Origin of the sequence: Streptomyces sp. NPDC017890 (assembly GCF_044328675.1) — a bacterium.
In the GTDB taxonomy this organism is placed as follows: Bacteria; Actinomycetota; Actinomycetes; order Streptomycetales; family Streptomycetaceae; genus Streptomyces.
The window spans coordinates 55,551-284,116 of the sequence record NZ_JBIRHU010000006.1 but is presented as its reverse complement, the minus strand read 5'-3'; the positions used below and the strand labels follow the sequence as shown (position 1 = coordinate 284,116).

Annotated in this window: 199 protein-coding genes, 5 pseudogenes and 1 riboswitch (2 of these 205 cut by a window edge); of the genes and pseudogenes, 91 read left to right on the top strand and 113 right to left on the bottom strand. The window is 72.2% G+C overall.

The genetic code is table 11. The features are described 5' to 3' along the window. From ACH4F2_RS10730 to ACH4F2_RS10710, 5 genes are all read right to left on the bottom strand, one after another. Nucleotides 1–1,765: the 5' portion of a hypothetical protein gene (locus ACH4F2_RS10730; protein WP_398132340.1), read on the bottom strand. It extends 248 nt beyond the left edge of the window; 1,765 of the gene's 2,013 nt are visible here — the first part of the coding sequence; its start codon is at nt 1,763–1,765; the stop codon falls past the left edge of the window. A gap of 19 nt (nt 1,766–1,784) precedes the next feature. Then, complete coding sequence (locus tag ACH4F2_RS10725; protein ID WP_398132339.1) at nt 1,785–2,036, bottom strand: hypothetical protein; 252 nt, start codon at nt 2,034–2,036, stop codon at nt 1,785–1,787. Nucleotides 2,037–2,070: 34 nt separating this feature from the next. Further along, nucleotides 2,071–2,448, bottom strand: a complete 378-nt coding sequence (locus tag ACH4F2_RS10720) for an SCP2 sterol-binding domain-containing protein (RefSeq protein WP_398132338.1) — start codon at nt 2,446–2,448, stop codon at nt 2,071–2,073. Between the two features lie 924 nt (nt 2,449–3,372). Further along, entirely contained in the window at nt 3,373–4,959 is a 1,587-nt protein-coding gene (locus ACH4F2_RS10715; RefSeq protein WP_398132337.1) for a glycerol-3-phosphate dehydrogenase/oxidase, read from the bottom strand. Further along, nucleotides 4,956–5,573 carry a TetR/AcrR family transcriptional regulator gene (locus ACH4F2_RS10710; protein ID WP_398132336.1) on the bottom strand — a complete coding sequence of 206 codons (618 nt, stop codon included), beginning with the start codon at nt 5,571–5,573 and terminating at the stop codon, nt 4,956–4,958. Before ACH4F2_RS10710 ends, ACH4F2_RS10715 begins: the two co-directional genes overlap by 4 nt. 80 nt (nt 5,574–5,653) lie before the next feature. Between ACH4F2_RS10710 and ACH4F2_RS10705 the strand changes: the two genes are divergently transcribed. After that, entirely contained in the window at nt 5,654–7,252 is a 1,599-nt protein-coding gene (locus ACH4F2_RS10705; protein ID WP_398132335.1) for an FAD-binding oxidoreductase, read from the top strand. 97 nt (nt 7,253–7,349) lie between these two features. Beyond that, complete coding sequence (locus tag ACH4F2_RS10700) at nt 7,350–8,243, top strand: YegS/Rv2252/BmrU family lipid kinase (protein WP_398132334.1); 894 nt, start codon at nt 7,350–7,352, stop codon at nt 8,241–8,243. Nucleotides 8,244–8,297: 54 nt separating this feature from the next. Here the strand turns inward: ACH4F2_RS10700 and ACH4F2_RS10695 are convergent, their stop codons facing one another. The 20 genes from ACH4F2_RS10695 to ACH4F2_RS10600 all read right to left on the bottom strand — a co-directional run bounded on the left by ACH4F2_RS10695 (nt 8,298) and on the right by ACH4F2_RS10600 (nt 25,401). Then, complete coding sequence (locus ACH4F2_RS10695) at nt 8,298–10,577, bottom strand: catalase (RefSeq protein ID WP_398132333.1); 2,280 nt, start codon at nt 10,575–10,577, stop codon at nt 8,298–8,300. A gap of 100 nt (nt 10,578–10,677) precedes the next feature. Further along, nucleotides 10,678–10,941: a hypothetical protein gene (locus ACH4F2_RS10690; protein WP_398132332.1), complete on the bottom strand. Its 264-nt coding sequence runs from the start codon at nt 10,939–10,941 to the stop codon at nt 10,678–10,680. A 180-nt stretch (nt 10,942–11,121) separates the two neighbouring features. Further along, nucleotides 11,122–13,017, bottom strand: a complete 1,896-nt coding sequence (locus ACH4F2_RS10685) for a DUF2264 domain-containing protein (RefSeq protein WP_398132331.1) — start codon at nt 13,015–13,017, stop codon at nt 11,122–11,124. Further along, the gene (locus tag ACH4F2_RS10680) at nt 13,014–14,045 is read right to left on the bottom strand and encodes a hydroxyacid dehydrogenase (RefSeq protein ID WP_398132330.1); all 1,032 of its coding nucleotides are present in this window, start codon (nt 14,043–14,045) and stop codon (nt 13,014–13,016) included. Before ACH4F2_RS10680 ends, ACH4F2_RS10685 begins: the two co-directional genes overlap by 4 nt. Beyond that, complete coding sequence (locus ACH4F2_RS10675) at nt 14,042–14,905, bottom strand: carbohydrate ABC transporter permease (RefSeq protein WP_398132329.1); 864 nt, start codon at nt 14,903–14,905, stop codon at nt 14,042–14,044. The genes ACH4F2_RS10680 and ACH4F2_RS10675 overlap by 4 nt, the downstream gene beginning before the upstream one ends. Next, a complete protein-coding gene (locus ACH4F2_RS10670) occupies nt 14,902–15,888 on the bottom strand; it encodes a carbohydrate ABC transporter permease (RefSeq protein WP_398132328.1) in 987 nt (328 codons plus the stop codon). Before ACH4F2_RS10670 ends, ACH4F2_RS10675 begins: the two co-directional genes overlap by 4 nt. Nucleotides 15,889–15,912: 24 nt before the next feature. Beyond that, nucleotides 15,913–17,244: an extracellular solute-binding protein gene (locus tag ACH4F2_RS10665; protein WP_398132327.1), complete on the bottom strand. Its 1,332-nt coding sequence runs from the start codon at nt 17,242–17,244 to the stop codon at nt 15,913–15,915. Between the two features lie 146 nt (nt 17,245–17,390). Next, entirely contained in the window at nt 17,391–18,500 is a 1,110-nt protein-coding gene (locus ACH4F2_RS10660; protein WP_398132326.1) for a substrate-binding domain-containing protein, read from the bottom strand. A 99-nt stretch (nt 18,501–18,599) separates the two neighbouring features. Further along, the gene (locus ACH4F2_RS10655; RefSeq protein ID WP_375919498.1) at nt 18,600–18,893 is read right to left on the bottom strand and encodes a gas vesicle protein K; all 294 of its coding nucleotides are present in this window, start codon (nt 18,891–18,893) and stop codon (nt 18,600–18,602) included. After that, entirely contained in the window at nt 18,890–19,138 is a 249-nt protein-coding gene (locus ACH4F2_RS10650) for a gas vesicle protein (RefSeq protein WP_398132325.1), read from the bottom strand. Before ACH4F2_RS10650 ends, ACH4F2_RS10655 begins: the two co-directional genes overlap by 4 nt. Next, a complete protein-coding gene (locus tag ACH4F2_RS10645) occupies nt 19,135–20,124 on the bottom strand; it encodes a GvpL/GvpF family gas vesicle protein (protein ID WP_398132324.1) in 990 nt (329 codons plus the stop codon). The genes ACH4F2_RS10650 and ACH4F2_RS10645 overlap by 4 nt, the downstream gene beginning before the upstream one ends. After that, nucleotides 20,121–20,465 (bottom strand): gas vesicle protein, encoded by a 345-nt coding sequence (locus ACH4F2_RS10640; protein WP_398132323.1) that lies wholly within the window; start codon nt 20,463–20,465, stop codon nt 20,121–20,123. The genes ACH4F2_RS10645 and ACH4F2_RS10640 overlap by 4 nt, the downstream gene beginning before the upstream one ends. Before the next feature lie 18 nt (nt 20,466–20,483). Continuing rightward, nucleotides 20,484–21,374 (bottom strand): SRPBCC family protein, encoded by an 891-nt coding sequence (locus tag ACH4F2_RS10635; protein ID WP_398132322.1) that lies wholly within the window; start codon nt 21,372–21,374, stop codon nt 20,484–20,486. Then, complete coding sequence (locus ACH4F2_RS10630; RefSeq protein WP_398132321.1) at nt 21,371–21,910, bottom strand: hypothetical protein; 540 nt, start codon at nt 21,908–21,910, stop codon at nt 21,371–21,373. Before ACH4F2_RS10630 ends, ACH4F2_RS10635 begins: the two co-directional genes overlap by 4 nt. Then, nucleotides 21,907–22,185, bottom strand: a complete 279-nt coding sequence (locus tag ACH4F2_RS10625; protein ID WP_398132320.1) for a gas vesicle protein GvpG — start codon at nt 22,183–22,185, stop codon at nt 21,907–21,909. The genes ACH4F2_RS10630 and ACH4F2_RS10625 overlap by 4 nt, the downstream gene beginning before the upstream one ends. A gap of 4 nt (nt 22,186–22,189) precedes the next feature. Continuing rightward, nucleotides 22,190–22,954 (bottom strand): GvpL/GvpF family gas vesicle protein, encoded by a 765-nt coding sequence (locus ACH4F2_RS10620; RefSeq protein ID WP_398132319.1) that lies wholly within the window; start codon nt 22,952–22,954, stop codon nt 22,190–22,192. Next, nucleotides 22,951–23,469, bottom strand: a complete 519-nt coding sequence (locus ACH4F2_RS10615; RefSeq protein WP_398132318.1) for a gas vesicle structural protein GvpA — start codon at nt 23,467–23,469, stop codon at nt 22,951–22,953. Before ACH4F2_RS10615 ends, ACH4F2_RS10620 begins: the two co-directional genes overlap by 4 nt. A 36-nt stretch (nt 23,470–23,505) precedes the next feature. After that, on the bottom strand, nt 23,506–23,823 hold the full coding sequence (locus ACH4F2_RS10610) for a gas vesicle protein (protein WP_398132317.1): 318 nt from the start codon (nt 23,821–23,823) through the stop codon (nt 23,506–23,508). A gap of 83 nt (nt 23,824–23,906) precedes the next feature. Then, entirely contained in the window at nt 23,907–24,563 is a 657-nt protein-coding gene (locus ACH4F2_RS10605) for a class I SAM-dependent methyltransferase (RefSeq protein WP_398132316.1), read from the bottom strand. A gap of 247 nt (nt 24,564–24,810) precedes the next feature. Continuing rightward, nucleotides 24,811–25,401, bottom strand: a complete 591-nt coding sequence (locus ACH4F2_RS10600; RefSeq protein ID WP_398132315.1) for a TetR/AcrR family transcriptional regulator — start codon at nt 25,399–25,401, stop codon at nt 24,811–24,813. A 113-nt stretch (nt 25,402–25,514) separates the two neighbouring features. Here ACH4F2_RS10600 and ACH4F2_RS10595 point away from each other — a divergent pair, with 113 nt between their 5' ends. The 4 genes from ACH4F2_RS10595 to ACH4F2_RS10580 all read left to right on the top strand — a co-directional run bounded on the left by ACH4F2_RS10595 (nt 25,515) and on the right by ACH4F2_RS10580 (nt 31,445). Continuing rightward, a complete protein-coding gene (locus ACH4F2_RS10595) occupies nt 25,515–26,528 on the top strand; it encodes a zinc-binding dehydrogenase (protein ID WP_398132314.1) in 1,014 nt (337 codons plus the stop codon). A 196-nt stretch (nt 26,529–26,724) separates the two neighbouring features. Beyond that, the gene (locus ACH4F2_RS10590) at nt 26,725–28,707 is read left to right on the top strand and encodes a DUF1996 domain-containing protein (protein ID WP_398132361.1); all 1,983 of its coding nucleotides are present in this window, start codon (nt 26,725–26,727) and stop codon (nt 28,705–28,707) included. Between the two features lie 235 nt (nt 28,708–28,942). Further along, nucleotides 28,943–29,614 (top strand): lytic polysaccharide monooxygenase, encoded by a 672-nt coding sequence (locus ACH4F2_RS10585; protein ID WP_398132313.1) that lies wholly within the window; start codon nt 28,943–28,945, stop codon nt 29,612–29,614. A gap of 139 nt (nt 29,615–29,753) precedes the next feature. Then, nucleotides 29,754–31,445: a hypothetical protein gene (locus tag ACH4F2_RS10580; RefSeq protein WP_398132360.1), complete on the top strand. Its 1,692-nt coding sequence runs from the start codon at nt 29,754–29,756 to the stop codon at nt 31,443–31,445. Between the two features lie 21 nt (nt 31,446–31,466). On the opposite strand, the pseudogene ACH4F2_RS10575 reads toward ACH4F2_RS10580, so the two are convergent. Then, a pseudogene (locus tag ACH4F2_RS10575) lies at nt 31,467–31,943 on the bottom strand (TerD family protein); the annotation flags it as partial. 108 nt (nt 31,944–32,051) lie between these two features. Between ACH4F2_RS10575 and ACH4F2_RS10570 the strand changes: the two are divergent. From ACH4F2_RS10570 to ACH4F2_RS10550, 5 genes are all read left to right on the top strand, one after another. Further along, on the top strand, nt 32,052–32,438 hold the full coding sequence (locus ACH4F2_RS10570; protein ID WP_398132312.1) for a BlaI/MecI/CopY family transcriptional regulator: 387 nt from the start codon (nt 32,052–32,054) through the stop codon (nt 32,436–32,438). Between the two features lie 6 nt (nt 32,439–32,444). Continuing rightward, nucleotides 32,445–33,395, top strand: coding sequence for a M56 family metallopeptidase (locus ACH4F2_RS10565; protein WP_398132311.1), 951 nt, complete (start codon nt 32,445–32,447; stop codon nt 33,393–33,395). 265 nt (nt 33,396–33,660) lie between these two features. Further along, nucleotides 33,661–33,847, top strand: a riboswitch (cobalamin riboswitch). Between the two features lie 62 nt (nt 33,848–33,909). Beyond that, nucleotides 33,910–35,010 (top strand): ABC transporter substrate-binding protein, encoded by a 1,101-nt coding sequence (locus tag ACH4F2_RS10560; protein ID WP_398132310.1) that lies wholly within the window; start codon nt 33,910–33,912, stop codon nt 35,008–35,010. Nucleotides 35,011–35,045: 35 nt separating this feature from the next. Further along, nucleotides 35,046–36,104: a FecCD family ABC transporter permease gene (locus tag ACH4F2_RS10555; RefSeq protein ID WP_398132309.1), complete on the top strand. Its 1,059-nt coding sequence runs from the start codon at nt 35,046–35,048 to the stop codon at nt 36,102–36,104. After that, nucleotides 36,101–36,934, top strand: a complete 834-nt coding sequence (locus ACH4F2_RS10550) for an ABC transporter ATP-binding protein (protein ID WP_398132308.1) — start codon at nt 36,101–36,103, stop codon at nt 36,932–36,934. Before ACH4F2_RS10555 ends, ACH4F2_RS10550 begins: the two co-directional genes overlap by 4 nt. Before the next feature lie 392 nt (nt 36,935–37,326). Here the strand turns inward: ACH4F2_RS10550 and ACH4F2_RS10545 are convergent, their stop codons facing one another. The 3 genes from ACH4F2_RS10545 to ACH4F2_RS10535 form a co-directional block, all read right to left on the bottom strand. Continuing rightward, the gene (locus tag ACH4F2_RS10545) at nt 37,327–37,779 is read right to left on the bottom strand and encodes a flavodoxin family protein (RefSeq protein ID WP_398132307.1); all 453 of its coding nucleotides are present in this window, start codon (nt 37,777–37,779) and stop codon (nt 37,327–37,329) included. Nucleotides 37,780–37,982: 203 nt separating this feature from the next. Then, complete coding sequence (locus ACH4F2_RS10540) at nt 37,983–39,605, bottom strand: MDR family MFS transporter (protein WP_398132359.1); 1,623 nt, start codon at nt 39,603–39,605, stop codon at nt 37,983–37,985. A gap of 96 nt (nt 39,606–39,701) precedes the next feature. Further along, on the bottom strand, nt 39,702–40,400 hold the full coding sequence (locus ACH4F2_RS10535) for a TetR/AcrR family transcriptional regulator (RefSeq protein WP_398132306.1): 699 nt from the start codon (nt 40,398–40,400) through the stop codon (nt 39,702–39,704). Nucleotides 40,401–41,018: 618 nt separating this feature from the next. Between ACH4F2_RS10535 and ACH4F2_RS10530 the strand changes: the two genes are divergently transcribed. Further along, nucleotides 41,019–43,409: a phosphoketolase gene (locus ACH4F2_RS10530; RefSeq protein ID WP_398132305.1), complete on the top strand. Its 2,391-nt coding sequence runs from the start codon at nt 41,019–41,021 to the stop codon at nt 43,407–43,409. Continuing rightward, nucleotides 43,406–45,781 carry a glycoside hydrolase family 65 protein gene (locus ACH4F2_RS10525; protein WP_398132304.1) on the top strand — a complete coding sequence of 792 codons (2,376 nt, stop codon included), beginning with the start codon at nt 43,406–43,408 and terminating at the stop codon, nt 45,779–45,781. The genes ACH4F2_RS10530 and ACH4F2_RS10525 overlap by 4 nt, the downstream gene beginning before the upstream one ends. Before the next feature lie 12 nt (nt 45,782–45,793). On the opposite strand, the gene ACH4F2_RS10520 is transcribed toward ACH4F2_RS10525, so the two are convergent. Beyond that, nucleotides 45,794–46,267, bottom strand: coding sequence for a hypothetical protein (locus tag ACH4F2_RS10520; RefSeq protein WP_398132303.1), 474 nt, complete (start codon nt 46,265–46,267; stop codon nt 45,794–45,796). Nucleotides 46,268–46,617: 350 nt separating this feature from the next. Between ACH4F2_RS10520 and ACH4F2_RS10515 the strand changes: the two genes are divergently transcribed. Further along, nucleotides 46,618–46,902 (top strand): hypothetical protein, encoded by a 285-nt coding sequence (locus tag ACH4F2_RS10515; RefSeq protein ID WP_398132302.1) that lies wholly within the window; start codon nt 46,618–46,620, stop codon nt 46,900–46,902. A 26-nt stretch (nt 46,903–46,928) separates the two neighbouring features. Here the strand turns inward: ACH4F2_RS10515 and ACH4F2_RS10510 are convergent, their stop codons facing one another. The 8 genes from ACH4F2_RS10510 to ACH4F2_RS10475 form a co-directional block, all read right to left on the bottom strand. Next, nucleotides 46,929–48,167: an arginine deiminase gene (locus ACH4F2_RS10510; RefSeq protein ID WP_398132358.1), complete on the bottom strand. Its 1,239-nt coding sequence runs from the start codon at nt 48,165–48,167 to the stop codon at nt 46,929–46,931. 87 nt (nt 48,168–48,254) lie between these two features. Continuing rightward, entirely contained in the window at nt 48,255–49,709 is a 1,455-nt protein-coding gene (locus ACH4F2_RS10505; RefSeq protein ID WP_398132301.1) for a basic amino acid/polyamine antiporter, read from the bottom strand. A 223-nt stretch (nt 49,710–49,932) separates the two neighbouring features. Beyond that, nucleotides 49,933–50,796 carry a DMT family transporter gene (locus tag ACH4F2_RS10500; RefSeq protein ID WP_398132300.1) on the bottom strand — a complete coding sequence of 288 codons (864 nt, stop codon included), beginning with the start codon at nt 50,794–50,796 and terminating at the stop codon, nt 49,933–49,935. 94 nt (nt 50,797–50,890) lie between these two features. Beyond that, nucleotides 50,891–51,691: a hypothetical protein gene (locus tag ACH4F2_RS10495; protein WP_398132299.1), complete on the bottom strand. Its 801-nt coding sequence runs from the start codon at nt 51,689–51,691 to the stop codon at nt 50,891–50,893. 265 nt (nt 51,692–51,956) lie between these two features. After that, entirely contained in the window at nt 51,957–52,295 is a 339-nt protein-coding gene (locus ACH4F2_RS10490) for an SCO0607 family lipoprotein (RefSeq protein WP_398132298.1), read from the bottom strand. Nucleotides 52,296–52,384: 89 nt separating this feature from the next. Then, on the bottom strand, nt 52,385–53,332 hold the full coding sequence (locus tag ACH4F2_RS10485; protein ID WP_398132297.1) for a hypothetical protein: 948 nt from the start codon (nt 53,330–53,332) through the stop codon (nt 52,385–52,387). Nucleotides 53,333–53,374: 42 nt separating this feature from the next. Then, nucleotides 53,375–53,962, bottom strand: a complete 588-nt coding sequence (locus tag ACH4F2_RS10480; RefSeq protein ID WP_398132296.1) for a DUF488 family protein — start codon at nt 53,960–53,962, stop codon at nt 53,375–53,377. Nucleotides 53,963–54,058: 96 nt separating this feature from the next. Next, a complete protein-coding gene (locus ACH4F2_RS10475; protein WP_398132295.1) occupies nt 54,059–54,613 on the bottom strand; it encodes a GNAT family N-acetyltransferase in 555 nt (184 codons plus the stop codon). A gap of 141 nt (nt 54,614–54,754) precedes the next feature. Between ACH4F2_RS10475 and ACH4F2_RS10470 the strand changes: the two genes are divergently transcribed. Both ACH4F2_RS10470 and ACH4F2_RS10465 read left to right on the top strand, forming a co-directional pair. Beyond that, nucleotides 54,755–55,324 (top strand): TetR/AcrR family transcriptional regulator, encoded by a 570-nt coding sequence (locus tag ACH4F2_RS10470; protein ID WP_398132357.1) that lies wholly within the window; start codon nt 54,755–54,757, stop codon nt 55,322–55,324. Nucleotides 55,325–55,367: 43 nt separating this feature from the next. Then, a complete protein-coding gene (locus tag ACH4F2_RS10465; RefSeq protein ID WP_398132294.1) occupies nt 55,368–56,543 on the top strand; it encodes a GDSL-type esterase/lipase family protein in 1,176 nt (391 codons plus the stop codon). Nucleotides 56,544–56,546: 3 nt separating this feature from the next. Here ACH4F2_RS10465 and ACH4F2_RS10460 read toward each other — a convergent pair whose 3' ends face one another. Both ACH4F2_RS10460 and ACH4F2_RS10455 read right to left on the bottom strand, forming a co-directional pair. Next, complete coding sequence (locus ACH4F2_RS10460; protein ID WP_398132293.1) at nt 56,547–57,245, bottom strand: type 1 glutamine amidotransferase; 699 nt, start codon at nt 57,243–57,245, stop codon at nt 56,547–56,549. A 75-nt stretch (nt 57,246–57,320) separates the two neighbouring features. After that, nucleotides 57,321–57,800: pseudogene (locus ACH4F2_RS10455) on the bottom strand (amidohydrolase family protein); the annotation flags it as partial. 155 nt (nt 57,801–57,955) lie between these two features. On the opposite strand from ACH4F2_RS10455, the gene ACH4F2_RS10450 reads away from it, so the two are divergent. Next, nucleotides 57,956–58,696 (top strand): class I SAM-dependent DNA methyltransferase, encoded by a 741-nt coding sequence (locus tag ACH4F2_RS10450; protein ID WP_398132292.1) that lies wholly within the window; start codon nt 57,956–57,958, stop codon nt 58,694–58,696. Nucleotides 58,697–58,725: 29 nt separating this feature from the next. Here ACH4F2_RS10450 and ACH4F2_RS10445 read toward each other — a convergent pair whose 3' ends face one another. Continuing rightward, nucleotides 58,726–59,847 (bottom strand): lipid II:glycine glycyltransferase FemX, encoded by a 1,122-nt coding sequence (locus tag ACH4F2_RS10445; RefSeq protein WP_398132291.1) that lies wholly within the window; start codon nt 59,845–59,847, stop codon nt 58,726–58,728. A gap of 220 nt (nt 59,848–60,067) precedes the next feature. Here ACH4F2_RS10445 and ACH4F2_RS10440 point away from each other — a divergent pair, with 220 nt between their 5' ends. After that, the gene (locus ACH4F2_RS10440) at nt 60,068–61,168 is read left to right on the top strand and encodes a Ku protein (protein ID WP_398132290.1); all 1,101 of its coding nucleotides are present in this window, start codon (nt 60,068–60,070) and stop codon (nt 61,166–61,168) included. A gap of 9 nt (nt 61,169–61,177) precedes the next feature. Here the strand turns inward: ACH4F2_RS10440 and ACH4F2_RS10435 are convergent, their stop codons facing one another. From ACH4F2_RS10435 to ACH4F2_RS10425, 3 genes are all read right to left on the bottom strand, one after another. Beyond that, entirely contained in the window at nt 61,178–62,023 is an 846-nt protein-coding gene (locus ACH4F2_RS10435) for an RNA polymerase sigma factor SigF (protein WP_398132289.1), read from the bottom strand. A 136-nt stretch (nt 62,024–62,159) separates the two neighbouring features. Further along, nucleotides 62,160–63,089, bottom strand: a complete 930-nt coding sequence (locus ACH4F2_RS10430) for an anti-sigma factor RsbA family regulatory protein (protein ID WP_398132288.1) — start codon at nt 63,087–63,089, stop codon at nt 62,160–62,162. Further along, nucleotides 63,086–63,439 (bottom strand): STAS domain-containing protein, encoded by a 354-nt coding sequence (locus tag ACH4F2_RS10425; protein ID WP_398132287.1) that lies wholly within the window; start codon nt 63,437–63,439, stop codon nt 63,086–63,088. Before ACH4F2_RS10425 ends, ACH4F2_RS10430 begins: the two co-directional genes overlap by 4 nt. 185 nt (nt 63,440–63,624) lie before the next feature. On the opposite strand from ACH4F2_RS10425, the gene ACH4F2_RS10420 reads away from it, so the two are divergent. Then, nucleotides 63,625–63,981 carry a PRC-barrel domain-containing protein gene (locus tag ACH4F2_RS10420; protein ID WP_398132286.1) on the top strand — a complete coding sequence of 119 codons (357 nt, stop codon included), beginning with the start codon at nt 63,625–63,627 and terminating at the stop codon, nt 63,979–63,981. 200 nt (nt 63,982–64,181) lie between these two features. Here the strand turns inward: ACH4F2_RS10420 and ACH4F2_RS10415 are convergent, their stop codons facing one another. From ACH4F2_RS10415 to ACH4F2_RS10405, 3 genes are all read right to left on the bottom strand, one after another. Next, a complete protein-coding gene (locus ACH4F2_RS10415; protein ID WP_398132285.1) occupies nt 64,182–64,745 on the bottom strand; it encodes a Dps family protein in 564 nt (187 codons plus the stop codon). A gap of 408 nt (nt 64,746–65,153) precedes the next feature. Next, entirely contained in the window at nt 65,154–65,759 is a 606-nt protein-coding gene (locus ACH4F2_RS10410) for a flavodoxin family protein (RefSeq protein ID WP_398132284.1), read from the bottom strand. A gap of 128 nt (nt 65,760–65,887) precedes the next feature. Further along, entirely contained in the window at nt 65,888–66,103 is a 216-nt protein-coding gene (locus tag ACH4F2_RS10405) for a hypothetical protein (RefSeq protein ID WP_398132283.1), read from the bottom strand. Between the two features lie 301 nt (nt 66,104–66,404). Between ACH4F2_RS10405 and ACH4F2_RS10400 the strand changes: the two genes are divergently transcribed. The 6 genes from ACH4F2_RS10400 to ACH4F2_RS10375 all read left to right on the top strand — a co-directional run bounded on the left by ACH4F2_RS10400 (nt 66,405) and on the right by ACH4F2_RS10375 (nt 70,887). Then, nucleotides 66,405–67,139, top strand: a complete 735-nt coding sequence (locus ACH4F2_RS10400) for a hypothetical protein (protein ID WP_398132282.1) — start codon at nt 66,405–66,407, stop codon at nt 67,137–67,139. A gap of 209 nt (nt 67,140–67,348) precedes the next feature. Further along, nucleotides 67,349–67,966 carry a sigma-70 family RNA polymerase sigma factor gene (locus ACH4F2_RS10395; protein WP_398132281.1) on the top strand — a complete coding sequence of 206 codons (618 nt, stop codon included), beginning with the start codon at nt 67,349–67,351 and terminating at the stop codon, nt 67,964–67,966. 232 nt (nt 67,967–68,198) lie between these two features. Then, nucleotides 68,199–69,002 carry an alpha/beta fold hydrolase gene (locus ACH4F2_RS10390; RefSeq protein ID WP_398132280.1) on the top strand — a complete coding sequence of 268 codons (804 nt, stop codon included), beginning with the start codon at nt 68,199–68,201 and terminating at the stop codon, nt 69,000–69,002. Between the two features lie 91 nt (nt 69,003–69,093). Then, nucleotides 69,094–69,411 (top strand): hypothetical protein, encoded by a 318-nt coding sequence (locus tag ACH4F2_RS10385; RefSeq protein ID WP_398132279.1) that lies wholly within the window; start codon nt 69,094–69,096, stop codon nt 69,409–69,411. Next, entirely contained in the window at nt 69,408–69,980 is a 573-nt protein-coding gene (locus ACH4F2_RS10380; RefSeq protein WP_398132278.1) for a hypothetical protein, read from the top strand. Before ACH4F2_RS10385 ends, ACH4F2_RS10380 begins: the two co-directional genes overlap by 4 nt. 184 nt (nt 69,981–70,164) lie before the next feature. Then, the gene (locus tag ACH4F2_RS10375; RefSeq protein ID WP_398132277.1) at nt 70,165–70,887 is read left to right on the top strand and encodes an FAD binding domain-containing protein; all 723 of its coding nucleotides are present in this window, start codon (nt 70,165–70,167) and stop codon (nt 70,885–70,887) included. Between the two features lie 34 nt (nt 70,888–70,921). Here ACH4F2_RS10375 and ACH4F2_RS10370 read toward each other — a convergent pair whose 3' ends face one another. From ACH4F2_RS10370 to ACH4F2_RS10360, 3 genes are all read right to left on the bottom strand, one after another. Next, on the bottom strand, nt 70,922–71,758 hold the full coding sequence (locus ACH4F2_RS10370; protein ID WP_398132276.1) for a lysozyme: 837 nt from the start codon (nt 71,756–71,758) through the stop codon (nt 70,922–70,924). Nucleotides 71,759–71,994: 236 nt separating this feature from the next. Further along, on the bottom strand, nt 71,995–72,126 hold the full coding sequence (locus tag ACH4F2_RS10365; protein WP_398132275.1) for a hypothetical protein: 132 nt from the start codon (nt 72,124–72,126) through the stop codon (nt 71,995–71,997). Nucleotides 72,127–72,158: 32 nt separating this feature from the next. After that, nucleotides 72,159–72,914, bottom strand: a complete 756-nt coding sequence (locus ACH4F2_RS10360; RefSeq protein ID WP_398132274.1) for a FadR/GntR family transcriptional regulator — start codon at nt 72,912–72,914, stop codon at nt 72,159–72,161. Nucleotides 72,915–73,154: 240 nt separating this feature from the next. Here ACH4F2_RS10360 and ACH4F2_RS10355 point away from each other — a divergent pair, with 240 nt between their 5' ends. From ACH4F2_RS10355 to ACH4F2_RS10330, 6 genes are read left to right on the top strand one after another with little or no spacing between them, the layout of a single operon-like run. Continuing rightward, nucleotides 73,155–74,522, top strand: coding sequence for an MFS transporter (locus ACH4F2_RS10355; RefSeq protein ID WP_398132273.1), 1,368 nt, complete (start codon nt 73,155–73,157; stop codon nt 74,520–74,522). After that, the gene (locus tag ACH4F2_RS10350; RefSeq protein WP_398132272.1) at nt 74,519–76,306 is read left to right on the top strand and encodes a dihydroxyacetone kinase family protein; all 1,788 of its coding nucleotides are present in this window, start codon (nt 74,519–74,521) and stop codon (nt 76,304–76,306) included. The genes ACH4F2_RS10355 and ACH4F2_RS10350 overlap by 4 nt, the downstream gene beginning before the upstream one ends. A gap of 11 nt (nt 76,307–76,317) precedes the next feature. Then, nucleotides 76,318–76,800 (top strand): ribose-5-phosphate isomerase, encoded by a 483-nt coding sequence (locus ACH4F2_RS10345; protein WP_398132271.1) that lies wholly within the window; start codon nt 76,318–76,320, stop codon nt 76,798–76,800. Then, entirely contained in the window at nt 76,800–77,579 is a 780-nt protein-coding gene (locus ACH4F2_RS10340) for a triose-phosphate isomerase (protein WP_398132270.1), read from the top strand. Before ACH4F2_RS10345 ends, ACH4F2_RS10340 begins: the two co-directional genes overlap by 1 nt. After that, nucleotides 77,579–78,388 (top strand): sugar phosphate isomerase/epimerase family protein, encoded by an 810-nt coding sequence (locus tag ACH4F2_RS10335; RefSeq protein WP_398132269.1) that lies wholly within the window; start codon nt 77,579–77,581, stop codon nt 78,386–78,388. Before ACH4F2_RS10340 ends, ACH4F2_RS10335 begins: the two co-directional genes overlap by 1 nt. Beyond that, on the top strand, nt 78,388–79,263 hold the full coding sequence (locus ACH4F2_RS10330; RefSeq protein WP_398132268.1) for a phosphogluconate dehydrogenase C-terminal domain-containing protein: 876 nt from the start codon (nt 78,388–78,390) through the stop codon (nt 79,261–79,263). The genes ACH4F2_RS10335 and ACH4F2_RS10330 overlap by 1 nt, the downstream gene beginning before the upstream one ends. 152 nt (nt 79,264–79,415) lie before the next feature. On the opposite strand, the gene ACH4F2_RS10325 is transcribed toward ACH4F2_RS10330, so the two are convergent. Further along, nucleotides 79,416–81,362: a TerD family protein gene (locus tag ACH4F2_RS10325; protein ID WP_398132267.1), complete on the bottom strand. Its 1,947-nt coding sequence runs from the start codon at nt 81,360–81,362 to the stop codon at nt 79,416–79,418. Nucleotides 81,363–81,513: 151 nt separating this feature from the next. Between ACH4F2_RS10325 and ACH4F2_RS10320 the strand changes: the two genes are divergently transcribed. The 5 genes from ACH4F2_RS10320 to ACH4F2_RS10300 all read left to right on the top strand — a co-directional run bounded on the left by ACH4F2_RS10320 (nt 81,514) and on the right by ACH4F2_RS10300 (nt 85,725). Then, nucleotides 81,514–82,587, top strand: coding sequence for a polyprenyl synthetase family protein (locus ACH4F2_RS10320; protein WP_398132266.1), 1,074 nt, complete (start codon nt 81,514–81,516; stop codon nt 82,585–82,587). 195 nt (nt 82,588–82,782) lie between these two features. Continuing rightward, on the top strand, nt 82,783–82,974 hold the full coding sequence (locus ACH4F2_RS10315; protein WP_398132265.1) for a hypothetical protein: 192 nt from the start codon (nt 82,783–82,785) through the stop codon (nt 82,972–82,974). Nucleotides 82,975–83,113: 139 nt separating this feature from the next. After that, nucleotides 83,114–83,398, top strand: a complete 285-nt coding sequence (locus ACH4F2_RS10310) for a polyprenyl synthetase (protein WP_398132264.1) — start codon at nt 83,114–83,116, stop codon at nt 83,396–83,398. After that, entirely contained in the window at nt 83,391–84,551 is a 1,161-nt protein-coding gene (locus tag ACH4F2_RS10305) for a polyprenyl synthetase family protein (RefSeq protein ID WP_398132263.1), read from the top strand. Before ACH4F2_RS10310 ends, ACH4F2_RS10305 begins: the two co-directional genes overlap by 8 nt. Nucleotides 84,552–84,564: 13 nt before the next feature. Further along, nucleotides 84,565–85,725 carry an oxygenase MpaB family protein gene (locus tag ACH4F2_RS10300; RefSeq protein ID WP_398132262.1) on the top strand — a complete coding sequence of 387 codons (1,161 nt, stop codon included), beginning with the start codon at nt 84,565–84,567 and terminating at the stop codon, nt 85,723–85,725. 216 nt (nt 85,726–85,941) lie between these two features. On the opposite strand, the gene ACH4F2_RS10295 is transcribed toward ACH4F2_RS10300, so the two are convergent. Both ACH4F2_RS10295 and ACH4F2_RS10290 read right to left on the bottom strand, forming a co-directional pair. Continuing rightward, nucleotides 85,942–86,364, bottom strand: a complete 423-nt coding sequence (locus ACH4F2_RS10295) for a DUF350 domain-containing protein (RefSeq protein ID WP_398132261.1) — start codon at nt 86,362–86,364, stop codon at nt 85,942–85,944. A 120-nt stretch (nt 86,365–86,484) separates the two neighbouring features. Then, complete coding sequence (locus ACH4F2_RS10290) at nt 86,485–87,585, bottom strand: DUF475 domain-containing protein (protein ID WP_398132260.1); 1,101 nt, start codon at nt 87,583–87,585, stop codon at nt 86,485–86,487. A gap of 207 nt (nt 87,586–87,792) precedes the next feature. Between ACH4F2_RS10290 and ACH4F2_RS10285 the strand changes: the two genes are divergently transcribed. The 3 genes from ACH4F2_RS10285 (at nt 87,793) to ACH4F2_RS10275 (ending at nt 91,122) form a co-directional block, all read left to right on the top strand. After that, nucleotides 87,793–88,239, top strand: a complete 447-nt coding sequence (locus ACH4F2_RS10285) for a Fur family transcriptional regulator (RefSeq protein ID WP_398132259.1) — start codon at nt 87,793–87,795, stop codon at nt 88,237–88,239. A 24-nt stretch (nt 88,240–88,263) separates the two neighbouring features. After that, nucleotides 88,264–90,486 carry a catalase/peroxidase HPI gene (katG, locus tag ACH4F2_RS10280; protein WP_398132258.1) on the top strand — a complete coding sequence of 741 codons (2,223 nt, stop codon included), beginning with the start codon at nt 88,264–88,266 and terminating at the stop codon, nt 90,484–90,486. A gap of 369 nt (nt 90,487–90,855) precedes the next feature. Next, nucleotides 90,856–91,122, top strand: a complete 267-nt coding sequence (locus ACH4F2_RS10275) for a hypothetical protein (protein ID WP_398132257.1) — start codon at nt 90,856–90,858, stop codon at nt 91,120–91,122. Nucleotides 91,123–91,129: 7 nt separating this feature from the next. Here ACH4F2_RS10275 and ACH4F2_RS10270 read toward each other — a convergent pair whose 3' ends face one another. After that, nucleotides 91,130–92,116, bottom strand: a complete 987-nt coding sequence (locus tag ACH4F2_RS10270; protein ID WP_398132256.1) for a MerR family transcriptional regulator — start codon at nt 92,114–92,116, stop codon at nt 91,130–91,132. Nucleotides 92,117–92,237: 121 nt separating this feature from the next. On the opposite strand from ACH4F2_RS10270, the gene ACH4F2_RS10265 reads away from it, so the two are divergent. Beyond that, nucleotides 92,238–93,782 carry an alpha/beta fold hydrolase gene (locus ACH4F2_RS10265; RefSeq protein ID WP_398132255.1) on the top strand — a complete coding sequence of 515 codons (1,545 nt, stop codon included), beginning with the start codon at nt 92,238–92,240 and terminating at the stop codon, nt 93,780–93,782. A gap of 42 nt (nt 93,783–93,824) precedes the next feature. Here the strand turns inward: ACH4F2_RS10265 and ACH4F2_RS10260 are convergent, their stop codons facing one another. Next, complete coding sequence (locus ACH4F2_RS10260) at nt 93,825–94,208, bottom strand: MmcQ/YjbR family DNA-binding protein (protein WP_398132254.1); 384 nt, start codon at nt 94,206–94,208, stop codon at nt 93,825–93,827. Between the two features lie 276 nt (nt 94,209–94,484). Between ACH4F2_RS10260 and ACH4F2_RS10255 the strand changes: the two genes are divergently transcribed. After that, nucleotides 94,485–96,155: a cellulase family glycosylhydrolase gene (locus ACH4F2_RS10255; RefSeq protein ID WP_398132253.1), complete on the top strand. Its 1,671-nt coding sequence runs from the start codon at nt 94,485–94,487 to the stop codon at nt 96,153–96,155. A gap of 72 nt (nt 96,156–96,227) precedes the next feature. Here ACH4F2_RS10255 and ACH4F2_RS10250 read toward each other — a convergent pair whose 3' ends face one another. Beyond that, nucleotides 96,228–96,449: a hypothetical protein gene (locus ACH4F2_RS10250; protein WP_398132252.1), complete on the bottom strand. Its 222-nt coding sequence runs from the start codon at nt 96,447–96,449 to the stop codon at nt 96,228–96,230. Nucleotides 96,450–96,507: 58 nt separating this feature from the next. Here ACH4F2_RS10250 and ACH4F2_RS10245 point away from each other — a divergent pair, with 58 nt between their 5' ends. From ACH4F2_RS10245 to ACH4F2_RS10235, 3 genes are read left to right on the top strand one after another with little or no spacing between them, the layout of a single operon-like run. After that, nucleotides 96,508–96,789, top strand: coding sequence for a hypothetical protein (locus ACH4F2_RS10245; RefSeq protein ID WP_398132251.1), 282 nt, complete (start codon nt 96,508–96,510; stop codon nt 96,787–96,789). Between the two features lie 53 nt (nt 96,790–96,842). Next, complete coding sequence (locus tag ACH4F2_RS10240) at nt 96,843–97,532, top strand: response regulator transcription factor (RefSeq protein WP_398132250.1); 690 nt, start codon at nt 96,843–96,845, stop codon at nt 97,530–97,532. Beyond that, nucleotides 97,529–98,863: an ATP-binding protein gene (locus ACH4F2_RS10235; RefSeq protein WP_398132249.1), complete on the top strand. Its 1,335-nt coding sequence runs from the start codon at nt 97,529–97,531 to the stop codon at nt 98,861–98,863. Before ACH4F2_RS10240 ends, ACH4F2_RS10235 begins: the two co-directional genes overlap by 4 nt. A gap of 6 nt (nt 98,864–98,869) precedes the next feature. Here the strand turns inward: ACH4F2_RS10235 and ACH4F2_RS10230 are convergent, their stop codons facing one another. Continuing rightward, on the bottom strand, nt 98,870–99,733 hold the full coding sequence (locus ACH4F2_RS10230) for a CAP domain-containing protein (protein ID WP_398132248.1): 864 nt from the start codon (nt 99,731–99,733) through the stop codon (nt 98,870–98,872). Nucleotides 99,734–100,108: 375 nt separating this feature from the next. Between ACH4F2_RS10230 and ACH4F2_RS10225 the strand changes: the two genes are divergently transcribed. Beyond that, the gene (locus tag ACH4F2_RS10225; protein ID WP_398132356.1) at nt 100,109–103,483 is read left to right on the top strand and encodes a pyruvate carboxylase; all 3,375 of its coding nucleotides are present in this window, start codon (nt 100,109–100,111) and stop codon (nt 103,481–103,483) included. Between the two features lie 45 nt (nt 103,484–103,528). Here ACH4F2_RS10225 and ACH4F2_RS10220 read toward each other — a convergent pair whose 3' ends face one another. The 11 genes from ACH4F2_RS10220 to ACH4F2_RS10170 all read right to left on the bottom strand — a co-directional run bounded on the left by ACH4F2_RS10220 (nt 103,529) and on the right by ACH4F2_RS10170 (nt 115,180). Then, nucleotides 103,529–103,858 carry an antibiotic biosynthesis monooxygenase gene (locus ACH4F2_RS10220; RefSeq protein ID WP_063483989.1) on the bottom strand — a complete coding sequence of 110 codons (330 nt, stop codon included), beginning with the start codon at nt 103,856–103,858 and terminating at the stop codon, nt 103,529–103,531. Nucleotides 103,859–103,883: 25 nt separating this feature from the next. Next, entirely contained in the window at nt 103,884–104,693 is an 810-nt protein-coding gene (locus ACH4F2_RS10215; protein WP_398132247.1) for an endo alpha-1,4 polygalactosaminidase, read from the bottom strand. Further along, a complete protein-coding gene (locus tag ACH4F2_RS10210; protein ID WP_398132246.1) occupies nt 104,690–105,352 on the bottom strand; it encodes a spherulation-specific family 4 protein in 663 nt (220 codons plus the stop codon). Before ACH4F2_RS10210 ends, ACH4F2_RS10215 begins: the two co-directional genes overlap by 4 nt. Continuing rightward, on the bottom strand, nt 105,349–106,275 hold the full coding sequence (locus tag ACH4F2_RS10205) for an NAD-dependent epimerase/dehydratase family protein (protein ID WP_398132245.1): 927 nt from the start codon (nt 106,273–106,275) through the stop codon (nt 105,349–105,351). Before ACH4F2_RS10205 ends, ACH4F2_RS10210 begins: the two co-directional genes overlap by 4 nt. A gap of 7 nt (nt 106,276–106,282) precedes the next feature. Continuing rightward, nucleotides 106,283–106,996, bottom strand: coding sequence for an NDP-sugar synthase (locus tag ACH4F2_RS10200; RefSeq protein ID WP_398132244.1), 714 nt, complete (start codon nt 106,994–106,996; stop codon nt 106,283–106,285). Nucleotides 106,997–107,029: 33 nt separating this feature from the next. Beyond that, nucleotides 107,030–108,031 (bottom strand): SDR family NAD(P)-dependent oxidoreductase, encoded by a 1,002-nt coding sequence (locus ACH4F2_RS10195; RefSeq protein ID WP_398132243.1) that lies wholly within the window; start codon nt 108,029–108,031, stop codon nt 107,030–107,032. A 147-nt stretch (nt 108,032–108,178) separates the two neighbouring features. Next, nucleotides 108,179–109,588 (bottom strand): hypothetical protein, encoded by a 1,410-nt coding sequence (locus ACH4F2_RS10190; RefSeq protein WP_398132242.1) that lies wholly within the window; start codon nt 109,586–109,588, stop codon nt 108,179–108,181. Continuing rightward, on the bottom strand, nt 109,585–111,114 hold the full coding sequence (gene pelF / locus ACH4F2_RS10185; RefSeq protein WP_398132241.1) for a GT4 family glycosyltransferase PelF: 1,530 nt from the start codon (nt 111,112–111,114) through the stop codon (nt 109,585–109,587). Before pelF ends, ACH4F2_RS10190 begins: the two co-directional genes overlap by 4 nt. A gap of 56 nt (nt 111,115–111,170) precedes the next feature. Next, nucleotides 111,171–113,309, bottom strand: coding sequence for a hypothetical protein (locus tag ACH4F2_RS10180; RefSeq protein ID WP_398132240.1), 2,139 nt, complete (start codon nt 113,307–113,309; stop codon nt 111,171–111,173). A 464-nt stretch (nt 113,310–113,773) separates the two neighbouring features. Beyond that, nucleotides 113,774–114,301, bottom strand: a complete 528-nt coding sequence (locus tag ACH4F2_RS10175) for a hypothetical protein (protein WP_398132239.1) — start codon at nt 114,299–114,301, stop codon at nt 113,774–113,776. A gap of 264 nt (nt 114,302–114,565) precedes the next feature. After that, nucleotides 114,566–115,180 (bottom strand): TetR/AcrR family transcriptional regulator, encoded by a 615-nt coding sequence (locus ACH4F2_RS10170; protein WP_398132238.1) that lies wholly within the window; start codon nt 115,178–115,180, stop codon nt 114,566–114,568. A gap of 144 nt (nt 115,181–115,324) precedes the next feature. Here ACH4F2_RS10170 and ACH4F2_RS10165 point away from each other — a divergent pair, with 144 nt between their 5' ends. The 3 genes from ACH4F2_RS10165 (at nt 115,325) to ppk2 (ending at nt 117,921) form a co-directional block, all read left to right on the top strand. After that, nucleotides 115,325–116,383 (top strand): aldo/keto reductase, encoded by a 1,059-nt coding sequence (locus tag ACH4F2_RS10165; RefSeq protein WP_398132237.1) that lies wholly within the window; start codon nt 115,325–115,327, stop codon nt 116,381–116,383. Between the two features lie 127 nt (nt 116,384–116,510). After that, nucleotides 116,511–116,891, top strand: a complete 381-nt coding sequence (locus ACH4F2_RS10160; RefSeq protein WP_398132236.1) for a hypothetical protein — start codon at nt 116,511–116,513, stop codon at nt 116,889–116,891. Between the two features lie 49 nt (nt 116,892–116,940). Continuing rightward, nucleotides 116,941–117,921, top strand: coding sequence for a polyphosphate kinase 2 (gene ppk2 / locus ACH4F2_RS10155; RefSeq protein WP_398132235.1), 981 nt, complete (start codon nt 116,941–116,943; stop codon nt 117,919–117,921). A 58-nt stretch (nt 117,922–117,979) separates the two neighbouring features. On the opposite strand, the gene ACH4F2_RS10150 is transcribed toward ppk2, so the two are convergent. The 3 genes from ACH4F2_RS10150 to ACH4F2_RS10140 all read right to left on the bottom strand — a co-directional run bounded on the left by ACH4F2_RS10150 (nt 117,980) and on the right by ACH4F2_RS10140 (nt 121,400). Beyond that, the gene (locus ACH4F2_RS10150; protein ID WP_398132234.1) at nt 117,980–119,518 is read right to left on the bottom strand and encodes a CHAD domain-containing protein; all 1,539 of its coding nucleotides are present in this window, start codon (nt 119,516–119,518) and stop codon (nt 117,980–117,982) included. Between the two features lie 71 nt (nt 119,519–119,589). Continuing rightward, entirely contained in the window at nt 119,590–119,904 is a 315-nt protein-coding gene (locus tag ACH4F2_RS10145; protein ID WP_398132233.1) for a helix-turn-helix domain-containing protein, read from the bottom strand. 317 nt (nt 119,905–120,221) lie between these two features. Then, a complete protein-coding gene (locus ACH4F2_RS10140) occupies nt 120,222–121,400 on the bottom strand; it encodes a M23 family metallopeptidase (protein ID WP_398132232.1) in 1,179 nt (392 codons plus the stop codon). Nucleotides 121,401–121,736: 336 nt separating this feature from the next. Between ACH4F2_RS10140 and ACH4F2_RS10135 the strand changes: the two genes are divergently transcribed. Continuing rightward, a complete protein-coding gene (locus ACH4F2_RS10135) occupies nt 121,737–123,017 on the top strand; it encodes an MFS transporter (RefSeq protein WP_398132231.1) in 1,281 nt (426 codons plus the stop codon). Nucleotides 123,018–123,051: 34 nt separating this feature from the next. On the opposite strand, the gene ACH4F2_RS10130 is transcribed toward ACH4F2_RS10135, so the two are convergent. After that, nucleotides 123,052–123,648, bottom strand: coding sequence for a TetR/AcrR family transcriptional regulator (locus ACH4F2_RS10130; RefSeq protein ID WP_398132230.1), 597 nt, complete (start codon nt 123,646–123,648; stop codon nt 123,052–123,054). 227 nt (nt 123,649–123,875) lie between these two features. On the opposite strand from ACH4F2_RS10130, the gene ACH4F2_RS10125 reads away from it, so the two are divergent. From ACH4F2_RS10125 to ACH4F2_RS10110, 4 genes are all read left to right on the top strand, one after another. Further along, a complete protein-coding gene (locus ACH4F2_RS10125; RefSeq protein ID WP_398132229.1) occupies nt 123,876–125,450 on the top strand; it encodes a class I adenylate-forming enzyme family protein in 1,575 nt (524 codons plus the stop codon). 28 nt (nt 125,451–125,478) lie between these two features. Continuing rightward, nucleotides 125,479–126,657, top strand: a complete 1,179-nt coding sequence (locus ACH4F2_RS10120) for an acyl-CoA dehydrogenase family protein (RefSeq protein ID WP_398132228.1) — start codon at nt 125,479–125,481, stop codon at nt 126,655–126,657. 36 nt (nt 126,658–126,693) lie between these two features. After that, the gene (locus ACH4F2_RS10115) at nt 126,694–128,580 is read left to right on the top strand and encodes an alkyl/aryl-sulfatase (RefSeq protein WP_398132227.1); all 1,887 of its coding nucleotides are present in this window, start codon (nt 126,694–126,696) and stop codon (nt 128,578–128,580) included. 132 nt (nt 128,581–128,712) lie between these two features. Continuing rightward, nucleotides 128,713–129,549, top strand: a complete 837-nt coding sequence (locus tag ACH4F2_RS10110) for a nucleotidyltransferase domain-containing protein (RefSeq protein ID WP_398132226.1) — start codon at nt 128,713–128,715, stop codon at nt 129,547–129,549. A gap of 42 nt (nt 129,550–129,591) precedes the next feature. Here ACH4F2_RS10110 and ACH4F2_RS10105 read toward each other — a convergent pair whose 3' ends face one another. Then, on the bottom strand, nt 129,592–132,228 hold the full coding sequence (locus ACH4F2_RS10105) for a SpoIIE family protein phosphatase (protein ID WP_398132225.1): 2,637 nt from the start codon (nt 132,226–132,228) through the stop codon (nt 129,592–129,594). Between the two features lie 541 nt (nt 132,229–132,769). On the opposite strand from ACH4F2_RS10105, the gene ACH4F2_RS10100 reads away from it, so the two are divergent. Continuing rightward, nucleotides 132,770–132,991, top strand: a complete 222-nt coding sequence (locus ACH4F2_RS10100) for a hypothetical protein (protein ID WP_398132224.1) — start codon at nt 132,770–132,772, stop codon at nt 132,989–132,991. A gap of 241 nt (nt 132,992–133,232) precedes the next feature. Then, nucleotides 133,233–134,657 carry a Gfo/Idh/MocA family protein gene (locus ACH4F2_RS10095; protein WP_398132223.1) on the top strand — a complete coding sequence of 475 codons (1,425 nt, stop codon included), beginning with the start codon at nt 133,233–133,235 and terminating at the stop codon, nt 134,655–134,657. 83 nt (nt 134,658–134,740) lie between these two features. On the opposite strand, the gene ACH4F2_RS10090 is transcribed toward ACH4F2_RS10095, so the two are convergent. Together ACH4F2_RS10090 and ACH4F2_RS10085 are read right to left on the bottom strand one after the other, a co-directional pair. Continuing rightward, nucleotides 134,741–135,826: a GNAT family N-acetyltransferase gene (locus tag ACH4F2_RS10090; RefSeq protein WP_398132222.1), complete on the bottom strand. Its 1,086-nt coding sequence runs from the start codon at nt 135,824–135,826 to the stop codon at nt 134,741–134,743. A 733-nt stretch (nt 135,827–136,559) separates the two neighbouring features. Further along, nucleotides 136,560–137,324 carry a L,D-transpeptidase family protein gene (locus ACH4F2_RS10085; protein ID WP_398132221.1) on the bottom strand — a complete coding sequence of 255 codons (765 nt, stop codon included), beginning with the start codon at nt 137,322–137,324 and terminating at the stop codon, nt 136,560–136,562. Nucleotides 137,325–137,769: 445 nt separating this feature from the next. Here ACH4F2_RS10085 and ACH4F2_RS10080 point away from each other — a divergent pair, with 445 nt between their 5' ends. Further along, entirely contained in the window at nt 137,770–137,973 is a 204-nt protein-coding gene (locus ACH4F2_RS10080; RefSeq protein WP_003978336.1) for a cold-shock protein, read from the top strand. 85 nt (nt 137,974–138,058) lie between these two features. On the opposite strand, the gene ACH4F2_RS10075 is transcribed toward ACH4F2_RS10080, so the two are convergent. Next, complete coding sequence (locus ACH4F2_RS10075; RefSeq protein WP_398132220.1) at nt 138,059–138,892, bottom strand: alpha/beta fold hydrolase; 834 nt, start codon at nt 138,890–138,892, stop codon at nt 138,059–138,061. A gap of 114 nt (nt 138,893–139,006) precedes the next feature. After that, nucleotides 139,007–139,822 (bottom strand): SAM-dependent methyltransferase, encoded by an 816-nt coding sequence (locus tag ACH4F2_RS10070; RefSeq protein WP_398132219.1) that lies wholly within the window; start codon nt 139,820–139,822, stop codon nt 139,007–139,009. Between the two features lie 264 nt (nt 139,823–140,086). On the opposite strand from ACH4F2_RS10070, the gene ACH4F2_RS10065 reads away from it, so the two are divergent. After that, nucleotides 140,087–140,704, top strand: a complete 618-nt coding sequence (locus ACH4F2_RS10065; protein WP_398132218.1) for a DinB family protein — start codon at nt 140,087–140,089, stop codon at nt 140,702–140,704. Between the two features lie 50 nt (nt 140,705–140,754). On the opposite strand, the gene ACH4F2_RS10060 is transcribed toward ACH4F2_RS10065, so the two are convergent. Then, complete coding sequence (locus tag ACH4F2_RS10060) at nt 140,755–141,666, bottom strand: SMP-30/gluconolactonase/LRE family protein (protein WP_398132217.1); 912 nt, start codon at nt 141,664–141,666, stop codon at nt 140,755–140,757. Nucleotides 141,667–141,742: 76 nt separating this feature from the next. Here ACH4F2_RS10060 and ACH4F2_RS10055 point away from each other — a divergent pair, with 76 nt between their 5' ends. Continuing rightward, nucleotides 141,743–142,189, top strand: coding sequence for an Lrp/AsnC family transcriptional regulator (locus ACH4F2_RS10055; protein WP_398132216.1), 447 nt, complete (start codon nt 141,743–141,745; stop codon nt 142,187–142,189). Between the two features lie 54 nt (nt 142,190–142,243). Here ACH4F2_RS10055 and ACH4F2_RS10050 read toward each other — a convergent pair whose 3' ends face one another. From ACH4F2_RS10050 to ACH4F2_RS10025, 6 genes are all read right to left on the bottom strand, one after another. Further along, nucleotides 142,244–143,476, bottom strand: a complete 1,233-nt coding sequence (locus ACH4F2_RS10050) for a hypothetical protein (protein WP_398132215.1) — start codon at nt 143,474–143,476, stop codon at nt 142,244–142,246. A 129-nt stretch (nt 143,477–143,605) separates the two neighbouring features. Continuing rightward, entirely contained in the window at nt 143,606–144,871 is a 1,266-nt protein-coding gene (locus ACH4F2_RS10045) for a TolB family protein (RefSeq protein WP_398132214.1), read from the bottom strand. Between the two features lie 380 nt (nt 144,872–145,251). Next, nucleotides 145,252–146,343 carry an AI-2E family transporter gene (locus ACH4F2_RS10040; RefSeq protein ID WP_398132213.1) on the bottom strand — a complete coding sequence of 364 codons (1,092 nt, stop codon included), beginning with the start codon at nt 146,341–146,343 and terminating at the stop codon, nt 145,252–145,254. 69 nt (nt 146,344–146,412) lie between these two features. Continuing rightward, nucleotides 146,413–147,930, bottom strand: coding sequence for a glycerol kinase GlpK (gene glpK / locus ACH4F2_RS10035; protein ID WP_398132212.1), 1,518 nt, complete (start codon nt 147,928–147,930; stop codon nt 146,413–146,415). 24 nt (nt 147,931–147,954) lie between these two features. Further along, nucleotides 147,955–148,800, bottom strand: coding sequence for an MIP/aquaporin family protein (locus tag ACH4F2_RS10030; protein WP_398132211.1), 846 nt, complete (start codon nt 148,798–148,800; stop codon nt 147,955–147,957). Between the two features lie 120 nt (nt 148,801–148,920). Next, nucleotides 148,921–149,529 (bottom strand): TetR family transcriptional regulator, encoded by a 609-nt coding sequence (locus tag ACH4F2_RS10025; protein ID WP_398132210.1) that lies wholly within the window; start codon nt 149,527–149,529, stop codon nt 148,921–148,923. 80 nt (nt 149,530–149,609) lie between these two features. On the opposite strand from ACH4F2_RS10025, the gene ACH4F2_RS10020 reads away from it, so the two are divergent. Further along, nucleotides 149,610–150,548 carry an oxidoreductase gene (locus ACH4F2_RS10020; protein WP_398132209.1) on the top strand — a complete coding sequence of 313 codons (939 nt, stop codon included), beginning with the start codon at nt 149,610–149,612 and terminating at the stop codon, nt 150,546–150,548. 121 nt (nt 150,549–150,669) lie between these two features. Here ACH4F2_RS10020 and nadE read toward each other — a convergent pair whose 3' ends face one another. From nadE to ACH4F2_RS09995, 5 genes are all read right to left on the bottom strand, one after another. Next, nucleotides 150,670–151,500 (bottom strand): ammonia-dependent NAD(+) synthetase, encoded by an 831-nt coding sequence (nadE, locus tag ACH4F2_RS10015; protein WP_398132208.1) that lies wholly within the window; start codon nt 151,498–151,500, stop codon nt 150,670–150,672. A gap of 133 nt (nt 151,501–151,633) precedes the next feature. Beyond that, nucleotides 151,634–154,642, bottom strand: a complete 3,009-nt coding sequence (locus ACH4F2_RS10010) for a family 16 glycoside hydrolase (RefSeq protein WP_398132207.1) — start codon at nt 154,640–154,642, stop codon at nt 151,634–151,636. A 195-nt stretch (nt 154,643–154,837) separates the two neighbouring features. Next, nucleotides 154,838–156,235 carry a DEAD/DEAH box helicase gene (locus ACH4F2_RS10005; protein WP_398132206.1) on the bottom strand — a complete coding sequence of 466 codons (1,398 nt, stop codon included), beginning with the start codon at nt 156,233–156,235 and terminating at the stop codon, nt 154,838–154,840. A gap of 376 nt (nt 156,236–156,611) precedes the next feature. Then, complete coding sequence (locus ACH4F2_RS10000; protein WP_398132205.1) at nt 156,612–157,571, bottom strand: alpha/beta hydrolase family protein; 960 nt, start codon at nt 157,569–157,571, stop codon at nt 156,612–156,614. Nucleotides 157,572–157,769: 198 nt separating this feature from the next. Continuing rightward, nucleotides 157,770–158,180, bottom strand: a complete 411-nt coding sequence (locus ACH4F2_RS09995; protein ID WP_398132204.1) for a PGPGW domain-containing protein — start codon at nt 158,178–158,180, stop codon at nt 157,770–157,772. 325 nt (nt 158,181–158,505) lie between these two features. Between ACH4F2_RS09995 and ACH4F2_RS09990 the strand changes: the two genes are divergently transcribed. Beyond that, nucleotides 158,506–158,748, top strand: coding sequence for a DUF5302 domain-containing protein (locus ACH4F2_RS09990; RefSeq protein ID WP_398132203.1), 243 nt, complete (start codon nt 158,506–158,508; stop codon nt 158,746–158,748). A gap of 70 nt (nt 158,749–158,818) precedes the next feature. Here ACH4F2_RS09990 and ACH4F2_RS09985 read toward each other — a convergent pair whose 3' ends face one another. Together ACH4F2_RS09985 and ACH4F2_RS09980 are read right to left on the bottom strand one after the other, a co-directional pair. Next, complete coding sequence (locus tag ACH4F2_RS09985; RefSeq protein ID WP_398132202.1) at nt 158,819–159,193, bottom strand: hypothetical protein; 375 nt, start codon at nt 159,191–159,193, stop codon at nt 158,819–158,821. 24 nt (nt 159,194–159,217) lie between these two features. Further along, nucleotides 159,218–160,165, bottom strand: coding sequence for a methionyl-tRNA formyltransferase (locus tag ACH4F2_RS09980; RefSeq protein WP_398132201.1), 948 nt, complete (start codon nt 160,163–160,165; stop codon nt 159,218–159,220). Nucleotides 160,166–160,400: 235 nt separating this feature from the next. On the opposite strand from ACH4F2_RS09980, the gene ACH4F2_RS09975 reads away from it, so the two are divergent. The 8 genes from ACH4F2_RS09975 (at nt 160,401) to ACH4F2_RS09940 (ending at nt 180,544) form a co-directional block, all read left to right on the top strand. After that, entirely contained in the window at nt 160,401–161,756 is a 1,356-nt protein-coding gene (locus ACH4F2_RS09975) for a lysine N(6)-hydroxylase/L-ornithine N(5)-oxygenase family protein (protein ID WP_398132200.1), read from the top strand. An 11-nt stretch (nt 161,757–161,767) separates the two neighbouring features. Continuing rightward, nucleotides 161,768–162,826 carry a FecCD family ABC transporter permease gene (locus ACH4F2_RS09970; protein ID WP_398132199.1) on the top strand — a complete coding sequence of 353 codons (1,059 nt, stop codon included), beginning with the start codon at nt 161,768–161,770 and terminating at the stop codon, nt 162,824–162,826. Then, nucleotides 162,823–163,947: a FecCD family ABC transporter permease gene (locus tag ACH4F2_RS09965; RefSeq protein ID WP_398132198.1), complete on the top strand. Its 1,125-nt coding sequence runs from the start codon at nt 162,823–162,825 to the stop codon at nt 163,945–163,947. The genes ACH4F2_RS09970 and ACH4F2_RS09965 overlap by 4 nt, the downstream gene beginning before the upstream one ends. A gap of 38 nt (nt 163,948–163,985) precedes the next feature. Next, nucleotides 163,986–164,843, top strand: coding sequence for an ABC transporter ATP-binding protein (locus ACH4F2_RS09960; RefSeq protein WP_398132197.1), 858 nt, complete (start codon nt 163,986–163,988; stop codon nt 164,841–164,843). A gap of 92 nt (nt 164,844–164,935) precedes the next feature. Further along, nucleotides 164,936–166,000: an iron-siderophore ABC transporter substrate-binding protein gene (locus ACH4F2_RS09955; protein ID WP_398132196.1), complete on the top strand. Its 1,065-nt coding sequence runs from the start codon at nt 164,936–164,938 to the stop codon at nt 165,998–166,000. Nucleotides 166,001–166,002: 2 nt separating this feature from the next. After that, entirely contained in the window at nt 166,003–167,790 is a 1,788-nt protein-coding gene (locus ACH4F2_RS09950; RefSeq protein ID WP_398132195.1) for an ABC transporter ATP-binding protein, read from the top strand. Between the two features lie 57 nt (nt 167,791–167,847). Beyond that, nucleotides 167,848–178,857, top strand: coding sequence for an amino acid adenylation domain-containing protein (locus tag ACH4F2_RS09945; protein ID WP_398132194.1), 11,010 nt, complete (start codon nt 167,848–167,850; stop codon nt 178,855–178,857). Then, entirely contained in the window at nt 178,844–180,544 is a 1,701-nt protein-coding gene (locus ACH4F2_RS09940; protein ID WP_398132193.1) for an ABC transporter transmembrane domain-containing protein, read from the top strand. The genes ACH4F2_RS09945 and ACH4F2_RS09940 overlap by 14 nt, the downstream gene beginning before the upstream one ends. A gap of 15 nt (nt 180,545–180,559) precedes the next feature. On the opposite strand, the gene ACH4F2_RS09935 is transcribed toward ACH4F2_RS09940, so the two are convergent. Next, nucleotides 180,560–181,654, bottom strand: a complete 1,095-nt coding sequence (locus tag ACH4F2_RS09935) for an alpha/beta hydrolase-fold protein (RefSeq protein WP_398132192.1) — start codon at nt 181,652–181,654, stop codon at nt 180,560–180,562. Between the two features lie 88 nt (nt 181,655–181,742). On the opposite strand from ACH4F2_RS09935, the gene ACH4F2_RS09930 reads away from it, so the two are divergent. The 3 genes from ACH4F2_RS09930 to ACH4F2_RS09920 all read left to right on the top strand — a co-directional run bounded on the left by ACH4F2_RS09930 (nt 181,743) and on the right by ACH4F2_RS09920 (nt 184,043). Then, nucleotides 181,743–181,955 carry an MbtH family protein gene (locus ACH4F2_RS09930; protein ID WP_398132191.1) on the top strand — a complete coding sequence of 71 codons (213 nt, stop codon included), beginning with the start codon at nt 181,743–181,745 and terminating at the stop codon, nt 181,953–181,955. Nucleotides 181,956–182,097: 142 nt separating this feature from the next. Then, nucleotides 182,098–182,994 carry an aminoglycoside phosphotransferase family protein gene (locus ACH4F2_RS09925; protein ID WP_398132190.1) on the top strand — a complete coding sequence of 299 codons (897 nt, stop codon included), beginning with the start codon at nt 182,098–182,100 and terminating at the stop codon, nt 182,992–182,994. Nucleotides 182,995–183,230: 236 nt separating this feature from the next. Next, nucleotides 183,231–184,043: an inositol monophosphatase family protein gene (locus ACH4F2_RS09920; RefSeq protein ID WP_398132189.1), complete on the top strand. Its 813-nt coding sequence runs from the start codon at nt 183,231–183,233 to the stop codon at nt 184,041–184,043. Between the two features lie 57 nt (nt 184,044–184,100). Here the strand turns inward: ACH4F2_RS09920 and ACH4F2_RS09915 are convergent, their stop codons facing one another. Genes ACH4F2_RS09915 through ACH4F2_RS09905 form a run of 3 tightly spaced genes read right to left on the bottom strand, consistent with a single transcriptional unit; the run spans nt 184,101 to nt 186,625 of the window. Further along, on the bottom strand, nt 184,101–185,177 hold the full coding sequence (locus ACH4F2_RS09915) for a P1 family peptidase (RefSeq protein WP_398132188.1): 1,077 nt from the start codon (nt 185,175–185,177) through the stop codon (nt 184,101–184,103). 53 nt (nt 185,178–185,230) lie between these two features. Beyond that, nucleotides 185,231–185,938, bottom strand: a complete 708-nt coding sequence (locus ACH4F2_RS09910; protein WP_398132187.1) for a B3/4 domain-containing protein — start codon at nt 185,936–185,938, stop codon at nt 185,231–185,233. A gap of 39 nt (nt 185,939–185,977) precedes the next feature. Continuing rightward, complete coding sequence (locus tag ACH4F2_RS09905; RefSeq protein WP_398132186.1) at nt 185,978–186,625, bottom strand: FMN-binding negative transcriptional regulator; 648 nt, start codon at nt 186,623–186,625, stop codon at nt 185,978–185,980. Between the two features lie 257 nt (nt 186,626–186,882). Here ACH4F2_RS09905 and ACH4F2_RS09900 point away from each other — a divergent pair, with 257 nt between their 5' ends. Then, nucleotides 186,883–187,458, top strand: coding sequence for a helix-turn-helix domain-containing protein (locus ACH4F2_RS09900; RefSeq protein ID WP_398132185.1), 576 nt, complete (start codon nt 186,883–186,885; stop codon nt 187,456–187,458). A gap of 408 nt (nt 187,459–187,866) precedes the next feature. Next, nucleotides 187,867–188,463: a LuxR C-terminal-related transcriptional regulator gene (locus ACH4F2_RS09895; protein ID WP_398132184.1), complete on the top strand. Its 597-nt coding sequence runs from the start codon at nt 187,867–187,869 to the stop codon at nt 188,461–188,463. A 40-nt stretch (nt 188,464–188,503) separates the two neighbouring features. On the opposite strand, the gene ACH4F2_RS09890 is transcribed toward ACH4F2_RS09895, so the two are convergent. The 4 genes from ACH4F2_RS09890 to lanKC all read right to left on the bottom strand — a co-directional run bounded on the left by ACH4F2_RS09890 (nt 188,504) and on the right by lanKC (nt 195,035). Next, the gene (locus ACH4F2_RS09890) at nt 188,504–190,327 is read right to left on the bottom strand and encodes an ATP-binding cassette domain-containing protein (protein ID WP_398132183.1); all 1,824 of its coding nucleotides are present in this window, start codon (nt 190,325–190,327) and stop codon (nt 188,504–188,506) included. Then, entirely contained in the window at nt 190,324–192,117 is a 1,794-nt protein-coding gene (locus ACH4F2_RS09885) for an ABC transporter transmembrane domain-containing protein (RefSeq protein WP_398132182.1), read from the bottom strand. The genes ACH4F2_RS09890 and ACH4F2_RS09885 overlap by 4 nt, the downstream gene beginning before the upstream one ends. A gap of 135 nt (nt 192,118–192,252) precedes the next feature. Then, nucleotides 192,253–192,381, bottom strand: a complete 129-nt coding sequence (locus ACH4F2_RS09880) for a SapB/AmfS family lanthipeptide (protein ID WP_351394059.1) — start codon at nt 192,379–192,381, stop codon at nt 192,253–192,255. A gap of 35 nt (nt 192,382–192,416) precedes the next feature. Then, nucleotides 192,417–195,035 (bottom strand): class III lanthionine synthetase LanKC, encoded by a 2,619-nt coding sequence (lanKC, locus tag ACH4F2_RS09875; protein ID WP_398132181.1) that lies wholly within the window; start codon nt 195,033–195,035, stop codon nt 192,417–192,419. A gap of 297 nt (nt 195,036–195,332) precedes the next feature. Between lanKC and ACH4F2_RS09870 the strand changes: the two genes are divergently transcribed. Together ACH4F2_RS09870 and ACH4F2_RS09865 are read left to right on the top strand one after the other, a co-directional pair. Further along, nucleotides 195,333–195,482 (top strand): hypothetical protein, encoded by a 150-nt coding sequence (locus ACH4F2_RS09870; RefSeq protein ID WP_398132180.1) that lies wholly within the window; start codon nt 195,333–195,335, stop codon nt 195,480–195,482. Then, nucleotides 195,479–196,189, top strand: coding sequence for a sulfite exporter TauE/SafE family protein (locus tag ACH4F2_RS09865; protein WP_398132179.1), 711 nt, complete (start codon nt 195,479–195,481; stop codon nt 196,187–196,189). Before ACH4F2_RS09870 ends, ACH4F2_RS09865 begins: the two co-directional genes overlap by 4 nt. A 16-nt stretch (nt 196,190–196,205) precedes the next feature. Here the strand turns inward: ACH4F2_RS09865 and ACH4F2_RS09860 are convergent, their stop codons facing one another. From ACH4F2_RS09860 to ACH4F2_RS09845, 4 genes are all read right to left on the bottom strand, one after another. Continuing rightward, nucleotides 196,206–197,246: a substrate-binding domain-containing protein gene (locus tag ACH4F2_RS09860; protein ID WP_398132178.1), complete on the bottom strand. Its 1,041-nt coding sequence runs from the start codon at nt 197,244–197,246 to the stop codon at nt 196,206–196,208. A gap of 196 nt (nt 197,247–197,442) precedes the next feature. Continuing rightward, nucleotides 197,443–198,492 (bottom strand): pentapeptide repeat-containing protein, encoded by a 1,050-nt coding sequence (locus tag ACH4F2_RS09855; RefSeq protein ID WP_398132177.1) that lies wholly within the window; start codon nt 198,490–198,492, stop codon nt 197,443–197,445. A 250-nt stretch (nt 198,493–198,742) separates the two neighbouring features. Next, a complete protein-coding gene (locus ACH4F2_RS09850; protein ID WP_398132176.1) occupies nt 198,743–199,654 on the bottom strand; it encodes an NAD-dependent protein deacetylase in 912 nt (303 codons plus the stop codon). 313 nt (nt 199,655–199,967) lie between these two features. Continuing rightward, a complete protein-coding gene (locus ACH4F2_RS09845; RefSeq protein WP_398132175.1) occupies nt 199,968–200,282 on the bottom strand; it encodes a DMT family transporter in 315 nt (104 codons plus the stop codon). A 248-nt stretch (nt 200,283–200,530) separates the two neighbouring features. On the opposite strand from ACH4F2_RS09845, the gene ACH4F2_RS09840 reads away from it, so the two are divergent. Together ACH4F2_RS09840 and ACH4F2_RS09835 are read left to right on the top strand one after the other, a co-directional pair. Beyond that, a complete protein-coding gene (locus tag ACH4F2_RS09840) occupies nt 200,531–201,874 on the top strand; it encodes an APC family permease (protein ID WP_398132174.1) in 1,344 nt (447 codons plus the stop codon). Nucleotides 201,875–202,006: 132 nt separating this feature from the next. Then, a complete protein-coding gene (locus ACH4F2_RS09835) occupies nt 202,007–202,381 on the top strand; it encodes a VOC family protein (RefSeq protein ID WP_398132173.1) in 375 nt (124 codons plus the stop codon). 97 nt (nt 202,382–202,478) lie between these two features. On the opposite strand, the gene ACH4F2_RS09830 is transcribed toward ACH4F2_RS09835, so the two are convergent. Continuing rightward, nucleotides 202,479–203,495, bottom strand: coding sequence for a phosphotransferase family protein (locus tag ACH4F2_RS09830; protein WP_398132172.1), 1,017 nt, complete (start codon nt 203,493–203,495; stop codon nt 202,479–202,481). A 95-nt stretch (nt 203,496–203,590) separates the two neighbouring features. Next, nucleotides 203,591–206,275: an erythromycin esterase family protein gene (locus tag ACH4F2_RS09825; RefSeq protein ID WP_398132171.1), complete on the bottom strand. Its 2,685-nt coding sequence runs from the start codon at nt 206,273–206,275 to the stop codon at nt 203,591–203,593. A gap of 404 nt (nt 206,276–206,679) precedes the next feature. On the opposite strand from ACH4F2_RS09825, the gene ACH4F2_RS09820 reads away from it, so the two are divergent. After that, nucleotides 206,680–207,777 (top strand): winged helix DNA-binding domain-containing protein, encoded by a 1,098-nt coding sequence (locus ACH4F2_RS09820; protein WP_398132170.1) that lies wholly within the window; start codon nt 206,680–206,682, stop codon nt 207,775–207,777. Nucleotides 207,778–207,891: 114 nt separating this feature from the next. Next, a complete protein-coding gene (locus ACH4F2_RS09815) occupies nt 207,892–211,329 on the top strand; it encodes a phosphocholine-specific phospholipase C (protein WP_398132169.1) in 3,438 nt (1,145 codons plus the stop codon). 108 nt (nt 211,330–211,437) lie between these two features. Here the strand turns inward: ACH4F2_RS09815 and ACH4F2_RS09810 are convergent, their stop codons facing one another. From ACH4F2_RS09810 to ACH4F2_RS09800, 3 genes are all read right to left on the bottom strand, one after another. Beyond that, nucleotides 211,438–211,686, bottom strand: coding sequence for a hypothetical protein (locus ACH4F2_RS09810; RefSeq protein ID WP_398132168.1), 249 nt, complete (start codon nt 211,684–211,686; stop codon nt 211,438–211,440). A 232-nt stretch (nt 211,687–211,918) separates the two neighbouring features. Further along, nucleotides 211,919–212,857, bottom strand: coding sequence for a sigma-70 family RNA polymerase sigma factor (locus ACH4F2_RS09805; RefSeq protein WP_398132167.1), 939 nt, complete (start codon nt 212,855–212,857; stop codon nt 211,919–211,921). A 10-nt stretch (nt 212,858–212,867) separates the two neighbouring features. Next, nucleotides 212,868–214,058, bottom strand: coding sequence for an NAD(P)/FAD-dependent oxidoreductase (locus tag ACH4F2_RS09800; RefSeq protein ID WP_398132166.1), 1,191 nt, complete (start codon nt 214,056–214,058; stop codon nt 212,868–212,870). Between the two features lie 536 nt (nt 214,059–214,594). On the opposite strand from ACH4F2_RS09800, the gene ACH4F2_RS09795 reads away from it, so the two are divergent. From ACH4F2_RS09795 to ACH4F2_RS09770, 6 genes and pseudogenes are all read left to right on the top strand, one after another. Beyond that, nucleotides 214,595–214,885 (top strand): hypothetical protein, encoded by a 291-nt coding sequence (locus ACH4F2_RS09795; RefSeq protein WP_398132165.1) that lies wholly within the window; start codon nt 214,595–214,597, stop codon nt 214,883–214,885. A 184-nt stretch (nt 214,886–215,069) separates the two neighbouring features. Next, nucleotides 215,070–215,504, top strand: a complete 435-nt coding sequence (locus ACH4F2_RS09790) for a VOC family protein (protein WP_398132164.1) — start codon at nt 215,070–215,072, stop codon at nt 215,502–215,504. 520 nt (nt 215,505–216,024) lie between these two features. Continuing rightward, nucleotides 216,025–216,354 (top strand): GTPase RsgA, encoded by a 330-nt coding sequence (rsgA, locus tag ACH4F2_RS09785; RefSeq protein ID WP_398132163.1) that lies wholly within the window; start codon nt 216,025–216,027, stop codon nt 216,352–216,354. A 73-nt stretch (nt 216,355–216,427) separates the two neighbouring features. After that, entirely contained in the window at nt 216,428–217,174 is a 747-nt protein-coding gene (locus tag ACH4F2_RS09780) for an SAM-dependent methyltransferase (protein ID WP_398132162.1), read from the top strand. A gap of 184 nt (nt 217,175–217,358) precedes the next feature. Next, nucleotides 217,359–217,607: pseudogene (locus ACH4F2_RS09775) on the top strand (VOC family protein); the annotation flags it as partial. Between the two features lie 184 nt (nt 217,608–217,791). Then, nucleotides 217,792–218,694: an aminoglycoside phosphotransferase family protein gene (locus tag ACH4F2_RS09770; protein WP_398132161.1), complete on the top strand. Its 903-nt coding sequence runs from the start codon at nt 217,792–217,794 to the stop codon at nt 218,692–218,694. Between the two features lie 361 nt (nt 218,695–219,055). Here ACH4F2_RS09770 and ACH4F2_RS09765 read toward each other — a convergent pair whose 3' ends face one another. Continuing rightward, a complete protein-coding gene (locus ACH4F2_RS09765; protein ID WP_398132160.1) occupies nt 219,056–219,646 on the bottom strand; it encodes an isochorismatase family protein in 591 nt (196 codons plus the stop codon). Between the two features lie 330 nt (nt 219,647–219,976). On the opposite strand from ACH4F2_RS09765, the gene ACH4F2_RS09760 reads away from it, so the two are divergent. Further along, nucleotides 219,977–220,540, top strand: a complete 564-nt coding sequence (locus tag ACH4F2_RS09760; protein ID WP_398132159.1) for a dihydrofolate reductase family protein — start codon at nt 219,977–219,979, stop codon at nt 220,538–220,540. A 131-nt stretch (nt 220,541–220,671) separates the two neighbouring features. On the opposite strand, the gene ACH4F2_RS09755 is transcribed toward ACH4F2_RS09760, so the two are convergent. Then, complete coding sequence (locus ACH4F2_RS09755) at nt 220,672–221,607, bottom strand: helix-turn-helix domain-containing protein (RefSeq protein ID WP_398132158.1); 936 nt, start codon at nt 221,605–221,607, stop codon at nt 220,672–220,674. Between the two features lie 134 nt (nt 221,608–221,741). Here ACH4F2_RS09755 and ACH4F2_RS09750 point away from each other — a divergent pair, with 134 nt between their 5' ends. Further along, a complete protein-coding gene (locus ACH4F2_RS09750; RefSeq protein WP_398132157.1) occupies nt 221,742–222,785 on the top strand; it encodes a saccharopine dehydrogenase family protein in 1,044 nt (347 codons plus the stop codon). A gap of 330 nt (nt 222,786–223,115) precedes the next feature. On the opposite strand, the gene ACH4F2_RS09745 is transcribed toward ACH4F2_RS09750, so the two are convergent. After that, nucleotides 223,116–223,601: a MarR family winged helix-turn-helix transcriptional regulator gene (locus ACH4F2_RS09745; RefSeq protein ID WP_398132156.1), complete on the bottom strand. Its 486-nt coding sequence runs from the start codon at nt 223,599–223,601 to the stop codon at nt 223,116–223,118. A 150-nt stretch (nt 223,602–223,751) separates the two neighbouring features. On the opposite strand from ACH4F2_RS09745, the gene ACH4F2_RS09740 reads away from it, so the two are divergent. The 3 genes and pseudogenes from ACH4F2_RS09740 to ACH4F2_RS09730 all read left to right on the top strand — a co-directional run. Further along, nucleotides 223,752–224,177: a Rid family hydrolase gene (locus ACH4F2_RS09740; protein WP_398132155.1), complete on the top strand. Its 426-nt coding sequence runs from the start codon at nt 223,752–223,754 to the stop codon at nt 224,175–224,177. Between the two features lie 648 nt (nt 224,178–224,825). Continuing rightward, entirely contained in the window at nt 224,826–225,209 is a 384-nt protein-coding gene (locus tag ACH4F2_RS09735) for a nuclear transport factor 2 family protein (protein ID WP_398132154.1), read from the top strand. A gap of 95 nt (nt 225,210–225,304) precedes the next feature. Next, nucleotides 225,305–225,397: pseudogene (locus tag ACH4F2_RS09730) on the top strand (MarR family transcriptional regulator); the annotation flags it as partial. Between the two features lie 321 nt (nt 225,398–225,718). Here ACH4F2_RS09730 and ACH4F2_RS09725 read toward each other — a convergent pair. Continuing rightward, nucleotides 225,719–225,871: pseudogene (locus tag ACH4F2_RS09725) on the bottom strand (helix-turn-helix domain-containing protein); the annotation flags it as partial. A 371-nt stretch (nt 225,872–226,242) separates the two neighbouring features. Here ACH4F2_RS09725 and ACH4F2_RS09720 point away from each other — a divergent pair. After that, entirely contained in the window at nt 226,243–227,451 is a 1,209-nt protein-coding gene (locus ACH4F2_RS09720) for a S8 family peptidase (protein WP_398132153.1), read from the top strand. A gap of 587 nt (nt 227,452–228,038) precedes the next feature. On the opposite strand, the gene ACH4F2_RS09715 is transcribed toward ACH4F2_RS09720, so the two are convergent. Continuing rightward, nucleotides 228,039–228,566, bottom strand: partial view of an FdhF/YdeP family oxidoreductase gene (locus ACH4F2_RS09715; RefSeq protein ID WP_398132152.1) — the 3' portion only. 1,785 nt of this gene lie beyond the right edge of the window; 528 of the gene's 2,313 nt are visible here — the last part of the coding sequence; the start codon falls outside the window, past its right edge — the gene reads right to left on this strand; its stop codon occupies nt 228,039–228,041.

The following is a 228,566-nucleotide window of genomic DNA, read 5'->3' as shown; positions in this document are numbered from 1 at the left end:
CCACCACGCGTACATCCCGCGCCACCGGCGGTGCTCCGCCCGCGCGGAAGGTGTCCACCACGTGCCCGCCCATCACCAGCTCGATCATGGCCTCGTCCGGGCCACCGGGCAGCACCACATCCACGATGCCCACCCGGTCCTCCCCGGGGAGCAGTTCGGAATCGAGCTTCACGGGCGCCGGGTGCTCCCTCACTCCCCTGCCGTCCCGGGCCGTCACGCGCAGGAGGACCGGACTGTCCGGAGCAGGCTCGGTGGGTGCCAGATTCGGTACCGGATTGACGAAGGCGACGTTTCCTTCCCGCCGGGACAGGTTCACCGTGGCGACCACGTTGACTGCACTCGCTTCACGGCCTCGGACGTCGGACAGGACCGACGGCATGGCGTCCTCGGCACGCAGGCGGGCCCGGAGTCCCCCGTGGGTGTACACCGACATCCACTGACGGTCGCAGTAGGTCATCACGTCGTGCCACTGAGCCCCGGGAAGAGCAATCATCGGGAGGTTCTGAGTGGGGTCGCCCCCGAGACTCGGATGACCGACGTCGAACCCGGCGAAGGTCCCCTTGGTGGTGGACAGCTGGCCGGCCGGGAAGGGATAGTCGGCAAGATCGTCCGCGGTTTCGCCGCAGAACCCGGGGTGTTTCCGGCCGAACGTATGGCTCAGCTCATGGGCGCCGTACCAGTCACCGTAGGAATCGTCGACGTCCCAGGTGAAATTGGCGGGTGACGTCGCCGAGCCGGGTGCACCCGTGGGACCCGACGCCACCACCCCTGGATCGGGTGCGGTATCCGGAACACTCGCCGCGCTGCCGCGCATCCAGAAGCCCGTGTCGGTGACCATCCCGTAGTAGTGGGTGCGCGCGTCGGTGCCCGCGCTGACATCCTGCGCCCGGATCGTAGCCAGTTGAGCATTGACGTCCGCGGCAGTGAAGGGAGGTGTCGCCGTGGCGGCCACGGTGCGGAACAACGAGGCGACCCTGGCAACCGGGTAGGTCCGGCCGAGCCATGACGCGAGCAGGAAAACGTCGATGTCGCGCGATGTTTGGGTGGTCGGCGGCATGCCCCACTGGTAGGTGAAGTCAATGAGCTGCACCCGCAAGGGAGGACAGTGGTGGAACGCGACGGTGGGTCGCCGCTGGTCGCTGACTGCCATGGGGTTGCCGCTCGCGGTGTCGGTCACGCTGGACAGCCACATGGTGAGCTGCCCGGACAAGGTCGAGTCGAATGGGAGGACGAAGTTGAGACTGCGTCTCACATCGTGTCGCGTGATGGTGATGTCACCTGCGTCGGCGGGCTGGAGGGTGACCGTGTCCTGCGACGGGATGACCGTTGGCGGAGACGCCGGGGACGACCGCACGGAGAGCTCACCCCTGACCGTGATGGGCGCGCTGCCGTAATAGCTCAGGTACGCCCGGACGACGGTCCGTCTCTCAGCCACCAACGGGACCGATTGAGCCAGGTCTTGCACCACCTGCGTGGCTTCCAATGCGTCCATCCGCAGTGGGTTGCCACTCTCGGCGGGCAGCGTGACCGTGATCACCTCACCGGAACCGTCAGGGCAACTGACGTCGACCAGACGGCCACTGAAGAGTGCCTGGACCAGGACCTGAGCGTTGGTGCTCCTTGCGATGCGCTCGGTGTCGGAATCGTTCACGGGGAACGGGATGTACATCAGTTCGACCATCGATGGGTCATGGCCTATCTCCAGGCAGGCCTGCGCGCCCGGCAGCCAGGTCAGCCGCTGGACGTAGCCTCGCGTCACAGCCATCTCGAGCGCCTTCCAGAAATCAGACCGGTTCCACCTGGAGCATGGTGACCTTGCCGTCGTCGTCGTTGTGGGTGACCGAGACCGCGCGGTAGTTGGCCGCAGCGGCGGCGAACGTCTGGATGAGGTTGGCCGCGAATGCGGCGTCGGCCACCGAACCGTCGTTGGTCACATAGAGCACTTCGGCGTTGTTGACCCTGGGTCCGACCCAGACGCAGGCACCGGTCGGGGAAATGATGGACAACTGCTGCACAAGGCCCACGGTGACAGCCATGGCGGAACTCCCTCGGATCACTTGCAACAAACGCTCAGAGCGGATGACTGAGCACCCCGAGCTCGAGGGCGATGTCGCTGAAGTACCGCAGGTCTCCACGCAGACGGAGGCCCCCGGCGAGAAACTGCTTCCGTGCATCAACCTGCCCGTCGATGATGGCCTGGACGACTTCGGCGTCGCCGATCACCTCGACGAGAGCGGGCGTGCCCACGCCGGCCGACACGTTGTCGCGGAGCCGTACCTGGCTTGTCCCGCACTCGAGGACGTATGTTCCACCGCCCTGGCCGGACAGGTGCAGCACGATGTTGCCCGGCCGTATCGACCGGGTCGTCGCGAGCCTGTGAGCGACGGCTTCCAGCGACTCCTGCACCGCTCCTCTGGCGTGCGACGATACGTCGGGGTTCTTCTCCACGATGACCAGCTCCTGATAACACCGATGCGTTTCGATCGGGGTTGGCAGTCGGCAGTCCCGGAAGTCCCGAAATCTGTCGGCGTGATCCTTCTACCGAGCGAATCAGGTTCAAGCGGGGCAGCTGATGAACAGGAACCCTCCGCCCTCGTCCCAGTTCCTGTTCTTCATGCTCCCACCAGCCCCCGCAGTGTGCCACCCGGATTCGTCCTGGCCGGATCACTGACGGGGAGGCCTTCAAAAGCCTGCGCACAGGCCTGGACGACGCCCTGTGCGCCCCGGTCTACCCGCCGTACCTCGGCCGGCGTTCGTGTCCCGCCCTCCGAAGCGGGACACCGCGGCCACCCGGTTGACGACGACGCGGAGGTAGGGCTCCAGCGCGTGCCGGATGGCGCGTTGGCAGACGGCGCGGAACTGTTGCCGACCACATGCACGTTGTCGCGAGGGCGGATCGGCATGCCGAGCCGGAAGCGGCGCCTGCCGGCAGGGGCGGCTCTGTTCACCACGGGTGACAAGGTCCAGTACCTGCAGCGGCGTTCTGCGCATTCTGTATCCGAGCGGAACGTGGCGTGTGCGCTGCGCCTGCAAGGTGCCGTGCCTTGGGTCGCAGCCTCCACACCGTGATGGCCGAGGCGGTAGAACGCATTCCCGCTCTCGGGTACCGACGTCGGGAGCCAGTCGTCCACGGTGGATCTGGCGAACTTGGCCCAGGGGCCGTCCGGCTCGACGAGGGAGCCGGCATACGCCTCGGCCCACAGGCGCAGCAGCGGGCGGTGCTCGTCGGCGGCGAGCCACGTCCACACCTGCTCGGCTGCCGGAACCAGGCCGACCGGGCGGTCGCGCTGACGGAGGTGCGCCACAAGCGCCAGCTTGCTTCATCCGGCCGCTTCCACTACTGCCGGTGAAGCCGCGTGAGGGCGTGTTCGGTCAGGCGGTGTCGGCCGTGGCCTCGCCGACGAGGCCGCGTACGGCCTCCAGCGCCGCCGCCCGGTCCTCGGGCACCAGCCCGATGCGGGTGCGGCGGTCGAGCAGGTCGGCCTCGTCGAGGGCGCCCTCGTGGCGCAGCGCCCAGAGCAGCTCGGCCCCGGTGACGGGGTGGTGCGGCAGGACCCGCTCGCCGAGCCGGGGGTCCCGGTCGGCGAGGGCCTGGACGGCGGGTGCCTCCGTGCCGTGGCTCCGCACCAGGCGGCGCGGCGCCCGCAGCGCGGCCAGGACGTGCGGGGCGGCGGCGCCGACCAGCGGCAGCGCGGCGGTGGGGGACGGCCCGGCGCCCAGGCGGCGGGCGGCGACGGCGGCGTCCACGGCGTCCTCGGCCATGCGCCGGTACGTGGTCAGCTTGCCGCCGACCACGGTGATCACGCCCTCCGACGAGGTGAGCACGGCGTGCCGGCGAGAGACGTCCGCGGTGCGGGGCCCGCCGCCGGGCCGGCCGGCGGACGTGGCGTCCAGCAGGGGGCGCAGGCCGGCGAAGGCGCCCACCACGTCCTCGCGGCGGACCGGCACGTCCAGCACGGAGCCGAGCACGTCCAGCAGGAAGCCGACGTCCGTCTCGGGTACCTCGGGCACGTCCGGGATGTCCCCCTCCACGGGCTCGTCGGTCAGCCCGACGTACACGCGGCCGTCGCCCTGGGGCAGGACGAGGACGAAGCGGTTGGTCTCCCCGGGAACCGGCACGTGCAGGCCGGCGGGGAGCGGGCCGAGCCGGTCGGAGCGCAGGACCAGGTGGGTGCCGCGGGAGGGGCGGACCCGGATGCCGTCGACCAGGTGGCCGGCCCACACACCGGAGGCGTTGATCACCGCGCGGGCACGGATCACGCCCTCCTCGCCGGTGAGCTCGTCGCGTATCCGGGCGCCGGACGAGGTCAGCTCCAGGGCCCTCACCCGGGTCAGTATCCGGGCACCGCGCGCGGCGGCGGTGCGGGCCAGCGCGGTCACCAGACGGGCGTCGTCGGTGAGCCGGCCGTCCCAGGACAGCAGCCCGCCGCGCAGCCGGTCGGAGCGCAGTACCGGCGCGAGGTGGCGGGTCTCCACGGCGGAGAGCCGGCGCGGCGCGGGCAGCGTGGCCCGGGCGGTGCGCGCCGCCAGCCGCAGAGCGTCGCCGGCCCGGAACCCGGCCCACGCCAGCGCGGTCTGACCACGGGAGACCATGGGCGTCAGCGGCAGCACGAACGGCTGGGCGCGCACCAGGTGCGGAGCGGTGCGCTCCATCAGCACGCCGCGCTCCACCGCGCTTTCGTGGGCGACGTCGAGCTGGGCGGAGGCGAGGTAGCGCAGGCCGCCGTGGATGAGCTTGGAGCTCCAGCGGGAGGTGCCGAAGGCCAGGTCGTGCGCGTCCACGGCGACCACGCTCAGACCGCGGGCCGCGGCGTCCAGGGCGGCTCCGGCGCCCGTCGCGCCGAGCCCGACGACCAGGACGTCCACGACCGGACCGCCCGCCGCACAGGTGAGCTCGCGCGAGCGCCGCGCGGCGGACAGGGAGGCCCCGGCGGCGGGGCTGCTGCTGGTCGGGCTCATGGCGTGAGGGTCCTCTCCAGGACGGTGCGCAGCTCCGCGAGGAAGGCCGCGGGGGTGAGCTCGGCGTCGTCCTCCTCGGTCATGGTCCGCAGCGACAGCGCGAAGGACTGGACGATCAGCAGCACGGAGCGTGCCTGCCGCTCCGTGTGGGCCGGGCGCACCGACCCGTCGGCGTGTCCCTCGGCGAGCGAGTCGGACAGCAGCCCCAGCAGGGCCTCCTGGCTCGCGCCGCGCCGGTCGAGGACGTAGGGCAGGAGCAGCTCGGGATCGACGTCGACGATCTTGCGGAAGAGCGGATGGGCGCGGAACGCCTCCACCCCGCTCACCAGTCCCTCGACGATGCGCGGGCGCGTGGCGACCCCCGGCCCGGGCCCGGGGACGGCGCCGGTGGCCACCGCGATCCACTCCCGGGTCATCAGGTCGCCGACCAGGGACCGTACGTCCGGATAGCGCCGGTACAGCGTCATCCGGGAGACGCCGGCGCGGCGGGCGACGTCGGTCATCGTCGTCCGGCGGACCCCGACGGCCAGTACGCAGTCGCGCACGGCGTCCAGCACCGCGTCATTGTCCGACGTGTTCGGTCGGCCCGAGTCATTGTGACGATTAGGCGTCATGTGTAACAGTGTAACGCCCCTGAGGCCGTGCGGACGTCATCCCGACGGCATCCCCCAACCGACCGTGAGGACGACAGGCCATGGACATGCTGTGGAACGGCTGGGGCGACCCGGCCCGCGCGACGCCGCTGCCCGACACGGTGACCGGGCTGCTGCGCGAACTGCTCGGCGTCAAGCCCCACGCCGCCGCCGCCGTCCCGCTGAAGGAGATCGGAGTACCCGAGTCACCGCTGGACGACGCTGCCCGCCGCGCGCTGGAGGCCGCCGTCGGTGACCGCGCGGACGGCGTGCGTACGGACGTGGAGACCCGGATACGCCACACCCGCGGCAAGTCCACCCCCGACCTGCTGCGGATGCGGACCGGCGACACCGCCGACGCCCCGGCCGCCGTCGTCCTCCCGGACAGCCACGACGAGGTGCTCGCCGTACTGGCGGCCTGCACCGAACACGGTCTCGCCCTCGTCCCCTTCGGCGGCGGCACCTCCGTCGTCGGCGGCCTCGCCCCCGGACGCGAAGGCGCCTTCGTCGCCCTCGACCTGCGCCGCATGAACCGCCTGCTCGACCTCGACGAGCTCTCCCGCACCGCCACCCTGCAACCCGGCCTGCGCGCCCCCGAGGCCGAGGCGCTCCTCGCCGGGCACGGCTACACGCTCGGCCACTTCCCCCAGTCCTACGAGTGGGCCACCATCGGCGGCTTCGCCGCGACCCGCTCCAGCGGACAGGCCTCCGCCGGCTACGGACGCTTCGACGAGATGGTCCTCGGCCTCACCCTCGCCACCCCCCGGGGCACCCTCGACACGGGCCGCGCCCCGCGTTCGGCGGCCGGCCCCGACCTGCGCCAGCTCGTCCTGGGTTCCGAGGGCGCCTTCGGCGTCATCACCTCCGTCACCGTGCGCGTGCGGCCCGTGCCGGAGGTCCGCCGCTACGAAGGCTGGCGCTTCGCCTCCTTCGCCCAGGGCGCCGCGGCGCTGCGCCGGCTCGCCCAGGACGGCCCCCGCCCCACGGTGCTGCGGCTGTCCGACGAGACGGAGACGCTGATCGGCCTCGCCCGGCCCGACGCCATCGGAGCCTCCCCCGAGCGGCAGGACGCCGGATGCCTGGCGGTCGTCGGCTTCGAGGGGACCGAGGAGGACACCGCGCACCGCCGCGAGGGCGCCGCCGCCGTACTGCGCGCGAGCGGCGGCATCTTCGCCGGCGAGGAACCCGGGGAACGCTGGGCCCACGGCCGCTACTCGGCGCCGTACCTGCGCGACTCCCTGCTCGACGCCGGGGCGTTCGCCGAGACGCTGGAGACGGCGACCTACTGGTCCCGCGTCCCCGCGCTGTACACGGCCGTCCGCGACGCGCTCACCGGCACCCTCACCCAGGCCGGCACCCCGCCGCTGGTCATGTGCCACATCTCGCACGTCTACGAGAACGGAGCCTCCCTGTACTTCACGGTCGTCTCGGCCCAGGGCGACGACGCCGTCGCGCACTGGACCCGGGCCAAGCACGCCGCCAACGAGGCGATCCTCGCCGCGGGCGGCACCATCACCCACCACCACGGGGTCGGCACCGACCACCGCGACTGGTACGTCCGGGAGGCGGGTCACCTCGGCGTCGAGGCACTGCGCGCGGTCAAGCGGAACCTGGACCCCGCCGGACTCCTCAGCCCCGGCGTCCTGCTGCCCGAGGGCTGAACCCAGGGGACCGGCGTTCCCGGCGCCCCGCCGACCGGGGCGTCCCCGCCCCGTGAGACAACAGTCCGGCACCACCCGTCAGCCCGGAGGCACATCGATGCGACAGTTCACCGCAGTCGTCAACCCCACCGCCGGCGGCGCCACCTCGGCCGCCGCGCTGCTCGGGGTGGCCCGGCTGCTGCGGGAGGCGGGAGCCGAGCTGGAGACCGAGTACAGCCGCAGCCTCGCCCACGCCCGGGAGATCGCCCGGCAGGCCGGGGCACGGGGCCGGGTGGTGCTCGCCGTCGGCGGCGACGGCATGGCCGGAGGAATCGGCGGCGCCCTCAGCGGCACCGGCGCCCTGCTCGGTCTCGTCCCGGCCGGCCGGGGCAACGACTTCGCCCGCGCGCTGGAGCTGCCCACCGAGCCCGCCGCCCTCGCGGAGCTGCTGCTGCGGGGCGAGCCGCGCCCCGTCGACACCATCGAGGTCACCTCGGCCGTCCACGACCGCACCGTCGTCCTCGGCAGCGTCTACGCCGGGGTCGACGCGCTCGCCAACCACCACGCCAACAACGGGCGCCTGCTGCGCGGCACGGCCTCCTACTACGCCGGCGCGCTGCGTGCGATCACCACCTGGCGCGCGACGCGCTACCGCGTCACCGTCGACGGCGATCAGCACGCGTTCACCGGCTACACCGCCGTGGCCGCGAACTCCGGCTACTACGGCTCCAACCGTCTCATCGCACCCGCCGCCCGGGTGGACGACGGCCTGCTGGAGGTCGTGATGATCCACCACGCGCCGCGGCGGCTGTTCTTCGCGCTGATGAACGAGCTGGGGACGGGCGCCCACGTCCACCGGCCCCAAGTGCGCGTCCTGCGGGGCCGGGAGGTCCGCATCGAGGCGGACCGGGCCATACCCTACGGCGCCGATGGCGAGGTCGAGGCCGTCGTCCCCGTCACGGCGAGAGTGCTCCCCGGGGCGCTGCGCGTCCTGTGCCGGACACCCGACTGAGCACGCCGCCGGGCCGGCCACCGACATCGGCGACCGGCCCGGCGGGTACGCGGATCAGCCGCGGGGCGTGGTGAAGCGTTCCCACACCCGGTGGGCGCCCATCAGCTCCGTGACCTGCTCCAGGGCCGCGGTCCCGGACGCCGCGACGACCACGCCGGCGGCGTCGGTGGGCACGCCCGACGCGTCGAGCGCGGCCTCGCCGCCCGCCCAGACGCCGATCGCCTTGCCGTGCCGGTACGCCTCCGACACCAGCAGGCTCACCCGCGGGTCGATCGTCCCCGGCCGTGCGGGCGGCGGAGTGGCCTTGTAGTCCCGCGGAGTGTAGGCGTCGCCGCCCATGTCGGGCGTCCCCGCCACCAGGACGGCGTCGAACTCGACGGACCGTGCGGTGACGTAGCTGCGCTGGACCGTCAGCGCCCCGTCGCCCGAGCCGATGGTGCCGCCGGTCGGCGCCACGACCAGCGGCACCATCCCGGCGTTCAGCACCGCCTCCCGTACGGCCGTCACACCCTCCAGGTCCGCCCCGCCGGTGACGATGCCGACGACCCGGCCGTCGAGGGGCCAGATCCGGCCGACCTGGGACAGCGCCGGGCTGGGCTCGACGTCGGCCAGGGGCACGGTCGGCTGCGGGGCGGGCAGGCCGAGGCCCTCGGCGACGCCCGCGCACAGCTCCGGGTCGATGTTGGCCAGGACCTGAAGTGTCCGTTCCCTGACGGCCTGTTCGTAGCACTTGCCCAGCTCGAAGGTGTAGGCGCCGATGATGTGCTCGCGCTCCACCGGGCTCATGCTCAGCCAGAAGCGGCGGGGCTGGCTGAAGTGGTCCGCGAACGACTCCGGCGCCTGACGCACCTTGGTCGACTCCGGGACCCGGACCGGCGCCTCGACGAAGGCACCCATGTCCGCCCCGGCGGTGAACGGGCAGCCGCCGTCGAGGGAGTTGGGCCGGTAGGGTGCCACGCCCCGGTGCACGGCCGTCTGGTGCATGCCGTCGCGCAGCATGTCGTTGACCGGAGCCTGGGGGCGGTTGATGGGCAGCTGCGGGAAGTTGGGACCGCCCAGGCGCGTGATCTGGGTGTCCAGGTACGAGAACAGCCGGCCCGCGAGCAGCGGGTCGTCGGTGACGTCGATGCCCGGGACGAGGTGGCCGACGTGGAAGGCGATCTGCTCGGTCTCGGCGAAGAAGTTCGACGGGTTCCGGTTCAGGGTCAGCAGCCCGACCGGCTGCACCGGGGCGAGTTCCTCGGGCACGAGGTTCGTCGGGTCCAGCAGGTCGATGCCCTCGAAGGTCTGCTCCGGGTTGTCGGGGAAGGTCTGGATGCCCAGCTCCCACTGCGGGTACGCGCCCGCCTCGATCGCGTCGGCGAGGTCCCGGCGGTGGAAGTCCGGGTCGATGCCGTTGATCATCTGGGCCTCGTCCCACACCAGGGAGTGCACGCCCAGCTTGGGCTTCCAGTGGAACTTGACCAGCGTCGTGGCGCCCTCGGCGTTCACCAGCCGGAAGGTGTGGACGCCGAAGCCCTCCATCATCCGGTAGGAGCGGGGGATGCCGCGGTCGCCCATGAAGAAGATGGTGTGGTGGGTCGCCTCGGTGTGCAGTGAGACGAAGTCCCAGAAGGTGTCGTGCGCGCTCTGCGCCTGCGGGATCTCCCGGTCGGGATGCGGCTTCGCGGCGTGCACGACGTCCGGGAACTTGATGGCGTCCTGGATGAAGAAGACCGGGATGTTGTTGCCGACCAGGTCGAAGACGCCCTCACTGGTGTAGAACTTCGTCGCGAAACCGCGGGTGTCCCGCACCGTGTCCGACGACCCCCGCGAGCCGACCACCGTGGAGAACCGCGTGAACACCGGCGTCTCCACGTCCGCGGCGAGGAACCCGGCCTTGGTCACGGAGGCCGCCGTGCCGTAGCTCTGGAAGACCCCGTGCGCGCCCGCGCCCCGGGCGTGCACCACGCGCTCCGGGATGCGCTCGTGGTCGAAGTGCATGACCTTCTCGCGCAGGTGATGGTCCTGCAGCAGCACGGGTCCGCGCGGCCCGGCCTTCAGCGAGTGGTCCGTGTCGTACAGCCGGGTGCCCTGGGCGTTCGTCAGGTAGCTGCCGGACTGCGCCACCCGGGCCTGGTCGGCTCCCGTGGGCTGACCGGTCGGCGACACGGTGTCCGGACCGCTCTGGTCCGGCTTCGGGGGCAGCGGCTCCCGGGGCTCCGTGGGCTCGGCGACCGGGGGCGACTCGGGACCGGGCTTGCCGGGAATCCCGTCCGCCGGTCCGCCACCGTCGCCCTGCAGGCTCTCGGTGACCTTGTGGGCTACCCGCTTGAGGGGGTTGGCCTCGCTCATCAGCCTCTTCTCCGTTCTGCGCGGGCCGCTGCACGCGGCCGGTCGTGGTCGAGTACCGACTGTCGTGGTGGGCCGTGACCGCGTACCCAGCGTTCGGGACTCAAGGCATGGGCGCCGGGGAACGGAGGCGGCCGGCTCGGGTGACGGTCTCCCCGTCGTGGGTGCCGCCCGGGCGACGTGCCGCGCGGGAGGCCGTCCCCTCGCCGTCCGCCGGGACGACGACCGCTGCGACTCCCCGGCCGCACCCGGTCGCAGGCACGTCGCCCGGAAGGTGCGGGGCGCGGGGCACGGCGGCCTTGGCCGGAGCGGCGCACGGCACCGAGACGGCCAGGGCCGCGATCACGACCCACGACGACTGGCGCATGGAGGAGCTCCTTCTCACCGGTGCCGTACCAGCGTCGCCGGGCCAAAGGCGGGGCGCCACCGGAGGCGTGCGCACGGGGGAGGGCCCCGACCGGGGTGCCGGTCGGGGCCCTCGAAGGCCACGGCTCGCGCGGCGACGCGGCCCACCGCGTGCGCGGACCACGGCTCGCGCCGGGACGCCCTACCCCACCGCGTGCGTCACCGCCACCGGTCCGAACGAGACCCGCGTGCGTCCACCGCCGTCCGCCCAGACCACCTCGACGCCTGCATCACCGGCCACGACCGCCGTGACCGCCTCCGCGAGCGGACCGGGGCCCGGTTCACCGCTGAGCGCGGCCAGGCAGACGTGCAGGGAGGTGCCGCCCGCGTCGCCGGACAGCCGGGGCAGCTCGGCCCACGGCGCGTAGGCGGTGCCCTGCGGGGCGCGGACGGTCTCCGGCTCGGGGCGCCAGCCGTGCAGACCGTGCAGCGCCGAGACCAGGGGCTCCTCCGGGCCGGTGGCCCAACCGGTGTGCGTGAGGCGTGCGCCGGCCGGCGCCCCGACCACCCGGTGCACCCGCAGCTCGTACGGCCCCCGGGCCACCGTCACGCTCTCCACCCGCAACCCCGGCACCATCGGCGGCCCGCCGGCGAAGGCGGGCCGGTGCCAGGACGCCGCCCAGCCCCAGCCGTCGCCCTGCCCCGCGCCGAGGGGGTGGACGCGACGCCGCACACTGCGTCGGCCGTTCACCTCCACCGACAGGTGGTTGTCGGCGACGTTCCCGGGCGCCGTGGGGCCGGTCCGGGTCGAGTAGGCCTGCCGCCCGTAGTGCGGGTCGTCCTCGGCGGCCGACTCGCCCTCGTGGGGCCGGACATGGTCGCTGCCGTGGTTGTGCAGCCGTACGATCCCGTCCCCGCTCGTCGCCTGCACCAGCAGTCCGGGTGCGGACAGGGCCAGCACCCGGTCGGCCTCCTCCACCGGCGCGGCCTGCTCCGTGGCCGTCCACAACGGGTGGCCGGCGGGGGCGAGGAGCGACACGAACGCCTTGGACGCCCAGTAGGGGGAGGCCGGGCCGGAGTACGGCTGCAGGGTGGCCTCGTGCGGGCCGTGCCAGCCCAGGCTCAGCAGCCCGTCGTCGGTCAGCGCGCCGCGCCGCAGGAAGTAGCGCAGACTGCCGCTCGCCAGCCGCCGTGAGGCACCCGGCGCCAGCGGCGTGTGCCCGGTCACCGCGCCCAGCCCCACCGCGGCGGAGGCGGCGAAACGGTACGACAACGAGCGGCCGTAGTGCAGCGGCGCTCCGTCCGCGCCGAACATCAGCGCGAAGCCCTCGAGGTGTGTGCGCAGCCGGTCGCCGTACCGGGCGGCCTGCGCGGTGTCGCCGCAGAGGTGGGCGTCGAGCACCGGGTACAGGTGCAGCGCCCAGCCGTTGTAGTGGTCGAAGGCGCGTCCGTCGCCGTCGGCGTACCAGCCCTCGCCCCGGTACCAGCCCTCCATCAGCTCCAGGGCCCGCTCCCGTGCCGCCGCCGTCCCGGCGTCGCCGCGGCCGACCGACTCCAGGAACCCGGCGACCGTGTACGGGAACAGGTACCAGTTGTTCGGCGCCGGGACGTGCCGCAGCGCCCCGCGCAGCCACTCCTCCACCCGGTCCTGGACACCGGGGTCGAGGTGCTTCCACAGCCACGGCGCGGTGAGCCGCAGCCCGAGCGCGACCGACGCCGACTCGACCATGGGCTGGCCCTGGACGTCGTGGTCGAGGATCAGCGGCCAGGACTCGGTGTCGTCGCGACCGGGGGAGCGGGTGCCCGAGGCCAGGCCCCGCGCGTAGCGGTCCAGCCAGCCGTGCGGGTCGTCGCCGTCGGCGCCCGCGACGCGGAAGGCCGCCGCGAGGAACGTCCGGGCGAAGCCCTCCAGTCCGTCGGAGCGCACGCCCGAGCGGGAGGGGCGCCCCGGCAGGTCGAGCAGGGCGCAGCCGGGGGTGCTCCAGCGCCACGCGGCCCACAGGAGCCCGTCGGCGACGGCCTCCCAGTGTGCCCGGGTGTAGCCGGTGTACGGGCTCAGCGCACGGTCCTCGGTGGGCAGTTCGAACGGGATGCTCATGCCAGGAACGCCAGCCTTTCGCGTCGTACGGGATGGAGGAAGCCGGCACCGGAAGCCCAGCGGGTCGTCTCGGCGAGCGCGAGGTCCGCCAGGCGGCGCCACTCGTTGCCCTCGGAGCCGGCGAGGTGCGGGGTGATCAGCGCGTTCTCGCAGTCCCACAGCGGGTGGTCCGGCGGCAGCACCTCGGGGTCGGTGACGTCCAGCACCGCCCGGATCCGGCCCGCCAGGACCGCGTCGGTGAGCGCCTCCTGCTCGATGACCGCACCGCGCGAGGTGTTGATGAGCACCGCGTCGGCCGGCATCGCGTCGATCAGTGAACGGCCGACCAGACGGCGGGTCGTGGGCAGCAGCGGGGTGTGGACGCTGACGGTGTCGCAGCGGGCGAACAGCTCCGGCAGCTCGACGCGTTCGACGCCCAGTTCGGCGGCGTCCGCGTCGCTCACGTACGGGTCGTGCAGCAGGACGTCGATGTCGTGCGGCCTCAGCAGCTCGACGACCCGCCGGCCGATCAGCGACGCCGACAGGATGCCGACCGTGCGGCGGTGGTTGCCGATGCTGCGCGGGGTGCGCAGCCAGTTGCCGCGGGTCCGGGAGACCTGGAAGTCGCGGGCGCGTTCCAGTACCCGCTTGCCGGTCAGCAGGATCATCCCGAGCGTGTACTCGGCCACCGGCAGGGCGTTGGCCGCGGCGGCCGAGGAGACCTCGACACCCCGCTCCCAGCACGCGTCGGTGACGTGCCCGCGGACGCTGCCCGCCGTGTGCACCACGGCCCGCAGCCGCGGCGCCGCCCGCAGCACCCGGGCGTCCAGCGGCGGGCAGCCCCAGCCGGTGATCAGCAGGTCGACGTCCGCCAGTACGGATCCGGCCCGCGGTGTGGTCAGGTCGTCCAGCACCGGGAACGGTGCCAGGTCGCAGACCCGGCGGAACGCGCCGAGCGACTGCGGGTCGAGGACGGCAGAGGCGGCGTCCGGGGACATGGCCACGGCGGCACGGGGCCGGAAGCCGGGTCCTGGGGCGTGCGGGGTCACTTGACGGCTCCGGCGGTCAGGCCGCTGCGCCAGAAACGCTGGAGCAGCACGAAGGCGAGGATGAGCGGCAGTACGGCGAGCAGCGAACCCATGATCACCACGGGGTAGTACTCCGGCGAGACGGACGCCGAACTGTTCCACTGGTACAGGCCGAGACTGACGGGATACAGGTCCTGGTCGGACAGCATCACCATGGGCAGGAAGAAGTTGTTCCAGATGGCGGTCAACTGGAAGAGGAAGACGGTGATCAGGCCGGGGCCCAGCATCCTGAGCGCCACCCGGGCGTACGTGGTCAGCTCGCCCGCCCCGTCGACCCGCGCCGCCTCCAGCACCTCGTCGGGCACGTAGCCCCGCGCGAAGATACGGCCGAGGTAGACGCCGAACGGGTTGAACAGCACCGGGATGAACACCGCCCAGAAGGTGTTGACCAGGCCGGCCTCCGACGCCATCAGGTACAGCGGCAGCGCGAGGACCGTCTGCGGCACCATGACCGCCGCCAGTACCAGGCCGAACAGCTTCTCCTTGTGCCGGAAGCTGTACTTGTCGAAGGCGTAGCCGCAGGCGACGCTCACCAGCGCGCCGACGGCCGCGCCCAGCACGGCGTACAGCAGGCTGTTGACGTACCAGCGGCCGTACAGTCCGCCGTCCATGGCGAACAGGTCCCGGAGGTTCTGTGCGAAGGAGAAGTCGCTCAGGGACAGCAGGTCGCTGCTGAACAGCGCGTCCCGGTCCTTCGAGGCGGCCAGTACCAGCCACAGGACGGGCAGCAGTGTGTACAGGACGGAGATCGCGACGACCACGTTGACCGTCGCACGGCCCAGCATCTTCGGGCGGAGCAGGGAGCTGTCGGTGGCGCTCATCGGGCCTCCTCGGCGTCGGCGCGGCCGGTGAAGCGGGTGACGCCGTAGGACAGGGCGATGGTGCAGACGAGCAGGACGACCGAGGCGGCGGCCGCGAGGCTGTAGTTGTTGCGGGTGAAGGCCGCGTCGTAGATGTACATGCTCGGTGAGAACCGGGAGCTGATCATGGGGGAGGACTGGCTGAGCAGCATCGGCTCCGTGAAGAGCTGGAGCGCCCAGATCAGGGTGAAGATGGCGACCATGACGATCGAGGCCCGCACCAGCGGCGTCTTCACCTGGAGCGCCGTGCGCACCGGCCCGGCGCCGTCCACTACGGACGCCTCGATCACCTCGCGGGGCACGGCCTGCAGGGCGGCGTAGAAGACCACCATGTTGTAGCCGAGGTTGCTCCACAGGGCGATGTTCACGATGGACGGGACCACCGTGTGTACACCGAGGAAGTCGATCGTGATGTCGCCCTGGGCGAACAGTTCGATGACCGGACTGATACCGGGCGTGTACAGGTACAGCCAGATCAGCGCGGCGATGATGCCGGGCACCGCGTGCGGCAGGAACAGCCCGAGCTGGGCGAAGGCGCGCAGCCGGACCACGCCGGAGTCCAGCAGCAGGGCCAGGGCGAGCGCGCCGACGACCATCAGCGGGATGTAGATCAGGCAGTACAGGGCGACCGTGCCGAGCCCGCCGAGGAAGGTCGGGTCGGTGAGCACGGCGGCGTACGAGCGCAGTCCGACGAAGACCGTGCGCTCGGGGCCGAACCCGAGGCCGGGCTGGTCGTCGCTGTAGAAACTGAGGTAGACGGCCGTGCCGACGGGGATCAGGAAGACGGTGACCAGCAGGGCGAAGAACGGCGTCATGAGGACGCCGGCGGCGGTCAGCTGCCGGCGCTTCGCCGCTCTGCGGGCGCGCAGGCCGGACACGGAGGACACCGGGGCGGTGGCGCGGGACGCGCCGGCCGGCACCCGGGGCCGGGTGGTCGTGGTCATGGGTGTCACCTGCCTTTCGTCGGCTCAGGTGCTGTGCTGGGTGGTGGACAGGCCGAGGGCCTTGAGGTCGGGCATGGTGCCCTCCTGCGCTGTGCGCAGGGACTCGACGAGGGAGCCCTGGCCGGCGCCGACGCGGGCGAAGGAGTCCTGCATGACCTTCTGGGTGGCGCTCATCCGCGGACCCCACACCCACTGCTCGCCGATCTTCTCGGCCTCCTGCTCGAACAGGGTGTAGACGTCCTGTCCGCCGTAGTACGACCGGTCGAAGGCGTCGCGGCCCACGGAGACCAGGCCGGGAGCGGCCGGGTACTGGCTGCTGGTGCCGCTGGAGAGGCGGGCGCGCAGGGCGTCGGGGTGGGAGACCTGCCACTCGATGAACTCCATGGCGGCTTCGGGGTGCCGGCTGTCCTTGGTCACCGCGAAGGTCGACCCGCCGTGGGTGCCGGCGGACGGGCCGTCGGTGTCCCACTGCGGCAGCGGCGCGATCCGCCACTGGCCCTTCTGCCCCGGCCGTGCGTTCATCTGCGCGCCGGCGTCCCAGGCGCCGCTCAGCCGGGTCAGGACCAGGCCGTTGCCGATCTGCGCGTCGGACTGCCTGCTCTCGACGGCGTTCATGAAGACGTCGTCCCGGTCGATGAGCTGTTGCCAGTAGTCCGCGACCCGCCGGGAGGGCGCGTCGGCGAGGGAGACGTTCCAGGCGCCGCGCGAGGTGTCGAACCAACGGGCGCCCGCCTGCCAGGCGTACGCGGCGAACTGCGTCATCCCGTCGCTGGGGAACAGCACCAGCCGCCGGTCGGGCGCCTTGCGGTGCACGGTCGCGGCCTGTTCGGCGAACTCGTCCCAGGTGCGTGCCGCCTTCAGTCCGTGATGGTCGAACAGGTCGGCTCGGTAGTGCATGACCATGGGCTCGACGTCGAGCGGCACGCTGAACACCCGGCCCTCGAAGGTGGTCAGTCCGAGCGCCTGCGGCAGCAGCTTGCGGCGCAGGCCGTCGCCGACCAGGTCGGTGATGTCGCGGGCGACGCCGTCGATGGCGTACCCCGGCACCTGCGGATACTCGATGGTGGCGACGTCGGGCGCGTTCCCGGCCCGGGCGGCGTTGCTGAGCTTGGCGTAGCCGCCCTGCCCTCCGGAGGGGATCTGCTGGAACTCCACCTGGATGTTCCGGTGCGTGCGGTTGAACGCGTCGACCACCTCCTGGCTGCCGCGCAGCGCGGACCAGAAGGTGATGCGCGTGGTGGTGCCCGTACGGGCCGACGATGCGCCGTTCCCCCCGCTGCAGGCGCTCACGGCTCCTGTCAGGGGTACGGCGGCCATCGCGGCGAGCACGGACCGACGGCTGGGTCGTCCGGGCATGGCGCCTCCCGCGGCTCCTGCGGGTCCGCGTGGGTGCGGACCCGACTGTTCGGGACACGGGAATCCTGAACGCCCTGACTCAAACGGTCAATAGATCGATCAGAAGAAAATAAAACGCTCAAACGATCAGAGCCATCCGACTTTGTTCAGGCTTCGTTCATGCGGCTCGTCGATCCCCGCACCATCAGTCGCGGCAGCAGCTCGACGCGCCGGCCGGGCCGGCTGCCGGGCGTCTCGGACAGCCGTTGGAGCAGCAGCTCCGCGGCCATGCGGCCGACCTCGGTCTTCGGTGGCGACACGGCCGTCAGCGGCGGCGAGCCGAGCCCGGCCACGACGTCGTCGTACGCCACGACCGAGCAGTCCTCCGGCACGCGTACCGCTTCCTCCGCCAACCGCTGGACGATCATGAGCGCGTCCACGTCGCCGTGCAGCACCATGGCCGTCGCGCCCACCTTGCGCATCAGTGCCGGCAACTCGGCCGTCTCGTCCGCCGAGTACGGCCCGTCACCCCCGGCCTCCGGTGCGACAAGCGTCCACGCCCACTGCTCCACCAGGGGATGCGCCTCGGCGATCTCGGCGAAGGCGGCACGCAGCGAGCGCGCGGTGGGGCTGTCGTGGCGCGTGGCGAACACGACGCGCCGGTGACCGAGCCCCACCAGGTGCTCCACGGCCAGATGCGCGCCGTACCAGTGGTCCGAGCAGACCGAGTCCAGGGCGTGCAGCGCGCTGCCGCGCCACGGGCGGCGCTCCATCAGCACCGTCGGCACCCCGAGCGCCGCGAGCCACTCGTGGTCGGCCTCCTCCTCGGCCCGGCCGCGCCAGCGGGGGGCGATCAGCAGTCCGTGCGCCCCGTCCGCCAACGCCCGCTCCACCAGTGGACGTTCGGTGCCCGGCGCCTGGGGCGCGAGGTGCAGGGCCATGCGCACGCCGGCCTCCTCCAGGACCGTGCGGGCGCCGTGCATGGCCTCGTTGAGGTACGAGTGCCGCACCGGGACCACCACGGCCACCCGGTCGCCGCCCGCCGCGGCCGCGTCGGCGGGCTCCACCTCGGCGGGCGCCTCCGCGGCGGGCAGGGTGGAACGGACGACACCGTGGCCGCGCCGCAACCGCCCCTCCCGCGTCAGCTCCTCCACGTCACGGCGCACCGTCACCACGGAGACCTGCAACTCGTCGGCGAGATCGCGCACCCGCGCGGTACCGCGCGCCTGGACCGCCGCCAGAATCCGCTGGCGCCTGAGATCGACCGGCTCCCGCATCAGCGCTCCCCACCCGAGAATGTTCGTTTGAGCGATTGCCGTCATCATAGCGATCGCTCGTCCCGGGTGTGCGCCGCCTTCCGGCCCGGCGTGCGGCCCCTACGGTTCCGGGTCCGCGAGGAGCGGTCCCAGCGGCCCCAGATCGAGGTTGAGGTCGCCGCGGCTCAGGCCGTGCTGCGCGCACAGGTCGTCCATACGCTCGTCGAGCAGCATGAGTGCCGTGCCGAGCCGGTCCTCCTGCTCCGTGCTCAGCGTGCCCTCGTCGAAGCGGCGCACGGCCTGGCGTTCCATGAGCTGCCGCAGCAGCTCCACGACGGTCAGGACCAGAGCGGCCAGGTCGTTGGTGACCCGCTCGGGGTCCAGGTCGAGGGCGTGCGCCCGGGGCGCGGTCACAGCGGTCCGCTGTCCGGCCAGGGGGCGGGCATCCGCTCGTTCACCGACGACAGCAGGGCGTGCAGCGAGATCCGCACCAGCGGCACGTCGGCGATGGCCAGGACCAGGTCCCCGCTGACGACGACACCGGTCGCCAGCACCCGGTCCAGGAGGTCGACCAGCGGCACCCCGATCGGTGCGTACGGCTCCGGACCGCCCCAGGGCACGGGCGCCGGGCCCGGCGTGCGGGTGTCCGGGGCGGTCATGTGCGGACCTCCTGTCCGGTGCGGTCCTCTTCCGTGCGGTGCTCATGCGTGCGGCCCGGTCCGGTGGGGTCGGGTCCCGTGCGGCCAGGTCCGGCGCGGTCGGGACCGGCCCTGCCCGGTCCGATGGGGTCGGCTTCCGTGCGGTCGGGTTCCGTGGCGTCCGGGTCCTCGTCCCAGCGGGCGAAGGAGTACGGGATCCACGGGCCCGAGGCACTGACCTCCACGGCCGGATACCGGCCGTCGGCGGCGAGCCGGGCCAGGGCGCGGGTGAAGACGGTGCGCTCCGCGTCCTCCACCAGGTAGGCGGCATTGAGCAGTTGCGGGGCGCGCCGGCCCGTCAACCGCTCGCTCTGCGGGCGGTGCCGCGTCGCGGCCACGGCGTACCGCCGCAGCTCCGCGTCGACGGCGTCCGCCTCGGCCAGGGCCCTCCCGTGCGCGTCCTGCCGGTCACGCCGACGCGCGCTGGCCCGGCTGAGGTAGGCGCGTCCCCCGGCACCGGCGACGACGCCGGACCCGGAAGCGGCGGACGCACCGGCACCGGCGGCGTCCTTCGCGCCCTCGGAGGCGTGCACCTTCACCGCCCATTCCGTACGCCCCCCGAGGCGGTCGAGCAGCGTGCCCAGCACCGCCTCCCGGGAGACGATGGCCTGCTCCGCGTTCCGGTCGCCGCGGTACAGGGTCGCCATCGGCAGCGGCACGACGGGCCCCCGCCCGGCCGCGGCCTCGACGCCCCGGTGATGGGCACGGGCGCAGCGTTCCAGATCGTCGGGCCGGCCCAGCCGCTCCGCCAGTGCCTCCTCGTCGAACAGCGCCGCGGGGACGTCCTGCACGACCAGGCACAGTCCTCCCGCGCGCAGCACACGCAGCCGGCCGCCCTCCTCGTGGCCGGTCACCGCGGCCAGCGTGGCGACGTCCGGCGGGGTGCGGGTGACAGCGAACGCGCAGACGAAGCCGGGTTCCGCCGGCCCGGCCGTGGGCGCGCTCACCGGGCGGCTCCCGCAGTCTCCTCGCCGACCCCCTCCAAGGCGTCGAGCCGGGCCCGCAGGTGCGCGTTCTCCTCGGCGAGCGCGTCCCTCGCGGCCCGGGTCGACAGCGCGGGGTCGGTCTCCCACCAGTCGATGCCGGCCTTCTTCGCGGTGTCCACCGAGGCGATGAACAGCCGCAGCCGGATGGTGAGCAGTTCGATGTCGAGCAGGTCGATCTTGATGTCGCCGGCGATGACGATGCCCTTGTCGAGGACCCGTTCGAGCAGGTCGGCGAGGTTGCCGGTGACGGGCGCGTAGGGCTGCGTGTCCGGGCCCGCGTACCGGTGGTCGACGTCCGTCACCGCGTACTCCCCACGGGGTCAGCGATCCGGGCGGACACGTTCGTCGTCCTCGTCGTCGTACTCGTACTCGTCTTCATGGTCCTCGTCCTCGTCGTCGTACTCACCTTCCTCGTCCTCTGCGTCCTCCTTCGCACCGTCGCCGTGCTCCTCGTCCTCGTCCCCGTACTCGTCCTCGTAGTCGGCGGCGCCGGTGTTCTCCTCCTCCAGCGCCTCCTCGTGGCTCTTGACGACCTCGCCTTCGCGGATCTCTCCGCGCCAGCCCTCCACTTCCTCGTCGCCCGTCAGGGTCACGTGCCGTGCGAAGTGCTTCAGGTCCAGCCGCAGCCGGCGGCCCTGGGCGCGCCAGAGGTTGCCGGTCTTCTCGAAGAAGCCCGCCGGGTAGTACTCGACGACGACGACCACCCGGGTCAGCCGGGGCGCCAGTTCGTGGAAGGTGACCGCGCCGCTCGTGCTGCCCTTGGCGCCCTCGGAGGTCCAGACGATCCGTTCGTCGGGGACCTGTTCCTGGACGGTCGCCTTCCAACTGCGGCTCGAGGGACCGACTTTGACGTTCCAGTTCGACGTCACCTCGTCGTCGGTGCTGACGCTGCGGACGCCCTTGGTGAAGCCGCTGAAGTCCTGGAGCCGCGTCCACTGGTCGTAGACGGTGCGCAGGGGGACGCCGATGTCGACGGTCTCCATGATGTGCGTCGCCTTGACGCTGCCGCCGCCTGCCCCGCCCCGCGCGCCACCGCGGTCCTTGGCACCACGGTCGTCGGCGGACTCGGTCAGCCGTTCCGTCAGTCCGCCGATCCGTTCCCCCGCCTTGCCCACGAGGCTGTGCCCCGTGGCGGCGAGGTATCCGCCGAGCGCGTCCTTGAGGTCGCCGAGGGGGGAGGGCGCCCCGTTCTCCTGCCGGGTGGGGGTCATCGGCGCACACCTCCGCGCCTACCGCCGGAACCCGTGGTCCTCTTCGCCGTACGCCGGGGCGGCGCGGGGGCGGGATCGCGGTCCTCCCTCCGCTCCTCGTCGTCGAAGTAGGCGTCCTCGTCCGGAGTGCCGCCGTAGCCGCGGCCGTGGTCACGGCCGCCGTCGCGGTCGGGCTTGTGGCCGCCGTCGCGCTCGTGCGAGCCGTCCCCGTCCTCCCACCCGCCCGCGCCCGTGAGGGCGTCGGTGCGGTCGCGGAGTGTGTCCGCGAGACCGGTGAGCCTGCGGTTCGCCGCGGCCGTGACGGCCGCACGTCCGGCGGTCAGCAGCTCGCCGCGCACCTGGTCCGTCAGTTCCTGGAACTGCGGGGTCTGCCGGAGGCCGGCCAGGCCCTGGGTCAGCACTCGGCCGGGGGCCGGAGCGATGCGCCGGCCCACGAGGTAGGAGCCGACCACGAACGCCAGTCTGGCCTTCTTGGTACGGCCCAGGAGGTATCCGCCCGCCACGGCCGCCGCCATGGCAGCCTTGCTGTCGTTCATACGTGCCTTCTCTGCGCTGGATTCGTGGTTGTCGTGCGGCCGACGGGCCGGGACGGGCGTTCGAGGAGGGTGAGCAGGCGCTCCTCCTCCCGCTCGAAGGCCGCCTCGTCGATGACGCCCTCGTCCAGAGCCCGGTTGAGCGCGGCCAGACGCGCCTGGACGGCACGCGGGTCGTGGGTCTGGCGCCGGGCCTCCTGGAGCAGGTGGTCGGCGATCCACGCCGTGCCGCGCACCGGGGCGAGGGGCAGCAGCAGGAGACCGCTCAGGATGCCCACCGTGTCACCGCCCGGCCGGCGCGGGAGACGGGTCGACGAAGCTGTAACAGGGCAGGGGCCCGGTCACGCTGAGCGCCAGCCGGTCCCCGTACTCGAGGGCCCGCGCCTCCACCGCCTGCCGGAACCGCCGCTCGTCGGTGGAGCGCAGCAGGAAGGACGCGCTCAGCACGCACTCGTCGTCGGTCGGACCCTGCACCGTGCGCACGGCGAGCGGGGTCAGGCGGTCGAGGACGTCGCGGGCCGCTCGCCGTGCCTCGCGGCGGACACCGCGGGCGAGCACCTCACCGAGGCGGACGTTGGCCTCGTAGTCCGGCCGGCGTCGCGTCCGCAGGGCCAGATCCCGCAGGCTCTCGTCCCGGCGCACCAGTTCGGCGAAGTGGCCGGGCACGACCGCTCCCTTGACGTTGAACTCGACGCAACCCCGCACGTCGTCGAGCTGTCGTGTCAAGTGTGCCGAGTCGGACCGAAGCTGGGAGAGCAGGACGTCCGTTCGGGGACTGAGGACCGCGAACCGCATGGGCAGCAGCGGCCCCTGTGCCGCCAGTTCGTCCAGTACGGCCTGATGGGCGAGGAGGTCGCGGCGCCGGGGCCTCAGCCGTGCCGGGGCGGCCGACACCGCCGCGCACAGGCCGGACCCGGTCAGCAGCCGTACCGGGGCGCCGTCGACCCCCAGGGAACGGGGGGCACGGACACCGGCGGGGGTGATGCCGTAGACGTACAGGGCCTTCGGAGGGGCGGTGGTGGTCGTGGCGGTGGCCGGCGCGGTCATTCGTCCTCCGTCTCCGTGCGCCGGCGGGGCCGGCTGCGCGGGCGGTCGTCCTCGTCACGGGTGCGTGCGGCAGGCCGGCTGCGCGGCCGTTGCGGGTCCCGGGCGCGTTCCGTGCGCTCGCGGGTGTGCTCGCGCTCGCGGGGGAGGACTCCCTCGTCCTGGGCCTCCTCCTCGGGCGTGAGGATGTCCCGCACCTTGTCGCTCAGGGAGCGCGCCGTCCGCTTGGCGCCCGCCCTGCCTATGGTCTTGGCGACCGGGCTGCCGAACATCTCGGGAACGGTCTTGGAGCGCACGTCGTGCTCCAGGTCCAGGCGGTTGCAGGCCTCGGCGAACCGCAGGTACGTGTCGACGCTCGCGACCACGATGCGGGCGTCCACCTTGAGGATCTCGATGCCGACCAGGGAGACGCGTACGAAGACGTCGATCACCATGCCGCGGTCGAGGATGAGTTCCAGGACGTCGTAGAGGGTTCCGGCGCGGGGCGCGCAGACGACCTCGTCGTCGTAGGTGATCATGCGGTGGTCCTTCCGGGTGCGGGCCTCGCGGCACGGTCACTGGTCCTGGGCACCGCGCCGGTAGCGGGCGACCCTGCGGTACTGGAGCAGGTCGCCCGCCGGGTCCAGCTCGACCTCGTAGGTGGCGAGCAGACTGGTGGTGTCGGGGATGCGTGCCACCTCCAGCACGTCCACGCTGACGATCCAGCCGTCGTCCTCGCTGCGGCTCACCGCACAGACCCCCTCCAGGCGATGCCGGATCAGCTCGGACAGGGCGTCCGCGGCGCGCTGGGCGGCGTCCCGGGCACCCCGCACGGCACGCTCGCGCGTGGTCGTGGAAGTCGTGCCGCGCCGCCGTTCGCCAGGTTCTGTCATGCTGCCCACTCTGGCCGCGGAATCCGGTCCGCGCGTGTGCAGTTACCCCATCCGGGGCTGCGACGCCTGCCCGCCCGCGGGTGTCAGGCGCCCGGCGCGGTGGCGGCCCGGCGCCGGCAGTGCAGGAAGATGTGCGGTTCCGGCCGCGCGTCCGGGTGGGCCGGGGTGAACAGCGTCGCCTCCTGCGCCAGCACCTCCAGGCCGGCCTCCTCGGCCACGGCGGTGAGGCCCTGCGCGGTGAAGCTGGTCACGCGTACCGGCAAGCCCATGAAGGTGGCGTCGACGCCCTCCACGTCCAGCGGCACGGTGGCCAGGACCAGCCAGCCCCCCGGCTTCAGCACCCGCACCAGGTGCCGGACCAGGTCCGCCTGCTCCCGCCGGTCCAGCTGGAGCAGCGAGAAGTACACGCAGACCGCGTCGAACGAGCCGTCGGCGAGCGGTACGTCACGGACGTCGGCGCACTGGAACGTCGCGGCCGGTACCTGCCGCGTCGCCAGATCCACCATGACGGGGGAGACGTCGACGCCAAGCACGTCGTGCCCGGCCCCCGCCAGGGTCTCGGCGGTGGGCCGGCCCGTGCCGCTGCCCACGTCCAGCACCCGGCTGCCCGGCGCGAGCCGCTCGAGCAGCCACTCCAGCGAGCGCCGGTGCGTGCTCGAGCCGGCGAACGCCTTCTCGTACTCGACGCCCAGCGCGTCGAACACGGCGGCGGCCGGCGGCCGTTGCTGCTCGTCGGTCACGACGGTCCCCTCGTCTGGTGGCGGGCCGGAACCGCGAGCATCGTTGCACCGTGAAGGGGCGCCGACAAGGGGCCCTTCGGGCGACGCGACGGGCCCTCGTCCGCCGTCCTGCCCGCCTTCGTCCCGCCGGCCCCCGTCCTGCGCGCCGCCGTCCTCGGGCCAGTACGTCAACCTGCTCCGCGCCCGCCGTACCCCGCGAGAGCCGGGACCCGCGGCCGGTACTCCCGGCAGGCGTGAGGCCGGACGCTCACCCTCCGCGGATCCGGGCGCCGTCCAGAGCCAGATCCACCAGCCTCCGCACGAGCGCGTCGTCCAGCGGCGCCCGGCTCAGCAGCGCACGGACGAACAGCGGGCCGCTGACGGCCTCGATCAGCAGCCCGGCATCGGTGCCGGCGGCCAGCTCGCCCCGCTCGACACCGCGCCGGACCATCAGCACGGCGCGGTCGAGGCGCTCGCTCCAGTAGGGGCCGCGCCGGTCCTCCAGGGTGTCGTCGTGCTCGACGCTCAGCCGCAGCAGTGCCTCGCCCTGAGGGGTGCCGAGCAGCCGGGCCAGGACGGTGAAGAAGGCCAGCAGGTCCTCCCGGACGAGCCCGGTGTCCGGGACCGGCAGCGCGGTGTCCAGCTCCGTGGTCAGCGCGTCGAGGATCAGGCTCTCGCGGGTGCCCCAGCGGCGGTAGAGGGACGTCTCGTGCACCCCGGCGGCGCGGGCGACGGCGCCGACGGTCGTGCCCGCGAGACCCTGGCCGGACAGCAGGTCCATCGTGGCGGCGAGCACGGCCCGCCGCATCCGCTCCCCACGGCGGCGCAGGGGCGGGGCGACGGGATCCGGAGAGGTCATCGGCCCAGCCTAAAGCAGTCCGTCCTGCGTTGGGTGTACCGTTAACGCAAGACGGCCTGCGATGGACCGCTGGGGGTCCTCCGGGGTCGCCGCCGCACCGAGGAGGTCCCGTCATGGCGCAGATGCTCGCCGCCCGCCTGCACGTCCCGAGCCGCACCCTGCGGTTGGAAGAGGTGCCCCGCCCGCAGCCGGGCCCGGGCGAGGTACTGATCAAGGTCGAGGCGGCCGGCGTGTGCCTGTCCGACGTACACCTCATCGACGGCACCCTCACCCCGCTGCTGCTCCAGGGCGACACGGTCACCCTCGGCCACGAGGTCTCAGGAACCGTCGCCGAGGCCGGCCCGGGCGTCATCGCCTGGTCGCCCGGGCAGCGGGTCGTGCTCCACGCCGGCGAGGTGCGCGACGGCGTCACCTACACCCGCGGCGTCGACTACGACGGCGGCTGGGCCGAGTACGCCCTGTCCGCCGCCGACGCCCTGACCCTGCTGCCCGACGCCGTCCCCTTCGACCAGGGCGCGATCATCCCCGACGCCGTGTCCACGCCGTGGGGCGCGATCACCGAGACCGGTGCCGTCCGCCCCGCCGAGGCGGTCGGTGTGTGGGGCGTCGGCGGGCTCGGTGTGCACGCCGTGCAGCTGCTGCGGGCCATCGGCGCCTGCCCGGTCGTGGCCGTCGACCCCAGCCCCGTCGCCCGCGAACGCGCCCTGGCGGCCGGAGCCGATCTCGCCCTGGACTCCGCCGACCCGGATCTGCGCCGGACCGTCCGCTCGGCCACCGGCGGAGCGGGCCTCGCCGCGGCCTTCGACTTCGCGGGCGTGCCGCCCGTCCGGGAACAGGCGGTCTCCGTCCTCGCGCCCAAGGGGCGGCTCGTCCTGGCGGGCCTGACCGACAAGCCGCTCACCATCACCGACGGGACCCGCTTCAGCTACCTCCAGCAGCGGATCCTCGGCCACTACGGCTCCGACATGCCGGTGGCGCTGCCGCAGCTCATGCGGCTGATCCAGGGCGGACGACTGGACTTCTCCGGCTCCGTCAGCGGGGTGCTGCCGCTGGCCGAGGCCGCCCGGGCGGTCGCACGGCTGGAGAAGAAGGAGGGCGACCCCATCCGGCTGATCCTGCGTCCGTGAAGTGAGGGACTCCTGAGAATCCCCGAGGCGACTGAACATACCGGCCCCCGACTCCGTATGGAGCCGGGGGCATTTCATGTCCGAGTCCGCCACGACACAGGAGCACGCCTTGGGACACAACAGGCGCAGACGCCCGACCGGGACGCGCCGCGCGACCTTCGGGGCTTTCGCGCTGATACTGGGGGGCGGCGGCCTGATGGCCGTGAACGTGTTCGCCTCCGCCACCGAGGCCGGCGACACCGCCGTACCCCTGGGCAGTTCCGGTGTGGCGGCCACCGTCGACTGCCCCGACCTGAGCGAGCGGCTGACGGCGGTCCCGGAGCAGGCGAGGCCGGACGTCGGCACCGAACTCGCCCGGCTCGACGAGCAGATCGTCCATGCCTACCGGCAACTCCAGGAAGCCGCCCGCACCGCGGACGACGGCAAGCTCGACGAGGTCGCCATCCTCGATCCGTTGAGGAAGGAGCGGGCCCGGACGATCGAGCGCATCGCCGCCGCCATCGGCAAGGCCGGCGACCGCCCCGAGGGCCTGGACACTCTGGCCCCGTGCACGCTGCTCCGCACAGAGGTCGCCACGGCGGACGCGCCGAGCGGCAGCCCCGACCAGCGGCAACAGCGACAGCAGCAGGACGACGAGGGCGAAGGGCCCGCAAGCAGCGGGGACGGTGGGGACGACGGACAGCCCGGTGACGGGCAGCAGCAGCCCGGCAACGGTGGACAGGCGGGCAACGGGCCCGTGGCCGCCGACTACGTCGACATCAAAGGCGTCCAGCCGAACGTCGTGGGGACAGCACGGCAGAAGAACGCCTCGACCGGCTCCTTCGCCACCAGCTGCGGCGTCAACGCCGAGGGACTGTTCAACTCGGACAACCTGATCGCCGCCCCCGGCGTCAGCAACGGAGCCCACCACTTCCACGACTACGTCGGCAACCAGAACAACAACGCCTTCGCCGGCGACGAGGACCTGGCCGCCGCCGACACGAGCTGCGCCGACCAGGGCGACAGGTCCTCGTACTACTGGCCCGTGCTCCGGCTCCAGAACGGCACCGTCGAACAGGACGCCGGGTCACCCGGCGGCGGCATCGAGGGCAACGCCGGCGAGATCGTCACGCCCGCCGAGGTCACACTGACCTTCGAGGGCAACGAGCGCGCCAAGGTCACGGAGATGCCGCGTCTGCTGCGCGTCATCACCGGCGACGCGAAGGCGTTCGTCAACGGCAACACCAACGCGAACGCCTCCTGGAGCTGCACCGGTTTCGAGGACCGGCAGCTGAAGGACAAGTACCCGCTCTGTCCGTCCGGCAGTGACGTGGTGCGCACCTTCACCTTCCAGAGCTGCTGGGACGGCCGCAACACCGACAGCGCCAACCACCGCACCCACGTGGCCTTCGCCGCCGCCGACGGCAGCTGCCCCGACGGGTTCCGGGCCATCCCGCGACTGGTCCAGCGCGTCGTGTACGACGTGGACGCGCCCAGCCTCCAGGACGGGGGCAGGACCGTCCCGCTGTTCGCCGTGGACTCCTTCCCGGAGCAACTGCACAAGCCGGTCACGGACCACAGTGACTTCATCAACGTCTTCGACGAGGACCTGATGCGGGAGATGGCCGACTGCATCAACGGGGGCCGCGAGTGCGGTCCGGACACACCCCCGGGATCGGAGCCGGGCCAGGGCGAGGACCCGCAGGAGCAGCCGACCGGCAACCCCACGGAGGACCCGCAGGAGCACCCGACCGGGAACCCTGACGCCTCCGAGCCCCCGGCCGGGCAGACCGCCACCGCCTCGGCACCCGTGGACCCCGGGCAGGACGGCCGGGACGACGGAGAGAACGAAGGGAAGGGCGGAGGGAACGACGCCGGACAGAGCGACGGGGAGGCGCCCACGCCCCCAGTCCGGGAACAGGACGACGGCGCCTCCTCGAGCGCCGAGCCCAGGGCCGCCACGACACCGGCCGCCGACCTGCCGGACGACGCGAGTAGCGCCGCGCCCCTACCCGGGGCTGCGCAGGGAACGGGCGGTGGTGACGACGCCGCGGCCGGGCCGGCGACCGAGCCGCAGGCGACGCAGGGCGGTCTCGCGGAGACGGGTTCCGGTCTCGGCCTGTGGCCCGCGGCCGTCGGAGGCGTTCTCCTCGCCGGCGGCTGTGTGCTGCTGCTCCGCTCCAGGCGGCGTGCGCTGTGACACCGGCGTGATGCCGTCGTGATGACGGTCGGGCAGGCCCGGGCCCAGGCCCCGTCCGCCCGTCGTCACGACCGCATCGAACACGCCATCGCACGGCGGGAACTGGCGCATTTCAACTATTGCCATTCCGTTTGCCCGGGCGCAGCCTGTTCTCCGAAAGGCTCTGGGAGCGCTCCCATTGACAGTTCCGGTTTCTCGGCCCCCCTCCTGTCCCCCCACGCGAAAGAAGGACATCATGACTTGTCATGATCGCACCAAGAGAGTCCGGCGGGTGTCGACCGTCGCCCTCGGCACCCTGACCGCGGCCCTGCTCGCCCTGATCCCCTGGAGCGGCACCGCCGTCGCCCACGGCTCGGTCGTCGACCCCGCCTCCCGCAACTACGGCTGCTGGCAGCGCTGGGGCGACGACTTCCAGAACCCCGCCATGGCGCAGGAAGACCCCATGTGCTGGCAGGCCTGGCAGGACAACACCAACGCCATGTGGAACTGGAACGGCCTGTACCGCAACGGCTCCGCGGGCGACTTCGAAGCCGTCGTCCCCGACGGTCAGCTGTGCAGCGGCGGCCGGACCGAGGGCGGTCGCTACAACTCCCTCGACACCGTGGGCGCGTGGCAGACCACGGACATCACCGACAACTTCACCGTCAAGCTGTACGACCAGGCCAGCCACGGCGCCGACTACTTCAAGGTCTACGTCAGCCGGCAGGGCTTCGACCCCGCCACGCAGCCCCTCGGCTGGGACGACCTCCAGCTCGTCACGACCACGGGCAGCTACGCGCCCAGCCAGAACTACGAGATCCCGGTGAGCACCTCGGGCCTGAGCGGCCGGCACGTCGTCTACACGATCTGGCAGGCGTCGCACATGGACCAGACGTACTTCCTGTGCAGCGACGTCGACTTCGGCTGATCCACGCCACCCCCGTCCCCCCACCCCCGCCGGGCGCGCCGCGTCCGGCGGGGACACCGGTCGGTGCGACGGCCGTGCGACGTGCTTCGCAGCCGCCCCGGGGTGCGGTATACGTCCCCTCATGGACCCTATGGACCCCATGGACTACTACGATCTCGGCACCCACCGCCGGACGGTGACGACCTCGTCGCCCGAGGCCCAGCGGTGGTTCGACCGCGGGCTGGTGTGGACGTACGCGTTCCACCACGAGGAGGCCGTCGCCTGCTTCGAGGCCGCCGCGGCGGCCGACCCGGACTGCGCCATGGCCCACTGGGGCATCGCCTACGCCCTCGGTCCGAACTACAACAAGCCGTGGGAGGCCTTCGACGCCGAGGAACTGACGCGGACCGTCGATCGCACCCACGCCGCGGTCGAACTCGCCCACGAGAAGGCGGCCCGCTCGGCCACCCCGGTCGAACGCGCCCTGATCGGCGCCCTGCGCGCCCGGTACCCGCAGGCGCGCGCCGTCGAGGACTGCTCGGTGTGGAACGCGCCGTACGCCGAAAGCATGCGGGTCGTGCACGAACTCGCCCCGGACGACCTGGACGTCGCCGCCCTCCATGCCGACGCGCTGATGAACCTGACGCCGTGGCAGCTCTGGGACCTGCGCACCGGACTGCCCGCGGAAGGCGCCCGCACCCTGGAGGCGAAGGCCGTCCTCGACCGGGCCCTGGCCGCCGAGGCCGGCCGCGAGCACCCCGGCGTCCTCCACCTCTACATCCACCTGATGGAGATGTCCGCCACGCCCGAGGCGGCCCTCACCGTCGCCGACCGGCTGCGCGGCCTGGTCCCCGACGCCGGGCACCTCAACCACATGCCGTCCCATCTCGAAGTGCTGTGCGGCGACTACCGGCGCGTGGTGTCGGACAACAGCGCCGCGATCGCCGCCGACGAGAAGTACCGCGCGCGGGCCGGGGCGATGAACTTCTACACGCTCTACCGCTCGCACAACCACCACTTCAGGATCTACGGCGCGATGTTCCTCGGCCGGTACGAGGTCGCCCTGGACGCCGCCGCGCAACTGGAGGCGTCCATCCCCGAGGAGCTGCTGCGCGTCGAGAGCCCGCCGATGGCCGACTGGCTGGAAGGCTTCCTGGCCATGCGGGTGCACGTCCTGATCCGGTTCGGCCGCTGGGCGGACATCCTCCGGCTGCCGCTGCCCGTCGATCCTCGTCTGTACTGCGTGACGACGGCGATGCTCCACTACGCCCGGGGGGTCGCGCTCTCGGCCACCGGCAAGGTCGCCGAGGCGGAGGCCGAACGCGTCCTGTTCCGTGAGGCGGCCGCCAGGGTGCCGCTGACCCGCACCCTGTTCAACAACACCTGCGCCGACATCCTCGCCATCGCCTCCGCCATGCTCGACGGCGAACTGGAGTACCGCAAGGGTGACCACAGTGCCGCCTTCGCCGCCCTGGAGCGGTCCATCGCACTGGACGACAACCTCCCCTACGACGAACCGTGGGGCTGGATGCAGCCCACCCGGCACGCCTACGGCGCCCTGCTCCTGGAACAGGGCCGGGTCGCCGAGGCCGAGGCGGTCTACCGGGCCGACCTGGGTCTCGACGACACCCTGCCCCGCGCCCTGCAGCACCCCGGGAACGTCTGGGCCCTGCACGGACTCCACGAGTGCCTGGCGCGCCTGGGCGAGGAGGGGCAGGCGCGGATCGTGGCACAGCAGTTGAAGCTCGCCACCGCCCTCGCGGACGTACCGGTCGAGGCCTCCTGTTTCTGCCGCCTCGACACCGCACCGGCCACCGGTGGTGCGGGCGGCTGCTGCGCTGCGGACCACTGACCGCGCCCCGTCCGCTTCGGGTCAGACGTTGACGCCGAAGTCCGCGGCGATGCCCGCCAGGCCGGAGGAGTACCCCTGCCCGACCGCCCGGAACTTCCACTCGGCGCCGTGCCGGTACAGCTCGCCGAAGACCATCGCGGTGTCGGTCGACGCGTCCTCGGAGAGGTCGTAGCGGGCGAGTTCCTGGTTGCCCGCCTGGTTGACGACCCGGATGAAGGCGTTGCGGACCTGGCCGAAGCTCTGGCCGCGGTTCTCCGCGTCGTGGATGGAGACCGGGAAGACGATCCTGCTGACCTCGGTGGGGACGGCGGCGAGGTTCACCTTCACGGCCTCGTCGTCGCCCTCGCCCTCGCCGGTGAGGTTGTCGCCGGTGTGCTCCACCGAGCCGTCCGGGCTGGTGAGGTTGTTGTGGAAGACGAAGTGCCCGTCCGAGAGCACCTTGCCAAAGGCGTCGAGGAGCAGCGCGGAGGCGTCGAGGTCGTAGTCGGTGCCGGTCGTGATGACTTCCGCCGATCACCCTACCCGTATTCTACAGCGCTGTAGAATACGGTTCTTCTCTATACGATGTGACCTCGGAAGGCGGACAGCAGCGGAAGGAGGCGGGCCGTGACGGATCACCGGCGTCCGCGGCGACGGGGGCAGGGCGAGCTGGAGGCGCTGGTGCTGTCGGTGCTGCGCGAGGCGGACGGGCCCGCCACGGCCGGCTGGGTGCAGGAACGCCTGGGCGGCGACCTCGCCTACACCACCGTGATCACGATCCTGACCCGATTGCTGGAGAAGGGCGCGGTCAGCCGCGAGCGCGCGGGCCGGTCCTTCGCGTGGACACCCGCCTCCGACCAGGCGGGCCTGGCCGCGCGGAAGATGCGCAAGGTCCTGGACGCCGAGAGCGACCGCGTAGCGGTGCTCGCCAGCTTCGTCACCGGCCTCGACCCGGACGACGAGCGGCTGCTGCGGGAACTTCTGGCGCACGCGCGCGACGCGGGGGACGGCTGACGCCGCATGGGTGTATTCGTCTTTCTGCCGCTGGTCCTGCCGTTGACGGCGTGGCCGGTCGCCAGGCTGGCCGAACAGCATCTGCACCCGCGGACCGCGACCAGGCTGCTCACCGCCGTGGCCGCCGTGATGGCCCTGTGCAGCACCGTGTGTCTCGCCCTGGTGATGGTGGTCGGCACCGCGCAACTGCCGGGCAACCCTCTGCCGGACGGCTGGTCCGACCCCGAGGTGCGGGCGGCGGTGCCGTACGACGAGGTCGTCGGCAAGGCGGCGATCCCCGCGTTGTGCGCGGTGGTCATGGCCTCGGCGCGGGCCCTGTGGCGGCACGGCAGAGTACGTCGCCGTGCCCACCGCGCGCTGGCCGGACTGCCGGGGACCGGGGTGGCCGTACTCCCGGACGAGGCGCCCTACGCGTACGCGCTGCCCGGCGGTCGCCGGGACCGTGTGGTGGTGAGCACGGCCCTGCTCGACTGCCTGGAACCCGCTGAGCGGCGCGCGCTGTTCGCCCACGAGCGGGCCCATCTGACCGCCCGGCACCATCGCTTCCTGCTCACCGTCCGGCTCGCCGCCCTGGCCAACCCGTTCCTGCGGCCCCTGCGGACCGTCGTTTCCTATACGGCGGAGCGATGGGCGGACGAGGCGGCCGCGCGGGTGGTCGGCAACCGCCGCGCGGTGGCGACCGCGATCGGCAAGGCGGCCCTGGTCTCCCGGGGCACCCCGGTCGCCACCCTCGCCGGCCTCGCCGGCCTCGCCGGCCTCGCGGCGCCCGGCCCGGTACCGCGCCGGGTGGCGGCCCTGCTCGGTCCCGCTCCCGCGGTCCGCACCTGGCCCCCGGTGTTCACCGCGGTGGGCCTGGCGGCATGGGCCGCGGCCGCCGGAACCGCCGTGTCGGCGATGTCGTCCGCGAACGCCGCCGTCACGATGTTCCTCATCCTCCGCGCCGCGACGCCCCTCTGAGCGACCTTCTTCTCCGAAGGAAACCCCAGGCCGCGGAGACGGCCACGAAAGTCCTGGTCGCCTGCCCCGGCGACGGCGACAGTGGCTCGTCGGACTCCGCACGGGCCGCATCCTCGGCCCCGCGCCCCTCGACGACCAGTCCGCCGGCCCCGGCGGCGACACGGCCGGCACGGACGAGCCGTTCGGCCCGGCACAGCTGAGGCGCGGGCGGGCGGTACCGGGGCCGGTCGGGCAGACGGCCGCCTCCGGCACCGCGTTGCCCCTGTGGTAGCTTGCGGGAGCCAGTCGAACCCACCTGGTGGGTCAGGGAATCCGGTGCGAATCCGGAACTGACGCGCAGCGGTGAGGGGGACGGGCGGGACAACGGCCACTGGGCGGCACAAGCCGTCCGGGAAGGCGTCCCGTCCGGTCGATCCCGAGTCCGAAGACCTGCTGGCACCCGCGCCGCCTACGGCGCGGGCCGCACCGTACGAACGGGCTTCGCGTCTGAGCCCTCGACGCCAGAGGATCTTCCTTGCCCGCAGCGCGCCCCGCCGCCTCCCGCCGTTCCTTCCGTTCTTCCCGTTCCTTCTGTTCGTTCCGCTGTTCCTTCCGCGCCCGCTTCGCGTTGCTGCTGTCCGGCACTCTGCTGGCGTCCGGCTGCGGTTCCGGGACGACCGCCACCGACGCCGCGGCGCCGGCCGAGGCCGCCGGCTATCCACGCGTCGTCAGTGACTGCGGGCACGAGGTGAAGATCACCGCGCCGCCCCGGCGAGCGGTCTCCCTCAACCAGGGCACCACGGAGATCCTGCTCTCGCTCGGCCTCGCCGACCGCATGGCGGGCACCGCCACCTGGACCGACCCGGTCATGAAGGGCCTGGAGAAGGCGAACACCGGCGTGCCCCGGCTCGCCGACGACATGCCCTCCTTCGAGACGGTCCTGGACGCCGAACCCGACTTTGTCGCCGCCTCCTTCGCCTCCACGCTCGGCCCCGGCGGCGTGGCCACGCGCGAGCAGTTCACCGAACTCGGCGTGCCGGCCTACCTGTCCCCGTCCGACTGTGTCGGCAAGGACAACGGCGGCGACGGCGACGGCGTCCGCAGCGAGCCCCTGACCATGGACACCGTCTACGCCGAAGTCCGCGACCTGGCCCGGGCGTTCGACGTCGAGCAGCGCGGCGACGACCTGGTCGCCGGCCTGAAGGCGCGGGTCGAGAAGGCCACCTCGGGCATCGACGCCTCCGGTGTCACCCTCATGTACTGGTTCGCCAACTCGACTTCCCCCTACATGGCGGGCTGCTGCGGCGCCCCCGGCATCATGACCCGCGAACTCGGCGCGGAGAACACCATGGACGACACCCACGAGGAATGGCCGCAGGTCGGCTGGGAGACCGTCGCCGACCGCGACCCCGACGTCCTCGTCATCGGAGACCTCACCCGCAGGTCCCAGACGGCCGAGACCGCCGCGAAGAAGATCGAGTTCCTGGAGTCCGACCCCGTCACCAAGAACATGACCGCCGTCAGGAAGAAACGGTACGTACTGCTGAGCGGGCAGGCCATGAACCCCACCATCCGCACCGTCGAGGGCGTGGAGAAGGTGGCGGCGGCGCTGCGCGCGTACGGCCTCACCGAGTGACGTCCGAAAGCCGGGTGACGCCGGGGAGCCGGGTGATGTCCGAGAACCACGAGCCCCTCGGCACGCGGGCGGCCGGCCGCCGCCGCCCGGCGGCGTGGGCGGCGGTGGGTCTCGTCGCCCTGTGCGCCTCCGTGGCCGTCGCCGTCACCATCGGCCCCGCGGACATCGGCGTCGGCGAGGTCTGGTCCGTGCTCGTCGCCCACCTCGGCGGCGGCACTCCCGGCGTGGAGGTCACGCCGATCCGCGACGGCATCGTCTGGGACCTGCGGCTGCCCCGGACCCTCCTCGCGGCCGTGTGCGGTGCCGGGCTCGCCGTATGCGGTGCCGTACTCCAGTCCCTGCTGCGCAACCCGCTCGCCGACCCCTTCGTCCTGGGCGTCTCCTCCGGCGCCTCGACCGGTGCCGTCCTGGTCGTCGTCCTGGGCGTGGGCGGCGGCGCGCTGTCCGTGTCGGGCGGGGCGTTCGCCGGGGCGGTCTGCTCCTTCGCGCTCGTGATGCTGCTCAGCCACAGCCTCGGCGGCACCCCGGACCGGGTGGTGCTCGCGGGCGTGGCGGCGATGCAGCTGTTCTCCGCGCTCACCTCGTTCGTCGTGATGACCGCGGCCGACGCCGAGACCACCCGCGGCGTGCTGTTCTGGCTGCTCGGCTCACTCGGCGGGGCGGGCTGGACGGACGTGTGGACGGGTACGGCGGCCCTGGTCGTGGTCCTGGCCGTGTGCCTCGGGTATGCCGGGACACTGGACGCCTTCGCGTTCGGCCAGGACGCCGCGGCCACGCTCGGCGTCCACGTGGCCCGTACCCGGCTGGTGCTGCTGTGCGCCACCGCCCTGCTCACCGCCGCCCTGGTCGCCTCGGCCGGCGCCATCGGCTTCGTCGGCCTGGTGCTGCCGCACGCCGTGCGTGCGTTGACCGGCCCCGGGCACGCCCGGCTGCTGCCGGTCTGCGCCCTCGCCGGGGCGGTGTTCCTGGTGTGGGTCGACACCCTGGCCCGTACCGTCCTCGAACCCCAGGAGGTCCCGGTGGGCGTGGTGACCTCGCTCATCGGCGTACCCGCCTTCGTCCTCGTCCTGTACCGCACCAGGCGGGCACGGTGACGCTGAACGCCGAGCGGGTCTCCCGCGCCGCCGGCGGGCGGCTCATCCTGGACGGCGTCGACCTGAGCCCCCGGCCCGGCGCCATGACCGGACTGCTCGGCCCCAACGGCTCGGGCAAGTCCACCCTGCTGCGGCTGCTCGCCGGCGTACTCGCCCCGGCCTCCGGTGTCGTCACCCTCGACGGCCGCCCGCTGGACCGGGTGGGCCGCCGGGACGTCGCCCGGCGCGTGGCCGTCGTGGAGCAGCAGGCGGACACCCAGGCCGAGCTGACCGTCCGGGACGTCGTCCGGCTCGGCCGGATCCCGCACCGCCGCGCCTGGACGCCGGCGTCGGCGACCGACGAGGAGGCGGTCACGGACGCCCTCGCACGCACCGGCCTGACCGGGCACGAGGACCGGCTCTGGCACACCCTCTCCGGCGGCGAACGCCAGCGCGTCCAGATCGCCCGCGCCCTCGCCCAGCAGCCGCGCGAACTCCTGCTGGACGAACCGACCAACCACCTCGACATCCAGCACCAGCTCGACGTACTGACGCTGGTCGCCGCCCTGCCCGTCACCAGCGTGGTCGCCCTGCACGACCTCAACCTCGCGGCCATGTACTGCGACCACCTCGTGGTGCTGGCCGAGGGGCGGGTCGTGGCCTGTGGCGATCCCGCGGGGGTCCTGACCGCGGACCTGGTCGCCGAGGTGTACCGGGTGCGCGCCGAGGTCGCCCCCACCGGGCCGGGCGGCCGCCCGCACGTCCGGTTCCTCGGCACCCTGACGGACGCTCCCCGAGCGGGTGACGGTGCCCGGCTCGGCCGGCCGAGCACCGCCGCACCGCTCGAGTAACGCGAGCGGCCGCTGGGAACGGCTCGGACGGCCGGCCCCCCTGCGACGTCACGAGATCCATGACGTGCGCCACGTCCGGTCGCGGGCGGCCGACTGCCAGGGAGTTGCCCGACCGGTTCGCTTGACCGTGTCCGACCGGCACCGCCCGCAGAGAGGAACCAGGACGCGCATGTCCGGTCTCCACGCACGCCTTCCACGAACTGCTCCGCCGCTGGCGGTTCGGACGGCTCGGTGGCCGACGTCCTCGTCGAGGGCGAGCCGCCGTGACGGCAGCGCCCAGCCGGGGGCGGGCGGGCGCGGCACGAGAGGGACGAGCCTTGGCCCGTGCCTCCGTGCCCCCGTGCCCCCGTGCCCCCGTGCCCCCGCGTCCGGGGGCCCTTGGCACCGTGCGGTCAGACCATCAGCCCGGCCGCGAGTGCGGCCCCCAGTTCCCAGCAGGCCTCCAGATCGGCCTTGCCGGGTTCACCCGCCACGCTCACCGCCGGCGCCGCGCGCTGCCAGCCGAGGCCGGTCGTGACCGACTCGATGCCACGCACCGCGCCGGTGGTGTCGCTGCCGCCGTGCACGTAGTAGCCGAAGGGCCGGCCCCGCGTCTCGTCCAGGCAGGGGTAGTAGACCTGGTCGAAGAAGTGCTTCAGGGCGCCGGACATGTAGCCCAGGTTGGCCGGAGTGCCCAGCAGGTATCCGTCGGCCTCCAGCACGTCGACCGCCGTCGCGGCCAGCGCAGCCCGCCTGACCACCCGCACCCCTTCGATCTCCGGCGCGGTCGCCCCGGACAGGACGGCTTCCAGCATCGCCTGGCAGTTCGGCGACGGCGTGTGATGAACGATCAGCAAAGTGGCCACATCCCGAAGCCTGCCGCCCGGCACCCGCCGACCGCAAGAAGCGCCACCCCCGTCCGGCGCGGGGAGCCACGGTCGTACGACACGCCGGGGTCCGGGGCGATCGCGGTCGCGCGCGACCGAGGCCGTCCGGCACGCGGAAGGGGCCGCCCACCGTGTGTGGTGGGCGGCCCCTTCCGGGTCGTGGCGCGTCGTGGGCCGACGGTTCAGCCGACCGGCGACGCCGGTCCGCTGTCCGCCTTCGACGGGGTGTCACCGGAGCGCTGCGCGGGGACGGTGACCTCTCCGCCGGCGGCCTCGCCGGCCTCCTCGGCCAGGCGCTCCATGCCGCTGGTGGTCTTCAGCGGCTTCTCCTTGATGAAGACCACGGCGACCAGCGCGAGCAGCGCGAACGGGGTGGCGATGAGGAACAGGTCGGCGGTGGCGACACCGTAGGCGTGCTCCACGATCTCCCGCATGGGGGCGGGCAGCGTGGTCATGTCCGGCACGCTGTGCCCACCGCCGCCCGAGCCGCCCTCGGCGCCCCCGGCGGCGCCCGCCTTCTCCAGCCCCTTGGTCATCTCGCTGGCGACCCGGTTGGCGAGGATCGCGCCGAGGACGCTGGTGCCGATGGTGCCGCCCATGCTGCGGAAGAAGGACAGCACGGAGGTCGCCGCGCCCAGCTCGGCCGCGGGGACGTCGTTCTGCGCGGCGAGCACCAGGTTCTGCATCAGCATGCCGACGCCGACGCCGAGGACGGCCATGTAGAGGCTGAGCAGCCCGAAGTGGGTGTCGGCGTCGATCAGGGAGAGCAGCGCGAGGCCGACCGTCATGATGACCGCGCCGGCCACCAGGTAGCTCTTCCACTTGCCGGTCCGGCTGATCAGCTGTCCGGCGACGGTGGACGACACCAGCAGACCCAGGATCATCGGCAGGCTCATCAGACCGGCGACGGTCGGCGTCTTGCCCAGGGAGACCTGGAAGTACTGCGACAGGAAGACGGTTCCGCCGAACATGGCGACACCGACCAGGAGGCTGGCGACGGTGGTCAGCGTGACCGTGCGGTTCTTGAAGATGTCGAGCGGGATGACCGGCTCGTCGGTACGGGCCTCGACGAGGACAGCCAGGGCCAGCAGCACCACACCGCCGATGACGAGCGCGGCGGTCTGCCAGGACGCCCAGTCGAACTGGTTGCCGGCCAGCGAGACCCAGATGAGCAGTGCGCAGACACCGGCGACGATCAGGAAGGCGCCGAGCCAGTCGATCTTCACCTGGCGCTTGACGGTGGGCAGCTTCAGTGTGCGCTGCAACAGGAAGATGGCCAGCAGGGCGAACGGCACGCCGATGAAGAAGCACCAGCGCCAGCCCAGCCAGTCGGTGTCCACCAGCACACCGCCGATCAGCGGTCCGGCCACGGTGCCGACGGCGAAGACGGCACCGAAGATGCCGGAGTACTTGCCCAGTTCCCGGGGCGGGATGACGGCGGCCATGACGACCTGCGCGAGGGCGGTCAGACCACCCGCGCCGATGCCCTGCACGACCCGGCTGAAGATCAGCAGCGTCGTGTCGTGGGAGAAGCCCGCCAGCAGCGAACCGATTACGAACATCAGCAGCGAGAGCTGGAGCAGCAGCTTCTTGTTGAAGAGGTCGGACAGCTTGCCCCACAGGGGGACCGTCGCGGTCATGGCCAGGAGTTCGGCGGTGACGACCCAGGTGTACGAGGACTGGCTGGCGCCCAGGTCGGCGATGATCGTCGGCAGCGCGTTGGAGACGACGGTGCCCGCCAGGATGGCGACGAACATGCCGGCCATCAGGCCGGACATGGCCTGGAGTATCTGCCGTTGGTTCATGGAGGTGGGAGGCGCGTCGGCGGGCGCCTGAGCTGCGGTCACGGCATCTCTTTCGGTGGTGGTCTGATGAAGTCGCGCCGGCGCCCGGCGCGGTGGTTACGCGGAAGGTGCCGGAAGGCCGGCGCCGAGGAGGGCGAACACCTCGTGGAAGACGTCGATGAAGGCGGCTTCCTCCTGGTGGGCGGACCAGTGGTCCATGCTGGTCCGCACGGCGGCGTTCGCCACCGAGGCCAGCAGCCGTGGGTAGAGGCCGGGCGCCGTACGCCGTTCCTCGCCGGAACCGGAACCGGACCCGGAACAGAGCTCGCCCCCGGGCCGGTCGCCGTCGCCGGCGGCGACGCGGAGGCGTTCCGCGATGGCTTCGGCCAGGTCCGCCTCGGCCGCCATGTGCGCCCCGACGCCGCGCGCCAGGAGGTGCGGCGAGGCGTGCAGCACTTCGGCGTGCAGCCGCCACAGCTCGTGGTGCTGCTCCGCCTCGGCGAATTCCGCCGTCATGGCCCTGTGCAGGGCTTCCAGCGGGGAGAGCTCGGCCGGTGCGGCGAGCACGGCGCACCGCATACGTGCGCCCGCGTCCGCGTCGATGACGACGAAGGCGTCGTCACGGGTGTCGAAGTAGTTGAAGAAGGTTCGCACCGACACCCCGGCCGCGGCGCTGATCGCCTCGACGGTGACCTTCTCCGCCCCGTGTTCGGCGGCGAGACGTACCGCGGCCTCGGCGAGGGCGGCGCGTGTGGCCCGCTTCTTCCGCTCCCGCAAGCCGCCCCCCGCGGCACTCTTCTCCGACATAAGTTGCATGGTATGCAAAGATGCACGCTATGCAAAATTAGCGGGTGTCGAGTGCGCCTCTCGGGGTCGCGGGGGGTAGCGGGCCGTGGCGCGCTCCGCCGCACGGTAGCGGCAAGTCCTGTGTGTCAGGCCGAAGTTGGGGTACCCGCTGCGTCAGCACGGTCGGCATCGGGGTCGGCGCCGGTGGCGGCCGTGCTTCTCCTGTCACACGCCTCCCTCACTGCGCGGCGCGCCGGAAACCCGGTGCGTGCGCGGCATCGCCTCCGGGGCCCCTCCTCGGCATGGTCCCGGCCGGTACTCGTCGTCCGCGGCGCCCGGTACGAGCACGGCTTCGACCGGCCGCACCGAGCCGCACCGAGCCGCACCGAGTCGCGTCGGCACGCCGGACCGGACCCACCCCGTCCTCCGTGGCACGGTCCGCCCGCGCCGCGGCGGCCGACACGCCCGCCCGGGCGGCGCCCCGGGGCGGCCGCCGCCCGCGCCTGACCGGCACCGGCCCCGTTCGGGAACCGACGTGACCCGAACGGCCCTGCCGGGTACCCGAGCGGTCTGCGCAGGGTTGGGATGTGTACGGGTACCCCCGTGCCCGCGCGGCCCGACCGCTGTCCGACACGGAAAGGACCACCGATGTCCGTCGACACCCAGCAGGCATCCCGCGGGCTCACGGACGAGGAGCTCGCCGGCCTGGACGCTCACTGGCGCGCCGCGAACTACCTCTCCGTCGGCCAGATCTACCTGATGGCCAATCCCCTGCTGACCGAGCCACTGCGTCCCGAGCACGTCAAGCCGCGCCTGCTCGGCCACTGGGGCACCTCACCCGGCCTCAACCTGGTCCACACCCACCTCAACCGGGTGATCAAGGCCCGGGACCTCGACGCCCTGTGCATCTGGGGCCCCGGCCACGGCGGGCCCGCCGTGCTGGCCAACTCGTGGCTGGAGGGTTCGTACACCGAGACCTACCCGGACATCACCCGGGACGCGACCGGAATGGCCAGGCTGTTCAAGCAGTTCTCGTTCCCCGGTGGCGTGCCGAGCCATGTCGCGCCCGAGACGCCGGGCTCGATCCACGAGGGCGGCGAGCTCGGCTACTCGCTCTCGCACGCCTACGGCGCCGCCTTCGACCACCCCGGCCTGGTGGTCGCCTGCGTGATCGGCGACGGCGAGGCGGAGACCGGCCCGCTGGCGACGTCCTGGCACTCCAACAAGTTCCTCGACCCGGCGGGCGACGGCGCGGTCCTGCCGATCCTGCACCTCAACGGCTACAAGATCGCCAACCCGACGGTTCTCGCCCGCCTCCCCGAGGCGGAACTCGACGAACTCCTGCGCGGCTACGGCCACGACCCGATCCACGTCACCGGCGACGATCCGGCCGCCGTCCACCGCGCCATGGCCCACGCCATGGACACCGCCCTGGACCGTATCGCCGCGATCCAGCGCGCCGCCCGCGAGGAAGGTGCCACGAGCCGCCCCCGCTGGCCGGTGATCGTGCTGCGCACCCCCAAGGGCTGGACCGGCCCGGCCGAGGTCGACGGCCTGCCCGTGGAGAACACCTGGCGCGCTCACCAGGTCCCCCTGTCCGCCGTACGGACCGACCCGGAACACCTGAGGCAGCTGGAGCAGTGGCTGCGCTCCTACCGGCCCGAGGAACTGTTCGACGACGACGGAGCACCACGACCCGACGTCCTCGCCGCCGCGCCCGCGGGCCCGCGCCGGCTGGGCGCCAGTCCCTTCGCCAACGGCGGGCTGCTGCTGCGCGAGCTGCCCCTGCCGCCGCTGGAGAAGTACGCCGTCCCCGTCGACGAACCCGGCGCGAGCACGCACGAACCCACCCGGGTCCTCGGCGACCTGCTCCGGGACGTCATGGACGCCACATCCGACCGGCGCGACTTCCGCCTCGTCGGCCCCGACGAGACCGCCTCCAACCGCCTCCAGGCCGTCTACGCCGCCAGCGGCAAGGCCTGGCAGGAACGCACGCTGCCCGTCGACGAGAACCTCGACCGGCACGGCCGCGTCATGGAGATCCTCTCCGAACACACCTGCCAGGGCTGGCTGGAGGGCTACCTCCTCACCGGCCGGCACGGACTGTTCTCCTGCTACGAGGCGTTCGTCCACATCGTCGACTCGATGGTCAACCAGCACGTCAAATGGCTGCGGGTGACCCGCCGCCTGCCCTGGCGCGCCCCCATCGCCTCCCTCAACTACCTGCTCACCTCCCACGTGTGGCGCCAGGACCACAACGGCTTCTCCCACCAGGACCCCGGCTTCGTCGACCACATCCTCAACAAGAGCCCCGAGGCCGTACGGGTCTACCTGCCGCCGGACGCCAACACCCTGCTCTCCGTCGCCGACCACGCCCTGCGCAGCCGCGACTACGTCAACGTGATCGTCGCCGGCAAGCAGCCCTGCTTCGACTGGCTGTCCATGGAGCAGGCGCGGGTCCACTGCGCGCGCGGCGCCGGCATCTGGGACTGGGCCGGCACCGAGGACGGCACCCGAGAACCCGACGTGGTGCTGGCCTGTGCGGGCGACGTCCCGACCCAGGAGGTACTGGCCGCCGCCCAGCTCGTCCGGCGTCACCTGCCCGCACTCGCCGTACGCGTCGTGAACGTCGTGGACATCGCCCGGCTGCTGCCCAGCGGGGAACACCCGCACGGCATGAGTGACTTCGAGTACGACGGCCTGTTCACCGCCGACAAGCCGGTCGTCTTCGCGTACCACGGCTACCCCTGGCTGATCCACCGGCTCGCCTACCGGCGCACCGGCCACGCGCATCTGCACGTGCGCGGCTACAAGGAGATCGGGACCACCACCACACCCTTCGACATGGTGATCGGCAACGACATGGACCGCTACCGCCTGGTCATGGACGTCATCGACCGCGTACCGGGCCTCGCCGTGCGCGCGGCGGCCGTGCGGCAGCGGATGGAGGACGCCCGGCTGCGCCACCACGACTGGATCCGCGAACACGGAGTGGACCTGCCGGAGGTCGCCGACTGGTCCTGGGAGGGCTCGAAGTGACCGCGACGCCCTCGACCTGGGACTACGACCACTACGACCCCGCGGACGAGCGGCTGCGTGAGTCGCTGTGCACGCTCGGCAACGGCTACTTCGCCACCCGCGGCGCGCTGCCCGAGTGCGCCGCGGACGACGTGCACTACCCGGGCACCTACGTGGCCGGCTGCTACAACCGGCTCACCTCCACCGTCGCCGGACGAGACGTGGAGAACGAGGACATGGTCAACCTCCCCAACTGGCTGCCGCTGCGCTTCCGGGCCGACGGGGGTGACTGGCTCACGCCGGACACCGCCGAGGTGCTCGACCACCGGCAGACCGTGCACCTGGACTCGGGCGTTCTGGAGCGCCGTACCCAGTTCGGGCTCGGCGGGGAACGCGTGCTGTCCGTGCGCCAGCTGCGCATGGTGCACATGGCCGATCCCCACCTCGCGGCGCTGCGCACGGAGTTCACGGTCGACGCCGGAACGGCGGACGTCGACGTGGAGGCCGCCCTCGACGGCGGCGTCACCAACTCCGGGGTGCCGCGCTACCGGGACCTGGAGGGCCGTCACCTGACCCACGTGCACACCGGCGACGCCGACGACGGCACGGTGTGGCTGCGCTGCCGCACCCGCACCTCGGACATCCGGATCGGCATGGCGGCCCGCACGACGGCCGACGCGCCCGTCACCCCGGCCCGGGAACACCTGCGCGTCACCCAGCGCGCGACCCTGCGCGCGGAGTCGGGCCGTACCGTCACCGTCGACAAGATCGTGGCCCTGCACACCTCACGCGACCCGGCGATCAGCGACCCCCTGCAGGCCGCCGTCGACCGGGTGGCCGACGCCCCCGGCTTCGACGAACTGCTGGTGACGCAGCGCACGGCCTGGGGCCAGCTGTGGCGCCGCGCCGAACTCGACGTACCCGGCGAGGCGGGCAGCATCCTGCGCCTGCACCTCTTCCACGTACTGCAGACCCTCTCCCCGTACACCGCGGACCTCGACGTGGGTGTACCGGCGCGCGGACTGCACGGGGAGTCCTACCGCGGACACGTCTTCTGGGACGAGCTGTTCGTCCTGCCCTACCTCAACCTGCACTTCCCAGAGGTGTCCCGGGCCCTGCTCCACTACCGGCACCGCCGTCTGGAACGGGCCCGCGCCGCCGCCCGCGCCATCGGCAGGCGCGGCGCGCTGTACCCGTGGCAGAGCGGCAGCGACGGACGCGAGGAGACCCAGCAACTGCATCTCAATCCGCACTCGGGCCGCTGGCTCCCGGACCACTCGCACCTCCAGCACCACGTGGGGTCGGCGATCGCGTACAACGTGTGGCAGTACTGCGAGGCCAGTGGCGACGCCGAGTTCCTGCACACCAAGGGCGCCGAGATGCTGCTGCAGATCGCACGTTTCTGGGCGGACTCCGCGACCTGGGACGAGCACCTGGGGCGGCACCGCATCCGCGGCGTCGTCGGCCCCGACGAGTACCACGAGGCCTACCCCGGCGCCGTGGAACCGGGCCTCGACGACAACGCGTACACCAACGTCACCGCCTCCTGGGTCCTGTCCCGCACCCTGGAGGTGCTGGCCGACCTGCCCGGACCCCGCCGCCGCGAACTCGTCGAGCGCACCGCCCTGGACGACGGGGAACTGGAACAGTGGGAGAGCGTCTCACGTACCCTCCACATCCCCTTCCACGACGGCGTCGTCAGTCAGTTCGAGGGATACGGCGACCTCGCCGAACTCGACTGGGAGGGCTACCGCGAGCGGTACGGCGACATCCGGCGCCTGGACCGTGTCCTGGAGGCCGAGGACGACAGCGTCAACAACTACCAGGCCTCCAAGCAGGCCGACGTACTGATGCTGGGCTACCTGTTCTCCCCGGCCGAACTCCGCTCGCTCTTCCAGCGGCTGGGGTACGGCCTGGACGAGGAGACCTGGCAGCGCACCGTCGACTACTACCTGGCCCGCACCAGCCACGGTTCCACCCTCAGCGGGCTCGTCCACGGCTGGATCCTGGCCCGGGCCCGCCGCGCCGAGGCATGGGCGTTCTGCCAGGAGGCACTCAAGGGGGACGTCGCCGACCTCCAGGGCGGCACCACCGGCGAGGGCATCCACCTCGGGGCCATGGCCGGCACCCTCGACCTCGTCCAGCGCGGCCTGACCGGACTGGAGACCCGCGCGGGCGCCCTGTGGCTCGACCCGGTGCCGCTGCCGGAGCTGTCGTCGTACGGGTTCTCCATCCGCTACCAGGGCCACTGGGGTGTACGGCTCCGGCTGGAGCACGACCGGCTGGAGATCGCCGTACCGTCGTCCGGTCCGCTGCCCATCGACGTCCGGCTGCCGGACCGCACGGTGCGACTCCGGCCGGGCGACACCTGCCGTCTGGCCCTCAGGGAGTGACCGCCGGGGCCGTCAGGCCCACAGGGGATAGGTCACCACGCGGGGGGACCCGTCCGGCCTGCCGTCGGTGTAGGTCAGGGTCATCCGGGTGTAGTGCTGTTCTCCCGGGTCCTTCTCCCAGGCCCGCGGCTGGTCGAGCCGGACGGACACGGGATACGAGTGGAACGTGCCCGCGGCGCAGTAGGGGACGCAGTCGTTGACGGCGTTGGTGCCCCGCCCCACCGCGGTGTTCCCGTCCCAGCGGATCCAGTGCAGTGATACCAGGCGGCTGTTGCCGTCACCGCAGGCGAGCAGGAACGTCTCGGGCCGTACCGCAGGCTGCCAGGAGCAGTCGACGAGCACCGGGTCCCGCGTCTGCTGGGACTGGTTCTGTCGGGTCCCTGCCGCGTCGTCCGCCGACGGTGCGGCGGAGACCGCGCCCAGGGGTATCGCGAGCGCGGCGGCGGCACAGAGCGTGACCGCTGCCCTCATCGGGTTCCTGCCCATGTCTGCTCCCGCCGTCTCGGGGTCGCCTGTCTCCGCTCTCCCTTCCCCGTACCGACCGTACGGCCGGGTCCCGGGATGCACCACTCGTACGGAGTAGGGCACGAGCGCCGGAGGCGTCGTCCGGCCGGGCGGAACGGGATGCCGTACGCGACGGGCGCGCCGACGCGGTCGACGACGGTCCGGGGCCGGGCGCCGCGCGGACGGCGTCGGCGCCCGTGCCGGGTCGGTTCGTGCGACAAGACGCCGATTGCGTCGACCGGGTGGTCCTCGGGCCGGTCCGCAACCACCGTCGCCGCCCCGGTGTCTCATCCCGGCAAGAACGGCGACCCATCGAAGTGGAGGACCGCGGTATGCACACGATGACTGCCCCGACTGCCGCCGACCCGACGCCGACGCGCTCGCGCGACACCCAGGGCGACTACCTGCTCCAGCCGCCCGACCCCGCCCTGCGTGTCCCCTGCCGCGTCGACCCCGTCGACCTGCGCCGCCTGGACCTGCTCGCCCTGCTCACCGCGGCGGGCATCGCGCCGTCCGCCGGGGACCGGGCCGCCATCGCGCAGCTCAGCGAGCTCCCCGGCAGCGTGCACGCGGCCCTGCGCCGGTGGCTGGAGCAGGCCTACGGCTTCTGCCGGTGACGTGTCGCGGCGTGCCCGCGGGACCCTCAGAAGTCGACGGGATCCCGTACCAACGGACACGTCATGCAGTGCCCTCCACCCCGCCCCCGGCCCAGTTCCGCGCCCACGATGGTGACGACCTCGATGCGGGCCTCGCGCAGCAGGGCGTTGGTGAGGGTGTTGCGGTCGTAGGTGAACACCACACCGGGTTCCACCGCGACGGCGTTGTTGCCGCTGTCCCACTGCTGGCGCTCGGAGGCGTAGGCGTCACCGCCCGTCTCCACCACCCGCAGCGAGGACAGCCCGAGCGCCCTGGCGACGACGTCGACGAAGGGCGTCGTCCCCTCGTCGACGATCTCGAAGCCCGGCGCCCGGTCGCCGGGACGCAGGGAGAAGGTGTGCACCCCGTCCATGATCCGGGGGTAGAGGGTGACCACATCGCGGTCGGCGAAGGTGAAGACGGTGTCGAGGTGCATGGCGGACCGCAGCTTCGGCATCCCGGCGACGACGACGTGCTCGGCGGCGCCGTCGCGGAACAGCGCGGCGGCGACCTGGGTGATGGCCTGCCGCGAGGTGCGCTCGCTCATGCCCATGAGGACGACACCGTTGCCCACCGGCATGATGTCGCCGCCCTCGAAGGTGGCCTGTCCCCAGTCCAGTTCGGGGTCGCCCCACCACACCGTCGAGCCCTTGAAGTCGGGGTGGAAGGTGTAGACCGCCTTCATCAGAAGAGTCTCGTCGTGCCGCGCGGGCCAGTACAGCGGGTTGAGGGTGAGTCCGCCGTACAGCCAGCAGGTGGTGTCCCGGGTGTACAGGGTGTTGGGCAGCGGAGGCATCAGGTACTCGCGCGCCCCGGTGGATTCGCGGGCGAGCGTGAAGTGGGGGGAGCGGAAGTCCTCGGGCAGGTCGCCGACGGCGAGCCCGCCGACGAGGTACTCGGCGAGCTCCCTGGGCGACAGGGTCTCCAGGTAGGCGCGGGTCGCGTCGATGAGGCCGATGCCGACCTGGTTGGCGACGATCTTCCGGTCCAGCAGCCACGCCTTCGCCTCCGGGATCGCCATGATCCGCGCCAGCAGGTCGTGCAGCTCCACCACCTCCACTCCGCGCCGGCGCAGTTCGCCGACGAACGCGGCGTGGTCGCGCTGGGCGTTCTCCACCCACATCACGTCGTCGAAGAGCAGGTCACCGGAGTTGGTGGGGGTGAGCCGCCGGTGCGCGAGCCCGGGGGAACACACCAGGACCTTGCGCAGTCTGCCGACCTCGGAGTGGACGCCGAGCGCGGGCATCGCGGCGCTCTCGTTGCTGTTCACACGGCCTCCTTGGAAAACGCGGGACGGGAAACGCGGGACGAGGGGCGACGACGGTGGCGCGGCTCACAGGCTGATCCAGCCGGCCGTCAGTGCCACGATGCCCAGCACCGCGCCGGCCACGGAGACGGCCAGGACGACGAGTTCCCCGGGCGAGAACAGCCGTCGGCCCTGTTCGCGGCGGGCCATCACGAACAGGGCCGTCGCCGGGGCGTAGAGGATGAAGGAGACCAGTACGAACTTCCATCCGGCCGCGTACAGCAGGAACGCGGTGTACACCGTGGCGACGACGCCGACGGCCAGCTCGCGCCGGGAGGTCCGGCCGCCCACCGTGAGCGGGTCGGCGCGGGCACCGATCCGCACCGCGAAGCCCGCCGCCAGCAGATACGGGATCAGGGAGAGGGCGCTGGTCAGGTTGAGCGCGAAGTTGAAGGCGTCGTCCGAGAAACTGGTGGCGATCAGCACCGCCTGGGTGAGCAGCGACGTCATCAGCAGCGCCGGCACCGGCACGTCGACGGCGTTGGCACGGCGCAGGAAGCGTGGCATGTCGTCGTCCTTGGCCGCGACGAAAAGCACCTCCGCCGCCATCAGTGTCCATGCCAGATAGGCGCCCAGCACCGACACGATCAGGCCGACGCTGATGAACACCCTGCCCCAGGTGCCGACGGCCTCCTCCAGGACACCCGCCATGGACGGCTGGCGCAGGTCGGCGATCTCGGCCATCGGCATGATGCCGTACGACACGATGGTCACCGACGCGAAGACGGCGAACACGCTGAGGAAGCCGAGCACCGTCGCCCGGCCCACGTCGGACCGGCGCTCGGCGTGCCGCGAGTAGACGCTGGCGCCCTCCACGCCGAGGAAGACGAACACGGTGGCGAGCATGGTGCCGCGCACCTGCGAGAACAGGGAACCGGCATAGTCCGCGCCGCCGAAGTTGTCCGCGAACACGCTCGGCCGGAAGTACACCAGTGCCAGGAGGACGAAGATCACGATGGGTACGAGCTTGGCCACCGTGACGACCTTGTTGATGGCGGTCGCTTCCTTCACCCCGCGCCGGATCATCCAGAAGAACGCCCACAGCCCGGCAGAGGACAGGACGACCGCCAGGGCGGTGTCGCCGTCGCCGAGGCCCGGCCAGATCGACCCGACGGTCGACATGATGAGGACCCAGTACGTCACGTTGCCCACGCAGGTGCTGGCCCAGTAGCCGAAGGCGGCGAAGAAGCCCAGGTACTCACCGAAGCCGGCCTTGGCGTACGCGTACACACCGGCGTCGAGGTCGGGCCGGCGTACGGCGAGGGACTGGAAGACGAAGGCCAGCGTCAGCATGCCCGTGCCGGCGATCGCCCAGGCGATCAGCGCCCCCGCGACGCCGGTCTCCTCGGCGAACCGCCCCGGCAGCGAGAACACCCCGGCGCCCACCATCGACCCGACGACCATGGCCGTCAGAGTGAGCAGGGGCAGTTTGGCGGCCGGCGGGGATTGCCGGTCGGCGTCGGAAGCAGCGGCCTGTGACATGCCGTTCCTCTGAGTCGCTGAGCGATTGCGACCACTGTGCATCACGTGGTGGCTCAGGGCATCTTGTTCGTACTCAGGCCGGGAGACACCTGACTCGTGCTCGACGAGCCGGTGGAGGAGACGGATCCACGATGACTGGGATGCCGTCGGCAGCGGCGTCCTCGCGTCGCGGGGCGGCCGCTCCCGCCGTGCGCACCGGCCCGGTGAGAAACCGGCGCGGCGCTCAGCGTCCGGAGCGCAGGTCGATGCCGCGCCGGGCGAGGGTGAGGACGCCGACGACGATCAGCGCGACGCCGAGCAACTGCGGAACGATCCACCAGCCCGCGCGTACGTCCTCCCGGTAGAGGACCACGCCGAGCAGGAGGCTCACCGTGGCGTCCCCCAGGGTGAGGGCGGGCTGGGAGGCGACGAGCGGGCCGCCCTGCATGGCGTGCTCCAGCAGGAGTACGGCACACACACCGGCCGCGGCGAAGCCGTACGTCTGCCAGGCGGTCAGGAAGCCGTCGACGCCGTCCGTGTCCAGGGCGCGCATGGAGTCCTTCATCAGCGCGGCCGTCAGGGCGTACCACACCGCGGTGGACGCGCCGAGGCAACCGGCGCGGGCCTTGCCGACGGGACGTTTCAGACCGGCCGCGGCCAGCAGTACGGCCGCTCCGGCGCAGGCCGCCAACGCGGGCACCCATCGGTCCAGGGGCACATCGGCCTCGCCGGCGTCCGGAGCCGCCGACGCCAGCGCGACGCCGAGTCCGACGACCACCCCGCCCACGGCGAGCCATATGGTGCGGGGCAGGTGGCGGCCGGTCATCAGCGATGCCAGCAGCAGGGCCAGCGGAAGCTCCAGCACGAACAACGGCTGCACGAGTGACAGCGGCCCCGTCGCCAGAGCCACCGCCTGCCCCACACCGGCGACGACGACGGCCAGCATGCCGGCGATCCAGACCGGCCGCCGCAGCAGGTCGACGACAAGCCCCGGGCGAAACCCCTGGGACTGCGGCACACTCAGCGCGGCACGCCGCTGGAGCACGGTGGCCAGCGCGTTGCTGAACGCGGCGAGGAGTGCGAAGAGCACCGGCAGTACAACACCCATCCACCGATCCTCGCCCCGTTTCCCCCCGACCGCGCGCCGCGGCACGACGAGGGAAGACGGTGTCACCGACCGGTGGTGTCGGGCGCGGCCGCCGTCAGCTGTCGCTCTGCGCGGACGGCGTCCCGGTCGTGGCGTCCTGCTTCTGCTTCGTCTCCGGCGCTTCGGTGGCCGTGTAGTAGACCGAGGTGCCCTGCTTGGTGCGCTGGGCCTGGTTCCTGGCGACGAGTCCCTCGAGAGTGGTGCGGACGACCGTGGTCTTGATGGTGCGTCCGGAGTGGGCCTGACCGAGCGCCGTGGTGACCTCGGCGGCGGAGCGCGGCTCGCTCTGTTCGACGAGGTGGCTCCGCACCAGCTCGACCAACGTGGGCCGGTCGGCGGCCTGCTTCGCGGACGCGGAGCCGGACGACGGGGTGTCGGAAGGGGCGGCGGGCGCGGACGTGGCCTGCGTCGACGCCTTCTTCACCGTCGGCTTCTTGGTGGCCTTGGCGGCCTTGGTGGCCCTGGCGGACGGCTTGGCGGCAGGCGCGGCGCCGGCCTTCGCGGCGGGCTTGGGCCCCGGCTTCGGGGCGGCGGCGCGCTTGGACGCGGTGCCGGTCTTCCTGCTCCGCGTCCGCTTCCCGGCGGCCGGCTCCGCGGCGGCGCTGTCACGCGGAGCGGGCACAGTGGCATCGCCGGTCGTGGCGGCGGGCTGGGGCGGCGAGGTGATGCCGAGCGCCTGCTGCATGTTCACCAGCAGGGCGTGGTCGTGCTGCAGCGAGGCCAGCTGCTGCTGCAGGGACGTGATCTCCCCGCTGATGCGTTCCTGCTCCTTGACGTTGCGCTCCAGGTCATCGGTCACCTGGACGCTGTACTGCGATGCCAGTTGGGTGGCGGTCTGCATCGTGCTCTCGGACATGGTGTTGACTCTCCTCGATTCGCGGCCGTGAAGGCTCGTGAGGAACGGCGGGACATCAGGCGCGGGACATGGGGACCATGCCCGGTCGGCGCCCGGCAGCGGGAATGTGAGACTGCCACCGGCTGTGCTGACACACAGATAGTACGGACGGACGGCGCCTGTTGTTCCCCTGTTTGCTGCCGGGCCGGTATACCACGTATGGCTGTCAACGTGGTACGTCACGCGGGTTCGCCGTGCGTGTGTTCGGAGCGTCGGCGCTCGTCAGTCACTCGCTGTCGGGTACCTCGACGACCTTTCCCGTCCTGTCGACGGTGTGTGTCCGCCAGTAGGTGTCCCACGTGTCGCCGACGTGCTCCGGGACCTTGCCCTGCGGGTAGCGGGTGCATCCCTCGGGCGGCTCCTCGCCGTCCGGCACGCACGCGCTGCCGGTGCTGCCGATGGTCATGACCGGGTACTCGCCGCCGCCGCAGGTCGCCTGCTCGGTGGAGCAGCCGGTCAGGATCGCGGCGGCGGCCGCGCAGGCCGGGGCGAGGCCCGGCGCCGGCCGTGTGGCGCGGTCGGCGCTCACGGACCGCGGCCGGTGAACTCGACTGGTGGTGAGCACGGTTGACTCCTCACGCATGTTGGTACGGCAAGCCTCCCGCGACGTGGGAAGCGCCTCATGAGTACGGGTGCTCAGCCGGACGGGCCGCACTACCTGACCCGGCCGGCCAAACGGTCCACCCGGCGTGCGGTCTCACGTGCCTCCCGTTCGGCCCGGGTCAGCGCGTCCACGGCCGTACGTTCCCGCTCCCCGGCCTCCCGCCGCTCCCGTTCGGCGCGGGCGAGGTCCTCGTGGGCCTGCCGCAGCCGTCGCTCGGCGCCGGCCACTTCCTCCCGGGCCCGGTCGTGTTCCTCGTCGGCCCGCCGCAGTGACGCGTCGGCGTCCGCCTGCTCCGCGCGTCGGTCACGCAGTTGCCGCGCGGCCGTCTCCGCCGTCTGTTCGGCCCGCGCGAGTTCCTCCTGCCGTTTGCGGCGCCGTTCGGCGAGTTCGTCCTTCGTCCGAGTGCCGCCCGCGGGGCGGGGGGAGGCCGACCGGGCCGGCCGTTCGCGCGGCGCGGACTCCGCCGGGGCGGTACCCGCCGGGAATTCCGAGGGTGGGGTGAGCGAGACCTCCAGGCGTCCGCCGGCCCACCGGCCGGCCGCGGCCGGGTCCGCGAGGACCGCGCGCAGCGTCGACTCGACCTCTCGCTGTGCCGTTTCCGACAGGTGGTGTCCGGCCTCGCGGGCGAGTCGGGCGGCCTGCCGGGACAGGGTCAGGACGATGCGCCGCCGCTGCGCGGAGAGCTCCTTGAGACCGGCGGCGTCGAGTGTGCGGTGGGCCTCGCGCAGGGCGTGGCCCAGCTCCAGGAACCGCTCGCTCTCCTCCGGCTGGGAGCGTCTCAGCAGATTCGCCGCCCAGGCCGCGAGGGTGGGCCGGTGTGCGGCGTGTATACGGCGGGCGTCCTCCTTGCGACCGGCCGCTCTGGCGGCCGCGGCGTGTTCCTCCCGGAGGGAGACGAAGTCGGACGGCGGTGTCGCGTAGAGCTGTTCGAGGACCGACTCGACCGACTCCACGTGCCGATCGCCGGTCTCCCGACGGTCTGCGTCCTTGCGCCGCATGCTCCTCCGTCCCAGCCTCGACCTCTACGACCGCTACGACCTCTACGAGCGCGCGGGCCCGGAAGCGGCCGACTCGGCCGCCGACTTGGCCTCCGCCCCCTCCTCGTCGTCGTAGACGAGGAGGCGGTCCCTCCGCAGTCGCGCGCCCGGGGTGGGGGAGTGGGCGGCCAGGCGGCCGTCGTGCATGAGGTGGTCCACGGGGGTGTCACGAGCCAGCACGGAGAAGTCGGCGATGAGTCGCCGGTGGCACCGCCACCACACCGCCTCGCCGCACATCACCGCGGTGCGTTCCCGCACTGCCTGTTCCAGCAACTCGTCCATGGCTGTGACGAACTCCGGCGAGCGGGTGTGACCGGCGTACCCCCTGAACGATGTGTTGCGCCAGACCACGTCGGGCGAGTCCGGTGCGGGCTTGCGGAAACCGCCCAGACGCCGCTCCCACCGGTAGGCGAGGCCCTCCTCGGGCAGCCACCCGGCGAGCCGCTCCCGCAGCAGGTCGGGATCGCGGCGGCTGCCGGGCGCCGTCCGGACATCGACCACGGCGGCGACACCGGCATCGCGCAGCAGTTCTGCCAGCGCCGCGCGGCCCATGGTGCCGTGCCCGAACGTGACCAGGTGAGGCTGGGACATGGGATCGGGGTCCCCCTGCTGCCGGCGCTCATGCCTCCTGTCCACGGTCACGCCGACCGCCCCGTGACCAGGGGGTCTCGCGCCCGGGTGCCGGACTCAGGCCGGACCGAGGGCCGACCACTCCTCGCGCAGGATGCCGAACAGCACCCGGTCGTAGCGCCGCCCCTCCATCAGCACGGCCGAGCGGAGCCGGCCCTCCTCGCTGAAGCCGAGCCCGGCGAAGGACCGCATGGCACGCTCGTTGCCGCTCCACGTGTCCAGCTCCAGCCGGTGGAGACCGTACGCGCCGAACAGGTGGTCCATGAGCAGCCGCAGCGCCTCCGACCCGTGGCCGAGCCCCCAGAAGGCCTTCTCACCGATGGTGATGCCCAGGGTGGCCGTCCCGGCGTACGGGTCCAGGTCGCGGTAGTCGGCCATGCCTATCACTTCGCCGCCGGCCATGTCCTCGACGGTGAACACGGCCGACTCCCTCGGGCTGAGCCGCAGCATGATGTCGAAGGCGATCGAGATCGCCTCCGCCGTCACGGGGCCGAAACACGGGTCACCGGCAGCGGCCCAGCGCACCACCTGCGGATCGTTGCGCCACCGGAGATGATGTGCCGCGTCCTCGGACCGGAGCGCCCGCAACCTGGTCGACCTGCCTTCGATCATTGCCGGATCCTAACCGCGCGCCGCGGGACGCCCGTCACGCGAGGGATCACTTCGTCGTTCGGCGGTCATGGCCTCGGAGGCCAGGTTGCCTAAAGGGTTTAGGTAAATGCATAATCGGTTCAGGTAAACGGAGGGATGTCTATGGCGCGCGTGGGGCTGACCACGGAACGCCTGGTCCGGGCGGGCGCGGAACTGGCCGACGAGGTCGGGTTCGACCAGGTGACGGTCTCCGCGCTGGCCAGACGGTTCGACGTCAAGGTCGCGAGCCTGTACTCGCACGTACGCAACTCCCGGGACCTCAAGACCCGCATCGCCCTGCTCGCCCTGGAGGAACTCGCCGACCGGGCCGCCACGGCCCTGGCCGGACGGGCCGGCAAGGACGCCCTCGCCGCCTTCGCCGACGTCTACCGCGACTACGCCCGGGAGCACCCGGGCCGCTACGCCGCGGCCCAGCTGCGGCTGGACCCCGAGACCGCCGCGGCGAGCGCGGGCGTCCGCCACGCGCACATGACCCGGGCCGTCCTGCGCGGCTACGACCTGACGGAACCCGACCAGACCCACGCGGTCCGGCTCCTGGGCAGCGTCTTCCACGGCTACGTCAGTCTCGAGACGGGCGGCGGCTTCAGCCACAGCGCCCCCGACACGCAGGAGACCTGGACCCGGATCGTGGACGCCCTCGACGCCCTGCTGCGCAACTGGCCCACACCCTGAACTGCGCAGCGCGACCACAGACACCGCCACAGCCGGAGACGACATGCACCCCCACGACGCCCTGATCACCACGCCGATCACCCCGGACCTGGTCCGTGGCGCCCTCGACCTGGAGCGCACCGAGCACGGTCTGCTGCCCCACCGGCTGCCCGCCCGGGCCCGCGCCCAGAACACCGACGGACAGCTGGCCATGGCCGAGTCCCAGCCCTCCGGAGTACGCCTGGCCCTGCGCACCCGGGCCACCGTCCTCGAACTGGACACCCTGCCCACCAAGCGTGTGTACGTCGGCGTCCCGCCGCGCCCGGACGGCGTGTACGACCTGCTGGTCGACGGGCGTCCGGCGGGCCGCGGCAGTGTCGCGGGCGGCAACACCCTGACCATCGACATGACCACCGCAACGGCGTCCGTCGAGCCCGGCCCGGTCGGCACCCTCCGCTTCCCGGACCTGCCCGGGGGCTACAAGGACATCGAGATCTGGCTGCCGCACAACGAGACGACCGAACTCGTCGCCCTGCGCGCCGACGCCCCCGTGACGCCGGCCCCGGACCCGGGCCGCAGGGTGTGGCTGCACCACGGCAGCTCGATCAGCCACGGCTCCGACGCCGCGAGCCCCACCACGACCTGGCCCGCGCTCGCCGCCTCCCTCGGCGGCGTCGAACTGATCAACCTGGGCCTGGGCGGCAGCGCCCTGCTCGACCCGTTCACCGCGCGGGCCATGCGCGACACCCCCGCCGACCTGATCAGCGTCAAGGTCGGTATCAACGTGGTCAACGCCGACCTCATGCGCCTGCGTGCCTTCGGCCCCGCCGTGCACGGCTTCCTCGACACCATCCGCGAAGGCCACCCCACAGCCCCGCTGCTGGTCGTCTCGCCCATCCTGTGCCCCGTCCACGAGGACACCCCCGGCCCCCTCGCCCCCGACTTCACCGGCGTCGCCGAGGGACGGCTGCGCTTCGTGGCCACCGGCGACCCGGCGGAACGCGCGAGCGGGAAGCTGACCCTGAACGTCATCCGCGACGAGCTGGCCCGGATCGTGGCCCAGCGGGCGGCCGACGACCCGAACCTGCACCACCTCGACGGCCGCGAGCTCTACGGCGAGGCCGACGCGGCCGAACTGCCCCTGCCCGACAACGTCCACCCGGACGCCGCCACCCACCGCCGCATGGGTGAACGCTTCGCCGAGCTGGCCTTCACCGACCGAGGCGCCTTCGCCGGCTGATCGTCAGTCCCGCACCACCCCGGCGAAGCGACGGGCGACCCCGCGCCAGACCGCTTCGGCGGCGGGCTCGTCGCGTTCCGCCCGGCGGCGCAGCTCCGCCGGGCCCAGCCCCCGGGCCCGTAGCCGCTCCGGGTCCCACGACCGCATCCGGTCCGCGCCCGCCTCCGGGTGGAACTGCACGCCCCAGGCCCGGTCACCGACCCGGAAGGCCTGGTAGGGGCAGCGCTCGCTCTCCATCAGCCAGGCGGCACCAGGCGGCAGGGCGGTGATGGCGTCCACATGGTGCTCGATGGCCGTCACCCGCTCCGGCACCCCCGACAGCAGCGGATCGTCCCCGGCCCCGGCCCGCAGGGTGATCGGGGTGCTGCCGAACTCCGGTTCACCGTGCCCGCCTTGGACGGTGCCTCCCGCGACATGGGCGAGGAGCTGCCCGCCGAGGCAGATCCCGAACACGGGGGCACCCCGCTCCAGCGCCTCGGCGACCAGCGCGCGGGTGGGCGCCAGCCAGGGCGCGCGGGCGTCGTCGTCGGGCAGGTAGCCGCCCCCGAGCACCATGACGCCGTCGTGCGCCAGGTGCCCAGGGAGTGGCGCACCGGCGTACGCGTGCACCACGTCCAGTGACAGCCCGTCCACGACGAGCCAGTCACCGAACCGGCCCGGACCGCCGCCCGGACCGTTCTGCACCACCAGCAGCCGCGACATCGCCCACCCCCGCTTCACACGCTCGGACAGAACCTCACTGCCCAGAGTGCGGCGGGCCGCAACCCTCCCGCCGCTTCACAGGCTCGCGGCGCGGTGCGTAGGGTCGCCGACGAGATCCGGCAACAGCACCGGCACGTCGGCCAGTCCGATGGCGGCACGGTGAGCGGGTCGGCGGCGAGCGCGGTCAGGCCGGCGCGGTGACCGACGGCGATCCGCCCGGCCTCGTGCTCCTCGCCGGCCGCGTGGGCCGCGTTGACGGTCATGCCGCGCAGCGCCTCCAGAGCCGTCAGCGCCTGCTCCGGGCCGTGCGGCGCCCGGCTGGGGTCGCGAGTCGGCCGGCGGTGGCGGACGCCGGCCATGACACCCGGCGGCCGGGTGCGGCGCGATGGGCCAGTCGGAGCCGAGGACCACGACGGCACCGGAGTCGTGCAGGTCGAGGCAGCGCCAGGCCCGCGAGGCGCGCGGTACGCCCAGCCGCCGGGACCAGGTGTCGGTGTGGTCGGCCCGGGTGAAGTCGCAGCAGGGGGTGGGGCGCATCGACGCCACGGCCCCGAGGCGCCGGGGAACCACCGGGCCGATCGCCCACGCCCTGGGCGGCGTGGACCTCGCCCTGCCGGCCGGCCTCGTCGTCGCCTCGCTCCTCCACGCGCTCCTGATGCACGGTGGAAAACACCGGGCACGGGCCGCCTGACGGGGAGTACGGTCCCCCCATGTCTGATGATGACGGCGTATTCGGCGAAAGCGTGGCCGCGCACTACGACGAGTCGGCGGCGGACAAGTTCGCACCGGAGGTGGTGAATCCCGCGGTCGACCTGCTGGCCGAACTGGCGGGCGGAGGACGGGCCCTCGAGTTCGGCGTCGGCACCGGCCGCATCGCGCTGCCGCTGGCCGGCCGCGGCGTCCCGGTGCACGGCATCGACATGTCCCGGGCCATGACCGCCCGGCTCGGCGGCAAGCCGGGCGGCGACGCCGTCGGGGTGACCATCGGCGACTTCGCCACGACCCGGGTACCCGGCGCCTTCACGGTCGCCTACCTGGTCTTCAACACCATCAACAACCTGACGACGCAGGACGCCCAGGTCGACTGCTTCCGCAACGCCGCCGCACACCTGGAGCCCGGTGGCCGCTTCGTCATCGAGGTGGGCGTGCCCGAACTGCGGCTGCTGCCCCCGGGGCAGACCGCCGTGCCGTTCCGCGTCGGCCCCACCGGGTGGGCGTTCGACACCTATGACACCGCCACCCAGGCCATGAGCTCCAACTACGTCACCATCGTGGACGGACGACCGGAGTACGAGTACTACCCCTTCCGGTACGTGTGGCCCTCCGAACTCGACCTCATGGCCCGGCTCGCCGGTCTGCGGTTGCGCGACCGGTGGGAGGGGTGGTCCCGGGAGCCGTTCACCCACGAGAGCCGCGGCCACGTCTCGGTCTGGGAGAAGCCCGCAGGCTGACCAGGGCCGGGCGACCGGTCCCGGAGGGTTCAGCGCCGCGACAGGTACAGGCCCAGCGCCTTGTGCAGCACCTTGTTGAGCGGGTAGTCCCACTCGCCGAGGTACTCGACGGCCCGACCGCCGGCGCCGACCTTGAAGCGCAGCAGCCCGAGCAGGTGGTTGTCCTCGTCGAGGGTGTCGGTGATGCCGCGGAAGTCGTAGACGGACGCACCGAGTTCGAGGGCGTCGCACATCATCCGCCACTGGAGGGCGTTGTTGGGCTGCACCTCGCGCCGACGGCTGGTGGAGGCGCCGTAGGAGTACCAGACATGGTCGCCGACGGTCAGCATCGTGGCCGCCGCGAGCACCTCCCCGTCGTGGTGGGCGAGGTAGAGCCGCATGCGGTCCGGGTCCTCGGCCGTCATCGCCGCCCACATCCGTTCGAAGTAGCCGAGCGGTCGCGGGAGGAACCGGTCCCGTTCGGCGGTCTCGACGTACAGGTCGTAGAACGCCTTCAGGTCCTCGCGGTCACCCCGGACCACCTTGACGCCCGCCTTCTCGGCCTTCTTGATGTTGCGGCGCCACTGCTGGTTGAAGCCGTTCTGAACCTGCTCCGGCGACCGTCCGGCGAGCGGTACCTGGCACACGTAGCGGGGCTGTCCGGCGGCGAAACCGTCCTCGCCGCCCGGTTCGGTGCGCCGCCAGCCCATCCGGCGCAGCCGCTCGGCGACGGCGTCGGCCCCCGGCTCCCGCTCGGTGGGGTCCACGTCCCCAAGCCGCCGGGATTCCGGGTCTGCGATCGCCGTCTTGACCGCCTCGGCGCTCCAGCGCCGGGCCACCACCGGGGGTCCCATCCTCACCGAGAAGGCGCCTCGCTCCCTCAGGTGCGTGAGCATCGGCTCCAGCCACCCCTCCAGATCCGCCGCGCCCCAGTCGATGACCGGACCCTCGGGCAGATAGGCCAAATACCGTTTCAGCTTGGGCAACGGCCGCAGCAGCACCAGCCCGGCCCCCACCAGCTCGCCGCCCTCGTCGAACCAGCCCAGGTTCTCCGCCCGCCAGTCCGGCTTCACGTCGCCCCACGCGGGGATCTGCAGGTGACTCACGGAGGGCCGGGCCGAGACGAAGCGCAGGTGTTCCTCGCGCGTGATCGCCTTCACGTGACAGCTCATGGACGGTGCCCCTTCGTTCGACGCCGTTCGACGGGAGAGACGGCCGGTACGCGGGATGCGGTTGCCGTCCCGTACCTCACAGGGAATACCGACGGCGGCCGATGCGCGCGCTGTCGCCCGGCCACCCACCCGTGTGCGCCGTCCGGCGCGCGCGGCCGGGCGTGGGGTGTCAGCGTGGACGGGCTGGGCGGTACGGGCGGGACGGACGGAGCGGACGGCCATGGCGCGGGCGATCTGGACAGGTGTCATCACGTTCGGGCTGGTCTCGGTGCCCGTCGGCCTGTTCTCGGCGACACAGGACCACACGGTCCACTTCCACCAGTTGCAGCGCGGCACCTCGGACCGGATCCGCAACCGGCGGGTCAACCAGCGCACCGGCGAGGAGGTCGACCCCAAGGACATCGTCAAGGGTTACGAGGTGGGCGAAGGCGAGTACGTCGTCGTCGAGCCGGAGGAACTGGAAGAGATCGCGCCGGGCCGCTCCCGCACCCTCGAGATCACCGACTTCGTCGAACTGGACGGCATCGCGCCGGTCTACTTCGACCGGACCTACTACGTCGCCCCGCGCGGCAAGGAGTACCTCAAGGTCTACGAGCTGCTCCGCACCGCCCTCGCCGAGGCCGGCAAGGCCGGTGTCGCCACCTTCGTCATGCGCAACCGGCAGTACCTGGCCGCGCTCCGCGCCGAGGACGAGGTCCTGGTGCTGCAGACGCTGCACTGGGCCGACGAGGTCCGCGACCCGGTCGAGGAGCTTCCCGAACTGCCGTCGGGCCGGGCGGACGGGGGCAGGGAGCTGGAGATGGCGATGCGTCTCGTCGACGCCCTCAGCGGCTCCTGGGACCCCGCCCGCTACCACGACACGTACCAGGAGAAGGTTCGCGAGCTGGTCCGGGCCAAGGCCGAGGGCAAGGAGGTCGCCGTGGCGGAGGAGGCACCCCGGGCCACCAACGTCGTCGACCTGATGGAGGTCCTGCGAGGCAGCCTGGAGCAGGCGAGGGGCACCGCCGGCGAGCAGTCAGCCGCGAAGGCGCAGAGCACCGGAGGCAAGCGGCCCTCGGCACGGCGGAAGGCGCGCGCCGAGCCGCAGGGCAAGGGCGCCGAGCCGCGGGAGAAGAGCGCCGAGCCGCGGAAGAAGGCCGCCGCTCCCTCCCGCGAGGCGCCGCCGAAGCGGGGCGAGCTGCGGGAGATGAGCAAGACGGAGCTCTATCAGCGGGCCACCGACCAGGACATCGCCGGACGGTCGAAGATGAGCCGCGAACAGCTCATCGACGCCCTCACGGGTTCCGGAAGCGGCCGGAGGAAGAAGACGGCCGCCGCGTGAAACCGCCGCTCAGTGGGTGCTGAGCATGCCCTCCCGCAGGCGGGCCAGCAGGCGCGAGATCAGCCGGGACACGTGCATCTGCGAGACCCCGAGGCGTTCACCGATGTCCTTCTGGGTGAGCTCCTCGACGAACCGCCAGTGGATGATCTGCCGGTCGCGTTCGTCCAGTTCGGCGATCATCGGGGCCAGGGCGTGGAAGTCGTCCACGAGCGCCAGCGCGGAGTCGTCCGCGCCGATGAAGTCGGCCAGCGCCGACTCGCCGTCCTCGCTGCCGCTGATGGCCGCGTCCAGGGAGGCGGAGTTGTAGCCGTTGGCCGCCAGCCGGGCCTCGACGACCTCGTCCTCCGGGAGGCTCATCAGCTCGGACAGTTCCGCGGTGGTGGGGTTGCGGCCCAGCCGGCTGCGCAGCTCCTCGGTGGCGCGGGCCAGCTGGACACGGGCCTCCTGAAGCCGCCGGGGCACGTGCACGGCCCACGAGGTGTCACGGAAGAACCGCTTGATCTCGCCGACGATGTACGGCACGGCGAAGGAGGTGAACTCGACCTCGCGGGTCAGTTCGAACCGGTCGATGGCCTTGATGAGGCCGATCATGCCGACCTGGACGATGTCCTCCATCTCCTCCGGCCCGCGGCTGCGGAACCGGCCGGCCGCGAAGCGGACCAGGGACATGTTCATCTCGATCAGCGTGTTGCGCGCGTACTGGTATTCGGGTGTGCCCTCTTCGAGCACCGTCAGCTGCTCGAAGAACAGCTTCGACAACTCCCGCGCGTCCCTGGGCGCCACCTTGGACGGGTCCGCTACCTCCGGCATGCCCGTGATGGTGAGCTCGGTGGTCTGTGCGGTCGTCGTCGCCATGATGTGCCCTCCCTGTCGATCGGCCCCCGTCACCGCCGGCCTGTCGGGCCGACGAGAGACCGCCTACCCCGGGTCAAGGCCCCCATGCATGCTTTTTGCGGTCGGCGTCGCGGGTCCCGGGGATTGCGACGCCGTTTCAGAGGCTGAGATAGAAGCGGACGGTGGTGCCGTCCTCCGTCGTGTGCACGCGCACCAGATCCGCGACGTAGTGGACGAGCAGCAGGCCGCGGCCGCCGATCTGTCCGTGCTCCGGGGGCCGGCGGCCGGCCAGCGGGTCCGTGAGCCGGCCACTGTCGCGGACCTCGCACACCACCTGCCCCGCCTCGGCCCAGATCGCCAGCGTCCCGTGACCGCCGCCGTGGATCACGCTGTTGGTGGTCAGCTCCGCCACCGCCAGTTCCGCGTCCTGCAGCCGCCGCTCGGCCAGTCCGAGCGACGTGGCCCGGCCCACGGCGAAGTGGCGCGCGTGAGGCAGCTCCCCGGCACCGAAGGCGAAGACGTCGGCGTGCGGCGCGGGCCCCAGCGGCTCGTTGTAGCGGGCGACGACCGCACGCCAGTCGTAGGTCTCGCTGGCCCGCCGGTGCCCCCCGGCGATGACCGTCGGATGCGTGACGAAGGCGTCGGCCAGGACGTCCGCGTCCAGCCGGGTCTCGTCGTACGGGCACAGGATCGTCGCGGAACGGCCCGCGAAGGCCGCGTTGATCAACGCCTCGTGCTGGGCGCACGCCGGGTACTCCGCCGCACTGCGCCCGGCCCAGATCGGCTCGCCGATGATGCGTACCCGTTCGTGCGCGTGCGCGTCGGCGAACGCCCTGAGCACGCCGGGGATGATCCGCCCCGGATTCCGCCCGGCCTCCGTCATGTCCAGGAAGGAGACGTCCCGCGCCTCCGTTCCCAGGCCCGCCCTGATCAGCTCCAGGTTGGGGCCGGGCACGGCCACCGCCACCGGTTCGCCCGCGGCGAGCCCCTCCCGGACGAACGTCACCGTCCGGTCCGTGTACTCGCCCTCGGAGCGGTAGAACAGCGCCGGATGGGCGAACGACGTGTCGGTGTTCACCGTACTCATCGCGGCGCCACCTCGATCCGGTGCAGGGACGGCCAGAACAGCTCCAGGACGCGGGGCAGTTGGGGCGGGGGCTGCTCCACCACGACCCGTCCGGCGGGCAGGTTCATGGCGGTGACGGCGAGTGCCGTGACCCCGGCCACGTCGACGAACCGTACGCCGGACAGCTCCACGTAGGACACGTCCGCGTGCCGCCTGGACAGCTCGGTGAGAGCCTTCTCCCAGGACAGGCGGGTGGTCACGCTGATCTCTCCGCTGGCACGGATGCCGGGACGGCCCGGCAACGGGCCCACCTCCAGCACGGCCCCGGTTCGCACCCGGGACGGGCCGTCCGAGGGGCCTGTGGCATCCACACTCGATCTCCTTCGGGAATCCGCCGGGTGTCCGCACCTCGGCGCCGCGTCCGGCCAGGCATCTTATCGCGATCGGGCGTCGTACGCCGCAGTGGGGACAGGACATGCGACGGGGGCCCGAAGGGGGGAACACGACAGTGAGCGCGTCCTCGCGTCCTCGCGTCCTCGGAAAGGGAAGACCGGACATGTTTGAAGCCGACAACATTCGTGACTGGCGTGACCATGACGTCGTCGACGGCGACGGCCGCAAGATCGGGACTCTGGAATCCGTCTACGTCGACACCGCCACCGACCGGCCCGCGTTCGCCGCGGTCCTGGTCGGGCTGCCGACCCGCCGCCGCCTGGTGTTCGTCCCGGTGGACAAGGCCACCGTCGGACCGGGCTACCTGAAGGTGACCTACGACAAGAGCCTGGTCAAGGACGCGCCCGGGATCGACCCGGACGGTGAACTCGCGGCCGCGGACGAGGAAGCCGTCTTCGCCCACTACCACCTGCCCTACGAGCAGGGCAGCCGCGGCGAACGCCGGCTCGGCCGGCGCTGAACCGTCCGACGGGCCCTCCCGGGGGAGCCGCCCGTCGGGGTACTCATCGGACGCCGACGACGCCCCGCACGCCGGGCGACGCCCCGCACGCCGGGCGTGCACAAGAAGGGCGTGCACCGCAGGGGCGGGCACGTGGGCCGGCCGCCCGCCGCCACCGGCACACGGTCGGCCCGTCCTGCTCCACCACCGGGCGGACGTGTCTAGGTGAGCTCCGCGCCGCGTTCCGCCGCCTCCGTCTCGGAGGTCGCGCTGCCCGTCGCCAGTGTGCCTCCGGAGCTCTCCAGATGGGCACGCACGAACCACTGGAACTGCTCCAGGTCCCTGAGCTGGCCGATGAGGAGGTCCTCCGTGGCGGGGTCGATCTCGCCGGCCTCCTTCACGGCCGCGCGCACACCCTCGATCAGGCCCGTGTACACGACGTCGAGCGCGCCGAGATGGGCGATGGCGTCGGCCCGTCCGATGGAGTAGTCGTCCCAGGGCCGCTCGGCCACCAGGGCACCGGGTGTGCCCTGCGCCACCCCGCCGAGCGCGGCGATGCGCTCCGCGACGTCGTCGGCCATGTCGCGTACCTGGTCGACCTGGGGGTCGATCATCTCGTGCACGGCGATGAAGTGTGGTCCCACGACGTTCCAGTGCACGTGCTTGAGGGTCAGATGCAAGTCGTTGAGGGCGTGCAGGCGCTGCCGCAGCACGCCGATCAGCCGGCCGGCGGCCTCGCGCTCGATGCCGGGGACCGTGTACTTCGGGGTCAGGTCGTGCGTCATGGCGGACACCAGCTCCTCATGCGTCTCGTACGTCGTTGCACGTGCACGACTGCCCCGCTTCGGCGGCGGCAGACATGCACGGGCGCTGTGCCTGAGGATTGACGGGTCTCCCCCGAGCGGGTGAGCCAACCGTCCGGATGTCCTTCCGGTGCCGGGCTGCGGACCGTCCCGGGCGCGACGCCGGGGCGGCGGCCCGCCGACAGGATGTGCGGAGCGCGCGCCGATCACCGGGCCCCAGGGTGCCTGTCCGTGACGGACGCCCCTCGGCGGTACCGTCGCCGACCGGATGCCCCGGGCGCGGCTGCCGTGGGCACCGCCCGGGCGCCGGCCGGCTGCGCGGCGCTGATCGTGCCGGCCACCGCGGCGGCGCTGCTCTGCCCGCGGGCCGCACGCTGCGCGCCGTAGACGTCAGGACGGCGGGGCCGGCAGCGGCATCGCACTGAGCGCGCGCGCCGCGTGGACGAGGTTGGACGCCATCGCCCGGCCCGTGGAGGTCGACCAGTCGTGGCCGCGGTCGTCGTCGAGGTAGTCGGGACCGGGCCCCGGGCCGAGGTGCCAGTAGGTCCAGGCCTGACCGGGGACGGTGTAGCCGAGGTCCGCGAGTCCGCCGCTGATCTCACTGATGACGTGGTGGGCGCCGTCCTCGTTCCCGGTGACCAGGACTCCGGCGACGCGGTTGTAGGCGACGGGACGCCCTTCGTCGTCGGTTTCGCCGAGCATGGCGTCCATGCGTTCCAGGACCCGCTGGGCGACCGAGGACGGGCGGCCGAGCCAGGTCGGCGACGCGATGATCAGGATCTGCGACGACAGCAGCTTCGCGTGCACGCCCGGCCAGTCGTCGCCGTCGCCCATGTCGGTCTCGACCCCCGGCTTCAGGTTCAGGTCGACGGCCCGTACGACGTCCACCTCCGCCCCGTGGCCTTTCAGTGCCGCGATGACCGTGGCGGCCAGGGCCTCGGTGTTCGACGGCTGCGGGGAGGGCTTGAGGGTGCAGTTGATGACGAGTGCGCGCATGCCTACCCCCCTTCCCCGGGCGGTGGCCGTCGACCGTCGCACCGCGAGACCGTTCACCCGCCCGGCCGCACGGCGATCGGGGGAGCGGGTGGACGGCGGCGCGGCGGTCTCTGAGCGGCGGTCTCTGCTCAGGGGAGGGCGATTCCATCCAGTTTGCCCTGCTTGGCGTCGTCGACCAGCGACGAGAACTGGTCAGCGCTCATCTGCACGCGCTGGCCGAAGTCGTCGGTCAGGACGATCCGTCGTTCCGCCGGGGCGTTGGGGTCGACGAACAACCGGGGGCAGCCGCAGTCGCAGTTCCCGCAGAACGCCGCGACGGGCTCCAGGTCGTGGGGATCGGTCATACCGGGGCACCTTCCATGTTCCCTGGGGGACTGCACAGGGAGATACCCGGTGCGGCGGCCATGGACGCACGGCCTCCGCCGGACGCGGAGGCACGGCGGACGGAGCCCGTGCGCCGGTGCTCCCGCTTTCGCTTCCGCTGCTCCGGTCCGGCGGGGACGGCCGGGAACCGGGCGGACTTCCGCTCCGACCGTACGTGTGTGAAGTATGGCGCGGATCACCCCCGTCGGGTTGAGTGGGAGGCCGCACCGAAATCCGTACCCCCAGTGATCACGGAAGCCCGGATGCAAGGATGAGGTCGCCATGACCGCAGGGTGGTGTTCTCGCACGGTACGGGCCGCGGTGTTCGCGGCCGTCTGTGTGCTGCTCGCCGCGCTGGGACACATTCTGATGTCCGGCACCGCGGTCCCCTGGTGGACCGTTGCCGCGGGCACGTTGGCGACGGGCGGCGCCGCGTGGTGGCTCGCCGACCGGGAACGCGGACCGCTCGCCGTCGTCTGTGTCGCGGTGGCCGCCCAGACCGTGCTGCACGCGTCCTTCTCGCTCGCCCAGGCGACACGAGGGCCGCGGTCCTCGGGCGACGAACCCCTCGTACGCCGGTGGCTGGACACCCTGCTGTGCCGGATGCCGTCCGGCCCGGGCGCGGAGCAGGGAGGCATGTCGAGGTCCATGGGCACCCTGGACCACGGAACCCACGCAGCGCACTCCATGCCCGGTATGAGCGCGATGGATGCCGTGGATTCCACGGGCCACGCCCTGGGCGGCATGTCCTCGACCGGCATGCTCACCGCCCACCTGGTGGCCGCGTCGCTGTGCGGGCTCTGGCTCGCCCACGGCGAACGCGCCGCGTTCCGCATCCTGCGGTCCCTCGCCGCCCGGCTCGTCGCGCCGCTGCGCATGCTGCTCAGGCCGCCGGTGCCGCCGTACCGGCCGCGTGCCCGGGCCCGCCGCGCCGCCTCCAACCGGGCGCCGCGCCGCCTCCTCCTCGTCCACGCGATCACTTCTCGGGGTCCGCCCGCCGGGGACGCTGTCGTCTGACGACAGCACGATCCCCGAGGCCGTCGGCGAACTCTCGAGCCGTCGAGCCGTCGAGCCGTCGAGCCGTCGGCGTCGCGCCTCGGGCACCGGCCGCGTGCTCCCGCGCCCGGCCGCCACCCCGTCGCCGGTCCTGCCGTGCCGCCGGCCCGTCCCGCACGGGCCGGCCCGCACGGAGACCGGATCCCTGATTCCGAGAAGGACAGCCACAGGTGATCACTCCTGCCCCGCCCCACTCACGCAGGCAACCGGGTACGGACGCGAAGGAGGCGTCGATCACGGCCTGGGCACTCGCCGCGCGCACCGGCGACCCCGACGCCGTCGACCACTTCGTACGCGCCCTGCACCGGGACGTCCGCCACTACGTGACCTTCCTCGGCGCCGATCCGCAGAGCGCCGACGACCTGACCCAGGACACCTTCCTGCGTGCCCTCGGCAGCCTGCACCGCTTCGAAGGACGTTCCTCGGCCCGCACCTGGCTGTTCTCCATCGCGCGCCGCGCGGTGGTCGACAGCATCCGCTACGACGCCTCCCGGCCCCGCCTGGCGGCCACGGACGACTGGGAGTCGGCCGCCGAGCGCACCCAGCCGCGCGGTCTGCCCGGCTTCGACGACGGCATCGCCCTCGCCGAACTGCTGGCCACGCTCCCCGCCGACCGGCGCCAGGCGTTCGTCCTCACCCAGTTGCTCGGGCTGCCCTACGCGGAGGCGGCCGACGTCAGCGAGTGCCCGACAGGGACGGTGCGTTCACGCGTCGCCCGAGCCCGCATCTCCCTGATCGAATGGCTGAACGACGCCGAGTGCCCCGTGCCGGTGGCCGCCGCCGCGTGACGGCCGGCCGTACGGTGGCGGGCCCGGATCACCGAATGACCCGGGCCCGCCGCCGGGGCGGCACAGCGTCCGGTCGCCGGTCCGAGAGGAGGAACGGGAGCGACGGGAGCGACCAGAGCGACGGGAGCAACGAGATTCGCCACCAGCGGAGTTGGCCGGGGCGCTGCTCGCTCCTCGAGACATCCCCTGCGGCCGGCCTGCTGCCGGGCAACACCCCGCTAGGGTGCCCGGAATGAACTTCACAACCGCGCGCGGAGCCACGATCGACTACGACGACTCCGGCCCCTCGGCCGGCCTCCCGATCCTTCTGATCCACGGGCACCCCTTCAACCGCACCCTGTGGGCACCCCAGGTGACGGCGCTGACGGCGGCCGGCCACCGGGTCGTCACCCCCGACCTGCGCGGCTACGGCCGTAGCGACGTCACCCCCGGCAAGGTGCTGCTCGCCGACTTCGCCGACGACCTCGCCGAACTCCTGGACCGCCTGGGCGTCGAGCGCGCGGTGGTCGGCGGCGTCTCCATGGGCGGCCAGATCGCCATGGAGTTGCAGCTGCGTCACCCGGAGCGGGTGAGGGCACTCGTCCTGTCCGACACCTCCGCGCCCGCCGAGACGCCCGAGGGCAAGGAGTTCCGCAACCGGCTGGCCGACAGGCTCCTCGCCGAGGGCATGGACGGTTACGCGCACGAGGTCATCGACAAGATGCTCGCCGCCTACAACGTCACCGCGATGCCGGACGTGGCCGCCCGCGTCCTGGAGATGATGTGCGCCACCGACCCGCGCGGCGCCGCGGCGGCACTGCGCGGACGGGCCGAACGCCCCGACTACCGGGACGTCCTGGCCGCTGTGCGGGCCCCGGTCCTGGTCGTCGTCGGCGCGGACGACGTCTACACCCCCGTCGCGGAGGCCGAGTCCCTGCACCGTCTCGCCCCGCACTCCACCCTTGCCGTCATCGAGAAGGCCGGCCATCTCCCCGGCGCCGAGCAGCCCGAGCGCTTCAACGCCGTGCTGCTGGAATTCCTGGCCGCGCACATGTGAGTCTCCTGACGAGGCCTGCGGTTCGGCCTCCGCCACGAGAGTGTCAAGGTTTCCTTGACAAGGCGCCTGGTGTCAACGTTTCCTTGACGCCATGCACGCTCCCACGCGCCCTTCCGTAGCCACGATGCCGCTCGCCACCGGCCTGCTCGCCGTGGTGACCGCCCTGATCGCCCTGGCGACATCACTCGCCGACGGCCTCGAAACACCTGCCTTCCTCGTCCTGGTGGCCGCGGACCTCCTCATCGTCCTCGTCATGGGAGTACTCCTCGCCGCGTGCCTGACGAAAAACGCCACGGTGACGCAGAACGCCACGGCCGGCACCGACGCCGCACGGCTGGAGCGGGACCTGGGGAGACTCGACCTCCTGGAGCCGCTGCGCACCGACGAGGCGAACGGCGAGCGCCGGTGAGCGGGACCGCACTGCTCACCGAGGAGGAGATCCTGCGGATCCGGGAGGGCGTCGCAGCCGCCGTCCTCGACGCCCCGGACGGGTTGGTCGAGTCACTGGAGCACGACCCGGTGGGCTACCTCCGGCTGGTGGCCGCCAGCCGCGTCGGTGCCGAGGAGACCAGCAGACTGCTCCGCGAGGCGGTCCAGGGCGCGCGAGCCGCGGGGCAGAGCTGGGACACCGTGGGCACGGTGCTCGGGGTGAGCCGGCAGGCCGCGCAACAGCGCTTCGCCGGCAAGGGGCGTCCCGGTCCGGACTCGTCCGGTGCGGCGGAACGGCGGGTACTGACACCACTCACCGCGTTCGACGAGATGCAGGCGCTCGCCGAGGCCGGCGCGGACGGCTGGCACGTGGTCGACTTCGGCCCGTTCTTCCACGTCGTGGAGAAGTCCGGTCATCCCTGGGAACACCGGAGGGTCCCCTTCGCGGTCGGTGCCCGGCACCGCCGGATGGAGGAACAGGGGTGGACCCAGGTCGGCTCCGGAGCATTCCCCTGGCGGTACTACAAGCGCCCCGTGAAGCGCGGATAGGGTCCGTTGGCCGTGGCCCGGCGTTCACGTGGTGCTCCGGAGCGCGGAGGGCGCACGTGGTGGATGGTGTGAGCCCTGTACGCGCCCCCATGACGGTACGGACAATGCGCAGTGGCCGTGATCACGCGGCGGGAGGCGCGGCGTCGTCCGACCGCCGCCCTCCGGGGAAAGCAGGTCGTTCGCCATGCTGTTGCGTCTGCCCACATCCGTGTCCGAAGCGCAGGAGTGCATGGCCGAGGGAGCGGTGCCCATCGGCGGTGCCACCCTCGTGTGGGCCACCTGGCAACGGGACGGCTTCCCGGAACTGGCCATGTCCCTGCGCGACCTGCCCGAGGCGACCGCGGTCGAACCCGAAGCGCTGGGGGCGGCCGTGGTGCTGCACCGCATCGACGACCGTGTACCGGACGTACTGCGCAGGGCCGCCGGCACCGTGGGCACCGGCGCCGTACGCCGGACGGCCACGGTCGGCGGCAACCTCGTCGGCAGCAGCCTGCGCTGCCTGCTGCCCGCGGCCCTCGTCCTGGACGCCCGCGCCACGGTGCTGGGGCCGGACCGGGCCTACGAGACAGACCTTGCCGAGGTCATGGCGAAGCGTCACCTGCTGCTCCGGCTGAGCTGGCGCACCCCGATAGCCAGCGGCTACCGCAAACAGCCCGCCGAAGCCGGCGGACCGCCGCCACTCGTCGTCGCCACCGCCGTGCACGCCGACGGCGACGGCCGGCACCGGCTGCGGGTCGCCGTCCGCGACGGTTACGAGGTGCTCAGCGGGACCGCGCCGTGCGACGCGGGCACCGACGAGGCCCTCGACGCGCTGGAGCGGACGGACGTCGGCGCACTGCCTCCCGTGGCCCGGGACGTGGTGCGTGAGCAGGTCGCCGACATCCTGGGCCCGCTCGCCGGTCGTTGACGGAGCTGCCGGCCGGCCGTCCCGCGGCCGTCTGTCAGCCGTTGGCGAGCTCCTTGACGCGGTCCAGCGCCCCGTTGAACCTGTCGTGGTCCCCGACGGTCGGCCCGGACGAGGTGTACTGCCACATGGTGTGGTGGTCCCAGCCGGCCGGCAGGGGGCCCACGGTCGCGGCGTACCGGGCGATCCACAGCGGGTTCGTGGAGCCGAAACCGCTGTAGTCCCCGGTGCACTGCTTCCACCAGTTGGTGGACGTGTAGATCGCGGCGTGGCGGCCGGTGCGCGCCTTGTACCGGTCCAGGAAGTCGCGGATCCAGCCGACCATCTGACTGGACGTTCTGCCGTAGCAGGTCTCCCCGTACGGGTTGTACTCGATGTCGAGCACGCCCGGAAGCGTCCTGCCGTCCTTCGACCAGGCGCCGCCGTGGTCGACGAAGTAGTCGGCCTGGGCCGCGCCGCCGGAGCCGTCCGGGATCGCGAAGTGGTACGCGCCGCGGATCATCCCGACGTCGTACGAACCGCCGTACTGCTGCGCGTGGTACGGGTTCAGGTAGGACGTCCCCTCGGTGGCCTTCACATAGGCCCACTTCACCCCGCTGTTCCAGAGGGTCGCCCACGCGACGTTGCCCTGGTGGCTGGAGACGTCGACGCCTTCCGTCTGGGTGACTCGGGTGCCGACGGGATGCCCCTGGACTCCCTCGTGGGCGAGCACACCCGCGCCCATGTGGGCGGAACCGCGGACGGGTGCCCCCGCGTCGTCGGCCGACGCGGGGCCCGCGGACACGGTGAGGAGGAGTGACTGTGCGGCGAGGAGGACGCCTGACGTGAGCAGGCGGCGTGAGTGGCTGGACGCCACGGCTATGGGTCTGCGCATGGCACCCATCCGATCCGCTGTCGCGCCCGACCGCACCCCACAGTCGCCCAGACGGTGTTGGGGCGCGGGCCCGAGGCGATGTCGGACGTGCTCCCGAGCGGGCCGGACGTCGCTGTCCGGCCCACCGGAGGGCGCGGCCCCGCCCACCGGAGCCGCGGCCGGTCCACTGGAGCCGCTGTCCCGCCCACTGGAGCCGCGGCCCGGTCCACTGGAGCCGCCGCGTCGGGACGACGTCGTCAGCGTCCCCGTCCCTCACGTCGCGCGTCGCGGGCCCCGCGCACCAGGACGGCCGGCGCCCCCGCGGCCAGGGCGAGGGCGGGCACGCCCAGCAGCGCGCGGTCGGAGACGGCGTCCCCGAGGCGGGACATGCGCTGCTCCCAGCGGTCCGGTCCGGTCGTGCTCAGGCCTCGCCGTCCACGGAGGCGCGCAGCCGGACGCTGGCCATCCGCATGTGCTCGGCCATCGCCCGGTCCGCCGCCTCCGGATCGCGCGCGCGGATCGCCCGAAGCACCGCGTCGTGCTCGCACAGCGTGCCGCTGACGGTGCCCTCGATGTCGCTGACGCGCTCCATCCAGACCTGGAGCAGCGCCCGGATGCTGTGCAGGATGTCGCTGAGGACGGTGTTGCCCGCGATGCGGGCCGTCTCCAGGTGGAAGGCGATGTCGGCGTCGATGAACGCCGTGACGTCGTCGCCCGCGTCGCGCATGTGCTGGAGATGCTCCTCCAGCCGCGCCACCTCCTCGTCGGTCGCGCGCTCCGCCGCGAGCCGGGCCGAGACCCCTTCCATGTACGTGCGCACCTCGACGAGGTCCCGGGTGCGCCGCTGGCCCAGCATCAGCCCCCAGTTGATCGCCCGGGGAAGGAACTCGGAGGTGCCCTCGCGCACGTAGGAGCCGGAGCCGGGGCGGATCTCGATGATCCCGAGGACGTCCAGGGCGGACAGTGCGCCCCGCACGCTGGAGCGCGCGACACCGAGGGCCTCGGCCAGCTGCCGCTCGGCGGGCAGTCGCGTGCCGGGCCGGATGTCGCCGGCCGAGAGGTGGTCGAGAAGCCGCTTGGCGACCTCGCTCACGGACGACTCGCGCACCACGGGGCGCAGCAGCCGCGCGAGGTCGGGCGCGGCAGCGGAGCTCTGCTGATCAGGCTGACTGGTCACGGTAACCAGTCAACCAGACGCCGTACTCACCCGACTGACCAGGCAGTTCACCCATCCCTCGGGTGCGGTTTGTCAAGGGTTGGGCCGCCTGGAAATCTATGATCGTCACCACACTGGTAAATTGGTGACCAATTTGGGTCCGGGGCATAGCGTGAAGGCGAACCGGCCGGCCGCCCCCGTGGCGGACCGTCCGGCACGACCACCCCGGACGGAGCTGTCCGGGCGAGCCGAGGAGTCGCCATGGGTGCCCAAGCGCCATCCGCGGCAGTCGAGAGAGCTGCCATCAAGAAGGTCTCAGTCCGCCTTGTGCCGTTCGTGGCGCTGATGTTCTTCGTGAACTACCTGGACCGGACGGCCGTCTCGTTCGCCGAACCGAACGGCATGGGACAGGACCTCGCCCTGACCGCCGCGCAGTTCGGCTTCGCGTCCGGGATCTTCTTCCTCGGCTACATCGTGCTCGAGGTCCCCAGCAACATGGCCCTGCACCGCTTCGGGGCCCGCCGCTGGCTGGCCCGGATCATGGTGACCTGGGGCATCGTCTCCCTGCTGTTCACGTGGGTCAGCAGCAGCGGCCAGCTCTACACCCTGCGCTTCCTGCTCGGCGTCGCGGAGGCCGGGTTCTTCCCCGGCGCGATCCTCTTCCTGAGCCAGTGGGTGCCCTCCCGCCACCGCACCAAGATCCTCGGCCTGTTCTACCTGGCCCAGCCGCTGACCACCGTGTTCGGCGCCCCGCTGGCCGGCTGGCTGATCGGCCGCCACGGCCTGTTCGGCCTCGAGGGCTGGCGCGTGATGTTCCTGTTCGTGTCGCTGCCCGCGATCATCCTCGGCGTCGTCGCCTGGTTCTACCTGATCGACAAGCCCGCCGACGCCAAGTGGCTCACCGAGGCCGAGCGCGACTGGCTGACCGGCGAACTGGCCGCGGAGAACGCCCAGAAGACCGGTCACGAGAGCAAGCACGCCAAGGGCGACCTGAAGAAGGCCTTCAGCAGCGGCCGGGTCTGGACCCTCGCCGCGGTCTACTTCGGCTTCGTCTACGGCCTGTACGCCCTCGCCTTCTTCCTGCCGACGATCATCAACGGCTTCCAGGAGCAGTACGACACCACGTTCAGCGTGATGGACAAGGCATGGATCACGGCCATTCCGTATCTGCCCGCGGCCGTCGTCCTCTTCTTCTGGAGCCGGCACGCCACCCGCCACGGCACCCGCACCTGGCACGTGGCCGGCCCGGCCGTCGTCGGCGGCCTGTCCATCCCCCTCGCCCTCTACATGGGCTCCCCGACCGCCACGGTCGCCGTGATCACCGTGACCGCCTGCGCCATCTTCGCCGCACTGCCCGTCTTCTGGTCCGTGCCCTCCCGGTTCCTGACCGGCGCCGCCGCCGCGGCGGGCATCGCCCTGATCAACACCGCCGGAAACGTCGCCGGATTCGCCTCCAGCTACATCACCGGCTGGCTCAAGGACTGGACCGGCGCCTACTACGTACCGCTGTACCTCGTCGGCTTCTTCATGCTGCTCTCCGCCGCCCTGATGGTCTGGCTCGCCGCCCGCCACCGCACCGACGAACCGGCCCCCGACCGCGAGCACAAGGCCATGGAGGCCCTTCGATGACCCGCCTGTTCAACGACCCCGCCGCCTTCGCCGACGAGGCGCTGGAAGGTTTCACCGCCGCCCACCGGCGCTGGGTCCGCTCCGTCACCGGCGGAGTCGTCCGGGCCGCGGCCACGCCGGCCGGCCAGGTGGCCGTGGTGATCGGCGGCGGCTCCGGCCACTACCCCGCCTTCTCCGGCCTCGTCGGCCGGGGCCTGGCGCACGGCGCCGCGGTCGGCAACGTCTTCGCCTCGCCCTCCGCCCAGCAGATCCGCTCCGTGGCCAGGGCCGCGCACGGCGGCGCCGGGGTGCTCCTGATGTACGGCAACTACGCCGGTGACGTCCTGCACTTCGGACAGGCCGCCGAGCGGCTCGCCGCCGACGGCATCGACACCCGGACGTTCGCCGTCGCCGACGACATCGCCAGCGCGGCTCCGGACGAGTCCGCCAAGCGCCGCGGCACAGCCGGTGACCTGCCCGTCTTCAAGGCGGCCGCCGCCGCGGCCGAGCAGGGCCTGTCCCTGGACGAGGTGCTGCGCGTCGCCGAACGGGCAGGCGCCCGCACCCGCTCCTTCGGCATCGCCTTCTCCGGCTGCACCCTGCCCGGCGCCGACCGCCCCCTGTTCACCGTCCCCGAGGCCCGCATGGCCGTCGGCCTCGGCATCCACGGCGAACCCGGCATCGGTGAAGAGGCCCTGCCCACCGCCGACGAGGCGGCACGGCTCCTGGTCGACACCCTTCTGAAGGAACTCCCCGACGACGTCGAGGACCCGGCCGGACAGCGCGCCGCCGTCATCCTCAACGGTCTCGGCTCGGTCAAGTACGAGGAACTGTTCGTCGTCTACCGCGAGGTGGCGGCCCTCCTCGACGCGGCCGGCGTGGAGATCGTCGACCCCGAGGTCGGTGAACTGGTCACCAGCTTCGACATGGCCGGCGTCTCCCTCACCCTGACCTGGCTGGACGACCGCCTGGAGGAGCTGTGGCGGGCGCCGGCCGACACCCCGGCCTTCCGCAAGGGCGCTCTCGACGCGCCCGAACAGGACGGCCGGGACCCTCTCGCGGAGGACACCCCGGACGCCGCCGTACCCCCGGCCTCCGGGACCTCCCGGCACGCCGCCGGCGCCGCCCTGGCCGCCCTGGACGCGGTGGCCGCCACCGTCGACACGCACGCCGACGAACTCGGCCGCATCGACGCCGTCGCCGGCGACGGCGACCACGGCATCGGCATGCGGCGCGGCTCCACCGCCGCTCGCCGGGCAGCCGCCGACGTCCACGCTCGCGGCGCGGGGGCCGGCACCGTCCTGACGCATGCCGCCGACGCCTGGGCCGACAGGGCGGGCGGTACCTCCGGCGCCCTGTGGGGCACCATCCTGCTCTCCCTGGGCACCGCCCTCGGTGACCGGGACGCCCCGGACGCCGCTCGGATCGTCGCCGGGGTCACGGAGGCCTGTGCCGCCGTACGCCGGCTGGGCGGGGCCGAGGTCGGCGACAAGACGATGGTCGACGTCCTCGTCCCCTTCGCCGACACGCTCGCCGACGCCGTGGCCGAGGGGCTGGGCCTCACGGAGGCCTGGGACCGCGCCGCCACCGCCGCCACGGAGGCGGCCGCCGCGACCGCCGGCCTGCTGCCCCGCAAGGGCCGGGCCCGCCCGCACGCCGAGAAGTCCCTCGGCACCCCCGACGCGGGCGCGCACTCCCTCGCCCTGATCACCCGCGCCGTCCACGGCACCCTGCTCGACCGCCCCCGCGAGGACCGCCCCCGCGAAGGCCGGCCCCGCGAAGACCAGCCCCACGACCACCACTGAGGAAAGCCGACATGACCGACAAGCTCCGCATCGTCGTCGGGTCCGACGACGCCGGCCACCAGTACAAGGAAGCCCTCAAGCAGGACCTGCGCGGCAGCGCCCTGGTCGCCGAGGTCACCGACGTCGGCGTCGACGCCGACGGCCACACCGCCTACCCGAAGGTCGCCATCGCCGCCGCCGAGATGGTCGCCCGCGGCGAGGCCGACCGCGCCCTGCTGGTGTGCGGCACCGGACTCGGCGTCGCCATCGCCGCCAACAAGGTCAAGGGCATCCGGGCGGTCACCGCCCACGACTCCTTCTCCGTGGAGCGGGCGGTCCTCTCCAACAACGCGCAGGTCCTCACCTTCGGCCAGCGCGTCGTCGGCCTCGAACTCGCCCGCCGACTGGCCGCCGAGTGGCTCACCTACCGCTTCGACGAGAGCTCGGCGTCGGCGGCCAAGGTCCAGCTGATGTGCGACTACGAGACCGCCGCGGGCGACGGGGCAGCCGCCTGATGTCCGCCCCCGCACCGTCGCCCGTCCTGCTGGGGGTGAGCCTGAAGATGTACTTCGGCCACCACCAGACGCTGAACTGGTCCCGCCGGATCGCGACCCTGGCCGAGCGGCACCCCGCGGTCGCGTCCGGCGCCGCCCGCCTCTTCGTCCTCCCGGCCTTCCCCACCCTCGTCCCCGCCACCGGCATCCTCGCCCCGTACGGCGTCGCCATCGGCGCCCAGGACATCGCCGCCGAGGACAGCGGCCCGTACACCGGCGAGGTCGGCGGCCCCCTCCTGAAGGAGATCGGCTGCCGCTACGCCGAGGTCGGCCACGCCGAGCGCCGCCGCCTGTACGGCGAGGGCGACACGGTCGTCGCAGCCAAGACCGCCGCCGCCCTGCGCAACGGCCTCATCCCCGTCCTGTGCGTCGGTGAACGCGACGAGGCCGACCCGGCCGATGCCGCGGCCCGCACGGTCGCCGAGGCGGAACGCCTGCTGCACGGACTGGACGGCGCGGTCGTCCTCGCCTACGAACCGCAGTGGGCCATCGGAGCCCCCGAGCCCGCCTCCGCCGACCACATCGCGACCGTGTGCACCGCCCTGCGCGGCTGGCTCGCCACTCATCCACGGCACGCCGGTTCCACCGTCATCTACGGCGGCAGCGCGGGCCCCGGCCTGCTGACCCGCCTGGCCGGCACCGCCGAGGGCCTCTTCCTCGGCCGTTTCGCCCACGACCCGGCGAACGTCGAAGCCATCCTCGACGAGATCCGCTCCCCGGCCCCGGCGGCGGTGGCGTGATGGCGTACGGCATCAGTACCTACGCCTACTTCTGGCGCGTCTCCACCCGCGCCCCCGAGCCGATGAGCCTGCCCGCGATGCTCCGCGACACGGCGGAGCTCGGCGGCGAGGTCTTCCAGATCTGCGACTACGCTCCCGTGGAGTCCTACGACGCCGCGCGGCTCGCCGACGTCCGCGCCACCGCCGAGGACCTCGGCCTGACCCTGGAACTCGGCACCCGCGGCATCCGCCCCGAACACCTGCTGAAGTACCTCGACATGGCGGGCGAACTGGGCGTCACCCTGGTCCGCTCCATGCTCAACACGGCCGACCACCAACCCGGCACCGCCGAGGCGGTCGCCCTGCTCGAGGAAGCGGTGCCCTGCTACGCCGACGCGGGCGTCACCCTCGGCCTGGAGACCTACGAGCAGGTCGCCACCGACGACCTGGTGGCCGTCGTACGCGCCGTCGACAGCCCGCACCTCGGCATCGTCCTGGACCCCGGCAACAGCGTCGCCAGGCTGGAGCGGCCCGCCGACGTCGTCGCCGCGACCGCGCCGTACGTGGTCAACATCCACGTCAAGGACTTCGCCTTCACCCGCCGCGACGGCTGGGTCGGCTTCACCTACGCCGGCTGCCCGCTCGGCGAGGGCCTCCTCGACCACGACGGCATGATCGCCGCCGTCCGCGCGGCCCGGCCGGGGGACCGCGGCATCAACCAGATCGTGGAGCACTGGCTCCCGTGGCAGGACGAGGGCTACGACGCCACCGCCCGGCTCGAACACCAGTGGACGCAGCACAGCATCAACACCCTCCTGAGGAGCAAGTAATGGCCACCGAGATCCAGCACCAGGCCGACGTGAAGACCGTCGCCGTCATCGGGGCCGCCGGCAAGATGGGCCAGCGCGTCTCCGACAACCTGGTGAAGAGCGACTTCCGGGTCCTCTTCAGCGAGGCGTCCCCGGGGGGCCAGGAACTCATCCGCGGCCTGGGCCGCGAACTGACCGAGTCGAAGGACGCCGCCGCCGAGGCCGACGTCGTCATCCTCGCCGTGCCCGACGTGGTCCTCGGCAAGGTCTCCGAGGAACTCGTGCCGCTGATGAGGCCGGGCACGGTCGTCCTCACCCTCGACCCGGCCGCCGCCTACGCCGGCCTGCTCCTCACCCGCGAGGACATCCACTACGCCTGCGCCCACCCCTGCCACCCGTCGGTCTTCCTGGAGCGCACCACCAAGGAGGAGTGGCAGGACACCTTCGGCGGCATCGCCGCACCGCAGGAGGTCGTCGCCGCGTACGAGGGCGGGGACGACGCCAAGCAGGAACTCGCCGACGCGGTCATCCGCGTGATGTACGCACCCGTCGTCGACGTGCACTGGGTCACCGTCAAGCAGCTCGCCGTACTGGAGCCCACCCTCGTCGAGACCATCGCCTGCATGGTCGGCGCACTGCTGACCGAGGCCCTGCACGAGACGGTCCACACCGTCGGCGTCCCGGAGAAGGCCGCCCGCGCGATGCTGCTGGGCCACACCCAGGTCGCGCTGGCCAATACCCTGAAGGGCTCCAACCCGTTCTCGGACGCCTGCCTGATCGCCATGGACTACGGCCGTGAGTCCATCGTGCGCGACGACTGGAAGAAGGTCTTCGACGACGCGGAGCTGGACAAGGTCATCACGCGCATGCTGAAGATCAAGGAGATCAAGCGCTGACGTGCCGTCGGCTGTGGCGCCGGAGACCCCTGCGCGGGGCCTCCGGCGCCGTCGCCCCCACGCCCGCGTGTCGGACGCTGCTCGGGCTTCGACAGCCCGCGGCCGCGGGTGAGACCCGGTTGTGGCAGCGCCGCTGAGACGACGGGCGGCGGTCAGTCGGCGACGTCGACGCCGTAGCTCCGGGCGAGGGCGCCGAGGCCGTGGTCGTAGCCCTGACCGACGGCACGCAGCCGCCAGCTCTGTCCACGACGGTAGAGCTCCGCGAGGAGCATGGTGCGCTCGGTGGTGGCGGCGTCCAGCGTGGACTGCGCGAGGGCCGCCGCGCTGCTTCCCGGGCCGGAGACGATGTGCAGGGCACCGACGTCACCGAACGTGGGGGAGCCGTCGACGGCGGCGGCGATGACGACCTTGCGGGCCGAGGGCGGCAGCGTGGCGAGGTCCACGCTGACGGTCTGCTCGGTCGGACCGTCGCTCAGCAGCCGCACCGTACCGCCCGGATTCTCCGGGGTGCCGTAGAAGACGAAGTCCTCGTCGAAGGAGACCTGCTCGTCCTCGTCCAGCACGAACGCGACCACGTCGATCTCGCACGCCGTCTGCTGCGCCCAGGACGCGGTGACCGTCCAGGGGTGCGCCGGTCCCCGCCCGTGCTGGAGCGGCAGATCGACGACGCCGCCGCGCGGCAGCACATGTGCGGCCGTACGCCGCTCGTCCGCGCGCGGCGCCGCCGTCACGACCGGTGCGACCAGCCACGCCGCGTCGTGCGTGGGCAGCAGCAGCGCGGTGATGCGAGGCAGCCTGCGGTCGCTGTGGCCGCCGTCGAGGACGACCACGTCGGTGACGCCGGCGGACAGGTTGATGGCCGCGGCCCCGCCGAGTTCGACGACGCGCGTACGGGCGGCCACGGCGTCGGGATGGGTGCCGCCGAGCACGAGGACCCGCCGTCCGGTCAGCGGGCCGCGCGGTTTCCCGGGGCGCCTGCCGGGCTTCGGGCCGGCGGCCGGTTCGTCGGGCGCGGCCGGGTCCGGGAGGGCGGGGGCGATGGTCTCCGGGGCATCCGCATCGAGCGCCTCGACCACCTCCACCGCCTCGACCGCCTCGGGCGTGCGCGGCGCGGGGACGGCCGGGAGCGCGGGAGAGCCGGAGGAGGGGACGGCGTCGGCCTCCGGCGGCACTCCCTCGTGCGAGATGCCGGGCCGGACATCGCCGAGCAGCCGCAGGAAGGCCGCCTCGTCGATGACCGGAACGCCTTCGATGAGCGCCCGCCGGGCCTTGGCGGAGCCGGCGGAGGAGTCGTTGGTGACCAGTGCGCTGGTGTGCCGGCTGACGGACGACATCATGTTCAGCCCCGCCGCGGCGCCCCGCAGCAGCAGGTCCGCCCGTGCCGTCCGGGTCTCCCCGGTGACGGCGATCTTCATGCCCTGTACCAGCGGCCCGCCCGCGATGAGCCGTCCCGGATTGCGGAAGGCGCACGGCGCCTTGGGCGGCTTCGGCGCGAACTGCGCGTCCTGCCTGGGCGGGCAGGCCACCAGCGGCAACGACAGGTCCAGTTGCGCCGCCTCCCGCAGCGAGGCGCGCAGCACGCCGGCCAGCACCCGCGTGTCGTCGAGCGCGTCGTGCGCCTTCACCTGGGGGACGCCGTAGTGCGCGGCGAGCGTGCCGAGCCTCAGGTCGTCGGTCGGCGGGTCCACGCGGCGGTTCAGGGCAAGCGTGCACAACCGCCGGGCGACGGGCAGCCGCAGCCCCGCCCGAGCGAACTCGTGGGCGAGGAAGTCGTAGTCGAACTGGGCGTTGTGGGCGACCAGTACCCGGCCCTCCAGCAGCGCGCCGATCCGCTCGGCCACCTGCTCGAAGGCAGGCGCCCCACGCAGCCGCTCGGCCGTCAGACCGTGCACGTGCACGGGCCCCGGGTCGCAGCCGGGATCCAGCAGGGTCGAGAACTCCCCGGTCTGCTCGCCGTCCGGGCCCAGCGTCACCACGGCCACGGACAGCACCCGGTCACGGCGCGGTACGAGACCGGAGGTTTCCACGTCGACCAGCGCCCACTCGAAGGCGTAGTCGCGCAGGTCGGACGGATCGGCGGCGGCAGACGTGAGAGACATGGAGGAAGGATGGAGGCATGTCCACGGTTCCTTCAACTCGAATGCCGATTGATCCCGTTTCACGGCGGTCGTGACCGCGCCCCTCGGTGGCCGGGCGCCCCCTGGCACACTGCTCGCGTGGCATCCGCCCCGCCCTCAGGAGGACTTCGTCATGACCGAGCAGCTGCTGGACCGTGTCGCCCGGCACGAGCGACGGTTCAACACGCTCTTCGCGGAGTACTTCGACACGCTGGGCGCCACGTTGGACGCGCCGAAGTTCAGCCGCTTCACCCCGGACTGCCTGGAGCTGCTGCGTGCCCTGTCCCTGCGCGGCGGCAAGCGGATGCGGGTCGTGCTGCTCCACGAGGCCGCGCGCCTGGTGAGTGACGAGCCGGTGGACGGGCTGGACGCCGCCGCGCTGAGCGTCGAACTGCTGCAGACCCACGGTCTCGTCCACGACGACCTCATCGACGACAGCGCCACCCGCCGCGGCGGGCCCACCACTTACTACGCCTACCGGGAGAGGTTCCCCCGGCACCCGCGGGCGGCGCTCGGACTCACCGTACTCGCGGGCGACCTGGCGCTCGTCCTCTCGCTGCGCGTGCTCCTGGACGCCGGACTTCCGGTCGAGGTGCGTCAGGCCATGGTCGAGGTGCAGACCCGGGCCGCGACCGACACGTTCGTGGGCCAGATCGTCGACCTGGAGCGCGACTTCGCCTCCGAGGCGCCGGACGACGAAGTCCTGCACGACGTGGCCGACCACAAGTCGGCCCGCTACTCGGTCCTCGCCCCCCTGTACCTCGGGCTCCTGGCCGCGGGCGAACAACCGGCCGCCTACGAGAAGGAGTTGCGGCGTTACGCGCGACTGGTCGGCATCTGCGGACAGATGCGCGACGACTACCTGGACCTGTTCGGCGACGCGGCCACGATGGGCAAGCCGACGGGCACCGACATCCGCGAGGGCAGGCACAGCTACACCGTCGCCCGACTGCTGTCCGCCGTGCGCGGCGCCGAGCGCGCCGTCGTCGAGGAGGCACTGGGGAACCCGTCCTGCACGCCGGAGACCGTCGCCGCGGTCCGTGAGATCGGCGAGCGCCGCGGTGTGGCCGACCGGATGCGGGAGGACATGCGGGGCTACGCCGAGCAGGCACGGCTGGTGGCCGAGGGCTGGCGGCCGCGGTGGCGCGAGGAGGCGGTCGCCTTCTTCGAGCGTGTGCCGAGGTGGAGTGTGGAGCGGGCCGGGTGAACAGCTCACACGCCGGTCGGCCGGAGGGCCGGGGCCTGCGTGCCGGTGAGGAGACGGGTCAGGGCCTGGTCGAGCCGCCGCCGCAGGACAGGGGTGTCGCGCCAGTCGGGGCGCCCGGCCGCCCGGCGTCGCACCCTTTGCGCACTGGCAGGATGGGCCGGGTCTCGGGACGGAAGCAGGAAAGGGAGGAGGGACATGGTTGTGCTGGTTCTGACCGGTGCCCTCGTACTCGTCGGCGGCGGATGCGTCTGCGTCGTGTGGGCGGCGCGGGGCGGTCCGCGCTGGGTGCGTGCGGTGTCCGCCGCGACCCTGGCGGCGGGCGAACTGGTGCGCGGTTCGAAGGGCTCCGGCCGACGGGGGAGCGGGGGAGACGACTCGGGCGACTGAGCCCGACCGTCTGACACCTGTTCCCCGTGTCGCTCAATGGGGTATTCGGGATCTCCTGCCCCGGCCGTCCGGTCATGCTCTGACCGGATGCGCCGTTGACCAGGCGCATCGGTGACGACGCGATCCCTGGGGGAGAAGCATGACGCACTCGACGCGACGTGGTCCAGGCCTGGACGACCAGGCCGTGCTGCTGGTCGCCGGCCTCGCCGACCTGGCGGTGAGCACGATCGGTTCGGCGGTGGGCGGGCTGCGCGGGCTCCTCGGTCGCTCGGACACCGCCGACCTGGTGCGGGAGGCCGAACAGGATCTCCAGGCCCGGGGCAGGCTGGCCCTGGACCGGTGCGCGAACGTGCCACCCGCCCACCTGGAGGTACTCGCCCAGCACGCGCGGGCCCGTCGGGCAGCCGACGGCGGCGATGTCTGAACGCTGGGACCCGGGCGCGTTCAAGGCCCGCGTCGACGGGGTCCTGCGGAGCTTCCTGGACGAGGAGGCCGACCATCTCCTGGCCGTCGACGACGCCCTCGCGCCCGTGGCCGGGCAACTGCGGAACGCGGCGAGGCACGGCAAAAGGCTGCGCCCGGCTTTCTGCTACTGGGGCTGGCGGGCGGCCGGACAGCCCGACAGCGACGCTCTGGTACGGGCGGCGGCCGCCATGGAGCTGGTGCACGCCGCGGCGATCGTCCACGACGACCTCATCGACGACAGCGCCCTGCGCCACGGTCTGCCCACCGTCCACGTCGCCCTGGCGGCCGTACTGACGGCGGCACCGGAGACGACCGGGGAGACACGCTCAAACACGGGCACGGACACGGGCCGGGGCCCGGGTGCGGCGATCGCCCCGGAAGCGGCCACGGGGCCGGCCCGGGACGGCCACCGTCCGGCCCACCGGGCCGCCCGGTCCCTGGCGATGCTGGTGGGCGACCATCTGATGGCCCTCGCGGGGCAGTTGTTCGCCACCAGCGGTCTCCCCGCCGCCTACCTCGCCCGCGCCCGGGGCCTGTGGGCCGCGCTCGCCCGCGAGCTCATCGCCGGCGAGTGCCTGGAGATCCTGCACACCGGCGGACGACCGGACACCGAAACCTCCCTGAAGGTGATCCGGTACAAGACCGCCAAGTACACCGTCGAGCACCCCCTGCTCATCGGCGGCCTGCTCGCCGGTGCCCCCACCGCGCTGCGCGCCTCCTACTCCGCCTACGGCCTGCCGCTCGGCGAGGCGTTCCAGCTCCGCGACGACCTGCTCGGCCTGTTCGGCGACCCGGAACGCACCGGCAAGGCGGGCCTGGACGACCTGCGCGCCCATCGGCCCACCGCACTGCTGGCCGAGACCTGGCAGGCCGCCGACGCGCCCCAGCGGGAGCGGCTGCGCGGCGTGCTGGGCCGCAGCGACCTGGACGGAACCCATCTGCGCGAAGTGCGCGACCTCATGCTGGAGCTGGAGGCGCCGCAACGGGTGGAGCGGATGATCCTCGCCCGCGTGGAGCGGGCCACCCGCGCCCTGGACACCGCCGGGGTCCCACCGCGGGCGCGCCGGGCGCTGCGCGAGCTCGCACAGCAGGCCACCGACCGCATCCACTGACGAGGAGACCGCGATGCCCTACACCGAGACGTCGATGGACGCACTGCGCCGCGGCGGCGACGAACTGGCCGACGCCGTCGTCGCCACCCTGTTCGAGCGCGGCGAGGTCGGCAAGTTCAACTCCCTGATGCGCTACGTCTCCACCACCGGCCAGGAACTCCCGGACGGCCTCCCCGGGGTGGCCCGGGAGTACCTGAGGGCTACCGGCACGCCCCCGGACTGGGTGGACTGGGCCGAGATGGAGAAAGCCCGCCTGTTCTTCATCGACAACAACGTGCACATCTCCACCGCCCTGTCGTTCGCGTCCATGCCCGCCTGCTACGTCGTCCCGCACGTGGCCAGACTGCTGTCGGCGACGCACGGGCTGAGCTACCCCTCCAAACGGATGGCGGAGACCGGCCAGTTCACCGTCTACCTCATGCGGCCGGACGCGTTCGAGGCCGGCGGCCGCTTCCTCCCGGCCGCCCAGAAGGTCCGCCTGCTGCACGCCGCCATCCGCCACCACCTGAAGCGGGAGAACCGCTGGGACACCGACACCCTCGGCGTACCGATCTGCCAGGAGGACATGATCGGCGGGCAGATGTTCTTCTCCCTGCTCGTCCTGGACAGCCTGCACCGTCTCGGCATCCACATGTCCGCGCAAGGAGCGGACGCCTACTTCTACGCCTGGCGCGTCGTCGGCGCGATCCTCGGCGTCGACCAGTCGGCCGCCCCCACCACGCTCGACGAGGCGCGGCAGTTCCTCGACCTGTACATGCTGCGCCACATGGGCCCGTCCGAGGAGGGCGCCCATCTGACCAGGCAACTGATCGACCTGTACGAGGAAGTCGTTCCGGGCACCCTTTTCGACCCGGTGGTCTCCGCCCTGATCCGCTACCTCGTCGGCGACACGTGCGCCGACTGGCTGGAGGTGCCCCGCACCTCCTGGGACACCGTCGTGAAGGCAGCCCCGCGCCTCCTCGGCATCCTGGAGACGATCGAGGACCGCTCACCGCTGGGCGCGTGGGCCCTGGACCGGCTCGGTCACCTCACCACGGTCCTCGAACTGTCCTCCCTCACCCGCGGACGCGTCATGCACTACGCCATCCCCGAACAGCTGAGGAAGGAGTACGGCGTCTCCGGGGCCGCTTCCCGCACCCACCGCTGGACCCCGCCGCCCGCGACCGTCTCCTGAGCCGCCGCAGGTGCCGGCCGTCGCCGCACCAGCCGGCGGGCCGATCGTCATGGGGGCCTGCTGCGCGTGACGGCCTGCTACGCGTGGACGCCCGGTTCCCGAGGGCGGTACGGGAACCGGGCGGGCGCTGACGTGGTCGACGCGCCGCATGCCGCGGCGGGCGGTTCCACCGGGCGCGCGGCGACATTCGGGCGTCCTCGCGGCGGGGCGGCGGCGTCAGGCGATGGAGGCCGAGATGATGGCGGAGACGGCCAGGTTGCAGGAAGCCGTCACCCACACCGCCGGGTGGGGCTCCGGCTCGACCAGCGTCGCGCCCAGCCGGCCCGGGGTGATCAGGTCGACGACCAGGAAGGCCACGGCCATCATCACGAGGCCCAGCAGCCCGAACGCCGCGGTCGACACCAGCCCCTTGCCGAAGTCCTCGTACGTCGTCCAGATGGACGTGAACACGATGCCGCCGATACCGAGCAGCGCGGAGCTGAGCACCATGGCAGCGTTGCGGTTGCGCTGCTCCCATATCTGCCGACCGAGCTTTCCGGGCGTCAGCACGTCGACCAGCACGATGCCGAGGACCAGGAGGACCAGGCCCAGGCCGCCGTAGGCGGTGGCTCTGCCGAGTCCGTTGACGATGTCGCTCATGGGGTTGCCGGCTCCGTAGCGTGAGAGATCGTGAGTGATCGTGGTCAAGGCGCTGCAAAATGTAGCGCACCCGTTCGGCCCCTTGACCCCTGCGGTCCGGCAGCAGGGCCGGACGCCGGGTCAGGAAGCCGCCGCAAGCGCGCGGTTGCGGCGCACCGAGGACCAGAAGGAGGAGCCGATCAGGACCACCCCGATGAGACCGGTGACGATCTCGTTGATCTCGTACTGGATGGTCACCAGGAGGATGGCGGCGAGGGCGCCGATGGCGTAGTGCGCGCCGTGCTCCAGGTAGACGTAGTCGTCGAGGGTGCCCTGGCGGACCAGGTAGACGGTGAGGGACCGGACGTACATGGCGCCGATGCCCAGGCCGACCGCCATCAGCACGATGTCGTTGGTGATGGCGAAGGCGCCGATGACACCGTCGAAGGAGAACGAGGCGTCCAGAACTTCCAGGTAGAGGAACATGAAGAACGCGGCCTTGCCGGTGAGAGCGACGGCCGAACGGGGCCTGCCCGCACGTTCGGCCTCCTCCTCGGCCGCGTGCTCGCGCTCCTCCTCCCGTTCCAGTCTGTCCTCGAAGAAGCCGGAGAGGCCACCGACGACCATGTAGGTGATCAGACCGGCGACACCGGCGAGCAGCACCGTCTCCGCCTTGTCGGCATGGATGCCGCCGTGCTGGTGGGCGTGGGCGCCGACGGTGACCGAGGAGATCAGCAGCACGATCAGGGCGATGCAGACCGACAGCATGTCGACCCGGCCGAGTTCGGCCAGCGGACGCTCCAGCGGGCCCAGCCACTTGACGTCCCGGTCCGTGAAGACGAAGTCGAGGAAGATCATCAGCAGGAACATGCCACCGAAGGCGGCGATCGACGGATGGGCGTCCGTCACCAGCTCCTGGTAGCGCTGCTTGTCGGTGAGCGCCAGGTGGACCGCGGCCCACGGGCTCAGCCGGGCGCTGATCGCCACGATCACGACCGGGAAGACGAGGCGCATGCCGAAGACGGCGATGAGGATGCCGACGGTGAGGAAGATCTTCTGCCAGAAGGCACTCATCTTCTTCAGGATCCCGGCGTTGATCACCGCGTTGTCGAAGGACAGGGAGACCTCCAGCACGGCGAGAACGGCCACGAGTCCGAAGGCGGTCCACCCCTCGTACAGGACTCCCACGGCCAGACCCAGGGCGGTGACGGCGAAGGCCCATCGGAACGTCTTCACAAGCACGGGCTGATCACTCACTCCTGTTGTCGCGCTGCGCCGGGATGTGGCACTTCTCCCTGGCCAGTGCCCGCCACCCACGTTGTTTACCACGATCGTCCGCCTTCACCGGGGCAGGCCGGGCACGGCGGCGGCCCCGGCACCCGACGGTCACCGAAATGGATCGGCTCGTTTCCTTGAGGGGGTCGTGTCTGCGGGAGTAGGTTCACCGCCATGACCGCATCCCGGGATCCGGCCGTCGCCTCGGAACTGCGCGGGGCCGGCCTGCGCGTCACCGCCGCCCGCGTCGCGTTGCTCGAGACCGTCCGACGGGGCGATCACCTCGACGCCGAGGCGATCGCCACCGGGGTGCGCCGGCGCGTGGGCCACATATCCCTCCAGGCCGTGTACGAGGCGCTGCACGCGCTCACCGCTGCGGGGCTCGTGCGCCGCGTCCAGCCGCCCGGAAGCCCGGCGCGGTTCGAAGGCCGGGTGGGCGACAACCACCACCACGTCCTGTGCCGGTCCTGCGGTGCCCTCGCCGACGTCGACTGCGCCGTGGGCGAGGCGCCCTGCCTGACCGCGTCCGACGCCCACGGCTTCTCGATAGACGAGGCCGAGATCATCTACCGGGGCCTGTGCCCCGGCTGCGCCACCCCCGCCAGTTCCCCAGCACCTTGATCCGCCCCGTTCGGAAGGATTCCCATGTCCGAGAACCACGACGCCATCGTGACCGACGCGAAAACCGAGGAGACGGGTGGCTGCCCGGTCGCCCACGGACGCGCCCCGCACCCCACGCAGGGGGGCGGAAACCGCCAGTGGTGGCCGGAGCGGCTCAACCTGAAGATCCTCGCCAAGAACCCCGCCGTGGCCAACCCGCTGGGGGAGGAGTTCGACTACGCCGAGGCGTTCGAGTCCCTCGACCTGCCGGCCGTGAAACGGGACATCGCCGAGGTGCTGACCACCTCGCAGGACTGGTGGCCCGCCGACTTCGGGCACTACGGCCCGCTGATGATCCGTATGGCCTGGCACAGCGCGGGTACCTACCGCATCAGCGACGGCCGCGGCGGCGCCGGCGCCGGCCAGCAGCGGTTCGCCCCCCTCAACAGCTGGCCGGACAACGGCAATCTCGACAAGGCCCGCCGCCTGCTGTGGCCGGTCAAGAAGAAGTACGGCCAGAGCCTCTCCTGGGCGGACCTCTTGGTCCTCACCGGCAACGTCGCCCTGGAGCAGATGGGCTTCGAGACCTTCGGCTTCGCCGGAGGCCGCGCCGACGTCTGGGAGGCCGAGGAGGACGTCTACTGGGGCCCCGAGACGACCTGGCTCGACGACGAGCGCTACACCGGCGACCGCGAGCTGGAGAACCCGCTCGGCGCGGTCCAGATGGGCCTGATCTACGTCAACCCGGAGGGCCCCAACGGCAACCCGGACCCGCTCGCCGCCGCCCGCGACATCCGCGAGACGTTCCGCCGCATGGCGATGAACGACGAGGAGACCGTCGCGCTGATCGCCGGCGGACACACCTTCGGCAAGACCCACGGCGCCGGCCCGGCCGACCACGTCGGCGACGATCCCGAGGCCGCCTCCATGGAGGAGATGGGCCTGGGCTGGAGGAGCACCTACGGCACGGGCAAGGGCGGGGACGCCATCACCTCCGGCCTGGAGGTCACCTGGACCACGACCCCGACGCAGTGGGGCAACGGATTCTTCAAGAACCTCTTCGAGTACGAGTACGAGCTCGAGCAGAGTCCGGCCGGCGCCAACCAGTGGGTGGCGAAGGACGCCCCCGCCATCGTCCCCGACGCGCACGACCCGTCGAAGAAGCACCGCCCCAAGATGCTCACCACCGACCTGTCGCTGCGCTACGACCCCGTCTACGAGCCGATCTCCCGCCGGTTCTACGAGAACCCGGAGGTCTTCGCGGACGCCTTCGCCCGCGCCTGGTACAAGCTGACCCACCGTGACATGGGCCCGAAGTCCCTGTACCTCGGCCCCGAGGTCCCCGAGGAGACCCTGGTCTGGCAGGACCCGCTGCCCTCGGCGGAGGGCGAGCGCATCGACGCCGAGGACGTCGCGACGCTCAAGACCAAGCTGCTCGAGTCGGGTCTGTCCGTCTCGCAGCTGGTGTCCACCGCGTGGGCGTCGGCGTCCACCTTCCGCGGCAGCGACAAGCGCGGCGGTGCCAACGGCGCCCGCGTCCGCCTGCAGCCGCAGTGCGGCTGGGAGGTCAACGAGCCCGACGAGCTGGCCCAGGTCCTGCGCGTCCTGGAGGGCGTCCGGCAGGAGTTCAACTCCGGCGCCGGCGCGAAGAAGGTGTCCCTGGCCGACCTGATCGTCCTCGGTGGCTCCGCCGCCGTGGAGAGGGCCGCCAAGGAAGCCGGCTTCCAGGTCGAGGTTCCGTTCGCCGCGGGCCGCGTGGACGCGACGGAGGAGCACACCGACGCCGAGTCGTTCGAGGCGCTCGAGCCGACCGCCGACGGGTTCCGCAACTACCACGGCAAGGGCAACCGGCTGCCGGCCGAGTTCCTGCTGCTCGACCGGGCGAACCTGCTCACCCTGAGCGCCCCCGAGATGACCGTCCTGGTCGGTGGCCTGCGCGTCCTGGGGGCCAACTACCAGCAGTCCCAGCTCGGCGCGTTCACCAGGACCCCCGGCTCGCTGACCAACGACTTCTTCGTGAACCTGCTGGATCTGGGCATCACCTGGAAGTCGACGACCCAGGACCAGACCACCTTCGAGGGCCGCGACACCGCCACCGGCGAGGTCAGGTGGGCCGGCTCCCGCGCCGACCTGGTCTTCGGCTCCAACTCCGAGCTGCGGGCGCTCGCCGAGGTCTACGCGAGCGACGACGCGCAGGAGAAGTTCGTGCACGACTTCGTCGCCGCCTGGGTCAAGGTCATGAACCTCGACCGGTTCGACCTGGCCTGATCCGCCGCCGTCCGGGCCGGCCGGCCCACCCGCCCGGCCCGGACGCCCCCGGTACCGCGGCGCCCCGCGGAACGAGGCCGGTTCGGCGCACGACCTCCAGTGCGTCGCGGCCTGCCACGACTGCGTGACGCCTGCCTGGAGCCGTGGACGGGAGCCGGCCGGACAACCGCAGAACTGCGACGCGCGGTGAGCCTCGCCCGGCGGGTGAGTGCCCCCGGCCGGGCCGGCGCCTACGGCAGGCTGTTTCCCGGGGCGTCCGGCGCCGCCGGTGCCGCGGTGGTCCGTGATGGCGCCCGCTGCCTGTCGGAACTGTTCGACGCCCCGCCTCTCTGGACGCCGTTGTCAGTGGCGGATGCGAGGCTGCGAGACATGGATGAGGTGGAGTTCATGCGGGGCCGGGTCTACGGCGCCGACCACGACAACCCCGGACCGCGGGCCGGACGCGTCTACGCCCAGCTGGTGGGCGGCCCCTTGGACGGTCTGCTGCTGGACATCACCGACCTTCCCGGCCACGAGCGCGGCCGGGGAGTGTCACTGGCGACGGAGATAGGCCGCTACGGCCCGGGCGGGCGCTCCGTGTACGGCCCGAGGCGCGGCGACCCCCGCCGCTTCGACTGGCGGGGCGACGCGCCCTGACGTCACGTCATGTCGCCGGAATCGGGGACGCCCCCGTCTGCGCGACCAGGGCCGCGAACAGCCAGTCGTGTGCGGAGCCGGGGGTCGGTTCCGGCGGTTGCCCCGGCGGGGTGACCACCTCGCCCACCAGCTCCCAGTAGCGGTCGAGCCGCGGGTCGGCCGCGAGCTGCCCGGCCAGCCGCCGGCGGAAGTCCGGGGTGTCCCGGACGCCGTACGCGTCCGTGTACGCGGCGACGAAACCGTCCAACGCCTCGCCCGGCTGCGGGTCCCGGTTCCGCCGCAGGTGCACGCCCGCCAGCTCGTACGCCTCCGCCAGTCCCGCGTACAGCACCGCGGACCCCCGGGCACCGGCTGTCCTGTGCGCCTCGGGCTGGGGCTGTGCGGTGCCCGGGCACGGGGCGAGCGTGAGGGCGTTCAGCCGGGCGAAGGCGAGGACCTGGGCCGGGGCCGGATCGTCGGGCGGCTGCGGCACCGCCACGTCCAGGAAGGCGCCGGCCGCCCGGGCCGGCATCCGCGGAGGCAGCCAGCCGCGCCAGAACCGGACCAGTGGGGCCGTGCTCGGCGGGGCGGACACGGCGCCGATCAGCCGCAACCGGTCGGCCCGTTCCCCGGGCGGACACTCCTGCACCAGCCGCAGTGCCGCCTCCCGCCAGCGCAGCGCCTTCAGCTCGGAGCCGAGTTCGCGCAGCCGCCCGGCCACCGCGGCCTCCAGCGCGCCGCCGCCCACCGCGCGGTCGCCGCCCGCCTCGCCTTCCTCGCCCTCTTCCTCGAGGACGTGGCGCACCTCGGGGACCGACAGGCCGAGGGCCCGCAGGGAACGGATCAGACGCAGCCGGTCGAGCGCCCCGGGGCCGTAGCGCCGGTGCCCGCCCGTGCTGCGCGAGGCCTCCGGCAGCAGTCCGCGGTCGGAGTAGAAGCGGACGGTCTTGACGGTGACACCCGCCCGTTCGGCGAGTTCCCCGATGCCGCACAGGCCGTCGTACGACGTGAGCACTTGAACCTCCCTCAGGGGGAGTTCCTACCGTACCGGCGAGCGCGGGCCGGTGATCAAGCCGGTCCGCGGAGGTACGACGCGGTGACGGGCGTCGTACCGAACGGCGTACGGAGGAGAGGCAATGACCGCGTTCATCCTGGTGTCGGGCATGTTCACCGGCACACACATCTGGCAGGACACCGCCGTGCGCCTGACCGCGGCGGGCGCCGAGGCGTACCCGGCCGCACTCACCGGGCTCGACGGCCCGCCCGGCGCGACGGTCTCCGGCGCCGACCTGGAGACCCACATCGCGGACGTCCTGGCGGTGATCGACTCGATCGGCACGGCGACGGACCGGAAGATCGTGCTGGTCGGCCACGACTATGGCATCCACCCGGCGCTCGGCGCCGCCGACCGGCGGGCGGAGCGCATCGACCGGATCGTCTACCTGGACTCGGGCATGCCGAGGGACGGCGTCCCGGCCCTGGCCGCCGTCCCCGACCAGTCCCTGCGCGAGCGGCTGGCCGGACGGCCCGGGACGGGCGGGGGAGCGGAGGCCGGCGCGGTACTGGCGCCACCGGCGCACGACGAGTGGGGGATCTGGGGCAGCACCGCGGGCGTTCCCGACGCGGCGCTGGACCGGCTCACCGCCCTCGCCGCGCCGCAACCTCTGGGCACCCTGCTCCAGCCCCTGCGACTGACCGGTGCGGTGGCCTCGGTGCCCACCACCGGCGTGCTGTGCACCGGCAACGGCGCGAGCATCGAGATGGTCCAGATGCTGGTGGGCTTCGGCGGCGATCCCGCGCTGCGGGCCCTGACCGACCCCCGGGTGACCTTCTTCGAACTGCCCACCGGACACTGGCCGATGCTCTCCTGCCCCGCCGAACTCGCGGACGTCCTGCTGCGGGCCGCGGCCGGCGAGGGACACCGGCTGAAGCCCGCCGACGCGGCGGAACCGCCCGCGCATCTGCGGCCGTTCCTGCTGGACGTCCCCGAAGTCCCCCGGGAGCGGCACGGGAACGTCGACCTGTACCTGCCCGACGCCGAGGAGCCGCGCCCGGCGGTGGTGTTCGTGCACGGCGGCCCGGTCCCCGCCGACGCCCGGCCCACCCCGAGGGACTGGCCGACCCTGACGGGGTACGCCCGGTACGCGGCCGGGGGCGGGGCGGTGGGCGTCGTCCTCGACCACCGCCTGCACGACCTGGCCGACTACGAGCGCGCCGCCGCGGACGTGGCCGAGGCCGTGGAACTGGTCCGGGCCGACCCGAGGGTGGACGCCGACCGGATCGCGCTGTGGTTCTTCTCGGGCGGCGGACTGATCGCGGCGGACTGGCTGGCGGCGCCGGAGCGGTGGCTGCGCTGTCTGGCGGCCACCTATCCCGTCCTGGCGCCGCTGCCGAACTGGGGGCTGTCCGGCACCCGCTTCCATCCGGTGCGGGCGGTGGCCGGGGCCGGCGCCCTGCCCGTAGTACTCACCCGTGCGGGACTGGAGATGCCCGAGATCGCCGCCACCGTCGAGGAGTTCCTGGCCGCGGCCAAGGACTGCGGGGCGGACGTCGAGGTGGTCGACGTGCCGCACGGCCACCACAGCTTCGAGACCGTCGACCCGACCGACGAGTCGCGCGAGGCAGTGCACCGCGCCATGCGTGCGGTACTGGACCGCGTCGGCCGACGCGACGTACCGTGACGACGCACGGCGGCCCGCCGATCAGCGGGTGGCCTGCGCCGCTCACCTCCTCCTCCCCTCGCTTTCGGCACCCTCGGGCCGCCGGCCGCGCGGTACTCCCTCCAGCACCAGGTCGTAGGAGTGCGTGACCAGCTCCTCCACCAGCTCCTCGGTGATCCCACCGCCTGCGCCCACCGAGATCCAGTGATGCTTGTCCAGATACCGTCCGGGCGAGATCGCCTCGTGATGCCGTCGCAGGTGGTGGGCCCGGTCCGGTTCGCACTTCACCGTGATGATCCGCTCCTGCGGATCATCGGTGACCATCAGGAAGACCTTCCCGCTCACTTTCCAGACGCCGAGCTTGTCGACGAACGGGTGCCCCTCATCCGTTCCCGGCAGCCCCTCGGCGACTTGCCGCGCGATGTCCTGCAACTTCTCACCACTCATGGCTGCCCTGCTCACCGAAACCTCCAGCTGCTTGTCACGCGAGTTCGGCCGTGCGTCTCGACGGCGACGACGACCCGGTCCCACTGTCACAGGACCGGCGTGACAGCACGGCTACGACGGTCCGTTCGGGTCAGTGTCCGATCCGGGGGCGGCCCCGCGGCGGGGCAAGCGTTTTCTGTGTGATGTCTTGACGTGTACGCGGCGCAATGAGTTCATGGGAGCGCTCCCACACCCGCATTGCTCACCGTGCCCGCACTACTCAGTCCTGGAGTCGCCGTGCGCACAGCAAGACGCCATACACCGAAAGGTCTCCTGACCCGCCTGCTGACCGGCCTGGCAGCCCTGGTCGGGCTGGTCGTCGTCGGTGCCCTCTGCCCTGCCGCCGCTATGGCCCGGTCACCGGGCGCACAGGCCACCGGCCTGCACATCAGCGACGGCCGGCTGCTGGAAGGCAACGGGAACGACTTCGTCATGCGCGGGGTCAACCACGCCCACACCTGGTACCCCGGTGAGACCCAGTCGCTGGCCGACGTCAAGGCGCTGGGCGCCAACACCGTCCGGGTCGTCCTGTCCGACGGTCACCGCTGGAGCGAGAACAGCCCCGCCGACGTGGCCGCCGTCGTCGGCCAGTGCAAGGCGAACCGGCTGATCTGCGTGCTGGAGGTGCACGACACCACGGGATACGGCGAGGACGCCGCCGCCGGCACGCTCGACCACGCCGCCGACTACTGGATCGGCCTCAAGGACGTGCTGGCCGGCGAAGAGGACTACGTCATCGTCAACATCGGCAACGAGCCCTGGGGCAACACCGACCCCGCCGGCTGGACCGAGCCGACCATCGCGGCGGTCGGGAAGCTGCGCGACGCCGGCTTCCAGCACACGATCATGGTGGACGCGCCCAACTGGGGCCAGGACTGGCAGGGGGTCATGCGGGCCAACGCCCAGTCCGTCCACGACGCCGACCCCACCGGCAACCTGATCTTCTCGATCCACATGTACAGCGTCTACGACACAGCCCAGGAGATCACCGACTACCTGAACGCCTTCGTCGACGCCGGGCTGCCGATCCTCATCGGTGAGTTCGGCGGCCCCGCCGACCAGTGGGGCGACCCGGACGAGGACACCATGATGGCCACCGCCGAGCAGCTCGGCCTCGGCTACCTGGCATGGTCGTGGAGCGGCAACACCGACCCGGTCCTCGACCTCGCCCTCGACTTCGACCCCAGCCGGCTCAGCTCCTGGGGCGAGCGCATCTTCCACGGCGTCAACGGCATCGCCCAGACGTCCGAGGAGGCCACGGTCTACGGCGGCGGCGACCCGGACGACACCCAGGCGCCCACCACCCCGGGAACACCGACCGCCTCCGCGGTGACGGACACGACCGTCACCCTCGGCTGGGGCGCCGCGACGGACGACGTGGGCGTCGCCGGCTACGACGTCGTCCGCATCGGCGACGGCGGCGAGACCACGGTCGCCGCCTCCGTCACCAACACCGCCACCGTGACGGGCCTCACCGCCGACACCGCCTACACCTTCGCCGTCTACGCCCGCGACGCGGCGGGCAACCGCTCGGCCCGCTCCGCCACCGTGGACGCCACCACCGACGAGGGCGGCGGCACCCCCGGTGCCACGTGCTCGGTCGGATACCGCGTGGTGGGCGAGTGGCCGGGCGGCTTCCAGGGCGAGATCGCCGTCCGCAACACCGGGACCGCGCCCATCAGCCCCTGGACGCTCGCCTTCGCCTTCCCGGACGGCCAGACCATCACGAACATGTGGGGCGGGACCCCGGCCCAGGACGCCGGCGCGGTGCGCGTCGCCCCGGCTTCCTACACCGCCACCATCCCCGCCGGCGGCACGGTCACCCTCGGCTTCACCGCCCAGAAGGGCGGCACCAACACCGCCCCGGCCGCGTTCAGCCTCAACGGGAGCGCCTGCGTCACGACGTGACCGTACGGTCCCACCGGCCGGCGGTGGCCACCTGCCCCCGCCGGCCGGTACCGGCCCGTTCGCGTGAAGGCGTCACCACGACACCTCGCGGACGTCGGCCCGGCTCTGCGGCCGCGTCGTCGCCGTGATCTCCGACCGGTGGCGGCTCGCCGAGAACGTCACCGTCAGCGTCTGCGGCTCGCTCTGGCTCGTGCTCACCGTGAAGCCCTGGTCGGGCACGGCCGAGATCAGGCACACCTCGCTGTCGCCGAACCGCACGGTCGCCTTGCCGCCCTCGGAAGGCACCGTGTACACGCCTGCCCCGCCCTCCCGGCACCCCGGATCGTCCCCGCCGGCCGGAGGCCGCGGGGGCGTGGTGCGGGTGGCCGGCGTCGGTGTCGGGCTCGGCTCGGGCGGTTTCTCGCTGGTACGGGCCGGCGTCGGGCTGGGCTTCCGGCTCGTCGCCGACGGGCTGGGGGAGGGCTTCGCGGTCTTGGACGGAGTGGGCCGGGGGGACGCCGGGGGTGCCGGGAGCTCCTTCGGTGCCGACTGTGCGACCGGCGCGGTCGGCCGGGTCGAGCCCACCACGAAGTGGATCGTGATGATGACAGCCGTGACACTGGCTGCCGTGCACGACAGCCAGATGATCAGGTAGCGCAGGAGGCGGGACACGACACCATAGTGACGGACCGGCTAACGTGCCTGCTCATGGCCTCCGTACTTGTCGTCGAGGACGACCCTGTGATCCGGGCCGCGCTGATCGAGGTCCTGACCGGGCACGGCTACGCGGTGAAGACCGCTCACCAGGGTTTCGAGGCGTTGCGAGACATCACCCAGAGCCCACCGGACATCGTGGTGCTCGACCTCGGGCTGCCCGACCTCGACGGTCTTGACGTGCTGCGGATGATCCGGGGCATCTCCCGCGTCCCGGTACTGGTCGCCACCGCCCGCGACGACGACACGGAGATCATCCGGCTGCTCAACGCCGGCGCCGACGACTACATGGTCAAGCCGTTCTCCGGCGGCCAGCTCGCGGCCCGGCTCGCCGCCGTGCTGCGCCGGTCCGTGCCCGCCGACGTCCGGGCGGCGAGGCAGCCCGTCCTCCAGGTCGCCGACCTGCGGATCGACCCCACCGCGCGCACCGCGCACCTCGCCGGCCGGGAACTGCTCCTCACCCGCCGAGAGTTCGACCTGCTCGCCTACCTGGCCGCCAACGCCGACCAGGTCATATCCAGGCAACGCATACTCGCCGAGGTGTGGCAGCAGCCGTACGTGGAGGACCAGACCGTGGACGTCCACCTCTCCGCACTCCGCCGCAAAATGGGTGAGAAGGCAAGAAAGCCCCGCCTTCTCCACACCGTGCGCGGTATCGGCATCAAGCTGGTCAGCTCGCCATGAGACGTGCCCTCGCCGGGATCGCCCTGGCCGTCACCTCGATGGTGGCGCTGTCGTTCCTCATCCCGCTCGCCCTCCTCGTCCGCGAACAGGCCCGGGACCGGGTCACCACCGCCGCCGAGCAGCGCGCCTCGGCCCTGTCGCCGGTACTCGCCCTCACCACCCGGCGCGCCGACGTACAGCAGGCCGTCGCCGAGCTCGGCTCGTCCGACCAGCTCGTCGTACGGCTGCCCGACGGAGGCTTCGTCGGAACTCCGCACGCGCCGAAGACCGCGCTCGACCGGGCCGTCCGGGGCCGCGAGACACTCGCCGTCGACACCGCCGACGGCTGGGTCTACCTCCAGCCCGTCGTCCTGCGGGGCGACCGGGTCGCGGTCGTGGAGGCCTACGTGCCCGCCGCGGACCTCACCCGGGGCGTGGCCGCGTCGTGGGGTGTGATGGCGCTGCTCGCGCTGGGTCTGGTCGGCGGCTCGGTGCTGGTCGCCGACCGGCTCGGCGCCCGCGTCGTCCGCTCCTCCCGCGGCCTCAAGCGTGCCTCGCTGGCCCTCGGCTCCGGCGACCTCGACGTACGGGTGGAGCCGGACGGCCCGCCCGAGCTCCAGGAAGCCGGAGTGGCGTTCAACACCATGGCCGACCGGGTCGTCGACCTGCTCGCCGTCGAACGCGAGCTGGTCGCCGACCTCTCCCACCGGCTGCGCACCCCGCTGACCGCCCTCTACCTGGAGGCCGACCGGATGGGCGCGACCCCGAGCGCGCGGCGGGTGACGGAGGCGGCCGGACAGCTGGAGAGCGAGCTCGACTCGATCATCGCCGCGGCGCGCACACCTCTGGCCGCCGTACAGCGCGGCGGGGTGGGAACGGGCCCGGCGAAACCGTGCGACGTCGCCGAGGTGGTCGCCATGCGCCTGGACTTCTGGTCGGTCCTCGCCACCCAGCAGGCCCGGCCGTACGAACGCTCCCTGACCCCGCGCCCGGCGCCCGTCGCCTTCCCCGAGGACGACCTCGCGGCCGTCGTCGACGCCCTGATCGGCAACGTCTTCCGGCACACCCCGCAGGGCACGGCTTTCGCCGTCCGCGTGGAGCGGGCGGACGGGCACGTGTTCCTCACGGTCGACGACGCCGGCCCGGGAGTGGCCGACCCCGAGGCCGCTCTCACCCGGGGCGTCAGCGTCGGCGGCTCGACCGGCCTCGGCCTGGACATCGTGGCCAGGGCGGCCCGCGCGGCCGACGGCGAACTGACGATCACCCGCGCACCACTGGGCGGGGCGCGGGTGCGGGTGTCGTTCGTACTCGCCGACGCGAGCGGGGGCGGCGCGGGAGGCGGGGGCCGGTGACGGGCGTCAGCGGCTCGTGCCGAAGTTCTGGGTCCACCAGGGGCCGCCGTCGCCGAAGTGGACGCCGACGCCCAGCTCCTTGAAGGAGCAGTTGAGTATGTTCGCGCGGTGGCCGGAGCTGTTCATCCAGGAGTCCATCACCGAGGCGGCATCCGCCTGCCCCCGGGCTATGTTCTCGCCCAGCGTGGACCACTGATAGCCGGCGGCCTCGACACGGCTCGCCATGGTGGAGCCGTCGGGACCCGTGTGGGACATCACACCGCTGCCGGCCATGACGTCGCTGTAGTCGTCGGCGGCCCGGGCCAGCCGGTCGTTCGCCGTCACCGGCGAGCAGCCCGCCGCGGCCCGCTCCTCGTTCACGAGCGCGAGCACCCGCGCCTCGGTTCCGCCGGCCCCACCGGATCCCGACCCTGATCCGGTGCCCGAACCCGTATCGCCGCCGCCACCGCTCGGCGTCCGGTCGCTGCCGCTCTTCGCCGCCGTCTTCGCGGGAGCCTTCGACGCGGGCTCGGCAGCTTTCACCGGGCTGGTGGTCGGACTCGCCGACCTCTTCGGCTCGTCCTTGTCCTTGTCCTTCGGTTCGGCACTCCCGCTCGGCGAGCCGCTCGCCGTGGCGCTCGGGATCGCCGACGCGGAGGCCGACGGTGTCGCACCGCCCGCCGTGTCCTCGGCACCCGGCTCCTGTCCGGCGGCGTTCGTGACGAGCCGGTCCGAGGCCTTGCCGTCCTCACCCCCCGCGACCGCCAGGGTGATCCCGACGCCCGCCGTCACGGTGACGGCGCCGAGCACCAGCGCGGTACCGCGTGGCCGGAGCCCGCCGCGGGGCCGGGCGTGGGAGCGGGACGGGCGAGCGGTTCGGCGGGAACCCATGCGCAGGACACCTCGGCTTGTCTGTCGGCTGACGGAGCCCCCGTGCCCGGTGGACGCGACCGCGCCCACCGGGACTGTGGGGGGTGATTCGAGAGCCTAGGACGGGACAGGCGTGGAAACGGCAGTTCGAAGGCCATCTTCAGAAAGCCTTAAAAGAACCGCCAAAGTCCGCTGAGGTCCGAGCCACGCCGAGCCACGCCGAGCCACGCCGAGCCACGCCGAGCCGCGCCGAGCCGCGCCGAGCCACGCCGAGCCGCGTCGGGACGCGTCGGGACGCGCGAAAAAACAGTGCCATGAGTGGCCCGGCTCACATGGCGTACCGGAGGTGGCGCCGACACCATGGTCTCGTCACCCGGCAGGCTGAAGGGATCAACAATGTTCCGCAAGGTGCTGGTCGCCAACCGCGGTGAGATCGCGATCCGGGCGTTCCGCGCGGGCTACGAGCTCGGCGCGCGCACCGTCGCCGTCTTCCCGCACGAGGACCGCAACTCGCTGCACCGGCTGAAGGCCGACGAGGCCTACGAGATCGGGGAGCCGGGACATCCGGTGCGCGCGTACCTCTCCGTGGAGGAGATCGTCCGCGCGGCACGCCGGGCGGGAGCCGACGCCGTCTACCCGGGCTACGGATTTTTGTCCGAGAACCCCGAGCTCTCCCGCGCCTGCGAAGAGGCCGGCATCACGTTCGTCGGACCGAGCGCCCAGATCCTCGAACTGACCGGCAACAAGGCCCGTGCCGTCGCCGCCGCCCGCGAGGCCGGTGTGCCGGTCCTCGGCTCCTCCGCGCCCTCCACCGACGTGGACGAACTCGTCCGCGCCGCCGACGACGTCGGCTTCCCCGTCTTCGTGAAGGCGGTCGCGGGCGGCGGCGGACGCGGCATGCGCCGCGTCGAGGAACCCGCCCAGCTGCGCGAGGCCATCGAGGCGGCGTCCCGGGAGGCCGCCTCCGCCTTCGGCGACTCCACGGTGTTCCTGGAGAAGGCCGTCGTCGAACCCCGCCACATCGAGGTCCAGATCCTCGCCGACGGCCAGGGCAACGTCATCCACCTCTTCGAGCGGGACTGCTCGGTGCAGCGCCGCCACCAGAAGGTCATCGAGCTGGCGCCCGCACCGAACCTCGACCCCCGGCTGCGCGAGCGGATCTGCGCCGACGCCGTGAATTTCGCCCGGCAGATCGGCTACCGCAACGCCGGCACCGTGGAGTTCCTCGTCGACCGCGACGGGAACCACGTCTTCATCGAGATGAACCCGCGCATCCAGGTCGAGCACACCGTGACCGAAGAGGTCACCGACGTCGACCTCGTGCAGTCCCAGATGCGCATCGCCGCCGGCGAGACACTGGCCGACCTCGGTCTCGCCCAGGAGAACATCACCCTGCGCGGCGCGGCCCTCCAGTGCCGCATCACCACCGAGGACCCGGCCAACGGCTTCCGCCCGGACACCGGCCGGATCAGCGCCTACCGCTCGCCCGGCGGCTCGGGCATCCGTCTCGACGGCGGCACCACCCACGCCGGTACGGAGATCAGCGCCCACTTCGACTCGATGCTGGTGAAACTATCCTGCCGGGGCCGGGACTTCACCACCGCGGTCGGCCGCGCCCGGCGTGCCGTGGCCGAGTTCCGCATCCGCGGCGTCGCCACCAACATCCCTTTCCTGCAGGCGGTGCTGGACGACCCCGACTTCCAGGCCGGCCAGGTCACCACGTCCTTCATCGAGCAGCGCCCGCACCTGCTCACCGCCCGCCACTCCGCCGACCGCGGCACCAAGCTGCTGACCTACCTCGCCGACGTCACGGTGAACAGACCGCACGGCGAGCGCCCCGGCATCGCCGACCCGCTGACCAAGCTGCCGCCGCTGCCCGCCGGGGAACCCCCGGCCGGCTCCCGGCAACTGCTCGCCGAGCTGGGCCCCGAGGGCTTCGCGCGCCGGCTGCGCGACTCGCCCACCATCGGAGTCACCGACACCACGTTCCGCGACGCCCACCAGTCGCTGCTCGCCACCCGGGTCCGCACCAAGGACATGCTCGCCGTCGCCCCGCAGGTCGCGCGCACCCTCCCCCAGCTGCTGTCCCTGGAGTGCTGGGGTGGCGCCACCTACGACGTCGCGCTGCGCTTCCTCGCCGAGGACCCGTGGGAGCGGCTGGCCGCCCTGCGCGAGGCCGTGCCCAACATCTGCCTCCAGATGCTGCTGCGCGGCCGCAACACCGTGGGCTACACCCCGTACCCGACCGAGGTGACCGACGCCTTCGTGCAGGAGGCCGCGGCCACCGGCATCGACGTCTTCCGCATCTTCGACGCCCTCAACGACGTCGACCAGATGCGGCCCGCCATCGATGCCGTACGGCAGACCGGCACGTCCGTCGCGGAGGTGGCCCTGTGCTACACCGCCGACCTCTCCGACCCGTCCGAGCGCCTCTACACGCTCGACTACTACCTGCGGCTCGCCGAGCAGATCGTGAACGCCGGCGCGCACGTCCTGGCCGTCAAGGACATGGCCGGACTGCTGCGGGCACCGGCGGCGGCGACGCTGGTCTCCGCGCTGCGCCGCGAGTTCGACCTGCCGGTGCACCTGCACACCCACGACACCACCGGCGGCCAGCTCGCCACCTACCTCGCCGCGATCCGGGCCGGCGCGGACGCCGTCGACGGGGCGGTGGCGTCCATGGCGGGCACCACCTCGCAGCCGTCCCTGTCGGCGATCGTCGCCGCCACCGACCACACGGAGCGGCCCACCGGCCTCGACCTCCAGGCCGTCGGCGACCTCGAACCGTACTGGGAGAGCGTGCGCAAGGTGTACGCCCCCTTCGAGGCGGGCCTCGCCGCACCGACCGGCCGCGTCTACCACCACGAGATCCCCGGCGGCCAGCTCTCCAACCTGCGTACCCAGGCCATCGCACTCGGCCTCGGCGACCGCTTCGAGGACATCGAGGCGATGTACGCCGCCGCCGACCGCATGCTCGGTCACCTGGTGAAGGTGACGCCCTCGTCCAAGGTGGTCGGCGACCTCGCCCTCCACCTGGTGGGCGCCGGCGTCTCCCCGGCGGACTTCGAGGAGAACCCCGACCGGTTCGACATCCCCGACTCCGTCATCGGCTTCCTCCGCGGCGAGCTGGGCACCCCGCCCGGCGGCTGGCCCGAGCCGTTCCGCACGAAGGCGCTGCGGGGCCGCGCCGAGGCCAAGCCGATGGCGGAGCTGACCGCCGACGACCGCACCGGGCTGGCCAAGGAACGCCGGGCGACACTGAACCGGCTGCTGTTCCCCGGACCGGCGCGCGAGTTCGACACCCACCGCGCCTCCTTCGGCGACACCAGCGTCCTGGACAGCAAGGACTTCTTCTACGGGCTGCGCCCCGGCAAGGAGTACACGGTCGACCTCGACCCCGGCGTCCGTCTGCTCATCGAACTGCAGGCGGTCGGTGACGCCGACGAGCGCGGCATGCGCACCGTGATGTCCTCCCTGAACGGCCAGCTCCGGCCGATCCAGGTCCGCGACCGGTCGGCGGCCTCCGACGTCCCGGTCACGGAGAAGGCCGACCGGTCGGACCCCGGCCATGTCGCGGCGCCGTTCGCGGGCGTGGTGACCCTCGCCGTCGCCGAGGGCGACGAGGTCGAGGCCGGAGCGACGGTGGCCACCATCGAGGCGATGAAGATGGAGGCCACGATCACCGCCCCGAAGTCCGGCACGGTGACCAGGCTCGCCATCAACCGCATCCAGCAGGTCGAGGGCGGAGACCTCCTCGTCCAGCTCGGCTGAGGAACGGTGGCGGCCCCGGCCGAACCGGGGCCGCCACCGCCCGCATCACGCTTCCTTCGGCGCCGCCTGCTGCACCACCTCGAAGGACCAGACCGTGGACCCGCTCGCCGCGGGCTTCGGACGCTCGCCGCCCTCGGCGCCACCGCCCTGGTGCGCCGCCTTCATCGGCCCCTCCATCCAGGCCTGGAAGGACTCCTCGTCACGCCAGCGCGTGTAGACGAGGTAGTCGTCGGTGCCCTCCACCGGCCGCAGGAGCTCGAACCACTCGAACCCGTCGGAACTCTCCACGGCATGGGCCCGCGAGGCGAAGCGCTTCTCCAGCGTCTCGCGCTGCTCGGCGGGCACGGTCAGTACGTTGATCTTGACTACGCTCATGGCCTCATCCTGCCGTACTCGGAGGTCAACAGGGATCGCGCCAGACGTCGAGCTCCGGCCTCTTCAGCATCGAGGACAGTCCGAGCCGGCGTGACTCGGGGCAGAAACCACGGGTCGGCTCGCTGTACTCCACGTGGAAGACCGCCTTGCCCGCCTCGACGAACGGCGTGAGCCGCGCGCACTCGCCGTACTCGGCGCACTGCTCGTTGACCGCGAAGTCGAAGTCGTGCACCAGCTGCGGGATCTGCGGCAGGTCGTTCTTCAGGCCCACCGCCAGTCCGCGTTCGTGGGCGATGTCCGCGATCATGCGGTTGTAGGCCAGCTGGTCCCGCGCGGTGAGCGGGAAGCCCGTCCTGTCGGCGTATCCCTCCACCAGGTCGGGTTCGACCGCGTCGAAGCCCTTGTCGCGGCACATGTCGAACCGCCGCTCCATGATCGGCCGCAGTACGGAGATCCGGCGGATGTCCAGCCAGCGTTCGCCCCGCCAGCCGTTGGGCTCGCCCAGTACCGCACGGGGAAAGGCGTCCCGGTCGGGCCGGAAGTCCTCCCAGGCACCCACGTTGACGTAGCAGATCACCTTGCGGCCGGCGCGGTGCAGCCGCTCCACGTCGGCCGCGTCGTTCTCGAAGCCGTCGATGTCGTAGACCGGCACGTCGGCCGACGGATCGACCCGGCCGTCGAGCTGCCACTGCCAGGCCAGCCCGGGCCGGGGCTGCCACACCGAGGTCGCGGACGGGCCCGGCGGCGGGGTGCCGTCCGCACCCGAACACCCGGTCACCACCGCGAGGGCGAGCGCCGCCGGCAGCGCGGCGAGCGCCCATCTCCTCCTCCTCACCGCTCCGCTCCGGTCAGTACGGGAGTGAGGCGGGCCCAAGGGTTGGGAGGCTCGCCGGTGACGGGCCCGGAGACCGCGGCGCCCCGCTCGTGCGCGGTGCGTACGGCGAGCGGGGCCAGCGCCTCGGGCACCCCGTACACCAGGTGGCAGAAGCGCTCCGGTGGGTGCCGCAGCGTCCAGTCGGGCCGGCTGAACGCGGACACGTAGGCGGACCAGGGCCCCTCGAAGGTGACGACGAGATCGGCCAGACGCGCGTAACCCGGTGCCGGGTGGACCCCCGGGTTCAGCACGACGGGGGCCGAGCCCTGCCGGCGCAACCCGCGCACCAGCGCTCTGCAGGCGGGCAGTTCGGTCGCGGCCGAACTCACCCGGTCCAGAAAGCAACCGTCGGCCCCGTACCACTCACGGTGCCGCCGGGCCTCCTCGGCGACCTCGGCCGCCGGACGCGTGCCGTAGTCCGTGTCGACGTAACCGAGCAGGCGGGCGCCCGCCGCACGCAGCGCGCCGGCCGCCGCGGCGAAGGCGGGATCGGACGCGTCGCCCGGCCCGCTGGCAGGGTTGATGACGACCCCGTACGTGCGGTCGGCCGCCGTGATGAGCCGGTGCCAGGAACCCGGGTCCTCGGCCGGGTGGACGTACAGCGGGATCAGCAGGCTCACGACGGACGGTCGCCTTCCGGGGCGGGGGACGGCGGACGGGTGCCGGCCGACCAGAGCGCGGCCAGCGACTCGTCCAGCGAGTACGACGGCCGCCAGTCGAGGGCGGCCCGGGCGGCGGCGATGTCGGAGCACTGCCAGGACACCTGGTCCGAGCGGGCGGAGCCGGCGCCCTGCTCCTCGATCCGGCCGCGGAAACCGGCCGTGTCGGCGAGCGTCCGCACCAGCCGGCGCACCGGCACGGCGTCGCCGCCACCGATGTTGAGCAGGCGCGGCAGCGGCCCGGTCGCGGTGACCGCGCGCTCGACCGCCCGTGCGACGTCGCGTACGTCCACGAAGTCCCGGTACGCCGAAAGGTCGCCCAGCCGGAGCACGGCGTCCGGGTCCGTGCCCGCCGCGCGCAGCAGTCCGGTGACCCGGCCGGGCAGGCCCGAGGGCGGCGCGCCCGGCCCCACCGGGTTGCCGACCCGCAGGACCACCGCGTCCAGTTCGGAGGTGGCGACCGTGACGGTGCCGGCCAGCTTGGTGGCGCCGTAGGCGGTGAGGGGCCGGGTGGCCCCCGACTCCGGCACCCTGACCCGCTCGGCCCCCGGCCCGTACTCGGCGGCCGAACCGAGGTGGACCAGACGGGCCGTGGGACGGGCCCGGCGCAACGCCGCACACAGGACGGCGGGGCCGCGGGCGTTCAGCTCGGCGAGCGTCACCGGATCGCCGCCGGTCGCTCCCGCACAGTTGACGACGGTGTCGACGGCCGCCGACGCCAGCGCCTCGGCAAGCCGGTCGACCGGGTCGGTGGCGAGGTCGGCCGGCACGTCGGCGGCGGGGGAGCGGCCGCCGCCGAGGACCCGCGCGCCGGGCAGGGCGCGCAGCCGCTCGGCGACGTGGGCGCCCAGAAAGCCGGTGGAACCCAGGACGAGAATGCGCATGCGGTGCTCAGGCTCCCTTGAGCAGCAGGGACTTGCGGCTGGTGAACTCCGCGTTGGCCCGGTCGTAGTCGTCGGGACGGCCGATGTCGAGCCAGTAGCCGTCGAAGTCGTAGGCGTGCGGCGGATCGTCGGCGCGCAACAGGTCGAGCACCAACTCGTCGAAGCCCAGGGGCAGTCCGGCCGTGTAGGTGTCGAGTGTCGCCCGGGTCAGTCCGTACACGCCCATGGAGACGCGGTAGTCCATGCTGGGCTTCTCGGTGAAGGCGACGACCCTGCTCGCCTCGGTGGTCAGGACTCCGAAGTCGATGTGCACCTTCCTGGCGTACGTGGCGATGGTCAGCGGGGCGCCGGAGGCACTGTGCCGGTGCAGGATATCGGCGTAGTCGAGGTCGGTGAGGATGTCGCCGTTCATGACCAGGAAGTGCTCCGGCAGCCGCTCGCGCATGGTGAGCAGCGGCCCCATGGTCCCCAGCGGGCTCTCCTCGGTGGCGTAGTCGACCCTCAGCCCCCACTGGGAGCCGTCGCCGACGTAGGCGCGGATGATCTCCCCGAGGTGGCCTATGGCGATCGTGCAGCCGGTGAACCCGGCCGTGGCGAGCTGGCGCAGGACGATCTCCAGGATGGCGTGCTGGTCGCCGATGGGCACGAGCGGCTTGGGCAGCGCGGTGGTGTAGGGCCGCAGCCGGACGCCCTTGCCTCCGGCCAGGATCACTGCGTGCATGAGGTTCCCCCTCGGTCAACGTGCCGGTCGTGGTCAGATGTTGTAGATGCCGGTCTTGTAGCGGGCGAGGTTGCCCGGATCGCGGAAGAACGCCACCGTGTGCGCGAGTCCCTGCTCCAGGTCGTGCGCCGGGCCCCAGCCGGTCGCCTCCCGCAGCCGGCCCGCGTCGGCGACCAGCCGCATCACCTCGGAGTTCGCGGGCCGCAGACGCTGCTCGTCCTCCCGCACGTCGAGAGCGGTGTCCATCACCTTGCCGATGAGGGCCACCAGGTCGCCGACGGAGATCTCGCCGCCGGTCCCGGCGTTGAAGGTACGGCCCACGACCCGCTCGGCGGGCGCGGTGCCGACCGCCAGGAACGCCTGGGCGGTGTCCTTGACGAAGGTGAAATCCCGGGTGGGGCGCAGGTCCCCGAGGGTGATGGTGCGTTCGCCGGCCGCGACCTGGCCGATGACGGTGGGGATCACCGCCCGCATCGACTGCCGGGGGCCGTAGGTGTTGAAGGGCCGCAGCGTCACCACCGGCGTGTCGAAACTGGCGTGATAGCTGTCCGCCAGCCGGTCCCCGCCCGCCTTGGAAGCGGCGTACGGCGACTGGGTGTTGATGGGGTGGTCCTCGGTGATCGGCACGGTCTGCGCGGTGCCGTACGTCTCGCTGGTGGAGGTGTGCACCAGCCGGGGCGTGCCCTGGGCGCGGACCGCCTCCAGCACGTTCAGGGTGCCGGTGACGTTGGTGTCCACGTAGCTGTGCGGTGCCCGGTAGGAGTACGGGATGGCGATGAGGGCGGCCAGGTGGTAGACGCAGTCGGCGCCTTCGACGAGGTGGCGGACCGAGCCGGGGTCGCGGACGTCGCCGAGGACGATCTCGACCTGGTCGAGGACGTCGGGGGAGAGGGTCTCCAGCCAGCCGTAGGAGGAGAAGGAGTTGTACTGCGCCATGGCTCTCACCCGGTGGCCGGAGGCGACGAGCGCCTCGGTGAGGTGGGAGCCGATGAATCCCTCGGCTCCGGTGACGGCGGCGAGCGGTGTGGCGGTCACGCGGGATCCTTCCGGTCGGTGGGTCGGTGGGTCGGTGGGTCGGTGGGTCGGTGGGTCGGTGGGTCGGTGGCACGGTGGGTCGGTGGGCCGACGATGCGCGGGGAGGCCCGTGCGGGCCGGCGTCGGCAGGGCGGTTGTGCCGCGGGATCACCCATGGGCCGCCGGCCGGCCCAGCAGCCACAGCACGCACACGGTGAGGCAGAGTGCGGCGGCGCCGCAGCACAGCGGCAGGGCGGTGGCCGGGCCCGGTGGCAGCCCTGCCAGGGCGACCGTGCCGGCACCGCCGGCCGCCGCGAGACACAGGGCGGCCGCCGGCCAGGCCACGCCGAAGGCCTGGAGCAGCAGGGAGGTCCACAGCGCCGTCGCGAGCAGCAGCAGCGTGACGGGTTCGGCGTCGACGAGCAGTGCCGCCGGCACCAGCGGCCCGAGGTAGACCAGCAGGCAGCCGGCGAGAACGGCCGCCGAACGCAGCCGGAAACCGGCCGGCGTGGCGGTGGCCCGCAGTGCCGCCACCGACAGGCCGCGGTAGCGGTACAGCAGCCACTCCGCCGGGCCCATGCTCAGGGTGAGCACGATCACGGCCCAGGGGTGCTGACGGCCCGCCAGGAACACCAGCGTCCCGGCGGCCAGCCCGAACAGACCGTACGGCAGCGAGGGCAGCAGCCGCGGGCGGGCGGCGTCCGGTACGGGCGCGGACGCGAGGGTGCCGCGCAGTGCCCAGCCGGCCGCGGCCACGGCGCCGAGCAGCGACAGCAGCGGCAGCCCGGCCCGCACCGCGGCCCCGGGCTCCCACCACGGCAGCGTCGCCGCACCCGCGATCACCGGCGCGAGCGCGGCCAGCAGCAGCCGCTCCCGGCCCAGTACGAGCAGCACACCGGCCGCCGCGAGATACCCCGACTGAGCGGTCACGGCTAGCGCCGTGGTACCCGACCCGGCGAGGACCGCCCCGGCCCCCGTCGCCGCTACGGCGCCCAGCGGCGCCCCCTTGAGGAGAGTTCGGCCGGCCTCCCGCCGTCCCGTCGCCAGCCGCAGGTAGGCCCGGTGGCCCAGTGCCTGGTTCCAGGCCCAGGACAGAAGTCCCGCCACCACCAGCGCCCGCACCGTGCCGCCCTCGGTCAGCAGGCGCCCGGCGAGCGCGTAGGCGAGACCCGGCAGGGCGAACAACGTGCCCCGCAGCGCGCACCGCACGTGGTCGGGCCGCCAGGGGTCGGCGGGGCGCGGCGGGTCCGGGAAGGTACGCGGTATGCGTTCGTACAGCGCAGTGGCGAGGGAGAACAGGTCACGGTGCCCGTACCGTTCCCGGATCACCTCGCCGGTCAGTCCCTCGGACTCCAGCAGCGCGGCCACCTCGTAGGAATGGACCGCGGGCGCGATGCGGTCGGCCAGTTCGGCGGCCAGCCGGTCGACCGCGTCGCGTCGGCCGTCGTGGCCGGGGCGGACCAGGGCGAGTGTGTGCTGGTCGACCGCGCGCAGGGCGAGTGTGCGCCCCTCGCCGAGGCGCAGCGCCAGCGTGTCCTGCTCCGCGCCGCCCGGTTCCAGAGCCATGGGCCCGCTCATCCGGTCGCACTCCTGACCGGCGTGCCGAGCGCCGTAGCGAACACGGCCCCTTCCTCGGCAGCCGCCACGTGCGCGGCCGTACCGCCGAACGCCGACAGCTCCAGGTAGATGGACCGGAAGGTGTCGATGGTCTGGCGGAGCGTGAACTGCTCGATCACTCTCAGCCGGGCCGCCTCGCCCATCGACCGGCGCCGCTCGGCGTCGCGCAGCAGTTCCAGTGCCGCGGCGGCCATGGCGGCCGGATCGCGCGGCGGTACCACGAGACCGGTGTCGCCGACGGCCTCCCGGACGCCGCCCACGTCCGTGGAGACGGTCGCCCGTCCGCACGACATGGCCTCGATCAGGGTGAAGGGGAAGCCCTCGCTGATGCTGGAGAGCATCACGACGTTCCCGGCGGCGTACGCGTCCTTGATGTCCTCGACCCGGCCCTCGAAGGTGACAGCGTCACCGTGCCCGAGCTGTGCCGCCAGCGCCTCGCACCGCTCCCGGTAGGCCTCGCCACCGCGCGGGGTGCCGCCGAACAACCGCAGCCGCGCGGCGGGCACTTCGGCCCGTACGAGGGCGAAGGCGCGGATCAGGGTCTCCAGGTCCTTGATCGGGTCGACCCGTCCGGCCCAGCTGAGCACTGGTTGCGCGGGCTCCGGCCCGGCGGGCGGGAACGCGGCCGGGTCCACTCCGTTGTAGACCGTGCGTATGGACTCCGGGGCGGCACCGCCCTGTTCCTCCCACAGCCGGTTGTACCGGTTGCCCGGCGTGATCAGGGCGGCCCGGCGGTAGGTCTCCTCGGCCAGCAGCCGGAAGAAGCCCAGCAGGAGGGCCTTCACCGGCCACCGGTAGGGGGCGGTGCGGTAACCGAGGTAGCGCTCGCGCAGGTAGACGCCGTGTTCCGTCAACAGCAACGGCACACCGTGCCGCTCCAGTCCGGCCAGGCCCGGCAGGACCGCGACACCGCCGCTGACCGCGTGCGCCACCCCCTCTTCCGGGTACGGTGCGGCCAGCGGGCGAAGGGCGTGCTCCAGCAGCGCGGTCGCGGTCACCGCGTCGTGCAGGGTGGGCCGGGCCTCGCGCACGGGCAGTCCGGGCCGGTTCCAGACCGCCGTCAGGATGCCGATCGCCCGGTCCCCGCGCAGGAACGGACTGAGCCGCCCGTCGGCGGCGGCCCGCGCCAGCCGGTACAGGGCGGGGCCGAACCCGTCCTCGGCGCGCGGGTCGAGCAGCGCGGTCACGAACCGTTCGTAGGCGTCGGCGAGCCGGTTGCGCTCCCGCCCGCGAGGCGCACGCCCTTGCGGAGCGGGCCCCCACATGGGGACGGAGACGACTCGGGAGACGTGCTCGGGGATGTCCCAGACCAGCGGTTCGCGCCCGGTGCCGGTGACGGCCGTGACGACGAAGTCGAGGTCGGGCATTCCGGTGACGAGTTGGTCGCACCAGACGCTCACGCCGCCGTGGCTGTGCGGGTAGGTGCCTTCGGTGAGCAGGGTGACGCGCGACGCGCCGGAGTGTCGCGCGCCGTGGGGAACGTGCATGGATGTGCTCCACGGCCGAGGTGGGTGTGTTCGGACCTTCGGTGGTGGTGCGGCGCTCAGCGCCGCGCGCCGTACGGCAGCGGCTCGGTCACACCGGCCGGCACCCGGGTGGTCGGCGCGGTGGACGTGGTGGCGGCCGTGTCGCCTGGAAGGGCGGCCGGGGCGTCCGTGACCGCGACCGAGGACGGCAGGGTGAGGGTCAGCGCCCCGTCGGCCGTCGGAGTCCAGCCGGAGAGCGCGCCGGCGTAGGCGTCGCCGAAGCCGGTGTCCCCGCGCAGGGTGCCCGCGGGCATCGTCGCCGGCACGGTCACACCGCCCGGTGCCTGAACGGTCACGGTGCCGCCGACACGGTAGGCGGTGACCTGGCCGGCGTCGAGCGCGCGTTGCCAGGCGGCGCGGCGCTGCATCTCGACGCCGATGTCCTCCATGCGGAGGTTCACCACGGGGGTGCTGTCGGCGAACAGGTCCTGGTAGCCGTCGAGGACGCCGTCGAGGACGGGGTAGGCGATGCGGTCCTCGGCGAGGTTCGACTGGTGGATGAAGTGCGGCTTGGGATCGTTGGACAGGACGTGCCCGAGCGCGATCCGTGTCTCCAGCGGCACGATGTGCTCGGCGTAGCCCGTGGCGGTGTCCAGCGGGGCGGACAGGCAGGTGGAGGTGGCGGGGTTGTCCTCGCAGATGCCGCTGCCGCCCTGGGCGCGGCCGGTGTAGATCCAGTTGTACTCGTCGACCTGCTCGGCCGCCCGCCCGGCGTTGTAGAAGACGTTCATCGGGTAGCGGGAGACGGTCGTGGCGGTGCCGACCTGCCGCTGGACCGGGTCGCGGGAGTTGTCCGAGGCGAGCCAGGCGATGCCGTTGTCGGCGAGGGCGGGGCCCAGGTTCGGGTTGTCCTCGGGCTGCTGCGGGGTCACCTTCAGACCCGAGTGCTCGCCGGTCACCAACTCGTCGTTCTCCAGCGGCAGTCCGGCGCTCTCGCCCCAGACGCGGTTGGTGGCGATCTCGTCGGCGATCTCGTTCCGGCTCATCCACTGGGTGCTGCCGTCGGGGTTGGTTGCGCACTTCCACGGGACCACGCTGGTGTCCTGCCGGCAGCCCAGGAAGGCGTGCGTGTAGGTGTGGTTGATCCAGCGGAAGCGGCCCCGGTCGGCGATCAGCTTGTCGGCGAGCGGGTCGGCGCCGTTGTTGTCCTGACGGTGGTCGACGCTGCCGGAGCCGTTGTAGGCCAGGTCGAGCGTGAAGTTCCGGCTGTCCTGCCAGGCGGTGGCGTGGTCGACGTCGGCCGGGACCATCCGGATGGGGTTCGGTGTGCCCTCGCCCGGCGGGCAGTCCACGTCGCCGGGCGTGCAGTTGAGCTCGGTGTCCCAGCGGTCGTCGGCCGCGAAGACGTCGTCGACGTGCACGGCGAAGTAGTTGCGGTCGGCACCGAGGTGGACCCCGCCCGTCATCCACTCCACGATGCCCCGGGCGAGCAGCCGGAACTGCTGCTGGTGCTGGTTGTAAACGAAGGTGACGACGAGTTCCCGCCGTCCGTCGTGCCGGTACTCGCCCACCAGGGAGCCCTTCGTCGCTCGCCCGGGTATCGCGGCCTGGACGTACGGGACGAAGTCGGCCCCCGGTGCGGGTGTCGAGAGGTAGGCGTAGGACTCGCCCACGGTGGGGGAGTTGTCCTCGAACGGTACAGCCCCGTCCAGGTAGCCGAAGGGGCCGGCCAGCCCGGCCTGCGTCACCTCCGCGCGGACACCGTCGACGCTGCCGGCGTACCCGGTACCGACCGCGTACTGCAGCCCGACCTCGGGGCGCGCGTAAGTGTAGGCGTCCACCTGCGGAATTCCGTACGTCTGCTCGTAGGACGCGAGCACCGCCATCTCGGCGGAGGCCGCCGGGAACGGGTTGTCGTTGGGCAGGACGACGGCCTGGAACCTGGCGCGCGGTCGTCCGTCCACCGTGTCCGCGAGGAACCCGGCGTCGATCACGGGCCGTCCGGCGTCCTGGAGGTCGACCTCCGTGTACGGCGTGCCCGCGGTCTCCAGCTCGGCGGCGATGGCATCGGTGGCCGGCCCTCCGTCGCTCACGACCAGCACGCGCAGGTCCACGCGTGGTGTCGGAGCGTCGGCGTGGGCCGGACCGGCAGGCAGCCCGAGCGACGCGAGCAGCGCGCTCACTGCGAGTGCCGTAGTGCGAATGGTCCGCTTCATGCGGTGAGATTCCCTCCCCCGGGCAGGGGAGGGTCATGCTCCTGTCGGAGCACGCCCCACCCCATGACCACGCCGTCGCCCCCCTGAGACGCCGGTCGTCGACGCTTCCGTCGCGTCACATAGTGAGGCTCATGTGGAGTTTTTGTGTGCCTGCTGCGGAACTTGACGGAAAAGCGTATGTGTCTATTCATTCGAAACGGGTGCGGCCGTGGGCGGCCGGCGACCGCGAGCTCTGTGCGGCGGACCACCTTGGCAGGCCCGTGTACTGCTGCGAGCCGGAACGCGGCGGGCCCGGAATGCTGGACTCCGTGGAGCGTGTGTGCCAGTGGTCTCGACCAGTGTGCTGACCGGGGGTGGAGCGAGATCAGGTCAACCGTGATGTTGCTCGCGCTGACGGCGGCCGGCCCGTCGTGGGCCGGCCGCCGTCAGTGCCCGGTGGGCTCAGTGCGCAGGGTGGCGCCCGGTCAGGCGCACAGGACGCGGGTCTCCGGTGTGTGGACAGGGCCGCCGTTGACGCTCGTGCTGTCGCTGAACTCGGCGTAGAAGTACGAGTAGAAACCGATGTTGCCGTTGCAGCCGGAGTCGGCGGCGACCTGCAGGGTCAGGGTGACGGTGCGGCTCTGACCGGGCGGGATGGTGGCGCCGTAGTTGGTGCCGAGGTTGGCGGGTCCGGTCCCGGCGCACGGGACGGCGCCGGCCTCGGATGCCAGGGTGCATCCGGTGAAGCCGTACTTGAGGTCGGGCCGCTGGGTGGTCAGCCAGGTCGGGTCGATCGTCTGGTACACGAACCAGATGTCGTAGGTCTTGTTGTTCTTGATCGTCATCGACAGGTTCACCGTGCCGCCCGGCTGAGTGGTCGCCGCGTCGGTGGTGAACGTCAGCTCGGCCGGGGCGGGGTCGGCCGCGCTCGCGGAGGGCGCCAGGCCGAACAGGGCGAGGGCGAGGGCGATGATCGTGGCGAGGCCGAAGCGGCTCGTTCGTGTGGATCGCATGGCCCGGGACATTAGGCAGGGCCCCGGCGCACCGTCTGCACCGTCAGGAACACGGAGAACGGAACTCGGCCGGAAGTGTGCGTTCGGTGAAGGGCTTGTGACGGCTTCGTCACATCGCTGCTGACCGGTGTTCGCGCACGACAGCGCGAGGGTGCGCCCGGGATCCTCCCCGGGCCGGGCCGCCTGCCCTGTGTCCCGGTGGCAATGGCGGATTCCGGGTGCCCGGCGAGCGGCGTCACCGGGGCGCGGTCCCGGGCGAGGGCGTCACGCCGGGGCGAAGACTCCCGCCCGCGCCGCCGCCGCCGCGGCCGCGGCGGCGCGGTCCGCGGTCGCCTCGTCGAGCGGCTCGTCGGTGGTGAGCAGGCGGTAGTACAGGGGGGCGGAGACCGCGCGGACCACCTCGCGGGTGTCGGTGCCCTCGGGCAGTTCACCGCGTTCGACGGCCTGTCGGGCGCAGGGCTCCCACTCGGAGACGCGGACGTCGTAGAAGCGGCGGAGTGCGGCGGCCGCCTGCGCGTCGCAGGTCGCGGCGGCGATCACCGCTCTGAAGAGAGCGCCCTGGCGCGGGTCGGCCAGTGTGCGCTGCACGAGCCGGGCGTTCGCGCGCAGATCGCCGAGCAGGGTGCCCGTCTCCGTGCGGGGCAGGGATTGCTCGGCCATGTCCGCGAGCAGGTCGGCGACCAGGTTGGCCGGGGTTCCCCAGCGTCGGTAGACCGTGGTCCTGCCGACCTCGGCGCGGCGGGCCACGTCCGCGAGGTCGAGGCCGGCCAGGCCGTGTTCCGCCAGGGCGTCTCCGGCGGCCCGGAGGACCGCGGACCGTACGCGAGCGGTACGTCCGCCCGGGCGGACGGTGCCCGGACCCACACTGTCGGATGTCATAACGGTACTCCGGTTCCATTAGTGACTCGGTTCCTGCTACTCTTCCGACATGTTAACGGAACACAAGTCCCGTTAATGATTGCCGTCTCGTGCACGACGCACACCACCGCGCCGCGACGGGACGTCGGACGAAGGGATGCGGTTGTGGAATACAGGAGACTCGGAGCGTCCGGGCTCATGGTCCCGGCACTGAGCTTCGGCGCCGGTACCTTCGGCGGCCGGGGGGAGCTCTTCGGCGCCTGGGGCAGTACGGACGAGGCGGAGGCGCGCCGGCTCGTCGACATCTGCCTGGAAGCGGGGGTGAACATGTTCGACACCGCCGACGTCTACTCCGGCGGGGCGTCGGAGGAGGTGCTCGGCGCCGCCGTGAAGGGGCGGCGCGACCAGGTGATCATCTCCACCAAGGCCGGACTGCCGATGGGCGACGGCCCGGCCGACGCGGGGACCTCGCGGGCGCGTCTGATCACGGCGGTCGACCAGGCCCTGCGCCGGCTGGACACGGACTACATCGACCTCTTCCAACTGCACGCCTTCGACGCCGGAACCCCGGTCCAGGAGGTGCTCTCCACGCTCGACGACCTCGTACGGGCCGGGAAAATCCGCTACACCGGCGTCTCGAACTTCAGCGGCTGGCAGCTGATGAAGTCCCTGGCCGACGCGGACGCCCGCGGGCATCAGCGTTACGCGGCACACCAGGTCTACTACTCCCTCGTCGGCCGGGACTACGAGTGGGAGCTCATGCCGCTGGGCCTCGACCAGGGCGTCGGAGCCGTCGTCTGGAGTCCGCTCGGGTGGGGGCGGCTCACCGGCCGGATCCGCCGTGGCCGGCCGCTCCCGGCCGGCAGCCGGCTGCACACCACGGCCGACTACGGGCCGCCCGTGGCGGACGAACTCCTCTTCCGGGTGGTCGACACCCTGGACGCCATCGCCGAGGAGACGGGCCGGACCGTGCCCCAGATCGCCATCAACTGGCTGCTGCGGCGCCCGACCGTCTCCTCGGTCATCATCGGCGCCCGCAACGAGGAGCAGCTGCGGCAGAACCTCGGCGCCGTCGGGTGGACCCTGACCGATGACCAGATGGCGAGGCTCGACGCCGCGAGCGCCACAACGGCGCCCTACCCCTACTTCCCCTACGAACGTCAGGAGGGCTTCGCCCGGCTCAACCCCCACCCCTTGCGGCGCGTCGGCGAACCCCGGGACTGACCTGCGTGTTCCGGCGGTGCGGGAGCGGCATTGTCAGTGGCATGCACAAGAATGCGGGCAAGCGAGATCAACACCGGCCGGAGCGGGTAGGCGGTCTCGAGTCCCCTGTCCCGAAAGGCCACCGTCGATGCCGCTTACCGTCGTCCGCACGCAGACCGCCGAACCCCGCGCGACCAACCGCCGCCGGCCCCGTCCGTGCGCCCCGCTGAGCCTCGCCGAGGCCGACGTCCTGCGGATCGTCGCCGACACGCGCACCCCCGTGTTCGTCACCGTGCGCGCGGGCGGGCGGCGCAGATACAGCTACTGGCGGCCGCTGGACTCCGCCACGGGCAGGGGCGGCTGCTACGTGGCGCTGCCCACCGCCGAGTGCGACAAGCTGCACGCCGCCGGCCGGATCACCCTGGGCGACCCGCTGACCGACCCCGCCCGGACCACGTACCGGGTCACGGCAGTCCGGACCCCGGCAGGACCCGCACGCCCCGTGCGGGCCAGGCCGCGCGCGGCGTGAGCACACGGACGGGTACAGGACGGTCGGAGACCGAGCGTGAGGAGGCGCGATGACGAGGACCCACGACACCGGCGACGATGCCGCCGAGGACAGCCTCCTCGAGGGCATGAGGATCGACGAACGCAGGCCGGAGAAGCCCATCCTGCTCAACGCGGAGGGGAGCCCCATCGACACCTGGCGGGAGAACCACCCCTACGACCGCAAGGTGCGCAGGTCGCAGTACGAGCGGCAGAAACGGGTCCTGCAGATCGAACTGCTCAAGATGCAGCGCTGGGCCAAGGAGACCGGGCAGCGGATCGTCGTCCTGTGCGAGGGCCGCGACGCGGCCGGCAAGGGCGGCACCATCCAGCGCTTCACCGAACGCCTCAACCCCCGCGGCGCCCGCGTGGTCGCCCTGGACAAGCCGACCGAGCGGGAGGCGGGACAGTGGTACTTCCAGCGTTACGTGGCCCACCTGCCCGCCCGCGGCGAGATCGTCTTCTTCGACCGCTCCTGGTACAACCGGGCGGGCGTCGAGCGGGTGATGGGCTTCTGCACGGAACCCGAGTACCGCCAGTTCCTCCAGCAGGCCCCACTGTTCGAGCGCCTGCTCACCGACGACGGCATCCTGCTGGTGAAGTACTGGTTCTCCGTGTCCCGGGCCGAGCAGCGGACACGTTTCGCGATCCGCCAGGTCGACCCCGTCCGCCGCTGGAAGCTCTCCCCGACGGACCTCTCGTCACTGGACCGCTGGGACGACTACACAGCGGCCAAGGTCGACATGTTCCGTGCCACCGACACGCCCCACGCACCCTGGACGGTGGTCAAGAACAACGACAAGCGCCGGGGCCGGCTGGAGGCCATGCGCAGTCTCCTGGACCGCTGCGACTATCCGGCCAAGGACCACCGGGCCGTGGGCCGCCCCGACCCCCTGATCGTGGGCGCCGCCGACACCCTGCTCGAAGCCGGCGAGGAACCCGCCGACCTCTCGCCGACACCGCTGACCGGACACGGCGACGGCCCGGGGACCCACCCGGACCGAACGGACTGACGCAAGTCCACCCGTTCACCCGGCCCGGGTGGTCCGCGCGCCGGGGCCGCGGTGCGGGTCAGTGCCTCAGCGACGCCCGGAGCGCGGGGTCCGACGCCGCCCGCCACGCCGAGGGCAGTTCACGCTGCCGGGCGTCGGCCCTCGCCCGTTCCCGGCCGTGCAGCAGGCCCCACGTGAACGCGGACTCTCCCGCCCCGTGGGCCGACACCGCCAGCCCCCGCAGGGTGTCCTGGGCGACGACGGCGTCCTGGTGGTCCCCGAGCAGTTTCTGCACCGCCTTGGCACGCTTGCCGAGGCGGGTGACGGGCTTGCCGAGTGCCGGACGCGCGACCTCGGCCGCGTAGCGGACCTTCTTGGCCGCCTTGCGCGCCTGGTGCAGCGCCGCGTCCCGGGACTGCCCCGCCGGCTGCTCCAGCGCGTGGCCCATACGCCCGGCGAGGCGGTCGTACTCCTTGAGAACGGCCCTGGCCATGACCCGGCCCGGCTTCCCCGCGGCCTTGGCACGCAGCGGCGGCCGCCGCACCAGTGCGTCCAGCGCGTCCAGGAGACGCAGATAGCGGGGTGAGGCCAGGGCCTCCCGCGTCCGCGTCCGTGTCTCGTCGCCCTGGGACACCTCCCACACCCGCAGCCGGGCGGCGACGGGACCGAGCACCAGGTCGTCGGGCAGTTCCTCCAGCGCGGCGCCGACGCGTTCGCGCAGCACCTCCTGGTCCCGCTCGACCCCCAGCTCACCCGCGAGCCACCGCAGCTCCGCGCGCACGGGATCGGTGACCCGCCGGTCGAGCACCGACCGGTACGAGCGCAGGCAACCGCGCAGGCGACGGCACGTGACCCGCATCTGGTGCACCCCGTCGGGCAGATCACGGCGGACCGCCGGATCCAGCGCCACCAGGATGCCGACCTGCTCCCGCAGATAGGCGACCACATACGCGCCGGGCGACCCGGGGGTCACCCCGTCCGAGGTCGGGCGCCGCCCCGTCTGCCGGCCCCCGGCCCCCGTCTCCCGCAGAGCCCGGACGAGCTTGGACGGGCTGTCGGACCGGGTGATCCCCTTCTTGCGGAGCTTCTTCTCCACGGTGTCCAACAGCCCGGCGTGAACCCCGTCGGCGAGTTCGACCTCCAGCTCGCTCCACTCGGCGTGGCCGTCACCGGCCTCCAGCGACTCGGCGCGCACCTCGTCGAGGCTCAGCTCGGCCAGCACGCCGCCCTCGGCGTCGCGCAGGTGCCGCACGGAGCGGGTGGACCGGATCCGTACGACGGGTCGCAGCTCCGCGCCCCGTGTGCGGGACCGGACGAGCTCGCGCAGCGCCTCGGGCACCTCGTCCGACAGCGGAGCCCGCACCTCCTCCCGGCTGTCGCCGGTGAGCGGCAGCTTCAGGTGCCAGCCGGCGTCCGCTCCGCCCGTCCGCCGGCGCAACGTGGCCGACGCGCCGGCCAGCCGCAGATCCGCGGTGTCGTGGTACACCGCGTCCAGTTCCTCGTGCCGGGCCGCGGTGACCGAGGCGACGGGACCGACACCGGTGAGGTCCGGCAGCCCGTCGGCGCCGGAGGAGGACGGCTCGTACTTTCGCTCTGTCTCGCGCTTGGACTGGGTCATGTTGTGTCCCTGGACGCTATCCGCCGGATCAAACCCCGTTAGCCGTGGAGAGCCACGCTGCCGGCCCCGGCTCACGGGAGACCGCGGTGGTGCGAAAGCGCGCCCGGTAGGCCGTGGGCGCGACACCCAGGCTGCTCCTGAATACCCGGCGCATCGATTCCGAGGAACCGAAGCCCGACCAGTCCGCCACCGCCCGCGATGTCGTCGTTGCCGCCTTCGAGCAGCGCCTGAGCGCACTCCAGCCGTACGGACTCCAGGTACCGGCCGGTCGTCATCCCGGTCTCGGCGCGGAAGAGCCGCCGCAACTGCCGGGCGCTGACCCTCGCGCCGCGCGCCAGGGACTCGAGGCCGTGCGGAGCGGACGGGCCGACGGCCATGGCGTCCATCACGGCCCGCACCATCGGGTGCCCTGCCTCCCGCAGGGTCAGGCGTGCGCTGAACCCCGCCGAAGGAGTACACCCGGCGCGAGTGGTGGTAGATCAGCTCGCTCGTGGTGACCCGCACCAGCTCGGACCCCTCCAGGGCCGGCTTCGTGTCCCGGACACGAAGCCGGCCCTGGAGGGGTCGTCGTTCGTCATCGCCGACCGCCTGTTCCCCGGTCGCCGGCGTCTCCTGCAGCCGTGTCCAGTCTGCGCAGCGCGGATGGTGAGCGCCATGGCCGTCCGGCCGTACGACCCACAGATGCGGACATGGGCCGCCGGTCCTAGTCGCCGGCCACGAGCCAGGGGCGCGGATCGGTGTAGTACCCGTCGAGCACGACCTCGAAGTGCAGGTGGGGGCCGGTGGACAGACCGGTGGAGCCGACCCGTCCGATCGGCGTGCCGGCCTCGACCGCCTGCCCGACGGCAGCCTCCAGCGACGACAGGTGACTGTAGGTCGTCTCCAGCCGTTTGCCCTCGATGGTCCCGTGGTCGATCACCATGCGGTTGCCGTACGCGGTGGTCAGCGCGGCGAACACGACGCGGCCCTGCCGGGCGGCGACGACCTGCGCGCCCTGGGGCGCGGCGAAGTCCACGCCGGTGTGCAGCTTGGTCACTCCGGTCAGCGGGTGCTCCCGTGAGCCGTAGGGCGAGGTGATGGTGAGCGGGCTCACCGGAGCCGCCAGGAGCGCGCCGGACGGCCCGCCCGCGCCGCCGCCCGAGTCGGCCCGGTCGAGTGCCTCGTACCGCGGGCGCAGGGCCGCGACCTCGGCGAGATAGGTCTCGGCCGTCGGAGGTACGCGCCCCGCCTTCGTCACGGCGTCCGTCCCCGACGAGTACGCGGCGAGCATCAGATCGACGAGGTCCCCGTTGACCCGGCCCTCGGTGCGCAGTTCGGTCACCTTCTCGGCCAGGGAGCAGTCCCGCCGGCCGAGCGCCATGATCGCGTCCGCCGGGTCGCGGGGTGAGGACTGCCCGTTGCCGTCGTCGTCCTTGCCCCAGGTCCGCCACTCGGTGTCGGTGAAGGCGGCGATGCCCTTCTGGCCGGAGAGCGCGTCCGTGTCGTCGCTCCAGCCGGAGAGCTGGTCGATCTGGGCGGCGAGTACCGACGGCTCGAGGAGCGTGCACGCCGAGGCAGCCTTGCGCAGCCAGGGGACGTAGGAGGGGTCGATGTCGACGGCCGCGGCCTGGTCCGTGTCGGAGTCCTCGGGCCATGGGGACGGCATGCCGCCCGTCAGCGCGAGGAACGTGGCCACGCCGGTGATGGTCACCAGGCCCGGTAGCAGAAGCAGTGTGAAAGGACCGGGCCCGCGGCGCTTCCGCTTCCGCTCCGGTTGGCCCGGCTGCTCCGGCTGCTCCGGCTGATCGTGCTGTTCTGGCTGATCCTGCCGTTCTGGCTGTTCCGGCTGTCGATCGTCCGTGTCTTCGGCCGCTTCCGCAACGGTCAGCCGTTCGTCGTTCACCCGGGCGCTCGCCGGGACCTGATGCTCACGAAGGGAAGGTAACGCCCCGTTTCGTGGGCGTCAGGAGCCCTTGAGGCAGAAGGGGATGCCCGAACGGGCAGGGCCGACGGCGTCCGACGGCCCGGGGCGTCCGCACAAAGGTCCTCTCCTGACCGTTGACCGCGGAGGAGACGAGAACTACGTTGCCGAACTAGCAGAAAGTTAATGGACAGATAGTTCAGTAACGAGCCTGGAGTCGCTGTGGTCGTTCGCCCTCTCCTGTCCCGACGTCCCCGGGTCCGACAGGCTCCGGAGCAACCGGCGTACGACCGGTCCCGCGCCTGGCTGATACTCGTGATGGTCGTCGCCTTCATGATGATCAACTACGCGGACAAGTCCGTCCTGGGCCTCGCCGCGGTCCCGCTGATGGACGAACTCGGCATCGACAAGAGCACCTACGGACTGATCTCCAGCGCCTTCTACGCGCTGTTCAGCGTCTCCGGCCTGGTCGTCGGACTCCTGTCCGCCCGCTGGTCGACGCGCACCCTCCTGCTGGTCATGGCCGCCCTGTGGGCGGTCGCGCAACTGCCGGCCCTGGCGGCGTCCGTACCCGCCCTGATCGCGGCACGGCTGCTGCTGGGGGCCGCGGAGGGACCCGCCGCGTCCATGTCCATGCACGCCCTCTACGCCTGGTTCCCGCCGGGCCGGCGCGGGATGCCCTCGGCCCTGCAGATCGGGGGTGCGGCCCTGGGCACCGCCGTCTCGGCCCCGTTGCTGACCTGGCTCATCGTGAATCTCGGCTGGCGCTCGGCCTTCATCGCCCTGGCGATCACCAGCGCCACGTGGTGCCTCGTCTGGTACGCGGTCGGCAAGGACGGTCCGTACGGCGGTGCGGCGGGCGCCGCGGGCGCCGTGGGTGAGGCGGACGCGGGCTCGCCGCCGGCGCGGAAGGCCGGGGCGCGCGACGGTGCCCCTCCCGCCGGGGGCGCGCCGGCACCCCCACTGTCGCGGCTGCTGCTCAGCGGCACCGTCGTGGGCGGCGTCCTCAGCGCCTTCGGCTCGCACTGGGCGCTCGCGATGTCCAGCGCCTGGCTGCCGGTCTACCTGCAGACGCAGCTCGGCATGGCCGCGACCAGCGCGTCCGTCACCATCAGCGCCGTCTCTGCGTTCAGCCTGGTCCTGCTGCTGACCGTCCCGGCCTTCGTCGACCGGCGCAAACGGCGCGGCCGCCCGGGCCGGGCCATCGACGGATTCGCCCAGGGCCTGGCGGTCCTGGTCTCCGGCGCGGCGCTCGCCCTGCTGCCCTTCGCCGAGCAGCGTCCGCTGCAACTGGTCCTGGTGGCGCTCGCCTTCGCCTGTCACGCGGTCGCGCTGCCCCTGCACTACGTCACCACGGCGGCCGTCGTGCCCGCGGCCCGGCGTGGCGCGGTCTTCGGGGTGGTCGCGGCGACCGGCACGCTGCCGGGCATGTTCGTGCCCTACCTCACCGGCCGCCTCGTGGACGGCGCGGCCTCCGAGGCCACGGGGTACTCGATCGCCTTCCTGCTGTCCGCCGTCGTGATGGCCGTGTGCGGTGCGGTGGCGATGGCCGCGATCCGTCCGCAGCGCGACGCCCGCGCCCTCGGCGGTGAGGGGTGAGGAGCGAGGGCCGAAGGGGGCGGCCGGGTCGCGGTCAGGCCGGCCGGTCGAAGCCCGTGGCCCAGTAGCGGCCGCGCAGGGCGAGGTCGAGCAGCATGCGGACCACCTCCTCGGCCGGCATCGGCGGCGCCTCGTGCTCCACCCACCACTGGAGCACCGACACCTGCTCGCCGACCCAGACCCGGGCCAGCAGGTCGGCGTCGATGCGCGGTTTGACGTCGTTGCGCTCGGACCGGCCCCGGAACTCCTCGGCGGCGACCCGGGCGCACGCCTCGGTGAACATCCGCAGCGGCTTGCCGTCCCCCTCGCCCCGCAGCACGATCCGGTACAGGTCACGCTCCTGCAGTGCGTGACGCAGCATCTCCAGCACCGGCTTGCCGGTGAAGCCGACCGCGGTCTCCGCCATCGCCGGGCGCAGCCGTTCGTCGAGTTCGTCGAGCAGTTCGCGGGTGACCCGGGCGAACAGCTCGTCCTTGTCGCGGAAGTGGCTGTAGAACGTCGCCCGCGCCACGTCCGCGCGCTGGGTGATGTCCTCGACGCTCAGCGCCGTGAAGCCCCTTTCCAGGACGAGTCCCACGAGTGCGTCGCGCAGTGCCCTGCGCGTCTTGCGGATGCGTCGGTCCTCGGCCATCCCCGTTGTCCGTCTCCCTGTCCGGTTCCGTCCGGTCACTGACCGGCCTTCCAGGCCCGGTGGTACATGTCCGCCCGGGCGGCGGCCAGTCTACGTACTCTTGACAGGCGATGTGTTACCGAACAGTCTGTCTGGAAACATTCACCTAGTTCAAGGGTGAAGTCGTGTCACCGCCTGCCCGGCGACCACGCACCGTCAACCGCCCCCACCCGCACAGGAGTCCGTCGTTGAATCTCGGCATCTACCTCACACGCAGCGCCCGTCACCGGCCGCAGCACCCCGCCCTGGTCTGCGGCGACCGGACCTGGAGCTACGCCCGCCTGGAGGAGCGCGCCAACCGGCTGGCCTCCGCGCTCGTCCGGCGGGGGCTGGGGCCCGACGACGCCGTGGCCTGTCTCGCCTGGAACCGGGGTGAGCTGGTCGAGGTGGAGTTCGCCCTGTACAAGGCCGGGCTGATCCGGGTACCGGTCAACGCCCGGCTGGGCCGCGGCGAGATCGAGCACATCCTGCGCGACGCCCCCGTCCGCGTCCTCGTCTTCGACGAGGCGCACCGCGAGGACGCCCTGGCGGCCCTGGCGGCGGCCGGCACCGACTGCCTTCCGATCACGCTGGACGCGCCGGCGCCCACCCGGCGGGCCCACGGCGCACCACTGTCGTACGACGACCTGCTCGCCGGAGGCGACCCGGCGCCCGTGGCCGTGGACACCGCCGAGGACGCCCCCGCCGTTCTCAACTTCACCTCGGGCTCCACCGGTTCACTGAAGGCGGCGGTGCAGACCTTCGGCAACCGGCTCGCCAACATGCGCAAAACCCTGATGAACGACGAGTCGCGCCCCCGCCCCGACACCCGCTACCTGGCCTGCGGCCCCATCACGCACGCCACCGGCATGGTCCTGCTGGCCGGAGTCTTCGGCGGCTCCACCACGCACGTGCTGCCGAACTGGAGCCCGCAGGCGTTCTGGGACACCGTGGAACGCGAACGCATCACCGCCACCTTCCTGGTCCCGGCGATGCTCAACGCGGTGCTCGCCCACCCGGGCGCCGCCGAGCGCGACCTGTCCAGCCTCACCAGCGTCCGCGTCGGCGGAGCGCCCGTCTCGCCGCAGCGGCTGCGCGACGCCGTCGCCCTGTTCGGCCCCGTGGTCGCCCAGGGCTACGGCCTGGCCGAGACGACCAGCGTGGTGGCCGGCCTGTCCGGCGCCGACATCGCCCGCGCTGTCACCGACGACCCCGAACTCCTCCAGTCCTGCGGCCGGGCCGCCTACGACACCGAGGTCAGAGTCGTCGACGAACACGGGAACTCGCTCCCGCCCCGCGAGGTCGGCGAGATCATCGTGCGCGGACCCGACTGCGTCCGCCGCTACTGGCGGGCCCCCGAACTCTCCGCCCAGACCTTCCGCGACGGCTGGGTGCACACCGGTGACCTGGCCTGGATGCGCGAGGACGGCTACCTGTTTCTCGTCGACCGCAAGAAGGACATGATCATCTCCGGCGGTTTCAACATCTACAGCACCGAGGTCGAGACCGCCCTGTACGAGCACCCCGCCGTACAGGAGGCCTGCGTGATCGGCGTCCCGGACGAGAAGTGGGGCGAGGCGGTCAAGGCCGTCGTCGTCACCCGGCCCGGAACCCTGGTCACCGCCGAGGAGCTGGCCGACTTCTGCGCCCTGCGCCTGGACCGCTTCAAGAAGCCCCGATCGGTCGACTTCGTCGGCGAACTGCCGCACAACCGCAACGGCAAGCTCGACCGCAAGGCCGTCCGCGAACCGTACTGGGCACACGCCACCCGCCGCGTGCACTGAACCGACCGAAGACCCGGAGCACCACACCATGAGCCTCTCCTTCCACCCCGTCCCCGACGACCCGCGCCTCGCCGGCCTCGTCGACCGTCTGCGTACGTACCTGGACGGCGAACTCGCCCAGTACGAGCACGACAACAACATCACCCGCACCTCCCGCCTCACCCGCGCCGACCTGGAACCGGTCTGGAAACGCTGCCGGGAACTCGGCTTCTACGGCATCCACCTCCCCGAGGAGTACGGCGGCCAGGCCCTGACGTACACGCAGCTCGCCGTGCTCAAGGAGGAGGTCGCCGCCTCCGGACGCGTCCTCGGCCACAGCGTCCTCGGCGACATGGGCGGCCCGCTGCGCGCCGGCGACATCCTCCGCCACGCCACCCCCCGACAGCTCGACACCCACCTCCTGCCGCTGGTCCGAGGCGAACGCGCCTGCTGCTTCTCCCTCACCGAGGCGGACGCCGGCTCCGACGTACGCGCCATGCGCACCACCGCCGTCCGGGACGGCGACGGCTACCGGCTCACCGGGCACAAGGTGTTCAGCTCCGCCGGACCGTTCGCCGACTTCGCCATCGTCGTGGCGCGCATGGCCGACACGGAGGAGGACTCCTACTCCGCCTTCCTCGTCGACCTCGACAGCCCCGGGTGCCGGGTCACGGACGGCGCCACGCCCATGTCCGGTGAGCACGTCGAGAGCGACATCGTCCTCGACGACTGCCGGGTGCCCGCCGACAGCCTCCTCGGCGAGGAGGGCAAGGGCCTGCGCATCGCCCTCGGCCGCGTCACCGTCAACCGCCTCCTGCACTGCCCGTCGGCCATCGGCGCCGCTCGCCGCGCGCTCCACCTCACCCGCGACCGCGCCCTCACCCGCACCGTGGGCGGCAAACCCCTGCTCGCCCTCCAGGCCATCCAGCACAAACTCGCCGACATGGCCACCGACCTCTACGCCGCGCGCTCCATGACGTACGCCGCGCTGGCCGCCCTCGACCGCGGCGACGACGTACGCACCGAGGCGTTCATGTGCAAGCTCTTCGTCGCCGAATCCGCCTTCCGCCTCCTCGACGAGGCCGTGCAGATCCACGGCAAGGACGGGCTGACGCAGGGTCACGAGATCGAGTACCTCTTCCGGAAGATGCGCATGTTCCGGGTGCTGACCGGTACCTCGGAGATCCAGCGCAACGGCATCGCCAAGGGCCTCGCCACCCTGGCCTGACCCCGCCCGTACGTCACCGACCCCGAGGAAACCCCCATGCCCGGCACCACTCCCGCCGCTCCCGCCGCCCACGGCCGTCTCCCGGACGGCGACCAGGACCTCGCCGACGCCGACCGCGGGTTCATCGCCCGGCTCCGGCCGGGCGTGGTGCGCGACGCGGCAGGCCGCACCGTCTGGGACGCCGACGCCTACGCGTTCCTGGACGACGACTGCCCGCCCACCGCGCACCCGTCCTTGTGGCGGCAGAGCCGCCTGACCGCGCGTCAGGGCCTGTACGAGGTGGTGCCGGGCGTGTACCAGGTCCGAGGCCTGGACCTGTCCAACATCACCTTCGTCGAGGGCGACCTGGGCGTTCTCGTCATCGACCCGCTGATCAGCACCGAAGTGGCGGCAGCGGCCCTCGCCCTGTACCGGGAGCACCGCGGTGACCGCCCGGTGACCGGGGTGCTCTACACCCACTCGCACATCGACCACTTCGGCGGCGTCCACGGCGTCGCCGACCCCTCGGACGCCGCCGAAGGACGGCTCCCGGTGCTCGCGCCCGCCGGGTTCCTCGCCCACGCGGCCGGCGAGAACGTCATCACCGGCCCCGCGATGGCCCGCCGCTCCGTCTACATGTACGGCACCGCCCTGCCCAAGGGGCCCGCGGGGCAGATCGGCTGCGGCCTCGGCCAGACCACGTCCCTGGGCGGCGTCGGTCTCATCGCCCCCAACCTCGACGTGCGCACCACCGGTCAGACCGAGACCGTCGACGGCATCCGCATGGTCTTCCAGCTCACCCCGGGCACCGAGGCCCCCGCGGAGATGAACATCCACTTCCCCGGACTGCGGCTGCTCTGCGTGGCGGAGAACGCCTGCCACACCCTGCACAACGTCCTCACCCTGCGCGGCGCCCTGGTCCGCGACCCCAGCGCCTGGGCCCGGTACCTCACCGAGACCCTCCGCCTGTTCGCCGACACCACCGACGTGGTCTTCGCCTCACACCACTGGCCCACCTGGGGCCAGGACCGCGCCGTGCGGTTCCTGGAGGAGCAGCGCGACGCCTACGCCTACCTGCACGACCAGTGCGTACGCCTCATCAACGCCGGGCACACCGGCGCCGAGATCGCGGAGCGACTGCGCTTCCCGCCCGCGCTGGAGCAACGCACGCACATCGGCGGCCACTACGGCTCCCTCAGTCACAACGCCAAGGCCGTCTACCAGCGCTACATGGGCTGGTTCGACGGCAACCCCGCCCACCTGTGGCAGCACCCGCCCCGCGAAGCCGCCCTGCGCTACACCGAGTTCATGGGCGGCGCCGACGCCGTGGTCACCAAGGCCCGCGCCTCCTGGGACCGCGGCGACCTGCGCTGGGTCGCCGAGGTACTGAACCACGTCCTGTTCGCCGACCCCGACCACGCCGAGGCCCGTTCCCTTCAGGCCGCCACCTTCGAACGGCTCGGTCACGGCTCCGAGTGCGGCCCCTGGCGCAACTTCTACCTCACCGGCGCCGCCGAACTGCGGGGCGGAGTCCTCGAAGCCCCGGGCCGCGGAGCGTCCGGCATCATCAGCGCGCTGACCGCGGAGCAGATCTTCCAGTCCATGGCCGTACGCATCGACGGCCCCCGCGCCGCCGAGGCCGGACGCCTCCTCCTGCGCTGGGAGATCACCGACGACACGAGTGACGCCCCCGACGCCTGGACCCTGCTGCTGTCCAACGGCGCGCTCACCCCGATGCCCGGCGACGCCCCCCGCGGCGAGAGCCCCCACCTCACCCTGCGCCTGACCCGAGCCACGCTCGACGCGGTCACCGGCCGCACGACCACGTTCGCCGACGCCATCGCGGCCGGCGAGATCACCACGGCCGGCGACATCGCGGCCCTGGCCACCCTGGGCAGCCTCATGGAACGCCCCGACCCGCGATTCCCGATCGTCACCCCGTGATCCACCGGCATGGCCTACAATCCCCGCCATGGGCGTCTCCTGAACCGACCGCACGGTCCGCAGCCATCCGCCCGGCAGACGCCGGGCGTCGATCCATCGTGCCCGCGCGTTCACTCGGGAGACAGTCACACCATGCCCGTTCACTCCGCCTGCCCCGCCCTGGACGACCGCATCGCCCGCCTGCGGCAGCTCGCCCAGACCGAACCCCGCCTCGAAGGTGTCCTCCTCTACGGCTCCTGGACGGTCGGCGAAGCCGACGCCCACTCCGACATCGAGGCCTACCTCTACGTCGAGGACAAGCACCTCGACGACTTCGACGCCCGGGCGTTCCTCGGCCGGCTCGCCCCGCTCCGGCTGGCGTACACCAACATGTACGGCATCCTCGCCGTCGTCTTCGACGACCTGATGCGCGGTGAGTTCCACATCACACCGGCCGGATCCGGCATCGACGAGGTCCCGACCTGGGAGGGCATGGTGCACCTGCCCCGCCCCGAGGCCGCCGTCCTGCTGGACCGCACCGGCCGCCTCACCCGGGCCGCCCGGCGCCTGGCCGCGTTCCGCCCGCCCGAGCCCGCTCGCACCGCGCAGCAGCTCACCGACGAACTGGCCAACTGGACCCTGATGCTGGCCCACGTCCTGGCCCGCGGCGAAGTGGCCCGCGCCCACAACCTGCTGCACGGCGTCGTCGCGCCGCAGCAACTGCAGCTCTGCCGGCTCCTGCGCGACAGCACCGCACACTGGCTGACCCCCAGCCGGGCACTGGAACAGGACCTGCCCGCAGCCGACGTCGACCGCTACACCTCCACCACCGCCGCCGCCCGCGAGGACGAGGTACGCGTGGCGGCCCGCAACAGCTGGCGGTGGAGCCGGGAGCTGAGCGCCGAGGCAGTCGAGCGCTGGGCCGTCCGGGTGCCGCAGACACTCCACGAGCAGATCGCGGAGCTGCTGGCGGCGGACCGCCGGACCTGACCCGTCACGTCCCCGCCCTCGGCAGGACGTGGACGCCACGGATCACGAGGGCGGGGTGGGGCGGACGGCGAGGACCGCGATGTCGTCGGCGCTGTCCGCCCCCAGGCCGATCAGCAGCTCGTCGCAGAACGTGTCGAGGGGCTCGTGGGCCAGGTCGGCCGCGTGCCGGCGCAGCCGGTCGAAGGCGTCGTCGAGGGATTCGTCGCGGCGCTCGATGAGGCCGTCGGTGTACAGCAGCAGTGTCGAGTGGGCGGGCAGCGTGTGGCCGGCCGTGGGCCGGGGCACGTCGGGATCCATACCGAGGAGCAGGCCCGCGCCGTCATCGAGGTAACGGGTCTCGCCCTCCCGGGTGGTCAGCAGGGGCGGCAGATGACCTGCGGAGGAGTGCTTCAGCTCCCAGGGGCCGTGTGCGGGGCCCTTGATCAGGCCGTAGACGCAGGTGGCGGTGGCCTCCCGGTGGAGACTGTGGTTCGCCAGATCCAGGCGGCGCAGCACCTCCGCGGGCGGCTCCTGACGGTCCACGGCGATGCCGCGGAGCATGCTGCGCAGCTGGCTCATGGCGATGGCCGCGTCGAGATTGTGCCCCGTGACGTCACCGATGATCACGGCGGTGCCCCCTCTGGGCAGGACGAAACTGTCGTACCAGTCCCCGCCCACCTGCGCGGTGGTCGAGGAGGCGGCGTAGCGGGCGGCCAGCTGCAGACCCTCCACGTCCGGCAGCACCGGCAGCAGGGAGCGCTGGAGCCGTTCCGCGATGGAGCGGGTCTCCTGGTACAGACGGGCGTTGTCCACCCCGAGCGCCAGGCTGTGGACCAGGTCGTCGACCAGGGCCAGGTCCTCTTCGGTGAACGGCCGCCCGCCCGGCTCACGGGTCAGGGTCAGGGCGCCGAAGATCTTGCGGCGGGCCCGCAGCGGAGCGACGACGGCGCTGCCCGCCCCGAGCCCACGGAACAGTTCGAGGTAGTTCCGGTCCAGCGCGCTCTCCGCCCGGTCCGGCGGCGGAGCGTCGGTGAGCAGCAGAGGCCCCGCGCCGCGCAGCACACGGGCCAGCGGTCCGCGCGACTCCTCGGAGACCGCCGGGAGTCTGCCCTCGTACGCCGCGGGGCGCAGACCACGGGGGTCCCGGTGCACGACGCAGACCCGGTCCACCTGGGCGTGCTCGGTGAACAGGTCCACCACGCACCAGTCGGCCAGCCGCCGCGTCAGGAGCCGGCCGGCGCACCGCAGCCCCTCGTCCAGGTCCAGCGTGTTGCTGAGCTCAGCCCCCAGGTCGGCCAGGAGGGACAGCCTGTTCAGCGCCGACATGCCGCGTTCGGCACCGCTCGACCTGCGGCCGGTCTCCGGGGCGGCCGGTGCCCGGCCTCCGTAGGGCACCCGGGCCGCCGCCTGCCGGTGTCCGCCGGGAGTCTTCGGCACCTCGAGGGGCGTGGTAGCCCGCGGAGTGAGCTGGGCGACGAACACGGTGCGGCCGTCGGCCGTCTCCTGCGTCTGGATGTACAGCCGGACCGGTACCAGCCCGCCGTCACGGCGCAGCGCCGGGAGCGGCACGGAGCGGCCCACGATGCGGGTGCGACCGGTGAGCAGCATCGAGGTGAACGCCGCCGTGTGCCGTCGGCGCAGGTGTTCGGGGATGAGCGTGGTGAGCCTGCGCCCGACGAGGTCGTCCGGTCCCCAGCCCAACAGGTCCGCCGCCGGCCCGTTCGCCGCGATGATCCGGTTCCCGTCGTCGGCGGCGATGGTCGGAATCCTGCTGCTCCGTACCTGACCGGCGTCCCACGGCACGACCTCGGCGGAGCTGACCTCCGGTTCGCGGGGCATCACGGTCCACGCGGTGGGGTGGCCCCCGGTCAGCTGCCCCACGATCTGGTCGAAGAGCCAGTCCTGGAAGGCACGGCTGCGCGGCAGCGCCGGCAGCGTGAGCAGCCGTTCCTCCCGGGCCCGCTCCTCGGCCAGGTCGAGCACGCGCCGCAGGGCTCGTACCGCGGGTGCGGCGTCGGCCGGCAGCGGCAGGAACAGGGAACGGAGATCGGACTCGGGGAGCGGTTCCTCCACCGCGGCCGTCGCGCAGGCACTGATCACGCTGTTGATGTCGTTGGCGGCCGTGAGGTCTTCGGGCGACACTCCGAGGAGATCTCCGGCGGACGCGGCGAGAGTCAGCTCGCGCAGCACCGTGTGCCGGTGCTGCCGGCACGCCGAGTCCAGGGCGCCCGGCACGTCGACGAGCGTCACCGTCCGGTGGGAGGCGCACGGCGGCACGCCGGTCTCCCACCCGGGCGACGGCGGTGGCGGACCGTCGGGCCACAGCTCGAACCACACGGTTTTGTGCTCGTCATCGGCGTCGACCCCGTACCGCGAGGCAAGCTGCTCCACCAGTGCCAGCCCCTGTCCCGTACCGGCGTACGGCGGGCAGTACTGCGGCACCAGCCCCCGGCTCGGCCGACGGTCGACGACCCGAACGCGCACCCGGCCGCCGTGGCGCGACACCGCTACCTCGACCTCGGTGCGTGCGTGCAGCACCGCGTTGGTGACCAGCTCGCTGACCAGAAGCTGAGCGGTGTCCACCAGGTCCGAGGTGACGCCGTCCAGAGAGGCCCGCACGAACCGCCGAGCCGACGCCGCGCTCACCGGCATCTGCGCGAATCGCCGTGACACCGCCGCCGGCGGATCGAGGTAGCCCATGGCACCAGTGTGTGCCCCGCACGGTGGGCCTCGCAGCGCGCCATGCGCGCGCGCCCCGGCGGGATGGCCTTGAAGTGGGCCGGTCGGGTGAGGCCTTCGGGTGGCTCAGGGGTGGCCGGGGCTGGCAGGCGGGGGTTTCCTCCGATAGTTTGCCGGTGCGGCCCCGCGTTCTCCCCCGTACGCGGGGCCGCACCGGTCCGCGCCGCCGGCCGGCCGGCCGCAGACCTCCGTCGGCACGGGCCATGAGCCGATCGTGACCACCACGCCGGTACGGCCGACCCGTTCCGAGGTCCGGACCACATGCCGGGTACGCGGACACGCGCGGCCCGCGTCCGACTCCCAGGCGCTCGCGTCACCGTGACGGGGGCGGGCGAACCTGATTCGGCGACTGCTCTTTCCGGGACAACCGGTCCTGACGCGTCGGTTGCCGAACGCCCGGGAACGATGGAGGCGAGCCAGGCGGGAGCCGTGATCAGCGCGCCGTCGCGGGGCTGGTAGCGTCGCGTGGTCGCGGCGGGCGGCGCGAGAGAGGTGTCGGTGCGTGGATGAGCGGCAGGACCGTGAGTGGGTGGCGATGACACCCGGCGATTTCGACCGGGACGCCCCGCTGGTCCTCAACGTGGGCACCGGGCCCGCCATCGTCCCGGCCGAGCCGGACGAATACGGTACGGCCCCCCTGTTCGGGGAGACGGCACCCGCACCGAGCACCCCCCGCCGGAACCGGCGAGGGCGGCCCTCGCCCGACCAGGAGCCGCTGTTCTGACCGGTCCCCGCCAGAGGCCAGGGCAGGGAACGCGACGCCCGTTCCGGTGCGGGATGTGCGTGGAAGTGCTCGGAACGGCTTTGCATCGAGCACGTATTGACATGTAAGGGCAGAGCCCGCAGAGTCATGCCCCGAAAGCGTTCGACAGCCCGACCGTGCTCGACCGCGCTCCACCGTGCTCGACAACGCCCAGACAGTGCCCCGACCGTGATGCCGACCGCCCACGAGGAGTGTTGCCGTCATGTCCGAAACGCCCGCTGTCTCACGCCGACTGCTCCTGGGCGGCGCCGTCGCCACCGGCGCGCTCGCGGCCGGGATGACCGCGTCGGCCCCGTCCGCCTCGGCGGTGGCCGAGCAGGCGCCCCGCCGCAGGCCGGGCCAGAAGTCGATGATCGGCGTCCCGTTCGACGCCCACAGAACCGTCCGTGTCGGTGTCATCGGCCTCGGCAACCGGGGCAGCGGCATGATCACCGGCTGGGCGGCCGTCCCCGGCTGCACTGTGACCGCCGTCTGCGACATCCGCGCCGACCGCGCGAAACGCGCCGCTGACCGCCTGGAGAGCAAGGGCAGGCCACGCCCCGCCGAGTACGGCGGATCGGCGGATTCCTACGCCCGGATGCTCCGGCGGGACGACATCGACCTGGTGTACGTCGCCACACCGTGGGAGTTCCACTACGAGCACGGCAGGGCGGCGCTGCTCAGCGGCAGACACGCCGTGGTGGAACTCCCCATCGCGACGGAACTCCGCCAGCTGTGGGACCTGGTCGAGACCTCCGAGCGCACCCGCAGGCACCTGCTCCTGTCCGAGAACTGCAACTACGGCCGCAACGAGCTGGCCATGCTCAGGGCGGCGCACGACGGTCTCTTCGGGGACATCACCAACGGCCACGGCGGCTACCTCCACGACCTGCGTGAACTCCTCTTCTCCGACACGTACTACACCGACTCCTGGCGGCGGCTCTGGCACACCCGCAGTACCGCCTCCTTCTACCCCATGCACGGTCTGGCGCCGATCGCGGCGGCCATGGACATCAACCGCGGCGACCGCATGGCCACGCTGCGGGCCACCGCGACGGCCCCGAAGGGGCTGGCCGACTACCGCGCGCGCTACGTGCCGAGGGACCACCCTTCATGGAAAGAGACCTACATCAACGGTGACCTGGTCACCTGCATGATCGAAACGGAGAGGGGCAGGACGATCCGGGCGGAGCACGACGTGAGTTCGCCCCGGCCGTACAGCCGGATCAACACCCTCGCCGGCAGCCGGGGAATCGTCGAGGACTACGCGGGGCCCTCTCCGACCGGCGCCCGGATCTACGTCGAACCGGACCACAGCGGCCACACCTGGCGCGACTTCGAGAGCTACCGCAAGGAGTACGACCACTGGCTGTGGCAGAAGGTCGGCGACGACGCCGCGAACAACGGCGGCCACGGCGGCATGGACTACATCCTGCAGTGGCGCACCGTCCAGCTGATGCGCGCGGGGCTGGTACCGGACATCGACATCTACGACTCGGCCGCCTGGTGCGCGCCCGTTCCCCTGAGCGCCACGTCGCTGGCCAGGGACGGCCGTCCGGTCGAGATCCCCGACTTCACCCGTGGCGCGTGGCGTGAGCGCAGGCCCGGACTCGACTCGACGCCCACCGACATGCCGCCCGTCGGCTGAGCGCGGGACGGACGGCACCGGTCCCGCCACGGCACCGCGAGCAGCCGCGGCGGGCATCCCGACGTGCGTCGGCCGACGCGGTGTCAGCGGTCCCGCAACCGCCCCAGCCCCTCCAGCGTCCGGGCGGCGGCGCGGGCCAGCCCCGGCCGGTCGTGGACGAAGCGACGGGCGGCCCGCACCGGCTCCCGCCCCAGCCGGTAGGGGAGGCCACCGGGCCCCGGACGTACCACGGCGCCCGTGTGCACCCTCAGGTCACGCGTCTTGAACGACTCCTTGTAGCGCGCCGGCCCGCTGCCCAGGTCGACGAGTTCGATCCCGTCGGCGGCAGCCGCCTCCAGCATCCGCGACAACAGCAGGAGGCCGGGGGAGTACTTGCCGTACGCGCGGTCGTACGCCGGGAACCACCAGGACAGGACCGTGGGCGAGCGCAGCCCGAAGTGGGCGGCCACGGGCCGGCCGGCGGCGTAGAGCACGGACAGCACTCCTCGGCACTCGGGGTCGTCGCTCCGGGCGAGCAGCTCCACCAGCCGGGTGATCCACGCCTGCGCGAACCGGTCCCGCCGGCCCGTTCGCCGGTACTGGGCGGACTTCCACCGCATGAGCACCCGTAACGCCCCGGGATCCGGGTCGTCGTACACGAACCGCACCTCGCCGACCTGACGGGCGAGCTTCCGCTCCTTGGCGAGGGTCTGTCTGAGGAAACCCGGCGAGTTCCGGCGCAGGTCCTCGGTGTACCGCTCGAACCCGTCACCGAGGTCGACGACGGGGGAGGCCAGTTCCTCGGTCGCGTGGGGCAGGAACAGGTCCTGTCCGGCCTCCAGACTGTCGAACTCCCAGGACGAGAGTGCACAGGCCGCCAGCAGGGCGCGGGCGTCGAGACGGATGCCGTGGCGCAGGACGGCGCCCTGGCTGTCCGAGACTCCGAGTCCGATGGCCCGCCCGCGCCCCGCGAAGCCCCGCTCGTGCGGAAAGTACCCGACCGGGAGCCCGTCCTCCCGCAGCACCGCGACCCCGGCCTGCGGCCTGACCAGCCCGACCGCCGCGGTGAACGCCGGGTCCATGAACGGATTCGCCGGGGATCCGGAGGCGGCTCTGATCTCCCGCCACATCTTCCGGTCGTCCGCGCCGAGCTCTCCCGGCCCGACCACCTCTATGCGCTTGTCGGACATTCGTCTGCCTCCTGCGTCGTCGGATCTCCGGACACACGAAGGCCTGCTGGCAACCGCGTTTCGGCGGGCAGTACTCAGGCCGCGCGGCGCAGGCCTTGTCGGTACTGCCGTCGCTCAGCAGCGAAGCGTCTGCAGAGCGGGTCCGCCCTGGGCGGCCCCTGGCGTCGCCCGCCCGCCGTCCGGTCCCGGCGGGCGAAGGTCCGTGCCGTCCTGCCGCGCCGAGGATGCCCACGCCGGGGTGCGGGCGGACACGTCGTCGGCGGTCCCGGCCGTTCCCGCGGTCCTCGGGGACCGGGCGGCGACCTGACGGAGCGACGGGTCTTCTTCGCGCGGACACGGTTGCCCGGCGATTTCTGCGAACGCCGCCGACACCGTCGACGTCACCCCCGCCGATGCCGGAGCCGTGTCACAACCCGGGACCGGCTCCGAAAACCCGGGTGGCCGGGGGCCGACGAGATGCAGCAGCGCCCATGCCAGCACGAATGCCGCCGCTGCCCATCGACGCCGCACTGTCGGACTCCTGACCTGCGTCCCGGCCGGGGGCTGACATACGGGCCAACACTGGACCAGACCCCCGAATACGCCCAGTTGCGTATCCAGTAGGCCGAGCGCGACCCCACCCGGTCAAGGCCGCGTGACACGAACCGGTACGCCCGGCTCGGCCAGGAGGACGTAGTGCTCCGTCGCCGTCTCGCACCGGGCGTCCAGGGCGGGTGGACACCCGGGGGCGGTGCTACTGCGCCAGCACCGGCTCCGGCCCCATGACGACGACCGGCTCCTTGTCCGGATCCAGAGCGTTGAGCAACGCGCGCATGTGTTCCTCGCTCAGGGACACGCAGGCGTTGGTCGGCCCGTCGTGGTCCACGTGGATCCAGACACCGCCGCCCTTCTCCTCGCCCAGCGGGCGGGTCTTGTCCAGCGGGGTGGTGCCGGGCACCCGGTTGTAGTCGATGGCGATCACGTAGTCGAAGGAACCCTCCAGCGGCTCACCGAGATGCCCGGTGCCCGACACGGCGAACTCCGGGTCCTGGTCGTAGGGGAGCCGGGTCCCCGGGTCGGGCAGCCGGCCCCCGGCGTCACTGAGGCGGAAGACGCCGGTCGGCGTATGCAGGTCGCCCGCCTCGTGGTCGTCGGTCCAGCCGCGCAGGCCGTTGTGGGCGGGCCAGGGGCCGGCGACGGCGCGCCAGCCCTGTGCGGGGTACTGCTCGTAGAGCACCGCCCGCGCCTCGGACGAGGTCTCCGTCGCGCCCGTGACCACCAGGGCCTGCCGCGAGGCGTCGGGGACCCGGGCCCGCATGGCCGGCCCGACCCCGGGGAGGGGGCGGGGGAAGGAGCGCGGGGGAGCGGGGTGGGGGGACGCCGGTCGTGACGCGGATCTGCCGGGCGTCTGCGCGTCCTGGGAGGAGGCGTCCGACTGCTGCTGGGCACAGCCGGCCCCCAGCACGCCGGTGCACATGACAGCCCCGATCACCAGGGCCAGTCCTTTCCTGACGGTCATATCGATCTCCGACTCCGTGTGTGGACTACTCATTGCTAGACCACTTACGGAACCGGGTGGTGCGGCAGCCTCACCGCCTCCCCCGTATGGCGCAGGGTACGACCTCCGTCACCCGCGGCCCGGTGGCCCTGCAGGACGGCTGCGGCAGGGCGTCCACCCGGAGCAGGGGGAGGAGAGTCATTCGCGCCATGCGTGGCTGATGACCGAGGTGTGACGCGCTCCGGCACGCCCTCACGAGGCTCCGGGTCGCAACATCGTTGCCGCTCACACCCCTTACTCACTGGTGAGGCTCGGATATGCCGTGTAGCGTCAGCAGCAGATGTCGTGGTTCGCCCAGACCGCCCGCGCCGGAGTGCGGGCGGTTTGCTGTGCAATGCCGGAGGACCAGGACGACCACCTCCGGATTCGCACGGTGCGGATCCGATATCGGCTGAAAGGCAAAGGCATGGCCAGCGGAACCGTCAAGTGGTTCAACTCTGAAAAGGGCTTCGGCTTCATCGCGCAGGACGGGGGCGGCCCCGACGTCTTCGCGCACTACTCCAACATCAACGCCCAGGGCTACCGGGAGCTGCAGGAAGGCCAGGCCGTCACCTTCGACATCACCCAGGGCCAGAAGGGCCCGCAGGCGGAGAACATCACCCCCGCCTGACCGGGAGGTCGCCGAACGGGGCGGGGTGCCCGGGAACGCTCGTTTCCCGCGGCACCCCGCCCCGCGGCACACCGTCGCGCGACCGTCAGGGGACGCGGCGGAGGAAGTCGAGCAGCGCGGCCGTCAGCTCGGCGGGCGCGTCCTCCTGCACGAGATGACCCGCGCCGGCGATCGGCTCCCACCTGGCACCGGGGACGACAGCGGCGAGTTCGCGTCCCTTCGCCACGGGAATCCACGCGTCGTCCTCGCCCCAGCAGATCAGCGTGGGAACAGCGATACCGGCGTACCGGTCCTGGATGTCGTCGGTGTACCGCTGATCCGCCTGGGCGATCTGCCGGTAGAAGGCAGGCTGCCCCGACGCGCCGAGCCAGGGGGCGACGAGCCGCTCCAGGACCGCCGGGTGCAGCCCCGGGCCGCCGGTGGAACCCACGTACTCGCGCACCAGCGCCTCATGGAGCGCCGGGGGCAACTGCCCGAAGACCTCGGCGTGGTCACGGACCAGCCGGAAGAACGGCGAACCCCACGGTGCCAGCGCCACCGGATCGACCAGGGCGAGGGCCCGGTATCCGGCGCCGTGCAGCAGATGGGCCCGCAGAGCGACGGCGCCGCCGAAGTCGTGGGCGACCACGAGAGGGTCCGCCAGGCCCCAGTGGTCCAGCAACTCGGTGAACACCCGGCCCTGGGCCGCCAGGGACACGTCCTGGCCCGCGGACTTCTCCGACATTCCATAGCCGGGCATGTCCCAGACGAACACCTGATGGTCGCGTGCCAGCGAACGGGCCACCGCACGCCAGACGTACGAGGAGAACGGCGTGCCGTGCAGCAGGACCAGCGGGGGCCGGTCCGCCCCGCCCAGCCGGTTCCAGCGGACGGCCCCGGAACTGCCGGCGAACGTCTCGGGCAACGGCCATTCGGACATGGACACAGCTCCTGTCGGTCGAGTCGGGCGGCGGCCGGTGACGGGTGCCTCGCGCGTCCGGCGGCGGAGCGCCGCGTGGTTCCCGTCGCGGCGCCGCCGTCCCCGGTCAGGGTGTCACGGCTTGCGTGCGAGGCCCCCGTGTTCGCCGATGGGCTCCGTGGTGGCGGAGCCGGCCTCCGGACGCCAGTGGGTGACCGGGACGACACCCGGCTCCACGAGCTCCAGGCCGTCGAAGAACGCCGTGATCTGGTCGACGGTGCGCAGGATGTACGGAGCGGCACCGCTCTCGTTGTAGGCGTCCTGGGCCCGGTCGAATTCCGGATCGATGCCTCGCGAGCCGTCGTTGACGGAGAGGTAGCTGCCGGACGGCAGCGCGCCCATCAGCCGGGTGACGACGGAACGCGCCTGGTCGTAGTCCGCTATGTGTCCCAGGATGTTGCTGAGGATGAGGGCTGTGGGCCGGCCGAAGTCCAGTGTCCTGGCGGCGGCCGTCAGGACACTGTCGGGGTCGCGTACGTCGGAGTCGATGTAGGCGGTCGCCCCCTCGGGGGCGGAGTAGAGCAGCGCGCGGGCATGGGCGAGGACCATCGGGTCGTTGTCGACGTAGACGATCCGGGTCTCGGGGGCGATGCGCTGGGCGACCTCATGGGTGTTGTCGGCGGTGGGCAGGCCGGTCCCGATGTCGAGGAACTGCCGGACACCCGCCTCGGCGACCAGGTACGTGATGTTGCGGCGCAGGAAGGCACGGCTGCTGCGGGCGACGGTGACGATGCCGGGGAAGACGGCGGTGTACGCGTCGCCGGCCTCCTCGTCGACCGGGTAGTTGTCCTTCCCGCCCAGCCAGTAGTTCCAGATCCGGGCCGAATGCGGCACCGAGGTGTCGATCCTCTGGTGTGCTGCGGTGCCGGGTGTCGTCACAGGGTCGCTCATGGGTACGGTCCGTCTTTCAGCCGAGGCATGGGTGCTTCACCCAACCTACGTCGCAACGGCCTTTTCCTGTACACCGGTTCACTTCTTCATACGTACCGCGGTCGTCCGCGGTCACTGCCGGTCACCTGTCGCGTCCCGTCCGGGTACGGCGACGGCGGGCACGGCGGAAATCGGGACGCGGAACGCCGGCGGTTGTGCCAGGGTGGCCCCTCGGCAGGACCGTCTTCCCTGCGGGGCTCGTCTCGTTCGTGGCAGGAGTGTCCGATGACACCGTCTCGTCTGGTTCCGTTGCTGGAACAGTTCGAACGGGCCTGTGAGCGCCTCACCGGCCGTACGGCCGGACCGGTCATGGACAGCGGCGACGGGTCTCGGACGCCGGTGAGCCGCCTGACGGACGAGGAGTACTTCTGGGAGCCGGTGCCGGGCTGCTGGTCGGTCCGGCGGAGGGCGGACGGACCGGGGCCGCACGCGACCCTTCTGACCGGCGCCGGTGACTGGGGCAGGGACGCCGCGCCCCACCCGCATCCCTCGCCGCCGCCCTTCACGACCCTCGCATGGCGGCTGAGTCACCTCAGCGAGATGCTCTTCCTGCGGGCGGATCACACGGCCGGCACCCACGCACTCACCCGCGACGACTACCGCGTCAGCGGCAGCGCCTCGGAAGCGGTCGCGGCCTTCGAGGCGGGCGCCACCGCCTGGCGCAACGCTCTGCTGCGGGCCGACGACGCGGCGTTGGACACCGTCGGCCGGTGCACGTACCCCCACGGCAGCGACGAGGAGGACCCGTTCATCGACATCGTCTGGTGGGTCAACCAGGAAGTACTGCACCACGGAGCCGAGATCGCCCTGCTGCGCGACCTGTACCGCGCACGTCAGCCGTGACGCCGGCCGCCGTCGCGCTCGCCCGTCACCGGCCGCGGTCGGCGGCGGGTCTAGAGGCGCGGCGCGCCCGTCACCGACATCACCAGTGAGTACAGGGAGGTGGTCGCCGTGATGAACAGACGGTTGTTCTTCGGGCCGCCGAACGCGATGTTGGAGACGGGCTCGGGCACGCGCAGCCGGCCGATGAGGGTGCCGTCCGGGTCGTAGCAGTGGACACCGTCCTCCAGCGCGGCGGCCCACAGGCGGCCCTCGTCGTCGAAGCGGATGTTGTCGAAGCGCACGTCGCCCCGGGCTTCGGCGAAGACCTTCCCCTCGGACAGTGTGCCGTCCTCGTGGATGTCGAAGGCGTGGATCCGGGCGGCCCGGGAGTCGGAGACGTACAGCCGCTCCTCGTCGGGGGAGAGGATGACGCCGTTGGGCCCGTCGAAGCCGCCCGCGGCGAGCCGCACGTCGCCCGACGCCGGGTCGATCCGGTACACGTTGCACGCGCCGATCTCGGACTCGGCGCGATGCCCCTCGTAGTCGCTGGTGATGCCGAAGTCCGGGTCGGAGAACCAGACGGTGCCGTCGGAGCGTACGACGGAGTCGTTCGGGCTGTTGAGCCGCTTGCCGTCGAAGCGGTCGGCGAGGACGGTCACGGTCCCGTCGGCTTCGGTGCGGGTGACACGGCGGTTGCCCTGTTCGCAGGTGACCAGGCGGCCCTGCCGGTCGAGGGTGTTGCCGTTGCTGTGGCCGGCCGGGTCGCGGAAGACCCCGACCGCGCCGGTGGCCTCGTCCCAGCGCAGGATGCGGTCATTGGGGATGTCGCTCCAGACCAGCTGGCGCCAGGCGGGGAGGTACAGCGGGCCCTCGGCCCAGCGGCAGCCGTCGTGCAGGACCTCCAGCCTGCTGTCACCGTTCGCGCAGCGCCCAGTGCGGAAGCGGTCGTCCAGGATTTCGTACGGGCCGTCGACGGCGGACATGGCACCCTCCCAACGAAAGTGATCAGGATGTGATGCAACGTAACACGCCTATTGTCGAACCAGATATGGTTCTTGAGTGAAGTCAGTTGATGAGATAGACCGCCGACTGATCGCGTTGCTCCAGAAGGACGCCACCCGGCCGTACGCGGCTCTGGGCAAGGCGGTCGGCCTGTCGGCGGGCGCCGCCCACGAGCGCGTACGCAAACTGCGCGACCGGGGAGTCATCAGGGCCACCACGGTCGACGTGGACCCCGAGGCGCTCGACCGTCCGGTCCTCGCCTTCGTGCTGGTCGACTCCACCGCGTGGATGGGCGACCGGGCCGAGGACTTCGCCGCCGTGCCGGAGATCCAGGAGGCGCACGTCATCGCGGGCACCGCGGCCGTCCTGGTGAAGGTGCGCACGGCCACCACCGAGCGGCTCCAGGACGTGCTGCGCCGCCTCCACGCGATCGACGGGGTCAGCGGGACCCGGGCGACGGTGGTCCTGGAGACGTTCTTCGAACGGCCGCTGGACGCCCGCTAGCCCCGCCGCGGCGGTTGGCGGGCGCCCAACGCCCTCGGGGCGACGCCCGTCCGGTCAGCGCAGACGACCTGTGTAGGCGTCCGCACCGGGGCTGCGCGGCCCCTGGGCCAGGTTGTCCGCCGCCGAGGAGAAGGCCACCGTGCGAGCCCGCGCGTCGAGCGGCCGGTTGCCGGTGTCCACCTGGACCGGCGCCCCGTCGGCGTCCGTGATCGCCACCCTGGTACGGCCGTTGCGCAGGTCGCGCAGGTACCAGGTGCCCGGATCCGACGCGCTCGTGAACGCACGGAAGAGGAGGTGCCGGCCGTTGCCGCTGAGCGCCCCGTCGGCGGTCGAGAGGGCGGGGTCGGGTGCCTCGACGATGCGCAGGGCGTCGGTGCGCAGGTCGCGGACGAACACGTTGGAACCGGCACCGTTGGTGTCCTCGGGGCCGAGGTCGGTGGCCGTCGAGGTGAAGGAGGCGTGGCGGCCGTCGCCGCTGATGCCGGCCTGGGTCGCCCTGCCGTTGCCGCGCGTGCCCTCGGGCGTCGAGTGCAGCGACCGGCGGGTGCCGGTCAGCGGGTCCGCCACCACGACGTCGGAAGCCGGATCGTCGTACGGCCAGTAGCTGCCGCACGTGTACACCATGACGCCCCCGTCGTCGCTGAGCAGCGGGGTGTGGGGCCGGTGCAGGCAGGACGGCTGCTCCGTCAGCTCCCCGGTGAGCATGTCCCGCACCGCCACTCCCGCGCCCGGCCGGGGAACGGTCTCGCTCACGGCGAACGCGACGTACCGGCCGTCGGCGCTGACGGAGGCGTGCAGGGCCCAGCGCAGGGAACCGCCCAGGTCGTTGCCGACGTACCTCACCTCCCCGCTGCGCAGGTCCCGCCAGTAGACCGACGGTCTGTCGTGGACCTCGCCCGGGATCAGGTCGGTCGACGCCGAGACGAAGACCGCGTACCTGCCGCTCGCACTGATCGCCCCGGCGGTAGCGCCGAGCGCGGACTGGCCTCCGGCGGTGTCGGTGCCGACACGTTGCGTGCGGCCCGTTCTCAGATCCCGTACGAAGACGTCAGGTGCGCCGTTGGTGTCGCCGGGGACCAGGTTGGACGCCGACGACGTGAAGAGCGCGTAACGGCCGTCGGCGCTGAGCGAGGGTGCCTCCGACTCCCCGTCGGCGCCCTGGGTGAGGCGAAGGGTGTGCGGTGCCTTCGGCTTCTTCCCCGGCCGTTCGTGGTGCGCGTCGTGCGGTGCCGCCTGTGCTGCCGCGGGCGACAGCAGTACCGCGACACACGCGGCCGCGGCGGCCACGGCCGCGGATCGTAGTCCGCTTCGCATGGAGGGGGTTCCCTTCGGTTCGTGGACGGACCGGCGCCGGCCGCCTCCCTCGAGGCGGCCGGGCGGACGGGCGGATGCGGCGGCGCTGTGGCGCCGCGGGGATCAGCGCAGCGTCCGGACGTACACGTCGCCACCCGGGCTCGGAGTACCGGGCGCCAGGCCGCCGTCGGCTGACGAGAAGACGATGGTGCGGCCGTGGGCGTCGAGTGGCCGCTCACCCGTGGTAGCGGCAGCGGGCGTCCCGTCCGGGGCGTGACTGACCGGGGTGGTGCGCCCCGTGCGCAGATCGGTCCGGTACAAGTGGGTCGTGCCCCAGGTGGTGCCGGACGGTGTGAAGCCGAAGACGACGTACCGGCCGTCGCGGCTCACGGACGGGGCGGTGCTCCAGCCCTGCGCCAAGGGGGCGTCGAGACGCCGGATCGCCCCCGTGCGCAGGTCGGTGACGAAGATGTCGTGCTGTGCGCCGTTGGGGTCCTCCCCGGGCACCAGGTCGGTCGCCCACGAGGAGAAGGCGGCGACCCGGCCGTTGCCGCTGATCGCCGGATACCCCGAACGCGCCGTGGTGGTGGAGCCGTCCGCCGCCACGTCCAGCCGCCGGGACTCACCGCTTCGCAGGTCCAGCAGGAAGACCCGGCTCGGCGGATGCTGGACGGGAGCGGGGACACTCTCCCAGTGGACGAGCCGGCGGCCGTCGTCACTGAGGTGTGCTTCGCTCGCCCAGGGGGACTCAAGCACCGTCAACTCGCCGGTGCGAAGGTCCCGTACGGCGGTGCGGTGGCCCGGACGGCCGGTCCGGGTCTGCCGCGCGGTGAACGAGACGTAGCGTCCGTCCGCGCTGACCGAGGCCCCCACCAGAGCGCCGCTGTCCTGCGGGTAGAGGTCGTCGGGACCGCCGACCCGCTCGGTCGCTCCGGTCCTCAGGTCACGGCGGAAGTACCCGTACTGCTCCTGTCCCTCCTCCTGCCCCTGGTCCTGGACGAGTCCGCGGGACCGGAAGACGACGTACCTGCCGGCGGCGCTGATCACCGGCGCACTGCCGCCGTACGCCGCCTGGGCGCCGTCCGCGGTCAGGCTGACCCGTGTGGTGCGGCGGGTCCGCAGGTCGTGCAGGAAGACGTCCGGAACGGCGTTGGTGTCGTCCGGCACCAGATTGTCGGCGGACGAGCCGAAGACGACGTACCGGCCGTTCGCACTGACGGAGGCGTCCCCGGAGGGGCCGTTGGCCCCCTCGGTGACCCGCCGGACGGACGATTCCTCGGCCTTCTCCGGTCCGTTCGGCGCGGCCAGAGCGCCCGTGGGCGCCAGGAGCGTCGTCGCGCACGCCGATGCGGCGACCGCGAGCAGCATGGATCTGAACTTTCCGCGCATGAATCCCCCTGATGCGTCCGTCCCCGGCCCCCACCGGGCACCGCGGCCGATCCAAGCCCAACTCCCGCCCCGGAGCAATGCGTTGTTTGCCGTACAACCAGGCGGAGAGATCGGTGGTCCGTGCGCGCGACCGGTCGAAACCGGACAGCGGGCGAGGAACGCACGACCACGACTTCGCGCGACGCACCGCTCTGTTCAGGACAGGGGCCGGCCTGCTCCGTGCCTGCTGTCATCGGCGTCGCCACCGCGCCAGCAACCGTCGGAGAGGACGCGTCGGATGAAGCACACCGCACCCGAGGGCTGGACCAGCGTCGCGCCGAGGGTGGTCACCGAGGACACGGCGAACGCCGGTCGATCAGCGAGGCGCCTGAGGAGTCCGCTCAGGCGTCGGCCGCAGTGGGCTCCTCCAGTGGATCGACGAGCTGCTCGCGTACGTAGTTCCAGATCACCGCGATGATCGCGGCGACCGGTACGGCGAGCAGGCTGCCCACGATGCCGGCCAGGCTGCCGCCCAGTGTCACCGCCAGCAGGATCACCGCCGCGTGCAGTCCGAGCCCTCGGCTCTGGATGATGGGCTGGAACACGTTGCCCTCCAGCTGCTGCACCACGACGATGATCGCCAGCACGATCAGCGCGTCCGTCAGGCCGTTCGACACCAGCGCGATGAGTACCGCGACGAAGCCCGCGAACAGGGCACCCACGATGGGCACGAACGCGGAGACGAACGTGAGCACCGCGAGAGGCAGTACGAGTGGCACGTCCAGGATCCACAGCCCGAGGCCGATGAAGACGGCGTCGAGCAGACCCACGAGTGCCTGCGAGCGGACGAAGGAACCCAGGGTCTCCCAGCTGCGCAGGGCGACGGCCGGGACGTCGGTGGCGAGCCGGCCGGGCAACTGGCGGGTGAGCCACGGCAGGAACCGCGGCCCGTCCTTGAGGAAGAAGAACATCAGGAACACGCCGAGCACCGCGGTGATCAGACCGTTGACCACGGTACTCAGGCCTGTGGCCACCGTGTTGACCACGCTGCCGATGCTGTCCTGGACGCGCGCCATCGCGGTGTCGAGCGCACTGGTGATCTGGCCGTCGTCGATGTTCAGCGGCGGTCCCGCGGCCCATTCGCGCAGCCGGTCGATGCCTTCCATCACGCCGTCGGTCAACTCGTCGGTCTGGGAGGACATCGGCACCGCGATCAGTGCCACGATGCCCGTGACAACCAGCAGGAACGCCACGGTCACCACTGCCGCGGCGAGGGCGGGACGCCACCCGTGGCGCCGCAGGAAACGGGCCGAGGGCCAGGTCAAGGTGGTCAGGAGCAGACCGACTATCAGCGGCCACACGACCGACCACATGCGGCCGAGGACCCACAGGGCCACGGAGAGCATGACAAGAATGAGGAGCAATTCGGCAGAGGTGCGCGCGGTGGTGCGGAGCGCGGAGCGAGTCCTCGCGGAACTCAATCTGACAGACATGGAGATCACCTTATGGTGACGCCGGTTGTCCTCCTCGCGCGAGTCCTATTTCCGCGGGCGGGAGCCGTTTCAGGGGAGCTTGACCCAGTCGAGCGTGCGCTCCACAGCCGCCTTCCACCCGGCGTACCCCCGCACGCGCCGGTCCTCGGACCACTGGGGTTCCCAGCGCCTGGACTCGTGCCAGTGGGTGCGCAGTTCTTCGGTGTCCCTCCAGAACCCCGTGGCCAGTCCCGCCGCGTAGGCCGCGCCGAGTGCGGTGGTCTCCGCGACGGCGGGACGGCTGACCGGCACGCCGAGGACGTCGGCCTGGATCTGCATGCAGAGGTCGTTGGCGGTCACACCCCCGTCGACCTTGAGCACGTCGAGGTGAACCCCGGAGTCCTGTTCCATGGCTTCGACGACATCGCGGCTCTGGTAGCAGATGGCCTCCAGGGTCGCCCGCGCGAGGTGCGCGTTGTCGTTGTACCGGGCGAGGCCGACGATGGCTCCCCGGGCGTCGGAACGCCAGTAGGGGGCGAACAGGCCCGAGAAGGCGGGGACGAAGTACATGCCGCCGTTGTCGTCGACGGTGCGGGCGAGTTCCTCGCTCTCGGCCGCCGACTTGATGATCTTCATCTGGTCGCGCAGCCACTGCACCGCCGACCCCGTCACCGCGATGGAGCCCTCCAGCGCGTAGACCACCGGGCTGTCGCCGAACTGGTAGGCCACGGTGGTGAGGAGGCCGTGCTCGGAGCGGACGAGTTCCGTGCCGGTGTTGAGCACCAGGAAGTTACCGGTGCCGTAGGTGTTCTTGGCCTCGCCGGGCGCGAAGCAGACCTGTCCCACGGTGGCCGCCTGCTGGTCGCCGAGCACCCCGCCGATGGGAATGGCGGCGCGCAGCGGCCGGGAGGTCCGGGCCACACCGTACGCCTGTGCGTGCGACGAGGGGTTGATGCCGGGGAGCATCGACCGGGGGATGCCGAAGAATCCCAGCAGTTCGTCGTCCCAGTCGAGCGTCTCCAGGTCCATCAGCATCGTGCGGCTCGCGTTGGTCACGTCGGTGGCGTGGATGCCGCCGTCGGGGCCGCCGGTCAGATTCCACAGGACCCAGGCGTCCGTGTTGCCGAAGAGGGCGTGGCCGGCTTCCGCCGCCTGGCGGACGCCGTCGACGTTCTCCAGGATCCACTGGATCTTGCCGGCGGAGAAGTAGGTCGCCGGTGGCAGTCCGGCCTTGCGGCGGATGACGTCGCCCCGGCCCGAACGTGCGAGGCTCGCCGCGATGGTGTCGGTGCGGGTGTCCTGCCACACGATGGCGTTGTAGTAGGGGCGGCCGTTGCGCGGGTCCCAGACCACGGTGGTCTCCCGCTGGTTGGTGATGCCGATCGCCGCCAGATCGGTGGCCGACAGTCCGCTGAAACGCAGGGCGTTCTGCATCACCGAGTTGGTGCGTTCCCAGACCTCCACCGGGTCGTGCTCCACCCACCCGGAGCGGGGGAGGATCTGGGCGTGCTCCAACTGGTGCTTCGCCACCTCCTTGCCGTCGTGGTCGAAGATCATGAATCGGGTGCTGGTGGTTCCCTGGTCCACCGCGCCGATGAAGTCCGCCATGCTGTGCCGCCTCTCCGGCCGGTGTCAGGCCTCGGGCGCCGGTACGCGCCCCGTTGGCTCCGGCTCCGCCGCGGGCAGGAACCGGCCGATGAAAACCTTGTACAGACCCGCGCCGAGCACGCCACCGATCAGCGGCCCGACGATCGGTACCCAGAAGTAGAGGTTCCCGTACTGATCTCGCCATGCCCCGCCGTACCCGGTGAGGAAGCTGGCCAGCCGGGGGCCGAAGTCGCGGGCGGGGTTGATGGCGTATCCCGCGTTGGTGCCGAAGGCCATGCCGATCGCGACCACGACCAGGCCGATGACGAAGGGGGCCAGGTTCGCGCCCGGCGGTGAGTTCAGCAGGTCCGTGAGGGCCAGGATCAGCAGCAGGAGGATGGCGGTGCCGATGACCTGGTCGCGGAAGGCACCCCACTCATGGACCGGGAGAGCGGTGTTTCCGTTCGCGGGGAGCGTGGAGAACACGGACTGCGTCCTGATGGTGTGGCCGGGATCGGCCTTCGCCAGCGCCTCGGTGTAGTTCCAGCGGACCAGGAGGGCTGCCACGAAGGCTCCGGCTGTCTGGGCCAGCGCGTAGGGAACCACTTTGCGCCACGGAAACCCCTTGAACACGGCGAGGGCGAGGGTCACCGCGGGGTTGAGGTGGGCACCGCTCAGCCTCGCCGCCACATAGGCGCCCAGCGTGACACCGAGCCCCCACGCCCAGGAGATGCTGTCGTGGTTCCCGAGGCCGCCCTCCGGATCCGTGAGGGCCCCGCCCGCGGACACCTGGGCCACCACGCCGCAGCCGAAGAGGATGAGGATCAGCGTGCCGGCGAACTCGGCCGACAGTTCACCCACCAAGCCGGACCCCTTGAGCCGTTCAGCCATGGAAGCTCACCTTCCGCCGGCTGAACCGGCTGTCGACTGTCCGGGACCCACAGCCGTCAGATTAAGATTACGAGCGACAAATCGCACGCAATGTACGGCCGTCCGCCTGTCCGCTCGCCGTCAGCGGGCGTCGTCCAGGGCGGGGGCGATCACGGCGAAGGCCCGGTCGGTCAGTGCGAGAGGGTCCTCGGCGCCGTCGCTGTCGCTCCAGCGCTGGAGGACGGTGTTGAACGCGGTCAGTGTCATCCCGGCGGCCAGTTGCGGATACAGGTCGACGTCGGGGGAGACCCCCAGTCGGTGAGCGATCTCCGCCGTCAGGTCGTCGCGCCACTGCCCCTGACGTTCCAGGAAGCGGGCGTGCAGGGCGGGGGTACGCAGGATGAGCTGAACCACCCGCAGCGCCCTGTCGGAGTGGTCGGCGCAGGCGGCGACGGGAACCGAGACGGCCTTCTTCAACGCCTCCGAGGGTGCTTCCTCGCCGGGGCGGGCCGCCAGCTCCGCGCGTATGCCGGTGCCCATGTCGGTCAGGAACTGGACGACCACGTCCTCCTTGGAAGCGAAGTACCGGAAGAACGTCCGCTTCGACACCCCGGCGGCGGTGGCGATCTCGTCGATGGTGACCGCGTCGAATCCCTGCTTCGCCAGCAGTTGCAGGGCCGCTTCGGTCAGTTCGTCCGAGACGAGTTGACGCTTGCGCTGGGCCAGGCTGGCTTCGGGGCGAGTGGTCACCACCTCATCGTAACTCCATGCCTTGCGTGGCACCAAGAGGCGTCTTGACACTCGGTGCCATGCGCGGCAGCGTATGCCGCATGACACAGCAGCGACGTTGGACCGCCGAACGGATTCCGGACCAGACCGAGCGGGTGTTCGTCGTCACCGGAGCCAACAGCGGCCTCGGCATGGCGACAACCCGGGCACTCGTCCGCCGGGGCGGACACGTGATCCTCGCGGTACGCGACGAGGAGAAGGGCCGGCGGGCGGCCGCGGAGATCACCTCGGAGCATCCGGATGCCGGCCTCGAGGTGCGCCGGCTCGACCTGGCCGATCTCGACTCGGTCCGGGCCTTCGCCCGCCAGGTGCGTGCCGACCATCCGCGGCTCGATGTGCTCGTCAACAACGCCGGCATCATGGCTCCGCCGCGACGCCTGAGCGCACAGGGCCACGAGCTGCAGTTCGCCTGCAACCACCTCGGCCACTTCGCGCTCACCGGACTGCTGCTCGACCTGCTGGCGGAGGGCGACGATCCTCGCGTGGTCACGACGACTTCGACCAACCACCGGCAGGGACGGCTCTTCTTCGACGACCTCACCGGCGAGCGCGACTACTCACCCATGGCCTTCTACAACCAGTCGAAGTTCGCCAACGCCGTCTTCGGACGGGAGCTGCACCGGCGGCTGACCGAGGCCGGCAGCCCGGTGCGCAGCATGCTCGCACATCCCGGCTACACCGCCACCAGCCTGCAGACGAGTGCGCCGACCGGCATGGTGAAGATGCTGTTCGGCCGCATTCTCATCCCGCTCGCCCAGTCCCCGGGCCGGGGCGCGCTGCCGCAGTTGTACGCGGCGACCGACCCGAGCGTGGAGGGCGGTGAGTTCATCGGACCGGACGGCCTGGCGGAGCTGCGCGGCGGGCCGGCACGGGTACGGCTGTCACCCGCGGCGGCGGACGCCGAGACCGGTCGCCGTCTGTGGGAGGTGTCGGAGCGGTTGACGGACGTACGCTTCCCGCTCCGGCCCGGGCCCGGCTGACCGCGGTGCCCGCTTCGGTCGAACGGGCGCTGCCGCTGCGGGCCGCGCCGACCGCCGCACTTGCCGTTTCGCGGCAGATGGTCAGCGCGGACCCGTACGAGCCGACGCGGGGCCGCCCCCTTCACGGGCCGATGGGCATCCGGCGCTTGTGGTCGGTCAGCCGGTAACGGGTGACGATCTTCTCGAAGGCCTGCTCCTCCACCGGCCTGCCCTCCAGGAAGTCGTCGATCTCGTCGTACGTCACGCCGAGGGCGTCCTCGTCGGCCTTGCCGGGGTCGAGGGTCTCCAGGTCGGCCGTCGGAACCTTGCGCACCAGCTCGGCGGGCGCGCCCAGCGCGTCGGCGACGGCGCGCACACGGCGCTTGGTGAGACCGGTCAACGGGACCAGGTCGGCGGCGCCGTCACCGAACTTGGTGAAGAAGCCGGAGACCGCCTCCGCCGCGTGGTCGGTGCCGACGACCAGGCCGTCGTGCGCGCCGGCCACGGCGTACTGGGCGATCATGCGCTGCCTGGCCTTGACATTGCCCTGCACGAAGTCCTGGTGACCGGCGTCATGGAAGGACACCCCGGCGGCGACCAGGGCCTCGAGGGCGGCGTCGCTCGCGGGCTTGATGTCCACGGTCAGCACGTGGTCGGCCTTGATGAAGGAGAGCGCGAGCTGAGCGTCGTGCTCGTCGGCCTGGACCCCGTGCGGCAGCCTCATGGCGTAGAAATGCGCCTCGTGCCCCTCGGCCCGCGCCCGCTCGACGGCGAGCTGGCACAGTCGGCCCGCGGTGGTCGAGTCGACACCGCCGCTGATACCGAGTACGAGGGAGCGCAGACCGGTGGAGGTCAGCCGCTCGGCCAGGAAGGCCACCCGGCGTTCGATCTCCCGTTCGGCGTCGAAGGTCTCCGCGACCTCCAGTTCCCGGGCGATCTCCAGTTGCAGGGCGATGGACGCCGGCTCGCTCAATTCCGCTCCTTGTTCGATCTGCAGGGGACTTCTCACCCACCCTACCCAGAGGCGCCCGGGGGATCCTGGCCGACCGGTGTGTGGAGCGCGACGTGCGGGGTGACCGTCAGGGGCCACCCCGCACGGCCGCGGGTCAGCTCAGCGGCTCCACGCGGATGTTGCGGAACCGCACCTTGTTGCCGTGGTCCTGCAACCGGATCGTCCCGGCGGCCGGCGTCTCGGCCCTGCCCGACGCGGTGGGCCCGTCGAGGACGATGTCGTCGTGGACCTTCTCGCCGTTCCACACCACCGTCACCCGGGCGTCGGCGGTCTTGCGGCCGCTGTCGTCGTAGCGGGCCGCGCGGAAGACGATGTCGTACGTCTGCCACGTCTCCGGTGCCGCCGCCGCGTTGGTGTCGGGCGCCTTCTTCAGATAGATCGCGCCGGCCTCGTTCGCAGCCGGCGAGGTGTCACCGTAGGAGTCGAGGATCTGCAGCTCGTAGCGGTCCTGAAGGAAGATGCCGCTGTTGCCGCGGTCCTGTCCGGTCACGTCCGGCGGCAGCAGTGGGACGCGGTACTCGACGTGCAGCCTGAAGTCCTGGAAGGCGTCCTTGGTGCGGATGTCACCGCAGCACACCTCCATCGACTTCTCCTCGGCCAGCGGCCATGCCACGCGCCGCCCGTCCGTGTGCTGCCACCGCTCCTGCGAGGCGGCGGTGCCGTCGAAGAGGGCGACGCGCGCGCCGTGCGGGTGCACGGTGATCAGGTCGAGGTTGACATGACCGGTGTCGCCGGGATCGTACCGGTAGGAGATCGCGTTGTGGCCGGCGCGCAGCCTCAGGCGTTCGGTCCGCGTGGACCAGGAGTCCCAGTCCCCGGTGGAGGGGAGTTCCGTCTGGCGCACCTTCTTGCCGTTGGCGTACAGGGAGAGGGACTTGGTGCCCTCGAACGGGTTCGGGCCGTTGGAATAGCGGAGGCCCACGTCGTAGGTGCCCGATTTCGGGACCGTCACGTCGAACGTCGTGGTGACCTTGCCCTCCGTGGCGTAACGGTCGACGAATCCGCTGCCGGAGTAGCCGACGTGGTCGGTGTTGATCCCGGCCCTGCCCGTCAGACGCGCCTCTTCGGCCTCGTAGAGGGTGGCGGGCGGCGGCTGCTTGCCGGGCATCTCGTTGAGCGTGTACCAGGCTTCGGTGCTCCACAGCGTCTCACCGGACGCAGAGGTGAAGGGGCGGGGGGAGCGCACGTGCACCACGCGGTCCGGCTCGAGGCCGTCCAGCCGCAGCCGGACGGTGCGGCCGTCCTTCGAGAGTGTCGCCGAGCGTACGGCCAGCTCCTCCTCGGCGATCTTCGGGCCGCCGTAGTCGGCGGTCGGCGTGTAGTGCCACTGCTCGACCTCGTAACGCGCGGCGAGCTCCGCCGCGGTCTCGTCGGAGACCGGCTGCGTGTACGTCAGGTCGAAGCCGCCCGGCACGGCCCGCATCTTCTGGATGTCGAAGGTGTTGCCGCCGTTGGGAGTCAGCTTCTGCAGGCCGAACTTGAGCTTGCCCGCCTGCCCCCAGTTGCCGTCGGCGCCCAGGCCACCGGCGTAGACCGCTCCGTCGGGGCCGACGGTGACGCGGTTGACGCCGGCCTCCAGTCCCTGGGTGTAGCGGAAGACGGCGCCCTGGTACTGGCCCTTCACCTTCTCCAGGTAGGCGCGTTGCAGGCCGCCGTAGGTGACGTCGCCGATCAGCATCTGGCCCGCGAAGCGGCCCTTGTCCAGGTACAGCGGTGTGGAGGGCGAGTTGCCGATCTCGTTCTGCGGCAGCCACAGCACCGGTTCGGTGACGGGGGAGTCCTCGAAGGGGCCGGTGGGCTCGGTGTAGTGGTTGAAGAAGCGGTCCTGCTTGATCTGGACGAGTTTCGAGGCGGGCAGCCAACCGCCCTGGTTGTCGGTGGCGAAGAGACTGCCGCCCGGACCCCAGCCGATGCCGTTGGGGGTCCGCAGGCCACCCGCGATCGGGCTGATCTTCCCCGTCTTCTTGCTGATCCTGTACGTCGTTCCGCGGTTCGGCGCGGGCTGCGGAGTGGTGGTCGCGCCGCCGAGGTCGATGGCGACGGACAGGTTCACGTAGAAGTAGCCGTCCCGGTAGAGCAGGCCGAACGCGAACTCGTGGAAGTTGCCTCCGTACGGCCAGGTGGCGACCGTGCGGTACTCGTCGGTCACGTCGTCGCCGTCCCGGTCGACCAGCCGGGTCAGTTCGTGCTTCTGCGAGACGTAGAGCGATCCGTCGACGTACTTGATGCCCATGGGTTCGCGCAGGCCGCTCGCCACCTTCTCGACGGTGACCTTGTCGCGGCTGGTCGCGCCGGTGACGTTGTCGAGCAGGTACACCTCTCCGGCAACGTTGTCGGTGCCGCCCCAGGTGCTGATGGCGAGGCGTCCGTCGGGCAGCCAGTCCATGCCGGTGACCTGCGGTTCGAATCCGTCGGGGCGCAGGTCGGTGAGGGTGAGGTCGGGGCGCACCGAGGTCAGTGGCAGGCCGTCGCCGGGGGTGTCGCGGCCGGCCTCGCACTCCTTGCGGCCCGGTGCCGTCACCCGGACGACCCCGGCGTCGGTACTCAGCGCCTCGCGGGGCACGACGGTGAAGCCGCTCTCGCCCGGTGGCATCCAGGCGAGTTGCAGTTGCTGTCCGCCGCCACGGTCGAAGTGCTCGACGCGCAGCGGGTGTGCTCCCGCGGTGAGATGGACCGTGCCGTCCTTCGGCTCCGCGCCGTGCAGCCCGTCGTGGTCGATCACCGTCGTGCCGTCGAGGGTCAGCCGTGAACCGTCGTCGCTGGTGAGCCGGAACACGTAGGTGCCGTCACGTGGCGCGAGCAGGTAACCGGACGCCTCCGAGACGAAGTTGTCGGCGATCCCGCCGAAATCGGCGGTGGTGGACCAGTCGACCGTCGGCATGAGCTTGTCGTGGTTGGGAGTCTGGCCCGGCTTGAGGGTGCACAGCTCGTCCAGCGGCGTCTGTACGTCGAACACGCGCAGCGTGACTCCGGGCTCCTGCGGCGGTATGTCCGCGGGGGCGGCCGAGGACGCCGGGGCGGCCAGGACGCCCCCGACGGAGACCGCCGACGTCAGCAGGAGAATGAGGTGTCTTCGGGCACGCCTGAACAGGCGTTGGCGCATTGGTCCTCCAGGGCGTGGGGACCGGACCGTGCCGGAAATCGCTCCGGTCTCGTGCGGTGGGACTGCACTTCCGCCGCCAAGGTAGGAGACTTCCGTTTGACATGTCCATACTTTGTCATCGATGTGTTCAAAGTTCTCGGACCCCGCCCGCTCCCGGTTCTCGGACCCCGCCCGCTCCAGCCGCCCCGCCCCGGGTCAGCGGCCCTTGCGCACCCGGGCCGCCGCGCGGGCCTCCGCCGCCTTGCGGGCCTCGGCGGTCTTGCGGGACTCCTTCGCGGGGCGCCCTGAACGGTCGCCGAGGCCGCGGAAGGGTGCGTTGCCACCGCTGCCCTTCGCCCCGGCCGGTGGACGCTTCGCACCGGTGATGGTGGTCAGCGTCTGCTCGCCGGAGCGCACGGGGGTGACGGTCGGCCGGATCCCGGCGTCGGACATCATCCGGTTCACCTCGCGCCGCTGGTCGGGCGTGACCAGGGTGACCACACTCCCGGACTCCCCGGCGCGCGCGGTACGCCCGCCGCGGTGCAGGTAGTCCTTGGCGTCGGCCGGCGGATCGACGTTGACGACGAGGTCGAGTGCGTCGACGTGGATGCCCCGGGCCGCGACGTTGGTGGCCACCAGCACGGTGACCTTCCCCTCCACGAACTGGGCGAGCGTGTGCGTGCGCTGCGGTTGCGACTTCCCGCTGTGCAGGGCGGCGGCCCGCACGCCGCTGGCCCTCAGGTGCCGGGTGAAACGGTCGACCCCGGCCTTGGTGTCCAGGAACATCAGCACCCGGCCGTCCCGCGCGGCGATCTCCGTCGCGGTCGCGTACTTGTCGGCGGGGTGAATGGTCAGTACGTGGTGTTCCATCGTGGTGACCGAGCCCGACGCCGGGTCGACCGATGCGACGACCGGGTCGTGCAGATGGCTCCGCACCAGCTGGTCGACGTCGCGGTCGAGCGTGGCCGAGAACAGCAGCCGCTGCCCGTCGGCGGGCACCTGGTCCAGGATGCCCGTGACCTGCGGCAGGAACCCCAGGTCGCACATCTGGTCCGCCTCGTCCAGCACCGTGATCCGCACGTCGTTCAGGTGGCAGTCACGTCGCGACACCAGGTCGGCCAGCCGCCCCGGGGTCGCGACGACGACTTCGGCGCCGTCGCGCAGCTGCGCCGCCTGCCGGTTGATGGCCAGCCCGCCGACCACCGTCGCCAGTCGCACGCCGAGCGTCCGCGCGTACGGTGTCAGCGCGTCGCTCACCTGCTGGGCGAGTTCCCGCGTCGACACCAGGACCAGCGCGAGGGGCCGCTTCGACCCGGCCCGCCGCCCCGCGGTCCTGACCAGCAGGGCGAGCCCGAAGGCCAGCGTCTTGCCGGAGCCGGTCCGCGCGCGGCCGAGGACATCGCGGCCGGCCAGCGCGTCGGGCAGGGTCGCCGCCTGGATGGGGAAGGGCTCCGTCACGCCGAGGCCGGTCATCGTCTTCAGCAGCGCGGGCGGCAGCCCGAGCGCGTCGAAGGACCTGGACGGCGGCCCGTCCACCGCCTCGGACGGCGTTGTCGTTCGCTGGGACCTGCCGGCCCGGGGAGCGCCGGGGGCCGGTGACGGCTGCGCGTTCATGGGGGACCTTCCTGATCAGGCGCCCGGAACGCGCCCGGGTCCGTACCCTTCGGTACGGACCCGGGCGCTTCAGAGCGTGACCCCAGTTTACCAGCGGGTACCGGAGGCCCGGCCGGTCCGCGGAGACCTCACGCGAGGCACTCCTGCGCGTCGCCCGGAGGGCGTACCGGCGCGGCCCCGCGGCGGCGCGTGCGGATCCGGTCGGTTCCCGCCCGGGCGGGCGGCCGTGCGGATCGCGAGTGCGGCCTCCGCGAGAGCGGTGACCGGGCCGGGTGATCCTGTGTGCGGGCCCCTGCTTCGCCCGGCCGTCGTCTCGTCTCTCGGCGAGAGGCTCGGCGAGAGACCTGGCGAGGGGCTGGGACGGGGACGATGGGGCCTACTTGGATTCGACCCGTCCGAACGGGTTAGGACCGGCCGTGAGCTCGTCACGCGCCGCCTGCCAGGCGAAGTCCCCGGGATACAGCTCGCTGCGCAGATAGGCGCAGGTGAGCCGCTGGACCGCGGCCACTCGCTCGGGATTCTCGTCCGTCGTCTCGGCGGCGTCGTAGCCGGCGACCCCGCCGAGCCCGTGCTCCGCGTCGAACAGGGTGAGCAGGGACTTGGGGGCCGGGGCGAGGAAGTACGGGTCGGCATGCCACTCGGGCCCACGGACCGTCAGGTGGGCGGAGTCGTCCTGGTCGCCGGCGACCACGAGGGCGGGCGTCGTCATCCGGGAGAAGTCGGTGGTCAGGAAGAAGGAGAGGTTCTCGGCAGCGGACTGGCTGAGGGCGTCGCCGCCCCGGCCGGGTGCGGCGAGCAGGACACCCGCCTTGATCCGGGGCTCGGTCAGGTCCACTTCCCTTCCGTCGTCCGGATCGGTGAGCCGGGCTCCCAGCAGCAGGCTCGCGGTGTGCCCGCCCATCGAGTGCCCGGCCACGGCGACCCTGCTTCGGTCCAGGCGTCCGAGCAGCTGCGGAACGGCGGCTTCCAGCGCGTCGAGCTGGTCGAGGACGCGCGTCATGTCCTCGGCCCGTGACCGCCAGAACAGCGGCGCCCCGGGAGTGGTGGGATCCAGCCTCAGCGTCCTGGAGCTCAGGTGGGTGGGCTGGATGACGACGAAGCCGTGCGCCGCCCAGTGGTGGGCGAGGGGAGCATAGCCGTTCAGGGAGGAGAGGTGGTTCGAGTAGCCCTGCCCGTGCGAGAGGAGGATGACCGGCAGGCCGCTCCCGGTGACGGGTGCGCAGACCCGTACCTCCAGGTCCACGGCCCGGCCGGGGGCCGGCAGCACGACCGGAGCGACCGAGAGGACGGGAGCGGGCGAGCCGGCGAGGCCGGTTGCGCAAGTCGGTGCGTTCATGATGCGTGGTCCGTTCGACGACCGCCGCGGTCGGGCTGGTCCGGTCGGCGGCGGTGAGGGGCGGTCAGGGGCGTCCGTAACTCGGGCGACCCGAACCGGAACACTGTCCCGATTACGATACGGAACGCTGTCCCGTTTGGTCAACGGTGCCCGGGTGGGGAGTGTGCGCACTCGGCGCCGCGGCCTGCGCCGGAGGGATCAGGGCCTGCTGCGCGCCGCGCGCACGCGGCGGTGGCTCCAGGTGAGCAGGGCGAGCAGGACGACGCCCGAGATGATCAAGCTCGCCCCGGTGGCCCATCCGGAGTACGGCACTTGGGGAAGCAGGCCCCATGCGACGCCCGCGGCGATGAGGAACAGCCCCACCAGAACCGAGCCGGTGATGCGCCAGGGTGAGGAGACGCTCTCCTCGGCCGCCCGCATCGCCTGTCTGCGGACGGGGGTGACGAACCGGTCCAGTGCCGGGACGGCGCGCGCCAGCAGCACCATCCCCGCGAACACGAGCAGCAGACCCGGTCCGGGCAGTACCAGCAGGGCGACGCCGATCACGACCAGCACGGCGCCGAGGGTGCCCAGGACGGCCCGCCGGATCGATTCGACACTGCGCGCCATGGCGCCCCACCTTCCTGCGGTCGGCAAGAATTCCGGTTCCGTCGGCCCGCCCAACCTTAGGCAGGCATCGGGGTACGGGCGATTCCGCCCGCTCCGTCCGCCGGGCGGTCCGGCTCGATGGCGGGACGCTGTTCCCGCGGCGGCCGGGTGGCTGAACGATCCGGACGGTGAGCACCGTGATGCGGCCGGGCCGCCCGGGGATGTCCACGGTGGTCCCGGGTGCCAGCCCGGGACCACCCGCCCGCACGGCTGGGCGGGGGCGGTACCCCGGGCGGTGGTCGGCATGACAAGCTGGGGTCCTGTTGTCCGAGCCCAGGAGGTCACCATGACTGCAGAGTCTTCATCGCAAGCAGGTTCGGAGTCGCCCGACGTCGAGAGCCCTGCCCTGACGCCCGACGAGGACGGCCAGTACGACCTGAAAGGCAAGTTCCGCGAGGCCCTGGAACGCAAACGCGGGAAGCAGGCGGAGGCCGCGGCCCTCGCCGCGCACACCGACGCGTCGAAGGTCCGCGGCGCGCACGGTCCGGCTGCGAGCCAGCGGTCGTTCCGGCGCAAGAGCGGCGGCTGACGGCGCCGGAACAGCAGTGTGTGAGGGCCTGGCCGGCGCATACCGGCCGGGCCCTCGCCGTGTCCCGACGTCACGTACCGGGCGTCCGCCTGCTCGGCTCGGCGCGCGCCACCGGCTCCGGCACGACCACGACCGCGGCCGACTCCACCGCCGGCAGCACGGACAGCCGGACCGCACCGGCCACTAGAGGTGGGGCTCCGCCGAGGAGCATGCCGATGAACGCGCCGGCAGGGTGACCGGCCCGGCGGTGCTGGTCCGGTCGAGTGCCGGGATCAGCGCACCGGCGGCCGACGGCCGGGTGATCTCCAGGCCCGGTGGTGACGATCGCGCGGGCGTGCCCGAGTCGGGCCGACGCCGCGACCGCGGCGCCGGCGGCGAGCAGCAGGGCGAGTGCGGCGCCGAGGGCCGCGTTCGCCGGGAGCAGGGCCGCGCCCGACGTGGTCACAGCCCCACCCTGTGGCGGGGGCGGTCAGGGACGGCTGGTCAAGTAGCCGCCCATGGAGGTGAAGTACTCCGTCGCGGACAGCTCCCGCCCGTCGTCCGTCCGTACGCGCGTGATGGCGAGGCCCGGGTTGCGGCCGGTGCGCGCGTCGGCGCCGGCGACGATCACCACGCCGTCACCTTCGCGGTAGAAGACGCGGCCGGGAGTGCCGCCGTAGCGGCCCTGTGACACCACGGCGGCGAGGACCTCGAGCCGCCTGCCCCGGTGGAAGGTGAAGGCGCTGGGGTAGGGCTCGGACTGGGCGCGGACCAGGCGTTCCAGGTCCTCGGCAGGCCAGCTCCAGTCGATGCGGATGTCCTCGACGGACCGCTTGTGGAAGAAGCTCGCCCGGGACCGGTCCTGTTTGGTGAACTCCGTCTGTCCGGCGGCGATGAGGCCGAGTGCGCCGGTGGTGACCGGGGCGATGAGGCCGACCGTCTTGTGGAAGAGATCGGTGGCGGTGTCCGCCGGTCCGACCGGTACCGCGTCCTGCCGGACGATGTCGCCGGCGTCGAGTTCGTCGTTCATCATGTGGGCGGTGACGCCCACTTCGGACTCTCCGTTGATCAGCGCCCAGATCAGCGGAGAGAAGCCGGCGTACTTCGGCAGCAGCGAGTCGTGGATGTTGAGCGTGCCGTGGCGCGGGAGGCCGAAGATGCGCGGGGGGATCCACGTCCGCCAGTTGTTGGCCACGATGATGTCCGGGTCGGCCTCCTCGAGGCGTTCGAACAGCTCGTCGTCGTCGGGGCGGTTGCGGATCAGTACCGGGACGCCGTGCTCTTCGGCGAGGTCGGCGACGGAGTCGCTCCAGATCTTCTCGTACGCGTGGTCGCTCTTGGGGTGTGTCACGACCAGCACCACGTCGTGTTCGGAGTCCAGGAGGGCCTGCAGGGTGCGGTGCCCCCACGTCTGGTAACCGAACATGACGACCCGCATGGGGTTCCTCCTCGAGGCAGGGGACAGCCCGGTCAAGTAAAGCAAGGCTTACCTTAGTTCACAACAGCCGTGCGTGACAGGTCAATTGACGGCGCCGGCTGCCGAGTTGTCCTATCGACAGCTTCGCGCTATTAGCTTAGGCTCACCTAAGTTCCCGGCGGCCGCTCCGCCGGCATGTCCCGGTTCGGCAATCCCCCACGTTTGACAGGCGACTGTCCCGCACGATGGGAGTGACATGTCACAGGTTCTTCCTGATGACGTACCACCGGTCCACGACCTCATTGGCATCGGCTTCGGACCGTCCAATGTCGCCATGGCGATCGCGATCAGCGAGCACAACGCACGCCCCGGCGGGCAGGAGGTGATCACCGCTCGCTTCTTCGAGCAGCAGCCGCGCTTCGGCTGGCACCGCGGCATGCTGATCGACGACGCGACCATGCAGGTGTCCTTCCTGAAAGACCTGGTGACCCTGCGGAACCCGGCCAGCGAGTTCAGCTTCCTCTGCTACCTGCAGAGCAAGGGGCGGCTGATCGACTTCATCAACCACAAGAACCTCTTCCCGCTGCGGGTGGAGTTCCACGACTACTTCGAGTGGGCCGCGGCCCAGGTAGACGACATGGTCTCCTACGGTCACGAGGTCGTCGGCGTCGCACCCGTCGACCGTGACGGGGCCGTGCACCACCTGGAAGTGACGGTCCGTTCGGGGGAGGGACTCGAGGTTCACCGGGCCCGCAACCTCGTCATCGGCACCGGGTTGCGCCCCCTCCTGCCGGAAGGCGTGGAGCGCGGCGACCGCGTCTGGCACAACTCCGCACTGCTGACGAAGGTCGGCGGGCTGGAGGGCACCTCACCCTCTCGATTCGTCGTCGTCGGCGCCGGGCAGAGCGCCGCCGAGAACGTCGCCTACCTGCACCGGCGCTTCCCCGAGGCCGAGATCTGCGCCGTCTTCAGCCGCTATGGCTACAGCCCCGCCGACGACAGCGGATTCGCCAACCGGATCTTCGACCCCGCCGCGGTCGACGACTACTTCGCCGCGCCCGGCAGCGTGAAACGCCGGCTCATGGACTACCACGGCAACACCAACTACTCCGTGGTGGACATCGACCTGATCGACGACCTGTACCGGCAGACGTACCGGGAGAAGGTGCTCGGCACCGAGCGGCTGCGCTTCCTCAACGTGTCCCGGCTCACGGACGTCGAGGAGACGCCGGACAAGGTCCGCGTCACCGTGAAGTCCCTGGTCACCGGCGAGGAGTCGCTCCTCGACGCGGACGTCGTGGTCTTCGCCACCGGCTACGGTCCGGCTGACCCCCTCGGTCTTCTCGGCGAGGTCGCGGACCGCTGCCTGCGCGACGACGAGGGCCGCGTCCGCGTCGAGCGCGACTACCGCGTCGCGACCGACCCCGGCCTGCGCTGCGGCATCTACCTGCAGGGCGGCACGGAGCACACCCACGGCATCACGTCGTCCCTGCTGTCCAACACCGCCATCAGGGTCGGGGAGATCCTGGAATCGCTCCTCGGCCGAGGGCTCAAGTCCGCTTCCGACGAGGCGCGAACGGTCGCCGACGGAACCGGCACCACCGCCCGTTAGTCTACGTCGCTATGGCCACGACTGCGGTTGAACGCCCCACGCCCGGGAGCACAACGGAGGCCCGCCGACGGCGGGTTGCGGGTCTGGGCGTCCTCGCGGTGGTACTCGTGGCCGCGGCAGCGGCGTCGTTGGCCGTCGGAGCGCGCGCGTTGAGTCCTGGCGAGGTGTGGCACGGACTGTTCGCGGCGTCCGACCCCGACCAGCGACTCACCGAGATCAGGCTCATCGTGCGGACCGTGCGGGTGCCCCGCACGGTGCTCGCGGTCGTGGCGGGCATCGCCCTGGGGATCGGCGGCGCACTGATCCAGGGGTACACGCGCAATCCGATCGCCGACACGGGCCTGCTGGGGGTGAACTCCGGAGCCTCGTTCGCCGTGGTGTCGGGGATCGCGCTGTTCGGGTTCACCGACCCGTTCCAGTACGTCTGGTTCGCCTTCCTCGGGGCAGCGGTCGCGGGTGTGGTCGTGTTCGGGCTGTCCAGCATCGGCCGGGGCGCAGGCAACCCGTTGACGCTCGCGCTGGCCGGGCAGGGCGTCACCGTGTTCCTCGCGGCGATGACCACGGCGGTCGCCCTGACGGACAAGGCCTCGCTCGACGCGCTGCGGTTCTGGAACGCGGGCTCGGTCGCCGGTGTCGGGTTCGACGTCATCTGGCCGGTGACCGCGTTCATCGCGGTCGGGCTGGTACTGGCGCTGACCACGCTCCCCGCCGTCAACCTGCTCAACCTGGGTGACGACGTGGCGCGAGGCCTCGGGGTGAACATCGCGCTGACCCGGACCGTCGGCATCGTCGCCATCACCCTGCTGGCGGGCGCGGCGACGGCGGCGTGCGGTCCCATCGCGTTCATCGGTCTCATGGTGGCCCACGTGGCCCGGTACCTGACCGGGCCGGACTATCGCTGGCTGGTGCCGTACGCGGGGCTGCTCGGAGCCGTCGTCCTGCTGGTCTGCGACATCGTGGGGCGCCTGGTGGTGCGGCCGGGGGAACTGGACGCGGGTGTCCTCGTCGCACTCCTGGGCGCCCCGTTCTTCGCGGCTCTCGTGTGGCGCGGAAAGTTCAAGAACGCATGAACGGGGCGGACGTGAAGCCGAACGGGGCCGGCGTGAAAGCGAACAGGGCCGGCGTGAAGGCGAACGGGGCGGATGCGAAGCCGGCTCTGACGCCCGGGGTGCGGCTCGGACACGTGTCCTTCGTGTGGCGGCCCTGGATCGCGTGCGTCACGCTGCTGTTGACGGCGGCGGTCTTCCTGGTCTTCTGCCTGTCCATCGGCGTCGGGGACTTCCCCATCGGCCTGCCCCGGGTGGTCGCCACCGTCTTCGGCCGGGGTGAGCAGGTCGACGAGTTCGTGATCATGGACCTGCGGATGCCCCGCGCCCTCGCCGGCCTCGTCGTGGGGATCGCGCTGGGTGTGTCCGGCGCACTCACGCAGTCCATCGCGCGCAATCCGCTGGCCAGCCCGGACATCCTGGGCATCACCAGTGGTGCCAGTGCGGTAGCGGTGTTCCTCGTGACCGTGTCGGGCGGCACCGCCGCCGCGATCGTCGACGCCGTGGGCCTGTCCGCGGCGGCGCTCGCGGGCGGTCTCGGCACCGGCCTGCTGGTGTACTTCCTGGCATGGCGGCGCGGGATCGACGGCTTCCGGCTCATCCTCATCGGCATCTCGGTGAGCGCCGTGATGCAGGCGATCACGACCTGGCTGCTGGTCGAGGCCGACATCAGGGACGTGGCCCGGGCCCAGGCGTGGCTGGTCGGCTCGCTGGACAACCGGGGGTGGAACGAGGTCAGGGTGGCGCTGTGGGGCACGCTCGTCCTCCTGGTCGTGGTGGCGTGCGTCGCCTTCCAGTTCAAGCCGATGCACTTCGGCGACGAGGTCGCCGCGGGTCTCGGCGTCCGGTACTCGATGGTGCGGGCGGTCCTGCTGCTGTGCGCGGTGCTGCTGGCCGGCGTGGCGGTGAGCGCGGCGGGGCCGGTCCCCTTCGTCGCGTTGGTGGCTCCGCAGGTGGCGATGCGTCTGGCCAAGTGCCCGACACCGCCGTTGGCGGCCTCCGGCATGGTGGGAGCGCTGCTGCTGATCGGCTCGGACCTGATCGCGCGCACGGCCCTGCCGGTCTCGCTCCCGGTCGGTGTGGTCACCGCCGCGATCGGCGGCCCCTTCCTCGTCCATCTGCTGGTGCGGGCGAACCGCAGATAGCTGGTACAAAGTAAGGCGAGCCTAAACAAGGGGGCCTTGTGGTCGTTCAGTCCATCACCGCGACCGAGTCCGAAGTCGACGGTGCCTCACGGCTGGCAGCCAGGGGCGTCACGGTCGGGTACGGCGCCCGGACCGTCATCGACGACCTCGACGTGGCGATCCCGCCCGGGGTGATCACCACGATCATCGGTCCCAACGGCTGTGGGAAGTCGACCCTGCTGCGGACGCTGTCGAGGCTGCTCAAGCCGGCCAGGGGGACGGTCGTGCTCGACGGCGAGGACATCGTCACGCTCCGGACCAGGGACGTGGCGAAGAAGCTCGGCCTGCTGCCCCAGGCGCCGGTCGCGCCCGACGGGCTGACGGTGTCCGACCTGGTCGCCAGGGGCCGTCACCCGCACCAGAGCTGGCTGCGGCAGTGGTCGTCGGACGACGCCGCCGTCGTGGAGCGTGCGCTGGCCATGACCGGCGTGTCCGACCTGGCCGACCGTCCGGTCGACTCGCTCTCCGGCGGTCAGCGGCAGCGTGTCTGGATCTCGATGACCCTGGCCCAGGGCACCGACCTGCTGCTGCTGGACGAGCCGACCACCTACCTGGACCTGGCGCACGCGATCGACGTGCTCGACCTGGTGGACGACCTGCACGAGTCGGGGTGCACCGTGGTCATGGTGCTGCACGACCTCAACCTGGCCACGCGGTACAGCGACAACCTCGTCGTGATGAGGGAGGGGCGCATCCTGGCGCAGGGCCACCCGCGCGACGTGATCACCGCCGAACTGCTGCACGACGCCTTCGGATTGCGCGCCAAGGTGATCGGCGACCCGGTGGGAGACCGCCCGCTCATCGTGCCGATAGGGCGTACCCACGCCGAACTCGGCGGAGCAGCCACAGAGTTGTGAAAGTAAGGGTAGGCTAACCTCACTCGGACGCGGTAGGGTTTGCTGCCCTCAGACGGGGCGCAGTGGACAGCGCGACAGCAAGGGATCTCCGGATGCTCCTCAGAACGACGCGTATGAAGCCCTGGCGGCGGTTGGCGGCGGCACTGTCCGCCGCGGCACTCGGCGTCGGCCTCCTCGCGGGGTGCGGTTCCGAATCGGACGACTCGAACGATTCGGCGGACAAGACGGGCGACGGCACCCCGGCTGCCGCCGCCGGCGCCTTCCCGGTCACCGTGGAGCACGCGTTCGGATCCACGAAGGTCACCGAGGCCCCCGAGCGGGTAGTCTCCGTCGGCTACACGGACGACCAGACCATCCTGGCGTTCGGCATCAAGCCGGTCGGCATGGTCGACCAGTACCCGAACCCGGCGGGCCGGAGTCCCGACATCAACACCCAGTGGCCCTGGGTCAAGGAAAAGTGGGGCGACAGCAAGCCCGAAGTCATCATGAAGAACGGCGACTCCGGCCCCAACTACGAGAAGATCGCCGCCCTGCGCCCGGACCTGATCATCGCGGTCTACTCGGAGATCGACCAGGCCGCCTACGACAAGCTCTCCAAGATCGCCCCGACGGTGGGCCGCACCAAGGCCGAGAAGGAGCCGTTCAGCGCGCCGTGGCAGGACAACGCGCTCCACATCGCCAAGGCGCTCGGCAAGGCCGACGAGGGCGAGAAGATGGTGGCGGACATCCAGGGGAAGCTCGACACGGCCAAGAAGGCGCATCCCGGGCTGGCGAGCCAGACCGCCGTCGTCCTGTCCTGGTACGAGGACTCGGTGGCGCCGTTCACCTCCACCGACGTGCGCGGACGGCTGGTGTCGGGCATCGGCTTCACGTACCAGACCGAGATCGACAAGGTCGCGGACGGCAACTTCTACACGAAGCTCTCCCCCGAGCGGGTCGACCTGGTCGACGTCGACCGCGTCTTCGTCATCAACGACAAGGCGGACCAGGACGCGCTGAAGAAGTTCAAGCTGTTCACCAACCTGGACGCCGTCAAGAACGGCAAGGTGTCGTACCTGCTGGACAGTGAGGGCCCGGCGGTCGGCGCGGCCATCTCCCAGGGCACCATGCTGTCCATGCCGTACGCGATCGACGAGCTCGTCAAGTCGGTCGGGTAGGTGTGAGCGGCACCGGCACACGCGTCGCCCCGGCGAAGCTGCGTACGGCGACCGGGCGCGAGGCCACCCGATGGGTCGCGGCGCACTGTCGCGAGGTGCCCTGGCTGACGGGCGCCACCGTACTCACCACGGTGGCAGGGGCGGCGCTCCAGGTGCTCCCGGTGCTCCTGCTCGGCAGGGTGGTCGACGAAGTGGCCGAGGGCGGATCGCCCTCCGTCCTGGTGACGATCGGGGCCCTGATGGTGGCCGCCGCGCTGCTCGGCGCGGCGGCCACCGCGGTGTCGACCTACCTCATCGGGCGGCTGGGGGCCGATCTGCTCGCACGCCTGCGGGAAGGCGCCGTCCGGGCGGTGCTGGCGATGCCCAGCACCCGGATCGAACAGGTCGGCCGGGGAGACGTCCTCTCCAGGGTCGGTGACGACGTGGCCGTGATCTCCAAGGGCATCCGGACGGCCGTCCCCACGGTGTTCTCGGCGGGCGTCCTGGTCGCCATCGCCACGTTCGGCATGTTCGGCCTGGACTGGCGGCTCGGTCTCGCGGGCGCCGGCGCGCTGCCCGCGTACGCGCTGGCCCTGCGCTGGTACCTCCCCCGGTCCGCCCCGCTCTACCGGCGACAGCGGGTGGCCCAGGCCGACCGCGCGCAGGCCCTGATGAGCGGCCTGAACGGGATCGACACGGTCCGGGCGTACCGCCTCGAGGACGCTTTCCGCGAGAAGGTCACCACCGAGTCCTGGCGGGTGCGCGATCTCGGTATCGAGGTGTTCCGGTTCTTCGGCCGGTTCGTCGGCAGGGAGAACCGCGCCGAGTTCATCGGGCTGGCCCTGATCATCGTGGTGGGGTACGCCCTGCTGGAGGCCGGTGCCGCCAGCCTGGGCGAGGTGTCGGCGGCGCCGCTGCTGTTCCACCGGCTGTTCACTCCGCTCGGCGCCATCATGTTCACGTTCGACGAGGCGCAGAAGTCGGGCGCGAGTCTGACCCGGCTGGTCGGGGTCCTGGGAGAGGACGCGGCGGACCGGCTGGTGGGTGACGCGTCGGCCGTGACGGCGGACGCCCTCTCGTACCCGGTGACGGTGGAAGGACTGACGTTCGGCTACCCCGGCACCAAGGAGCCGGTCCTGAGGGATGTCACCCTGACGATCCCGGCCGGCGGCTCACTCGCCCTGGTGGGCGCGACGGGGGCGGGCAAGACGACCCTCGCCGCGCTGATCGCGGGCATCGGCACCCCGCAGGCCGGTACGGTGCGCGTCGGGCCGACCGATCTCGCCGGTGTGGACGAGGCCGGGGCGCGGGCCCTGGTGAGCATCCTGACCCAGGAGACGCACGTGTTCTCCGGTCCGCTCGCCGACGACCTGCGGCTGGCCGCGCCGGAGGCGACGGACGCCGAACTCACGGGCGCCTTGCGCACGGTGGGCGCCGAAGCGTGGGTCGACGCGCTGCCCGAGGGGCTGAACACGCTGGTCGGCGAAGGTGGCGAGCGCCTCGACGTCACCCAGGTCGCCCAGATCGCCCTCGCCCGGCTGGTGCTGAGCCCCTCGCCCGTGGTGGTCCTGGACGAGTCGACCGCGGAGGCGGGCAGCGAGGGCGCCGCCGAGCTGGAACGGGCGGTGCTGGCCGCCTGCTCGGGCCGGACCACCCTGTTCGTGGCGCACCGGCTGACCCAGGCGATGGCCGCGGACCGCATCGCCGTGCTGGACGCCGGCCGCGTCGTGGAGCAGGGAACGCACGGGGAACTGGTGGCCCTGGGCGGCCGGTACGCGCGGCTGTGGCGGGCCTGGCGAGAGGGTAGTTAGGTATGCCTTACTTAGGCTAGCCTGCCTTCATTCCTTGGAAGGGGCGTGGAGTCTACGATGACGGAACCGACCGCTCGTCTCGTTCAGCTTTCTCCCGGGCACCTGACCGCCGTACGCCGCCGCACCGGCGACTTCTCCGACCGGACCATCGCCGAGGCGTGCGCCATCGGGCTGTCGTACTGGGCGACCGGCCGGAGCCCCGACGGCATCGACCTCACCCCCGGCACCCTGTTCGCCGACGTCCTCGGATGGGTCGACAACGGCGGCTCGGGGCCCGGCGACTGGAACGTCGGGCCGGACTGCCGGAACATCTCCCTCCCGGAAGGCGTCGTGCCGGACGACGCACGACTCGCGCTGGACGACCTGGCCGACTTCCCGGACCGGCCCCTCGGCACCATCGGCCCGTCCGGCGCGGCGGCGCGGCGGGAGGAACTGGCCCGGTGGAACGCCACGGAGGCCGGCCGGGTCCGCCCGACCCTGGTGGAGATGTTCCGCGAGCAGGCGTGGACCAGGCCGGACGCCGTCGCCGTCGTCGACGACCGGCGGACGCTGACCTACCGCGAAACGGCCGAGCTGTCGGCCCAGTTGGCCCACCATCTCCTCGCACGCGGGCTGACCCCCGAACAGGCCGTCGGCATCTCCCTGGAACGCTCCGCCGACATGGTGATCGGACTGCTCGGCGTGCTCCAGGCGGGCTGCGCGTTCGTGCCGCTCGACCCGCACTGGCCCGCCGCGCGCCGAGCCGTCGTCATCGAGGACGCCCGGGTCGTGGCGCAGCTCAACACCTCGGGCGAGCACGCCGAGGGCGAACCGGAGGCCGTGGCCGTGGACCTCGGTGACTGGCGGTTCGGATCCCACCCCGCCGAGGGCACCCGGGTCACCGTCCCCGGCGACGCACTGGCCTACGTGATCTTCACGTCCGGTTCGACCGGGCGGCCCAAGGGCGCGATGATCCGGCACGAGGCGATCAGTGAGCGCCTGCTGTGGCAGGTCCACGAGGTCCTGGGCTTCGGCCACGACGACGCGTCGCTGTTCAAGGCGCCGCTGTCCTTCGACATCTCCATCAACGAGATCTTCCTGCCGCTGGTGTCCGGTGGAAGGCTCGTGGTCCTGAGGCCCGGTGGCGAACGCGACCCGCACCACCTGCTGAGCGTGATCGCCGAGCAGCGTGTCACCTTCACGTACCTGGTGTCGTCCATGCTGGACGTGCTGCTGGAGATGTGCGGCGACTCCGGGCGCCTCGACAGCCTGCGGCACGTGTGGTGCGGAGGCGAGGTGCTGACCCCGGAGCTGTACGAACGGTTCCGCACCCGGCTCGACATCCCCATGTACCACGGCTACGGACCGGCCGAGACCACGATCGGTGTCTCGCACGTCGTCTACCGGGGAGCGGCGGAACGCCTGTCGACGTCGATCGGCAAGGCCAACCCCAACACCCAGTTGTACGTACTGGACGACGAGCTGCGTCCGGTCCCGGTCGGCGTCGGCGGCGAACTGTACGTCGGAGGCCTCCTCCTGGGACGCGGGTACGTCAACGCGCCCGGCCTCACGGCGTCCCGGTTCGTGGCCAACCCCTTCGCCGACGACGGCTCACGGCTCTACCGGACCGGGGACCTCGCCCGCTACGCCCCCGACGGTTCGCTGGACTTCCTCGGCCGCGCCGACAACCAGATCAAGATCCGCGGCATGCGGCTGGAGATCGAGGACGTCGAGGCCGGCCTCGCCGAGCACACCGGGGTACGGCACACCTGCGTCGTAGCGAAGAAGAACGCGGCCGGCGGCACCTACCTGGTGGGATACGTGATCCCGTCAGCCGGGAACGGCGGCCTGCGGGCGGCCGACGTCAGGGCCTGGGCCGGCGAGCACATGGTGGAGTACATGGTGCCCGCCCACATCGTCGTGATGGAGGAGTTCCCCCTCACCGCGAACGGCAAGCTCGACCGCAAGGCACTGCCCGAGCCGGTGATCGGGACGGCCTCGGTCGTGCGACCCGTCACCGAGAACGAGCGCGCGGTGTGCGCGGCGGTCGCCGCGCTGCTGCAGCTGGACGAGGTCGGTGCCGACCAGGACTTCTTCCAGCTCGGCGGAGACAGCATTTCGGCGATCTCGCTGCTGAGCGCACTGCGGGACGAGGGTCTGCACGTCACCGCACGGCAGGTCTTCACCCACAGCACCCTGGGGGCGCTGGCGGCCGTGGCGAGCCGTGAGGACACCGCCGTCGTGGACCACCGCGACGTCGCGACCGGCTCCGTCGTGGGATCGCCCGTCGTGCAGTGGCTCGGCGAGACCACGGACGCCATCGACGGCTTCGTGCAGTCGGTGGTACTGAACACCCCGGGGGACCTGACGCCCGGGGCTCTCGACGAGGTCCTCGCCGCCGTGGTCGGCCGGCACGCCATGCTGCGTGCCAGGCTGGTGCGCGGCGACCGATGGGGCTTCGACATCCCGGAGACCGGCGAGACGGACCAGCCGGACGCGTTGTGGCAGGAGAGCGACCGACCCCTCGACGAGTGCGTCGCGCTCGCCACCGACGGGCTGGACCCGACGGGCGGCGCCATGCTGCGCGCCGTCTGGCGCCGCGAGGCACGGCAGTTGGTCGTCGTCGTCCATCACGTGGTGATCGACGGCGTGTCCTGGCGGGTGCTGATGGAGGACCTGGCCACGGCGTGGCGGCAGTTCGCCTCGGGCGCCCCGATCGACCCGCCCCCGGTGGGCACGTCGTTCCGGCGCTGGACGCAGTTGCTGGAGCGCGCCGCGTTCGACGCGGACAGCGCCTACTTCCGGCGTCCCCTGCCGGGAGCGGACGAGCCGGTGGGCCGGCGCGCGCTGTCTGACGCCGACACCGTCGCCCGGGAGCGGGTACGGACCGTCTCGGTCGGCGCCGAGGTCACGGCCGCGCTGCTGGCCGAGACGCCCGCGAAGTTCCACGCGGGCGTCAACGACGTACTGGTGACCGCGCTCGCCGTCACCCTCGCCCGGTGGCGCCGGGACCTCGGCCAGGACCAGACGTTCGCCCACATCGAACTGGAGGGCCACGGACGCGAGGGACGGTTCGTGGCTCCGTCCGCCGGCTTCGAGCCGGAACTGTCGCGGACCGTGGGCTGGTTCACCACCCTGTTCCCGGTGACCGTGGACCCCGGCGCGGCCGCCGACCTCACCGCGCCCGGATACCTGACCGCCGCACTCAAGGCGGTCAAGGAAGACCTGTCCCGGGTCCCGGACAACGGCGTCTCCTACGGCGCCCTGCGCTACCTGACCCGCACCGGCTTCGAAGCGCCCGCACCCCAGGTGCTGTTCAACTACCTGGGCCGCTTCGACGCGGGCACGTCCACGGACTGGCAACCCGCACGGACCACCGGCCGGCTGGGCGAAAGGCGCGACCCGAGGATGCGCCTGCCGCGCGCCCTGGAGTTCAACGCGATCGCCGAACCCGCCCCGACCGGCGCCTATGAACTGGTCACCGCCATCTCCTGGCCCGACGGCATGTTCACCGACGAGGACATCGCGACGATCGAGGCCTACTACCGACAGGCCCTGGCAGGGCTGGCCGCGCTCGACGAGGGCGGCCACTCGCCCAGCGACTTCCGCCCGCTGCCGCTCACACAAGCGGATGTCGACGCCCTGGACGGCCCGGCGCTGCGGGACATCCTGCCGCTGACCCCGCTGCAGGAAGGCCTGTACTTCCACTCGGCCTACGACGACGACTCGACGGGCAGCTACGTCGAACAGCAACTGCTGACGCTGGACGGCGAGGTCGACGCCGGCCGGCTCGCGGCGGCGGCCACCCGCCTGCTCACGCTCTACCCGAACCTGGCCGCACGCTTCGTCGCCCTCGCCGACGGCCGTGTGGTCTCCGTGCTGGAGGACGGCGTCAAGGCGCCCTTCACCACGCTGGACCGCCCCGGCATCACCGACGACGAGATCCGGGCCCACGCCGAGGGGGACCGCCGCGCCGGGTTCGACCTGGCCACCGGCCCGCTGATGCGGTACACGCTCATCCGCGGGGGCCCGGGCCACAACGTCCTGGTGCAGACCGTGCACCACATCATCGCCGACGGCTGGTCGGTGCCGCCCATGCTGCGCACGCTGCTGGCCGAGTACCACACGCCGGGGACCGCTTACCCGCTCGGCGGCTTCCCCGACCACGCACGCCTTCTCGCCGGACGCGACGAGGAGGTGAGCGACCGGGTGTGGCGGGACCAGCTCGCCGATCTGCCCGGCCCCTCGCTGGTCGCCGAGGGACACACCCCGTCCGGCCGGTTCGCCGACACCGCGGTGGTGCCGGAGCAGGACGTCGACGCGGCCGCCCGGTCGGCCGGCGTGCCGCTGAGCGTGGCCGTGCACAGCGCCTGGGCGGTGACGCTGGGCGGCATCCTGCACGGCAGGGACGTGGTGTTCGGTTCCACGGTGTCCGGACGCGACGCCGACGTGCCCGGCATCGAGGACATGGTCGGCCTGTTCATCAACACGGTCCCCGTACGCGCCCGTTGGACCGGAGCCACCACCGCACGCGACCTGCTCGCCTCCGTCAGAGCACACCGGAGCGCGGTGCTGCCCCACCAGCACGTCGCTCTCGCGAGGGTCGCCCGCCAGGCCGGCACCGGCCCGCTGTTCGACACCCTGGTGGTGTTCGACGTGGCGACCGACGTGGCCGGTCTGCGGCGGCCCGACGACACGCTGGTCATCACCGGCATCGTGAACGAGGGCGCCCCGCACTACCCGTTGACCCTGGTGGTGGAGCGCACACCCGGCGGCGGCCCGCGCTTCAACCTGATCCACGACGGCGAGCTGCTGCGGGAGGCGGGCGCCCAGGGGATCCTGGCCACGTTCACCCGGACCCTCACCGGCCTGCTCACCCGGCCCGACACCCTGGTCGACGACCTGGCGTCCGAGCCGATCCGGCGCCCCGCGCCGACCACCCCGACGACCCTCGGCGGGCTGTTCGACGCCGCCGCGCGCCGGGCCCCGTCCGCCACCGCCGTCACCCAGTGCGCCCTCGACGGCGGCACCCGGTCCCTGACCTACGGCGAACTGGCGGACGCCAGGGACAGGTTGGCCTCGGTCCTGCGCGCGGCCGGGATCGGGCCGGGCCGGCGGGTCGCCGTCGCCGTACCACGCTCCGTCGAGCAGGTCGTCGCCCTGGTCGCGGTCGTCGGCGCGGGCGGCGCGTACGTGCCGCTGGACCTGGCGTACCCCGACGAGCGACTGGAGTACGTCCTCGCCGACGCGGCCCCGCAGGTCGTCCTCGTCGCCCCGGACCAGCGCGACCGCTTCACACGGCTGCTGTCCCGGGCGGGTGTGCCGACGGCCCGCGTGCTGGTCCAGGGCGAGGAGCCGCCGCCGGCCACCACCGCCCCGGAGTCCCGTGCCCGCGGGCACGACCCCGCGTACGTGATCTACACGTCCGGATCGACCGGCAGGCCCAAGGGCGTCGTCGTCGCGCACTCCAGCGTGGTGACGCTGCTCGCGAACACCCGGTCCGGCATGGACTTCGGCCCGGACGACGTGTGGGTCCAGTTCCACTCCTTCTCCTTCGACTTCGCGGTCTGGGAGCTGTGGGGCGCGCTGGCGCACGGCGGTGAGCTGCTGGTGCCGGAGTACGGGCTGACCCGCTCACCGGTCGACTTCCACCGGCTGGTCCGCGAGCGCGGGGTGACCGTTCTCAACCAGACACCGTCGGCGTTCTACCAGTTCATCGAGGCCGACCGGCATGCCGGCTGGCCGCTCCCCGCGCTGCGCCGGATCATCTTCGGCGGCGAGGCGCTGGACCTCGGGCGGCTGCGCGGCTGGGTCGAGCGGCACGGTACCGGTTCGCCCGAGCTGGTCAACATGTACGGCATCACCGAGACCACCGTCCATGTCACCCACCGGGTGCTGACCGACGAGGACTTCGGTCCCGGCGGCGCCGTCAGCCCGATCGGCGCTGCGCTTCCCGGCCTGGTCACCCATCTCCTCGACGACCGGCTCCGGCCGGTCCCGGCGGGCCGGGTGGGTGCCGTCTACGTCGCCGGCGACCAGGTGTCGCTCGGCTACCTGGGCAGGCCGGGACTGACCGCGGGCCGCTTCGTGGCCGACCCGTTCGCGGGCGACGGCTCCCGCATGTACCACACGGGCGATCTCGCCCGCCGGACGCTCGACGGCGAGCTGGAGTTCGCCGGCCGTGCCGACGACCAGGTGCAGCTCAGGGGTTTCCGTATCGAGCTCGGCGAGGTGGAAGCCGCCGTCCGGGAACTCGACGGTGTCGTGGACGTGGCCGTCACGGTGGCCGGCTCCGGCGACCACCTGATCGCGCACGTCGTGGGCCGGGCACCCGGCGACCTCACCGGTGCCCTGTCCACGAAACTGCCCGCACACATGGTGCCGAACCGGGTGGTGCCGGTCGACGCCCTGCCGCTGACGGTCAACGGCAAACTGGACCGCGAGGCCCTGTCCGAGCGGACCTCTCAGGACGACACCCTGACGGCCTGGCAGGAGACTGGGGAGAAGAAGACCGGTGCGGTGACGCGTCCCACAAGGGGGAACGGCGCGGCCGTCCCCCAGCGGGCGGACGTGTCACCGGGCCTCCGGCGGAACACCTCCGCCCTCGCCGCGCTGGTGAAGATCTTCGCGGACACGCTCCCCGGTTCCACCGCGCACCCCGACACCGACTTCTTCACCGCCGGAGGCGACAGCATCGTCGCCATCACCGTGATCAACCGCGCCAGGACGCTCGGCCTGCCGATCGCGCCGCGGGACGTGTTCCTGTTCAGGACCCCACGCGCGCTCGCCGAGCACCTGGACACGAGCGCCCCACCCACCCCGCCCCCCGCGCCGGCCCGCCACGAGGACGGCCCGCTGGCGCCGACGCCGATCATCCTGCGCCGGCGTGAACTGGGCGGCTCGCTCGCCCGTTTCGCGCAGGCCAGAACGCTGGCGGCTCCCGAGGGCACGGGGCTCGCCGATGCCGAGCGCGCCGCGCGGGCCGTCGTGGCCGCGCACCCGGTGCTCCGCCTGCGGCTGCGCGCCGACCACGGGGTGTGGGCACTGCGCACCGAACCCGTCCGCGAGGTCACCGTCGTACGACCGGACACGACCGATGCGACGACGGCGGCGAACGAGGCCGCGGGACAGCTCGACCCCGAGTCCGGGGAGGTCATCGCGTTCTCGTGGCTGGAGACGAGCCGGACCCTGGTGATCACCGTGCACCACCTCGCCGTCGACTCGGTGTCCTGGCTGGTCCTGCTGGACGACCTGACCACCGCGATGCGCGGCGCACCCCTGGCACCGCCGACCACGCCCTACGCCGAGTACGCCGCGGCGCTGACGTCCCACTCCACCCACGCGACCGACGACCTGGACCACTGGATCACCACCCTCCAGGCACCCGCGCTGCTGCCTTCCGTCGACGGGCTGCGGCAGACCACGGTCGTACTCCCGCCCGAAACGACCGACCGCGTGACCCGTACCGCGCCCACCGCACTCGGGATCGGTACCACCGAACTGCTGTGCGGCGCGTTGCGCGCCGCGCTGACCCACATCCAGCCGTCACCCACCGACCTCGCGATCGAACTGGAGCGGCACGGCCGGGTCCCGGTCGTCGAGCACCACGACTACACCCGCACGGTCGGCTGGTTCACCGCCATCGCTCCCGTAAGGCTCACACCGCACACCGACCCCCTCACGGCGGCGCGCGAGCTCACCGAGCGCCGGCCGGACGAACGCGCGCACCTCGCCTACGGCGGGCTCAGGTACCTCAACCCGCAGACCGCCCCGCTGCTCACCGACCGCCCGCAGGTACTGTTCAACTACCTCGGCCGGGGCAGCGAGTCCCAGGCGCTGCACCTCACCGGCGGCGACCCGGGCAGCGCGTACGCCGTCGAGGTCAACACGTGGATCGACGCGGCCACCGGCAGCCTGCACGCCGCCTTCACCCTCGCCGAGGGCATCCCCGACGAGATCACCGAGCACTGGTACGGCGCGCTGGAGCGCATCGCGGACGCCTCCGCGACGGCCGAGCGCACGGCACCGGTCACCCCGCTCCAGCGGGGCCTGTACTTCCAGGCCCAGATGGCGGGCTCGGCCGGCCACTACGTCGCGCAGAGCTACTTCACCTTCGAACGGCGCCTGGACACCGACGCGCTGTCCGAGGCGATGGCGTACGTGATCACGCGGCACCCGGTCGTGGGCGCCGGCTTCACCACCGACGACGACGGAAACCCCGTCCAGGTCCTCGCCGCCGGCCGGCGGGCCGACGTCCGCACGGTCGCGCTCGCGACGGAAGAGGAGGTCGAGGCCCTGCGCGTCCGGGACCGGAACACGGGCTTCGACCCCGGTGAGCCACCGCTCGTCCGGCTGACCGTGGTGCGCCTGCCCGACGACCGCGACGGCCTGCTGCTCAGCTACCACCTGCTGCTGTGGGACGGCTGGTCCCGCGAGATCGTGCTGCGGGACCTGTTCGACGCCTACCGGGCCGTTCTCGCGGGCGAGCAGCCGGCTCCGGTCCCGGCCACACCGAGCTTCGAGGATCACGCCCGCGCGCTCGCCGCCAGGAACCCCGCGGCATCGGAACGCTTCTGGGCGGAGTACCTGGCAGCCCTCGCCGGCCCGACCCTGCTCGCGGGACCGGCGCCCGCACTCTCCGACGACCTGCCGCGCGCGCTCGTGCACACGCTGTCCGCCGACCGGTCGGACCGGCTGCGGGAAGCGGCCAGGGAGCACGGCGTCACGCTGAACTCGGTGCTGACCGGCGCGTTCGGCCTCCTCCTCGGCGCCCGCACGGGCCGCGCCGACGCGGTGTTCGGTGTGACGGTCTCCGGCCGTGAGGGCGAGGGACTGTCCGACATCGTCGGCGTACTGCTCAACACCGTCCCCATGTGGACGCGGGCGCGGCCGGGCGACACGGTCCGCGCGTACCTGACGGCCGTACAGGCCGCCAGGGTCGAGGCCATGGAGCACGAGCACCTCGGCCTCGGCGAGATCCAGCGCGCCGGCGGACACGACACCCTGTTCGACAACCTGTTCGTGCTCCAGAACTTCCTGGACATGGACGCCTTCGCCGAGATGAACGCCGACCACGGCATCACCTCGGTACGGGCCGACGACTCCACCCACTACCCGTTCACCTGGGTCGTCACCCCCGGCGACCGGCTCACCGTCAAGCTGGAGTACCGCGACGACGACACCGCGAACGCCCGCCGCCTCCTCGACGACTACCTGCGCGTACTGGACGACCTGGCCCGGTCGACCGGCCCGGTCGGCGCGCTGCGAGGCCTGGCCACGGCGCCCGGGCCCGCCGAGCGCACCGAGGTCGGCACGGACACCGTCGTCGACCGGTTCGACCGGGCGGCGGACCGCGACCCGCGGCGCGTCGCACTCGTGGCCCACGGCTCGACCATGTCCTTCGCCGAACTCCGCGACCGCAGCCGCGCGGTGGCGGGTGTCCTCGCCGGGCGCGGCGTCGGACCCGAGACGACCGTGGGCCTCGCGATCCCGCGCTCCCTCGACTCGATCGTCGCGCTGTTCGCCGTACTGCGCACCGGCGCCGCGTACGTGCCGCTGGAGCTGGACCACCCGGACGAGCGGATCGCCACGATCGTCGCGGACGCCCGCCCGGACCTGATCCTCACGGTGAGTACCGTCTCGCCCCGGCTGATCCCGTTCTGCGGCGGCCTGGTCGAGCTGGACCGTCCGCTGCCCGACGCCGAGCCGTTCGTGACGTTCGCGCCGGACGACCCGGACCGCCTGCGGCACCCCGCGTACACGATCTACACCTCCGGATCGACCGGGAAGCCCAAAGGCGTGGTGACCGAGTACGCCGGACTCACCAACATGCTGATCAACCACCAGCGGCGGATCTTCGAGCCGGTGCTCGCGGAACACGGCCACCGGACCTTCCGGGTCGCGCACACCGTGTCGTTCGCCTTCGACATGTCGTGGGAGGAACTGCTGTGGCTCGCCGACGGTCACGAGGTGCACATCTGTGACGAGGAACTGCGCCGCGACGCGCCCCGCCTGGTCGAGTACTGCCTCACGCACGGGATCGACGTCGTCAACGTGACCCCGACCTACGCGCAGCAACTGGTGGCCGAGGGCCTGCTCGACGACCCGTCACACAGGCCCGCGCTGGTGCTGCTGGGCGGCGAGGCCGTCACCCCGGCGCTGTGGCAGCGCCTCGCCGAGACCGAGGGAACGGCCGGCTACAACCTGTACGGACCCACCGAGTACACCATCAACACGCTGGGCGTCGGCACCTTCGAATGCCAGGACCCGGTGGTCGGGGTGGCGATCGACAACACGGACGTGTACGTGCTCGATCCGTGGCTGCGGCCGCTCCCGGACGGCGTCCCCGGGGAGCTGTACGTGTCGGGCATCGGCATCGCGCGGGGCTACCTCGGCCGGCCCGCCCAGACCGCGCACCGCTTCGTGGCGTGCCCGTTCGGCGTTCCCGGCGGGCGCATGTACCGCACCGGGGACCTGGTGGTCCGGCGGTCCGACGGGAACCTGATGTACCTGGGCCGCACCGACCAGCAGGTCAAGATCAGGGGGCACCGGATCGAACCGGCCGAGGTCGAGGCCGTGTTCGCGGCGCACCCGGCGGTGCGGTTCGTCGCCGCGGTCGCACAGCCCGACCCGCAGGTCGACGGGGCGTACCGGCTGGCCGCCTACCTGGTGCTGGACGGCTCCGACCTGGCGGCGGTCGCAACCGAAGTGGGCGCCGGACTGCCGGACTTCCTGCGCCCGACGCACTACGCCCAGGTCGACGCCATCCCGCTGACCGTGAACGGGAAGGCCGACACCAAGGCGCTGCCGGAGGCCAAGCCGCTGGGCGCGCTGACCACGGCGGGGGAGCGGAGCGCGGAGACCGGGACGGAGACGGTGGTGTGCGAGTTCTTCGCCGAGGCCCTGGACCTGGACGACGACGAGGTGAGCGCGGTGAGCGACTTCGTTGCCCTCGGAGGGCACTCCATGCTGGCGGTACGGCTGACCGGGCTGCTCCGCCGGGAGTACGGTCCAGTGATCACGATCCGCGACCTGCTCACCCTGCGAACCCCGGAAGCGATTGCCCGCCACCTCGATGACAACTCCTGACACGCAGCGGCCCCGCCCGGGGTCCGACATCCTCCGTACCGCCCTGCGCCGCAACGTCGGCGCGATGGTCTCGGGCACCGTCCTCATGGGCCTGTACCAGGCCGGTGAGACCGCCTTCCCGATCGCCCTCGGGCTGATCGTCGAACACACCATGCGGGACCGCAGCCCCGGCGCCCTGGCTGTCTCCATCGCGGCGCTGGCCGTGATCATCACGACCGTGTCGCTGTCGTGGCGGTTCGGCATGCGCATCCTGCAAGGCGCCAACACGACGGAGGCGCACCGCTGGCGGGTGCGGGTCGCGGCCTGCGGACTCCAGCCGGTGGCCAGGGACGTCGATCTCAAGTCCGGCGAGGTGCTGACCATCGCCACCGAGGACGCCGACCAGACCGCCGACATCATCGAGGTGGTGCCGCTGCTGATCAGCTCCCTGGTCGCAGTGGTGATCGCGGCTCTCGCGCTGGGTCTGGCCGACATACGGCTCGGAGGGCTGGTGATCGTGGGAACCGTCGCGATCCTGTCGGTCCTGAGCGTGATGTCCAGGCGGATCGGCTCCAGTACCCGCGAACAGCAGGCCCGGGTGGCACGGGCGGGCGCGAAGGTCGCCGACCTGATCATCGGCCTGCGCCCGCTGCACGGCTTCGGCGGCAACCACGCCGCGTTCCGGTCCTACCGGAGGGTCAGCACGGAGGCGAAGCACCAGGCGGTCACCGTCGCCAGGGTGAACGGCGTGTACGCGGGCACCGCGCTGGCCCTCAACGCGGTCCTCGCCGCCGCCGTGACCCTGACGGCGGGCTGGCTGGCGTTCGACGGTCAGATCAACATCGGCGAGCTCGTCATGGCCGTGGGGCTCGCGCAGTTCATCATGGAACCGCTCAAGCTGTTCTCCGAGATGCCGAAGTACGTGATGATCGCGCGTGCGTCGGCCGAGCGGATGGCGCTGGTCCTGACCGCGCCGCCGGTGACGGCCCCGGGGGCTGGACGGCCGGCCGCCGGCGGTGACCTCGAAGTCGACTGCGTCCGGCACGGGGCCCTGCGCAAGGTCAGGTTCCGGGTGGCCGCCGGCGAGTTCGTGGCCGTCGCCGCCTACCAGCCGCGCGCCGCCGCCGACCTCGCCTCGGTCCTGGCCCTGCACGTCCCGCCGGACGCGTACGAGGGGGCGGTGCGGGTCGGCGGCCAGGACCTCGCGGACCTGTCGGCCGAGGCGGTCCGCGAGCACATGCTGGTCAACCCGTACGACGGGGAGATCTTCGCGGGCACCCTCCGCTCGAACATCGACCCCTCGGGCAGCAGCCGGGCGGTCCCCGAGGCCGTCGAGGCGTCCATGCTCACGGACGTCGTCGCCCTGCACCGCGAAGGACTCGACTACGCCGTACGCGACCGGGGCGCCAACCTCTCCGGGGGCCAGCGGCAACGGCTGTCCCTGGCGCGCGCCCTCGCCGCCGACGCCGACGTCCTCGTCCTGCGCGATCCGACGACGGCCGTCGACGCGGTCACCGAACAACTCGTCGCACGCAACATCGCGAAGCTGCGCCGGGGCCGCACCACCCTCGTCATCACCAGCAGTCCGGCCCTCCTCGACGCCGCCGACCGGGTCCTCGTCCTGGACGACGGCGTCATCACCGCCGAGGACACGCACCGCAACCTCCTCGCCACCGACGAGGCCTACTGCCTGGCCGTGGCCCGGTGACCCGGCGGCAACCGCCTAGGCGAGCGCCCAGGCGACATCCCTGAGCAGGGCGTGCCGCCAGCCTGCCCGGTCGTGCCCCGACGCCGAGCGGGACACCCGCACGGTCGCACCGGCCTGTTCGGCGAGCGACTCCACCCGGCCGCAGTGGGGGAGCATCCGCGTCTCGTGTTCCCCCACGTCGAACGCGACCCGGAGACCGGACAGGTCGGGCCGCCCGCGCAGGCGCGCGGCGACGGCGCCGCCGACCGGCCCGCCCAACGGGTCCGCCAGATCCGCGGCGCCGGGCGTCCACCACAACGACGCCGACTGGCAGGCGACGCGGGACACCAGGTCCGGGAACTCCAGCGCCGCGTACAGCGCGCTCAGCCCGCCGAGGCTCTGCCCCGCGACCACCAGCCGGTCCCGGTCGGCGGGCACCCCGCACTCCGCCACCAGCGGCAGCAGTTCGTCCCGGACCGCCTCCCACAGTTCGGGACGGCAGCCGAACTCGGCCGTCCTGTCCTTCGCCGGCAGGAAGACGAGCGTGACCGGCGGCATCGCCCCACCGGCGACGGCCGAGTCGAACGCGGTCGTCGCCGGGTGCAGGTACAGCCAGTCGTCCCCGTCGAGCAGCAGGACCACCGGTCCGCCGCCGCCCGCCGGATGGACCCGCACGGTACGCCGCCCGCCGAGCCGTTCGCTGCTCCAGCGGAGCCGGGTGCGGGGGAGGGGCAGTACGACGTCGGTGCCGGCGCCCACTGCGGGCCAGTACGGCTGGGCCGGGGCGTCCGGGGTGGCGGCGATGGACCGGTCACCGCCCGCGCCGACCGGGTTGAACGGGTCCGCGTACGCCGCGTCACCCACGAGGAACTGGTACGTGACCCGCAGCCGCGCCGGCATCCGCACCTCGGCGTACCAGCAGTCCGTACTGCCCCACCGCCGCAGGGGCACCGGCTCCGACCAGCTCTCGAAGACCATGCTCGCCGCTTCGGACCCGCGCCGCAGGAACAGGGTCGTCCAGTCGTCGCCTTCGGGTATCGACGCGGGGGACCTGGCAGTCGCCCAGAAGGCCTCGGTGCCGGGCGCTCCGGACAGTCCGAAGGCGGCGAAGGCGTCGTCCCCCAACCTCATGAACGTCTCCTTGTGGAGCGGAAAGCGAGAAGGCTAAGCTCGATTTCAATTAGGCGAGCCTAACCTAATCCCTTTGGAGGCACCGCGTATGAGCGCCAATCCCTTCGACGACGCCGACGGCCGGTTCCTCGTCCTCGTGAACGACGAGGGCCAGCACTCGCTCTGGCCGTCCTTCGCGGAGGTTCCCGGGGGGTGGACGACCGTCTTCGAGGAGAACACCCGGGACGCCTGCCTGGAGTACGTCGAGGTCAACTGGACCGATCTGCGCCCCCGATCACTCGCCGAGGCCATGGACGCCTGACGCGACGCTCCGCACAGGACTGACGAGTACCCCGCCCGCCGTCCGGGCCGGGACAGGAAAGTCAGTCGACACGGGTGCGTGCGACGCACTGTGATGGACAGGACCGCCCGCCGCACGCAGCGGGCCGACCGCAGGAGCCGTCTTGGTATCCGCGAGCATCCCGGGCCGTCCCCCGATCGACACCTCACTGGTCAGACGCCTGGTCGATGGGCAGTTCCCGCAGTGGGCGGAGCTGCCCCTGCGGCTGCTCGAACAGGCCGGCTCGGACCATGTGATCCACCGGCTGGGCGAGGAGCTGACCGTCCGGCTTCCCCGCCATGCCGGCGCCATCGGGCAGGCCAGGAAGGAACTCGAGTGGCTGCCCAGGCTCGCCCCGCACCTGCCTCTGGCCGTCCCGGTCCCGGTGGCGGTGGGGGAACCCGGCTTCGGCTATCCCTGGCCGTGGGCCGTCTCCCGCTGGATCGACGGGGAGGTGGCCACCGCGGACGCGCTGGCCGACTCCTCCGAGACCGCTGTCGAACTGGCCGGATTCCTGACCGCGCTTCAGCGGTTCGTGCCCGGCGGGGCCCCGGCCCGGGCCCCCGCAGAGGACCTCACCGTTCAGCCGCTGGCCGCCCGGGACGAGGCGACGCGCGCCGCCATCGCGGAGGTCGGCGGCGCGTTCGACAGGGCCGCCATGACCGAGCTGTGGGACGCGGCGCTCGGCGCCTCGGGATGGGACCGCCCTCCGGTCTGGTTCCACGGAGACTTCCACACCGGCAACCTGCTGACCGTCGACGGCCGCCTCAGCGCGGTCATCGACTTCGGCGGGCTCGGCGTCGGTGACCCGGCCTGCGACCTGACCATCGCCTTCACGTTGATGTCGGCCGGGCCCCGGGCCGCCTTCCGCGACGCGCTCGGCGTGGACGACGCCACCTGGACCCGAGGCCGCGGTTGGGCCCTGGCCACGGGGCTGAACGCCCACACCTCCTACGCCGCCACCAACCCCGGGGTCGCCGCGCAGACCACACGGCAGATCACGCAGGCGCTCATCGGCTAGCCCGCCGGCACGGCAGCATCGCCGACGTCACCGACGGGCAGCTCGCCACGGTGGGCTTCTCGCAGCACCCGTGCGCTCCGAGCCCGTGCGGGTCCGAACCGAACCCTTTCACGCATGGTGCACATCATTTGAATGATGCACATACTCGCCAGGTGGCGCCGAGTTCGACCGGCCTGTGCCGGTGCCGGCCGGTCTCCGCGTGCTCCGGGGACGCGTCGCCCGGTACCCTGCGCGTCGTGATCAACTCATCTGCGGGCCTTGACGACACCGCTGTCGCGACTGCCGCCGCCCGGGCAGGCGCAGAAGTCGTGCGCGCCGGACACGGGCAGCGACTGACCCACCTCGACAAGGGTGCCGGAGACTTCGCCACCGACGTCGATGTGGCGGCCGAGGAGGCGATCATCGCCGTCATCCGTGCCGCTCGGCCCGGGGACGCGGTGCTGGGTGAGGAAGGCGGACAGCGGGGGGCGGCCGAAGCGGTGCGGCAGTGGTTGGTGGATCCCCTGTGCGGCACACTCAACTACGCCGTCGGCAACATGCTGGTGGCCGTCAACGTGGCATTGCGCGACGGTCCCGCGGCGGTCGCCGATCCGTTCGCCGGCGAGGTCTACGTCACCGACGGCCACACCGCTCGGGTCCGGCGCGACGAGGGCGACACGCGGTTGACGCCGACGGCGGCCACCGGGCTGGTCGACGTGAACCTGGATCCGCCCTTCCCGAGTGCGCCCGGACTCCGGGCGGTGGACTTGCTCGCCCACCCGGACTTCGTCCAGCGGTTCCGGCCGCGGGTGGTCTCCACGACGCTGGCGCTGGCCTGGGTCGCGGCCGGAAAACGCGCCGCTTACGTCACTGACGGCGGTGACCTGGCAAAGAGCGTGCACTTCGCCGCCGGCATCGCCTTGTGCCGGGCCGCCGGCTGTGTCGTCACCGGAATCGACGGCGCTCCCCTCGGTCGGGCGGGCCGTGGCCTCGTAGCGGCCGCCGACGCAGAGACACACGGGCTGCTGGTGTCGATGCTCCGCGACGGAGGCCGGCCGGGCGGCCGGTGACGCTCGGCCCGCCCCTGTAAGGGGCGGGGGAGGCGGCGGTCGGGCGGGACTCGGCTCTCAGCGAGCGGGCGGTAGCGGAGGGGAGGCGAGGGCGTCGAGCAGGAGGTCCGCCGAGAGTGCGGGTACGGTACGGCCGCCGAAGCCCGTGGTCGTGGTCGCCGCGAGCAGGGAGTTGAGCACCGCTTCCTCGACCCCGTCGAGAACGGATTCGAACAGCGGACCGAGCTCGGCATCCGCGACGGGAGCGCCGCCCGGTCGCGTACTGAAGGCGATGGCGTAGTCGCCGCTGCCATGACTGTAGGCCGCGCCCGTGCGGGCCAGGGCGAACACCGCACGCCGCGCGACACGGGTGAGCTGCCGGGCGTCGAGCGGGGCGTCCGTGGCCACGACGATCACGCACGAGCCGGTGTCCGAGGCCGGCGCCGGACCGTCGGCCCCGACGCCCACGGGCCGCGGAGCGAGGGTGCGGCCGAGCACCCGCAGCGTGCCGCCGAAGTTCGCCTGCACCAGGACGCCGGCGGTGAAGGACCGGCCGGCCAGGGCCGGAGTACGTGAGGCGGTTCCGATGCCGGACTTGAAGCCCAGCGCGACGGTGCCGGTTCCCGCGCCGACGCAGCCCTCGGCCACCGGTGTGCCCGAGGCCGAGTCGAGGGCCGCCCGGACGTGCTCCTCGTGGACGGGCCGCGCACGGATGTCGGACAGGAAGCCGTCATTGCACTCGCCCACCACGGGGTTGAGGCTGAGGACCTCCTCGCATCCGGGCCGCTCGAGCATCCAGCCGACGAGGGCGTCGGCGACGCGGAAGGCCGACAGAGTGGAGGTGAGCAGGACCGGGGTCTCCAGTGCGCCGAGTTCGGTCAGCTGGGTGGTGCCGATGAGTTTGCCGTAGCCGTTGCCGGTGAACACCCCGGCCGGCAGGGGGGCTTGAGGACCGACGAGGTCGGGCACGATGGCGGTGACCCCGCTGTGTACGTCGGGCTGCCGGCGAACGGTGGTGTGCCCGACGCGGACGCCCGGCACATCGGTGATCGCGTTGAAAGGCCCGGTGTCGACAGGTCCGACGACGATGCCGAGGTCGCGGGCCCGGCACCGGGTGGCGCCGGGCGGGGACTGCGGGTGAGGCTGCGCTTCCATACGTCCGGACGTTACGCGTTGCGCGGCGAACGCGGCCCGAGTGCCGGCCGACGTCAGGCGCCGGCGCGCGGGTGGGCGGGGCTGAGGCTGTGCACCGCGGTCTGCTCGGCGTGCGGGGCGAGCAGGCCCCGCAGTTCCTCTGCCGCGGCCTTGAGGAATTCGCCGTCGCGGGTGCCGTCAAGGGTTTCGAGGACGAAGGCGACGTGGGTGGAGTCTTCGGTGACGCGTGTGCGGTGGGCGTCGCGGTGGTTCCAGTGTCGGGTCAGGACGCCGTCGGTGTCGGCGTAGACGATCTCGCCGGGCTTGGGGTTCTCCACGGTGTCGGGCTCGCCGAGCGGGGTGAACTCCTCACCGCCGTCCGCGTAGCGGATGTCGACGTCGCCGGCGACGTGGCCGAGGTCGAAGGCGCCGGCCGGAAGCCCGTGACGGACGGAGACGGAGTTGTAGGAATCGACGGCCGGGTTGATGCGCGGCAGCGAACCCTTCTTGGTGAGGCGGCGGCCGAGGGCGTCGACGCTGGGGCGGATGCGGCGGGGATTGGTGCCGAAGGAGCGGTAGGCGGTGTGCCACGCCTCGATGCGGGGGTCGCTCTCGTCGGCGGGCTGCCAGGTGCCGTCGGCGAGCTGCCGCTCCAGGTCTTCGAGAGCGGCGGTGGTGCCGGGCCAGGCTTCGTGGCCGCGCAGGCCGGTGGCGATGACCAGGGCGATGAGCGTGTCGGGGAAGGCGTCGGCGACGGCGGGGCTGATGCGGAAGGCGGTCATGAGGCGAGATCCTGTTTCGTACGCGTGCTGGTGACGGGGTCAGGGCTGCCACGGACCGATGCGGCCCAGGCGGCGCAGCTGCTGGCGTGCGGTGGACACGTCGAGGCCCTGGCCACGCTCGGTGAGGCGGTCGGCGACGGCGGTGCGGTGCTCCACCGGTTTGTGGTCGTCGTACTTGAACTTGGCCCGCACTTCGACCACTTCCAGCCGCAGGCCGCGGATGCCGGGCAGCATCCGCCCGTTCGGGGGCTGGTCGGGGGCGATGGGAGCGTGGTCGCCGTCGGGCTGGAAGTGTGCCATCTGGCGGCGCAGCAGCTCGGCCTTGGCCTCGGGCTCGTCGACGATGTGGGCGCGGCAGGTGAACTGGACGGCCGCGTAGTAGCTGGTGGGAACGCCGTCGGTGGGCGGGTCCTCGGACCTGGCGCGCCAGGGACCGGGGACGAAGGCATAGTCGCCGATGACGGTGAAGGTGACGTTCGGGTCGTGCTCGATCGCCTTCCAGAGCGGGTTGGGCCGGGCCAGGTGGATCAGCAGTTGGCCGGCGTCGGTGGTGAAGTGGGTGGGAACGGTCACGGGCGCTCGGCCGGGCAGGCCGTTGACACTGAGCTGTCCGAAGTCGTGGCCGTCGGCGATCCAGGCCTGCCATTCGGCTTCGTCCAGGCCGGCGTCCCAGGGCTGGATGAACATGCGGTTCCCTCTGTGTGGCGGGTATGGCTGGTGTGGCGGTTCGGTGCAGGCGAGCGGCCGGCGGTATCGACGGGGCCAGGCCGACGCGAGGCGCTCAGGAGGGGCCGCAGCGGGAGCCCGACCGAGAGACCGGCCGGCACGACACTTCCCTGACTTCACGGTAGAACGACTCGAGCGTACAATGGAACGACCGTCGGTTGTCAACCAAATGACCGCACGGTCCATTCCAGTGCTCCACGGGTCAGGACGGTGATCAAGTGCTCGAGGCGGAAGCAGCCTTGCGCGCCCTCGCGCACAACGTCAGAGCCGCACGCACGCGCGCGGGCCTGTCCCTGGACGAACTGGGCCGACGTGCGAAGGTCAGCAAGGGCGCCCTGGTGGGGCTGGAGAAAGCCCAGGGCAACCCGAACTTCGCCACCCTGGTCCGCCTCGCGGACACCCTCGGCGTCTCGGTGTCCGCCCTGATGGACGGACCCGCCGAAGGCCGAGTCCGAGTGGTGTCCGCGGACACCGTCATGCCCTTGTGGGCCGGGGAGCGGGGCGGCGAGGCACGGCTCATGCTGACCACCTCGGGACCGGCCCCGGTCGAGGTGTGGCGCTGGAAGCTGGAGCCGGGGGAGGAGTACCCCAGTCACCCGCACCAGACCGGCGTCGTGGAGACGGTCAGTGTGGTGTACGGCCGGATGACACTGGTCGTGGACGGCACCGAGTATCCCGTCGAAGCCGGACAGACGGCCACCTTCGACGGCGACACCCCCCACACCTACCGCGGCTCGGGGACCGAGACCTGCCACCTGATCATGACCGTCCACATCCCGCCCGCCAGAGGGTGAGGGCCGCCGGCCGTGGCCGGCGTCGGGCCGGCCGAAGCGGACGGGGGCATTCGGGCCACATTCACTTCGCCTGTTTTCGGTCCGTGACGCTCCGGTGCCGAAGGGTGATCTCTCGTCGTAGCGTGCTGCCGGCCGCGAGCCCGGTGTGACGGCCCGTGGTGTCAGCAGCTCACGGACGCGGTCCCGGGGAGCCGCGCCGGGAGCTCGCTCTCGCCACTCGACGCGTTCCAGCCTGTCCCCGCACCGCCGCTCCACCTCTCGGGAGCGCTGAGAACGGCGTGTTGACGTCGGTGCGCCCCGGGTGTGATCGAGTTCCGTGCTTCTTCGGTGATGCCCAGGGGCAGACGGCTGGGGACTGGGGACGAGCCCGGGAGCCGGTAGGGCGGCCGGGGAAAGCAGGGGGTTGTGATGGTCCGTGTTCTCGTGGTGCACGACGCGACGCTGTTGCGGTCGGCGCTGGTGCAACTGCTGCGGTCCGCCGACGGACTCGAGGTCTCGTGCATGTCCTCCCGCGGCGACGGCCCGGACGACGACTTGCCCGCGGACGTGTGCGTGGTCGACGGGGACTGTTGGGAAGGGCCGCCGGGGGACGCCGGCCGAGCGCTGTTCTGGAACCGGTGCGGGGCGCGGCTGGTCGTGCTCGCGGCTCCGGAGCGGCCGGGTGTGCTGCGCAGGGCGTTCGACGCCGGCGCGCTCGGGTTCGTGGACAAGGACGCCTCGTCGCAGCGGTTGATCGCCGCGGTGCACACGGTGGCCAAGGGGGAGCGGTTCCTCGACGAGCGGCTCACCGTCGCACTGCTGCACGCATCGAAGATGCCGCTGACGCCCCGGGAGCTGAGCGTCCTCTTCCAGGCGTCGCAGGGCGCTTCCGTCGCCGAGATAGCCGTCTGTCTGCATCTGTCCCGGGGGACCGTCCGCAACTACATGGCCAGCGCCATCCGGAAGGTCGGCGCGCGCAACCGCGTGGACGCGATCCGCATCGTCCAGAGCGCCGGCTGGATGTGACGGGCGAGGGGCACACGCGCGCGAGGGAACGGCCCGCGGGTCAGCCCCGGGTTCTGCGCCAGTGCCCCACCAGATCGCGGTAGAGAGGCGACCGGCCCAGCAGTTCCCGGTGAGTGCCATGGGCCGCTCGGGCACCGTCCAGCACCAGGATCCGGTCGGCCCGCACCGCGGACGACATGCGGTGCGCCACGACAACGAGCGTGCCCGGGCGACGTGTGAGCGCCTCCTCGGCGCGCGCCTCGGACGCCGCGTCGAGATGGCAGGTCGCCTCGTCGAGCAGGAGCAGCCGAGCCGCGGACAGGTGAGCGCGGGCCAGGACGATCAGTTGGCGCTCGCCCTGCGAGAGGTCGTCGGGCCGCAGCGGCGCGTCGAGCCCTCCCAGCCGCTCGACGAGAGGGGCGGCCCCGAGGTCTCGCACGGCGTCCTCGATGGCGCCGCCGGCCGGGGAGGCGTCCGGCCACAGGTAGGTGAGGTTGTCCCGGACCGTTCCGGTGAAGACGTACGCCTGCTGGGGCACCAGGACGCGTGACGCGGCGAGTTCCGCCGCACCTCGGCCGGCGACCGGCCGGCCGGCCACCCGGACCACGCCGCTCCTCGGCGCGCACATCCCGGCGATGAGACGGACGAGCGTCGACTTGCCGATGCCGCTGGGACCGACGACGGCCAGGTGCTCGCCGTCCTCGACGCGCAGATCCAGTGCGTCGAGGACCGGCTCCGCCCGGGCGCCGTAGCCCACGGTCACCGCGCGGAGTTCCACCGCGGGGGCCTGCCGCGACGGCGGCGGAACCGGCGGGGGGAAGCCGGCCTGTTGCCCGGCGTGCCCGGGCGGGAGCGTAAGCGGCGTCGCACCGGTGAGGGGCGGACGCGCCTGCGGCCCGGTGAACCGGTCCAGGACCACGAGCAGCCGGGTCCCCGCGGCGCCGATCGCGGTCATGAGCGTGTGCAGGGCGGGCAGCAGGGCCTGGGCGAGGTACGTGAAGGCCCCGAGCAGGCCGCCGGTCGTGACGCCCCGGCCGCGCAGCCACGGCACGGCCACCAGCAGGAGCAGGACGGGGAGATGGCCCGCGACGCCGAGGGCCAGAGCGCGCACCGCGGCCCAGCGGGCGAGGACACGGGATGCGGCGGCGGCCCGCGCGACGAGCCGTGCTCCGTTCCGTTCCGCCTCCGGCTGCGTCCCGCAGGCGGTGATGTCACGCAGCGCCCCACGGGTCCGCGCGGCGTGATCGCCCAGCGCCTCGTCCGCGTCGAGAGCCCGGCGCTGCGCCGCGGCCATCGGCCGCAGCGTCACCAGGAACAGCGCCAGGCCCGCCGCGAGCGGCGGCACGACGACCACCAGGAGGGCCGGGTCCAGCGAGAACAGCCCCACCAGCGCTCCGGCCGCGGTGAAGACGAACGAGCGCAGTGTGAGCACCAGCCCGGCGAAGCTGTCCCGGACGATCTCGACCTGGTTGGTGAGCCGCGCGACCGCGGTGCGGTCCCCAGCACCGGGACGGGCCAGGGCACGAGCCATGGACTGGTCGACGGCCCGCCGGACGAGGTGGTCGCGCAGCGGTTCCGTCAGCCCGGCCAGCTGGGCGAAGACGCCTCTGACCACGGGCGCGCCGAGCACCACGGCGATGGCGGTGAGGGCGAGCCAGCCGAGTCCCGTACGGGTGTCGCCGGTGAGGAACCCCCGGTCGACGGCCTGGGCGACCCCGTAGCCGACCACGAACGTCTGCGCCGACTCGGCCACCGACCACGCCGCGAGCCGCGCGAGGACCCCCTTGCGTTCGGCCAGAAAGCGCCGGGCGGGCGGCCCGACCCTGCGCAGAATCCTGGAGTCGCCCCGGGGCTTCGCCGCACGCTGTCCGCCGATGGACGTCATGATCGCGCCTCGCCCCGCAGGGTGCCGGCCCGCCCGCCGCGGACCCCGTCACGGTCGTCCTGCGCGGCGAACGGCCCGGCGCCGTTCTCCCCGGTACCGAACACCGCCCGGTAGGCGGCCTCCTCCCACAGCCGCTGATGGGTGCCGACCGCCCGCACCCGACCGCTCTCCAGCCAGATCACGAGATCCGCCCGGGCCGCGACCGACGGGCGGTGCGCCACGACCAGCCGTGTGGCGACCGCGGGTGAGCGGCGCTGCGCCTGTTCCACCGCGTGCTCCGTGGCGGTGTCGAGGCTGGAGGTCGCGTCGTCCATGACCAGCAGCCGGCCCACGTGGGCGAAGGCCCGGGCCAGGCCCAGACGCTGGTACTCGCCGCCGGACAGCGGGGCGTCGGCGAGCGGGGTGTCGTACGCCCGCGGAAGCCGGCGTACGAAGGCCTCGGCGTCGGCGAGGCGAACAGCGGCCCGTACCTGGTGCGGTGAGACGGCGCGCGGTCCGGCGGCGACCGCCTGCGCCACGGTGCCCTCGCCCAGCGCCGGACGCGCGAAGGCGAAGCCGACCTCGGCCCGCAGACAGGGGCGGGTCACGAGCTCGAGCGGCGTTCCGTCCAGCAGGACCTGCCCCCGGTCGGGATCGATCAGCCGGCCGGCGACGGCGGCCAGGACGGACTTGCCGGCGCCGCTGCGGCCCACGACCGCGGCGGTCAGGCCGCCCGGCACCAGCACGTGGTCCGCCCGCAGGACCTCCGTCCCGCCCCGCAGGACCCGTACCCCGCGCAGCTCGAGGGACCCCGCACCTCCTGGGGGCAGGATCCGGGTTCCGTAACGCAGTGCGGGGAGTTCTTCCAGCGTCGTGGTGCGCTCCCGTGCCGAGCGGCCCCGGACCAGCGCGCCGACCAGGGTGGCCGCGCCGCCGAATCCCGCGGCCAGCTGCGCGTACCGGCACACCGCCAGCAGTTCGCCGACGCTCAGGGCCCCCGCCCCGAGCCGCAGGCCGCCCACGGCGGTGGCGGCCACCGTCAGCAGCGGGACGAGGACACCGCCGGTGGCCAACGCCCGTCCGTGCAGCCTCCACATGCGTTCACCCAGCGAGCCGAGTTCGGCCAACGGGCGGAGCACGCGCTCACGTTCCCGTGCGGCGGTACCGGCCGCGGCGATGGTCTCCGCACCTGCCATGGTCTCCAGCAGTCGGGCCGCGATGTCCGACTGCACTCGTTGGTAGGCCCCGACCGTGGTTCCCGTGTCCCGTGCGAAGGATCGCAACACCAGTGCCAGGACCGGTAGTCCGGCCAGGACACACGCGGCGACCCACACGTCGACGACGGCCAGTGCGACGAGCGCGCCGGCCGGGGTGAGGAGCGAGGCCGCGAGCGCCGCCCGGGCCGCCGGCGCGGCGCCCGCGTCGGCGGCGTTGAGCGTCAGCCGGGTCGCGACGTCCCCGGGGGAGTGGGGGCGGGTCAGGTCGGGCACCGCGTGCAACAGGCCCCGGAGGGCACGGGAGCGGATCGATGCCGTCCAGTCCGCGGTGCACCGGCCGGTGAGCAGGGCGGTCAGAGCGTCGAGCAGAATCTCGCCGACGAGCAGTGCGGCGCTCGCCACGAGCCAGGGGCCGCCGGCGCCGTCGTGCAGCAGCAGGTCCAGTGCGCGGCCGAGGACGAGGGGCTGGCAGACGGCGACCGCTGCGGCCGCCACCGAGCACACCAGCACCATCAGTTCGGGTACCCGTCCTGGACCGGTGCCGGGCGAGCCCTGCGTCTCACGCGTCCGCCGTCGGATCGGGGTAGTTCCCATCAGCCGCCCCTCCTCGTGACCGGCGCCGCCCGCCGCGGCGACGAGGCGCGGTGCCGGCGCCCGGGCGGTGGGGCCAGGGCGCCGGCACCGCGGCGCGCGGCCCGCCGCGATCGCCGCGGCGGCCCGACTCGGACGTCAGTTACACGTCGTGATGCTGAGGCTGCTGTCGCCGCAGAGCAGCAGGCTCGCGCGGCTGCCGGTCTCCACGTCGCCCATGGCCTCTTCCTTGGGGGTCTCCATCGACTGCAGCTCGAACAGGTTCATGTTCTTTTCCCTTCGTACGACAACGGGTGCTCTCTTCACGGCCCCGGACGGGGCCGGCTCATGGGCCGCGGCTGCTGCCGCGGCGGTGGGAGGAACGGCAGACCGGCGGGCCGGTCGCCGTGTACGGAAGCGACGGCCAGCAGGCATCCGGCCGTCCCGGTGGAGAGGTCCATGGACAGGCGCATCATCTGCTCGCCGGGGAAGGCGAGGTGACCGCGATAGGACATGGCGTGCCAGGTCAGCGCGTCGATCTGGCGCCGGACCGCCTCGGGCCCGGTGCCCGGCCCGGTGGCCGTCGTACGGCCCAGGTACAGCACCATGCCGGCCACGCCGCGGTAGAGCCCGGGCTGCGCGTAGAACATGGCCTGCGCCGCGCGCACGATCTCGTTCCGTGCCCGTTCGAACCGCTCGTCGGCGCGGTGCGCCAGGTAGTCGTCCAGCACCATCCCGATGCCCACGCTGCCCGCGCCCAGGTACGGCATGGTGCGCCAGCCCTCGTCCACCTGGAGGGCGCCACCCGCGCCACGGACGCAGTGTTCGAGGTCCCGGCGCAGTGCGGTCTGTGCGAGGTCGAGCAGGCCGGTGTCACCCGTGCGTTCGTACAGGCGCAGGAACAGCAGGGCGCTGCCCGTCGCGCCGTGCAGCAGACCGGCACGAGGGCGTCGGTCGGGCCCTGGACCCGGCGCGTCGGACGGTGCGCCGCGGGCGCTGAGCTCGGCGCACCGCATCGCCGCGTCGCGCAGGGCGGTGTCGCCGGTGGAGGCGGCCAGGGAGTCCAGCACCAGGCCCACCCCGGCCGTCCCGCTGTGCAGATCCGCGGCGAGACCTTCGAGGGGGTGCTCGACGAGCCACCGCGTGAGATCGAGTGCCCGGGCACGGTGACCGAGGCGGTCCAGGGTCCATGCGATGCCCGCGATCCCGTCGTGGAAGCCGAGCGGCGTCCCCGAGGGCGGCTCCTTCGTCCGGTCGAGCAGCCACTGCTCCTCGCCCTCGTCGCGCTCCGCCCCGCTCTCGGCCAGGGCGTACAGCACACCGGCGGCTCCGTAGCCGTACGAGAGCCCGCCGCCCGCGGTGGCGAACTGGGCCACGTCGCCGGGGAAGAGCCGGTCCTCGCGCGACGGAGTGGCCGACGCGCGGATGGCCGCCGTCATCGAGTCCCGGCTGCGGGGCCAGTCACCCGGCGCGACCGGGACGAGGGACTCGGCCGTGCCTCGCGCCGCGGGCCGCCGACCGGGAGCGTCGGTGATCTCGTCGAGAGCGGCGTCCAGGAAGGCGCGCGGCACGGGGAACTGCCGTGCCACCACCTCGGCGAGGTGCTCCGCCTTGCGCCGGTCCAGAGCCAGCAGGCTGGTCAGCGGCAGGAACAGGGCCAGACGCAGGCAGGCCAGCGCATACCGGTCGACAGCGGTGCCCCGTCGGCCGGGCGGTGCCACGAACCCGGGGTGGGCGACCGTCTGCCGGCCCGGCTCGTCGACGCGGTGGGCGGCCTCGAAGTCCAGCAGGGCCACCCGCCCGTCGTCGCGGACCATGATGTTGAACAGGTGCAGGTCGTTGAAGACGACACCCCGCGCGTGCACCTGAGTGACGGCCCGCTCGACCTGGGCGTGGACATCGAGCGCCCACTCGGTGTACTCGGCCAGCCGCCTGTCGTCGGGGTCCGCCTCGATGAGCGGATGACGCCGGGCGAAGAAGGTGTTGAGGGGCTTGCCGTCGAGATACTCCAGCACCAGGAAGTGGTGGTCCCCGACGGCGAATCCGCCCCGCACCTCGGGCGTGCAGGCCAGGCCCGACAGCTGTTCCAGGGCCCGGCGTTCGCGGTGCAGGCGGGTCACCGCGTCGGCGCCGTCGGCCGCGAGCCCGGCGTACGGGCGGGCCTCCTTGAGGACCACGGCCTCACCGGTACGGGCGTCCCGCGCCCGGTAGACGCCACCGCCGTTGGAGAAGTGGATCGCCGACTCGACGGTGTACGGGATGTCGGCCAGTGTCACGGTCGCCCGAGCGTCGAGGTGGGGCTGCAGGAAGGCAGGCACGCTCACCCAGTCGGGGACACGGAACACCGGGCCGCGGGTGTCGGGGACGAGTACTCCCTCGGGGTTCGCGACGGCCGGGCGGAGTTCCCCGCTCTCGTCGTAGCAGTTGCGGCGGGTGAAGCTTCCGTAGCGCACGTGCACCGGGCCGTCGCCGATCCGCAGGTCGCTCAGGATGTGCGGCCCGGGCTCACCGGCCAGCGAAGCGGCCAGCTCGCCCACGATACGCTCGAACTGTGCCTCGTCCGCCGGGTACACGGTGATGAACTTGCCGCTGCCCGCCCGGTCCGCGTACTTGGCGTTGCGCTGGTGCAGCAGGTAGCGGCTCGGCACGAACTTGAACGCGACCGATCGCTGGACGCAGTAGTGCCGTACGCGCTCCAGGACGGACTCGGCGTTGTCGAGGCAGGCGGAGATGTGGATCTTCCATCCCTGCGGCGGCAGCACGGCGTCCAGCGGGCGCAGGGCGAGCCAGTCGCCGCTCTCGCCGCGCTGCCATCCCTCCGGTGCCGGCCGGACGGCCGCCGCGTACCGGGTGTCCGCCGCCCGGGTGCCGGGGGCGGTGCGATGCGGCGCGTCGTAGAAGTACGGGTCCGCGTCGCAGTACACGGCATAGCCCTTGTTCACGCCTGCTCCCTCCGCCGGTCGATGCCGGGCAAGACGCTGTCACGCGCCGCCGTGTCCGGGACAGTCACCGCTGTCACTTCTCCGACATGCGGAACGCACAGGTAACTTCGCCGAGCGGCGCATGCCCCGACGCCGGCGGAGGACAGCCGCTCCGGCGCGTCCGGGGCCTCTTGACGCGGCATCGGTGCCCTCACATACTGACGGCCAAATCGATTTGGCCACCGTAGTTCGGCTCTCCGTCCAGGGCCGGATCGCTGTTCGAACCCGAGCGCGCCGCATGCCTGAACGGAGCCCGTCGTGTCCAGTGACCACCAGAGCCGGAGGCCCCGGACCGGCCGCACCGACCGGCCCACGGCCGTCGCCGAGGCGGGCGTCGCCCGGGTGCCTCCCACCTCCACAGCGGCACGGGCGCTGCGCCGGCCCCACGAGCGGAGCCTGATCCGTTGAGCTGGCTGCCGCTGGTGGTCCTCGCCCTGACGGTGGCCGTCGCCGCGTTCGTCCAGGGCAGCAGCGGGCTCGGTTTCGCGCTGATCGTCGCGCCCGTGGCCGGCATCCTCGCCCCGCAACTGGTCCCGGTCTTCGTCCTGGCGTCGATGATTCCGCTCAACCTGTACGTCGCCTGGCGCGAACGGGCTTCGCTCGACCTGCGCGGCGCGGGCTGGATCACCGGTGCGCGGCTCGCCGCCACCCCCGCGGGACTGGCGCTGCTCCGGCTGATTCCGGAACGCAGCCTCGGCGTGTTCGTGGGCGTCGCGACCGTACTCGCGGCCGTCGTGAGCCTGGCCGCGCCCGTGTTCACGCCGGGCCGGGCCGCCTACGTCGGTGCGGGCGCGGTGACCGGCCTGACGGAGACGGCGACCGGCGTCGGCGGGCCGCCGCTCGCGCTGGTCTATCAGCACCGGACACCCGCCGAACTGCGCTCCACCGTCGCCGCCTGCTTCCTCGTCGGAGAGGTCGCCTCCTTGGCACTGCTGTTCGCGGCGGGGAGGGGACAGGTCCCGGAGCTCGGGTGGGCATTCGCACTGCTGCCGGCGATCGCCGCGGGTGCGTGGCTGAGCCGCCTGGTCCACCACCGTCTTGACGCCCGGAGGATGCGGCTGTGCGTGCTCGTGTTCGCCCTGGTCTCAGGGATCGTGCTGATGCTCGGATTCTGAACGGCCCGGGCAGGTGTCAGGCACGCGGAGTGCGTACCGACGAGGCCCGGGCGATCACCCGCGGCTCCGGCGCCACCGTCACCGACGGTGTGACGCTGTCCCCGCGCAGCCGGGCCAGCAACAACTCCACCGCGTCCGACGCCGCCCGGTCCAGGTGCAGGTCGACCGCGGTCAGAGGGGGCTCGCAGGTGCGGGCGCGCAGGCCGTCGTAGCGAGTGACGACCATGACGTCGTCCGGTACGGCACGCCCGCCGTCCTGGACGGCCCGGACCGCGCCCACGGCGAAGGCGTCGACCAGAGCGCACACCGCGTCGATGCCCGGATGCTCGGCGAGCAGGGCGGCGCACGCCTCGTAACCCGCCTGCTCCCCACCCGACTCGGCGGCCCGCGCCACGATCGGCGTCCAGCCGTGCTCCCGTGCCATGCGCTCATGAACGGCGAGTGCGTCGACGGACGAGTGCCGCGAGCCCGAGCCGACGATCAGTGCCGGCCGGGTCGCGCCCTGCTCGTACAGGTGCCGCAGCAGCAACTGCGCCACCCGCCCACCGCGCAGGTCGACGTACGGGGCGTCCTCGTCGGGCGACACCGGTCTGCCGAGCGCCACGTACGGCAGGCCGCGTTCACGCAGTTGTGCCGCCGCCGCGTCGGCGACGTCCGGCTCGACCACGATGGCTCCGTCGATGTCGACGGAGTACAGCGCCGAGTCCGACTGCACGGGCGGCACGAGTACGAGGGCGAAGCCGTGCGACAGGGCACTCTCCGCGGCGGCGGCCGCCACCTCCATGTAGAACCCGAGCCGGGAGGGCCCGCCCGCCACGGCGAACGGCATCGAGGACGCGAGCGCGATCGCCTGGGCCTGTCCGCGGCGCAGTCGCTGCGCCCGGAGATTGGGCCGGTAACCCAGTTCCGCCGCTGCCTGCCTGACGCGTTCCCGGGTCCGGGGATCGACCTTGCCGAGTCCGTTCAGGGCGTGGGAGACGGTCGTTCGCGAAACCCCGGCGACGCGAGCCACGTCGGCGATCGTCGGCTGTCTCGGGCCGGGGGCGGAAGCAGGCATCCGCGCTGACTCTCCTCGCTGCCGGGAAGGGGTGGACCCGACCATCTTCCCCCGGCCCGGCGCCGAGCGGTGCCCGCGGGCACGCACCGGTGGAGGCAGGCTTCTGGGGCAGCCCCGGAGCCGGAGTCCGCCGCTTGTGACCAGGCTCCGCGAGTCGCTGGGCGGGGAGTACCGGACGCGAACGAGCCGGCCCTGGTCACGGCGTGGACCGCAGCGGCGGGGCCTGCCACGTCATGCCCGGAGGCTGAAGCAGGGGCGAGGGTTCGGGGCCGGGATCCTCGGTGTCGACGACTCCGGCGGCCGAGTGGTCGAAGCCGGCGGGCCAGCGGGTGCGCTCGCTGGCCAGGGCACCGGTCAGGCGTGCTTCGGCGAGGTCGGCGGTGCTCAGGTCCGTTCCGCGCAGGTCGGTCGTGCGGAGGTCGGCGCGGTGGAAGACCGCGCCACGTGCGTCGGCCTTGCGCAGGTTCGCCTCGCGCAGGTCGGTCTCGGTGAAGTCGGCGTCGCGCACATCGGCTTCGACCAGTTTCGCACCCCGCAGGTCGGCCAGAACGCAACGGACCCGTCGGAGAATCGCCGTGGTGAGATCGGCGTGCCGCAGGTTGACCGAGACCAGGGAGGCCTGGGTCAGATTGGCGTGGTACAGGCCCGCCGCCTCCATGCAGGAACGGTCGAAGTTGACCTCGGGAAACCCCAGCCCGTCGCAGTCGGCCCGGCGCAGGTCGGTGACGCTGAGATTGACCCATGACTCCTCCCGGTGCCGGCACAGGGAACCGAGCCCGGTCAACGCCACCTGGGCGTCGGCGACACGCGTCTCCAGCGGTGCTATGTCGTTGATGGCCACGTCCGCCGCCGGCGACTCGGGCCCGGCGGGCGGCCAGGGCAGACGGGTACGCAGGTACGCGGCCTGGATCGAGATGATGGCGTCCCGGTCGCGGGCGGACTGTTCCGCGATCCGCCGCAGGGCGTGCAACCCGCCGATGCGTACGTCCAGCTTGTCGCTCCCGAGCTGGTCGACCGCCCGGCTGAACCGGTCGGTGACGTAGCCCTCCTGAGTGGCGCGCAGACCTTCCTGGCTGACCCGCACCTGCCGCCACGTGGCGGACGCGCCGAAGAGCACGACGAGACCGGCGAGTACCTGCAGGAGCGTCGTACGGACGTCGTTCACCGCCTTCAGCCGGTCCTGCGCGGCAACGCTCGACCCGGCAAGGTCGTGATCGACCACCTCGGCCGGCAGGACGACGAACATCGTCCCCAGAACGACCAGAACTGCTGCCCCGGCCAGGGCGGCAGCGACCGAACGCCGCCCGGCCGGCCCACGGCCCGAAGCCCTCGGACCGTGATTCGGTCCCCCCGTTTCCATGGTTCGGGAGCCTAGGCAGCTCCCGAGGGATGATCAAGAGGGACGGCCGGGCGGCCGATCAGCTCGGGTCACGAAGGGCCGCAGGCGCCGGCCGTCTGTCGCCGGTGCGGTGCGCCCGGGTGACGTTCTGCCGGCGTCACGACTCACCCGGGGCTGTCGGCCGGCCGTCGACCGGGATGCCCAGCCGTTCGGTCACGGTGGTGAGGGCTGATCCCAGCGGGAGTGCGACCCGCGTGCGGGCGTGCCGGTCGCCCCGTGTCGGGTCCCGGTTGACGATCAGTACCGGCTTCGCTTCCTGAGCCGCCTGGCGGACGAACCGGAGCCCGGACATCACCGTCAGTGAGGACCCCAGGACCAGCAGCGAGGCCGCCTCGCGGACCAGCTCGCGGCAGTGCTCGACCCGCCGCGGGGGAACGGCTTCGCCGAAGAACACCACGTCCGGTTTGAGGATGCCGTCGCAGACGGAGCAGGGCACCACGCGGAAGTCCCCGACCTGTGCGTCGGTGAGATCGGCGTCACCGTCCGGGTTGATTCCCGCGGCCACCGGCTCGAAGCCCGGGTTGGCCTCCTCCAGGCGCCGGGCGAGGTCACGGCGAGGGCTGGAGGTGCCGCAGGAGAGGCAGACGACCCGGTCCAGACTCCCGTGGAGTTCCACGACGCCGTCGCTGCCGGCGGCCTGGTGCAGGCCGTCGACGTTCTGGGTGATGACGCCCGTGAGCAGTCCGTGCCGCCCGAACGCGGCGACGGCGCGGTGCCCGGCGTTGGGGCGGGCGCGGCCGAAGGTGCGCCAGCCGAGGTGGCTGCGGGCCCAGTACCGGCGCCGGGCCCGGGGGTCGGCGGTGAAGTCCTGGTAGGTCATCGGGGTGTGCCGGTTCAGACTCCCGTCCTCACCCCGGTAGTCGGGGATGCCCGACTCCGTGGAGAGGCCCGCCCCGCTGAGGATCAGTACACCGCCGGCGCTCAGCACCTCGGTGACCGGCTCCAGATCTGTGGTACCCGGCGGCAGGTCCTCGGTGGGGGTCCAGCTCAGAGTGGGGCGCATGCGCATGCCGCCAGGGTACGGAACAGGCCGCCCTCAGGCGCGGGCGGCAGCGACCCGTCCACCAGCGCCGGCGGGCCACCCGCGCGGCTGCTGCCCGGCCGGCGCGGCGTGTCCGTCTGCACCGGTGGCTGCCACCACAGTGCGCGGCCTGCCCTCGGCGCGCACCACATGACGCCCGCCGCCCGTCGGCGGAAGCCGGACAGCTGACCCGCGTCCCTTCTTCCCCTCGCTTCATCCCCTCGCGCAACACCGGCCGGGGCGGCGGCCGTTGCCGACTCACGCGCGCGACCGGACACCTGCCGCCTGTGCGGCCGGACGGTCAGTGAAGCAGTTTGAGCCCGATCACGCCACAGATGATGAGCAGCAGGCACACCAGACGCGCGGCCGTCACCGGCTCGTCGAGGAACACCATCCCGTAGGCGGCCGTACCCACGGCGCCGATGCCCACCCACACGCCGTAGGCCGTGCCGAGCGGAATGCCGCTCACCGCGTACGACAGCCCGGCCATGCTGAGGACGAGTGCGCCGACGAAGAGGAGTGAGGGCCACAGCCGGGAGAAATTCCTGGACGCCTCCAGAGCCGACGCCCAGACGGTCTCCAGGACTCCCGACAGGATGAGAACCACCCAGGCCATGCCATTCACCTCTCCTGCCCGCGCACCGGCTGTGATCCACCACGCCCATTCGACCACTGCGGGCCAGTACGCGCGCCTCGGAGACGGCGGGCTCGCGGACCGTTCGCGGGAAGCGCCGGAAGGCTCCGCCGGCGTGCTTCCGATTGCAGTATGCCGGGGCATGAGTCACCGGCCCCCCGGGCAGGGGAGACGTTGTCCAGTACCAGAGACCTCGAGGGGGAGCCTGCGTGACCACAGGCGCAAGAGACGTGACTGCCTCGCCGGACGGAGCGGACGACACCCCTTTGCGGCGGGCCATCGGTCCCAAACTGCTGATCCTGTTCGTGATCGGCGACATCCTCGGTACCGGTATCTACGCGACCACCGGTCAGGTCGCGGGCAAGGTCGGCGGGGCGCTGTGGCTGCCGTTCGTCATCGGGTTCGTCGTGGCGGTCCTGACAGCGGCCTCGTACGTCGAGCTCGTCGGCAAGTACCCGAAGGCGGCAGGAGCCGCGCTGTACACCCAGAAGGCGTTCCGGGTGCCGTTCCTCACCTTCATCGTCGCCTTCATGGTCATGTGCTCGGGCCTGTCCTCGGCGAGCGCGGCGGCGCGCGCCTTCAGCGGCGACTACCTCGCGGAGTTCACGGACTTCTTCCCACCCACACTCATCGCCATCCTGTTCATTCTCGCCCTCGCGGCCCTCAACCTGCGCGGAGTGTCCGAGTCCGTGAAGACCAACGTGGTCCTCACGGTGGTCGAACTGACCGGTCTGTTCGTCATCCTCGCCGTCGGTGCCTGGGCCGTTCTCACCGGTGACGGTGAACCCTCCCGACTCGGCGAGTTCCAGGCGGGGGGCTCCGGCTACGCGCTGCTGACCAGCGTGCTGGGGGCGACGGCCCTCGGCTTCTTCGCCTTCGTGGGCTTCGAGGACTCCGTCAACATGGCGGAGGAGACCCAGGATCCGGTACGCACGTTTCCACGCGCCATCTTCATCGGCGTCGCCGTCACCGGGACCATCTACGTCCTGGTCGCCCTGGTCTCCTCGCTGCTCGTCGACTACCGCGTGCTGGAGGGCTCCAGCGGCCCGCTGCTGGAGGTCGTCAAGGCCGGCGGGCTGGACTTCCCGCCGAAGCTGTTCGCGCTGATCGCCCTGTTCGCCGTCACCAACTCGGCACTGATCAACATCATGATGGCGTCCCGGCTCTGCTACGGCATGGCGAACGAACGCATCCTGCCGCGCGCCCTGGGCCGCGTTCTTCCCCGGCGCCGCACTCCGGTCGTCGGCATCGTCTTCGTGTCCCTGCTCGCCATCGGCCTGGTCTCCACCGGAGAGATCGCGGGCCTCGGCGACACCACGGCCTTCCTGCTCCTGTGCGTCTTCGCCGTCGTCAACGTCTCCGTACTGGTCCTGCGCCGCGACCGCGTCGAGCACAAGCACTTCCGTACGCCGACCGCTCTGCCGGTGCTGGGCGCGGTCACCTCCCTGATCCTGGCCAGTCCCCTGTCCGACCGGCCCGCGCACGTCTACATCAGGGCGGGCGTGCTGCTGGCCATCGGTATCGGGCTGTGGGTGCTGAACAGGACGGTGATGAAGGCACGCGGCGAGGAATGAGCCGCGTCGCCCTTCTCCGTGACGCCGTCGGCGGTGGGGGAGTGCCGGCGCGCATGCCCGCCGCGGCCGGCGGGTACGACACCTCCCGTACGGGACGCCGCGGAAGCGGCCGAAGGGCGAGGGGCGACGGAAGTGATTCGAAAGCTGCAGGCGGTCGCACTGGACTGCGCTGATCCGGTACGGCTCGCGGAGTTCTACGCGGACCTGCTCGGCGGCCGGGTGGTCGCGGACCCGGAGGACCCCGACTGGGTGGAGGTGCACGGGTTCGAGGGGACGCCGCTGGCCTGCCAGCGGGTGGAGGGCTACGAGCCGCCGGCGTGGCCCGGTCAGGAGCGCCCGCAACAGCTCCACCTGGACTTCGACGTGGACGATCTCGACGGGGAGGAGAAGCGGGCGCTCGCCCTCGGCGCGACCGTGCTGGAGCGGACGGACCAGCTCCGCCCCGAGGCCAACTGGCGCGTCTACGCGGACCCGGCCGGCCATCCGTTCTGCCTCTGTCTCCACTGAGTCCATCGGGCCCCGCTGCCACCGCTGCACCGACCGGGCCCGCCTCGTGTTCGTTCGCCGCAAACCTGCCCGGTCGGCCCCCACGGCTGCACGGCCATCACGGTGTTCCCGCCACGGCTGCCGACACCGCGTGCAGAGCCTTGGCCAGATGCCCGCCGGCGTGCTTCCACACCCACGTCCGCTGCTCGCGCGAGTAGCCGCGAGGTGTTCCCTCGACCAGCATGATCAAGCAGAGGTAGCAGCGGTACAGATCGAGCCGTAACCGTACGGAGTCCGTGAAGCCTGCCTCGCCACCGGCCGCCGAGTAGCCGTCGAGGAAGGCGTCGTCGTGCTCGATGTCGTCGAACAGCGCGAGGGACACGAACTCGGCGACCGGGTCGCCCCAGAACATGCGCTCGCCGTCGACCACCCCTGCGACGACTCTGGCGCCCGGTGCACCGGCGAGCAGGATGTTGCCCTGCCAGAGGTCGAAGTGCACCAGGGCCGGCCGCGTGACGTCGTCGAGTGCGGCACCCGCCGACGCGAGTATGCGGCGAACGGTCGGCACCGGCTGCGGGAGCCGGGCACCGAACCGCGTCGCATCGTGCAGCACGGCGTCCGTCATCGCGGTGAAGGTCTGTCGCCAGGTCGGGTGCGGTGGGCCGAAAGGGCGGGCCGGGTAGCCGAAGACCGGACCCGTGACGGCATGCAGTCGCGCCGTCAGGGCACCCAGCTCCCGGCGCAGTCGTCGGCGTTCGTCCGGCTCCAGGGTCTGGTCGGCGTCGTGCCAGGGCCGGCCCGGGCACTCGGTCATGACGAGGCTGCGCACGACCGGCGGGTCACCGGCGGTCTCCGCACGAACGACGTGAGGCACCGGCGCGCCGGGAACACCGTCCGCCGCGGCCCGGAAGTACGTCCTCTCGCCTCGCAACAGGTCGAGCTCATAGCCCAGCGCGGATTGCGGGCCCGTCGCGGGCGCCACCTTCACGACCCAGCGTCGGCCGTCCCGCAGCACGACGCGCACCACGGAGTTGTACGTGCCTCCGGCCAGCGGAACACATTCGATCACCTCGTGCGGTGCGACCGGCACCTCTGCCAGCGCGCGCAGCACCGCGGGACTGGGCACCGGGCTCACATGCACTCCTTGCGAACGGACCATGCGACGGTCCATTCCTACCGCGCGAGACGCCGTCCCGGCCAGACGCGGGAGCACGGGGGGCAGAGGAGGAATCAGCCGCGCGGAAGCAGGCGGCTCGGCCGGATCTCGTGCAGGTACACCACCGCGTCCACCGACCCGAGCAGGTTGACCCGGTCCGGGTCCCGGGGCCAGTGCGTGCCGATCTCCCGTTTGGGCCGGGTCACGTCCAGCCAGGCGCGGACGGCGGGCGGTGCGGTGCGCAGGTCGAGGTACCAGTCGCGGTGGCTCACCCGGCCCAGGGTCTGCTCGACCGAACCGGCCGCGACCGGCCCCGAACGGAACACCTTCACGTCCTCGTCACGGGGGTCGGAGACGTCCTTGCCGGTGGCGTGGAAGGAGCCGTGGTCGAAAGCCAGGCCCACGACCCGGTAGGCGTCCCCGAGCGCGCGGCGGAGCAGGCCGCCCTGGATGACCGGGTAGTCCGGGTCGTAGCCCTCCAGGTACACGTGGCCGTTGTGGGCGGCCAGCACCGTCCGGGCGCCGGTCTGCCGAAGCCACCAGAGGGTGTTCTCCGTCATCACGGTGTCGGGGTGGGCCAGGGCCTCGCGTGCGTCGGCCGGGTCGTCGTAGTCGAAGGCGTTCTGGCGTGCGACCTGGTGGACGATCTCCGCGTTCTGCACCGCACGGGCTTGGTCGTCCCCGGCCACGGTGCGCCCGGCGAAGCTCCGGGCGCGCAGCAACTCCAGGACGCGTCCGGTGCGTTCGGCCTTTTCCCGCCGCACGGCCGGGGGTTCCCCGATGGCGGCCACCATGTACTCGCCGGCCGGCAGGGTGGGGCGCAGCCCCCGGTACAGCTCCCTGACGGCGGGCAGCAGGTCGGGGTGGGCGCGACGGACGTGGCCGACGACCCGGTCGTACAGATCGGGGCCCGCGTAACTGCTGTCGTTGCCGGCGAACCTGACCGGGTCGTCGGGGTGGGCGACGTTGTACGCGCGCATCCAGTGGACCAGGTCCAGCACCTCGCCGGTCCGCATGAACAGGTAGGCGTTCTGGAACTCCTCGGACATGATCCGGACGGGGTCGCCGTGCCCGGTGAGCACGTAGTCGTCCAGGCGGAGCCCCGCGCTCCAGGGGGCTTCGAGGACGAGGGCGCGGAAGCGCTTCTCCTCGACCAGGTACCGGAACACCCGGTGCTGGAGGGCGAGGAAGTCGTGGGAGCCGTGGACGGCCTGCCCGACGCCGACCAGGCGGGCGTCGCCCACCGCCTCTCCCAGGGGGCGCAGGTCGTCGAAGGGGCCGACGGGCTCAACGGTGCGCAGCGGACGGGCTGCCTCCGCCAGGGCGGGCAGCAGGCCGGTGGACGTCCCCTGCACGTGGGGCCGCTGTTCGGCCGCTTCACGGGCGAGTCTCCGGCTCGGCCGGATCTCGTCCAGGTGCACCACCAGGTCCGCCGATCTCAGCAGGTTGACCTGGTCACCGGTCGGCGGGTAGTCGGTGCCGATCTCCCGCTTGGGCCGGGTGACGTCCAGCAGGGCACGGGCGGCGGGCGGCGCGGTGCGCAGGTCGGCGTACCAGTTCCGGTGGCCCACCCGGTCCAGGACGTGCTCGGCCGAACCGGGGGCGGCGGGCTCCACCTCGACCCGTCCGACGTCCTGGTCGGCCGGGTTCTGCAGGCCCTGTGCGGTGGCGTGCACGGCGCCCCGGTCGAAGGAGAGCCCCACCGCCAGATAGCCGTCGCCCAGTCGCTCCCGGAGCACCGACCCCTGGGGGCGGGGGAGGGAGGGGGTGGAACTCCTGGTGTACAGGTGGCTGTTGTGCCCGCCGAGCACGAGTCGGTGGCCGGTGTGGCGGTGCCACCACAGAGTGTTCTCCGCCATGGCGGTGTCCCGGTGGGCCATGGCCTCCGGCCCGTTCCGGGGGTCGGAGAGGTCGAAGGCGTACAGGCGCGCCACCTGGTCGATGACGGTGGCGTGCTGGAGCGCCCAGGCGTGGTCCTGCTCCGCCCCGGCGGGTTCGCGGGCGCGGAGCAGTCCGAGGACGCGTCCGGTGCGTTCGGCCCGTGCGCGGCGCTCGTCCAGGGGCTCGGCCACGGCGGCGCGCATCCACGCGTCGACGGGCACGGTGGGGCGCAGTCCCCGGTACAGCTCGGTGACGGCGGGCAGCAGGCCGGGGTGGGCGCGACGGACGTGGCCGACGACCCGGTCGTACAGCTCCGGGCCGGCGTAGCCGTTGTCGTCGCCGGCGAATCTGACCGGGTCGTCGGGATGGGCGACGTTGTACGCGCGCATCCAGCGGATCATGTCCAGGTACTCCTGGCTGTGCAGCAGCAGGAAGGCGTTCCGGAACTCCTCGGACATGATCCGGACGGGGTCGCCGCGCCCGGTGAGCAGGTAGTCGTCCAGACGGAGCCCCGCACTCCAGTTGGCCTCCAGGACGAAGGAGCGGAAGCCCTTCTCCTCGACCAGGTACCGCAGCGCCCGGTGCCGGAAGGTGACGAAGTCGTGGGAGCCGTGGGCGGCCTCGCCGATGCCGACCACCACGGCGTCACCGACCGCTTCCCCGAAGGGGCGCAGGTCCTCGAGCGGACCCGAGGGCTCGGTGGTGCGCAGAGGGCGGGCGGCCTCCTCCAACGCCGTCAGCGGGTCACCGGTGGACGTGGGAGGCTCACCCGAGGTTCCGGACCCCCCGCCCACCGGGACCGCCGCGACCGTCCCGGGGACGACGGCCAGACAGACGAGCAGTGCGACGGCGAGCCGCCTGGTCATGGAGGGTGCCATGACGCCAGCATCTCCGTCCGGGCCTCGGGCCGCGCTCCGCGTGTCACCCGGGCGGAGCAACGCCGCAGGCAGGCAGACGGGCGGCCGACGTCCTGCCCCGAGCCCTCGCGGTGCTGCTTCGGGCGCTTCGGCGATGTTCAGTGGGCCGGCCCCGCGTGCGGATGATCCGGGATGCCGGGCAGACGTGAAGGCGGAGATCAGGACACTGGCTGTCCGCTACCCCTGCGACGGTGGGACAAGAGCCGCCGGGGAGCAATGCCCCGGGCCCCCGGTGACCGACCGAGAGCAAGGAGCGGACTTGTCCGTCACGACCACCACCCACCGTCTCCTGCTCACTCCCGCGCCTTCCCACCCCGTCCCGCGCCGGCGTCCGGCCGGCGAGCGTGCCGCGGCCTGAGAACGCCATGACCGTCCTGGACCCACGCGCACTCAACCGCGCCACCCTCGCCCGCCAGTACCTGCTCGAACGCGCGGACACCTCCGTCCACGACGCCGTGGCGCACCTGTGCGGAATGCAGGCACAAGAACCCCAGGAGCCCTTCATCGGCCTGTGGTCCCGGCTGCAGGCCTTCGACCCGCGTGATCTGGACGACGCGCTGACGGGCCGTGAGGTCGTGCGCACCCACCTGATGCGCCGCACCGTCCACCTCGTCACCGCCGACGACGCGCTGACCTGGCGAGCCCGCCACGACACCATGCTGCGACAGCGGGTGATGGCCACCTACCGGCGCGAACTCGCCGGCATCGACGTGGAGGAGGTCGCCGCGGCAGGCCGAGCGGTCATGGCCGACGAGCAGCCCCGCACCATGGCCGCACTCGTCCAGGCAGTGGAAGACCGCTGGCCCACGCCCCCGCGCCGTGTCCTGGGCGAGCTGCTCGTCGCAGCCCTCGTCCCGATGGTCCAACTCCCGCCCCGAGGGCTGTGGCGAACCAAGGCGGGTGTCCGCAACCTGCCCCTGGCCACCTGGCTCGGGCGCGACATCGACCCACCCTCCCCCGACGAGACGGACCCGACCGGGCAACAACTGGTACGGCGCTACCTCGCCGCCCACGGGCCCGCCGCCACCGCCGACCTCCGCTCCTGGTGCGGCCTGGCCGGACTGACCGCCGCGGTCAAGGCGATCCGCGAGGAACTCGTCGCCTTCCGCGACGAACGCGGCCGGGTGCTCCTCGACCTGCCCGACGCCCCGCGCCCGCACCCGGACACTCCCGCACCCGTCCGGTTCCTGCCGGCATTCGACAACGTGATCCTCGGCTACCACGACCGCAGCCGCCTCATCGACGATGCCCACCGCGGCCTGTCCGTCGCCGGACGGCGCGCCGTCCTGGTCGACGGACGCGTCGCCGCCACCTGGACCGTGCAGGACGAAGAGCTCCACATCACCGCGCTCCGCCCCCTGTCCACGCCGGAGCGAGAAGCCGTCCACACCGAAGCCCGGGCCCTGACCGCTTTCCTGGACGAGGGCATCGACCGCGTACGCATCACCGACGACGACGGCTGAGGCCCTGGCCCGGCGTACGGGCGACGGAACAGTCGATGTCGCGCGGTGAACGGCCGGCGAAAATCCGTTGCACAGGGTTATGTTGTCAGGTACAAGCGCTTTAACGTCCCCGTCATGTCTGACGTTTCCCGCCGCAAGGTTCTCGGCACCCTCGCCGGTGGAGCCGCGCTCTCCCTCCTGCCCCCCTCGCTGCACCGGGCCATGGCCGCGCCGATGCCGCGCGGCGGCCTGCGTGCCGTCGAGCATGTGATCGTCCTGATGCAGGAGAACCGTTCCTTCGACAACTACTTCGGCACCCTCAAGGGCGTGCGCGGCTTCGGGGACCGCACGCCCCTGAGGCTGCCCTCGGGGGCCGGCGTCTTCCAGCAGCCGCGGCCCGGCGGCGGCGAGGTCCTGCCGTTCTCGGCCCGCCGGGCGGCCCTCGACGCGGGCCGCCCGGAAAGCGACATCCAGTACCTGGGTTCGCTCCCGCACGCCTTCCGGGACGCCGTCCAGGCTCGGGGGAACGGCTGGTGGAACGACTGGGTCGCCGCCAAGACCCAGAGCACCATGGCCTTCTACGACCGGCGTGACATCCCGCTCCAGTACGAACTGGCCGACCGCTTCACGATCTGCGACTCCTACTTCTGCTCGGTCTACGGTTCGACCAACCCCAACCGCAACTACCTGTGGACCGGCACCACCGGTTACGAGCCGGACGGTGTCAACCGGGCCCTGACCAACGCCGCCTACGACCACCGCCACGCCGGATACACCTGGACGACGTACCCCGAGCGCCTGGAGGCGGCCGGCGTCGACTGGCAGATCTACCAGGAGTGGGACAACTTCACCGACAACGCGGTGGAGTACTTCCGGCCCTGGAAGGAGATCGGCCGGAAGATCCTCGCCGGGGTCAGCGGACAGTACTCGACCACCGAGCAGTTCTACGACAGCCTGTGGGGCAGGACCCCGGAGCAGCGCGAGACCGCGCTGGCCGAGTTCCAGCGGGGTGTCGACGCACTGACCGAGGCCGAACGCCGGCTGTTCCTGCGGGGCGCCTACCGCTCCGAGCCGGACACCCTCGTCCGGCGCATCCGGTCCGACATCGACAAGGGCACGCTGCCGGCGGTCAGTTGGGTCGTCCCGACGGCGGCGCTGTCCGAGCATCCCAGCACTTCCACCCCGGTCGGCAGCGCCAACCTGGTCTACGACCTCCTCGACGCCCTCGCGAGCGACCCGGAAACCTGGTCGAAGACGGTGCTGTTCATCAACTTCGACGAGAACGACGGCTACTTCGACCACGTACCCGCCCCGGTCGCGCCGCGGCCGGCCTCCGGCAACGACGACGACTGGTCCAACGGCAGCCCGGTCGGCCCCGGCCCGCGCGTGCCGATGACGATCGTGTCGCCCTGGACGGTGGGCGGCTTCGTCAGCTCGCAGGCGTTCGACCACACCTCGGTCATCCGGTTCCTCGAGAAGTGGACCGGCGTCCACGAGCCCAACATCAGCGCCTGGCGCCGCAGCGTGTTCGGCGACCTGACCGCCGCCTTCGACTTCCACCGTCCCTACCGGCAGCCCGAGGTCGAGCAGCCCGGCCCGGTACCGGACGCGGTCGGCCGCTGGAACCCCGTACCACCGGAGCGGCAGTCGCTCCCCGAGCAGGAGGCCGGCACCCGCCGCACACGTCCCTCCCCCTACCGGCTGTCCTTGCGCTCCGACGTCACCCGTACCGGCGTCCGCCTCCGGCTCGGCAACGACGGCGCCGACGCCGCCTGGTTCACCGCCTACTCCGGCGACGGCACCGCCCCGAGCACCTGGACGGTGCCCGCGCGCGAAAGAGCCGACCACACGGTCGAGTACGGCGCCGACGGCTACGACCTGCAGGTGCACGGTCCGGGCTGGTCCGTGTGGGAGCTGCGGGGCACCGGCACCGGCGCCGAGGCGTTCCTCTCCGAGCAGCAGGGCGCCGCCCACGTGAGTGTCGTCTGCTCCAACCCCTCCTCCCGCACCCGCAGACTCCTCGTCGGTGAGTCGGTCCACTCGCACAGGCACAGTGACGGCGTACGCGCCGTCACCCTCAGGCCCGGCGCGTCCCGCACGGTGCGGCTGCGCCTGCCTGACCACGGCTGGTACGACATCGTGGTCGTCGACCGGGACGCCCCGGCCTTCCTGCGCCGCATGACCGGCCGCCAGTCCCACCACAGGCCCGGCGTCACCGACCCGGCGACCGGCACGGCCCCGGCACTGGCCGCGACCATCGGCCTGCCCGAGCCCCAGCCCTCCCTGGACACGCCGTTCGCACAGGGCAACCCCACCGATGTCGTCGTCACCGTGCGCAACGACGGCCGAGACCGGCTCGAAGGGCTCTTCGCCGCGCTGACCGCCCCGTCCGGCTGGACGGTCCAACGGGCAGGCACCTCCCCCACAACCCTCGCGGCCGGCGCTTCGGCCGACGTGCGCTTCACGGTCACGCCCGCCCGGAACGCCACCGCAGGCAGGCTGGCCGTCGCCGCCCACGCCCAGGGCGACGGGCTGCTCAGGCTCGCCGACGCGCGCATGCGGATCGAGGTCGTGCCCGCCCTCAGCGTCACGCTGACCGGTCCGGCCAGCTCACCCGGCACCGACGGCGCCGTCCTGTCGCCGGGCCGGGCGGCCACCGTGACGGCCACCGTCGTCAACGCCGCCGGCACGGCCCTCACGGGCCTGGCCGCCGTGCCGGCCCTCCCGCAGGGCTGGCAGGCCACTCCCAAGGGCACCGCGCCGACGTCGGTTCCGGCACGTTCGAACGCGACCCTGGCCTGGGAGGTCGTCGCCCCCGTCACGGCGGCGCGCGTCCTCGACACGCTCCGGGCGACCGTCACGGCGAAGCTGAACGGCAGCGGTACGGAGGCGTCCGCGTCCCTGCCCGTCAGAACCGGCCCCGTCATGACCGGTTACCTCCTCGCGGAGGACTTCGAGTCCGCCGCCCCCGCGCTCGCCCGGGCCGCCGATCTCAGCCGCCCCGGACTGCTCGGCTGGACCCGGAACGTCCCCGAGGGCTGGACGGTCACCAACGCTCCGGACATGCCGCAGGGCACGCGGGAGTTGCAGGGCTGGACGCTCATGACCAAGCAGTTCTGGTTCCCTGCCGGACAGAACCGCCCCGGCTTCACCCGCGCCCTCGGCATCGTCGCCGTCACCGACCCCGACGACTGGGACGACACCGGCGGCCCGTCCGCCCGCGGCCGGTTCGACTCGACCCTGACCAGCCCGGCGGTGGCCGTCCCGTCCGGCACCCCCACCCTGCACCTGGGGTTCGACTCCCACTACCGGCAGGAGAGCCCGCAGGAGGCCGAGGTCACCGTCGAGTTCGACTCCGGCGACAAGGTGCGGCTGCTCCACTACAGCGGCGCGACCTCCGGGAACACCAACCAGGGCCGGGACCAGGAGAACCGCCTCGTCCGGCTCTCCTGCCCCGTCCCGGCCGGGGCAGCATCGGCGAAGGTGGCCTTCCGGATCTTCAACGCGGGCAACAACTGGTACTGGGCGATCGACAACGTCCGCCTGGGGACGGTCCCGATCACCGACGCCTGACCCGCCCGGCTCGGGCCGCACCGGGCGGCCCGAGCCAGGCCTGCCACCACCCTTCGGCCGGCGCGCTCAGGAACGGTCTTGTGTGTCGGTAGGCGACACGCCATCGGTCTACGCCACGCTCCCGTGCCCGGCCTCGCCCGGATCCCCCATCGGCCGGGTCGGCGCATCGTCCTGTCTCGCGCGTCGGCCGGGCTCCGTCTCGTCCAGCTCCCAGTAGTGCCGGCAGTCGTCGCACCGGTACTCCACAACGCGGGCATCGATCACGAGCACCACCCCGTACGGGCAGCCGCTACCGTCCTCGTGGCCCGCACACTCCAGTTCCTCGGCGTCCCCCATGCCGTCGACCGTGCGCCGCACCGGCGCAGTTCGGGGAGGGGCTCGCGGGGGCGCACGGGCGCTCGAACCCCGTACGACGCCCCAGCTCCCACCAGCAGCCCCAGGTGGACCGGGCATCAATGCTGTGCAGGACGACCTCCGCACCGCACCGCTCGACGCCGCAGACAGCGGCCTGCGCGAACAGGGCGCGGACCGGTCGGTGCGGCGGTGACGGCGACAGCCCGTCGGCCCGGGCGCCGTCCGATGGCTCGGGTCACCACGCCTCGATGACCGGCGCGTCGGGTTCGTGCCGCCGCCAGGCCTCGGTGAGGCGCGCGAGCCGGTCCGCGGCGGCGACACCGTACAGGGATGTGACCTTGCCGTCGCTGACGCCGAACGCCACGGCGCCCACGACCCGGTCATCGATCACGGCCAGGACGGCCGGGGCGCCGTTGACCCGCGCGATATGCATCGCGGGCGAGCCGCCGGCCAGCCGCCGCTTCGCCGGAGTGGGCTTGAAGCCGGCCCGCACGAAGGAGGCGACGCGCTCGGGCGTCTGGTACCGCAGCAGCCGCCGGGCCAGTCCGGCGCCGTCCGAGACCGCCGTCACGTCGTCGGTGAGCAGCGCCACCAGTCGTTCGGTGCGCCCCGACGCGGCGGCGGCGAGGAACTCCTCGACGACCCGGCGGGCGGACGCGGGGTCGGCCTCACGGCCACGGCGGCGCTCGGCGGTGACCCGGACCCGGGCCCGGTGGGCGTGCTGCTGGCTCGCGGACTCGGTGATGTCGAGGATCCCGGCGATCTCGGCGTGGCTGTACGAGAAGGCCTCACGCAGGACGTACACGGCCCGCTCGACCGGTGTGAGCCGCTCCATGAGGGTCAGTACGGCCAAGGACACCGATTCCCGTTGCTCGAACGTGTCGGCGGGGCCGAGCATCGGGTCGCCCTCGAGGAGCGGCTCGGGCAGCCAGGCACCGGCCACTCGCTCGTGGCGCGCCTGCGCCGAGCGGAGCCGGTCGAGGCAGAGATGGGTGGCGACCTTGGTCAGCCACGCTTCCGGCACCTCGATCCGTTGGTGGTCAGCGGTCTGCCAGCGCAGGAAGGTGTCCTGTACGGCGTCCTCGGCATCGGCGGCGGAGCCGAGCAGACGGTACGCGAGCGAGGCCAGCCGGCCCCGGCTGGCCTCGAACCGATCGATGGCTGCGCTGTCCATGCGGAGCAGTTTAGGCGGCGGCCCTCACACCGGCCCGGTCAGGACCGGTGGCCAGGCGGCGCCCGCGCTTCGGCATGCCGAAGGTCGGGTGGGCGATGCCCCACTCGGAACCCTTGAGTACGCCCGACTTGAGCCGCGCGGCGGTCCGGCCGCCGAGGAACCAGGACTTGGACCGGACGTCTTCGTCCACCATCTGGAAGATCGCGTCCCGCCGTCCGAGGCTGATGTGGTTCCCGTGGTACTTCAGCCCGACGGCCGGGACCTCGCCGCCCGTCAGGCGCGCGATGATCGCGGCGGTCGCCTGCATGTTGGTGAGGCCGGCCGACGCGCAGGACATCGGCAGTGGCCGGCCGTTGTCGCCGATCGCGTACGCGCAGTCGCCGGCGGCGTAGACGTCGGGGTGCGAGACCGACCGCATGGTGCGGTCGACGACGATCTGGCCGGTCTCGGCGACCTGCAGTCCGCCGGCGGCCGCGATGGGGTGCACGGCGAAGCCGGCCGACCACACGGTCAGGTCGGCCGGGACGGAGGTGCCGTCGGTGGTGATCGCCCGCGTCGGCTCGACCGCTTCGACGCGGGTGTGCTCGTGGACGGTGATGCCGAGCCGGTCGAATGCCCTGCGCAGGTGACGGCGGGCCCGTGGGGAGAGCCAGGCGCCCAGCTCGCCGCCGGCGGCGAGCGCGACCGAGAGGTCGGGCCGGGACTCGGCGAACTCGGTGGCGGTCACGATGCCGGTCAGCCCCTCACCGACGACCAGCACGGTGCCGCCCCCGCCCAGGCCGGCCAGGCGCTCGCGCAGCCGCAGCGCCGATTCCCGGCCGGTCACGTCGAAGGCGTACTCGGCCGCGCCGGGGACACCATGGTGGGCCACGGAGCTGCCGAGCGCGTAGAGAAGGGTGTCGTACGCGAGCTCCCCCTCGCCGTCGTCGCCGGTCACGGCGACGGTCCGGCGCTCGGGGTCGATGCCGGTGACGCGCGCCAGGCGCAGTCGCACCCCGGTGCCCGCGAACACGTCGGCGAGCTCGCGGGGCGCGCGGTCCCGGCCGACCGCGAGCTGGTGGAGCCGCATCCGCTCGACGAAGACGGGCGCGGCGTTGACGACGGTGATCTCGACGTCGGCGGGCGAGAGCCGACGGGCCAGGTTCCCGGCGGCGAAGGCCCCGGCGTATCCGGCGCCGAGTACGACGATGCGGTGCTTCATGGCGTTGCTCCTGTCTCGTTCGCGTGCCCCTTGAACGAGACGGCGCCCCGATTGCTGACAGAAGCCGCGTGTGACGCGGGTCACTCGACTGTGGTGAGCGGCTGAGCCTTCGACAGGCGCTCGCCCCGGTCGGGCCCAGGTCGGCTGGATCACGCCGGCGGCCACGAGGCCGGACAACCCGTCCGAGGGCCGGTGTGCGCAGTCCTCGCGTAGGGCACGGACGCGACGCGCGGGCCCTCTTCTCACCTCGGCCGTCGTGCCGTCCCAGCACTCCAGCGTCACTGACCGCTCTCCGAGGAGACGCCGGCCGGCGAACGGAACACGATCGCGTACAACACCGACACCCGCACCGGCGAGGAGCACACCGACTGCGTGGGCATCCGGGCGGGCTACGAGGCGGAACTCACCATCGAGTACAACACCCTCAGCCACCTTCCGTACTCCGGGACATCCCTGGGCTGGGGCTGGAACCAGACCGAGGTGAGGACCTCCGTCCTGCGGGCCAACAAGGTGACCGCCACCGGATCACCGACGTCATGGAGGTCGCCCACGCACAGCACGACGGCGGCGCGATCTGCGCCCAGGGAGCGCAGCCGGGCACGACCATGACGGACAACCACACCGGCCCGGACCGGCTGCCCGCAGCGGCACTCGCCGTCGCCGCCCGGTCCGGCGCCCACGGCGGGCCGGTCGGGCAGCTGCGCACCGACCTCGCCCGCACGGGTACGGCCACAAAGTCCTCGACCGACGCGGCCGGCACCGCGGGCCCGGCCCTGGACGGTGACACGAACACCGACACCCGCACCCTGTCCGAGCCGGGCGCCTGATGGCAGGCCGACCTCGGAGCCACCCGCCGGGTCCGCCAGATCGGGACCTGGATGGACGCCTCGATGACGAGTGCCGACTTCGTGAGGAAGCTTCCCCTCAGTGAACCCTCGTGTTCGAACAGGAGCAGGACAAGGGCAGCGCGGGCCAATACTCTGAGTCCGGACCGCACTATCTGGGAGAGTCATGACAAGTAGGTTCACCGAGTTGGCCGTTGACTGTCACGATCCGGAAAGACTCGCGGCCTTCTGGTGCGAGGTACTGGACTTCGAGGTGATCGACCGGAGCGAGGGCAAAGTCGAGATCGGCTCCTGGGTGCCGACCGTGGAGGACGTTCGCGCCCGCCAGATGCCGCCCACCCTGCTGTTCATCCAGGCGCCCGAGGGCAAGGCCGTGAAGAACCGGCTTCACCTCGACGTCAGCCCGATCGACGGCAGCACCGAGGACGAGGTGACGAGACTGCTCGCTCTCGGCGCCACCAACACGGATGTGGGCCAGGGCCCGGACCGAAACTGGGTGGTCATGGCGGACCCCGAGGGCAACGAGTTCTGCGTCCTGCGCACCCTGGCACCGCAGAACCAGACCGCGAAAGGACTCGCCCGGTCGGGCGGAACAACGTAGGGACGTCCCAGGTCCCGGCCGTCTTGCAAGACGCTCTGCTGCTGGGTGTCGCCCGCATCACGGCCACCACGCGGGCGGCCGCCGGCCTCCCCGGCACCCGCGTCTGCCGGCTCTGCGTCCCTGACGTTCCGCCCAAGCGGCACCGGCGTCCACGGCGGGTGTTAGTGTGACCGGCGTAGCGACGACCAGGTTGCCTACGGAGATCGAAGGAGGTGAGTTGATGACTGTCGTGGAGACCACCGCTGTGCGCGGTGCCCGGATCATCCTCACTTCCCGGGCCTCGTCCTGACCCTCGCCTGCCTTCCTCCCCGGTGGGAGGAGAACCCGGCACGCCTGCCGTCCGGCGAGGCCCCTTCTCAAGGGTCTCCACGTTGTTTCATCAACCCGTTCCACACCAGCTTGCGCGCTCTTCTCCTGCGCGCCTTCTGACTCCGGCCCACCACGGCTGGGACGAGGATCGCGAGCGCTCCTTCACTCCGTCGCGGGCCGACGGCCAGGTACTGGCACGAACGTCGACATCGTGGCGGTGACCGTCTCGCTCGCCGACCCGCTCGGGCACGGACAGATCGAGCGGACGCCCGCCCTGGCCTGGAAGGGCGGCGCCAGCCTCGGCAACCACCTGCTGGGCGAGGACCGCCCGGCCACCAGCGTGATACGCCACAGCGACGGCAAGGGCCGGCACAGCACCGCATGGCGGGAGCTGCCGGCGCTGCACCATGGCGGGGTCCTGCTCGACACTCCGGGCCTGCGCCATGCGGACGAGGGCCCGGACCGCAGGACGGCGCGAGAACGCCTACGCCGACTCCCGCACCGACGCGCGCCCGCGCGCCGAACAGCAGCCTGCCCATGAAGGACATCGCGCGCCTGCGACGCGCCACCAACCACTTCTCCCACCGCAAGGCATGACGGAAAGGGATTTGATCATGGACCTTCCCCGCATCTTCACCATCCGCGAGAGCAGCCACCGGATCCACAACCCGCTGAACCCGGCCAAGTTGGCCGCCCTGGGCGAAGCGCTCCGCCTCGCCCCCGGGACACGGGTGCTCGACCTGGCCAGCGGCTCGGGCGAGATGCTGTGCACCTGGGCGCGTGACCTGGGCCTCACGGGCACGGGCGTGGACATCAGTACGGTCTTCATCGAGCAGGCCCGGGCCCGCGCCGTCGAACTCGGTGTCGCCGACCGCGTCGAGTTCATTCATGGTGACGCCTCCGGCCATGTCGCGGACCAGCCGGTCGATCTCGCCGCCTGCGTCGGCGCCACCTGGATCGGGAACGGCGTCGCCGGAACGGCCGAGCTGCTCAGCCGCAGCCTCCGCCCCGGAGGCCTGATGCTGATCGGCGAGCCGTACTGGCGGCAGACCCCTCCGGATGAGGAGACCGCCAAGGCATGCCACGCCACCGGCATCGCCGACTTCCTGCGACTCCCGGACCTGATCGAGCAGTTCCAGGACCTCGGCTACGACGTCGTGGAGATGATGCTGGCCGACCAGGACACCTGGGACCGGTACGTCGCGGCCCAGTGGCTCAACATGCGCCGGTGGCTCGACCGGAACCCGGATGACGAACTGGCCACCGAGGTAAGGGAGGAACTCGCCACCGAGCCAGCCCGCTACGCGCGCTGCACGCGTGAGTACCTCGGCTGGGGCGTCTTCGCTCTCATGAAGCACTGAGGCTCCCGTCCCGTGCGGGGCCCGGACGTCACACCGTCCGGGCCCCGCACGGGACATGCCGTCACCGCGGCCGGGTGGGGGGCCACTCGGGACGGGGTGCCGAGGTCTCCGAGAAGCGGCAAGCCGGCGCCGTGCGGGCATCGGCGGCCTGTCGACGCCTGCGTGCCCTCGCGATTGCCGTAACCGCACCGTCCCGCTGTTCGCCCCGGGCTCCGCTCGCCCGGCGGACAACCACAGCGTGATCACCGAGTTCCTCGTCGTCGACGTGGACCGCGTTCACCAGAGCCTGACCGGCTTCGTCGCCGGCTTCGTCAACGAGCCCACCACGATGCCCTGGGGCAACCGATCGCTGCTGTTCCGCGGCCCCGACGGCAACCTCGTCAGCTTCTTCACCCCCGTCACCCCGGCAGCCCTCGAAATGTCCGCACGCTGACGCCACGCACCGCCGCTCACGCGGTCCCCCTGAGATCCCAGGGCTCCCGGTGAACGCGGTCACCCTCGACTGCCACTTCCTGTGCTTCGCCGTCGAGGTACCGCCGCCGGCCACCGGCTCAGGCAGCAGGCCAGTCGCGGAACACGAGCGAAGCCAGAATCCTGCCCCCGTAGTGTGGCTTCGCATGACCGACTCCGAGATCGAGATCACCGCAGCCCTGGTCCATGACCTGCTGCAGGAGCAGCATCCGGACCTCGCAGGACTGGCCATCCGCGAAGTAGCGGGTGGGTGGGGCAACCAAATGTGGCGCCTCGGAGACGACCTGGCTGTGCGCATGCCACGCACAGAAGGCGCCCCCGACCTCCTGCGCAAGGAGTGCCGGTGGCTGCCCGTCCTGGCCCCGCGTCTGCCGCTTCCGGTCCCCACCCCCGTACGGATCGGTGAACCGTCTGCGCGCTTCCCGAAGCCCTGGACCGTCATGACGTGGGTCCCCGGCGAGCCACTGGACCACACCTCCCTCAGCCGCGGCGACCACGCGGCCGACACTCTGGCGGGCTTCCTCATGGCACTCCACGCGGAGGCGCCCGAAGACGCGCCGATCAGCGAGGACCGCGGCGACCACCCCGAGAAGTGCACGGACGGATTCGACCACTTCTTCCACGCCGTCGTCCCCGACGACATCGCCGACGAGGTACGGGCCGTCTGGGACGACGCCGTTGCGGCCCCCGAGTGGGAAGGCCCGCCGGTATGGGTGCACGGGGACCTTCATCCCGCCAACGTCGTCGTCTCGGACGGAACGCTCTCAGGAGTGATCGACTTCGATGCCGTCTTCGCCGGCGATCCCGCCTGGGACCTCGCGGCCGCATGGGTGGTCCTCCCCACCGGCGGCGCCTCACGGTTCTTCGACGCGTACGCGCGTGCGGACGAGGCGACGATCCGGCGCGCCCGCGGACTGGCTGCTCTGAAAAGCCTGTTCCTCATGCTGATGGGCCAGAACGGAGACCGGGGCCTGCCTGGCGGCAAGCCGGCATGGGGACCCGTAGGCCGGGCAGCGCTCGAACGTGTTCTGCGAGGCGGATCGGCGTAGGGACGGAGCGACGATCCGCCTTCGACGGTCCCGAGGCGCCAACTGGGCGACGGCGGCCTTCCGCCTTCGTCCAGTGGCCGTCGCGGTACGCCCTGCGGGTCCGGTCTTCGCGCACCTTGGCAGACCGCACGGGCAACTGGGCGGCGGGACTTCTCACCCCGCGCCTGCAGGTCGTCGAGGGCTCCGCGAGTCGGTGCAGGGCCTGAGCGGGGTGTTGGCCCCGCCCGGAGCTGGGGGCCAGGCCGAAGGGCATCCGCTCATACGCGAGGTCCTGCGTGCCGACGAGCATCGACTCCTCAGGCAGGAGCTTGCGCAGACCGCCTCGGTCTACTGAGCCTTTGGCTTGCGCCGGCCGATTTGTTCAGGTGACGACGACCGGCTCGCCGCTCAGCGCGACACCGGCCTGGCGCATGTCGTCGAGTGCGGTGCGCGTGCTGTCGGCGGCGACGCCGGCGGTGTAGTCGAGCAGGACCCGCACCGTGAAGCCGGCGCGCACTCCGTCCAGTGCGGTGGCCTTGACGCAGTGATCGGTTGCGATGCCGACGACGTCAAGGTCGGTGATCTCGCGGGCCTTCAGCCAGTCGGACAGTGCCGTGCCGTCCTGGGTGAAGCCCTCGAAACCGCTCTTGGATGCGGAGCGTGCTCCCTTGAAGACGACTTCGTCGATGTGCCCGGCGTCTGCGGTGGGTGCGAAGTGAGGGTGGAACTCGCTTCCCTCGCTGCCGACGACGCAATGCACGGGGAACGAGTCCTGGAAGTCGGGGTTCTCGGAGAAGTGGGCGCCCGGATCGATGTGATGGTCACGGGTGGCGACGACGAAGGCGTACTGTCCGTCGGCCCGCCGGACCAGGTCGGCGATGGCCGCGGCCCGGCCCGCACCACCTTTCACCGGAACGCTGCCGCCTTCGCAGAAATCCTTCTGCACATCAACGATGATCAGTGCACGACGCACGGAAACAGCCCTTCTCTCGGATGGGTCCCATGCCGATGATCGCCGCTTCACCAGCGGGCGGGCGTACCACTCGCCGGTCATTCACCGGTAGGGAGCAGGGACAGCCGGGCCGACAGGCTCGTGAAGCTCTTCGTGATCGCGTGGCTCAAGAGGATCGCCGAACCCCTCACCGCGTCCGGGTCGATCCCCGGGATTGCTCATGTTCCTCAGTTGAGTTGTCTCATCGAATGATGTTGTGAGGTGGCTCGGCCCAGGCGTCCCGCGAGCCGCGATGGATTGTGCGGGGTTCAGCTGTCGTACTGTCGAACCCGTCACCGAGGAGGATTTCTGATGCGCAGCGTGACGTATTCGATGAGTGTCTCACTCGACGGCTACATCGTCGGGCCGGACGGTGGCATCGACTGGACGGCACCGGACGAGAACGTCTTTCGCTACTGGATCGACGAGATCCGAGAGGTCGGCGTCCACCTGATGGGACGACGGCTGTACGAGACGATGCTGTACTGGGAGACCGCCGATCAGGATCCATCGCTCGACGACTCGAAGCTCGAGTGGGCCGCGCTGTGGAAGCCGCTCCCGAAGGTGGTGTTCTCCACCACTTTGTCGGCGGTGCAAGGTCATGCCCGCCTGGCTTCCGGCGGTCTGGCGGAGGAGATCGAGCGGTTGCGAGCCGAGCCGGGGGAGGGCGACATCGCGATCGGCGGCGCGGTCCTCGCCGCCGAGGCGGCTGCACTGGATCTGATCGACGAGTACCGGGCCATGGTCTACCCGGTGCTGGTGGGTGGTGGCATTCCGTACTTTCCTCGGCACGAGCGTCGGGTGGATCTCCAGTTCGTCGAGACCCGCACCTTCGGCTCAGGAGTCGTCTACCTCCGCCACCGAGTGGCGCGCTAGTCACGCAGCGGTCCTTGTTCTGAGCGGTGGGCAGTTGTCAGGGACTGTTTGTTCTGCCGTTCGGACAGCACCGTGAGCCCTGTGCCCCGGTGCTGTTGGATCGGCCGCCGGCTACCGGGGGGCTTGTCCCCTCAGGGGCGGAAGGTGCGGCGGTAGGTGTCGGGCGGTACGCCGACGGTGCGTTGGAAGTGGCGGCGCAGGGTGGTGGCGGTGCCCATTCCGGCGGCCTCGGCGACGGTGTCGACGGTGGCGTCGGTGGTCTCCAGCAACTCCTGCGCACGGCGGATGCGTTGGGTGTGGAGCCATTGCAGGGGCGTGGTGCCGGTGAGGTGGTTGAAGTGGCGGGTCAGCTGGCGTGAGCTCAGGCCGGCCCGGCAGGCGAGGTCCTCGACGGTCAGGGGTTGGTCGAGGCGTTGGAGGACCCAGGGGAGGAGTTCATCGAGGGGGTGGTTGCCCGGCTCGGGGAGGGGGGTGGCGATGAACTGGGCCTGGCCGCCGTCGCGGTGCGGGGGGACGACCAGGCGCCGGGCGATCTTGTTGGCGTTGGCCGAGCCGTGGTCGAGGCGGACCAGGTGGAGGCACAGGTCCATGGCGGCGGCCTTGCCCGCCGAGGTGAGGACGTCACCGTTGTCGACGTAGAGCACGTCCGGATCGACGGTGGCGGCCGGGTGGCGCCGGGCGAGCTCCCTGGTGTGGGCCCAGTGTGTGGTGGCGCGCCTCCCGTCGAGCAGGCCCGCGGCGCCCAGGACGAAGGCGCCGGTGCACAGCGAGGCCACCCTGGCGCCGGTCGCGTGGGCCGCGCGCACCGCGTCGACCAGTTCCGCCGGAGGGTCGCGGTCGGTGTCCGCCCAGCCGGGCACGATCACGGTGTCCGCCTGCGGGAGGTGGTCGAGGCCGTGGTCGGGCTCCAGCCGGAAGCGGTTGACGCGCACCGGGCCGGATCCGCAGAGGGCGAAGTCGTACCAGGGGTCCACGACGTGTGTCAGGTCGGCTCCGAAGATCTCCAGGGCCACGGACAGTTCGTAGTGGAGCATGCCGTCGGTGACGGCCAACGCGACGCGATGCATGTCCGAAAGTGTATGCGGCATGTCGTTTCCGACGGTCGTGCGGGGCCTGGGACCGGGACAGGATGTGGGTGTCAGGCCGTCAGCGGATCGACATCTACATCGCGGCGGACGATCGAGTACACGGGAGCAGTCTCATGGGATCAGGCCGACTGGTGGCAGTGTTCGGGGCGTACGGTCATACCGGACGGTTCGTGGTCGCGGAACTCGTCGCGCGCGGGTTCGTGCCGGTGCTGTCCGGGCGCAACGCGAAGACGCTGGGCGAGATGGCCGGTGAACTCGGGCTGGAGGCACGGGCGGCGTCGGTCGACGACCCGGCCTCGCTGGACCGGGCCGTGGCCGGTGCGGTGGCGGTCATCAACTGTGCCGGCCCGTTCGCCTCGACGACCGGCCCGGTGATCGAAGCCGCGCTCAGGGCCGGCATTCCGTACCTGGACGTGGCCGCCGAGATCGAGGCCAACCTCGACACCTTCGCGCACTTCCGCGACCGGGCCCGGGACGCGAGAGCGGTGATCGTCCCGGCCATGGCCTTCTTCGGCGGCCTCGGCGACCTGCTGACCACCGCGGCGATGGGCGACTGGACCTCGGCCGACGAGGCCCACATCGCGTACGCGCTCAGCGACTGGCACCCCACCGCCGGCACCCGACTGTCGGGCGCGGTCTCCCGCGAGCGGCGTGGCAACCGCCGCCTGCGCTACCGCGGCGGACAGTGGGAGCACCGTACCGATGCCGCGCCCACCGCGGAGTGGACCTTCCCGGAGCCGGTGGGACGCCGGTCCGTGATCGCCGAGTTCACCATGGCCGACGTCGTGACCGTCCCCCAGCATCTGACCATCCCCGACGTGACCACCTACATGAACGCCGAGGCGACCCGCGACGTCGCCGCCCCCGACACACCGACCCCGACCGCCGCCGACGACAGCGGACGCTCCGACCAGACCTTCCTCGTCGACGTCATCGTCCGCTCAGGGGGCGTCGAACGCCGAGCCACAGCCGCCGGCCAGGACATCTACGCCATCACCGCGCCCCTTGTCGTCGAAGCTCTCGACCGCGTCCTCACCGGCCGTACCAGGGCTGTGGGCGTCGCCTCTGCCGGCGAGAACTTCGACGCCTCCGACTTCCTGCGCGCGCTCGCCCCTCGTATCGCGTTCCACCAGTACTCGCAGAAGCAGGTCGCCTGAGCTCACTGGACAAGGCAGTCACCTCCGCTGACTCCGGACCAGCGCGGCTCCCAGTCCCGGAAACAAGTCACTCCGGCTCGGTGTTGCTGACCGTAAGGTCGAGGAGGAGAGGTGCGGGGCGCACAGTCCAGCTCGTCGGAGTATCGGTCACGTCCGATCGTAGAAGCTGCCATCGCCCTGGGTGGCATGCGATGGCAGGGGCGAGCGACTCAGCCTGGACGGGCGAGACGATGGCCGACCGGGAACCAGACCGTGCCGGGCTTGTCCTCCCAGGCGAAGAGACTCTCACCTCGGTGCCTGCTCGTCTCGGGCTGTCGCGTGGGGCGGCTGTCAGCCGAAGTTGTCGGGGACGATGCGGAGTTTCTGTGCGATGCGGACGAGGGCCTTCTGGTCCGTCGTGTTGAGCGAGTCGAGGACCATGCGCCGTACGGCGCGCAGGTGTGTGGGCGCTGCCAGGTGCACGATGTCGAAGCCGGCGTCGGTGAGTTCGGCGAGGGTGTAACGGCCGTCGGCCGGGTCGGGTGTCCTTACGGCCCAGCCGCGCTGTTCACAGCGTTTGATGACGTTGGACAGGCGGGAGAGTGACCCGCTGGCGAGGAAGGCGAGCTCTCCCATCCGCAGCTTGCGCTGCGGGGCCTCGGAGAGGTGACTGAGCACGAGGTACTCGAACAGGGTGAGGCCGTGTTCTTGCCGCAGCGGCGACTCCAGCTTGCCCGGCAGCAGCAGGACAAGGGAGACCAGTCCCGTCCATGCCACCTTCTCCTGTTCGTCGAGCCATCGCAGCTCCTTGTCGTCGTGTTCGCCCGTGTCGCTCATGGGTCCTTCCGTGCTGCTCACCGATCTTCACACCCCTCCGGCGAAGTCTGCTCATCACTTTGCGCTTGAAGTCATTGCTTGCTAGGTTCACTTTACGCGTGAACTCAAGTGTGAGGAAACGCGCCCCTATGGACAGGAAGAGGCAGCATCATGAGCACCGTCACTTTCGGCATCACTCCGGGCTCTGGCGAGAAGCTGCACGAGGCCCTCGGCTACAGCGGGGCCGTCCGCGTCGGCGACCGGGTCGAGACCTCGGGCCAGGCCGGGGTGGACGACGACCTGGTCATCCCCGAGTCGCTGGAAGACGAGATCATCCAGGCTTTCGACAACGTGGAGCGCACACTCGCCACGGTCGGCGCGACATGGAAGGACGTCATCCACGTCAACTCCTACCACAAGGTCGCACCGGGAGAGGACGCCATCGGCGCCGACCACAACGCGGTCATGGCCGAGCAGTTCCGCCGTCGCCTCGACGGACGCGCGCCGATCTGGACCGAGACCGGCGTCACGGTCCTCGGCCTCGCCGCCATGCGCGTGGAGATTCGCGTCACCGCCATCGTCGGCTCCGGGAACTGAACCGTCACCTCCAGTGACCGAACCGTAGTCACCAAGGACTGAACCGCGCCCCTTCGCGGCAGACCGCCGCCCCGAAACCGCGGCGGCGGTCTGCCGCGTGCCCGTCCTGATCGCTCGACCGGGCACGCCAGAACCGCTGGCTCTCACCTCGGTGCCTGAGTGCTCAGATGATCCAGGCGACGGCTTCGTCCCCGACCGCCGCGGCCCAGCTCGGCTGCGTGGGTGCCGGGACTCTCATGCTGCGGAGGAAGGCGCCGAACCCGGCCGGCCCGGCGTGGGGTTCACGGGCATGACGGTGCCCTGGCGAACCCGACCGCGTGACCTCACCAACGCACTGGCGGATGACCGTGTGCGCCACTGTGCGGTGGGCTCGCCCCCCGGCGCGCCGTCCCCTGACTCATCGCGAGCGCTGATGCCGCTGGTCCATGGCGTGGATGCCTGGGCATGTGCTCGCCGTCGGTCCGACGGCGGATCCGCGCACGCCTGGACGCGAGCCGGTGACCCTTCCCCCGAACAGGCATCCGCCGACCCGGCGGCGCGGCGGACGCCCGCAGAGGACAGTACTTGTCATGATCCGATGAGGGCCGGACGGAAACAGGCGGCCCCGCGGAGAACGGCGTGCGACGCCCACAGAGATCAGGAGCTCACATGAACACCTCACCCCGTCCGAGTGTGCGCATGGAGCTGGTCGACGCCTACCGGGATCACTTGCGGGCGATGGCCGAAGGTGACACCGCCGCTCTCGACACCCTGCTGGACGATGGTTTCACCCTCACTCACACCATGGGCCACGAGCAGCCGAAGGCCGAGTGGCTGGCACAGATGCGCAGCGGGCATCTCGTGTACCACGACATCGACGAGAAGACGGTGACCGTGCGGGTGGACGGCGACACCGCACGCGTCGTCGGACGCCTGGTCGCGGACGCGACCGTGGACGGCTCGCACTGTGGCCGGCGTCTTCAGCTGACCATGGACTACGCGCGGGTGGGTGCCACCTGGACCGCACTCCGCTCGGTGGCCAGGAGCTGGTAGGTCCCTTCGGTGGGTCCCTTCGGCAGGTCCTCGGTAGGTCTCTTCTGGATAATCCGCCCCGGATCGATATCTGCACGCCGGCAGACGCGACCGCCATGACTCCCGCGCGCACCGAACCGGATCTGTCGTACCTTCTCGACCACACCGGTCACGTCCTGCGGAGCAAGATGTCCGCCGCCCTCGCCGACAGACCGGCGCGTGACGACTCTGATCCGGGTCTCCCGCCTGTACGGGACCGCCCTCGACCTCCCCGCCCAGGACTGAGTCCTGGGCCGGCGCCGGACTCGGTCGGCAGACGCGCAACTCCGAAACCGGGCCGCCGAACTCTGAGGTCTCCGCCTGTCTCGAACGCGGTCGATGCCGTCTGCCCTCTCCACCCTTCGACGGAAGGAGCACGCCGGCAGCGCCTCGCCTGTGACCGTGGACCTGAGTCTCACCCGTCCAGTCAGTCCGAGTGGTGTCGCCGCGTGCGTGGCCTCACCTGGCTCCCGGAACGTGTTGCGATAGGCGCGCGGTGACACGCCCAGCGCCTCGCGAAAGTGCTGGCGCATCGCGGTGCCCGTCCCGAAGCCGGCCGCCGCCGCGATGCGGTCCACGGATTGCTCCGTGCGTTCCAGCGGCCTGCGGGCGTACTGCAGGCGCTGCTCGCCGAGCCACCGCATCGGAGGCGACCGGGCCTGGCCGCCCTCACGGGCGAAGACGAGGAGCAGAGGACGCCTGGCAGAGCCTGGCAGAGCCCGGCAGAGCGACTGCACGCCGCCACCGCCACGTCTTTGCCGCGCATCCTGATCTCTCCTGGCCGGGGCGGACATGGGGGCCCGACAGGCATACCGTTCGACAAGTATGTCGTGCTCATGGCAGTCATGTTGACGGTTCGTCAACTGCCTTGCCCGGTCAACTGGTTGTGGGCAACGCTTGATCGCAGTCCGGAGCGAGACGCGACGCTCCGGGCCGTGGTGCGCGATCACGCGCACCCACCCCCACACCTGCGCGCCGCACCCAGGCGCGCCGCCAAGAGGAGGATTCCCTCGTAATGGCACGACTGCGCAGCAAGAGAATACGGTTCACCGCGATCGCCGCTGTCGCGGCGGGCACCTTGGCCGGAGGCCTCACCGCCGTCCCCGCACAGGCCGCTCCCGCCGAGGGCAGGGTGCTCGGTGCCGGCTCGCCCACGGCTGTCCGGGACAGCTACATCGTGACGCTCCAGAAGGACGCCGGATTCAAGGCGTCCTCGTCCGCGGGCAAGAACCTGGTCGAGGAGTACGGCGGCAGCGTGGACAAGACGTTCGGCAGCGCGTTGAACGGCTACACGGCGACGCTCTCCGAGACGGAGGCCAAGCGCCTGGCCGCGGACCCGGCGGTGGCGGCCGTCGAGCAGAACCAGCGGGTCAGCGTCACCGACACCACGCAGTCCAACGCGCCGTGGGGTCTCGACCGCATCGACCAGGCCTCCCTGCCCCTGTCAGGCACCTACACCTATCCGGACAGCGCCGGCAGCGGTGTCACGGCCTACGTCATCGACACCGGCGTGCGCATCACGCACCAGCAGATCAGCGGTCGTGCCGCCTACGGGTACGACGCCGTCGACGGCGACACCACCGCCGCGGACGGCAACGGCCACGGAACCCATGTGGCCACCACCATCGCCGGAAGCACCTACGGCGTGGCCAAGAAGGCGAAGATCGTCGCCGTGCGGGTGCTGGACAACAACGGATCCGGGACGACCGCCGGAGTCATCGCCGGCGTCGACTGGGTGACCCGGAACCACTCCGGCCCCTCGGTCGCCAACCTGTCGCTCGGCGGCGGTGCCTCCGCGACGCTGGACACCGCCGTACGCAACTCCATCGCCAGCGGCGTGACCTACGCGGTGGCCGCGGGCAACAGCAGCGCCAACGCCTCCTCCTACTCCCCGGCCAGGGTCACCGAGGCCCTCACCGTCGGCGCCACCACCAGCACCGACGCCCGGGCGAGCTACTCCAACTACGGCTCTGTGCTCGACATCTTCGCCCCGGGGTCCTCCATCACGGCCGGCTGGCACACCGGCAACACCGCGACCAACACGATCTCCGGCACCTCGATGGCGACCCCGCACGTGGCCGGAGCCGCCGCTGTCTACCTGGCCCACCACGCCTCCGCCACGCCGGCCCAGGTCGCCACGGCCCTGGTGAACGGGGCGACGCCGGGCAAGGTCACCGGCCCCGGCTCGGGATCGCCCAACCGGCTGCTGAAGCTCGTACCGTGACCTCTCCGCCCACGGCTCGACGGTCGTGAGCACGTGCCTCGGAGGCCGCCCTGCCTCCGAGGCACACCGCTGTCACGGGGCTGCGCCCGCGCCTGGCGCGGACGGGGAGCGGCGACGTCCGACCTGGGGTGTCGCCGCTCTCGTCACGGTGCAGGACGGGACGCGCGTGAGGTGACGGCGCCGGCTCATGCGCTCAGCGGCGTCTGACCCGTACGCGAGCGGAACGTGCGTCGGTAGGCGTCCGGCGGCACGCGCGCCGGCGGGGTGGGCCGCGGCGCGACCGTGTGTGTCCGGCTGCTCGGTGACACCGCCATGCCCCGGCCGTGGACGGAGTCGTACCGTGCGGGGTGCCGTCGCCGTGGCGTGTGCGGTGGCACGCCACTGGCGCTGCGGGCTCTGCGATTCGCCGACGAATCCCTGACTCGGATCACCAGGGGACAGCGGCTCCCGCCGCGGCCTGACGATGCCCCACCGCGGTCAGCGGCGGCCTGGCCGATGGACGCGATGACCCGGTTCCGGCTCACCGACCCGGCCACGCCCGACGGGGCCCGCTGTTGTCGCGGACCCCGTCGGGACGTGCCGCTGGGTCAGGCGGGGGTGGACCGTGTCCGGTCGAGGACGGGTTCGAGGCGGACGACGATGCCCTTCGAAGTGGGCTGGTTACTGATGTCGGCGACGCTGTCCAGCGGCACCAGGACGTTCGTCTCGGGGTAGTAGGCGGCGGCCGAGCCCTTGGCGGCCGGGTAGGGCACGACCTCGAAGTTCTCGGCCCGGCGCTCGGAGCCGTCCGACCACACGCTCACCAGGTCGACGTGATCGCCCCGGGTGAGGCCGAGTTCGCTCAGGTCGGCCGGGTTGACGAGCACGACGTGGCGGCTGCCGCGGATGCCGCGGTAGCGGTCGTCGGCGGTGTAGGGGACGGTGTTCCACTGGTCGTGCGAGCGCAGCGTCTGCAGCAGCAGATGGCCTTCGGGAGGCCGGGGGACCACGCCCTCGTTGCGCGTGAACAGGGCTTTGCCGGCCTTGTTGTTGAAGACGCCCTCGTTGACCGGGTTGGGCAGTTGGAAGCCCCCGGGCCGGGTCACCCGTGCGTTGAAGTCGTGGAAGCCCGGCAC

Coding starts and splice junctions, on each gene's coding strand:
- ACH4F2_RS10595 (WP_398132314.1), top strand. CDS start 25,515: ATGGCGCAGATGCTCGCCGCCCGCCTGCACGTCCCGAGCCGCACCCTG.
- ACH4F2_RS10170 (WP_398132238.1), bottom strand. CDS start 115,180: ATGACATCCGACAGTGTGGGTCCGGGCACCGTCCGCCCGGGCGGACGT.
- ACH4F2_RS09930 (WP_398132191.1), top strand. CDS start 181,743: ATGAGCGCCAATCCCTTCGACGACGCCGACGGCCGGTTCCTCGTCCTC.
- ACH4F2_RS09980 (WP_398132201.1), bottom strand. CDS start 160,165: ATGCGGGTCGTCATGTTCGGTTACCAGACGTGGGGGCACCGCACCCTG.
- ACH4F2_RS10040 (WP_398132213.1), bottom strand. CDS start 146,343: ATGTCTGTCAGATTGAGTTCCGCGAGGACTCGCTCCGCGCTCCGCACC.
- ACH4F2_RS09915 (WP_398132188.1), bottom strand. CDS start 185,177: ATGGAAGCGCAGCCTCACCCGCAGTCCCCGCCCGGCGCCACCCGGTGC.
- ACH4F2_RS10535 (WP_398132306.1), bottom strand. CDS start 40,400: ATGCAACTTATGTCGGAGAAGAGTGCCGCGGGGGGCGGCTTGCGGGAG.
- ACH4F2_RS09740 (WP_398132155.1), top strand. CDS start 223,752: ATGAGCACCGTCACTTTCGGCATCACTCCGGGCTCTGGCGAGAAGCTG.
- ACH4F2_RS10260 (WP_398132254.1), bottom strand. CDS start 94,208: ATGAGTGGTGAGAAGTTGCAGGACATCGCGCGGCAAGTCGCCGAGGGG.
- ACH4F2_RS10225 (WP_398132356.1), top strand. CDS start 100,109: ATGTTCCGCAAGGTGCTGGTCGCCAACCGCGGTGAGATCGCGATCCGG.
- ACH4F2_RS10090 (WP_398132222.1), bottom strand. CDS start 135,826: ATGTCCGACAAGCGCATAGAGGTGGTCGGGCCGGGAGAGCTCGGCGCG.
- ACH4F2_RS10265 (WP_398132255.1), top strand. CDS start 92,238: ATGACCGCGTTCATCCTGGTGTCGGGCATGTTCACCGGCACACACATC.
- ACH4F2_RS10685 (WP_398132331.1), bottom strand. CDS start 13,017: ATGAGCATCCCGTTCGAACTGCCCACCGAGGACCGTGCGCTGAGCCCG.
- ACH4F2_RS10305 (WP_398132263.1), top strand. CDS start 83,391: ATGTCTGAACGCTGGGACCCGGGCGCGTTCAAGGCCCGCGTCGACGGG.
- ACH4F2_RS10565 (WP_398132311.1), top strand. CDS start 32,445: ATGGGTGTATTCGTCTTTCTGCCGCTGGTCCTGCCGTTGACGGCGTGG.
- ACH4F2_RS09760 (WP_398132159.1), top strand. CDS start 219,977: ATGCGCAGCGTGACGTATTCGATGAGTGTCTCACTCGACGGCTACATC.
- ACH4F2_RS10310 (WP_398132264.1), top strand. CDS start 83,114: ATGACGCACTCGACGCGACGTGGTCCAGGCCTGGACGACCAGGCCGTG.
- ACH4F2_RS10660 (WP_398132326.1), bottom strand. CDS start 18,500: ATGCGGGAGCCGGTCGATCTCAGGCGCCAGCGGATTCTGGCGGCGGTC.
- ACH4F2_RS10060 (WP_398132217.1), bottom strand. CDS start 141,666: ATGTCCGCCGTCGACGGCCCGTACGAAATCCTGGACGACCGCTTCCGC.
- ACH4F2_RS10585 (WP_398132313.1), top strand. CDS start 28,943: ATGACTTGTCATGATCGCACCAAGAGAGTCCGGCGGGTGTCGACCGTC.
- ACH4F2_RS09795 (WP_398132165.1), top strand. CDS start 214,595: ATGGAGGTCGCCCACGCACAGCACGACGGCGGCGCGATCTGCGCCCAG.
- ACH4F2_RS10340 (WP_398132270.1), top strand. CDS start 76,800: ATGTCCGCCCCCGCACCGTCGCCCGTCCTGCTGGGGGTGAGCCTGAAG.
- ACH4F2_RS10145 (WP_398132233.1), bottom strand. CDS start 119,904: ATGGACGCCATGGCCGTCGGCCCGTCCGCTCCGCACGGCCTCGAGTCC.
- ACH4F2_RS09995 (WP_398132204.1), bottom strand. CDS start 158,180: ATGGCGCGCAGTGTCGAATCGATCCGGCGGGCCGTCCTGGGCACCCTC.
- ACH4F2_RS09990 (WP_398132203.1), top strand. CDS start 158,506: ATGACTGCAGAGTCTTCATCGCAAGCAGGTTCGGAGTCGCCCGACGTC.
- ACH4F2_RS10520 (WP_398132303.1), bottom strand. CDS start 46,267: ATGGGCAGGAACCCGATGAGGGCAGCGGTCACGCTCTGTGCCGCCGCC.
- ACH4F2_RS09750 (WP_398132157.1), top strand. CDS start 221,742: ATGGGATCAGGCCGACTGGTGGCAGTGTTCGGGGCGTACGGTCATACC.
- ACH4F2_RS10450 (WP_398132292.1), top strand. CDS start 57,956: ATGTCTGATGATGACGGCGTATTCGGCGAAAGCGTGGCCGCGCACTAC.
- ACH4F2_RS10390 (WP_398132280.1), top strand. CDS start 68,199: ATGAACTTCACAACCGCGCGCGGAGCCACGATCGACTACGACGACTCC.
- ACH4F2_RS10705 (WP_398132335.1), top strand. CDS start 5,654: ATGGACATGCTGTGGAACGGCTGGGGCGACCCGGCCCGCGCGACGCCG.
- ACH4F2_RS10095 (WP_398132223.1), top strand. CDS start 133,233: ATGTCCGAAACGCCCGCTGTCTCACGCCGACTGCTCCTGGGCGGCGCC.
- ACH4F2_RS09975 (WP_398132200.1), top strand. CDS start 160,401: ATGTCACAGGTTCTTCCTGATGACGTACCACCGGTCCACGACCTCATT.
- ACH4F2_RS10230 (WP_398132248.1), bottom strand. CDS start 99,733: ATGGGTTCCCGCCGAACCGCTCGCCCGTCCCGCTCCCACGCCCGGCCC.
- ACH4F2_RS09910 (WP_398132187.1), bottom strand. CDS start 185,938: ATGACCGCCTTCCGCATCAGCCCCGCCGTCGCCGACGCCTTCCCCGAC.
- ACH4F2_RS10160 (WP_398132236.1), top strand. CDS start 116,511: ATGCCGCTTACCGTCGTCCGCACGCAGACCGCCGAACCCCGCGCGACC.
- ACH4F2_RS09845 (WP_398132175.1), bottom strand. CDS start 200,282: ATGGCCTGGGTGGTTCTCATCCTGTCGGGAGTCCTGGAGACCGTCTGG.
- ACH4F2_RS10530 (WP_398132305.1), top strand. CDS start 41,019: ATGTCCGTCGACACCCAGCAGGCATCCCGCGGGCTCACGGACGAGGAG.
- ACH4F2_RS10235 (WP_398132249.1), top strand. CDS start 97,529: ATGAGACGTGCCCTCGCCGGGATCGCCCTGGCCGTCACCTCGATGGTG.
- ACH4F2_RS10080 (WP_003978336.1), top strand. CDS start 137,770: ATGGCCAGCGGAACCGTCAAGTGGTTCAACTCTGAAAAGGGCTTCGGC.
- ACH4F2_RS10385 (WP_398132279.1), top strand. CDS start 69,094: ATGCACGCTCCCACGCGCCCTTCCGTAGCCACGATGCCGCTCGCCACC.
- ACH4F2_RS10315 (WP_398132265.1), top strand. CDS start 82,783: ATGGTTGTGCTGGTTCTGACCGGTGCCCTCGTACTCGTCGGCGGCGGA.
- ACH4F2_RS10580 (WP_398132360.1), top strand. CDS start 29,754: ATGGACTACTACGATCTCGGCACCCACCGCCGGACGGTGACGACCTCG.
- ACH4F2_RS09855 (WP_398132177.1), bottom strand. CDS start 198,492: ATGTTCGTCGTCCTGCCGGCCGAGGTGGTCGATCACGACCTTGCCGGG.
- ACH4F2_RS10665 (WP_398132327.1), bottom strand. CDS start 17,244: ATGCCCGGACGACCCAGCCGTCGGTCCGTGCTCGCCGCGATGGCCGCC.
- ACH4F2_RS10510 (WP_398132358.1), bottom strand. CDS start 48,167: ATGCCCGCGCTCGGCGTCCACTCCGAGGTCGGCAGACTGCGCAAGGTC.
- ACH4F2_RS10085 (WP_398132221.1), bottom strand. CDS start 137,324: ATGACCGTCAGGAAAGGACTGGCCCTGGTGATCGGGGCTGTCATGTGC.
- ACH4F2_RS10500 (WP_398132300.1), bottom strand. CDS start 50,796: ATGGGTGTTGTACTGCCGGTGCTCTTCGCACTCCTCGCCGCGTTCAGC.
- ACH4F2_RS09965 (WP_398132198.1), top strand. CDS start 162,823: ATGAACGGGGCGGACGTGAAGCCGAACGGGGCCGGCGTGAAAGCGAAC.
- ACH4F2_RS09890 (WP_398132183.1), bottom strand. CDS start 190,327: ATGACGTCCATCGGCGGACAGCGTGCGGCGAAGCCCCGGGGCGACTCC.
- ACH4F2_RS09820 (WP_398132170.1), top strand. CDS start 206,680: ATGACCGTCCTGGACCCACGCGCACTCAACCGCGCCACCCTCGCCCGC.
- ACH4F2_RS09815 (WP_398132169.1), top strand. CDS start 207,892: ATGTCTGACGTTTCCCGCCGCAAGGTTCTCGGCACCCTCGCCGGTGGA.
- ACH4F2_RS10115 (WP_398132227.1), top strand. CDS start 126,694: ATGCCCGGCACCACTCCCGCCGCTCCCGCCGCCCACGGCCGTCTCCCG.
- ACH4F2_RS10000 (WP_398132205.1), bottom strand. CDS start 157,571: ATGAACGCACCGACTTGCGCAACCGGCCTCGCCGGCTCGCCCGCTCCC.
- ACH4F2_RS10320 (WP_398132266.1), top strand. CDS start 81,514: ATGACCGAGCAGCTGCTGGACCGTGTCGCCCGGCACGAGCGACGGTTC.
- ACH4F2_RS09880 (WP_351394059.1), bottom strand. CDS start 192,381: ATGAACCTGTTCGAGCTGCAGTCGATGGAGACCCCCAAGGAAGAGGCC.
- ACH4F2_RS10675 (WP_398132329.1), bottom strand. CDS start 14,905: ATGAGCGCCACCGACAGCTCCCTGCTCCGCCCGAAGATGCTGGGCCGT.
- ACH4F2_RS09955 (WP_398132196.1), top strand. CDS start 164,936: ATGCTCCTCAGAACGACGCGTATGAAGCCCTGGCGGCGGTTGGCGGCG.
- ACH4F2_RS10295 (WP_398132261.1), bottom strand. CDS start 86,364: ATGAGCGACATCGTCAACGGACTCGGCAGAGCCACCGCCTACGGCGGC.
- ACH4F2_RS10045 (WP_398132214.1), bottom strand. CDS start 144,871: ATGCGCGGAAAGTTCAGATCCATGCTGCTCGCGGTCGCCGCATCGGCG.
- ACH4F2_RS10715 (WP_398132337.1), bottom strand. CDS start 4,959: ATGAGCCCGACCAGCAGCAGCCCCGCCGCCGGGGCCTCCCTGTCCGCC.
- ACH4F2_RS10020 (WP_398132209.1), top strand. CDS start 149,610: ATGACACAGCAGCGACGTTGGACCGCCGAACGGATTCCGGACCAGACC.
- ACH4F2_RS10350 (WP_398132272.1), top strand. CDS start 74,519: ATGACCCGCCTGTTCAACGACCCCGCCGCCTTCGCCGACGAGGCGCTG.
- ACH4F2_RS10410 (WP_398132284.1), bottom strand. CDS start 65,759: ATGCGCGCACTCGTCATCAACTGCACCCTCAAGCCCTCCCCGCAGCCG.
- ACH4F2_RS10120 (WP_398132228.1), top strand. CDS start 125,479: ATGAGCCTCTCCTTCCACCCCGTCCCCGACGACCCGCGCCTCGCCGGC.
- ACH4F2_RS09850 (WP_398132176.1), bottom strand. CDS start 199,654: ATGCGCATGCGCCCCACTCTGAGCTGGACCCCCACCGAGGACCTGCCG.
- ACH4F2_RS10070 (WP_398132219.1), bottom strand. CDS start 139,822: ATGAGCGACCCTGTGACGACACCCGGCACCGCAGCACACCAGAGGATC.
- ACH4F2_RS09745 (WP_398132156.1), bottom strand. CDS start 223,601: ATGAGCGACACGGGCGAACACGACGACAAGGAGCTGCGATGGCTCGAC.
- ACH4F2_RS09895 (WP_398132184.1), top strand. CDS start 187,867: ATGGTCCGTGTTCTCGTGGTGCACGACGCGACGCTGTTGCGGTCGGCG.
- ACH4F2_RS10415 (WP_398132285.1), bottom strand. CDS start 64,745: ATGACGCACGACCTGACCCCGAAGTACACGGTCCCCGGCATCGAGCGC.
- ACH4F2_RS09905 (WP_398132186.1), bottom strand. CDS start 186,625: ATGTTCATCCAGCCCTGGGACGCCGGCCTGGACGAAGCCGAATGGCAG.
- ACH4F2_RS10650 (WP_398132325.1), bottom strand. CDS start 19,138: ATGACCGCCCCGGACACCCGCACGCCGGGCCCGGCGCCCGTGCCCTGG.
- ACH4F2_RS10130 (WP_398132230.1), bottom strand. CDS start 123,648: ATGGCCGAGGACCGACGCATCCGCAAGACGCGCAGGGCACTGCGCGAC.
- ACH4F2_RS10105 (WP_398132225.1), bottom strand. CDS start 132,228: ATGGGCTACCTCGATCCGCCGGCGGCGGTGTCACGGCGATTCGCGCAG.
- ACH4F2_RS09735 (WP_398132154.1), top strand. CDS start 224,826: ATGAACACCTCACCCCGTCCGAGTGTGCGCATGGAGCTGGTCGACGCC.
- ACH4F2_RS10075 (WP_398132220.1), bottom strand. CDS start 138,892: ATGTCCGAATGGCCGTTGCCCGAGACGTTCGCCGGCAGTTCCGGGGCC.
- ACH4F2_RS10630 (WP_398132321.1), bottom strand. CDS start 21,910: ATGAACGACAGCAAGGCTGCCATGGCGGCGGCCGTGGCGGGCGGATAC.
- glpK (WP_398132212.1), bottom strand. CDS start 147,930: ATGGCGGACTTCATCGGCGCGGTGGACCAGGGAACCACCAGCACCCGA.
- ACH4F2_RS10710 (WP_398132336.1), bottom strand. CDS start 5,573: ATGACGCCTAATCGTCACAATGACTCGGGCCGACCGAACACGTCGGAC.
- ACH4F2_RS09940 (WP_398132193.1), top strand. CDS start 178,844: ATGACAACTCCTGACACGCAGCGGCCCCGCCCGGGGTCCGACATCCTC.
- ACH4F2_RS10010 (WP_398132207.1), bottom strand. CDS start 154,642: ATGCGCCAACGCCTGTTCAGGCGTGCCCGAAGACACCTCATTCTCCTG.
- katG (WP_398132258.1), top strand. CDS start 88,264: ATGTCCGAGAACCACGACGCCATCGTGACCGACGCGAAAACCGAGGAG.
- ACH4F2_RS10435 (WP_398132289.1), bottom strand. CDS start 62,023: ATGGCGACGACGACCGCACAGACCACCGAGCTCACCATCACGGGCATG.
- ACH4F2_RS10635 (WP_398132322.1), bottom strand. CDS start 21,374: ATGACCCCCACCCGGCAGGAGAACGGGGCGCCCTCCCCCCTCGGCGAC.
- ACH4F2_RS10495 (WP_398132299.1), bottom strand. CDS start 51,691: ATGTCCGAGAGCACGATGCAGACCGCCACCCAACTGGCATCGCAGTAC.
- ACH4F2_RS10345 (WP_398132271.1), top strand. CDS start 76,318: ATGACCGACAAGCTCCGCATCGTCGTCGGGTCCGACGACGCCGGCCAC.
- ACH4F2_RS10615 (WP_398132318.1), bottom strand. CDS start 23,469: ATGATCACCTACGACGACGAGGTCGTCTGCGCGCCCCGCGCCGGAACC.
- ACH4F2_RS09800 (WP_398132166.1), bottom strand. CDS start 214,058: ATGAAGCACCGCATCGTCGTACTCGGCGCCGGATACGCCGGGGCCTTC.
- ACH4F2_RS09755 (WP_398132158.1), bottom strand. CDS start 221,607: ATGCATCGCGTCGCGTTGGCCGTCACCGACGGCATGCTCCACTACGAA.
- pelF (WP_398132241.1), bottom strand. CDS start 111,114: ATGCACGTTCCCCACGGCGCGCGACACTCCGGCGCGTCGCGCGTCACC.
- ACH4F2_RS10300 (WP_398132262.1), top strand. CDS start 84,565: ATGCCCTACACCGAGACGTCGATGGACGCACTGCGCCGCGGCGGCGAC.
- ACH4F2_RS10610 (WP_398132317.1), bottom strand. CDS start 23,823: ATGACAGAACCTGGCGAACGGCGGCGCGGCACGACTTCCACGACCACG.
- ACH4F2_RS10620 (WP_398132319.1), bottom strand. CDS start 22,954: ATGACCGCGCCGGCCACCGCCACGACCACCACCGCCCCTCCGAAGGCC.
- ACH4F2_RS10690 (WP_398132332.1), bottom strand. CDS start 10,941: ATGCGCCAGTCGTCGTGGGTCGTGATCGCGGCCCTGGCCGTCTCGGTG.
- ACH4F2_RS10030 (WP_398132211.1), bottom strand. CDS start 148,800: ATGGCTGAACGGCTCAAGGGGTCCGGCTTGGTGGGTGAACTGTCGGCC.
- ACH4F2_RS10325 (WP_398132267.1), bottom strand. CDS start 81,362: ATGTCTCTCACGTCTGCCGCCGCCGATCCGTCCGACCTGCGCGACTAC.
- ACH4F2_RS10375 (WP_398132277.1), top strand. CDS start 70,165: ATGCTGTTGCGTCTGCCCACATCCGTGTCCGAAGCGCAGGAGTGCATG.
- ACH4F2_RS10180 (WP_398132240.1), bottom strand. CDS start 113,309: ATGAAGCGGACCATTCGCACTACGGCACTCGCAGTGAGCGCGCTGCTC.
- ACH4F2_RS09970 (WP_398132199.1), top strand. CDS start 161,768: ATGGCCACGACTGCGGTTGAACGCCCCACGCCCGGGAGCACAACGGAG.
- ACH4F2_RS09805 (WP_398132167.1), bottom strand. CDS start 212,857: ATGGACAGCGCAGCCATCGATCGGTTCGAGGCCAGCCGGGGCCGGCTG.
- ACH4F2_RS09860 (WP_398132178.1), bottom strand. CDS start 197,246: ATGCCTGCTTCCGCCCCCGGCCCGAGACAGCCGACGATCGCCGACGTG.
- ACH4F2_RS10440 (WP_398132290.1), top strand. CDS start 60,068: ATGGCGCGGGCGATCTGGACAGGTGTCATCACGTTCGGGCTGGTCTCG.
- ACH4F2_RS10700 (WP_398132334.1), top strand. CDS start 7,350: ATGCGACAGTTCACCGCAGTCGTCAACCCCACCGCCGGCGGCGCCACC.
- ACH4F2_RS10475 (WP_398132295.1), bottom strand. CDS start 54,613: ATGATCGAAGGCAGGTCGACCAGGTTGCGGGCGCTCCGGTCCGAGGAC.
- ACH4F2_RS10555 (WP_398132309.1), top strand. CDS start 35,046: ATGTCCGAGAACCACGAGCCCCTCGGCACGCGGGCGGCCGGCCGCCGC.
- ACH4F2_RS10725 (WP_398132339.1), bottom strand. CDS start 2,036: ATGGCTGTCACCGTGGGCCTTGTGCAGCAGTTGTCCATCATTTCCCCG.
- ACH4F2_RS09780 (WP_398132162.1), top strand. CDS start 216,428: ATGGACCTTCCCCGCATCTTCACCATCCGCGAGAGCAGCCACCGGATC.
- ACH4F2_RS10590 (WP_398132361.1), top strand. CDS start 26,725: ATGGCCGTGAACGTGTTCGCCTCCGCCACCGAGGCCGGCGACACCGCC.
- ACH4F2_RS10460 (WP_398132293.1), bottom strand. CDS start 57,245: ATGTCGCGGCTGCTGGTGGTGCAGAACGGTCCGGGCGGCGGTCCGGGC.
- ACH4F2_RS10370 (WP_398132276.1), bottom strand. CDS start 71,758: ATGCGCAGACCCATAGCCGTGGCGTCCAGCCACTCACGCCGCCTGCTC.
- ACH4F2_RS10275 (WP_398132257.1), top strand. CDS start 90,856: ATGGATGAGGTGGAGTTCATGCGGGGCCGGGTCTACGGCGCCGACCAC.
- ACH4F2_RS10540 (WP_398132359.1), bottom strand. CDS start 39,605: ATGAACCAACGGCAGATACTCCAGGCCATGTCCGGCCTGATGGCCGGC.
- ACH4F2_RS10065 (WP_398132218.1), top strand. CDS start 140,087: ATGACACCGTCTCGTCTGGTTCCGTTGCTGGAACAGTTCGAACGGGCC.
- ACH4F2_RS10205 (WP_398132245.1), bottom strand. CDS start 106,275: ATGCGCATTCTCGTCCTGGGTTCCACCGGCTTTCTGGGCGCCCACGTC.
- ACH4F2_RS10240 (WP_398132250.1), top strand. CDS start 96,843: ATGGCCTCCGTACTTGTCGTCGAGGACGACCCTGTGATCCGGGCCGCG.
- ACH4F2_RS10505 (WP_398132301.1), bottom strand. CDS start 49,709: ATGTCACAGGCCGCTGCTTCCGACGCCGACCGGCAATCCCCGCCGGCC.
- ACH4F2_RS10600 (WP_398132315.1), bottom strand. CDS start 25,401: ATGACCTCTCCGGATCCCGTCGCCCCGCCCCTGCGCCGCCGTGGGGAG.
- ACH4F2_RS10285 (WP_398132259.1), top strand. CDS start 87,793: ATGACCGCATCCCGGGATCCGGCCGTCGCCTCGGAACTGCGCGGGGCC.
- ACH4F2_RS10220 (WP_063483989.1), bottom strand. CDS start 103,858: ATGAGCGTAGTCAAGATCAACGTACTGACCGTGCCCGCCGAGCAGCGC.
- ACH4F2_RS10135 (WP_398132231.1), top strand. CDS start 121,737: ATGGTCGTCGCCTTCATGATGATCAACTACGCGGACAAGTCCGTCCTG.
- ACH4F2_RS09770 (WP_398132161.1), top strand. CDS start 217,792: ATGACCGACTCCGAGATCGAGATCACCGCAGCCCTGGTCCATGACCTG.
- ACH4F2_RS09945 (WP_398132194.1), top strand. CDS start 167,848: ATGACGGAACCGACCGCTCGTCTCGTTCAGCTTTCTCCCGGGCACCTG.
- ACH4F2_RS10430 (WP_398132288.1), bottom strand. CDS start 63,089: ATGAGTACGGTGAACACCGACACGTCGTTCGCCCATCCGGCGCTGTTC.
- ACH4F2_RS09935 (WP_398132192.1), bottom strand. CDS start 181,654: ATGAGGTTGGGGGACGACGCCTTCGCCGCCTTCGGACTGTCCGGAGCG.
- ACH4F2_RS10485 (WP_398132297.1), bottom strand. CDS start 53,332: ATGCGGCGCAAGGACGCAGACCGTCGGGAGACCGGCGATCGGCACGTG.
- ppk2 (WP_398132235.1), top strand. CDS start 116,941: ATGACGAGGACCCACGACACCGGCGACGATGCCGCCGAGGACAGCCTC.
- ACH4F2_RS10470 (WP_398132357.1), top strand. CDS start 54,755: ATGGCGCGCGTGGGGCTGACCACGGAACGCCTGGTCCGGGCGGGCGCG.
- ACH4F2_RS10695 (WP_398132333.1), bottom strand. CDS start 10,577: ATGAGCGAGGCCAACCCCCTCAAGCGGGTAGCCCACAAGGTCACCGAG.
- ACH4F2_RS10405 (WP_398132283.1), bottom strand. CDS start 66,103: ATGACCGATCCCCACGACCTGGAGCCCGTCGCGGCGTTCTGCGGGAAC.
- ACH4F2_RS09790 (WP_398132164.1), top strand. CDS start 215,070: ATGACAAGTAGGTTCACCGAGTTGGCCGTTGACTGTCACGATCCGGAA.
- ACH4F2_RS10480 (WP_398132296.1), bottom strand. CDS start 53,962: ATGTCCCAGCCTCACCTGGTCACGTTCGGGCACGGCACCATGGGCCGC.
- ACH4F2_RS10465 (WP_398132294.1), top strand. CDS start 55,368: ATGCACCCCCACGACGCCCTGATCACCACGCCGATCACCCCGGACCTG.
- ACH4F2_RS10335 (WP_398132269.1), top strand. CDS start 77,579: ATGGCGTACGGCATCAGTACCTACGCCTACTTCTGGCGCGTCTCCACC.
- ACH4F2_RS10400 (WP_398132282.1), top strand. CDS start 66,405: ATGACCGCAGGGTGGTGTTCTCGCACGGTACGGGCCGCGGTGTTCGCG.
- ACH4F2_RS10515 (WP_398132302.1), top strand. CDS start 46,618: ATGCACACGATGACTGCCCCGACTGCCGCCGACCCGACGCCGACGCGC.
- ACH4F2_RS10005 (WP_398132206.1), bottom strand. CDS start 156,235: ATGAACGCGCAGCCGTCACCGGCCCCCGGCGCTCCCCGGGCCGGCAGG.
- ACH4F2_RS09720 (WP_398132153.1), top strand. CDS start 226,243: ATGGCACGACTGCGCAGCAAGAGAATACGGTTCACCGCGATCGCCGCT.
- ACH4F2_RS10365 (WP_398132275.1), bottom strand. CDS start 72,126: ATGTCCCGCCTCGGGGACGCCGTCTCCGACCGCGCGCTGCTGGGCGTG.
- ACH4F2_RS10330 (WP_398132268.1), top strand. CDS start 78,388: ATGGCCACCGAGATCCAGCACCAGGCCGACGTGAAGACCGTCGCCGTC.
- ACH4F2_RS10200 (WP_398132244.1), bottom strand. CDS start 106,996: ATGCACGCAGTGATCCTGGCCGGAGGCAAGGGCGTCCGGCTGCGGCCC.
- ACH4F2_RS10445 (WP_398132291.1), bottom strand. CDS start 59,847: ATGAGCTGTCACGTGAAGGCGATCACGCGCGAGGAACACCTGCGCTTC.
- ACH4F2_RS09825 (WP_398132171.1), bottom strand. CDS start 206,275: ATGGCACCCTCCATGACCAGGCGGCTCGCCGTCGCACTGCTCGTCTGT.
- ACH4F2_RS10110 (WP_398132226.1), top strand. CDS start 128,713: ATGCCCGTTCACTCCGCCTGCCCCGCCCTGGACGACCGCATCGCCCGC.
- ACH4F2_RS10175 (WP_398132239.1), bottom strand. CDS start 114,301: ATGCGATCCACACGAACGAGCCGCTTCGGCCTCGCCACGATCATCGCC.
- ACH4F2_RS10420 (WP_398132286.1), top strand. CDS start 63,625: ATGTTTGAAGCCGACAACATTCGTGACTGGCGTGACCATGACGTCGTC.
- ACH4F2_RS09885 (WP_398132182.1), bottom strand. CDS start 192,117: ATGGGAACTACCCCGATCCGACGGCGGACGCGTGAGACGCAGGGCTCG.
- ACH4F2_RS10150 (WP_398132234.1), bottom strand. CDS start 119,518: ATGACCCAGTCCAAGCGCGAGACAGAGCGAAAGTACGAGCCGTCCTCC.
- ACH4F2_RS10190 (WP_398132242.1), bottom strand. CDS start 109,588: ATGAGCGGGCCCATGGCTCTGGAACCGGGCGGCGCGGAGCAGGACACG.
- ACH4F2_RS10670 (WP_398132328.1), bottom strand. CDS start 15,888: ATGACCACGACCACCCGGCCCCGGGTGCCGGCCGGCGCGTCCCGCGCC.
- ACH4F2_RS10355 (WP_398132273.1), top strand. CDS start 73,155: ATGGGTGCCCAAGCGCCATCCGCGGCAGTCGAGAGAGCTGCCATCAAG.